This window comes from Oligosphaera ethanolica, from assembly GCF_030814695.1.
Lineage (GTDB): Bacteria > Verrucomicrobiota > Lentisphaeria > Oligosphaerales > Oligosphaeraceae > Oligosphaera > Oligosphaera ethanolica.
Genome location: NZ_JAUSVL010000001.1, coordinates 2,998,017 through 3,228,702 on the forward strand (window position 1 = coordinate 2,998,017; position 230,686 = coordinate 3,228,702).

153 protein-coding genes, 1 tRNA gene, 2 pseudogenes and 1 riboswitch (2 of these 157 only partly in view) are annotated in these 230,686 nt (G+C 59.8%); of the genes and pseudogenes, 75 read left to right on the forward strand and 81 right to left on the reverse strand.

Features of this window, described 5'->3' with window-relative positions; translation table 11 throughout:
• The 4 genes in view from J3R75_RS10360 to J3R75_RS10375 are tightly spaced (at most 19 nt apart) and all read right to left on the reverse strand, a layout consistent with a single transcriptional unit that may run on beyond the window.
• Positions 1-694, reverse strand: the 5' portion of a protein-coding gene (locus J3R75_RS10360) for an SNF2-related protein (protein ID WP_307261451.1). 1,013 nt of this gene lie to the left of the window's left edge; the window shows 694 of its 1,707 coding nt (coding positions 1-694); the start codon lies at positions 692-694; its stop codon lies beyond the left edge, outside the window.
• A 19-nt stretch (positions 695-713) separates the two neighbouring features.
• Positions 714-2,702: an AlbA family DNA-binding domain-containing protein gene (locus J3R75_RS10365; protein WP_307261452.1), complete on the reverse strand. Its 1,989-nt coding sequence runs from the start codon at positions 2,700-2,702 to the stop codon at positions 714-716.
• A 12-nt stretch (positions 2,703-2,714) separates the two neighbouring features.
• On the reverse strand, positions 2,715-6,029 hold the full coding sequence (locus J3R75_RS10370) for an Eco57I restriction-modification methylase domain-containing protein (RefSeq protein WP_307261453.1): 3,315 nt from the start codon (positions 6,027-6,029) through the stop codon (positions 2,715-2,717).
• Positions 6,022-9,360: a helicase-related protein gene (locus J3R75_RS10375; protein ID WP_307261454.1), complete on the reverse strand. Its 3,339-nt coding sequence runs from the start codon at positions 9,358-9,360 to the stop codon at positions 6,022-6,024. Before J3R75_RS10375 ends, J3R75_RS10370 begins: the two co-directional genes overlap by 8 nt.
• A 485-nt stretch (positions 9,361-9,845) precedes the next feature.
• On the opposite strand from J3R75_RS10375, the pseudogene J3R75_RS19860 reads away from it, so the two are divergent.
• The 4 genes and pseudogenes from J3R75_RS19860 to J3R75_RS10390 all read left to right on the forward strand — a co-directional run.
• A pseudogene (locus J3R75_RS19860) lies at positions 9,846-10,031 on the forward strand (DUF6788 family protein); the annotation flags it as partial.
• 109 nt (positions 10,032-10,140) lie between these two features.
• Positions 10,141-10,392, forward strand: a complete 252-nt coding sequence (locus J3R75_RS10380) for a hypothetical protein (protein WP_307259863.1) — start codon at positions 10,141-10,143, stop codon at positions 10,390-10,392.
• A gap of 134 nt (positions 10,393-10,526) precedes the next feature.
• Positions 10,527-11,045 carry a hypothetical protein gene (locus J3R75_RS10385; protein ID WP_307261455.1) on the forward strand — a complete coding sequence of 173 codons (519 nt, stop codon included), beginning with the start codon at positions 10,527-10,529 and terminating at the stop codon, positions 11,043-11,045.
• Between the two features lie 54 nt (positions 11,046-11,099).
• Complete coding sequence (locus J3R75_RS10390) at positions 11,100-11,540, forward strand: hypothetical protein (RefSeq protein WP_307261456.1); 441 nt, start codon at positions 11,100-11,102, stop codon at positions 11,538-11,540.
• A gap of 223 nt (positions 11,541-11,763) precedes the next feature.
• Here the strand turns inward: J3R75_RS10390 and J3R75_RS10395 are convergent, their stop codons facing one another.
• The 3 genes from J3R75_RS10395 to J3R75_RS10405 form a co-directional block, all read right to left on the reverse strand.
• A complete protein-coding gene (locus J3R75_RS10395; protein ID WP_307260932.1) occupies positions 11,764-13,110 on the reverse strand; it encodes an IS4 family transposase in 1,347 nt (448 codons plus the stop codon).
• A gap of 416 nt (positions 13,111-13,526) precedes the next feature.
• Entirely contained in the window at positions 13,527-14,516 is a 990-nt protein-coding gene (locus tag J3R75_RS10400) for a GNAT family N-acetyltransferase (protein ID WP_307261457.1), read from the reverse strand.
• A 22-nt stretch (positions 14,517-14,538) separates the two neighbouring features.
• A complete protein-coding gene (locus J3R75_RS10405) occupies positions 14,539-15,324 on the reverse strand; it encodes a PIG-L deacetylase family protein (protein ID WP_307261458.1) in 786 nt (261 codons plus the stop codon).
• A gap of 454 nt (positions 15,325-15,778) precedes the next feature.
• Between J3R75_RS10405 and J3R75_RS10410 the strand changes: the two genes are divergently transcribed.
• Both J3R75_RS10410 and J3R75_RS10415 read left to right on the forward strand, forming a co-directional pair.
• Positions 15,779-16,084: a hypothetical protein gene (locus J3R75_RS10410; protein WP_307261459.1), complete on the forward strand. Its 306-nt coding sequence runs from the start codon at positions 15,779-15,781 to the stop codon at positions 16,082-16,084.
• Positions 16,085-17,034: 950 nt separating this feature from the next.
• The gene (locus tag J3R75_RS10415; protein WP_307261460.1) at positions 17,035-18,345 is read left to right on the forward strand and encodes an ankyrin repeat domain-containing protein; all 1,311 of its coding nucleotides are present in this window, start codon (positions 17,035-17,037) and stop codon (positions 18,343-18,345) included.
• A gap of 213 nt (positions 18,346-18,558) precedes the next feature.
• Here J3R75_RS10415 and J3R75_RS10420 read toward each other — a convergent pair whose 3' ends face one another.
• Together J3R75_RS10420 and J3R75_RS10425 are read right to left on the reverse strand one after the other, a co-directional pair.
• The gene (locus J3R75_RS10420) at positions 18,559-19,092 is read right to left on the reverse strand and encodes a lipocalin family protein (RefSeq protein ID WP_307261461.1); all 534 of its coding nucleotides are present in this window, start codon (positions 19,090-19,092) and stop codon (positions 18,559-18,561) included.
• A gap of 93 nt (positions 19,093-19,185) precedes the next feature.
• Positions 19,186-21,414, reverse strand: a complete 2,229-nt coding sequence (locus J3R75_RS10425) for a heavy metal translocating P-type ATPase (protein ID WP_307261462.1) — start codon at positions 21,412-21,414, stop codon at positions 19,186-19,188.
• A 335-nt stretch (positions 21,415-21,749) separates the two neighbouring features.
• Between J3R75_RS10425 and J3R75_RS10430 the strand changes: the two genes are divergently transcribed.
• The 4 genes from J3R75_RS10430 (at position 21,750) to J3R75_RS10445 (ending at position 27,205) form a co-directional block, all read left to right on the forward strand.
• Positions 21,750-22,679, forward strand: a complete 930-nt coding sequence (locus J3R75_RS10430) for a bile acid:sodium symporter (protein ID WP_307261463.1) — start codon at positions 21,750-21,752, stop codon at positions 22,677-22,679.
• A gap of 197 nt (positions 22,680-22,876) precedes the next feature.
• Positions 22,877-24,082 (forward strand): hypothetical protein, encoded by a 1,206-nt coding sequence (locus tag J3R75_RS10435; RefSeq protein ID WP_307261464.1) that lies wholly within the window; start codon positions 22,877-22,879, stop codon positions 24,080-24,082.
• A 94-nt stretch (positions 24,083-24,176) separates the two neighbouring features.
• Entirely contained in the window at positions 24,177-24,983 is an 807-nt protein-coding gene (locus J3R75_RS10440; protein WP_307261465.1) for a hypothetical protein, read from the forward strand.
• 134 nt (positions 24,984-25,117) lie between these two features.
• Positions 25,118-27,205, forward strand: coding sequence for a DUF6785 family protein (locus J3R75_RS10445; RefSeq protein ID WP_307261466.1), 2,088 nt, complete (start codon positions 25,118-25,120; stop codon positions 27,203-27,205).
• A 656-nt stretch (positions 27,206-27,861) separates the two neighbouring features.
• Here J3R75_RS10445 and leuB read toward each other — a convergent pair.
• The 14 genes from leuB to J3R75_RS10515 form a co-directional block, all read right to left on the reverse strand.
• Positions 27,862-28,929, reverse strand: coding sequence for a 3-isopropylmalate dehydrogenase (leuB, locus tag J3R75_RS10450; protein ID WP_307261467.1), 1,068 nt, complete (start codon positions 28,927-28,929; stop codon positions 27,862-27,864).
• Complete coding sequence (locus J3R75_RS10455; protein WP_307261468.1) at positions 28,926-29,405, reverse strand: 3-isopropylmalate dehydratase small subunit; 480 nt, start codon at positions 29,403-29,405, stop codon at positions 28,926-28,928. Before J3R75_RS10455 ends, leuB begins: the two co-directional genes overlap by 4 nt.
• Before the next feature lie 29 nt (positions 29,406-29,434).
• On the reverse strand, positions 29,435-30,694 hold the full coding sequence (gene leuC / locus J3R75_RS10460) for a 3-isopropylmalate dehydratase large subunit (protein WP_307261469.1): 1,260 nt from the start codon (positions 30,692-30,694) through the stop codon (positions 29,435-29,437).
• A gap of 94 nt (positions 30,695-30,788) precedes the next feature.
• Complete coding sequence (gene cimA / locus J3R75_RS10465; protein ID WP_307261470.1) at positions 30,789-32,345, reverse strand: citramalate synthase; 1,557 nt, start codon at positions 32,343-32,345, stop codon at positions 30,789-30,791.
• A gap of 7 nt (positions 32,346-32,352) precedes the next feature.
• Positions 32,353-33,852, reverse strand: a complete 1,500-nt coding sequence (locus J3R75_RS10470; protein WP_307261471.1) for a 2-isopropylmalate synthase — start codon at positions 33,850-33,852, stop codon at positions 32,353-32,355.
• Between the two features lie 143 nt (positions 33,853-33,995).
• On the reverse strand, positions 33,996-35,663 hold the full coding sequence (gene ilvD / locus J3R75_RS10475) for a dihydroxy-acid dehydratase (RefSeq protein ID WP_307261472.1): 1,668 nt from the start codon (positions 35,661-35,663) through the stop codon (positions 33,996-33,998).
• A 132-nt stretch (positions 35,664-35,795) separates the two neighbouring features.
• Positions 35,796-36,800 (reverse strand): ketol-acid reductoisomerase, encoded by a 1,005-nt coding sequence (gene ilvC / locus J3R75_RS10480; RefSeq protein ID WP_307261473.1) that lies wholly within the window; start codon positions 36,798-36,800, stop codon positions 35,796-35,798.
• A gap of 46 nt (positions 36,801-36,846) precedes the next feature.
• Complete coding sequence (gene ilvN, locus J3R75_RS10485; RefSeq protein ID WP_307261474.1) at positions 36,847-37,371, reverse strand: acetolactate synthase small subunit; 525 nt, start codon at positions 37,369-37,371, stop codon at positions 36,847-36,849.
• Positions 37,372-37,386: 15 nt separating this feature from the next.
• The gene (gene ilvB, locus J3R75_RS10490) at positions 37,387-39,054 is read right to left on the reverse strand and encodes a biosynthetic-type acetolactate synthase large subunit (protein WP_307261475.1); all 1,668 of its coding nucleotides are present in this window, start codon (positions 39,052-39,054) and stop codon (positions 37,387-37,389) included.
• 633 nt (positions 39,055-39,687) lie between these two features.
• Positions 39,688-41,625 carry a hypothetical protein gene (locus J3R75_RS10495; RefSeq protein WP_307261476.1) on the reverse strand — a complete coding sequence of 646 codons (1,938 nt, stop codon included), beginning with the start codon at positions 41,623-41,625 and terminating at the stop codon, positions 39,688-39,690.
• An 87-nt stretch (positions 41,626-41,712) separates the two neighbouring features.
• Positions 41,713-44,577, reverse strand: a complete 2,865-nt coding sequence (locus J3R75_RS10500) for a hypothetical protein (RefSeq protein ID WP_307261477.1) — start codon at positions 44,575-44,577, stop codon at positions 41,713-41,715.
• Between the two features lie 574 nt (positions 44,578-45,151).
• A complete protein-coding gene (locus J3R75_RS10505; protein WP_307261478.1) occupies positions 45,152-47,545 on the reverse strand; it encodes a sulfatase-like hydrolase/transferase in 2,394 nt (797 codons plus the stop codon).
• A gap of 190 nt (positions 47,546-47,735) precedes the next feature.
• Positions 47,736-49,106, reverse strand: coding sequence for a class I SAM-dependent methyltransferase (locus tag J3R75_RS10510; RefSeq protein WP_307261479.1), 1,371 nt, complete (start codon positions 49,104-49,106; stop codon positions 47,736-47,738).
• The gene (locus tag J3R75_RS10515) at positions 49,099-49,257 is read right to left on the reverse strand and encodes a hypothetical protein (RefSeq protein ID WP_307261480.1); all 159 of its coding nucleotides are present in this window, start codon (positions 49,255-49,257) and stop codon (positions 49,099-49,101) included. The genes J3R75_RS10510 and J3R75_RS10515 overlap by 8 nt, the downstream gene beginning before the upstream one ends.
• A 303-nt stretch (positions 49,258-49,560) precedes the next feature.
• On the opposite strand from J3R75_RS10515, the gene bioB reads away from it, so the two are divergent.
• From bioB to J3R75_RS10565, 10 genes are all read left to right on the forward strand, one after another.
• Positions 49,561-50,544, forward strand: a complete 984-nt coding sequence (gene bioB, locus J3R75_RS10520) for a biotin synthase BioB (RefSeq protein WP_307261481.1) — start codon at positions 49,561-49,563, stop codon at positions 50,542-50,544.
• A 4-nt stretch (positions 50,545-50,548) separates the two neighbouring features.
• Positions 50,549-51,715, forward strand: coding sequence for an aminotransferase class I/II-fold pyridoxal phosphate-dependent enzyme (locus J3R75_RS10525; protein ID WP_307261482.1), 1,167 nt, complete (start codon positions 50,549-50,551; stop codon positions 51,713-51,715).
• Positions 51,712-52,395, forward strand: coding sequence for a pimeloyl-ACP methyl esterase BioG family protein (locus tag J3R75_RS10530; RefSeq protein WP_307261483.1), 684 nt, complete (start codon positions 51,712-51,714; stop codon positions 52,393-52,395). Before J3R75_RS10525 ends, J3R75_RS10530 begins: the two co-directional genes overlap by 4 nt.
• Before the next feature lies 1 nt (position 52,396).
• The gene (gene bioC, locus J3R75_RS10535) at positions 52,397-53,209 is read left to right on the forward strand and encodes a malonyl-ACP O-methyltransferase BioC (RefSeq protein ID WP_307265523.1); all 813 of its coding nucleotides are present in this window, start codon (positions 52,397-52,399) and stop codon (positions 53,207-53,209) included.
• 308 nt (positions 53,210-53,517) lie between these two features.
• Positions 53,518-54,222, forward strand: coding sequence for a dethiobiotin synthase (gene bioD / locus J3R75_RS10540; RefSeq protein ID WP_307261484.1), 705 nt, complete (start codon positions 53,518-53,520; stop codon positions 54,220-54,222).
• Positions 54,209-55,489: an adenosylmethionine--8-amino-7-oxononanoate transaminase gene (gene bioA / locus J3R75_RS10545; protein WP_307261485.1), complete on the forward strand. Its 1,281-nt coding sequence runs from the start codon at positions 54,209-54,211 to the stop codon at positions 55,487-55,489. The genes bioD and bioA overlap by 14 nt, the downstream gene beginning before the upstream one ends.
• Positions 55,490-55,513: 24 nt before the next feature.
• Entirely contained in the window at positions 55,514-56,260 is a 747-nt protein-coding gene (locus J3R75_RS10550; RefSeq protein ID WP_307261486.1) for a vitamin B12 dependent-methionine synthase activation domain-containing protein, read from the forward strand.
• 111 nt (positions 56,261-56,371) lie between these two features.
• Positions 56,372-57,157: an SDR family NAD(P)-dependent oxidoreductase gene (locus J3R75_RS10555; protein ID WP_307261487.1), complete on the forward strand. Its 786-nt coding sequence runs from the start codon at positions 56,372-56,374 to the stop codon at positions 57,155-57,157.
• A gap of 257 nt (positions 57,158-57,414) precedes the next feature.
• Entirely contained in the window at positions 57,415-57,639 is a 225-nt protein-coding gene (locus J3R75_RS10560) for a helix-turn-helix transcriptional regulator (RefSeq protein WP_307261488.1), read from the forward strand.
• Between the two features lies 1 nt (position 57,640).
• On the forward strand, positions 57,641-58,879 hold the full coding sequence (locus J3R75_RS10565; protein WP_307261489.1) for a type II toxin-antitoxin system HipA family toxin: 1,239 nt from the start codon (positions 57,641-57,643) through the stop codon (positions 58,877-58,879).
• Positions 58,880-59,074: 195 nt separating this feature from the next.
• Here J3R75_RS10565 and hcp read toward each other — a convergent pair whose 3' ends face one another.
• The 5 genes from hcp to J3R75_RS10590 form a co-directional block, all read right to left on the reverse strand.
• A complete protein-coding gene (hcp, locus tag J3R75_RS10570; protein ID WP_370882394.1) occupies positions 59,075-60,607 on the reverse strand; it encodes a hydroxylamine reductase in 1,533 nt (510 codons plus the stop codon).
• Positions 60,608-60,639: 32 nt separating this feature from the next.
• Positions 60,640-61,485, reverse strand: coding sequence for an ATP-binding protein (locus tag J3R75_RS10575; RefSeq protein WP_307261491.1), 846 nt, complete (start codon positions 61,483-61,485; stop codon positions 60,640-60,642).
• A 14-nt stretch (positions 61,486-61,499) separates the two neighbouring features.
• Positions 61,500-62,081 (reverse strand): TetR/AcrR family transcriptional regulator, encoded by a 582-nt coding sequence (locus J3R75_RS10580; RefSeq protein WP_307261492.1) that lies wholly within the window; start codon positions 62,079-62,081, stop codon positions 61,500-61,502.
• A gap of 109 nt (positions 62,082-62,190) precedes the next feature.
• On the reverse strand, positions 62,191-62,388 hold the full coding sequence (locus tag J3R75_RS10585; protein ID WP_307261493.1) for a hypothetical protein: 198 nt from the start codon (positions 62,386-62,388) through the stop codon (positions 62,191-62,193).
• An 862-nt stretch (positions 62,389-63,250) separates the two neighbouring features.
• Entirely contained in the window at positions 63,251-64,057 is an 807-nt protein-coding gene (locus tag J3R75_RS10590; protein ID WP_307261494.1) for a sialate O-acetylesterase, read from the reverse strand.
• Positions 64,058-64,549: 492 nt separating this feature from the next.
• Between J3R75_RS10590 and J3R75_RS10595 the strand changes: the two genes are divergently transcribed.
• From J3R75_RS10595 to recD, 4 genes are all read left to right on the forward strand, one after another.
• On the forward strand, positions 64,550-65,959 hold the full coding sequence (locus tag J3R75_RS10595; RefSeq protein ID WP_307261495.1) for a sulfatase family protein: 1,410 nt from the start codon (positions 64,550-64,552) through the stop codon (positions 65,957-65,959).
• A gap of 22 nt (positions 65,960-65,981) precedes the next feature.
• Entirely contained in the window at positions 65,982-69,440 is a 3,459-nt protein-coding gene (recC, locus tag J3R75_RS10600) for an exodeoxyribonuclease V subunit gamma (protein WP_307261496.1), read from the forward strand.
• Between the two features lie 93 nt (positions 69,441-69,533).
• Positions 69,534-73,472 (forward strand): UvrD-helicase domain-containing protein, encoded by a 3,939-nt coding sequence (locus J3R75_RS10605; RefSeq protein ID WP_307261497.1) that lies wholly within the window; start codon positions 69,534-69,536, stop codon positions 73,470-73,472.
• A 3-nt stretch (positions 73,473-73,475) separates the two neighbouring features.
• The gene (gene recD / locus J3R75_RS10610) at positions 73,476-75,410 is read left to right on the forward strand and encodes an exodeoxyribonuclease V subunit alpha (protein ID WP_307261498.1); all 1,935 of its coding nucleotides are present in this window, start codon (positions 73,476-73,478) and stop codon (positions 75,408-75,410) included.
• Between the two features lie 27 nt (positions 75,411-75,437).
• Here the strand turns inward: recD and J3R75_RS10615 are convergent, their stop codons facing one another.
• The gene (locus J3R75_RS10615) at positions 75,438-75,602 is read right to left on the reverse strand and encodes a hypothetical protein (protein ID WP_307261499.1); all 165 of its coding nucleotides are present in this window, start codon (positions 75,600-75,602) and stop codon (positions 75,438-75,440) included.
• Positions 75,603-75,853: 251 nt separating this feature from the next.
• Between J3R75_RS10615 and J3R75_RS10620 the strand changes: the two genes are divergently transcribed.
• Together J3R75_RS10620 and J3R75_RS10625 are read left to right on the forward strand one after the other, a co-directional pair.
• The gene (locus J3R75_RS10620) at positions 75,854-75,979 is read left to right on the forward strand and encodes a hypothetical protein (RefSeq protein WP_307260384.1); all 126 of its coding nucleotides are present in this window, start codon (positions 75,854-75,856) and stop codon (positions 75,977-75,979) included.
• A 550-nt stretch (positions 75,980-76,529) separates the two neighbouring features.
• The gene (locus J3R75_RS10625) at positions 76,530-78,452 is read left to right on the forward strand and encodes a beta-L-arabinofuranosidase domain-containing protein (protein WP_307261500.1); all 1,923 of its coding nucleotides are present in this window, start codon (positions 76,530-76,532) and stop codon (positions 78,450-78,452) included.
• 353 nt (positions 78,453-78,805) lie between these two features.
• Here the strand turns inward: J3R75_RS10625 and J3R75_RS10630 are convergent, their stop codons facing one another.
• A complete protein-coding gene (locus J3R75_RS10630; protein ID WP_307261501.1) occupies positions 78,806-79,636 on the reverse strand; it encodes an AraC family transcriptional regulator in 831 nt (276 codons plus the stop codon).
• Positions 79,637-79,810: 174 nt separating this feature from the next.
• Between J3R75_RS10630 and J3R75_RS10635 the strand changes: the two genes are divergently transcribed.
• The 3 genes from J3R75_RS10635 to J3R75_RS10645 all read left to right on the forward strand — a co-directional run bounded on the left by J3R75_RS10635 (position 79,811) and on the right by J3R75_RS10645 (position 85,046).
• Positions 79,811-80,887, forward strand: a complete 1,077-nt coding sequence (locus tag J3R75_RS10635; RefSeq protein WP_307261502.1) for a hypothetical protein — start codon at positions 79,811-79,813, stop codon at positions 80,885-80,887.
• A 24-nt stretch (positions 80,888-80,911) separates the two neighbouring features.
• Complete coding sequence (locus J3R75_RS10640; RefSeq protein ID WP_307261503.1) at positions 80,912-81,919, forward strand: hypothetical protein; 1,008 nt, start codon at positions 80,912-80,914, stop codon at positions 81,917-81,919.
• A gap of 127 nt (positions 81,920-82,046) precedes the next feature.
• Positions 82,047-85,046: a DOMON domain-containing protein gene (locus J3R75_RS10645; RefSeq protein WP_307261504.1), complete on the forward strand. Its 3,000-nt coding sequence runs from the start codon at positions 82,047-82,049 to the stop codon at positions 85,044-85,046.
• A 58-nt stretch (positions 85,047-85,104) separates the two neighbouring features.
• Here the strand turns inward: J3R75_RS10645 and J3R75_RS10650 are convergent, their stop codons facing one another.
• The gene (locus J3R75_RS10650) at positions 85,105-86,235 is read right to left on the reverse strand and encodes a Gfo/Idh/MocA family protein (protein ID WP_307261505.1); all 1,131 of its coding nucleotides are present in this window, start codon (positions 86,233-86,235) and stop codon (positions 85,105-85,107) included.
• 245 nt (positions 86,236-86,480) lie between these two features.
• On the opposite strand from J3R75_RS10650, the gene J3R75_RS10655 reads away from it, so the two are divergent.
• The 3 genes from J3R75_RS10655 to J3R75_RS10665 all read left to right on the forward strand — a co-directional run bounded on the left by J3R75_RS10655 (position 86,481) and on the right by J3R75_RS10665 (position 88,941).
• Entirely contained in the window at positions 86,481-87,089 is a 609-nt protein-coding gene (locus tag J3R75_RS10655; RefSeq protein WP_307261506.1) for a MarC family protein, read from the forward strand.
• A 197-nt stretch (positions 87,090-87,286) separates the two neighbouring features.
• The gene (locus J3R75_RS10660; protein WP_307261507.1) at positions 87,287-88,003 is read left to right on the forward strand and encodes a DUF1559 family PulG-like putative transporter; all 717 of its coding nucleotides are present in this window, start codon (positions 87,287-87,289) and stop codon (positions 88,001-88,003) included.
• Positions 88,004-88,233: 230 nt separating this feature from the next.
• On the forward strand, positions 88,234-88,941 hold the full coding sequence (locus J3R75_RS10665) for a DUF1559 family PulG-like putative transporter (protein WP_307261508.1): 708 nt from the start codon (positions 88,234-88,236) through the stop codon (positions 88,939-88,941).
• 400 nt (positions 88,942-89,341) lie between these two features.
• On the opposite strand, the gene J3R75_RS10670 is transcribed toward J3R75_RS10665, so the two are convergent.
• The 8 genes from J3R75_RS10670 to pflB form a co-directional block, all read right to left on the reverse strand.
• Positions 89,342-92,719, reverse strand: a complete 3,378-nt coding sequence (locus J3R75_RS10670) for an NPCBM/NEW2 domain-containing protein (protein WP_307261509.1) — start codon at positions 92,717-92,719, stop codon at positions 89,342-89,344.
• A 282-nt stretch (positions 92,720-93,001) separates the two neighbouring features.
• Positions 93,002-93,910, reverse strand: a complete 909-nt coding sequence (locus J3R75_RS10675) for a HEAT repeat domain-containing protein (protein ID WP_307261510.1) — start codon at positions 93,908-93,910, stop codon at positions 93,002-93,004.
• Between the two features lie 29 nt (positions 93,911-93,939).
• Positions 93,940-95,934, reverse strand: a complete 1,995-nt coding sequence (locus J3R75_RS10680; RefSeq protein WP_307261511.1) for an AlbA family DNA-binding domain-containing protein — start codon at positions 95,932-95,934, stop codon at positions 93,940-93,942.
• Positions 95,935-96,278: 344 nt separating this feature from the next.
• Positions 96,279-96,488 (reverse strand): hypothetical protein, encoded by a 210-nt coding sequence (locus J3R75_RS10685; RefSeq protein ID WP_307261512.1) that lies wholly within the window; start codon positions 96,486-96,488, stop codon positions 96,279-96,281.
• Between the two features lie 501 nt (positions 96,489-96,989).
• Positions 96,990-97,643 carry a pentapeptide repeat-containing protein gene (locus tag J3R75_RS10690; protein ID WP_307261513.1) on the reverse strand — a complete coding sequence of 218 codons (654 nt, stop codon included), beginning with the start codon at positions 97,641-97,643 and terminating at the stop codon, positions 96,990-96,992.
• A 5-nt stretch (positions 97,644-97,648) separates the two neighbouring features.
• Complete coding sequence (gene pflA, locus J3R75_RS10695) at positions 97,649-98,368, reverse strand: pyruvate formate-lyase-activating protein (RefSeq protein ID WP_307261514.1); 720 nt, start codon at positions 98,366-98,368, stop codon at positions 97,649-97,651.
• Positions 98,369-98,409: 41 nt separating this feature from the next.
• Positions 98,410-99,669 (reverse strand): glutamate-5-semialdehyde dehydrogenase, encoded by a 1,260-nt coding sequence (locus tag J3R75_RS10700; RefSeq protein WP_307261515.1) that lies wholly within the window; start codon positions 99,667-99,669, stop codon positions 98,410-98,412.
• Positions 99,670-99,699: 30 nt separating this feature from the next.
• The gene (gene pflB / locus J3R75_RS10705; protein ID WP_307261516.1) at positions 99,700-101,922 is read right to left on the reverse strand and encodes a formate C-acetyltransferase; all 2,223 of its coding nucleotides are present in this window, start codon (positions 101,920-101,922) and stop codon (positions 99,700-99,702) included.
• 89 nt (positions 101,923-102,011) lie between these two features.
• Positions 102,012-102,094, reverse strand: a riboswitch (ZMP/ZTP riboswitch).
• A gap of 135 nt (positions 102,095-102,229) precedes the next feature.
• Between pflB and J3R75_RS10710 the strand changes: the two genes are divergently transcribed.
• Positions 102,230-102,306: transfer RNA gene (locus J3R75_RS10710), tRNA-Val, on the forward strand.
• A 51-nt stretch (positions 102,307-102,357) separates the two neighbouring features.
• Here J3R75_RS10710 and J3R75_RS10715 read toward each other — a convergent pair.
• The gene (locus J3R75_RS10715) at positions 102,358-103,443 is read right to left on the reverse strand and encodes a serine/threonine protein kinase (protein ID WP_307261517.1); all 1,086 of its coding nucleotides are present in this window, start codon (positions 103,441-103,443) and stop codon (positions 102,358-102,360) included.
• A 39-nt stretch (positions 103,444-103,482) separates the two neighbouring features.
• On the opposite strand from J3R75_RS10715, the gene J3R75_RS10720 reads away from it, so the two are divergent.
• The 6 genes from J3R75_RS10720 to J3R75_RS10745 all read left to right on the forward strand — a co-directional run bounded on the left by J3R75_RS10720 (position 103,483) and on the right by J3R75_RS10745 (position 117,048).
• Positions 103,483-103,803: a hypothetical protein gene (locus J3R75_RS10720; RefSeq protein WP_307261518.1), complete on the forward strand. Its 321-nt coding sequence runs from the start codon at positions 103,483-103,485 to the stop codon at positions 103,801-103,803.
• A gap of 379 nt (positions 103,804-104,182) precedes the next feature.
• Positions 104,183-105,568, forward strand: a complete 1,386-nt coding sequence (locus J3R75_RS10725) for a hypothetical protein (protein ID WP_307261519.1) — start codon at positions 104,183-104,185, stop codon at positions 105,566-105,568.
• A gap of 62 nt (positions 105,569-105,630) precedes the next feature.
• Positions 105,631-110,142: an Ig-like domain-containing protein gene (locus J3R75_RS10730; protein WP_307261520.1), complete on the forward strand. Its 4,512-nt coding sequence runs from the start codon at positions 105,631-105,633 to the stop codon at positions 110,140-110,142.
• Between the two features lie 99 nt (positions 110,143-110,241).
• Positions 110,242-111,153, forward strand: coding sequence for a hypothetical protein (locus J3R75_RS10735; RefSeq protein WP_307261521.1), 912 nt, complete (start codon positions 110,242-110,244; stop codon positions 111,151-111,153).
• A gap of 857 nt (positions 111,154-112,010) precedes the next feature.
• Positions 112,011-115,667 (forward strand): Ig-like domain-containing protein, encoded by a 3,657-nt coding sequence (locus J3R75_RS10740; protein ID WP_307261522.1) that lies wholly within the window; start codon positions 112,011-112,013, stop codon positions 115,665-115,667.
• A 697-nt stretch (positions 115,668-116,364) separates the two neighbouring features.
• On the forward strand, positions 116,365-117,048 hold the full coding sequence (locus J3R75_RS10745) for a DUF1559 family PulG-like putative transporter (protein WP_307261523.1): 684 nt from the start codon (positions 116,365-116,367) through the stop codon (positions 117,046-117,048).
• Between the two features lie 1,518 nt (positions 117,049-118,566).
• On the opposite strand, the gene J3R75_RS10750 is transcribed toward J3R75_RS10745, so the two are convergent.
• From J3R75_RS10750 to J3R75_RS10795, 10 genes are all read right to left on the reverse strand, one after another.
• Positions 118,567-121,503, reverse strand: a complete 2,937-nt coding sequence (locus tag J3R75_RS10750) for a hypothetical protein (RefSeq protein WP_307261524.1) — start codon at positions 121,501-121,503, stop codon at positions 118,567-118,569.
• Positions 121,504-121,739: 236 nt separating this feature from the next.
• The gene (locus tag J3R75_RS10755; RefSeq protein WP_307261525.1) at positions 121,740-122,453 is read right to left on the reverse strand and encodes a prepilin-type N-terminal cleavage/methylation domain-containing protein; all 714 of its coding nucleotides are present in this window, start codon (positions 122,451-122,453) and stop codon (positions 121,740-121,742) included.
• Between the two features lie 182 nt (positions 122,454-122,635).
• The gene (locus tag J3R75_RS10760) at positions 122,636-125,038 is read right to left on the reverse strand and encodes a DUF4962 domain-containing protein (protein WP_307261526.1); all 2,403 of its coding nucleotides are present in this window, start codon (positions 125,036-125,038) and stop codon (positions 122,636-122,638) included.
• 83 nt (positions 125,039-125,121) lie between these two features.
• Positions 125,122-125,820 carry a D-lyxose/D-mannose family sugar isomerase gene (locus J3R75_RS10765; protein ID WP_307261527.1) on the reverse strand — a complete coding sequence of 233 codons (699 nt, stop codon included), beginning with the start codon at positions 125,818-125,820 and terminating at the stop codon, positions 125,122-125,124.
• 48 nt (positions 125,821-125,868) lie between these two features.
• Positions 125,869-127,317: an FAD-dependent oxidoreductase gene (locus J3R75_RS10770; protein WP_307261528.1), complete on the reverse strand. Its 1,449-nt coding sequence runs from the start codon at positions 127,315-127,317 to the stop codon at positions 125,869-125,871.
• Positions 127,318-127,731: 414 nt separating this feature from the next.
• Positions 127,732-129,720 carry a carbohydrate binding domain-containing protein gene (locus tag J3R75_RS10775; RefSeq protein WP_307261529.1) on the reverse strand — a complete coding sequence of 663 codons (1,989 nt, stop codon included), beginning with the start codon at positions 129,718-129,720 and terminating at the stop codon, positions 127,732-127,734.
• Positions 129,721-129,767: 47 nt separating this feature from the next.
• Complete coding sequence (locus J3R75_RS10780; protein ID WP_307261530.1) at positions 129,768-131,135, reverse strand: MBL fold metallo-hydrolase; 1,368 nt, start codon at positions 131,133-131,135, stop codon at positions 129,768-129,770.
• Positions 131,136-131,321: 186 nt separating this feature from the next.
• Positions 131,322-131,696: an iron-sulfur cluster assembly scaffold protein gene (locus J3R75_RS10785; protein ID WP_307261531.1), complete on the reverse strand. Its 375-nt coding sequence runs from the start codon at positions 131,694-131,696 to the stop codon at positions 131,322-131,324.
• A 60-nt stretch (positions 131,697-131,756) separates the two neighbouring features.
• Positions 131,757-133,622, reverse strand: a complete 1,866-nt coding sequence (locus tag J3R75_RS10790; RefSeq protein ID WP_307261532.1) for a polysaccharide deacetylase family protein — start codon at positions 133,620-133,622, stop codon at positions 131,757-131,759.
• A gap of 260 nt (positions 133,623-133,882) precedes the next feature.
• Positions 133,883-136,744, reverse strand: coding sequence for a hypothetical protein (locus J3R75_RS10795; RefSeq protein WP_307261533.1), 2,862 nt, complete (start codon positions 136,742-136,744; stop codon positions 133,883-133,885).
• Between the two features lie 1,378 nt (positions 136,745-138,122).
• Between J3R75_RS10795 and J3R75_RS10800 the strand changes: the two genes are divergently transcribed.
• Entirely contained in the window at positions 138,123-139,421 is a 1,299-nt protein-coding gene (locus J3R75_RS10800; protein WP_307265526.1) for an FAD-dependent oxidoreductase, read from the forward strand.
• 15 nt (positions 139,422-139,436) lie between these two features.
• Here the strand turns inward: J3R75_RS10800 and J3R75_RS10805 are convergent, their stop codons facing one another.
• From J3R75_RS10805 to J3R75_RS10825, 5 genes are all read right to left on the reverse strand, one after another.
• Positions 139,437-140,123, reverse strand: coding sequence for a TVP38/TMEM64 family protein (locus J3R75_RS10805; protein WP_307261534.1), 687 nt, complete (start codon positions 140,121-140,123; stop codon positions 139,437-139,439).
• 9 nt (positions 140,124-140,132) lie between these two features.
• Positions 140,133-140,513: a pyridoxamine 5'-phosphate oxidase family protein gene (locus J3R75_RS10810; RefSeq protein ID WP_307261535.1), complete on the reverse strand. Its 381-nt coding sequence runs from the start codon at positions 140,511-140,513 to the stop codon at positions 140,133-140,135.
• 48 nt (positions 140,514-140,561) lie between these two features.
• Positions 140,562-140,924 (reverse strand): CoA-binding protein, encoded by a 363-nt coding sequence (locus J3R75_RS10815; protein ID WP_307261536.1) that lies wholly within the window; start codon positions 140,922-140,924, stop codon positions 140,562-140,564.
• Between the two features lie 107 nt (positions 140,925-141,031).
• Positions 141,032-142,009 carry an aminoglycoside phosphotransferase family protein gene (locus J3R75_RS10820; RefSeq protein ID WP_307261537.1) on the reverse strand — a complete coding sequence of 326 codons (978 nt, stop codon included), beginning with the start codon at positions 142,007-142,009 and terminating at the stop codon, positions 141,032-141,034.
• 76 nt (positions 142,010-142,085) lie between these two features.
• Positions 142,086-143,357 carry a hypothetical protein gene (locus J3R75_RS10825; RefSeq protein WP_307261538.1) on the reverse strand — a complete coding sequence of 424 codons (1,272 nt, stop codon included), beginning with the start codon at positions 143,355-143,357 and terminating at the stop codon, positions 142,086-142,088.
• Positions 143,358-143,990: 633 nt separating this feature from the next.
• On the opposite strand from J3R75_RS10825, the gene J3R75_RS10830 reads away from it, so the two are divergent.
• A complete protein-coding gene (locus J3R75_RS10830) occupies positions 143,991-144,350 on the forward strand; it encodes a hypothetical protein (RefSeq protein ID WP_307261539.1) in 360 nt (119 codons plus the stop codon).
• Complete coding sequence (locus tag J3R75_RS10835) at positions 144,320-145,441, forward strand: sialidase family protein (RefSeq protein ID WP_307261540.1); 1,122 nt, start codon at positions 144,320-144,322, stop codon at positions 145,439-145,441. The genes J3R75_RS10830 and J3R75_RS10835 overlap by 31 nt, the downstream gene beginning before the upstream one ends.
• Positions 145,442-145,498: 57 nt before the next feature.
• Here the strand turns inward: J3R75_RS10835 and J3R75_RS10840 are convergent, their stop codons facing one another.
• Positions 145,499-146,884, reverse strand: coding sequence for an SGNH/GDSL hydrolase family protein (locus tag J3R75_RS10840; protein WP_307261541.1), 1,386 nt, complete (start codon positions 146,882-146,884; stop codon positions 145,499-145,501).
• 373 nt (positions 146,885-147,257) lie between these two features.
• Here J3R75_RS10840 and J3R75_RS10845 point away from each other — a divergent pair, with 373 nt between their 5' ends.
• Both J3R75_RS10845 and J3R75_RS10850 read left to right on the forward strand, forming a co-directional pair.
• Positions 147,258-148,133 carry an MBL fold metallo-hydrolase gene (locus J3R75_RS10845; protein ID WP_307261542.1) on the forward strand — a complete coding sequence of 292 codons (876 nt, stop codon included), beginning with the start codon at positions 147,258-147,260 and terminating at the stop codon, positions 148,131-148,133.
• Positions 148,134-148,616: 483 nt separating this feature from the next.
• Positions 148,617-152,261: a LamG-like jellyroll fold domain-containing protein gene (locus J3R75_RS10850; RefSeq protein WP_307261543.1), complete on the forward strand. Its 3,645-nt coding sequence runs from the start codon at positions 148,617-148,619 to the stop codon at positions 152,259-152,261.
• Between the two features lie 112 nt (positions 152,262-152,373).
• Here the strand turns inward: J3R75_RS10850 and J3R75_RS10855 are convergent, their stop codons facing one another.
• Positions 152,374-153,033 carry a DUF1559 family PulG-like putative transporter gene (locus J3R75_RS10855; RefSeq protein WP_307261544.1) on the reverse strand — a complete coding sequence of 220 codons (660 nt, stop codon included), beginning with the start codon at positions 153,031-153,033 and terminating at the stop codon, positions 152,374-152,376.
• Positions 153,034-153,628: 595 nt separating this feature from the next.
• The gene (locus J3R75_RS10860; protein ID WP_307261545.1) at positions 153,629-154,705 is read right to left on the reverse strand and encodes a uroporphyrinogen decarboxylase family protein; all 1,077 of its coding nucleotides are present in this window, start codon (positions 154,703-154,705) and stop codon (positions 153,629-153,631) included.
• A 140-nt stretch (positions 154,706-154,845) separates the two neighbouring features.
• Between J3R75_RS10860 and J3R75_RS10865 the strand changes: the two genes are divergently transcribed.
• The gene (locus tag J3R75_RS10865; RefSeq protein ID WP_307261546.1) at positions 154,846-155,496 is read left to right on the forward strand and encodes a DUF2959 domain-containing protein; all 651 of its coding nucleotides are present in this window, start codon (positions 154,846-154,848) and stop codon (positions 155,494-155,496) included.
• A gap of 379 nt (positions 155,497-155,875) precedes the next feature.
• On the opposite strand, the gene J3R75_RS10870 is transcribed toward J3R75_RS10865, so the two are convergent.
• The 3 genes from J3R75_RS10870 to J3R75_RS10880 form a co-directional block, all read right to left on the reverse strand.
• A complete protein-coding gene (locus J3R75_RS10870) occupies positions 155,876-156,400 on the reverse strand; it encodes an exonuclease domain-containing protein (protein ID WP_307261547.1) in 525 nt (174 codons plus the stop codon).
• A 150-nt stretch (positions 156,401-156,550) separates the two neighbouring features.
• Complete coding sequence (locus J3R75_RS10875; protein WP_307261548.1) at positions 156,551-159,517, reverse strand: right-handed parallel beta-helix repeat-containing protein; 2,967 nt, start codon at positions 159,515-159,517, stop codon at positions 156,551-156,553.
• 64 nt (positions 159,518-159,581) lie between these two features.
• On the reverse strand, positions 159,582-160,079 hold the full coding sequence (locus J3R75_RS10880) for a hypothetical protein (RefSeq protein ID WP_307261549.1): 498 nt from the start codon (positions 160,077-160,079) through the stop codon (positions 159,582-159,584).
• 423 nt (positions 160,080-160,502) lie between these two features.
• On the opposite strand from J3R75_RS10880, the gene J3R75_RS10885 reads away from it, so the two are divergent.
• The 9 genes from J3R75_RS10885 (at position 160,503) to J3R75_RS10925 (ending at position 171,714) form a co-directional block, all read left to right on the forward strand.
• Complete coding sequence (locus J3R75_RS10885) at positions 160,503-161,579, forward strand: substrate-binding domain-containing protein (protein WP_307261550.1); 1,077 nt, start codon at positions 160,503-160,505, stop codon at positions 161,577-161,579.
• Positions 161,580-161,600: 21 nt separating this feature from the next.
• The gene (locus J3R75_RS10890; protein ID WP_307261551.1) at positions 161,601-162,641 is read left to right on the forward strand and encodes a hypothetical protein; all 1,041 of its coding nucleotides are present in this window, start codon (positions 161,601-161,603) and stop codon (positions 162,639-162,641) included.
• Positions 162,641-163,399 (forward strand): sugar isomerase domain-containing protein, encoded by a 759-nt coding sequence (locus J3R75_RS10895; protein ID WP_307261552.1) that lies wholly within the window; start codon positions 162,641-162,643, stop codon positions 163,397-163,399. The genes J3R75_RS10890 and J3R75_RS10895 overlap by 1 nt, the downstream gene beginning before the upstream one ends.
• 30 nt (positions 163,400-163,429) lie before the next feature.
• On the forward strand, positions 163,430-166,423 hold the full coding sequence (locus J3R75_RS10900; protein WP_307261553.1) for a LamG-like jellyroll fold domain-containing protein: 2,994 nt from the start codon (positions 163,430-163,432) through the stop codon (positions 166,421-166,423).
• Positions 166,424-167,077, forward strand: a complete 654-nt coding sequence (locus J3R75_RS10905) for a Gfo/Idh/MocA family oxidoreductase (RefSeq protein ID WP_307261554.1) — start codon at positions 166,424-166,426, stop codon at positions 167,075-167,077.
• Positions 167,074-168,183 (forward strand): Gfo/Idh/MocA family protein, encoded by a 1,110-nt coding sequence (locus J3R75_RS10910; protein WP_307261555.1) that lies wholly within the window; start codon positions 167,074-167,076, stop codon positions 168,181-168,183. Before J3R75_RS10905 ends, J3R75_RS10910 begins: the two co-directional genes overlap by 4 nt.
• A 131-nt stretch (positions 168,184-168,314) precedes the next feature.
• Positions 168,315-169,022, forward strand: a complete 708-nt coding sequence (locus J3R75_RS10915) for a DUF1559 family PulG-like putative transporter (protein ID WP_307261556.1) — start codon at positions 168,315-168,317, stop codon at positions 169,020-169,022.
• Positions 169,023-169,599: 577 nt separating this feature from the next.
• A complete protein-coding gene (locus J3R75_RS10920) occupies positions 169,600-170,802 on the forward strand; it encodes an enolase C-terminal domain-like protein (protein WP_307261557.1) in 1,203 nt (400 codons plus the stop codon).
• 114 nt (positions 170,803-170,916) lie between these two features.
• Entirely contained in the window at positions 170,917-171,714 is a 798-nt protein-coding gene (locus J3R75_RS10925; protein ID WP_307261558.1) for an SDR family NAD(P)-dependent oxidoreductase, read from the forward strand.
• Between the two features lie 45 nt (positions 171,715-171,759).
• On the opposite strand, the gene J3R75_RS10930 is transcribed toward J3R75_RS10925, so the two are convergent.
• On the reverse strand, positions 171,760-173,496 hold the full coding sequence (locus tag J3R75_RS10930; protein WP_307261559.1) for an arylsulfatase: 1,737 nt from the start codon (positions 173,494-173,496) through the stop codon (positions 171,760-171,762).
• 55 nt (positions 173,497-173,551) lie between these two features.
• The gene (locus tag J3R75_RS10935; protein WP_307261560.1) at positions 173,552-174,967 is read right to left on the reverse strand and encodes a glycosyl hydrolase family 28 protein; all 1,416 of its coding nucleotides are present in this window, start codon (positions 174,965-174,967) and stop codon (positions 173,552-173,554) included.
• A gap of 575 nt (positions 174,968-175,542) precedes the next feature.
• Between J3R75_RS10935 and J3R75_RS10940 the strand changes: the two genes are divergently transcribed.
• The 5 genes from J3R75_RS10940 to J3R75_RS10960 all read left to right on the forward strand — a co-directional run bounded on the left by J3R75_RS10940 (position 175,543) and on the right by J3R75_RS10960 (position 183,896).
• Positions 175,543-177,258 carry a Na/Pi cotransporter family protein gene (locus J3R75_RS10940; protein ID WP_307261561.1) on the forward strand — a complete coding sequence of 572 codons (1,716 nt, stop codon included), beginning with the start codon at positions 175,543-175,545 and terminating at the stop codon, positions 177,256-177,258.
• A gap of 937 nt (positions 177,259-178,195) precedes the next feature.
• Positions 178,196-179,968, forward strand: a complete 1,773-nt coding sequence (locus tag J3R75_RS10945) for an alkaline phosphatase (RefSeq protein ID WP_307261562.1) — start codon at positions 178,196-178,198, stop codon at positions 179,966-179,968.
• Positions 179,969-180,047: 79 nt separating this feature from the next.
• Positions 180,048-181,346, forward strand: a complete 1,299-nt coding sequence (locus tag J3R75_RS10950; RefSeq protein ID WP_307261563.1) for a glycosyltransferase family 4 protein — start codon at positions 180,048-180,050, stop codon at positions 181,344-181,346.
• A 4-nt stretch (positions 181,347-181,350) separates the two neighbouring features.
• Positions 181,351-182,193 carry a DUF2334 domain-containing protein gene (locus J3R75_RS10955; protein ID WP_307261564.1) on the forward strand — a complete coding sequence of 281 codons (843 nt, stop codon included), beginning with the start codon at positions 181,351-181,353 and terminating at the stop codon, positions 182,191-182,193.
• 197 nt (positions 182,194-182,390) lie between these two features.
• Entirely contained in the window at positions 182,391-183,896 is a 1,506-nt protein-coding gene (locus J3R75_RS10960) for an N-acyl-D-amino-acid deacylase family protein (protein WP_307261565.1), read from the forward strand.
• A gap of 34 nt (positions 183,897-183,930) precedes the next feature.
• Here J3R75_RS10960 and J3R75_RS10965 read toward each other — a convergent pair whose 3' ends face one another.
• Entirely contained in the window at positions 183,931-184,713 is a 783-nt protein-coding gene (locus J3R75_RS10965; RefSeq protein ID WP_307261566.1) for a DUF1559 family PulG-like putative transporter, read from the reverse strand.
• A 361-nt stretch (positions 184,714-185,074) separates the two neighbouring features.
• Positions 185,075-185,785 (reverse strand): DUF1559 family PulG-like putative transporter, encoded by a 711-nt coding sequence (locus J3R75_RS10970; protein WP_307261567.1) that lies wholly within the window; start codon positions 185,783-185,785, stop codon positions 185,075-185,077.
• A 679-nt stretch (positions 185,786-186,464) separates the two neighbouring features.
• On the opposite strand from J3R75_RS10970, the gene J3R75_RS10975 reads away from it, so the two are divergent.
• The gene (locus J3R75_RS10975) at positions 186,465-187,718 is read left to right on the forward strand and encodes a Gfo/Idh/MocA family protein (protein WP_307261568.1); all 1,254 of its coding nucleotides are present in this window, start codon (positions 186,465-186,467) and stop codon (positions 187,716-187,718) included.
• A 36-nt stretch (positions 187,719-187,754) separates the two neighbouring features.
• Here J3R75_RS10975 and J3R75_RS10980 read toward each other — a convergent pair whose 3' ends face one another.
• Positions 187,755-188,606: a metallophosphoesterase family protein gene (locus tag J3R75_RS10980; protein ID WP_307261569.1), complete on the reverse strand. Its 852-nt coding sequence runs from the start codon at positions 188,604-188,606 to the stop codon at positions 187,755-187,757.
• Between the two features lie 27 nt (positions 188,607-188,633).
• On the reverse strand, positions 188,634-191,249 hold the full coding sequence (locus J3R75_RS10985; protein ID WP_307261570.1) for a beta-galactosidase: 2,616 nt from the start codon (positions 191,247-191,249) through the stop codon (positions 188,634-188,636).
• 264 nt (positions 191,250-191,513) lie between these two features.
• Here J3R75_RS10985 and J3R75_RS10990 point away from each other — a divergent pair, with 264 nt between their 5' ends.
• The gene (locus tag J3R75_RS10990) at positions 191,514-192,608 is read left to right on the forward strand and encodes a hypothetical protein (protein WP_307261571.1); all 1,095 of its coding nucleotides are present in this window, start codon (positions 191,514-191,516) and stop codon (positions 192,606-192,608) included.
• 98 nt (positions 192,609-192,706) lie between these two features.
• Here the strand turns inward: J3R75_RS10990 and J3R75_RS10995 are convergent, their stop codons facing one another.
• On the reverse strand, positions 192,707-193,663 hold the full coding sequence (locus tag J3R75_RS10995; protein WP_307261572.1) for an NINE protein: 957 nt from the start codon (positions 193,661-193,663) through the stop codon (positions 192,707-192,709).
• Between the two features lie 673 nt (positions 193,664-194,336).
• On the opposite strand from J3R75_RS10995, the gene J3R75_RS11000 reads away from it, so the two are divergent.
• From J3R75_RS11000 to J3R75_RS11010, 3 genes are all read left to right on the forward strand, one after another.
• Positions 194,337-194,486: a hypothetical protein gene (locus tag J3R75_RS11000; RefSeq protein WP_307260211.1), complete on the forward strand. Its 150-nt coding sequence runs from the start codon at positions 194,337-194,339 to the stop codon at positions 194,484-194,486.
• Between the two features lie 2 nt (positions 194,487-194,488).
• The gene (ltrA, locus tag J3R75_RS11005) at positions 194,489-195,766 is read left to right on the forward strand and encodes a group II intron reverse transcriptase/maturase (protein ID WP_307261573.1); all 1,278 of its coding nucleotides are present in this window, start codon (positions 194,489-194,491) and stop codon (positions 195,764-195,766) included.
• Between the two features lie 605 nt (positions 195,767-196,371).
• Positions 196,372-199,737, forward strand: a complete 3,366-nt coding sequence (locus tag J3R75_RS11010; protein ID WP_307261574.1) for an FAD-dependent oxidoreductase — start codon at positions 196,372-196,374, stop codon at positions 199,735-199,737.
• Positions 199,738-200,266: 529 nt separating this feature from the next.
• Here J3R75_RS11010 and J3R75_RS11015 read toward each other — a convergent pair.
• Positions 200,267-201,046, reverse strand: coding sequence for a type I 3-dehydroquinate dehydratase (locus J3R75_RS11015; protein ID WP_307261575.1), 780 nt, complete (start codon positions 201,044-201,046; stop codon positions 200,267-200,269).
• Positions 201,047-201,243: 197 nt separating this feature from the next.
• Here J3R75_RS11015 and J3R75_RS11020 point away from each other — a divergent pair, with 197 nt between their 5' ends.
• The 6 genes from J3R75_RS11020 to J3R75_RS11045 all read left to right on the forward strand — a co-directional run bounded on the left by J3R75_RS11020 (position 201,244) and on the right by J3R75_RS11045 (position 211,135).
• Positions 201,244-203,358: an alpha-L-fucosidase gene (locus J3R75_RS11020; protein ID WP_307261576.1), complete on the forward strand. Its 2,115-nt coding sequence runs from the start codon at positions 201,244-201,246 to the stop codon at positions 203,356-203,358.
• 581 nt (positions 203,359-203,939) lie between these two features.
• Positions 203,940-205,148, forward strand: coding sequence for a mannose-6-phosphate isomerase, class I (gene manA, locus J3R75_RS11025; RefSeq protein ID WP_307261577.1), 1,209 nt, complete (start codon positions 203,940-203,942; stop codon positions 205,146-205,148).
• A gap of 540 nt (positions 205,149-205,688) precedes the next feature.
• On the forward strand, positions 205,689-207,167 hold the full coding sequence (locus J3R75_RS11030; protein ID WP_307261578.1) for a S1 RNA-binding domain-containing protein: 1,479 nt from the start codon (positions 205,689-205,691) through the stop codon (positions 207,165-207,167).
• A 227-nt stretch (positions 207,168-207,394) separates the two neighbouring features.
• Complete coding sequence (locus tag J3R75_RS11035; protein ID WP_307261579.1) at positions 207,395-208,156, forward strand: nucleotide exchange factor GrpE; 762 nt, start codon at positions 207,395-207,397, stop codon at positions 208,154-208,156.
• A 56-nt stretch (positions 208,157-208,212) separates the two neighbouring features.
• Positions 208,213-209,358, forward strand: coding sequence for a molecular chaperone DnaJ (gene dnaJ, locus J3R75_RS11040; protein ID WP_307261580.1), 1,146 nt, complete (start codon positions 208,213-208,215; stop codon positions 209,356-209,358).
• A gap of 43 nt (positions 209,359-209,401) precedes the next feature.
• Positions 209,402-211,135 (forward strand): HEAT repeat domain-containing protein, encoded by a 1,734-nt coding sequence (locus J3R75_RS11045; protein WP_307261581.1) that lies wholly within the window; start codon positions 209,402-209,404, stop codon positions 211,133-211,135.
• A gap of 328 nt (positions 211,136-211,463) precedes the next feature.
• Here J3R75_RS11045 and J3R75_RS11050 read toward each other — a convergent pair whose 3' ends face one another.
• The 7 genes from J3R75_RS11050 to J3R75_RS11080 form a co-directional block, all read right to left on the reverse strand.
• Complete coding sequence (locus J3R75_RS11050) at positions 211,464-213,377, reverse strand: glycosyltransferase family 39 protein (protein ID WP_307261582.1); 1,914 nt, start codon at positions 213,375-213,377, stop codon at positions 211,464-211,466.
• A gap of 39 nt (positions 213,378-213,416) precedes the next feature.
• Positions 213,417-213,857 (reverse strand): dUTP diphosphatase, encoded by a 441-nt coding sequence (gene dut, locus J3R75_RS11055; protein WP_307261583.1) that lies wholly within the window; start codon positions 213,855-213,857, stop codon positions 213,417-213,419.
• A 113-nt stretch (positions 213,858-213,970) separates the two neighbouring features.
• Positions 213,971-214,846 carry a tRNA pseudouridine(38-40) synthase TruA gene (truA, locus tag J3R75_RS11060; protein ID WP_307261584.1) on the reverse strand — a complete coding sequence of 292 codons (876 nt, stop codon included), beginning with the start codon at positions 214,844-214,846 and terminating at the stop codon, positions 213,971-213,973.
• A 23-nt stretch (positions 214,847-214,869) separates the two neighbouring features.
• On the reverse strand, positions 214,870-215,796 hold the full coding sequence (locus tag J3R75_RS11065) for a nucleoside hydrolase (RefSeq protein WP_307261585.1): 927 nt from the start codon (positions 215,794-215,796) through the stop codon (positions 214,870-214,872).
• Between the two features lie 595 nt (positions 215,797-216,391).
• Complete coding sequence (locus J3R75_RS11070; protein ID WP_307261586.1) at positions 216,392-217,051, reverse strand: DUF1559 family PulG-like putative transporter; 660 nt, start codon at positions 217,049-217,051, stop codon at positions 216,392-216,394.
• Positions 217,052-217,327: 276 nt separating this feature from the next.
• A complete protein-coding gene (locus J3R75_RS11075) occupies positions 217,328-217,912 on the reverse strand; it encodes a hypothetical protein (protein ID WP_307261587.1) in 585 nt (194 codons plus the stop codon).
• Positions 217,913-218,618: 706 nt separating this feature from the next.
• Positions 218,619-219,131, reverse strand: a complete 513-nt coding sequence (locus J3R75_RS11080; protein WP_307261588.1) for a nitroreductase family protein — start codon at positions 219,129-219,131, stop codon at positions 218,619-218,621.
• A 231-nt stretch (positions 219,132-219,362) separates the two neighbouring features.
• On the opposite strand from J3R75_RS11080, the gene J3R75_RS11085 reads away from it, so the two are divergent.
• The gene (locus tag J3R75_RS11085) at positions 219,363-219,602 is read left to right on the forward strand and encodes a hypothetical protein (RefSeq protein WP_307261589.1); all 240 of its coding nucleotides are present in this window, start codon (positions 219,363-219,365) and stop codon (positions 219,600-219,602) included.
• Between the two features lie 1,504 nt (positions 219,603-221,106).
• Here the strand turns inward: J3R75_RS11085 and J3R75_RS19865 are convergent.
• The 5 genes and pseudogenes from J3R75_RS19865 to J3R75_RS11110 all read right to left on the reverse strand — a co-directional run.
• Positions 221,107-221,211, reverse strand: a pseudogene (locus J3R75_RS19865) (glycosyl hydrolase family 28-related protein); the annotation flags it as partial.
• Positions 221,212-221,395: 184 nt separating this feature from the next.
• Positions 221,396-222,454 carry an ABC transporter ATP-binding protein gene (locus J3R75_RS11095; RefSeq protein ID WP_307261591.1) on the reverse strand — a complete coding sequence of 353 codons (1,059 nt, stop codon included), beginning with the start codon at positions 222,452-222,454 and terminating at the stop codon, positions 221,396-221,398.
• Positions 222,455-222,548: 94 nt separating this feature from the next.
• Complete coding sequence (locus J3R75_RS11100; RefSeq protein WP_307261592.1) at positions 222,549-223,838, reverse strand: diphosphate--fructose-6-phosphate 1-phosphotransferase; 1,290 nt, start codon at positions 223,836-223,838, stop codon at positions 222,549-222,551.
• A gap of 59 nt (positions 223,839-223,897) precedes the next feature.
• The gene (locus tag J3R75_RS11105) at positions 223,898-224,755 is read right to left on the reverse strand and encodes an SDR family oxidoreductase (RefSeq protein WP_307261593.1); all 858 of its coding nucleotides are present in this window, start codon (positions 224,753-224,755) and stop codon (positions 223,898-223,900) included.
• 145 nt (positions 224,756-224,900) lie between these two features.
• The gene (locus J3R75_RS11110) at positions 224,901-226,673 is read right to left on the reverse strand and encodes an alanine--tRNA ligase (RefSeq protein ID WP_370882395.1); all 1,773 of its coding nucleotides are present in this window, start codon (positions 226,671-226,673) and stop codon (positions 224,901-224,903) included.
• Positions 226,674-227,545: 872 nt separating this feature from the next.
• Here J3R75_RS11110 and dapA point away from each other — a divergent pair.
• The 4 genes from dapA to ppdK all read left to right on the forward strand — a co-directional run.
• Positions 227,546-228,415 carry a 4-hydroxy-tetrahydrodipicolinate synthase gene (gene dapA, locus J3R75_RS11115; protein ID WP_307261595.1) on the forward strand — a complete coding sequence of 290 codons (870 nt, stop codon included), beginning with the start codon at positions 227,546-227,548 and terminating at the stop codon, positions 228,413-228,415.
• 42 nt (positions 228,416-228,457) lie between these two features.
• The gene (locus J3R75_RS11120) at positions 228,458-229,192 is read left to right on the forward strand and encodes a hypothetical protein (protein WP_307261596.1); all 735 of its coding nucleotides are present in this window, start codon (positions 228,458-228,460) and stop codon (positions 229,190-229,192) included.
• 27 nt (positions 229,193-229,219) lie between these two features.
• Positions 229,220-230,146, forward strand: coding sequence for a DMT family transporter (locus J3R75_RS11125; protein ID WP_307261597.1), 927 nt, complete (start codon positions 229,220-229,222; stop codon positions 230,144-230,146).
• A 351-nt stretch (positions 230,147-230,497) separates the two neighbouring features.
• Positions 230,498-230,686, forward strand: partial view of a pyruvate, phosphate dikinase gene (gene ppdK, locus J3R75_RS11130; RefSeq protein ID WP_307261598.1) — the 5' end (the start) only. The gene runs 2,628 nt beyond the window's last position; the window shows 189 of its 2,817 coding nt (coding positions 1-189); the start codon lies at positions 230,498-230,500; its stop codon lies beyond the right edge, outside the window.

The following is a 230,686-nucleotide window of genomic DNA, read 5'->3' on the forward strand; positions in this document are numbered from 1 at the left end:
ATGCTTCGAATGGGGTAACCGGGGACAGCATGGATTCCTTCTCAAACAGATCGAGAATTTTCTGTTTGGTTGGAGGATCCTCGGTCAAGGTGACGGAATTGCTCCACAACTCGTCAAAAATCATGTTGACCTCTTCGCAGCCGCAGTCATTGATTCTAACATCAATGTCGGTTTCAGTGGAAAGCCCCGGCATGGTAAAATTACTGCTTCCGGTGATCCAGGCGCAATGCGCCATCAATTCCTTATTGCCGGCAAGGTCGAAGATGAAAAGCTTTTCCCGATTTTCCGCCCTGGTCTTGCGGATGACGATCCGGTCGGCGCGAAGCATTTCCAGAAAGTAACCGATCCTGCTATGAAAACTTTCCTTGTCGAATTCCGGCGCGTTCGCCGCCTTGCGCAAACCGGACAGATATCTTTCACGGATTTCATTGTCGGAGTAACTGTATGACTGACCGAAGTCGTCGGCTTCATCAAGAATGCATTCCACCACCCGGTTAAATACGGTTTCTACTTCCATGCCGACCAGGATGCGTAGCTTTATTTGCGGACTTGCCGTCAACGCGTCATACAACGCCCGGATACCGGAAAAATAAAAGAAGCCGACCAATATCTTCAGCTCGGAACTCTTATTGCAAAGTTCCATAAACTGCTGTTTCAGTTGTTTCCCGTGTTTGTGGGTCAGTATCATATCCATGCGATATTACCTTACGTATTCAATCCCGCGCATCCGAATCCGTTTCGGTTCTGCGGTGCAATTTCTTTAGAAACGACATCGCATTCCGACAGTCATTACTTTGGACCGGATAGCCGGGATGTCCATTCTTGCTCCGGATGAAAATGCGACTTATATAAGATCCGGATTCCGCCGGTACGCATTCCAGGTTAACCACTTTCGCCAGCTCGAGTTTTACAAATTCATTACCCTGGGTCTGCATCGACAGCGGATTATGCACGGCATAATTGGCAATGGCAACGGCTTTCGCCATCGCAGTTCCATCCGGTTTCACGCTGTGAATAACCAGAAGATCACTTTCGGAACAGCGCAGAATCTTAATCAGTTTGGCCTTGGCGTTCCAGCCGTTGCTGTATTTTTTACCCGATTTCGCCAACTTCTCTTTATAAACTTCGCCGGGATTGACGATATTGATACGTCCGTTGTCATAGCAAAGCAGAAGACGGGCCTTTTTATTCTTGTCATTCGCGGTAAGCCGGATGTTGGCAAGGACGTCTCCGCCGTTGACCGGGTCTTTCTGGCGGGATATTTCGCCGGTTCGATAGAACGTAAAACAGCACCAGGGCGCGGCCTCGGAACGCGTTGACGCGTCCGGCTCAGGCAAGACTTTGACTTCTTCTTTATCTTTTTCCGTGATTTTCTCCGTCTTCTCCACCTTCAACGTCATATTATCCGGATCCAGATCGATTTTCGGCAGATCGCGCTTCATCCGGTCGATAATGAAAAAGGTTATTTCATCGCCTTTCAGTTGCTGGCACATATTACCGGAACGCTTGTATATGGCGGTTTTCTCCAGATAAATTGGTTTGCTGGACGGCGGCACGATCACCAGACATACCACTTTACCGTCGCCGGTCTTCTGGAACTGGATATCCAGCAGGCTATTGGCAAAGCCGCCCAGCTTCCTGGCAACGGTGTTCCGGATCTTCAATTCCACCCCGTCCAGGTTCGTTTTATAGGAATACTCATCTTCCTGGCTGCTGTTCAGCAACGGCAAATCGTTGTTGATGCCGCAAATCGTGCCGTTGTCGCGATAGCCGATGTAGATACAGCCGCCGCCGGCGTTCATGAAGGCCGCGATCTGCTGCATGAGCTCGTTACCCAACTGCTTGTCGATGTCCTGCTCGGACTTCGCCGTAAACACCAGGGAACTCTTGAGTTCGAGCTGCCCGTTTTCCCGTCCGGGGGATTCCTGGCTGATTTCTCGTAGCGCCGCGAGTTCGCCGGCATTGAATTCGCTGCCGGGAGGCATCAGGATCAGCCACCCTTTGGGGGAAACCTCTTTGACCAGAAGTTCGATCTCATCGCCGGGGCCAAGGTCGGAAGCGTGACTCAAGTAGAAGCGATGCATGTATCCGTGGATTTTGTCTTTTACGGCAAAGAAGCTGCGGTTGGCCAGACGGTCAAGTTCCTCGGCGACAATTTCGAAGAAATAGCGTTGCCCGGATATAAAGGATTTTTGCAGTTCCCGGGCGGTAAGGCTGATGAATTCCAACCAGTGCCCCTTTACCGCGCTGACCGTAAGTTCCAGTTCGTCGCCGATTCCATGTTCCCGGTCGGAAAAATAACGATGCTCCAGTCCATGCACGTCGCGGAGCAGGTGATATTCAATCGGCTGTCCTTTAACATCGCGTCCTTCCGGCAGAGCGGATACAGTGAATAAATAAGGTTTCCCAATTTCATAAAGGTCACTCAATATTGCGTTAAGATCCTGTTTCAGAATCGGGAAGGCGGTCTCCTGCCCATCGGAATCCTTGATAAAGCCGCAGACGAAACAGGAAAACTGCTCCGGAATATCGTCGGGATCCCAGTTTTTCTGGTAATCCAAAGCTTCCACCCGGAAATAAAACGGTTCACTGCCTGGTAGCGTTGTTTTCCCCTCATGTTTTAGCGCAAAGAAAAGTTTCCCATTAACCTGTTCCACCCGGTCAAAGTCCAGTTTGTAACTATTCCCTTTTTCAAAAGTCATTTCGCACCCCTCCTAATCTCGCGCATCGTCGTCAATAACAGTTTTAGCATCTGCCGTCCATAAATTATTGTTTGGTTCCATGACATTGGGCGGAGTTGAGTCATGTTCAACGCATTCATGAGGAGACGAAGTCACTATTTTATGAGATTCTTCAACCAGACTGATCTCGTCTGAAGTCAAATTATAAAGTTGATAAATTAGCTGATCAACTTCAACCTCCAGTTCATGCGTGTCAAAATTAGGAGCAACTTTTTTCTTCGTCAATACAGTTTTTACTATTGAAATGATATGATTTTCAGTTGTTTTGCTTGGAATCGGAATAGGAAATTGTGTTATTACCTTTGCTGTTACATTCGTATTGGTACTGGTTTGTTTTAAATAAAAATTCAGTAATTTAGAATTCATTACGGCAAGAATATATTGCATGGAAAGGATGTTGTCTGGTAATATATAATTTGTGGAGTTAGCCAGATAAACTCTGGGAGGAACAATTGTAGCAATTAAACGGATTCTTGAATCTACACCCGTAATTCTTTGCATTGCAATTCTTTCTTGCGATATAACTGTCTGTCTAGCTGTCGAAAGTTCCGATAGTACGCGTTTTGACAGATAAAATACACCACCCTGCGAAGGTGAATCAGTGATATAATATTTTTGAACCTGCGCGCCAGTGACAACTCGAAAGTTATTTTGGGAATCTGCCGTAAATTCATTTTTGTATTTTTTCATATCGATTTCTCCTGCGGAGCAACCGATACAATGTTTATTTCTAATATTCCTCATTTTTTTTACTAGATCGAATTTTTCTTTTGAAGATATTGGAAAAATCAATTCTTCCGGAAATATTTGCTTTATCTCCTGCTTTGAAATAAATAAATCCGATTTAAATGAGAAAAATCTGTCCTTCCATGTATGAATAGCAAAAGATCTTGAAAAATCCGATTTGTTATTACGGCGAAATAATCCAATGCAGACACTCATCTTTGCACTTTCAAAAACTCTTTTTTGGACATTATCGCGTTCGGGAAACGAATCAATCCGAATAATATCACAAGAAGAAATAATATATTTTCGGTTCCCCAGCGCACTACCTTCTGCAAGAAGTGAGTTTTGTGTAATCATGCAAATAACAGAACCAATTTTAGCAATATCAATGGCTAGAGGATAGAAAAACTGGAACAGGTTAACTCTGCCTTCTTTGGCATGTTCAAAATATTTTGAATTCTTATACGATTCCTGCATTTCCGAAGAGAGATCCCTCAACTCATTGTATGGCGGATTTCCGATGACAATATCGAATCCACCAGAGGCAAATACATCGGCGAAATAAAGATGCCAAAGGAAAAACGATTTATTGTTTAGGTTCATGTTATCAACGGCAAGATTTATTGCCGGAACATTTCCGCATTTTGTTTTGATATATTCCTTTACCGCGGCATCAATTCGCGTACGCAAAGTATTTTTATCGACATCCGCACGGGGAGAGAAAAAAGCATGTATTGCATCTTTTATATTTTCAATTGCCGCAGCTTCGTCATCCCAAGTGAGGCACATCTGGTCGTCAACGACCGGAGGATTCGCGTTGCTACATTTTGGCTTTTTTGCCGGAGCGAGATCAAGCGCAAGTTCGACTCCATTATAAGATTCCAGCAAACTATTTCCTTGCATGATTTTATAATCAAGGTTGGGAAGCGGAATAGGCTGAATTTCATCGACAACAATAGAGAGCCAGAAACGAAGACGAGCAATATCCACCGCGCCGGCTTCGATATCGACTCCATAGATGTTGTTCTGAATGATTTCACTTTTCAAACGAACAATTTCGGCGGGCGTATCGTCGATACCTTCAAGTTGTTTTCGGCAATTCAATACATTATGCAACATTCCCATCGGAAATGCACCTGATCCAATAGCCGGATCGCAGATCTTCACGGTTCTCAGTTTGGCAATAAGGGTTTCTTTATCCGAATCGGCAATATCCGAATCATCAAAGTCGGTCACCAGTTTACGAACTGCCAGAGTATCTCCGAGATAGGCTATCAAAGATTCTCGGCACATATACTGAACGATTTCCTTAGGAGTATAGAACGCACCCTTATCTTTGTTGTCTTCCAACAAGTTTTCAAAAATGCGTCCCAGCATTTCCGGGTCAACGCCGATTTCCGCATCGTTCGGGTCGTTCTCGTCAATGGTAAAATTGAATCTCTCAAAAGTATCAAAAAGCTTTTCAAAAAATCCTTTAGGAAATTGAACTTGTGTTTGATCTAATACATCATTTTCAAAAAGACCGCCATTCAGATACGGGATGCGGACTCTTTGTCCATTTTGGATGGAAAGCAACTCGTCTGCAATATCGTTGGAGGCAGTTCTGTCTGTATTCAAGGATTGGAAGAATAACCGCTCCAGAACGGTATCGAGAAAATCATTTTGAATCGTTTCCGGTTTCGATTTAAAAAGCTTCCTGAGATATTCCTTGTCGCCGATGCCCCATTCCCGGCCTTCTGGCACGCCAAGCCAGCCTTTCTTCTGGAGAAACTGCAAAAATACCAAGCGGCCCATCATTTTCTTCACATAGTCGCGAAAAGCTTTTTCTGCATCACCAATTTGTTCGAATTGAGCCATTACTTCCGTTCGCGGAGAATGAACAGTGGTTTCAACCCATTTCTTCCCTTGTTGAACCATGCGCTTCCCAGTAGCATACTCAACGAAATCTTGGTAGATGTTTTTGTATTCGGTAAAAAACTCATCACTGAGTTTTTCCACCGAAAAGACTTCTTTCAGCTCGTTGAAACTGCTCCAGGTACGATACAAATCCATCCGTTTTTTGAACGTATTATTGGATTGCTCTTGATCCACAAAGAAGGTCTGGCGGCGGAACACTTTCGGCGTTTCCGCATTGCGGTCAAGATTTTCGACCAGGCTGAAACGGAAACTGCCGTCGGTATCGGTAAAGACAAAGAGCGCTTTGTCGATGTTTGCCGGAGCGTCATCACCCAGCCATTCAGTAAAGATGCTGTATTGGGTGTTATGCGCGGCACTCAAAACTCTTCTGGCAAAATCAAACTGCAAGCGACGGCAACTGCGTTCGGAAAGAACAGAGCCATTCTTCAAATGGATCAAGAAAACGAATATTTCCAGATTTTTGAAGAATCCGATGATGTCGACGGACGCAAAGCGCGCTTGAAAAACGGGTGGAAACAAGGCTTCATTGTGCGCGGTAATCCGAGAGGTACGGGATAGGGCAAAGTCACCAGACTTGGTTCGGCAAAAAGCTCCCAGAGTATCTTTGCTCATTCCGGCAATCATATTTTGAATAACATCAGCCATTTTTCTGCTCCTTTTTAATTCCGACGACCATCAGATGCACCGCGTTGTCGGAGGTCATATTATCATTTTTACTATGCGTGGAGACAACCAGATCGTTGATCTGATTAATGTTGTTATTACAGGCGAGGAATCTTTCCGCGAATTGTAAATCGGCGCGAATCATCTTTCCGGTGGTTTTAGGAACTTGTGTTTTAACCGCTTTGAATTTTTCCAACGCTTCCTGCTGTTTTTTGCTGAGTTTTGCGTTCTTGTCCATATGCGCGAGGCCGTGGTTATACGCCTGGTATTCCCGCCAGAAAATATCAGCCTCCTCGAATTTGAACGTCAAAGACTCTTGCTGCGGCCGACAGCGAATCCCATCAAAGGCGGCAAGGCAGGAAACCGGCAGCGCCGGGCATTCGGAATTTTCCACCGCGTCAATCTTCTTCACGAACATTGCCGCCGAGTTGGCGGAAAAGATATAAAGGCTATTTTGCGTTCCAAGCATTTTCGTAAAACGAAGTCCCAGGGAATCGAGGTAGGCGCAGAATTCATCTTGCTTCCGCTTATCCGGGGAATACGCCGCCAATCCCTGGCGGAACATGCCGTCGATCCTTGTTTCATCACTGGTCATCTGTTTTTCGAGCGCATCCAGATCGTTTATCGAACCGAGGAATTTTTCCGGAGACTCGTCAGTATTCAAAATACAGGCGTCTTCCCCGAGGATGGCATGAATCATTTGCATCTTGGTGCCGGCAATGGAACGGAGATTACTGATTTCTTCGCCAATCAGGGTCGGGAAGAAGTTTACCGAATAAATCCGGTCGAAAACTTTGCAGTCAATCCGGTTGATCCGCCCGATCCGCTGGATAATGCGCACCGGGTTATAGGAAATATCGTAATTGACCACCACGCCGGCCTGATTTAAATTGATCCCTTCGGAAAGGACATCGGTACAGACCAGAATCATTTTAGCGGGGGATTTCGCTTTTTTCCCGGATGCCATGAAATAACTTTCTATTTCTTGGCGCTCATTCTCCTGCAAGCTGCCGTCGGCATAAAGAACTTTTCCGGAGAAGTGACCTTCGAGAAAATCCCGGACATAGGCGGCGGTGTCGGCGAAATAGGAAAAGACAATCAGTTTGCGCGGATTGCCTTGCTGCTGCGAGTCTTCTCCGATTTTTCCGTCCAGAATATCTCTTACGACTTCGCCGAGTTTTTGCAGTTTGGCGTCATGCGCTGGATCGTTCAATCCCGCATCGTCAAACTCCTTGGCAATTTTCGCCAGGACATCAAGATCGGCTTCCATTGCCGACAAAAAATTTCTCGCTACCGTATCATCCATGGCGATGATTTGCCGATCCGGCAGAGATTGTTTTAAGGCCCGGAACTGTTCATCGCGGGCATAAATCAGTTTCAACTTTTTATCCTTGCGAATCTGTTCCAGCACTAAGTCAAAAGACTGGCCGCTAACCTCCGTTTGCGAAAGGTCGGCCTCTCCGGCATCTTCGTCCACATCATCAAGTCCGCGAACAAAAACACCGTAATCCTTGAAAACGCGGATGTGATTTTGCAGCGAACCGGAGAGATTGTCCAACGTTTTCCGGAAAGCGCGAGGAGAGCTTTCCCAGCGGGAAACCATAAAGCGGCAGATCATGGAATAAAGGTTCTGTTGCTGCTGGGCATTTCGGTCATCATGGGTTGCAACATAGGTTTGTGGATGATACATCGCGCCTTTGAACTCCGGGGCATTCCCCGCAAAATATCGGGTCAGGATCGCATCATAAAACGATGCCTGCAAACGCGTCAATTGAAAAAGCTGTTCCAAGGGGGGCTTCTGTTCCGGAATCTTGTCGCCGACTTCCTGTTTATACACTTCATTTTGCAGCAGGTCGAGGCGGTTCCGGCGAATCGTCAAAGGATAAATCAATGCCTTAATGGCTTGCGCCAAGGACTGTAACCGGGCGGAAACGTCTTTCAGTTTTTCCGGATTATTTCTAACGCTTTTCCGCTCGTCAAGCAGTCCTTTGTATTCTTTGGCCAGCGTGTCGAGTTTGCCGATGAAATCATGCTTGGATTCCCCGGCGATACAATCGTTGCCGAAAAGTTGTATCAGGGAAATAAGATCTTGCGGACGATTGTTAAAAGGGGTTGCGGATAAACAGATCACCCGTTTACCATGAAGCAGCGGACGCAATTTCTGGTACAGGGTAGTCTTTTCATTTCGCAAGTTGTGCGCTTCGTCAATAATAACGGTCCAGGCGTTCTTCACATCCGGGAGTTCGGACAAATCAGTGGCATAAACCGAATGGGCGCTCCACCCTGCCGGGCGCAAATTGAATTTATCCAGATAACTGTTCCAGCCTTTCGAACCGTCAATCAGGTTCGGAGGCGCAAGCACAACGCCCGGCCCGTCACTGAGGCGTGCCAGCAGTGAGGCAACTACGGTTTTTCCCAGCCCGACCACGTCGGCAATGATAACGCCTCCGTTGGTGTCCAGAATTTTCTTGGCGCGGGAAACCGCATCGATCTGATACTGGAGTTCAAGATATTTGATATCTCTAAGCATTCCCCGTATCCGATTATCCAAATGTTCGTCGGACCGGTTGAGTTTCAAAAATTCCCGCATGACCTTCATGTATGCATCGAACGGCGATATTGGCGAAAATGGAGTTTTCTCTTTGAGAATTTCCACAATCGGTGAATCGGGGGGAGGATTTTCCGAAGTTTTTCCATGCTCGGTGAAATGAGAAATGGGCTGGGCAACCGTCCACAGTTCATCGAATAGACCACAGATTTCATCTGCGTTTTCAGTCATTACCTGAATATTGAATTCCTGCCGTCCCAGCAGTCCGGAATAGGAAAAATTACTGCTGCCGCCGGTATAAGAACAAGTATTGTCGTTGTGATGGAAAATATATAACTTCGAATGGTTCGGCAATACCGTTTTCCTAATTTCCAGACGCCCATCTTCAATCATCTCGGAATAATTGCGCAGGAGTTTTTCTTGCGATTCGGTTATCTGTTCCTGGCTCCAATGCTTCAAAACTTCTTCGAGTTTTTTCCTATAAGTCTCGCCGTACGGCAATGAGGAAAGATTCCGGTGCTCCTGTTCATAAATCATGTATGCCAGCGATTTGACATCCAATCCGGCATCCATACCAACCAGAATGCGAAGTTTGATTTCCTTGTTTTGCTCCAGAGCTTCTTGAATGTTCTGAATGCCATCGAAAAAGAAATAGCCGGTCAGAATGTCTACCTGTCGGCACTGGGGAATTTCGTTGCCCAGCAATGTCCCCATTTCATTCTGAGGATTGTCTTTATGCTTCCAGTGTAACAACTTGCTTGTCATTTTGACCGATCCTTCTCGGTAGAGGCAGATGAGGTTTGAAGTGGACCCCAAGTCAAGGACAAAAACGAACGAATTATCAGTGGGCTCATGGATTCACGCAGGCATTTGGCTGCGAAGCCGCAGGCCACATCTCCGCAGGAGAGCGGCTGAGCAGCCCTAAATTGAAGTCCGCCCCGCAGGGGGCGGAAGTGTGCCACTCGTCCGGCGTCTGGTAGCCGAGGGCCTCATGCAGGCGGCGTTGGTTGTAAAAGTCTATGTAGAGGTCATCCGAAAAGCCCTCGTGCGCGCGCATAATGCGCGCACGCGCGAGACAAATCAAAAAAAAGTGCCACATTATGCGGGTGCAATTCCCAAAAGTGGGTCATTGCGCGATGGGGTAAACACTACCCCCCCCCATTTTTTTTGCAAGTACTCGACTTGCTTTTTTTTGTTGTCGTTGTATGGTATGCTAAACCGCATATATTCAAGGAGTTACGACGATGGCGATGGAAAAACAACGCGATTTGGCAAAGGAACTGGTGAAGCTGTGTGGTCTGGTGCGCGGATCTATTGTCCATACGACGCGCAAGTGCGGGCGCGCACAATGCGAATGCGTGAAAGGCAAGCAGCATCCGTTCTGCTACCTGTCGCGGTCTTCAGCTGGTTCGAAAAACAAGATCCAGTATGTGAAGCCGTCCGAGGAAAAAGCGTTTGCGCGTGCCGTGGCCATGTATGAGCGCGCATGGTCAATCATCGAGGAACTGACTGAACTCAACATCAAGGAGATCAAGGAAAATGGGAATGACGGACGAAGAACTGAACGCCCTGGTGGAAAAAAAGCTTCTCGAACGCAAAGCCGAGATCGTCCAGGCGCTGAAAACATTCAACCGGAGCCCGTCGGCGAAGACCTTCAAGGAAGCGGAAAACACACCGGATCGCCTGTTGGGACAGGCGATGGACGACATCGTGGCGGAGGTGCTGCAAAAGACGGTGGGAGACGTCCGAATAGAAAGGCCCGCTAAAAAAAACTCCGGTACCACGGGCAAAGGCTGACCAGCATTCAGCTCAAGCATGGGAAGTATACCTCGATTACCGGGGCCTACTATCTGCCCGTAAAAGAGAAGCGTCGCGGGCGCAAGCGCGGCACGGGTAGACGCGGCGTGGCGGGCACAGGCAGGTTTCCCGCTTTGCTTTTGTTAGGCGTCCTTGCCGGCGCTTCGCCTGCTTTGTGCGAGGATGTCACGCTGGAAGGGCTGCGAGACTCCTACGAAGAGGCGTCCAATGCGTTGCGCTTACGGGGCCGGGACATTTCGGCCAAGCGCGTCGGCACGATCAGCCGGGCTGTCGGTCATGCTTCCCTGAAAGCGAGGGAACGACGGCTCGCTTGTCTTCGTGTGAGCAACGAGGCCGATGGAAAAAGACTCGCGGTCGCCATGGACGGGGGGCGCGTCCTCATACGAACGAACAAGCGCGGGCGCAAGACCGCCAAGGGCTATCATACCTATGTCGCCGACTGGCGTGAACCGAAGCTGTTCATCATCTACGAACTGGACGCCGAGGGCCGGAAAATGCGCAAGGGACTTGAACGCTGCGACGGCACCATCGGCGGCCCGGAGGACATCACTCGGCTGCTGGTGGCGGAGCTCAGGGCGATGGGCGCGCAGGACGCAAAGTCAATCACGTTCCTGGGCGACGGCGCAAAATGAATATGGAACAGGATCGACCAGATTATCGAAGAAGTCGGCATCGACAGAGCGCGCGTGTCAACCTGCCTTGACTACTACCACGCGGTCGAGCATCTTGCACGCGTCGCGGAGGCTAAGACGTTTGCAAGCCTGATCGAGAAGCGCGCGTGGCTCGACAACATGAAAAAACTGCTCAAGAAGGCTCCTCCCGCAGTGTTCCTGGCTGAACTGGCGAAATCACGGCGGCGTGGCAACGCGGTCATCAGGCGGGAATATGCGTATTTCAAGACCAACATGTCGGCAATCGACTATGCCAGGCTCAGCAGAGAGAAACAGCCGATAGGCTCTGGAGCGATTGAAAGCGCCGTGCGCAGAATCGTGAACCTGAGAATCAAAGGTGCGGGCACGTTCTGGAAGCTGGAGAACGCAGAGGCGGCACTCCACCTGAGGTGTCAGCTTAAAACCAACAACTGGAGCATGTTCTACGCCGATTTACTCAATGGCCTGGCTGCATAGGCGCTACCCACTTTTGGGAATTGCACCCCATTATGCTGAACGCGATCAGATTCCGCAAAGAAAGGTCGCACAAACATAATGGGGCACGCCATGGAATGTATTTTTCTCTTTCACAGCCGTCCCATAGTCACTGAAATTACCTGTTTTTTGGGCACATGCGAGCACGAGGCCGCCTGATTTTTCATGACACCTTCTTTGTGTGTGGAAAAGTTTAGCCAGGAGACTATACCATCCCTTCAAAATACAGCTGATACGCTTTTTCCGGACTTCCCCGGATAATATGGCGCCGCTCCCGCTTCGTGTCGCAGCACTCGATGATACTGGGCAAACTGAAGTAATTCCAGAGCACGGCACGCAACAAGGTAAAGAGCCGACTGAACTGGCGCTTCCACTTGTTGTACCAAGCGACGAACCGTAGCAGGAGATAGGCAAGCAGCGCTGTCCAGACTTGCCAGCGGACGGCATTTTCGTTATATCCAAGGAAATCGGCCAACTGCAGCGTCTGTTTGATTTCCTTGAAAAACACCTCCACACCCCAACGGCATTGATAGAGCTGGCACACGGAAAACGGCGACCACTCGAAGTTGTTGGTAATAAACGTCATCACCACCATCTTCCCCTTCACCTCGACCTCTGCCGTGACCAGCCGCAGGTCATCGGGGTAATTGTCCTTGGTCTGCACCCCTATCAGCCTGATGCGCTCATCTGACAACACCTTGCATTTCTTGCGGACATAGCGGCGCTTGCCGGGCGCTTGCTGTCCCATAACTTCAGCCGTATCTGTCTCGGGTTCTGAGGAGGCGGACGCATGTTTGACGGGATCAGACGCCTCCGGTTTCCCAGTCGCATGCTGTCCCATAACTTCATAGAGCATGTTTTCCTTGGCCCGCGTCACCCAGGAGACGCCGCGCGTGTCAAGGACCTTAAGATGCTTAAAATCAACATAGGCCTTGTCGAATACCACGACCTCTCCGGCCTTCATGTCGGCGCACAGTTCCCAGGCGCTTTTCGGGTCAGAATCCTTTGCACTTTTGACGAGGACGAAGTTCGGCAGGAACGAGCGCATGTTCAGCGCCGTGTGCATCTTGGCGGCCGCTTTCTGGCGTCGGTGCTGGGCCCAGCCCATATTAAATGCCGTCAGTTTGATGGTGGTTGAATCAACGGCGCGAATGGTTCTTGTCCGGAAGCGGTAGGGCAAACCGGGATAATTGCGGCTGGAGGTCAGGAACTCGGGGTAACGGGTTGACAGTGACTCATATACCTTCCAGAACAGTTCTTCGGCCATATCCGCATTGCGGGTCTTGTTGGCGTGAGAGAGACCGTTCCTGCTCGGAGGCGTGCAGTTGCGTATCTGAGCAAGGGGGCCGGCATGGTTGTGGAGGCTGTCACAGATGTCGTTCAGACTTAATGAATGCGCCAGATGCGCGTAAAGCATAGCCATTACATGGCTGGTGGCGCTGAAGGCCCGTGTCTGGATTTTGTACTTTTTGGCGAGGTTGTCGATAATCCGGTCAGGTATCCAGCTTGCAATCTGCGCGAGGACTGACACAGTACTTTTTAGTGGATTCATGGTACCTCCTATGGTTGCTTACTAGGCTACCATTAAGATGCCGTGAATCCTTTTTTTTACGAAGCCACCATCAAGTTGTGGGACGGCTGTGTAAAATTGTGATGCTTTTCTCTCATAAGTCCTTTTCTCTTCCCTGATTCGTAAAGATTTAGTTTCGAAAAGTTGCTACCCCCGAAAAAATTCGACATTTTTTCGAGCCGCTCGGTTTGTTGTTCGTGTTTCATCATTCTTTCCGAACCTCCTTTACTGAACTTTTCCTGTTTTTTCTAACTTCATCTATCGAACCGCCGCCTGATTTGGGGCGGTTCGCCGTTGTTTTGTCCGCCGGGAAGAACCGCGGAGAAAATCTTTTGATTTTCTCCGGACTGCCAAAAACTCAAACTTCGGTCCGCGCCGAGCCGTTTGAAAAAACTCCTTCATTGGTAGATGACCAATTCGTCAGGCGCCGCACAGAGGGCAAAGAAACCAGCCGAACGCACCGCGGCGGCGCGTTCCGAGTCGGCGGCGCTGACATAGAGCATCGGCCGTGTGCCGAACCGCGCGGCGAACTCGTCCGCCGTCCGGCGCAGCAGGTCCGACGCCCCCTCCAAGGCATCGCAATGCACGGTAAAGTCCATGAAGCATTGACTGCCGTCGGTCAAAGCAAATGCATACCCCGCGACATCGCCGCGCGGTGTTTCCACAACATTGACAACACCGTTTCCAGACAGCACTTCCTGAAATGCGATCCTATATTCACTGATTTTTGCCGCCGGGCCGATCCGGTGTGCGCGCGGATTGTGAAGCATCGCGGGAATGTATTTCAGAAATTTGTCACACTCGAACTGGTCGGCCAGCCTACCGGGACGAACGGACAGCCCGCTCAAATCCGCAAACGCGGCCTCCGCTTCGGCGAAGAAGTCATTTTTGCAGAGACACAGCGGACCGACTTCCCCGCCATAAATCAGTTTAAAGCCGTATTTGAGATAACTTTGCACAGCAAATTTATCGCCGCTGGCACAGCAGAGCATCCGGGCCGGGGAATCTTGAAAATCGCGGGCACACGGTTTCAACAGCTCATTCATGAGTCCGCGGCGCCGGAATTCCTGTTCCGTGTAGACGTTGCCGAAGTTACCGCGTCCCGAACGAATTCCGTAGGCAAACCACACCCGGGCGACGAACACGCCGTCCACCTCGGCCAGATAGAGGTGGTCAATCACTTCCGGTGCGTTGTGTCCGGCCAGCGCCTCGCGGTAATAAAGCCGCCAGTAGGCCTGATCGTTGACATATTTGCGATAGCTGTCGAAGCCCAGCGACGCTGTCAGATACCGGGCAAGCCGCATTTCATCCTCCGTGTCCGGCGCGATCCAGCGCCAGATCCGTACCCGAGACTTATCCGGAGCGTCATATGTTTTTAACAATTCCATTTGTTACAGATCCATAGTTGTCTCAATTTTGGAAATATGTGTTGCCGTACGGCCACGGAGAGGCTCCGGCCCAGCGGAATTGATTTGCCAGCAGATGCCGCAGAAGCAGATCGCTGGCGTCGAGTCCAGTTCCTTCGGGAAATTTAACGACCTTAAACCCTTCCGCGTATCGCAATCCGGCGCAACCGCCGCGGAAGCGGACGCAGTCGGCCTTGGATTGAGCCAACTCGGCGCCCTTCTCTCCTGCGATGCAAACGGTCAAGGCTTCTTCCAGTTTCCCGAAAACGGAAGAAATGTCGATGTAAAGATCCGGATGGAAATACAGCATGCTCTGACTCGGTCCGGCCTCATAAGCGTAAATTTCGCGGATACTGTGCAGTTTATTGTCCCAGAAGGAATTAAGAATGGCGTCGTAGGTGGTTTGCGCCACTCGCCGGTGTTCGGGGTGACTGTCCCGCGGCCACATCAGAAAGACCAGATCCGGCTGAAATGCCTCAAGCTGTTCCATGATGAGAGACCGGTCGTGGCGGTCCCCCTCGTACAGGCTGCTTTCCCGGCCGCCGATGATGAGGTGACGGCATCCGAGAAGCTCCGCCGAGTGGTCGATGTCGGCATCGAAGACCTCCAATTCCTCCGGCGTCCGAACATGGTTGTGACAGGCCACATGCAACATCATACATTCGCAGTCCGCCTCGACCAGCAGCCGCAAAGCGCCGCCGCATCCGAAATGACATTCATCGGAATGCGCTCCAATCGCCATCACTTTGATTTTTTTTTGCATCATTTCAATTCGCCCCGTTTTTTTCATGCGTCAAAACTCTTTTGGTGCGTTCGATACCGTTTTTCTGAAACGTGTACGTCTTCATTTTCAGTAAAGATTTAGTTTCGAAAAGTTGCTACCCCCGAAAAAAATCATCGAAAAAACTCCATTTTAAAGATTAATTTCCTTGACTTCGCTATTATTATACATTTTTTTGATATTAAAAAAAGAGCTGTACTTGCTTAAAATATTTAAAATGCAATCAAATATATGAAAAACAAACTACCAGAACAAGCCTACGACGAGTATTGTCCCGGCAACGATTTGAATCTGAACAGAGAACACTATTTTTGGGACAGGCCGTCGCGTCTGGGAATTCCGGTGTATGCGGAAGGAGGAATAACGGCGCGTCGCCGCGGAAGCGTTCTGTTCATGCACCATCGGTATTAGTACCTCGCCGTGGAAATGTATAGTGGACCCCGAAAATTGGACAAGGCCATAAGTGAAGAGACATCAAGCGCTGTCCAGCCCGGGAGTCATTGTGGCGTCCGGCGACGATCGCTATGCCGTCGCCTGCGGAATTGCCGACGGCTGCGGGCTGACAAAGGCGCTTGGCGAGCCAAGCGCGAAGGAGACGCCGCACCAACGCATCCTATACGCTATGTCCGGCATGGTCCTGGCCGGCGAGTTCGAGCTGATCAGCGACTTACGGCAGCACGCGATGGAGCCGGGCTACTTCTCTCCCATAAGCGACTCGCATTATGTCGTGGCGACCCGGCGGTGGTGCTCAGGCAGTTTACTGACGTGACCCTGCACCTGGGTAACAGGTTCCGGAAGGCGCATACGCAGGCCACAAGACTGCTCCTGAATAAACAGACGATTGCCTTTGATACGATCCACGGTATGTTTTCCCAGTGGGGCGTAGATTACGACTTGGTGGATCGGCCAAAATCAGACCTCGTGTGCCGCGCTGTGGCCCGTACGTCTGCTGGCGCATCATGCCGCGTGGCAAGCTCATCGGTTGGGACTTCAAGCCGCCGCTAGCGGGCTACGTGGCGCCAAGGCGTGCGGGATTGATCGAGTTGGCGGAGAGGGTAACGGGCTGGGCCACCGCTAATGGTTGTCAGATGATAAGCGCAATTTCAATTCGAGTCCAAGACCTAACCAAGACACGGTTGATGAATGGATGAATCGAGGAACACATGAAAATAGTGATAGTAGGTGAGAGGAACGGCAAGGCTGTAGTGCGGTGGCCGCAGTTTCTTGTTCTAGCGCTGGTCTTGTCATTGGTTATTGGCATCGGGATTGGAGCAGTCTTTTACCTGCTCGCTGGTCAGTGGTCGCATATATCCACGCTCGTTGGCATTGTGATCGGCGCAGGCATTGCTGGCCTCGGGCTAATCCAAGGTCTGAGGACAGCCCCCGGAAAGCAGCCCCCACTATAAGCTATTTGTTGCCAATTTTCGGTCCCGTATTATTCCAGGTGGAACAAGTATATTGGACCCCAATAATTGGACAGGGCTGTACATGAAGAAGACAGTTAGCCACTGTCCAATTTTTTGGGCCTACGGTATGTACCCGAAATGGGAAAATGGGTTCATGTGGCGATTAACATGGTATAGTGGTTTCCCAAAGAATTGGGGAGGGCTATACGCGTAGAAGGCCTTGACCGATGTCCACACCAAGTATAGTGGTCAGGATTTGTGTTATATTCCAACATATTGCACAGCCATTTTTTGAATTTAGGAAAGATCGTCAATGTCCACTAATTCCCAATGGATCACAGCTCAAGAATATACAGAGTGCCTGATAGAAATAGGTGAGAAGTTTCTGCATTATTTCCACAAGCGCAGAAATTCTCTTCCATTGCATATTCAGATAGCCTGTGGAATGCTGTCTCTCTCAGACTTGAAGGAAATGCTGTTAGCCAAGCCGCACCTGGCCAACGTCCGTGATGATTTCGGAAGGACGCCCATGATGGTTTATTGGCATTCAATTCTCTACAGTTTGCTTCTCGAACATGGTGCGAATACCAATCAGTGTGACAATGACGGCAATACAGTGCTGATGTATCATCGTAAAAATACGGAAATGGTAGAATTATTACTGTCTTACGGTGCAGATATCAATGCAAAAAACAACGAAGGAATCTCCCTGATTGCAATGGCTCAGCGGGAAGGATTGCCAATCCAGCCGCTTTTAGATGCAGGAGCCATTTGGCAACCTGTTACAAGAGACAAGAAGAACGAAATATTCCTGAACTGCCTGCCAAATGAAAGCATAGAAGTCTTATCAAGGATAGTTTCCGATAATGTTATTTCTGAGGAAACATACCATCATGCACGAGTCTGGAGCGGTTGTCATTGCCAGAAGAAGTTTGAATGGCTTAGACAGCTTGAGAATAGTTTTACATATCCTAAAGAGAAGGATTTTACTGAAGAAGAGGCCAAGATCTTTGAAAAAGAATTTCGGTTGCGAAAATGCGATGTTGAGTCTGAAGGATTCAAGACTCTTCTGAACAACATGAAAGAATGCCTTTGGGATCTTTCCGCTCTGAACAAATATCTTGTTCGTGATCCAGCTGTTTTATCGGGTGTAAGCAATGTTGAAATCCTTGAAATACTACTTAAGGCAGGCGCAGATCCCAATCTAGGCATGGAATGGGAAAAAAACACTGATGCAGGTTCAATTTTGTATTCAGCGGTTGAATTACGTAACGCCAAAGCAGTGCGACTTTTACTTGCAGCTGGGGCAAATCCAACCTCAGGAACTTCCTATATGGAGTGTGATGACACCAATGTAGCCTGTGCTATCCGGAACAATGATCTGGACATCTTAAAAATGCTGATTGAAGCAAAGGCAGATTTAGATTTTGCCATCAGATGCAATAGGACTCCCATTATCACTGCTATCAAGGAAAATAATCTTCCTGCTTTAAAAATGCTTATCGAAGCAGGAGCCAATCCAAATCTTGCTGATCTATACGGGCGTATTCCAGCAGAGTCGCTCGACAAAGTGAATAATTCACCTGAACTAATAGATTACTTCATGACTGTCACAGCATCGTAAGTGCTCATGCAGCACATTTCACGCTTTTCTCAATCATGGGCTGTAACATAAATCCTGTGAGTCATAGTGGACCCCAAAAATTGGACCGGGCAATACGTGTAGAAGACATTCATCACTGTCCAATTTTGGGGTCCACTATAGTCCACGCACATTTGTATTCGCCAAATTCTAAGTGCGGTGTTGCGCGGGTCGGGAGCATTGGCCGGCTGGGGGTCATTTTTGCCTTGGGTATTCGAGTTTGGTGGTGTCGTATCCCCATGCTTTGATTTGTGCGAGATGGCGGTCGAGGTCTTCTTGGGGGATGGTGGGGGTGCGGGCGAGGATCCAGAGGAAATCTTTGCCGGAGCTGCCGACGATGACTTGGGTGTAGTCTTGGTCGAGGGCGAGGATGCGGTAGTCGCCATAGAAGGGGCGGAAGAAGGACACCCGGAGCTCACCGACGCTGGGATCGCCTTTGAATTTGGCGACAGCGGTGGCGCTTTTTTCTTTGCCGTTTTTGGTGCCGCTGTTGACGACGCGGATGCGGCCGTCGGGTCGGCGGCTGTACTCGGCGCGGACGTAGTCCATGTCTCGCTCGAACCAGTGCGGCATGCGGGCGATTTCGTACCATTGGCCGAGGTAGCGTTCGAGGACGAAGCCGGTGACGGCGGGTATGGGCGGTTCCGTCGTCGTTGGCGCCTTGGTTGCGCATGACGTGAGCAGGACCAGCGAGAGCAGGGCGGGGAACTGTGCGCGGTGGGTGGTCATGGTGCCTCCGGGGGACGTGATGGTGGTGGTGGGCCTTGGTGGGCGAATGCATGGGTGTTTCTATGGGGGGATTGCGTTTCTGCTATGGTCGGATCAGTTCTGTGCGGGTGAGAAGCGTTTTAGGCGCAGGGCGTTGGTGACGACGGCGACGGAGCTGAAGGCCATGGCCATGGCGCCGAAGATGGGGTTGAGCGCCGGGCCGCCAAACGCGTAAAATACACCCGCAGCCAGTGGTATGCCCACGACGTTGTAGCCCAGCGCCCAAAAGAGATTTTCGCGGATGATGCGCAGGGTGGCTCGGCTGAGGGCGATGGCTGCGGCGACGTGATGGAGGTTGTTGCGCATGAGGACGATGTCCGCCGAGGCCATGGCGACGTCGGTGCCGCTGCCGATGGCGATGCCGACGTCGGCTTGGGCGAGTGCGGGCGCGTCGTTGATACCGTCGCCGACCATGGCGACCAGGCGGCCGGGCGCTTCGGCCTGGATGGCGCGGATGATGCTGGCTTTGTCGCCGGGGAGGAGTTCGGGTTCGACGCGGTCGATAGCGAGGCCTCTGGCGATGATATCGGCGCTTTCGCGGCGGTCGCCGGTGAGCATGATGGTCTTGAGGCCCATGCTGTGCAGCTGGGCAATGGCGGCTTGTGCTTCGGGCTTGATGCGGTCGGCGATGCCGATGACGGCCAGACAGCGACGGTCCATAGCCAGGTAGATGAGTGACATGGCCGGGAAATCGCGGTTGAGCCAGTCGTCGAGGGTGATTTGCTGTTCGCGCATGAGGCGTTCTGTGCCCAGTATGAGCTCATGGCCGTCGTGTTGGCAGCGCAGGCCCAGGCCGGGCAGGGCCTGGAAATCGCTGACGTGGGCAGTGGCGACCTTGCGGCGTTGGGCTTCGCGGCAGATTGCCTTGGCCAGCGGGTGTTCGGACTGCGCTTCGGCGGCGGCGGCAATGGCGAGGATGTCGTCGCTGGTGAACGTGCTGTCGGGTGCGAGCATGACGTGGGCGACTTCGGGCTGACCGAGGGTGAGGGTGCCCGTTTTATCAAAAATGACCGTACGGACTTTGCCGGCGGCTTCCAGGGCCTTGCCGTTGCGGATGAGAATACCGAGGGTGGCGCCGCGGCCGATACCAACAATGAGGGCGATGGGTGTCGCCAGGCCGAGGGCGCAGGGGCAGGCGATGACCAGCACCGCTAGGGCGAAGCGCAGGGCCTGGTCGCTGCCGACGCCGGCGATACTCCAGGCGACAAAGCTGGCGGCGGCGATGGCCAGGACAATCCATACGAAATAGCCGGCCACGGCGTCGGCCAGGCGGGCGATGGGCGGCCGGGTGCCCTGGGCGTCGGCGACCAGGCGGATGATGTGCGCGAGCGTGGTGTTGTCGCCCACCTGCGTGGCCTTGAAGACGAGAGCGCCGTGCTGGTTGATGGTGGCGCCAGTGACGCGGTCGCCTGGGAATTTTTCCACTGGCAGACTTTCGCCGCTGAGCATGGATTCGTCGATGGTGCTGCTGCCGTCGACGATGACGCCGTCGGCGGGGATTTTTTCGCCGGGGAGGACGCGGATATGGTCATCAATGGCGAGGTCGGCGATGGGCAACTGCTGTTCCTGGCCGTCGCGGATGACCCGGGCGGTTTCCGGGCGCAGATTCATGAGTTCGCGGATGGCGCCGGAGGCGCGTTGGCGGGAGCGGCCTTCGAGGAAGCGCCCGAGGAGGACGAAGGCGATGATCATACCGGCGGTTTCGAAATAGAGGTGGTGGCCGTCGTCGTGGCCGTGCAGTGGCAGGAGACTGTAGATGATGGCGGCGGCGGTGCCGATGGCGATCAGCGTGTCCATATTTGGCGCGCCGCGCAGTAAGGCCGGCAGGCCATTGCGATAGAACTCGCGGCCGGCGATCAGCACGGGCAGGAGCAGCAGGATCTGCAGCAGTCGCGACTGGCCGTGCGTCAGCGACCAAAAGGGCAGCCCGAACATGGCGTGCATGGCGACGTAGGACAGCAGGGCCGCAAAGAGCGCCGCGACCACAAAACGGCGAAAGCCACCGGCGTCCTCGGCCGCTGTGGCGTCCAAGCCGGCCGCGCTGGCTGCGGCCTCATGCTGTGAATCGTGATAGACGGCGCTGAAGCCGCATTTTTGCACTGCTGCGCAAATGTCGTCGGGGCCGAGCACGCCGTCCTCCGCCTGCAGGCTGAGGGTCTTGGCCGCGAAATTCACGTAGACATCGCTGGCACCGGGCAGCTTTTTTACGGCCCGTTCGATGCTGGCGGCGCAGCCGGCGCAGTGCATGCCGCCGATGGTAAAACTGAGTTTGTGGGTGGGCATAGGGTATCTCCCAGATTGTGCAGAGTGTGTGGATGTGGCGCCCTCCGGGCGCTGATTCAAGGGGGGAGCATGGTGCGGCCCTGCGGGCCGAATCTGGGCTGGGGGCGGACACATAGGTCCGCCCCTACGCGGTCTGATCGGTTTGGTCGTCTTTCTGTTATCGCGGACGGATCGGACGGATCGGACCGATCCGACTATTTGATCAGTCTGATCGGTCTGATCTTTTGTTTATTAGACCCGTCAAATTAGTGGAGTTCGCGCGTTGGCGCCAGTTCAGGGGGTATATTTGGCACTTTGGCGTATTTTTGTAGCGGTGAACGGAAACGGAATAGCCGATGATGAAGAAACTATTTTTGCCAGTGGGGATGCTGATCGTCATCGCGCTGTCGTTTTTGTATCCGGCGCCGGGCGTGATGATGAAGGGCATGGGTCTGAACAACTTGCTCATCGTGGCGATCTTCCTGGTCTGCGGTTGGCAGACGGACGTGGACAATCTGCGCTACGACCACCGCATGGGCCTGATTTTCGTGGCGGGGGCGGTCTTGACGCTTGGTGTGGCGCCGTGGCTGGCGGTGGGTTTGACGCGGGTGTTGCGCATTTCTGAGCTGCCGGCGATCGGGCTGATTGTGATGAGTGCGGTGCCACCGACTTTGTCCAGCGGCATCGTCATGACGGCCAATGCTGGCGGCAATGTCTTGTTGTCGCTGTCGCTGACCATCGGTTACAACCTGTTGGGGGTAGTGACGCTGCCGTTGATGCTGACCTGGTGTTTGTCTGGCGACACGGCGGTATCGACGCAGCCGGCGACGATGTTTTTCAATCTGCTGGCCTTGGTGGTGCAGCCATTTTTTGCGGGTTTCATTTTTCAACGGGTTTTTCGGCTGCGGCCGCCCTCGTGGTTGGGATACGTGCCGTCGTTGTGCGTGCTGTTGCTGCTGCTGAATTTTTTCTCGGGGTCGCAGGGGGTGTTGCGGTCGTATCCTTTGGGCATGCTGGCTTTGTCGGGTTTGGGCAGTCTCGTGTTGCATGCCGTGCTGATGGCGCTGATGTGGTTCGGGGGCAGGGCCATGCGTTTTCCGTTGGCGGACTGCAAGGCGATGATCTTTACCGGCGCGTCCAAGACGGTGACTATTACCCTCGCGACGCTCGCAATTCTCGGCGTCGGCGAGGGACTGGCAGTCGTGCCGTGCCTGGTGTTCTATTTCGTGCAGATGATCGTCGATTCCATGCTCGCCGCCCGCATGGGCGCGATAGGCAAAAGCTAGTTTTGCGGGAGGGGAAGGGGCATTGCCCCTTCCCCTCCCGCGCCCTCCCTATCCCATCTCGGGCGTCGTGTCTTGCCGCTAGCGCGGCAATTCACGCCGCCGGGTGACGGTATGGCTTTTCGAGGGAGAGGCCTGCGTTGGGCAAGCGCGATGAGGTGATGACAAGTCTGAAGAAGAATAACCAAGAGGAGTGGGTGATGACGACAGCACAGAGTACATTCATGGAGAATCCCAACAGCTATCACGGAACGGACTCGGAGCGCATTGAGCAGGCGTTGGCGGCGGCGGCGCGGCGCGGCGTGCCGGTGTGCATGACGGCACGGCGGCCGGACGATTGCGCCGAGCGACCGTATTGGCTGATTGACCGCGCTATACTCCTGCCAGGGAAAAGCACGTTGATCATCGACAACTGCGCCATCAAGCTCAGCGACAGCGCGCGGGATAACTTCATCCGCAGCGCGAATTGCGGCATGGGCGTGCGCGACATTGCGCCGCTGGCGGACATCCACATCATCGGCATTGGCAACGCCGAGCTGATTGGTGCCGACCGGCCGCGCGCCACAGGTGATGGGGCCAAGACCCTCGGTGAGCGCAGCTACGGCACCGACGCCGGCAAGGCGGAGGAATGTCAGAAGGGCGACTGGCGCAACATCGGCGTGCTGTTTGCGCGGGTGAGCAATTTCTCCATCAGCGGCCTGACTCTGCGGGATTATCACTGCTGGGGGATCTCCCTGGAGTATTGCGGGCATGGCCGGCTGACCTCGCTGAATTTCGCGGCCGTGGGCTGGAAGATGATTGACGGCGTGAAGGAGCCCTTCTTGAACCAGGACGGCATAGACCTTCGCCGCGGCTGTTATGACATCGTGATTGACGGCGTCAGCGGTTATTGTGGTGACGACCTGGTCGCGCTCACGGGCATTCCCAGTCAGCGGCGGGACGCTGGCGAGCCTGGTTCGACCATGATCAGCGGCATGGGCATCGCGGGTATGAGCGATGACATCCGCCATGTCGTCATCCGTAATGTGGTGGGCTATTGCGCTGGCGGGCATCAGATTGTGCGTTTCCTCAACACCAACGGTGTGAAACTTCACCACGTCACCCTGGATGGCCTTACCGACACGTCGCCCGACGGCCTGCGCTGCCATGCGACCGTGCGCATCGGCGACAGCAATCCCACCTGGGGCGGGGTGACGCCGTTGGGCGACACCTACGGCATCATCGTCCGCAATGTCCACGCCAGCGGCAAACACGCCGTGATGATCGCCGGGTCGCTCTGCGACGCCATTATCAGCGGCGTGGTCAATTACAATCCCGACGTCGAGCCAGTCAGCTTCAGCTCCGGCCGCGAATACATCCGTAATGTGCAGATCAGCGACACGATCACCGTGGGACAAATGGACTGAAGGCGTTTTTTGCCTCACGCGAAGGCGCGAAGGCGCGAAGAAGACGTTTTTATCCACAGATTCCGCAGATTGTCGCAGATTATGGCGTCGTGTCTTGCCGCTGCGCGGCAAGTCGCGCCGCCGGGATGGGGAAATTTTTGCCTCACGCGAAGGCGCGAAGGCGCGAAGAAGACGTTTTTATCCACAGATTCCGCAGATTGACGCCGATTATGGCGTCGTGCCTTGCCGCTGCGCGGCAAGTCGCGCCGCCGGGATGGGGAATTTTTTGCCTCACGCGAAGGCGCGAAGGCGCGAAGAAGACGTTTTTATCCACAGATTCCGCAGATTGTCGCAGATTATGGCGTCGTGTCTTGCCGCTGCGCGGCAAGTCGCGCCGCCGGGATGGGGAAATTTTTGCCTCACGCGAAGGCGCGAAGGCGCGAAGAAGACGTTTTTATCCACAGATTCCGCAGATTGTCGCAGATTATGGCGTCGTGTCTTGCCGCTGCGCGGCAAGTCGCGCCGCCGGGAGGAAGGCGCGAAGGCGCGAAGAAGACGTTTTTATCCGCAGATTCCGCAGATTGTCGCAGATTATGGCGTCGTGTCTTGCCGCTGCGCGGCAAGTCGCGCCGCCGGGATGGGGAAATTTTTGCCTCACGCGAAGGCGCGAAGGCGCGAAGAAGACGTTTTTATCCACAGATTCCGCAGATTGTCGCAGATTATGGCGTCGTGTCTTGCCGCTGCGCGGCAAGTCGCGACGCCGGGATGGGGAAATTTTTGCCTCACGCGAAGGCGCGAAGGCGCGAAGAAGACGTTTTTATCCGCAGATTCCGCAGATTGTCGCAGATTATGGCGTCGTGTCTTGCCGCTGCGCGGCAAGACGCGCCGCCGGGAGGAAGGCGCGAAGAAGACCAGCTCGTAGCTGCGCTGCGGGTTTGGACGGTATATTAGCGCGGTTTACGGGGCGGCTGGCGGTGGCGCCAGGAGTGTGGTGGTATCAGGGGCGAGCGATCACCATTGAGGTTGGCAGGCAAACGCATTGGATAGGTATCATTTATGACCATTCGGGCGGTAGCGCTGAGTTTTATGTGTGCCGCGGTATTATGCGGCGTGGTTTATTTCAACGATGCGGTGTTGTTTCAGAACATGTGCATCGGCAATCACATGCCTATGGTCGTGTTTGGCGGTCTGCTGCTCATTGTGCTGTCTCTCAATCCGCTGCTGCATGTCATTAGCCGGCGCCTGCCGGGGCTGGCTTGGCTGCGGCCATTTCGGGCGGGCGAGCTGTTTTTGTTCATGGCGCTGATGTTGCCGGTCTGTGCGGTGCCGTATTCGAGTCTTTTTCGGATGCTGCCGCGCGGCGTCATGCTGCCGCATCATTTTGCGAAGATAGATCAGAGTTGGAAGCTCATATCGGCGGACAAAAAGACCTTCACGCCCGCCACGGAGCTGCTGCCGCGGCGAATGCTCGCCGACGCCGAGTACAACGACGGCAATGCCCTGCTGGAATTTCTGCAGGGGACGCCGGTGCCGCCGGGCCGTGAGCATATCTCGTGGGACATGATCCCCTGGGGCGCGTGGGTGGACACGCTGAGTTTCTGGCTGCCGCAGTTCATGCTGATCTGGCTGGTTTTAGGCTCGCTGGCATTGGTCTGTCACAAGCAGTGGGCGGAGAATGAGCACCTGCCTTATCCGATTGTGCAGTTCACGCGGGCGATGTTGCCGGAGAGCGGTCGGATGCTCGGAGCGGTGTTTCGCAACAAGCTCTTCTGGGTGGCATTTCTCATTGTCTTTGCCATCCACATCAACAACTACCTCTACGTGTACAACAGCGCCTACCTGATTGAGTTTCAGCGGAACATCGACATGCGGCCGCTGGGGACGCTTTTTCCGGCGTTTATGCGTGGTGGCGGGGCGTCATTGTGTACCATCAGGGTTTTCTTCACCGCGATTGCCATCGCCTACCTCGTGCAGACCGACGTGTCGTTGGCCATTGGCTTCGGGCCGTATATTTTTGCGGTCGTCGGCGGCATTCTCGCGGGCTACGGCTATTCCGTGCGCGAGGGCACGCTACTGACGCCGAATATCATGAACGGCTGGGTCATGGGCGGTTTTGTGGGTTTCTTCTGCATGATGATCTTTACCGGCCGCTATTACTACCTCAACGCGGTCAAGCAGGCGCTGGGTTTGCGGAAGACCAGCGAGACCACGCCCGGCAGCGCCAGGGCGATGCGCCTGGCGGCCGTGGCCTTTGCGGCTTTCGTGCTCAATCTGGTGCTGGTCGGGCTGGACTGGCCGCTGGCGCTGCTCTACACGGCGCTGATCGTGATTCTGCTGCTGGTGCTGGGGCGGATCATCGCCGAGACGGGCGCTTTTCACCTATGTCCGGGACTCTATGCCTGCACGGTCTTTGTTGGCTTCATGGGCGAGCAGTCGCTGGGGCCGGTGGCGATGATCACGCTGAGCTTTATTACCTGCATTATGATGCACGATGTGCGCGAGCACTTCATGCCTTTCATGGTCAACGCGTTGGAGATCAGCCGACAGGGCGCGCTGCCACGCAATCGCATGCTGTTGTTGACGGTGCTGATCATAGTCCTAGGCATGTGCATAGCGGCGCCGATCACGCTGTATTGGTCTTACGATCGCGGCATCAACTGGCTTGATGGCACGTCGACTGTGTTGGTGCCGCGGCAGGCCTTCATGAGCACCATACCGGCGCGGAACAGCCTGATGGCGCAGGGGACGCTGGAGCAGGCGATGTCGGCGCGCGGTCTGGAGCGCTTTGGGTTGGTCAAGCCGAAGCGGCCTTACGTGCTGGCTTTTGCCGCGACCTTTGTGGGGGTGATGCTCTTCAGCGTGGCGCGACTGCGCTTCGTGTGGTGGCCGTTGCATCCCGTGATGTTCTGTCTGTGGCCACATTATCCGGGTCTGATGATGGCGTCCTCGTTCATCCTGGGTGGCTGCCTGAAGATCATCGTCACCAAGTACGGCGGCAGTCGCAGCTACCTGCTGCTCAAGCCACTGATGTTCGGGCTCATTGCCGGTGATATGCTGGCCGGGCTCACGGTGATCCTCTCCGGCGCTGTGTACTATTTCCTCACCGGCATGCTCCCGAAGACCTACTGGGTGCTCCCCGGGTGAGGCGGGTTCCATTGCCTCTTTGGCCCCAGTCAGCTGCGCCGACTGGGGCCAAAGGGGCCGAGGAACACGAGCATAAAGAGCGCGTAACCCAGGGCGGCGCACGCCTTCGGCGCGCTTGCCCTGGGCTGGTATGTTTCGCGCTTTCAGCGCTTCGGCCGCTTCGCGGCGATGAAATGCAGGGCCGATCAGTCCGATCGACGGTCTTTTATCGCGGACGGGGCGCTTGCAGTGCTGGCAGTTACCGCTGACTGGTGGCGGCGCTCGGGCGTTTTGTGGGGGTGGCGCCCTTCGGGCGCAATTCTATGTCGTTGTCGTACCCCGGGTTGCGTCGCCCTTCGGGCTCCTCACCCGGGGTTATGCATAGTGCGGCCCTCCGGGCCGAACTTGGCGGGCTTTTATCGCGGACAGATCAGACGGATCGGGCCGAGCGACTGTCTTTTTCGCGGACAGATCGGACGGATCGGGCCGATCGACTGTCTTTTATCGCGGACTGATCGGACCGATCGGACCGATCGACTGTCTTTTTCGCGGACGGATCGGACCGATCGGACAGAGCGACTGTCTTTTTCGCGGACGGATCGGACGGATCGGACCGATCGGACCGATCCGACGACTTGATCAGTCCGATCAGTCCGATCAGCGGAGCTCTGCGGAGCTCAGAGTTGTTCGAGGATTTTGTCGGTCATGGCCTTGGTGCCGAGTGGCGTGGTGCCATTATCGAGGATATCGCCGGTGCGGAAGCCGGCCTGGAGCGTCTTGTCGACGGCCTGTTCGATGCGTTCGGCTTCGGCGTCCATGGTGAAGGCGTAGCGTAGCATCATGGCGACGGAGACGATGGTGGCGATGGGGTTGGCGATGCCCTTGCCGGCGATATCGGGTGCGGAGCCGTGGATGGGCTCGTACATGCCGCAGCGGGTGTTGCTGAGCGACGCCGAGGGCAGCAGGCCGATGGAGCCGGTGAGCTGCGACGCTTCGTCAGAGAGGATGTCGCCGAACATATTGGCGGTGACCATCACGTCGAATTGCGCGGGATTTTTGACCAGCTGCATAGCGGCGTTGTCCACCAGCATATCGCTCAGGGCGATATCCGGGTAGCTCTTGGCGATTTCGTGGACGCGTTCGCGCCAGAGGCGTGACGACTCCAGCACGTTGGCCTTGTCCACGCTGCAGAGTTTTTTGCCGCGTTTTGCGGCCAGCTCGAAGGCGACCTTGGCGATGCGGTCGATTTCGGTCTGGTTGTAAGTCTCGGTATCGAAAGCGATGGTGTTGCCATCGGCGTCCTGTTTACGGCCGCGTTCGCCGTAGTAGCAGCCGCCGGTGAGTTCGCGGACGATCACCATGTCGAAGCCCTTTTCGGCGGTTTCCTGGCGCAGTGGGCAGGCGCCCTTGAGCACGGGGTAGAGCCGTGCGGGGCGGATATTGGCAAAGAGCCCGAGTTCCTTGCGGATGCCGAGGAGGGCGCGTTCGGGGCGCAGGTGTCCGGGCAGGGTGTCCCATTTGGGTCCGCCGACGGCGCCGAGGAGCACGCTGTCGCTGTTTTTGCAGGTGGCGATCGCCTCGTCGGTCAGTGGCACGCCGTGTATGTCGATGGACTTGCCGCCGGCGATGACGGGCTTGTAGGTGAAGCGGCCGGGGGCGACCTTGTCGAGGATGCGGATAGCCGAGCTGACGATTTCGGGGCCGATGCCATCGCCTTCAATGACTGCGAGAGTGTAGTTGCTCATGCGAGTTCCTCCATGGCCTGAAACAGTCCGCCCTTGCTGATGATCTTTTGCAGGAAGGTTGGGAAGGGCGGGAAGCTGCCCTCGGTATTTTTGCTGAGATTGCGGATCCAGCCCTTGTCGAAATCGATTTCGAGCTGGTCGCCCTCGTCGATATCGCCGTCGAATTCGACGATGGCCAGGCCGGTGTTGATGGCATTGCGGTAGAAGATGCGGGCGAAGCTCTTGGCGACGACGCAGGCGATGCCGGATTCCTTGATGGCGATGGGCGCGTGTTCGCGGGACGAGCCGCAGCCGAAGTTATTGCCGCCGACCATGATGTCGCCGGGTTTGACGCGGCCGACGAAAGTCGCGTCGATGTCTTCCATGCAATGCGCGGCCAGTTCTTTGTGGTCGGAGGTGTTCAGGTAGCGCGCGGGGATGATGACGTCGGTGTCGACGTTGTCGCCGTAGCGAATGACGGTGCCGGTTATTTTCATAGTGAGTGTACCTCTTTGTAGTGCTTGACTCAGAGCGTGGCGGGGTCGGTAATGACGCCGGTCAGGGCAGACGCGGCGGCGACTTCGGGGCTGGCCAGGTAGACTTCGCTTTCGGGGTGGCCCATACGGCCGACGAAGTTGCGGTTGGTGGTGGCCAACGCGCGTTCGCCTTTGGCGAGAATGCCCATGTGCCCGCCCAAGCAGGGCCCGCAGGTCGGCGTGGACACGGCGGCGCCGGCCTCGACGAAGATTTCGAGCAGGCCTTCTTTCATGGCCTGCAGGTAGATTTTCTGGGTGGCCGGGAAGATAATCGTGCGGACGCGCGGATGGATCTTGTGGCCCTTGAGGATTTTTGCGGCGATCTGCAGATCGGAGAGGCGGCCGTTGGTGCAGGAGCCGATGACGACCTGGTCGATTTTCACTTCCGGCATATCGGCGAAGGTGCGGGTATTGGAGGGCAGGTGGGGGAAGGCCACGGTGGACCCGATGCTGCCCAGGTCGATGTCCATCACCTCGTCGTATTCGGCGTCGTCGTCGGCCGCGAAGACCACGGGTTTTTTCTGCGAGTGGTCGGCGATGTACTGCAGCGTCTTGTCGTCCACGGGGAAGATGCCGTTTTTGGCGCCGGCTTCGATGGCCATATTGCAGATACAGAGGCGGTCGTCCATGCTCAACGCCGCCACGCCGGGGCCGGCGAATTCCATGGATTTGTAGAGGGCGCCGTCGACGCCGATTTTGCCGATGATGTGGAGGATGACGTCTTTGCCGCTGACCCACTGGCGCAGCTTACCGCGCAGGTTGAATTTCATGGCGCGGGGCACTTTGAACCATGCCTTGCCGTAGGCCATACCGACGGCCATGTCGGTGGAGCCGACGCCGGTGGAGAAGGCGCCGAGGGCGCCGTAGGTGCAGGTATGGCTGTCGGCGCCGATGACCAGGTCGCCGGCGACCACCAGGCCGCGTTCCGGCAGTAGCGCGTGTTCGATGCCCACGGTGCCGACGTCAAAGTAGTTGACGATGCCTTTTTCGGCGGCGAAATCGCGGACTTTCTTGGTCTGCTCGGCGGCCTTGATGTCCTTGTTGGGGGTAAAATGGTCCATGACCAGCGCGATCTTCTGGCAATCGAAGACGCAGCCGGCGCCGGCCTTGCGGTATTCGTTGATGGCGACGGGCGCGGTGATGTCGTTGGCGAGCACCAGGTCGAGCTTGGCCATGACCAGCTCGCCGGGGCTGACGGATTCCCTGCCAGCGTGTGCTGCCAGGATTTTTTGACTCATCGTCATTTTCATGCGTGTTCTCTCCGTGTGCAAGTATCTATTTAGGTTTTGGTAGCCAATGGCTGGGGTGATTGCCGCCGGGCCGGAGTGGCGCCGGCGGCGGGGATTATTTGAGAATGTACTCTATGGAGTCAACGAGCGCGAGCCAGCTAGCCTCGATGATGTCGGTCGAGACGCCGACGGTGGTCCAGGTTTCCTCGCCGTTGGTACTTTCCATGAGGACGCGGACCTTGGCGGCGGTGGCCTTTTCGGCGGTGAGGACGCGGACTTTATAGTCGATCAAGTGCACCCGGCTGACTTCGGGGTAGAAGACGGTCAGGGCCTTGCGCAGGGCCAAGTCGAGGGCGTTGACAGGGCCGTTGCCCATGGCGGCGGCGGTTTCGGTCTTGTCGCCGACCTCGATTTTGAGCATGGCATAGGCGCTCATCTCGCCGTCGGGGCTGGGATATTCGCCGCTGGTCTTGTACATATTGAGCTTGAAATGCGGGCTGAAGCGGCCGAGGACATTGAGCACCATGAGTTCGAAGCTGGCATCGGCCGATTCGAACTGATAGCCTTCGTGCTCCAGTTCCTTGAGGCGCTGGACGATGGCAGCCGTTTCGGGCGAGTCCTTGCTCAGCTCGGGCGCGACGCGGCCAAGCTTGGCCAGCACGGTGGTGCGGCCGGAGACCTCGCTCATCAAGAAGCGGCGCTTGTTGCCGACGGACTCGGGCTCGACATGCTCGAAGGACCGCGCGCATTTGCTGACGCCGTCGATGTGCATGCCGCCCTTGTGAGCGAAGGCGCTGAGGCCGACGTAGGGCTTGTTCAGCGGCACCGGCATATTGCAGATTTCCGAGATGGCGTAGACCGCCTCGGAGAGCTTGCTCAGGCTGCTGTTGATGCACTCGTAGCCCTGCTTCAGCTGCAGATTGGGCACGATGACGCTCAGATCGGCGTTGCCACAGCGCTCGCCGATGCCGATGAACGTGCCCTGGACCTGGCTGGCGCCGACGTCCACGGCCAGCATGGAGTTGGCGACCGCGCAGCCCATGTCGTTATGGCAGTGGATGCCGATCTGCCGGCCGGGGAAGAGCCCGACGATCTCGCGGGTGATGCGCAGGATTTCGTCGGGCGTGCAGCCGCCGTTGGTGTCGCAGAGGCAGAGCGAGTCGGCCCCGGCGGCATCGGCGGTTTTGAGGACATTGACGGCGCAGTCGCGATTGGCCTTGAAGCCGTCGAAGAAATGCTCGGCGTCAAAGATCAGCTCTTTGTCCTTCTTTTTGAAGAAGTTGACCGTGTCGTAGACCAGTTCGAGGTTATTTTCTTCGGTGGTGCGGAGGATTTCGCGGATATGCAGATCCCATGACTTGCCGAAGATGACCACGACGTCCGTGCGCGCTTTGAGTAGCGACAGGACATTGTCGTCTTCTTCGACGGCGAGGTTTTTGCGGCGGGTGCTGCCGAAGGCGCAGAGCTTGGCGTTATTCAGTTTGATTTCCGCGGCGCGGTTGAAGAACTCGATGTCCTTCGGGTTGGAGCCGGGGTTGCCGGCTTCGATGTAGCTGACGCCGAAATCATCCAGAGCCTGGATGATGTGCAGTTTGTCGGAAACCGAAAACGATATGCCTTCGCTCTGGGCGCCGTCGCGCAGGGTGCTGTCGAGTATGTTTATTTTTTTCATGCGTGCCTCATAGCAGACGATTCAGGCCATTGACATAGGCCATGATGCTGGCTTCGATGATGTCGGTCGAGAGCCCGCGGCCGATGACATTTTTGTCCCCGCATTTGATTTTGACGATCACTTCGCCGAGGGCGTCGTTGCCTTCGGTGACAGAGAAGATCGAGTAATCTTCGAGGATATGCGCTGGTGCTGGAATCATCTTATCAATAGCATTGTAGGCGGCGTCGATGGGTCCATCGCCTATTGCTACCTCCTCGAGCAGCTTTTCTTCGTGGTTGAGTCTGACGACGGCGCTGGACGTGACGTAGTTGCCGCAGCTGACGGTAAAGCGGTCGAGTTTGAAGGCCGCCGGGGCGTCGACGACGGTGCGGTTGGCCAGTGCCTCGAGATCGTGGTCGTTAATCGTTTTCTTTTTGTCGGCCAGTTGTTTGAAGCGATCGAACAGCTCGTCGACTTCTTCCTTGCTGAGCGCGTAGCCCAGTTCGGTCAGGCGTTTTTCGACGGCATGGCGGCCGCTGTGTTTGCCGAAGACCATTTCGTTGTTGAGCAGGCCGATGGACTGCGGCGTCATGATCTCGTAGGTCTCGCGGTTTGCCAGGACGCCATGCTGGTGGATGCCGGCTTCGTGAGCGAAGGCGTTGGCACCGACGATCGCCTTGTTGATCGGCGGCGGCAGGCCCAGCAGGTTATAGACCAGGCGGCTGGAACGGTATATCTGCGTGGTGTCGATATTCGTTTCGCAGCCGTAGTACGTCTTGCGGGTATGGATGCCCATGACGATTTCTTCCATGGCGGCATTACCAGCGCGTTCGCCCAGGCCGTTGATGGTGCATTCGATCTGGCCGGCGCCGGCGCTGATGGCGGCCAGCGAGTTGGCTACGCCCAGCCCCAGGTCGTTATGGCAGTGGACCGAAACGGTCACATTTTCGATGCCACGGACGTTGTTCTGCAGGTACTTGAGCATCTCCACCATTTCCATGGGGGTGGTGTAGCCGACCGTGTCGGGGACGTTCACCGTCGTCGCGCCGGCGGCAATGGCGGCTTCCAGCGCGCGCGCCAGGAATTCCTTTTCGCTGCGCATGGCGTCTTCGGCAGAGAATTCGACGTCGGGCAGGTATTTCTTGGCGTAGCGGACCATATCGCCGATAGTGGCCAGGACCTTCTCGGGGGCCATCTTCAGCTTGTACTGCATATGGATGGGCGACGTGGCCAGGAACGTGTGAATGCGCGCGTTTTTGGCGTTGCGCAGCGACTCGTAAGCCGCGTCGATGTCCTTGGGCACCGCGCGCGCCAAGCTGCAGATCGTACTGCCCTTGACGACCTCGCAGATTTTCTGGATGGACTCGAAATCGCCTTTGGAGGCGATGGCGAAGCCCGCTTCGATGACGTCCACGCGCAACCGTTCCAGAGCCAGGGCGATCTCAATTTTTTCGTTGAGATGCATGCTGCAACTGGGGGCTTGTTCGCCATCCCTCAGGGTTGTATCGAATATCTTGATCGTTCTCATGTTGCCTTGCTCCGTATTTGGTTGGCTGACTGTCATCAGCGTCCTGTTTTGCTTGCCAGCCGCTGGTCGGCCGGTTTTGCGGTGGCGCCCGCGCTGGTCGTGGCGCGCCACCGCCCAAAGACTTGCCTTAAATGTTGTTGTTGTTAGTCCTTGAAGGCCGCGCCGCGGTCGGCGGAGGTGACGGACTGAGCGTAGCGTTTAAGGTAGCCGCTAAGGCCCTCTTGCTTGCGAAGGGTCATGCTTTGGCGACGTTTTGCCCACTCGTCGTCAGAAAGCAGCGCATTGAGGGTGCCGTTGGTGATATCGATGGCGATGCGGTCGCCTTCCTGCAGGTAGGCGATGGGGCCGCCGGCCTGCGCTTCGGGCGAGATGTGGCCGATGGCGGCGCCGCGAGTCGCGCCGGAGAAACGGCCGTCGGTGAGCAGCGCCACGGCGCTGTCCAGGCCCATGCCGGCGATGGCCGAGGTCGGCCCGAGCATTTCGCGCATGCCGGGGCCGCCGCAGGGCCCTTCGTAGCGGATGACGACGACGTCGCCCGCCTTGATCTTCTGCTGATAGATGGCCTCGATGGCGGCTTCTTCGCTGTCAAAGACGCGCGCGGTGCCTTCGTACTGCAGCATAGCCGGGGCGACGGCGCTTTTCTTGACGATGGCGCCATTGGGCGCCAGGTTGCCGAAGAGCACGGCCAGGCCACCGACGGCCGAGTAGGGCTTGTCCACCGCCGCGATGACGCCGCGGCCTTTGCGCTCGGCGCTAGCGAGGTTTTCGCCGACGCTTTGGCCGGTGACGGTGATCAGCGACGTGTCAAGCAGGCCGAGTTTGGTCAGTTCTTTCATGACGGCGTAGACGCCGCCGTCGGCAAAGAGGTCCTGCATGTGGTGTTTGCCGGCCGGCGCCAGACGGCAGAGATTGGGCGTCTTGGCGCTGACTTCGTTGACCATCTGCAGTGAAAATGGTATTTTGGCTTCGTGGGCGATGGCGGCCATGTGCAGGATCGTGTTGGTTGAGCAGCCCAGGGCCATGTCCACGGCCAGCGCATTGCGCAGGGCGGCGGGCGTGAGGATGTCCAGCACCTTGATGTCGCGCTGTACCAGCTCGATGATTTTGGCGCCGGCTTCCTTGGCCAGGCGCGTACGGGCGGCGTAGACGGCCGGGATGGTGCCATTGCCGCCCAGGCCGAGGCCGACGGCCTCCGTCAGGCAGTTCATGGAATTGGCGGTGAACATGCCGGAGCATGACCCGCAGCTCGGGCAGGCGCTTTCCTCCAGCTGCATCAGCTCGGCTTCGCTCATCTTGCCGGCTTTGTAGGCGCCGATGCCCTCGAAGACGCTGTTGAGGTCCAGGCAACGGCCGGCTTCTTCGCCTTCGATTGACAGCATGGCGCCGCCGCTGACGAAGATCGCGGGCAGGTTGAGACGGGCGGCGGCCATGAGCATCCCCGGGACGATCTTGTCGCAGTTGGGTATGAACACCAGGCCGTCAAAACGGTGGGCGCGCACCATGCATTCCACGCTGTCGGCGATGAGTTCGCGGGTGCACAGCGAGTACTTCATGCCGCTGTGGCCCATGGCAATGCCGTCGCAGACGCCGATGGTGTTGAATTCCATGGGGGTGCCGCCGGCGCTAAGCACGCCGTACTTCACCGCGCGGGCGATGTCATTCAAATGGGCATGGCCGGGGACGATCTCGTTGAAGGAGTTGACGACGCCGATCAGCGGCCGCTCAATTTCCTTCTGGGTCAGGCCGGTGGCTTTCATCAGCGATCGATGCGGCGCGCGTTCGATGCCTTTTTTAACGTTGTCTGAATTCATGATGATACCTCAACACGTCCTTGTTGTTGCCAGGTCAGATTGCTGCGCGGGATGCTCGCCCGGCGCTGGATAAGCGCCGGGCAATGGCGCCGGCAGCGGCGCGGAGGCCGCCACCGGCGTCTGAGCGCCTAATTATTCCTTGTATTCTTTTTTCTTCCAGGTCATCTTCGAGCGCAGCTCGTCGCCAGTCTTTTCGATGAGGTGTTCTTTTTCGATGCGGCGCATGGCGTTGAAATGGGGGCGGTTCGCCTGGTTTTCGAGGATCCAGTTGCGGGCGAAGGTGCCGTCCTGGATTTCGCTGAGGACCTTACGCATTTCGGCCTTGGTGTTGTCGTTGATGATGCGTTTGCCCACCGAGTAGTCGCCGTATTCGGCGGTGTCGCTGATGGAGTAGCGCATGAAGGAAATGCCGCCCTGGACGACGAGGTCGATGATGAGCTTCATTTCGTGGAGGCATTCGAAGTAGGCGCTTTCGGGCTGATAGCCGGCTTCGACGAGGGTCTCGAAGCCCGCTTTCATCAGGGCGGTGACGCCGCCGCAGAGGACGGCCTGTTCGCCGAAGAGGTCAGTTTCGGTCTCTTCCTTGAAGGTGGTCTGAAGGACGCCGGCGCGGGCGCCACCGATGGCGGCGGCGTAGGCGAGGGCGGTTGCCATGGCCTTGCCGCTGGCGTCCTGCTGGACGGCGACGAGACAGGGCACGCCCTTGCCTTCTTCAAATTCGCTACGGACGGTGTGGCCGGGGCCCTTGGGAGCGACCATGATAACATCGATGTCCGCCGGGGGCTTGATCTGTCCGAAGTGGATATTGAAGCCGTGTGCGAAAGCGAGGGTCTTGCCGGCCGTGAGGTTCGGCGCGATGTCGCTGCGGTAGAGCGCGGCCTGTTTTTCGTCGTTGACCAGGATCATGATGATGTCGGCGGCCTTGACGGCTTCGCCGGTGTTGGCGACCTTCAAGCCGCGGGCCTTGGCTTTTTCCTTGGAGGGCGAGCCCTCGTAGAGACCGACGGTGACATCGACGCCGCTGTCACGCAGGTTCAGTGAGTGGGCGTGGCCTTGGCTGCCGTAGCCGATGACCGCCACTTTTTTGCCCTTCAGAAACGCCTGGTTGCAGTCTTGCTCGTAGAAAATCTTCGCCATGACACATACTCCTTTTTTGCTGTTCTTCTGCTACTGTTTCTCTCGTTCAGTTATGCTGAGCGGACTCGGCATCCATCTTCAAGGTCTTGCGGCCACGGGATATGGCCGTCAGGCCCGTGCGGCACAATTCGGCGATACCGAAGGGCCGCAGGTACTCGACAAAGGCATCGCACTTTGAACGCTCGCCCGTGATCTCCAGAGTCACCGAGTCGTTGTTCAAATCCACGACTTTTGCCCGGAAGACCGCCACGGCCTCCATCAGGCCCGCGCGGGATTTCTGCGCGATATTCAATTTGATCAGCACCAGCTCGCGCATCACCGTTGACGTCGTTGGCATCAGCTCGACGATTTTGACGTCGTGGAGCTTTTCGAGCTGGCGGACGATTTGGGTCTTGACGTAGTCGTCGCCGCGGGCGGTGATGGTGATGCGCGAGATGTGCGGATCGCTGGTAACGCCGACGGAGAGACTGTCGATGTTGAAGGCCCGTCGGGCAAAGAGTCCGGACACTCTGGTGAGCACGCCGGCTTCGTTGTTCACCAGCATGGACAGGATGAATTCATCGGGGTTCATGGCTTGCTCCTTTGCTCATGCCTTGACGATAATATCTTTGATGGTTCCGCCCGGCGGGATCATGGGCAGCACCTTTTCGTCCTGGTCGATCACCGCTTCGATGAGGACCGGGCCTACGGCGGCGAAGGCGTCTTTGACGGCCTTGTCCAGCTGGTCGAGCTTGGTGACGCGGATGCCCTTGGCACCGAAGGCTTCGGCCAGTTTGACGTAGTCGGTGCGGCGTTCCAGGCTGGTGTTCGAGTAGCGCTTGTCAAAGAACAGGGTCTGCCACTGTCGCACCATGCCCAGCGTGTTGTTGTTCAGCAGCACAATCACCAGCGGCAGCTGGTTTGAGACCGCTGTGGCCATTTCGTTCATGTTCATGTGGAAGCTGCCGTCGCTGGTGAACAGCACGGTTTTCTTCTTGCCGCAGCCGATGCAGGCGCCCATGGTCGCGCCCATGCCGAAGCCCATGGTGCCCAGGCCACCCGAGGTGATGAAGCTGCGCGGTTTGGCGAAGTGGTAGTACTGCGCGGTCCACATCTGATGCTGGCCCACGTCGGTGCATACCACCGTGTCTTTTGGCGCGTGGCGATTCACAGCGTGAATGACCGTTTCGGGGTTCACGGTGTCACTGGGCATCTCCAGGCGGTTGTCCGGGCAGTTCTTGATGCTCTCGACTTCCTTATGCCAGTCCTTGCGGTTGCCGGCCGGCAGCTCGGACACCAGCTTCTTCAGCACGGCCTTGACGTCGCCGATGAGCGACACGAAGACCGGGATGTTCTTGCCGATTTCGGATGGGTCGATGTCGATGTGAATGACTTTCTTGCCTTTGATGAATTCGATTTTATTGCCGGTGGCGCGGTCGGAGAAGCGCGTGCCGATGGCGATGAGCAGGTCGGCTTTGGCCATGACCTGGCTGGCGGCGAATTTGCCGTGCATGCCGGTCATGCCCAGGAAGCGCGGGTTGTCATGGCTCACGGCGGACAGTCCCATCATGCTGCTGCCGATGGGCGAGTCGATCTTCTCGGCCAGCTCGATCAGTTCCTTGCTGGCGTTGGAGCAGACCGTGCCGCCGCCGGTGTAGATGTAGGGCCGCTGGCATTCGCTGATCAGCTTCATGGCCTCGGCAAAGGCCTCTTTGCCGTTGGTGCAGGTGCGAGTGACCGGTGTGACCTTTTTGGGCTCGTAGTCGCAGTCGGCCTGTTGGATGTCTTTGGGGATATCCACCAGCACGGGGCCGGGGCGGCCGCTGCGGGCAATGGTGAAGGCCTCGCGCAGCACGTCGGCCAGGCGGGACGCGTCTTTCACGATGTAATTGTGTTTGGTGATCGGCATGGTCACGCCCGTGATGTCCACTTCCTGGAAGCTGTCTTTGCCGATGGCCGCGCAGGCCACGTTGCCGGTGATGGCTACCACCGGGGACGAGTCCAAATAGGCGTTGGCAATGCCGGTGACCAGGTTGGTCGCGCCTGGTCCCGAGGTCGCAATGACGACACCGACTTTGCCAGTAACCCGTGCATATGCGTCAGCTGCATGAGAAGCGCCCTGCTCATGACAGGTGGTGTAGTGATGGATTCGGTCACTGTGCTTGTACAGTTCGTCGTAGATGTTCAGAACTGTACCGCCAGGATAACCGAAGACGGAGTCCACACCCTCTTCAATGAGGATGCGGATGACCATTTCTGCGCCTTTGATTTTCATGGGGCCTCCTGGGACGGTTTCGTTTTCTTCGTTTCTGGTTACAAAAAAACCCCCGGCGGGTTCCGCCGAGGGTTTTCTTAATTTCTTCTGCTTATCGCATTGAACTAAGTCGGTTCCGGCAAAACCCCAAGAGCGCTAACGCCCAGAAGGACGATAACGCTAAGAATAATGACGATAATGAGGTTTGCTAAGCTGATAAACACGATAAGACCTGTAAGGTTGACAAGGGACTGTAAATTGTTCTAGTCCGTGGAAACAGCGTTACACTACAGCGCAGTAAATGCCTTGTCAACGCGTTTGACTGAAAAAACCTTTGTATTGTGTATTTTTTTGCTTTACAAAACCGAACAGTCGTCTGCGTGGGACAATCTTGGCGCCCGGCCTATAGCAGAAGGCGGTTATATCCGCAGATTACGCAGATTACCGCAGATTTTTTTTGGGGGGGGGCGGCCTGTCTTGCCGCTGCGCGGCAATTCAGGCCGCCGAGAGGAAGGCGCGAAAGTTCTGTGGCCCACGGCTTGCCGTGGGCATTTTGTGCCTCACGCGAAGGCGCGAAGGCGCGAAGATGAATACTTTTTCATCCGCGAATTCTGTAGCAGCACGGCATGCCGTGCTGCTACGCATGCCGTGCTGCTACGCGAATCTGAGCAGGTACGGGGTGGTTGCGCGGAGGGTCGTGGCGATACGGACGCGGTTGTTGTCGTCCTGTTGCCACTGCAGGTCCTGCCATTGACCGTCGGGGGTGAGGGTCTGGATGCCTGTGGGCGTGGTCATCAGGTCGAGAGGCAGATCGTCGAGTTCATCGCGGCCGAGGTTAATGATGGAGAAATACAGCTGACCGTCGGCGGCAAAGGCCTTGGTGAAGAGCTCGTAGGTCCCTGGGTAGCTGACGGGCTGCGGGCCGATGCTGGCGAGGAGCTCCAGCAGGAGTTTTTTGCGCGATTGGGAGAAGAAGGCGAAGTCGCCGAACGTCACGCCGGTGCGGGCGGAGCCGGCGAGGGCGACGATGGTGCCGCCGAGTTCGTTGCGGAAGCGCGTGGTGCCAGGGGCGATGGGCGTACAGTCGTCGCTGGCGCTGCTGACGCTGTTGACCAGCGTGGTGATGACTTCGACGCGGTCATTGAGGGGACGGAGCTGCCTCAGGGTGTCGCCGGGCAGGGCGCGGAGGCGGTCCTGCCCGAGGAGTTCCCAAGTGGCCTTGATGTCTGGGAAGGGGCCGGCGGTCACGCCGGTGTAGCGGGCGAAGCCGCGGCGGTCGAGGGCCTCGGCGGCTTCGCCGTCGATGAGCATGCCGGCACGGAGGAAGGCCTGCAGCTCGTCGTCGCTGAATTGCGGCACTTGTGGGCCGGCGAGGAGGACGGGCAGGCCGGCGGGGTCACGGGTGAAATTGCAGGGAATGCCCATGCGTCCGAAGGGATGGACAAAGCACTGGTAGCTGCCCAGGCTCTGGCCGGCGTAGATGCATTCCTGCTGTTGCACCGCCGTGCCGGGCAGGGGGATGGCCGTGCCGACGAAGCGGAGCTGTTTGCGCAGCCGTTCCAGCTCGTGATAGAAGCCCTGGTACTGAGCGAGGATTTTGCGGTATGCGTCGCCGCTTTCGGGCTCCCAACTGCGCAGGCCGGTGATCCAGAATTTCGAGCCGTTGCAGCCTTCGAGGATGGACCCCGCCATGTGGCAGTTGAGCATGGTGGCCGGCGTGCTGTACTGATTGTGGGGGCAGGTGTCGGGCTCGGAGAGAATTTCCTCCACGCCTTGGAGGACGGCGATGCTGCAGGCGGTGTGGAACATCCGTTGTGGGAACTGCCGCGTGGAATCCTGGTTGTAGTAGCCGTTGTTGATGCGAACGATGGCGGGGTGGTTTGGGCCTGCCAGGGCGCGTGCCTGGCGTTCAGCGTATTTGATGTCGCTGCCGCAGGCGCAAAAACTGCCGGGGACGCTGGGATCGACGCTGTCGATGGCTTCGCGGATGATCGCGGCCAGTTCGGTGATGGTGTCGGCGCAGAAGGACTCGTAACGCAAGGACAGGTCCTTGTCCTGCTTGATGGCGGCGATGAGGCCCTCCTTGTCGTAGGCCAGGCCATTTTCGGCGTTGAAGCGGGCGATATGGGCGGGGCAGAAACAGCCATCGCGGCCGGTGAAGAGGCGGAAGTCGTCATCGACCATGATGAATGCGGGCTGGAGGCGCATGGCGTCTTGGACGCTTTTGCGGATGTAGTCGCGGAAGTGCTGGTCCAAGGGGCAGATGATGCGGGTGAGGGTTTCCTTGTTGGCGGCGTTGGCCATTTTCTGCATGCTGTCGGGCGGGCTGTCTTGTACCCAGCCATGGCCCATGGTGGACTGCAGCAAGATGCCGGCGGGGATGGCTGGGTTGATGGCGCGGAGTGTGTCGCACATGGCGCGGAATTTTGGTGCGAAGATGGCGATCTTGTCCACCGGCGGGCTGCCTTCGGGATTGATTTTGAACATGAAGGCCGCTTCGCTGATGATGCCCTGGCGGAACATGCGGTCGAGGTCTTGACAGACCTCGTCTTTTTGCTCGGGAAACAAGGGCGTAATGTTCATGAAACGCATGAGGGAGCTCCTGGGATGGGATGGAACGGATGAACGATGGCGACGCGTCGTGGCCGGGGGGCGAAGCCCTCGTGGTGGCGTGGCCGCTTAGTTATTATCAAGGGCGATGATTTTCAGCACGTGTTCGCGCATGGCGTCATGGCCGCCCTTGCCGAAGAGATTGAAGATGTAGAACGGCGTTTCGGGCTGATAGTTTTCACCGGGCGCCAGGGTTGCGGTGACCTTGCGGAAGGAATCAGGATGGAGGGCGCCATCGTTCTTGGAGATCCAGAAGCGGCTGCCGACGTCCTGGCGGTAATGGCCGGCGGCGGCGGCGGCGTAGCGCTGGCCCTGGTCTTCCAGCCAGCCGCTGAAGCGCTCGCGGTTCCAGAGATTGGGGACGGTCTGGGTGGGCAGTGCCAGCGCATTGAAAGCCGGGAAAAGGCGGAAGTGCATACCGCGGAGGTCCAGCGGCCGGGCGTTGTCGGTATTGCCGGCGGCGATGATTTCGGAGAGGAACCAGTCGCAGTCCGGCAGTAGGATGATGCGGTAGTCCATGGTGAAAGGCCGGCTGTCTTCGGCGAGTTCTTTGGCCGGGCCTTCCTTGCGGGTTTTGACGGTGATGAGCATCATGTCGGCATTGGTGCTGATGGTGACGTCCTCGATGGCGGTGGTGTCAGCCCAGACCTGCCGGGAAGCGTCGTGCAGGTAGTGCAGCATGGTGCCGAAGCGGCCCATGGGCTGGCCGTCGAGAGCGACGTCCAGGAAGGGCTGGTTGGCCAAGCGGCTGATGCTGAGGCGGCCGTTGCTGACGCTGAAGCTCTTGTCCGCGGACAGCTGCTGGCGGAACTGCGGGTGCGGCGCGCCCCCGGCCATAGCCGGCAGGCCTTGGGCGTAACGGCGATAGACGGTGCCGCGGCTGACGTCCGGCAGGGGCTTGGGTTGCGGTACTGGCGCCAGGCGTAGTGCGCGGGCATCGCGATGGAGGGCCGTGAAAGTCGCCACGAGCTCCTCGTAGGGCTCATTGTTGGCGCGGACCAGCCCGTAGTTGGTATTTTCTGGATGGGTGGCGCGGACGCCTTCTGCCGGTTCGTCGACCCACATGAAGTAGACATAGCCGAGCATGAAGGGCATGGCCAGGAGCGTGCGGGCGTAGAGGTCGCTGGCCATGCTGCGTTCGGTCTGGGTGCGGAAACGCTGGCCAGCACCGTGGGTGCAGGGCAGGCCGCTGTCCAGCGCGGGGAAGGACCATTCGGTGATGATGACCGGCTTTTGGGTCCAGTCGTACACCGCCTGGAAGGCGTCGCTGAGTAGTTCTGGCTGATGGAAGCCGGCGTAGGCGGCTTCCTCGTCAAGATCGACCTTGCCGTACATATTCCAGGTCAGGCAGTCGTTGTATTTGCCGGCGGCGCGCCAGACGACCTCGTGGGAGCTGCGGATGCCGGCGGTGCGGCAGCCCATGAGCATGTGGTTCTTGTCCACTTTGCGGAAAGCATCACGGGCGCAGCGGAAGTAGCGTTCGGCGATGATGGCGAGGAAGTCGGTCTTGAGCTGCGTCTGCTCGGGGGTGTTTTCCGGTAGGGCGTCCAGCTTGAGAATGTCATTAAAATCTTTGACGTTCTGCTGCCATTGCTTGTTGAAGACGACGATGTCGTCGAAGGATTTTTGGCGGAGGAAGTCACGCAGGGCCATTTTGGCGCTGTGGCGGGCGTTTTTGCGCATGACGGCATCAAAGAGGCCGCTGTGGGGCTTACCGCGGCCCCACCATGCCAGTTCGTTGTCGAGGTAGTAGCCAATGAGCCACGGGTTGTTGAGATTTTGTCGGCAAGCCAGTTCGGCGCGGTAATCGCACCATTGCTGGAAGCGGGGGTGGAAGACGTTGGGGAACGCCGAGCAGGGGCGGCCTTCGTAGGGGGTGATATCGAACTCGTCGCCAAGCGCAGCCATGTTGCCGCCGATGGAGATGTAGGCCGTGTGGGGCATGCCGCGCATGAAGAGCTCGCGCGAGCCGCCGCCGACGGTGTTGAAGCCCCAGGCCTTGAGGCGGTCGAGCGTCTGGTCGCTCCATTCCTGGCGGCTGGCGAAGGCCTTTTTGTTGTGTTCCGCGTAAGGGAAGCAGCCGCGGCTTTCGCATTCCGGGCCCTCGTAGGTCACTGTGCCGCAGCCGAGGATGACGAAGCCGCGTCCCAGTGGGTCGATCAGCCACCAGCGGCCATCGCTATTTTGCCAGGGGTAGAAGAAACCCGTCGCGGGCTGCGTGATGTCCGCAATGAAACTGTCGCTGGCGTAGGGCGGAAAAGCCTGAGTGGCTTCGGCGACAACGGGTTCGGGTAGGGCCTTGCCCCACTGCGCCTTGATGTCGCGGTACTGGCCGCTGATGCTCAGGCCGCGGAGGGCCGGCCGCGCTGCAATGGGTTTTTCGCCATTGCGGTAGCGGACTTTGCGGAGGAAGCACTGCTGACCGTCGAGGGTGTGGACGCTGGCGCTGACGATGTCGCCGGCCAGTTCGAGGCGCAGGCGGTAGGGCGTGTCGTACTGCCAGTCGTAGTCGCGGCCGCTTGCTTCCAGTTCGTGGACGTTGTTGGCGTAGGTCCAGTGGCCTTGGTAGTTTTGGTGCATCTCAATGTGGTGCTTGCGGGCCGGCTGCGGCGATTCCGAGAGGGCGACATGCCAGAAATGGTTCGGCGAGGCGTAGAGCGCAATGCCGATGACGCCCCAGTCCTTGCCCGTGGCGAGATTGCCCTTTGGCGTGACCACGGCTTCGATCACACAGTGATCGGATATGGGCGCCTCAGTATAGGGCAGCAAGCCGCAGTTGTGGGGGTTGCTGATGCTGTCCCGAGCAAATTCCCAGTTCAGGAGGGGATTTGCCCGGGATTCCCAGCGCTCGGGAGTAAGAACCAGCGGCTGTAACTGCGCAAAAGTCAGCAACGGCAGCACGAATGACAGAAGACACAGGCATTTTCTTTTCATGGTGGGTGCCTCTTGTGGTGATGGTGATCAATGACGGCTCGGAACCCGCAGCGTTCAATGTAATCGCCAAAAACAATCAGCGCAGCATGGGCACGTGGGAAAAATTCACAGCCGGAGCCGCGGGGGGATATTCTGTCTTTTGTCGCGGACTGATCGGACTGATCGGACGGATCGGACTGATCACGTCGTCGGATCGGTCGATCGGTCGGATCGGTCGGATCTTCTGTCTTTTGTCGCGGACGGATTGGACTGATCGGACTGATCAAGTCGTCGGATCGGCCGATCGGTCGGATCAGTCCAATGCTCTTAACTAAACGATTTCCCTGGCGCCAGTTGTTTCAACCAAAACAGCCTTTTGTCATCGCGGCATTTCATCGCCGCGAAGCGGCAGAAGCGCTGAAAGCGCGAAATATGATAGCCCAGGGCAAGCACGCTGAAAGCGTGCGCCGCCCTGGGTAAAGCGCCAACTAAGGCCGAGGAACTCATTGACTGCTGCAGTATTGCGCGCTGCGACCCGTCGTCGAAGGTCTTTTAGGGCGCCCCTACAGAAAAAGCGTCGACTGCCGGCGGCGGGTTATTCGGTAGCGTTTACGCTGAGGGCGATGGACTTGAGTTGCACGGGCACTTCTTTGCGGACGGAGCGGTTTTTGAAGCGCGGCTTGACTTTGAAGGATAGTTTGAGCATGCCGTTGGTGAAGGGGCCAGGTGGCACAGTGAAGGCAACGTCATGGGCGGTGCCGTTTTTATTGCTGACGCTTTGCTTGTGGATGACGTCGTTGCCGGCTTTGACGGTGAGTACCATCTGGCCGGTGGCGGGAATTGCCGTTTGCAGGCGCAGGGTCATACCGGCGGTGTTGTCGGGGAGGTGAATACCCAGCCAGGAATCGCCATGGAGTCGGAGGCCTTGGCCGTCGAGTCGGCAGTCATTGGAATAGTCGACTTGCGGGACTGGCTGCATGAGGCCGAATTCAGCGGTGACGCCGGGCATGAGATCGATGCGGTCAAGCGTGGGGTGACGGCGATGGAGGGTGAAGGCGCCGTTTTTGAGCCAGATGTAGCGCGGCAGGCAGAGCGTCTCAACGGCGTCGGTGGCAGGGATGGCGTAGTCGCCAGCTTCGTCGCTCTGCGGGCCGATGACCTCGGCGGGGGTCTTCACCCGCTGGAAAAGCTGGTAGATGCCATTGGGCGCCTCGGGCGGGAAAACGATGTGATAATACTCGCTGCGGGCGCTCGGGTCCACCAGCAGTTCTGGGCTCGACCAGCGGGCATCGGTGTCGGCGAAGTTCTGGAAGATGAAGTGCACGATGGCCTGGTTGTAGGCCATGTGCTCTTTTTTGGCCAGGAAGAACTGGCCGTCGCGAATGACGAAGTTGTTTTGCAGGGCGGCATAGGGCTTTGTCGGTGCCGGATCGCGCTGTGAAGTCCATTCCTTGACGGGCCAGATCACGGGCGGCGGCAGTTCGCGCGTGCCGCTGCTGGGCACGGGCTCGCGGCTAAACAGCGACTCGTCGGCTGGTGCCAGGCCGAGCTCGGCGCGAACGGTATGATTGATGTCAGTGATGGTGCAGGGAACGGCGTTGTAGCTCAGCGTCGGGCCCTTGGCGCCGGGGCGTTTGATGAGGGTGGCGACTTCCGGCGTGTAGCGCTCGGAATGATCGCCGGTGATGATCAGCAACGACTGGTCGTAGAGCCCGAACTCCTGGAGTTTTTCCAAGAGAAATTCCAGGATAAGCATGGAGCCGCGCAGCTGTCGGATGCGAGATGTTTCCAGGTTTGGTTCAAGATATTCGTCAGTGGCGATGGGGACGTGGGGGCCTTGCAGGTGGATGTACTTGAACACTTTCGGGTCTTCGCCCACGCGCGCTTCGGCTTGTATGCGGCGGTAGATGGCGCTGTCATGGGAATCGAAGACTCGGCCCATGGTGTATTCGCCCGGAGTGACAAAACGGTCGGTGACGCTGAAGTAGGCATTGCCCAGCAGCGGTTGCAGAAAATAAGGGGTGGTAGTGGCCATCCACACGTCCAGGAGGGTCCGGCGGGACTGACTGTGGGAGCTGAGCCGAACGGCGTTGTCCAGCAAGGCCGGGTCATAGGAGATAGTCTGCAGCACGTAGGGATAGCCCTCACAACGATAGCCGGCCTTTTTTAGTGCCACAAAGAGCGACGTGTCGGCAGAAAAAGCCTGTTTCAGGTAGCGTGAGTGCTTGTCGTCGAGGTCGCGGCCATTTTCCGGCGGGTATTCCATGCCGGTGAGCATGGCCGGCACTGCAAATTGCGTGCTGGGAATGGGGCTGGTCATGCGGTCAAAACAGACAAAGTCCTTGAAGAGCTCACTGAGCTCCTCATATTCATTCACGGTTTCCTTGAACAGCTGCTCGCCGAGGCAGTCGACGACCACGACGATGACGTTGTCCTGGCTGCCAAAGGCGAATTTCTGCCCTTCGCCGACGGTGTATTCAAAATGCTGTGATGCCGACTGCGGCCTCATCAGTGCGGGGCTGATCAGCGGTACCAACTGCGTGCAGATCGCCGCGCCGGCGATGCGCCAGGCGTTCAGAGAGACCCACTGGCGGAAGCGCCAGGCCACAACCAGTGGCAGCACCATGACCAGCGCTTCCAGAACAACCGCGTTGAGCATATTTGGATCAAAGGACGAGATCAGGGTGTCATTGCGGCCGAGCAAGTAGGTATGCAAGGGCATACGCAGCCACAGGGAAAAACTCGCGCCGATGATCAGCGCGTTGGTCAGGACAAACGCCGAGGAGCGGCGAATGAGCCGCTGGCAGCTGTAAAGCAACAGGCATATCACCAAGGCAATCAGCGCCAGGGAGGCAAACAAGGGCCCGGCGCGGAACGTGAACTCGGCCGTGTTGCGGCCGTAAAGCACCGCCGCCGGCAGGACCAGCGTCATGGCCAGCAGCAGGCTGGCAGAGAGGGCCGAGAGATCACGGGAGGAAAGATGACGCATGGCGCTCCTGGGGTGGTTTATTCGTCGGTGGATTGGCTGTCGTTTATCGCGGACGGATCGGACGGATCGGCTGTCTTTTTTGTCGCGGACGGATCGGACGGATCGGCTGTCTTTTTTGTCGCGGACGGATCGGACTGATCCGTCCGATTGATCGGTCCGATCGGTCCGATCAGTCCGATCCGTCCGATGATTATTTCTTCAAGAAGATGATGCTTCGTTTTGACTCCACGATATTTTCGACGTGGCATTGGCTGAAGGACTGTGCGAAGGCCTGGCAGACCTGTTCGAGCGTCCAGTCGGGGCAGATATCTGGCCGCGAGCGGAGGAGTCGTTGGACCTGTCCGTCGTCTTTGGGGACGAATTCGACGATGGCGCTGTCGGCGCACTGTGCGAAGAGCCTGACGATGTGGGCGAGGGACCAGTTGCTGCCGATGCGCAGGTGGTGGATGAGTGCGAGGCCCATGGCCAGGTCGCCGCGACAGCGCTCCAGGAAGGGCTGGCGCTCGGTGTTGAAGAGGCCCAGGCCGGGCGTGGGATTGTCCAGGTTCTGCACCAGTGGGTAGATGCGGCTGTCGGCTTGGCCACGGATGGAGCGGTAGAGACCGGCGACGGCGCCGTGATCCATGTCGGCGGCAACCACTAGGGCTGCGTGTTCGGCGGCCACGCGGGAGAACTCGCCGTTGTTGGCGCCCAGGTCGATGACGCGGGCTGTGGCGGCGAGTTCGCCGCAGGCCTTGGCGACCAGCCGGTGCTTGTCCGCAAAGGCCTGGTCGTTGTAGTTGGTGTCGTGATAGTAGTCATGCCAGGCGCTTTGCGGCAATGGCGAGCGCATGGCGCTGACGCCGGCGCGGAGGTTTGCCAGCATGGCGCGGAGGCTGTTAATGGACATGGTCGCGCTTTTGCCGCCGCTTTTGCGCGTACTGTCGGCGAAACGCCGTTGCATTTTGGCGTGGAGATGGATGTGTATGAGCAAGCTTGGCCGCAGCCAGCTGGACCAGGGCAGGAGTTGTGAAGCGAGGTCCAGGGGCAGGCCGTCGAGAAAGCAGCGCGAGATCATGCCGAGGAGGGCGTCGTTGCGGCTGATGACGGCCAGCGGCGCGAGGAAGTGCTCGCAGAACTGCCGATAGGCGGGCCATGGCCGGCCAGCGACATAGCGGGTGAACGAGCCGTGGTCGAGGAAGACCGGCCGGCCGCCGCGCCAAGCGACATTGAAGGCGCTGGCATCCTTGAGCATCATGCCCTTGGCCAGCGCGGCGAGCATGACGTCAATGGTGAGCGTGGCTGCGTCCTGCAGCTGTTCGAAGCACCACTCGTAGGGGTAGCTGATCCAGGGCAGCGGCGACAGCTTGAGGCGCATGGCGCCGTCGGGCATGGCGCCGTCGGTGCTGAAGGGCACGAGTTGACCGCCGGCGCTGAGTTCGTCGGCCAGACCGGACTGTCGCAGCAGCTCCATGTCATCCCGGCCGACCGCGGTGACGCTGCGGTAGGGCAAGCCGTTGAGCCAGAAGACATGGCCGCCGGGATCGCGAAATGAGCCGGGGTCTTGTCGGAACTCAGTCATCTTTGTGATCCTGCGGCTTGCGGAAGAGGCCCAGCACCCAGTTTTTGATGCGACTGTAGAAAAAGGCAAGGGCGAAAAGCCCAGCCAGTGCGCCCTGCAGGATCATGCTGCCAACGCCGGGGTCGATATAAGCCAGAATAAATCCACACATGGCAGTCCTCCGTATGTTCGTAGTTGGCGTCGTTATCCCCTCAGACCATGTTCGTTACGTGGCAAAACACATCCTGCGGCCATCACTTGGGGGCGCTGCGCTGCTCACTGCATATAACTGGCAATGTGCCGGCATTATTTCAGCCATTGGGCGAATAATTTTGGCTACACTCTTGTCAAAGTGGCAGACGCTCCCGGTCGCAGCGTTTTGTCCCGTTGTCGGGGCCGGGGTGGTTCCGGCGAGTTATATTATACGCACGTTGAGTCACTCAACGCAACCCCCAGACACATGAAAGCGAGGCCCATGAAGCTGCACCCCCTGATTGTTGACGCCTACAAAGTCCTGGCGGGGGAAGAGATGACACGGGAGGAAACACTGGCGCTGGCGGTGGAGATCGCCGGCGAGGACATCATGGACCTGCTGGCGCTGGCCAACAAGGTCCGCAAGAAATATGCCGGTCCCATTGAGGCCTGTTCCATCCTCAATGTCAAGTCCGGCCGCTGCAGCCAGAACTGTCGCTTTTGCGCGCAGAGCGGGCATTACGACACCGGCGTGGACACCTACGAGTTGCTGTCACCGGAACAGGTTGTGGCCGCTGCCCGGAAGGTCTATGACGCCGGCATCCGGCGCTTCGGCTATGTCACCAGCGGCTGCGGTTACACGGTGGCCGATGACGAATTTCGGCAGATACTGGCCACGCTCGATCGCCTGCATGACGAATTTCCGGATATGCAAATCTGCGTGTCCATTGGCATACTCAGCGAGGAGACCGCGCGGTTGCTGGCGGAGCACCACGTGTACCGTTACAACATGAACCTGCAGACCAGCCCAGCGCGTTACCGCGAGCTGATTGCCGATACGCACGCCATTGACGACAAGATAGCGACCATCCGCGCCCTGCAGAAGGCCGGGGTGACCAACTGCACCGGCGGCATTTTCGGCTTGGGCGAGAGCTGGGCCGACCGCGTGGACATGGCTTTCGCCATCAAGGACCTCGACGTGGAGGGCATTCCTTTGAATGTCCTTTTGCCCATCAAGGGCACGCCGCTGGCGGATCGGCCGATCCTGGCGCCCGTGGAGGTCGCCAAGGCTTTCGCGCTGTTCCGCCTGGTCAATCCGACCAAGACGATCAAATTTGCCGCCGGCCGCGAAACGACCATGAAGGACTTCCAGGGCCTGCTGATGCTCGCTGGTGCCAATGGCATGATCACCGGCGGCTACCTGACGACTCGCGGTCGCAGCGTCGACGACGACGCGGCCTTCATCCGGCACCTCAACGAGTTTTGACAGCATGCAGCCCTTTCTTGATGACATCCGCGCCGATCTCGCCGCGCTCAAAAGCGGCGGCAACTATCGCGCCTTGCGGGAAATCGCTCCTGAAGGCGACGGCCGTAGCCGCTACGATGGTCGCGTGCTCTGCAATCTTTCCAGCAACGACTACCTTGGTCTGGCTGGCGATGCCGAGCTGCGCGAGGATTTCTACCGGCAGTACAATGGCGACTGGCGGACGCCGGAGCTGGCGCTGTCCAGCGCCTCCAGTCGGCTGCTCACCGGCAACACGCCGGCATATGCGCGGCTGGAAACGGCGCTGAGCGAGCTCTACGGCGGCCGCGCCGCGCTGGTCTTCAACAGCGGCTACCACGCCAATATCGGCATTCTGCCAGCGCTGGCGAAGGCCGGCGACTTGGTCATTTCGGACAAACTCAATCACGCCAGCATCATTGACGGTCTCCGTATCTGCGGCGCGGAATTTCTCCGTTATCCGCATGTGGACCTCGATCGCTTGGAAGCCACGCTGGCGTCCCGGCGCCATGAGTACAAGCGGGTATTTGTGGTGACCGAGTCCATCTTCAGCATGGACGGCGACACCGTGGACCTGCGGCGGCTGGTGGCGCTCAAGGAACGCTACGACTGCGCGCTGGTGGTGGACGAAGCGCACGCCGTCGGTGTGCGGGGCCCCAAGGGCGCGGGCCTCTGCGCGGAGCAGGGCGTCGCCGAGCGTGTGGACGTGCTGATCGGCACCTTCGGCAAGGCGCTGGGATCCACCGGCGCTTACGCCATCATGGCGCCTGAGCTACGCGAGTACCTCATCAATCACATGCGCTCGTTGATTTTCACCACCGGTTTGCCGCCTGTGGTGCTAAATTGGAGCTGTTTCGCCCTCCAGCGCAGCGCGGCGATGGACCGCGAACGCGCCGAGCTCACGCGCCTCGGCGCAATGCTGCGCGGCTGGCTGTGCGAGGCCGGTCGGGACGTGCCCGGCGACACGCAGATCGTGCCCTACGTCATCGGCGAAGCCGCCGCCGCACTTGCCGCCGCGCAGCGTTTTCTGGAGCGCGGCTTCATTGTGTTCGCCATTCGACCGCCGACCGTGCCCAAGGGGACATCGCGGCTGCGTTTTTCGCTGAGCGCGGCTTTGCGGGCTGACGACCTCGCGCCAATCCGGGAACTGCTATGAAAACCACCTTTCTGCATCAGCATGGCCGCGAGCGGCTCCTGATTTTTTTCAATGGCTGGGGCATGGACAACGCGCTGTTCCAGCACTGGCGCGCTGACGCTTGCGACGTGCTCTGCGCTTGGGATTACCGAGAGCTCACGCCTCTGCCGGCTGTGGCCGGCTACCGCGATATTCGCCTGGTTGCCTGGTCGCTCGGCGTCTGGGCTGCCGCAGTCACGCCCATGCCGCGCTTGCAGCACGCCACGGCGGTCAATGGCACTCTCCAGCCCATCGACCAGCACAGCGGCATCCGCGCCGACGTCTTCCAGGGCACCATCGACAACTGGCTTGATGATCAAGCCCGCGAGCGCTTCCGCCAACGCGTCGCCGGCACGGCAGCAGCAAGTGCGACACCGCCGGCGACCGTCGCGGCGACCGCGGCTTCACCTTTTCCCCCGGGCCGCCTGCCATTGGATCAGCGTGACGAGCTGCTGGCCCTGCAGCAGAATATCACCAGCCTGCCCGTACCGGCGACTATCTACGACTGCGCGCTGATTGGCGGGCGCGACCGTATCTTCCCGCCATCGGCGCAGCGGCGATTCTGGTTGACGACCGCTGTGCGCATCCTCGAATGGCCCGACGCGCCACACTATCCCTTTGCGGCAATTCAGTCCTGGGAGGAGCTCTGGCATCTTGAATGAGGTGGACAAAATTCGGGTACAGGCGCACTTCAGTCGCAGTCTGAGCACCTACCGCCAGGCCGCGCAGGTGCAATCGGCCATGGCTGACGCGCTCATGGCCGCGCTTGCCGAAGTCACGCCCCGCCGGGACTTTCCCCGTATCCTCGAACTGGGCTGCGGCGACGGCCTGCTCAGCACCCGCATCGAAGAACAACTGCGCTATCAGCAGCTGACTTTGGTGGACATCGTGCCGGCCTGCGCAGCCTACCATAGTCAGCGCCGTAACGCGTCGTTTTTGGCTGGCGACATGGAAGATATGGCGCTGCCCGCTGCCGACCTGGTCATGGCCGGCGCCGCGTTGCAGTGGGCCCGCGATCTGCCCGCGCTGCTGCGCCGCATCGGCAGCGCTCTTGCGCCCGACGGCATGCTCGCTTTCAGCTCCTTCGGGCCAGAAAATCTCCGCGAGATCAAAGCCCTGACGGGGCGGTCGCTGGCTTATCTGAGCATGAGCGAACTGATCACCATGCTGGAAATGGCCAACTTCGCGGTACTATGCGCGCGGGAGCAGCATAGCGTCATGACGTTTTCCACACCGCTGGCCGTGCTGCGGCACCTTCGCGAAACCGGCGTCAATGGCGTCAGGGCAGAACGGCCGTGGACGCGGCAGGCCCTGCGGAATTTCACGGAGCGTTATCAGGAACAGTTCAGCCTGGCCGACGGCCAGTTGCCGTTGACCTACCACCCGCTGTGGATCGTGGCGCAAAAACGCCGCGCGGACGGCGGTGGCTGTGCAGCGGCAGTAGTTGCGCGAGGACCGATGTGGCCGTGTCCCTAAAAGGAGATCATCCAAAAAGGATTGCCAAGCAATAATTGCCTGTCATAAGTATGTTTTCAATCTTTCTTTTCCCCAAAATAACCATGACTGCTGCGAAATCAGCAAAGAAAGCCCAGTTCATAACATCAGATGCTGACGCACAGCGTCTTGCGGCAAACGCGAAGCGATTGCCGCAAAGCGCTGTGCCGAAAAGGGATAGGTGGGGGAGCGCGAGGGGGAGGAAAGGGCCAATGGCCCTTTCCTCCCCCTCGCAAAACACAGCAAAACTTTTCGGCCAGCGTCGCCCCAGGCGGTAAGGAGTCATGCGGATGAGCGTCTTTTTTATTAGCGGCATTGACACTGATATCGGCAAGACCGTCGCCGTCGGCGCCATGGCGCGCTATTTGCTGTCGCAAGGGCGGCGGGTGATCACCGTCAAGATGATCCAGACGGGCAACGAGGGTTTTTCCGAAGACCTGCAGAAGCACCGCGCCATGATGGGCGTGGGGCTTTTGCCTGAGGATCGCGAGGGCCTGACCGCGCCACAGATACTGCCTTTCCCGGCGTCGCCGCACCTCGCTGCGAAACTGGCGGGTCGGCCAGTGGACCTCGCCGCCATCAGCAGCGCGGTCGCGACTCTCGCCCAGCGCTACGAGGTGGTGCTCGTTGAGGGCGCCGGCGGCCTGGCAGTGCCCCTGACGGAGGACGTCCTGACGGTGGATTTTGCCGCCGGCCAGCATTGGCCGATGATCCTGGTGAGCTCGGGACGCCTGGGCAGTCTCAACCACAGTATCCAGGCGATGGAGATGGCCGCCGCGCGCAAACTCAACATCGTCGGCACGGTCTACAACTGGTGTCCGCAAGGCGATCCGACCATCTGCGCGGACTCGCGCCGCATGATCGGCGTCTTCCTCGGCCGCTACGGACACCGGCAGGTCGTCGTCGATCTGCCAGAAATTCGTGGCGGCGGCGATGGTGTGGCGTCGGTGGTCGATTTTTCACCCATATTTGGAGCATGTGATGATGGCGACTGACATTGAACGGCTGCTGGCTTTCGACCGGCAGCACTTGTGGCATCCTTACGCGTCAATGACGCAGCCGCCGCCGGCGAATCTGGTTGCGTCGGCGTTGGGCACGCGCATACGGTTGCAGGACGGCACGGAGCTGATTGACGCGGTTTCGAGCTGGTGGTGCATGGTGCACGGCCACAATCCGCCGGCGGTCATCGCAGCCATCCAGGAGCAGGCCGCGCAGTTCGCGCAGGTGATGTTTGCGGGTTTCACCCACCGGCCAGCCATCGAGCTGGCCGAGGCACTGCTGGCGGTCTGCCCGCCGTCGCTCAACCGCGTGTTCTATGCCGACACCGGCTCCATCGCGGTGGAATGCGCGCTCAAGATGGCCGCGCAGTACCAGGTCGCCAAGGGCCGGCCCAAGCGCTGCCGCATGGCGACCATCCGCGGCGGCTACCACGGCGATACCACCGGCGCCATGGCCGTCAGCGAACCAGCAGGTATGCACGAGATTTTCCACGGCATCATGGTTCAGCATCTCTTCGCACCACAACCCCACTGCGAATTCGACCAGCCATGGCGAGACGACGACTTCGCGCCCATGGCCGAGCTGCTCCGTAAGCACCGCGATGAACTCGCCGCCGTGATCGTCGAGCCGATCTTCCAGGGCGGCAACGCCATGCGCTTCTATCACCCCGAGTACCTGCGCCAACTCCGCGAGCTATGCTCGGAATTGGACATACTGCTCATCCTCGACGAAATCGCCACCGGCTTCGGCCGCACTGGGAAATTTTTTGCTCAGGAGCACGCGGGGATTGTACCGGACATCATGTGCGTCAGCAAGGCCCTGACTGGCGGCACCATCGCGTTAAGCGCGGTGTTGTGCAGCGGCGAGGTCGCCGACGGCATTTCTTCGGGCACGCCTGGTCAGTTCATGCACGGCCCGACCTACATGGCCAGTCCGTTGGCCTGCGCGGCGGGCTGCGCGGCGCTGCGGCTGTTCAAGAGCTACGACTGGGCGGCGAACGTGCGCGCCATGGACGTGCAGTTGCGGCGTGAGCTGGCGCCCTGCCGTGAACTGGCCAACGTCAAAGCCGTGCGGGTGCTGGGCGCGACGGGCGTGCTGGAGCTGGCCAAGCTGCCGAGTTACGAGCGCGTACAGGAGGTGGTGATGGCCACCGGCGTGTGGATTCGCCCCTTCGATCACTGGCTCTACACCATGCCGCCATTCATCACGACGCCGGCCGAAATCAGTCGCATCACCGCCGCCATGCGCATGGCGGCAGAATAAGGCCCCTCTGGGAAGGAGTTCGCTATGAACCAAGCAGGCACGATTAGCCCCGCCGGCGGTGTGGACGCCGCGCATGTCCTCGACCGCATTCCCTTCACGATCGATGTCGCCAGCATCGCCCGTCGCGTGCATTTGCCCGGCACGCCCGAGGATAATCCTGAGGACTGGCGCGATCTGGCAGCGCTGGTGGCGCGTTTTCAGGCCATCGGCCGACCAAAGGCCCTGTTGCGCCTGGCGGCAGTGACCAGCCACGACGCCAACGGCGTCGGCATCGACGGCCAGCATTATTTTGCCAGCAGCACGCTGGCCCAGCGCTTGGTTGATCAGCACCGCGTGTGGCTGTTCTGTGCGACGTGCGGGCAGGAGGTCGCGCCGCTGGCCGAGGGACTCGATGTCTTTCAGCAGCTGTGGTTCGAGGAACTCAAGATGGCCCTGCTGACAGCGGCTAGCCAAGCCGTGCAGGACACGATCAAGCGCGCCTATGCCGTCAAGCGCCTGGCCAGCATGGCGCCGGGCTCCGGCGATGCCCAGCTTTGGCCCATCCAGGAGCTCCAGACGCTCTTTGCGGCACTCGCCGGCCAGGCACAGACGGCGCTCGGCGTGGAACTGACGGACTCCATGCTGATGCTGCCGAACAAAACCGTCGCCGGTGTGTATTTTGCCTCCGATGCGGCCTTCGCGACCTGCGAACTCTGTCACCGCGACGGCTGCCCCAACCGCCGCCAGCCTTTCAACCAGGATCTGTGGGCGAAGACCTTCCCCGGCCAGTGATCAATGTGCTCCGAGGGTGCTACAGTATGCACTTTTACGGAGCAGGGACGGCACCGTTTTTTATGGCGCTGACGACCTCGTCAACATGAAATCACATCAAGGAGTGTAGCGATGAAACTTGCGAATCAGGTGGCCATTGTCACGGGCGGCGGCGGCGCCATCGGCCGGGCAATTGGTCGGCAACTGGCGGAAGAGGGCGCCACGGTCGTGCTCTTCGATCTCTTCAAGGACGGCGCCGAGCAGGCCGCCGCTGAAATCAACGCGCTCGGCAAGGGCCGCGCCGTGCCCTGCGTGGCCAATGTCAGCGTCTATGCGGACACGTGCGCGGCGGTGGACAAGGTCGTGCAGGACTTCGGCCGCATTGATATCTTGGTCAACTGCGCCGGCGGCAGCGCCCGCGACAAGATGAGGGTGTACCACGAACAAACCATGGAGGTCGTCAACTGGATGCTCGGCGCCAATCTCTTCGGGCCCCTGCACTGCATCCACGCGGTGTCGAAGCACATGGTCAAGGCCAAGAGTGGCCGCATCATCAACATCACCTCGATCGTCGCTCTCAATGGCAAGCCGGCCTGCACGGAATACGCCGCCGCCAAAGGCGCTATCATCGCGGCGAGCAAGTGCCTGGCGATGGAACTCGGACCCCACAACATCACCGTAAACTGCGTGGCGCCGGGCCTCGTTGAACGCAGGGAACTCACCCCGCAGCTGGAAGCAAACCTGGCTTACCGTCATTCCTGCGTCAACCGCGCTTGCCGGCAGGACGACATCGCCAACATGGTGCGATTCCTCGCATTGCCCGAAAGCGACTACATCACCGGCCAGAATATCGCCGTCGACGGCGGCAGAAGCCTCGGCCTCAAAGGCGACGATGTCCGCAAAATACCCGATCTGTGATCGGACCACGATGTCAGGTGAACCACGAATGCACACGAAGTGACACGAATAAGAAAAAACAGATCAATGGGCCCCGTGGCGGACAGCTGTCCGCCCCGGGGCCCAGATTTTCTCCGTCTTCATTGGTGCTCTTTGGTGTTCATTGGTGGTTTTGTTATGCGGTGCCCCGATCGGGTTGAAAATGTGTCAAGTGGCATTAGTTTTGTTTTGTGCGCCCCGCTCGGGGCGAATTTTGCCAATTTCGAACAGGATCAATCATGACTAGTGAACCATGTGACATGGCGCAGGTAGCGGCTATGGTCAAGGCCGAGCGCAAGGCTCAAGGGGTAACGCAAGTGCAGCTAGCCCAGCTGGCTAACGTCGGCGTGCGTTTTGTGCGTGACATTGAAGACGCGAAGGCGTCCGTGCATTTCGACAAGCTGCTGCGCGTGCTCCATACTCTCGGCGTGACCCTGGCGCTCTCAGGCAGACCCGGAGACTGACATGAACTGCTTGCATGTATATTTGCACGGGCATAAAACGGGTGCCCTGCTGTCACAGGGTGGTGCTTTGTCGTTTCAGTACGATCCGGACTACCTGCGTTTAGCGACTGCAGCGCCACTTTCTTTTTCCCTGCCGCTGCGAGTCCAGCCTTATACGGGACCAACGACAGAAGCTTTTTTCAAGAATCTCCTGCCTCCTGACAATGTTCGCAAGCGCTTGGGTAAAATCCTGCATTTATCCCGGCATAACATCTTTGGTTTTCTTCAGGCCATTGGTGGCGATTGTGCTGGCGCGGTGGCCTTTTATCCACTGGATCAGCCTGGCGGTGGGCAGTCAGCGCCTGCTTATCGGCCACTCTCTGAAGAGGAGTCGGTGCGGATTTTGGGTGAACTGCCGCTGCGTCCGCTCAACCTGGGTGTTGATGCGGGCTTTCGTATTTCTGGCGCAGGGGCGCAGGACAAGTTGATTGCCTGTGTGTCGGCTGGGCGGATATCCCTGCCCTTATATGGGACCCCATCGACGCATATCCTCAAACCGGCGGTTGCGGCCTATCCCGACAGTGTTTACAATGAATATTTCTGCATGTCCTTGGCCAGGCGGGCCAAGTTGCCGGTTGCGGCCTCTGCGATACTGACGCTTGCCGGCGGTCATTACTACTGCACTGATCGTTATGACCGTTGCCATGAGCAAGGGCGCTCCTACCGCCTGCATCAAGAGGATTTTTGCCAAATTTGTGGCGTCGATCCAGAAAACAAATATGAAAGCGAAGGCGGGCCGGGCATTAAGCAGTGCCTGCAGATGATCCGCGACATGCGGCTGGGGGCGGCGGCACAATTGACTTTTTTCCGTAGCGTCATTTTCAACTACTTGATTGGCAATGGCGACGCACACGCCAAAAATTTTTCCGTGTTGTACCGCGGTGCAGGCATGTCCTTGGCTCCACTCTATGATCTGCTGAGTACGCGTGTTTATCCGGCCTTGTCGGCGGAGAGTGCTATGAAGATTGGCGGCGAGGCGGTCTTCAATAAAATTAGTCGCGAGCATTTTGCACGCATGGCAGATGAGTGCGATGTCCGCCCGCAGGTCGTACTGGATTTACTTGACGCGTTGGTAGCGATCTTGCCCCAGCTGGCACAAGCGCTGGCGGTTGAACTAAGTCGCGACTATCCATCTACCATCTACGCGAAAATCATCGCAGTGATTGCGGAGCAGGTCAGTCGCGTTGCGCTTGCGAGATGATGCGCCTGTGTCGCCATCGTCCCGATCGGGTTGTTTTTTTTGAACCACGAATGCACACGAAGTGACACGAAGAAGAAAATAAAGCAGAAAAAACGTGGGCCCCGGTGCGGACAGTTGTCCGCACCGGGGCCCAGATTTTATACTGTATTTATCTCGTGTCAATTGGTGTTCATTGGTGGTTCTGTGTTTGCCGGGTCAGTTTCCGGCCATCATGGCGGCGACGTCTGCGGCGACATCGCCGGTGGCCTTGATGTCGAAGTTTTCGACGAGGACTTTGGCGACGCCGGGGGAGACGAATGCGGGCAGTGTTGGTCCGAGGCGGATGCCCTTGAAGCCGAGAGCCAGCAGCGCGAGGAGTACAGCGACGGCCTTCTGTTCATACCAGGCCAGATCGAAGGACAGCGGCAGCTTGTTGACGTCATCGAGGCCGAAGACTTCCTTGAGCTTGAGGGCGATAACGACTAGCGAGTAAGAGTCGTTGCATTGGCCGGCGTCGAGGACGCGCGGGATGCCGCCGATATCGCCGAGCTGGAGTTTGTTGTAACGGTACTTGGCGCAGCCGGCGGTGAGGATGACGGTATCTTTCGGCAGGGCTTCGGCGACGTCGGTGAAGTACTGGCGGGTCTTGTGGCGGCCATCGCAGCCAGCCATGACTACGAAGCGCTTGATGGCGCCGGATTTAACGGCGGCAACGACTTTGTCCGCCAGGGCCAGCACCTGATTGTGGGCGAAACCGCCGACGATGGCGCCGTTTTCAATGGCAGTGGGTGCCGGGCAGGTCTTGGCCAGAGCGATGATCGCGGAGAAGTCCTTCGCCTGACCGGGCTTGCGGTCGGCGATGTGCTTGACGCCGGGATAGCCGGCCAGGCCGGTGGTGAAGATGCGGTTCTTGTAGCTGTCCTGAACCGGCGTGATGCAGTTGGTGGTCATGAGAATCGGGCCATTGAAGGACGCGAACTCAGTGTTCTGCTTGTACCACGCATTGCCGTAGTTGCCATAGAGATGGGCGTACTTTTTGAACTCGGGGTAGTAGTGCGCGGGCAGCATCTCGCCGTGGGTGTAGATGTCGATGCCGGCGTCTTTGCTTTGTTCCAGCAGCTCCTTGAAATCCAGCAGATCGTGACCGGAAACCAGGATGCCCGGGCGGGTGCCGACGCCGATCTTGACCGAGGTGATTTCGGGATTGCCATAGGCGCCGGTGTTTGCCTTGTCCAGCAACGCCATGGTGGTGACGGCGATGTTGCCGCATTCGAGATTCAGCCCGACCAGTTCATTGGCGTCTTCGCTCTTGGCGGCGCCGGCAAGTGCCTTGAACATGAATTTGTAGATGGCGATGTCTTCCTGACCGAGAATGGCCGCGTGGTCGGCATAGGCGGCGACGCCCTTGAGGCCGTAGGTCAAAAGTTCGCGCAGGGAACGCACGTCTTCGTTGGCGGTGGCGAGCACGCCAAGCGGCGCATCGGCAGTCTTGCCGCCGATGAGGGCGTCGGTCTTGGCGATCTGGGCGTTGATGCGGTCGTTGTCGAAGTTCGCGTTGGTGATGGTCATGAACAGCGATTCGGCGACGAAGCGGCCGAGCTCCATGGTCGCCTCGTGGGTGAGTGCCAGCACCTTCAGGCGCTGCACCAGCTTGTCCTGGAGATTGGCGGTGTCGGCTTTTTTGCCGCACATACCCTGGATGTCGCAACCCGTATTCCGGCAGGCTTCCTGGCATTGAAAACAGAACATACTCATAGTGATAATCCTTTCCTAAGTTGAATTCAACCCTTTACTTCGCCGTCGGTGCTGACGACTTGTACCTTTATGTCATGCCGAACTCCGGCAACTTCACAGGCTTTCTCGACAATCATCGTCGTGCCGCCGCAACATGGCACTTCCATGCGCAGGACCGTCACGCTCTTGATCGTATGGCGGCGGAAGATCTCCGCCAGTTTTTCGATGTACGCATCCGTGCTCTGATCGAGCTTCGGGCAGAAGATGACCAAGATTTTGCCGTCAAGGGCCTTGCGATGAAAATCGCCATAAGCGTATGCTACGCAGTCCGCCGCAATCAGCAAATCGGCGTCATCGAAATACGTTGCATTTGGATTGAGCAAATGCAACTGCACCGGCCATTGCCGCAGCGTTGACGGCTGCTCGCCGGCAGAAGTCTGCGCGGCGCTGGGCGCTTTGGCGGCGGCGGGCTTGCGATCGAGGAATTTGGCCAGACTGCTTGGGCAGCCACAGGCCATCTTGCCGTCGCCGCACTCGCCGGGCACGGCAATGCCTTGATCCTGCAAGTACGCGACGGCGATGTCGTAGAGCTTGTTTTCGCCGTGTGATTTCAGGTGCGCCAAGTGCGCCTTGATGGTGTTCTCGCCCTGTTTGACGATGTTTACCATCACCCTGCGCTCATCGTAGGGCTCGGCTTCGCGCTCAATGACGCTGATCGCGCCCAGTGGGCACTCGCCGATACAGGCGCCCAGGCCGTCACAGAACAGATCGCTGATCAGGCGCGCTTTGCCGTCGATGAGCTGCAGAGCGCCCTCGGGGCAGTTCGGTATGCAGGCTCCGCAGCCATTGCACTTCTTGTCGTCGATGTGGATGATTTTTCGTGTTGCCTTCATCGTCAGGTCCTTTCCTATCTCAGTGTCTTGCTCAATGCGTCAATCAGTTCACGCCCCTTGCTGGCCAAATCAAAGCCGTATCCCGACATGCCCCACTGCTTGATCAACAGTCGCACTGGCCCCATGATTAGCCGCAACATAATGTCCGGCGAAATGTCCGCGCGCACTTCACCGGCCTCGCGCGCATCCAAGAGCATCGCCCGCAGCCGGCCCATGTGCTTGTGCATCATCCCCAGCATCTGCGCCGACAACTCCGCGTCATTCATGAAGATCTCTTCCGCAAACATCACCTGCGCTAACGAAGGCTTGGCAGCAACCAGCCGAAAACGGCTCTCGACAAAGGCCATCACGCCTGCCAAACCGTCCTTCTCCCGATCAGCCGCCGTAATCTCGTTATCGGCCGCTTCATCAAAACTGGCAATCATCGCCTGCACGATCTCAAACTTGTTCGCAAAATGACGGTAGATCGCTGGCTCCGTCACGCCTAAGCGCGCCGACAAATTCTTGATCGTCAAATTCTGGATGCCGCCAACCGCAATCAACTCAATCGCGTGGTCGATGATCTCACCCTGACGTTTGCTCCGACAGTCCGGCATTGCTCAATTATTCCTTTGTCTTGCCTCATACGGTGGCGTTGTCGCCGTGTTAGTTGTTATTCACTAACACATAAAATGCCACAAAAAACGGGGTTGTCAAACGATTTGCTTAAAAAAGATGGACGAGGTGTATTTGGTCGGTAACCACCCCGGTGGGGAAAACACCGGGGACAATTTGCAGGAAACCCACGGCCATTCGCCGCCCCGCCATGACATATGGGTAGCTAACCAGGCAGCGGGTTTCATAGGAGCAATGCTCTTCACATAGCATGCGGCAATCGCCGGCGATGAGTTGATTAGTAACCATGCACAAGATCATTCGCCGAGGTTTTGAGCACCGAAGGTGCGCCCTAAGATAGCCCAGGGCAAGCGCCCGCAGGGCGCGTCGCCCTGGGTAAGGTGCCCCAACCCAAAAGAGCCCTGAAAGGGCGGCCTAAAAGACCTGCGACGAAGGGTCACAGCGCAAAATTGCCGCAGCAATCAATGAGTTCCATTGCCTCTTTGGCTCCAGTCAGCTTCGCCGACTGAAGCCAAAGAGGCTGAGGAACACGGACCAATATGGCGCGCTACCCAGGGCGGCGCGCGCCTTCGGCGCCGCTTGCCCTGGGCTATCTTAGGCCGCGCTTTCAGCGCTTCTGCCGCTTCGCGGCGGAAATGCACGACGAGAAAAGGCTGCTTGGTTGAAACAACAAGTGCCAAGGATACCGTTAAATGAGGAGCATCGGTTTCATAGGAGTGATTGAGAATAGCCGGCTGCCAGTGCTGCCTCTTGACTGGCGGGACACTGGGCGTTTTTTGGGACACCATGGACGCTATGGACACCGCCGGTCAGTCCACGGCGTCCAAGCAGTCCACAACCGGTCCCCGGTGTCCAAGGCGTCCTTCTCCATGGTCCAGAAAGTCCTCACGGTCCAATCCATGGGACCATGCCTCATGAGTCCGTGAGTCCTCGCCCCAGTGCGCGCAGTCGTCAAGTGGTCCCCATGGTCCCAGTCGTCCTCTGAGGCAGGCCATTATCAATCGCTGACCGGTTACGGATGGACAGGATGGACAGGATGGACAGGATGGACGAGATGAATTAGGCGTCCATGGCGTCCATAGCGTCCATAGTGTCCATGGCGTCCATAGTGTCAGAATAGTCCGCAGATGATGGTGCGGAGGGCGCGGCGTCAGGGCGCGAGCTGTTTGGTAGCCTCCAGGAATGCGTCGTAGTAGCGGTCGCCGAAGGTTTTTAGGCTTTCGCTGTTGAAGTGGACTTTGTCGGCATTACTGGTGAGGTCTTTGGAGCTGACGAATGCGGCTGGTGGTAGTTCTTTGGCGACGGCTTGCTGGGCGGCATCGACATTTGTGCGTCCCTCATGCCATGGGCTCCACTGGCTGAGCTGGCCGATGATGAAGGGCACGTTTTGGGCGTCGAGGTCTTGGCGCAGGTCTTTCACGAGGGTGGTGAGCAACGCGTGGTATTGCAGGCTGCGTTCTTTGCCGCAGTCGGCCTCGCCCTGGTGGAAGAGGATGGCTTTGAGGACGCCGTCCTGCATGGCGCGTTTACTGCGGGTGACGGCGTCGTCGTAGGGGTGGCTCTTCGTTTGTTGCCAGAAGGCGCCACGACGCCATTGGGTGATGCTGGAGCCGCCACAGGCGGCTGGGATGAGGCCGATGGTCGCATCGGGGTGATCGGCGGCCATGCGCGCTGCGAAGCTGCGGGCGAGGCCGACGCCGGCCATCTTCTTGTCGTAATGCACGGGATCGACGGCCGGTACCCACTGGCCGTCTTGGTTGAGCATCAGTACACGCTCGTGCGGCGCGTTGTCCGCGGGGTCAATGATGCCACGCCCGGCCATGTTCGACTGGCCAATGAGCAGCACTAAATAGAAATTGTCCTTGGCGGGTAAGGCAACACCGGCGTCTTGCGCCGTGACAGCGGAGCCCGCGAAGAGCAGTGCGGCAAAAACAAGGGCGGATAGCAGGTTTTTCATGGGTGGCGAAGCCTTTGGGGTGATTCGTGATGGATGAAGGGGCGGCGGCTGCGGGCGCAGCGGTAGCTCAGGCGAGCATACACGCAGCGCGGCGTGGTCGTGAAAGCCTGCAATATACCACGGCTTTTTTGTCGCGACGACGCGTCGCGTGGGTGATTTGCGACCTAAGGGTACCGCCTCACGCATTGATACCGGCTGGAGCGTGGGTGACGCTGGGACCGGTTGGCGCTGCACACTAGGGCGAGGACTCACGACTCATATGGCATGGTCCCATGGATTGGACCGTGGGGACTTTCGGGACCGTGGGGAATGACGCAAGGGAGGCCTGGGAGCGCCGCCGTCCGGGCGGCATTGATCCTGGGAGCGCCGCCGTCCGGGCGGCATTGATCCTGGGAGCGCCGCCGCCCCGGCGGCATTCATCTTCGCAAGAGTGCGAGGAAACGCCTATATTGGCCAGTGTCAAAGCCAATCATCAGCCAAAGGAGAATGCACATGGTGCCACGACCGAACATCCTGTTGTTTTTTACCGACGACCAGCGTTTTGACACCATTCGCGCTCTGGGCAATGAGCAGGTCATCACGCCGCATTTGGATGCGCTGGTGGCGCGCGGCACGACTTTCACGCATAATTTCATCCCGGGCGGCACCTGTGGGGCGGTGTGCATGCCCAGCCGGGCGATGCTTCATAGTGGCCGGACGCTGTTTCACCTCGACCGCGAAGGTCAGGGCATTCCCGATGCGCACATCACTCTCGGCGAATGCTTGCGCCAGGCCGGCTACGAGACCTATGCCACTGGCAAATGGCACAATGGCACGGCGGCCTTCGCCCGCAGCTTCGGTGCCGGCGACGAGATATTCTTTGGTGGCATGGACGACCATTGGAATGTCCCGGCCTACCACTATGACCCCAGTGGCCGCTATGATCACGCCTGTCCATACACACCGGACCCTTTTCAGAGCAACGCGCTCAAATATCGCCGTTGTGATCACGTCAGCCCCGGCAAGCACTCGACGGACCTCTTTGCCGACAGCGCGCTGCGCTTCCTGACTGACCACGATACATCGCGGCCGTTCTTCCTCTACGTATCGCTGATGGCGCCGCATGATCCGCGCACCATGCCGAAGCAGTACCGCGAGCTCTACAACCCCGACGATATCGCCCTGCCGGCAAATTTCCTCCCTGAGCACCCGATAGACACGGGCGCTTTGCGTATACGCGATGAGACGCTGGCGGCATTTCCGCGTGATCCGGCGGAGATTCGCCGGCATATCGCCGAGTATTACGCGATGATCAGCCATCTTGACGACGCTTTCGGGCGGGTCATGGCGGCATTGCGAGCGCGTGGCGACCTGGACAACACCATCGTGGTTTTTGCCGGTGACAACGGCTTGGCGCTAGGCCAGCACGGTCTGATGGGCAAGCAGAGCGTCTACGAGCACAGTGTCCGCGTGCCGCTGATTTTTGCCGGGCCTGGGATTGCCGCCGGCGAGCGGCGCGACGGCTTCAGCTACCTCTTGGATGTCTATCCGACGCTGGTCGAACTGGCGGGCGTGTCGGTGCCGGCGTCGGTGGAGGGGCGCAGCCTCCTGCCCATGCTGCGGGACCCGCAGGCGTCCCTGCGAGACAGCCTCTACCTCGCCTATGCTGACAGCATTCGCGGCCTGCGCACTTGCACCCATAAAATTATCGAGTATGCTTGCGGCGAAACGCAGCTCTTTGATCTGCAGGCCGATCCGCTGGAGCGAGAGAACCTGGCGGCGCAGCCCGAACACGCGGCGCTGCTTGCTGAGCTCAGGGCACAGCTGCGCGGCCAGGCCGATGCGTGGGATGACGTCGCGCATCCCGCGGGTAGGGCGTTCTGGACACGCCGGCAGAATGACCTGGGGCCGAAAACGTACTGAGTAATAAGGGGGGACGTCTTACATGGCTTTTTATCTCTATCAGCATTATAGCCTAACCGCGCTTGCGGATAAATTTCAGCGCCTGCGGCGCGAGGGGCCGTACTTTGGTCCGCCCGGTGCTCAGCGTTTTCGGTCTACAGATATTTTTGTGTCTGAGAAGGTGGTAGTGCCGACCTACGGCATGCGTATTTGGCTGACCCAGTATCTGGCACAGCAGTCAGCCGTGGTCGCCAATATCGACTTTCCCTACCCGCGCAATTTTATTGCCGAGGTCCTCAACCGGCAATTCGCCGGGCAGCCAGATTACCGGCCGGAGCTGTTTACGGTCGAGGTCATGGCCTGGCGCATCATGAAGATAATGGCCGCGGCAGGCGCTGCGGACCGCGCGGAAATGCTGTCGGCGCTGACGGCCTATCTGCAGCAGGGTGATGAACGGCCGGCGCTGCGGCAATACGAGTTGGCGCTGCGCATCGCCGGCCTATTCGATCAGTATATGATCTATCGGGCGGATGACCTCGTTGCTTGGCGGACGGCGTTGCCGGTTGCGGACCCCGAGCGCTGGCAGGCGGCGCTGTGGCAGCAACTCCTGGTGACTAGCGACGGCGCGCCACTCATGAGTCCCGCCGATGCCTTTGTGGACTACCTCAAGCTACCTGCTGGGCAGGTGCGAGGCGAGCCCGATTCCGAGCCCGTGCCGGTAGCGGTCTTCGGAGCTAGCACCATGCCGCCGGTGTACTTGGATGTCTTGCGGCAGCTGGCAAACGTCACTGACGTTCATTTCTTCTATCACAACCCCTGTGTTGAATATATTGGTGATCATCCCATGCGGGGGGAAAAGGTCGTGCCCACCGAATTGGACGACCAGGAATATACCAACAAGCTCATTGAGAACTACGGCCTGTTGGGGCGCGAATTTAGCAAAATCATCCAAGACCTCAAGGGTATCTACGAAGAGGGCGAGGAAACAGCCGTCGCGAGCGGCCAGCGTGAGTCCCGTGATACTCTCCTCACTCATATTCAGGATAGTGTGGTTCAGGTGTGCCAGTCAGACGGGCCGGTGGCGGTCGCGCCGACAGATGACTCGCTACTCTTTTTCGACTGCCACAACGCCCTGCGGCAGGTCGAGGTCTTGCACGATCGCCTGTTGGCACTTTTTGCCCGCAATAGCGAGGCAAAACGAGGTGAAAGACTCTATCCCGATGACATTCTGGTGATGGCGCCGGATATCAGTGCCATGGCGCCGGCCATTGCGGCCGTGTTTGATCAGAGCATCTTGAAGGACCACTACGTCATCAGCGACCGGTCGTTGCAGCAGAACAACGCCATTGCCGCGGCCTTTGCGAGCATTATTGACCTCGTTGACGGCCGTTTTGAGCATAGCCGGCTGATGGCCTTGCTGGACGTATCCGCTCTGCGGCGGCGATTCCATTTTGATGACGACGAGACGGATCGTTTACGGGATTGGCTCTACCAGGGCTACGTCTGTTGGGGCATTGATCGCGAGCAGCGCCAGCGGAATAGCGGTATTCCGTTTGACGCTTTTTCTTGGCGGCACGCCATCAATCGCCTGATGCTGGGCCTGGCGCTGGAGGACGTCGATGACGGCGCGGCTGATGGTGTTGCTGGTGTTGCTGGCGCTGCCGCAGCCGTGGCGGTTGCTGGCGGTCCACGCTGGTTGCAGAGCTCACTCACCACCTGGCCGGAGCGCCTGCCGCCATTATGCCTGGCAGATGATACGCAAGGGCGCGCCCTCCTGGGCAATCTCAGTAACTTCCTGGAAAAGCTTGTGGCGAGTGCTGAGACTCTGCGCGAGCCGCGGCCCATTGACGCATGGTTTGAGGCCCTCACGACGCTCCTCAGCGACTTCTTTGCGCCGGACAATGACAGTGCTGCGGATTACGCCGTGGTCATGCAGACGCTGAAAGACGTCGCTCACGCCGCCAAGCAGGCCGGCTATGGCGAGCTCGTGCCCTACGAGCTGATCAAACGGCTATTGCAGGAGGCCATGGCGACGCCGCAGAAGAGCTATCCCTTCATGTCGGGCAAGATCACCTTCTGTTCCTTGCAGCCCATGCGCAGCGTGCCACGGCGGGTCATTGTCATGCTGGGTATGAACGACGGTGCGTTCCCGCGCGTGGACAGCAGAGTCGGCTTCAATATCATGGTGCGAAAACCCCGGCGTTGTGATCGATCGCGGCAATGGGAAGACCGCTATCTCTTTTTGGAGTCCATCATGGCGGCGGAAGAGCGCCTGTGGATTTTCTACAACGGGCGTAATGAACACCGCAAACGCGAGCAGCTGCCGGCGTTGCCGGTCAGTGAACTGCGCGATGTGGTGGGGCGTTCCTTCTGCCTGCCGCAAGAAGGTGCTGCGCCAGCGGGCACGAGTGTCCTCTCGGCGATGACCATCATGGCGCCTTTGCATCCCTACGATCCTAGCTGCTTTGGCGCGCCAGCTGCAGGCCAGCCGCAAACGCTGTTTTCCTTCAATCACCGCTATTATGCCATCGCCAAAGAAATAGCCGCCGGGACCAACTATGTCGCCAAAGCGGACTTCCTGGACGGCATTGGCGACGAGGGCTTGCCGCCACCGGTCGGCAAGTCCCAGGCAGGCATCGATGTCGTCGATCTGGTCAAATTTTTCAGTAATGCCAGCGAGGCTTTCATGGTGAAGACCCTCGGCTTTCCGAGTCGGGAATGGGGCGAGCGTCGTCACGGCGATTTGGAGCCACTGGCGATTGATTCCAGAGAGAAGACGGCCTTACGCAAGCGCCTGGCGCAGTACCAGAAAAACCGCCAGGTGACTGCTGCGGAGTGCGCCAAGCTCCTCCGGCGTTTCCAAGCTGACAACAGCCTGCCGCCGGGCGCGCCCGGCAAGCGCCTCTTTGATGAATGCCTGGCCCAAAGTCGCTTTGCCGACGATGCCACGCAACAAGCCTGGGCCGAGCAAGAGGAATTCACGCTTTCTTGCGATATTCCGCTTGGAGGCGCCGTGCAGACGCTCACTGGCACGGTCCGTTTTCGCCCGGGGATGCTAGCGCAGTGTGTGGAGTGCCTGTTCAGAGCCGATGATACGACTTCTGATCATCGCAAGATCGCGGCCTACATCCGCCACCTGTTTATCCTCGTGGCCGGTGGGGAGAAGGCCCCGAGCCTGAAAACGGCGGTCTATCCTAACGTGGACAGCCAAAAGCCCTTTATCATCCCTTTCGGCTTGACGCCTGACATTGCCCAGGACAAGCTCGCTACGCTTGTCGGTTATTACCTTGCGGGCCTGCGCGTGCCGGCGGCATTTCTGGCAAAAGATCAGCTCAAAAACGCCAAGAGCACGAAAACGCTTAAGTCAAAATGGGAGGACAATACCATCGATCCCTTTTTTGGGCGTTTGTATTCGCCGGATATGAAGAAGGACGATGGCGTCCTTGAGAAGTTTGCGGCCGCCGCCAACGAGTGTTTTGGGGATATAGCCAACATCAAGTAGCGTTGTCCCTGGTTTTGGTTTGTTTTGGCTTGTTTTTCGGATCACCAGCGCCGTTGGCGCATTTTGTCATAGCATGGGGATTGGGGAAAGAACATGAATGAACTCAACGCCTTTAGCTGTCCTCTGGACGGCATGAATCTCATTGAGGCCGGTGCGGGCACGGGCAAGACCTACACCATCCAGACATTGGTGGCCCGCATCCTCCTGGAGCAGGCCGTGCCCATTGAGAAGATACTGGTGGTGACCTTTACGCGTGCCGCCACTGCCGAGCTGCGCGACCGGGTGCACAAGGTCCTCCTCAGTCTGCAAATGGCTGTCAATGGCGAACTCGCTTCGTCGGATCGCGAATATGGGCGCTGCCAGACAATTCTGGATGGTCTGCGCCAGTTGCCGGCCACAGCGCCCTTTTGGGCTAACGCGGCGCCTGATGACGGCACTTTGGCCAAGCGCGCCAGCGGCTTGTTGGCGAATGCCCTGCGGGATTTTGATCAGGCGGCGATATCGACGATCCACGGCTTCTGTCAGCGCATGCTTACCGAGAATGCCTTTGAAAGCGGCATCCGCTATGGCATGGAGTTGCGTAGCGACATCAGCGATGTCAGCAACGCCCTGATCCAGCAGTTCATTCGCAAGGAATTCTATCAGAGTGGCGAGGACGTCATGGCTGTCTGGGATGCCCTCGGTATTACTTGGCAGGAGGCGACGCGCGATGAGGACGACGGGGGAAAAACTTACGGCGATAGCAGCAAAAGCTTCTTTGCCCGCGATATCCAGAATGCGCTGAAACGCCATGGCGTCGACTACTACTGGGGCGAGGAGTTGCCTACGCAAAGCCGGCCGGAGTGCCTGCAGGCAATTCAGCAGACCATGGCGGAGCTGTGCGGGCAGCATGTGGCGTCCTTCGCGCAATTCGCGAAAGTCCTCGAATCTTGCTTGGCGAAGAATAGTTTGACGAAGGAATTGGATGCTATCGCTGCGGTTTTGCGGGGGGGCAGCGGCATTTGCATGCTATCGGCTTTGCATAAAATCCCTCTATACATCGCCAACAAATGCAATAAAACAAAGCGCGGGGAGTTGGCTTCAGCCGTCATCCAATATTCGGATTTGCTCGCCGTCTTTGCCCGTTTGGCCAAGCAGTTGGAGGCCTACCGCAGTTGTTGTTATCGTGATGCCATTGCATTCGTGCAAGAGGCTTTGGCCAAGCAGAAAGAGTGCGATGGCTTTATGACCTACGACGACTTGCTCAACGAGCTGAACGCTCGCCTGCAGGATCCCCAGCGTGGGCCGGCCTTGCGGCAGCTGATCCGCACTCTCTTCACCTACGCGCTGGTGGATGAGTTCCAGGATACCGACCCGGTGCAGTACGAGATATTCCGGTCCGTCTTTGCCAGTGAGGAAGTGCCGCCGGCCAGCGCATGCGGTTTTTTCATGATTGGCGATCCCAAGCAGGCCATTTACAGCTTTCGTGGCGGCGATATCTTCACCTACTTGCAGGCGAAGAATGAAGTCGCGGCGGATCGCCGTTACACGCTCAGCACCAACTACCGGTCGAGCAAGCCATTTATTGACGCCCTCAACGCCTTTTACGAATTCAACACGCCGTGGCCCTTTGCGCATCCCGAGTTGGGTATCGAGCCCATTGAGTCGCCCGAGGACAACTGCGCCGCGCTGCTATTTGACGGCCTGCCATGCCAAAACCCGCTGCAGTTCAATCCGTGGGCGACAAATAAACAGATGGTTTTCGCCAACTGCGTCCAGCAGATTCAGACCATGCTCAAGGACCCGCGCTGGACACTGTTTGACGGCAAGAGTGAACAGCCTCGGCGTCTTGCACCCAGCGATTTTGCCGTGCTTTGCCGTGCCAACGACAACGCGGAGGCTGTTGAGCGACTACTCCGCAGCGAGAAGATCGAGTCGGTGCGGATAGGCACCAGCAACGTCATGCAGTCGGAAGCCGCCAAGTACCTCGAGGCCCTCTTGGATGCTTTGGCCGATCCGGCTGACAGCCGGCTGGTCATTAAGCTGCTGGCGTCGCCTTTCTATGACCTCAGCGCCAAAAGACTCTATGAGCTCAGCAACAGCCAGGACCCTGCTGACTCCCTGATGACCTATCAAAAACACTTTGCGGAACTGGCCGGCAAATGGCATGAACGCTCTTTTTTCCAGATGATGCAGGACTTTTTTGGCAAGGACGAGCAGTCCGTGCTGATGACGCTCTATAAGCATGAAGACGGCGAGCGGTTGTTGGCCGATGTCCTCCATATCGTGGAAATACTCGGTGCCGCTGAGGCCGCAGAGCGCCTGGACCCAGTGGCACTGCGGGCGTACTTCACCCAGCAACAACAATTGGCCAAGGACAAAAAGGGCGATGACAGCGACGACAATGAAATGCTTATTCGCATGGCCACGGAGCGCAACGCTGTTATTCTCTCCACCATCCACGTCAGCAAGGGCCTGCAATACCCCATCGTTTTCCTGCCGGATTTATATACGGTGCCCAAGTTTCCCAATCTGACCTCCCATCAGCCGGCTGGGGACAAACTCCGCGCAGTTTACGACGTCACCAACATTGGCACCTACCAAAAAGACGCAGATCATGAGGCCATGCAGGAAAAACTCCGCGTGTTCTACGTCGCTATCACCAGAGCGCAGTACTTCTGCGCGGTGCAGATGCAGGAAAAAGCCAGCGCTAATGCCCAGAACGTCATGAAATACCTCTTCCGCAATCGCCAAGCCAAAGATGAATTGGCGCTGGTCGCGGCCGGCGACACGGCCGACCTGGCGACGCTGACGGAAGCACTTATCGAAAATGGCTGGGCGCTTCCAGGCCCGCCATGGCCGGAGCAGCTTTACGTGGTTCCGAAACCCGAGCTGGAACTGGATGAGGACGCGGGCGAAGACCCTGCCGACGACGAGGACAGCACTTTCGCTGACGAGCAAGCCGAATCGGCTGACCAGCCACATGCCGCCGCCGCGCAGCCTGGCAACGCGAGCGATGGGGCCCAATCTGCATCGGCGTTGCATAGGCTCCCGACTCCCGATCAGAAGAATATCAACCCATTTTGGTACACCATCAGCGCTACCAGGTTGGAACAACAGCTGATGAGCAAGGCGCCAGCAAAAGCGGGCGACACGGCTGATGCCACAGACGCGACGCCTAACAAGCCAGACACCATGCTGGGCAGTCAACAAGCAGAAAGCGCGGACGAGCACCGCGATGTCGATGGCAACGACAATCTACCCACGAAAAAACTGACTAAGGCCGAGTTTCAGGCGCTGCCGCGCATCTTCCAGCTTAGCCGTGGCAAGAAAACGGGCCTCTGTTGGCACAGTCTCTTTGAGGACCTCGCCTTTGATGCAGACAAGGACGGCATTAACGTGTTGGTGGAGGAAAAACTTCGTGCGTATTCCTTGCTGGAAGAAGAGGGCGATGTCGACGTCGTTGCCGGCATGGTCCGGCAGGTGCTGGGCACGCCTTTGCAGCTTCCCGGTGAGACGACGTTTTTCCAGCTCAACAAGATTGGACGCGAGGACCGGCTTTCGGAACTCCAATTTGATTACTGTCTGGGGGATCGTCATCAGCAGTTGACGCTGAACAAGGCGCAACTGGCGCGCTACAACCTGCCGGACAAGGAAGACTTCAGCGCCGGCCTGGCCCGGGCGCTGACGGGCAGCATCGACCTCGTGTTGCGCCATGGCGGCCGCTATTTCATCGTGGACTGGAAGTCCAATGTCATTGACTACGACATCGCCAATTTCAGCGGTGATGGCCTGCGCGCCGAAATGCGCAAACACGCTTACGGCATGCAGTACCTGGTCTATACCGTGGCGCTCGCCGAGTACCTCGACGACCGCCTGGGGCAGTTCACCCAGGAAGACTACGAGAAGCTTTTTGGCGGCGTTTTCTATATCTTCCTGCGCGGCGTGGATGCCGCCGTGCCTGGCCAAGGCGTCTTTGCCGACCGGCCGGACTACGCGGACATCAGCGCCTTGCGAGCCGTCCTCGGCCGTAACGTCAATAAGGGGGAGTAAGGGATGACGATGATCAACCACAGCTTTTTGGAGCAACTCGAACTGGCCACGCCCTTCTCGACTATCGAGACGGAATTCGGCCGTTTCCTGTGCCGCCTGAGCCGGATGCCGGCAAAGGCCGACAATGACGTGCCGGACGCTGGTGGGCCCTCGGCGTCGGAGGCTGCCGTGGACTATGCCGCAGGTAGCGCCACGGATACGGACACGGACGCCCTTTGGCAATTTCTGGCTCATTTGCTGCTGCGCTATGTCCGGGACGGCCATAGTTGCGTGGATGTGGAGCATTGGCGACAGGCTTTGCTGGCACAACTCCAAAACGAGGATGAAAAGGCCGCGCTGACCGGCGATGCGCGCGATAATTTCCTCGCGACGTTGTCGGCGTTGTCGGCTTCCGCCGTCCATGACGCCATCCGCACTTTGGCCAAAGCGCACCCGCTGATCATTGGCAGCAAGGCCGACGAGGGCACGCCGCTGGTCTTTCAGGGTGATCGCCTCTATCTGAACAAGTACCGTCAGTACGAGTTGGATATTGCCGCGTGGGTGCATCGTGCAATGGCAGTGCCAGGCGTCGCGCCTGTCCCGCTGGCGGAAATCCGCCGCTGCACGGAGTATTTCAGCACGAGCGAGGATAACCCCGATTTCCAGCAGCTGGCGGTGCAGCAGGCACTGAGCCGCCGTTTTGCCATTATCACGGGTGGGCCGGGCACGGGCAAGACCACCGTGCTGAGCGCGATCCTCGCACTGATCTGCCGGGAGCAGCCTGATTGGCGGATTGCTTTGGCCGCGCCGACGGGCAAGGCCAAGGTGCGTATGCAGGAGGCTATCACCGCCGGGGTCGAGAAACTCAGCGCTGACGTATCAGACGAAGTCAAGGAGAAGCTCCTGAGCCTGCCGGCCAGCACGGTACATACGCTGATCGGTCTGCGGCCAGACATGGCCAAGCCCATTTACCATGCGGGAAAGCGTTTGCCCTACGACCTGGTGGTGGTTGACGAGGCGTCTATGGTGTCCTTGCCGAATATGGCGCAGCTGATAAGGGCGCTTAGGCCGGACGCGCGGTTGTTGTTGCTCGGGGATAAGGACCAGCTCTCCAGCGTCGAAACCGGCAGCGTCCTGGCCGATCTCTGCCAATGCCAGACGTTAAAGGGCGCCATCGCGGTCCTGCACAAGAACTACCGCGCCAAGGATAATTGCGTGCTGACCGAGTGCGCAAAACGCGTGGTCGAGACAAAAGACCCCGCCGCTATTGCGCAATTGGCCGAGGACTTTTACACCACGCACGCCGATCCAAGTCAACCCGGCGCGGAATTCAATGCCATTGACTTGCCTGGGGAGAAAAAATTGACTGCGGCCCTGCGGGCGCAGCTCAAAGACTGGGACTTGCTCGCTTGGAAAGACGCCCAAACCGTTGATGCGTGCTTTGCGTACGTTCAGTCGTTCAAGATCTTGGCCAGCAATCGCGAAGGGCCTTTTGGCGTGGTGAATCTCAACAAGATCATGCCCGAGATTATTGGCATCAAGCCCTTTGCCAACGGCACACCACTGATGATTCTGGAAAATGACAAACTGACTGGACTGAATAATGGCGATATCGGCGTTGTCTGGGAAAACCAGGTGCATTTCCCCAGTCCCGAATTGGGCGGCAAAGACTCGAAGAAGCAATATCGGGTTTTTGCTCTCGGCGGTCTGCCGTCCTACGAGTTGGTCTATGCCATGACCATTCATAAATCGCAGGGGTCGGGCTATAACAGGGTACTCATGGTCCTGCCGGAAAAAGACAATCCCGTGCTGACCCGCGAATTGGTGTACACCGGCATCACCCGCACCGAGCTCAAATTCCGCCTGTGGGCACCCAAAGAGGTGCTCAAAACCGCCCTGCTGCGGCCAACCCGGCGCATCTCCGGGCTAGTCGCGGCACTGGACAACGGCGAGGCATAATTGGGGCTACCGAGGCCGGGCAACCGGTCAGTGTACACCCAGGCGCTTCGCTGGGACAATGTGCCGGAAACCCACGGCCAACCGCCGTCCAGCCATTACATAAGGGTGGCTAACTAGGCAGCGGGTTTCATAGGAGCAATGCTCTTCACATAGCATGCGGCAATCGCCGGCGATGAGTTGATTGGTAACCATGCACATGATCATTCGCCGAGGTTTTGAGCACCGAAGGTGCGCCCTAAGATAGCCCAGGGCAAGCGCCCGCAGGGCGCGTCGCCCTGGGTAAGGTGCCCCAACCCAAAAGAGCCCTGAAAGGGCGGCCTAAAAGACTTGCGACGAAGGGTTACAGCGCAAAATTGCCGCAGCAATCAATGAGTTCCATTGCCTCTTTGGCTCCAGTCAGCTTCGCCGACTGGGGCCAAAGAGGCTGAGGAACACGGACCAATATGGCGCGCTACCCAGGGCGGCGCGCGCCTTCGGCGCCGCTTGCCCTGGGCTGGTATGTTTCGCGCTTTCAGCGCTTCTGCCGCTTCGCGGCGGAAATGCACGACGAGAAAAGGCTGCTTGGTTGAAACAACAAGTGCCAAGGATACCGTTAAATGAAGAGCATCGGTTTCATAGGAGTGATGGATATTGAATGCCAGGCATGCCGCCGCCGTCAACCCTAGGTAAGCAAGTGAGGCGTGACGTGTCAAGCCAATGTGGCGCCCTTCAGGCGCAATCCGAACTTATTGTCACACCCCGGGTTGCGTCGCCCTTCGGGCTCCTCACCCGGGGTTACGCATGGTACGGCCCTCCGGGCCGAACTTGGCCGATCTGACGACGTGCTTTGTCCGCTCCGGGCCGAATGCCACCATCATTCAAAGGCTATTTTTTTGCGCCGTAGGCGCTTAACCATGCTTACCCCCCAGGCTTTTGCTTGGGGGCGCAGCCTACCAACAGACGGTGCCTTGTAGAGGCACCACAGTTTTGGTTGTCAATCACTGGCCGATTACCGGGGCCTGGCCGTTTTTTCCCGCGTGGGGAGTGTCAGCGGGGGCGCAGGGGTTATCTTATGGGCGCTGTATTCGTCCGCAGTGACTACCCCTTACTCCTTCTTCATCACCACAACGGAGCATCACCATGGCAGAGTACGCCGTGTCGAATCTTCTGACGCCGCTGTCCCTCAAACAGACGCTCATTGCCGGGCCCATTGGCGAGCTCATGGAGAACTTTTTTGAGCAGCGCATACGGTCGCGTCATGGTCGCGAAGTGGTCTATCAGGAAGCCGAGGACGCCTTCAAGAACCAGCTGGACGACGAGTCGGGCGTGGTCGGCATCTGGCAGGGGGAATTCTGGGGCAAATGGATGATCAGCGCGGCCCGGGTCTGCGAGTACGAAGACGACGCGGCGTTGCGGGAGTTCATCCGGCAGGCGGCGCATCGGCTGATGGCCTACCAGCGCGCTGACGGCTATATCGGCACCTACAAGAACTCGCTGCTGGTGATTGCGCCTTCGCGTGAAGAGGGCAAGAAGGTCATGGGCTGGGGGTGCAACTGGAACTGGAATATCTGGTGCCGCAAGTACACCCTGTGGGGACTGCTGGAGGCCCATCGGCTGCTCAATGACGCGAGCATTCTGCAAGCGGCCATCCGCCTGGCGGATCACCTCATCGTTGAGCTGCGCGACAACGGCATCTGGATCGGCGACACGGGCACTTTCCTGGGCATGCCTAGCTGTTCCATTCTCAAGCCCATGCTGCAGTTGTATCGGGTCACCGACGATCGGCGCTACCTGGATTTCGCCAGCGCCATCATCGCCAGTTGGAACGACCCCAGCGGCAAAGCGCCCAATCTCATTGCCAACGGCCTCAGCGGCAAGCCCGTCCACGAATGGTATCCGCGGCCGCCGGAGTGGGCGAAGGTCTATGAGATGCTGTCGTGCCTGGATGGCATCCTGGAATACCATCGCGTAACCGGTGACCAAAGTTGCCTGGAGGCCGTCGAGAAGGCCCACGCGGCGATGTGGGAGCACGAGCAGAACCAGATGTTCAGTGTGGGCTATAACGACATCTTCAACCACGCCGCCAGACAGATCAACGCCATCTCCGAGCCCTGCGACGCTATTCATTTTATGCGCGTGACCTACGAGCTCTTTGCGCTCACCGGCAAACGCCACTACATGGACGTTTTTGAGCTGACCTACCTCAACGCCTTTCTGGCCGGAGTCTATCGCGATGGCATGTGGGGCTCCCGCGGCGTGCGCAGTAGTGCCAGGCACATGACTGTGGCGGAGCAGGCAAAGCTCCAGCACAATCATTGCTGCGTCAACAATATGCCCCGCGGCTTCATGAATGCCGCGCAGGCCGCCGTGATGAAAAGCGCCGACGCCATCGTGGTTAATCTCTATACCGACGCCCAGGCATCGGTCGATATCGCTGGCGGGACTGTCTCGGTCGTTATCGGCGGCAGCTATCTGCTGGACGGCCGGGCGCAGATAGACTTTAGCAGCACGGCGCCAACGCCGGTCAAGCTGCGCCTACGGGTGCCGGCGTGGAGCCACGCTAGCGCCATGCAGAGCGACGGGCAGGCTATCGATATCAGCGGCAAGGACTACGCCGAGGCGACACTACCCGCCGCCGGCAAGCTGCAGCTGCAGCTGCATTTTCACGCCAAACCGCAGATTCGCCATTTCGCGCACCCGGTCGCCGCGCTCGACAAGAGCGACTGGTATGCCGTGCGCTGGGTCAACGCCGGCGTCAGTATCGGCGAGGTGCCCTTCGAGAAAATGATCAGCGAACCCAGGTGCACTCTGCAGTACGGGCCGCTGCTCCTGGCACGAAGCAAATTCATCGGTAATAGCGAAAAGGAAATGTTTGACGCCGAGAGCATCGCCAAGGGCGACTTCCGCTGCACGCTCACCCCTGCGCAGGACGGACACGTGCGTTGCGCCTTCGATGCCGAATTCGTCGGCGCTGGACGGCGTTTCCGCACCCGCGTCTGCGACTACGCGTCAGCCGGAAACCAAGTCGTCGCCGACACCGCCTTCTTCAGCATCTTCTTCTGACCACCTTACGCGAAAATACTTTTTGCCTTACGCGTAGGCGCGAAGGCGCGAAGAAGGCAGGAAGAGGCGGCATGTCTTGCCGCTGCGCGGCAAGTCACGCCGCCGGGCAGAAGGCGCGAAAGTTCTGTGGCCCACGGCTTGCCGTGGGCTTTTTTTTCCTCACGCGAAGGCGCGAAGGCGCGAAAATACTTTTTGCCTCACGCGAAGGCGCGAAGGCGCGAAGAAGGCAGGAAGAGGCGGCATGACTTGCCGCTGCGCGGCAAGTCACGCCGCCGGGCAGAAGGCGCGAACGTTCTGTAGTTCTGTAGCCCACGGCTTGCCGTGGGCATTTTGTGCATCGCGCGGCGGCGCCATCACTCCATGCCCTGCCGGTAGCTCTGCGGGGCGACGCCGCAGTATTTTTTGAACAGGCGGCTGAAATAGGCCGGGTCGCCGAAGCCGAGTTGGTCGGCGATTTCCGCGATGCTGCTGCGGTCGAATTCCAGGAGCAGCTTTGCGCGTTCGAGTTTACTGGCGATGCGGAAGACCGTTGGCGCCATGCCGGCGTAGGCGTGGAAGAGCTGGCGGAATTTGCTGACGCTGACGTGGCACATCGCCGCGAGTTCGCCGATGGACTTTTCCTGGATCAGCTCTTCCTCCAGGTACTGTATGGCCGGGGCGATATCGGCGAAGGGGCCGCTTGCCAAGACCTGGTGTTTTTCGTGACTGCAGAGGACGGCGAAGAGCTGGTATAGGCAGGCCTTGGCGCGGAGTAGATCAGGCAGAGGCTGATGCCAGATTTCTGCCAGCGCCAGGAAGAGCTGGCGGGAGTCCTTGCTTGGCGGGAAGCGCCGGAGCTCTGCGGACAGACCGAAGGGCGTGCCGTCGTCGAGGCGGAGGGTGAAATTGCAGACGATGGTCGTCGCTGGCTCTTTGTTGCTGGCGATGCCGGCCGGGGTGAATTCCGTGCGGTATTCCGAGGCTAATGGCAGGTACACGACGTCACCCGGATCGCAGCAGAAGGCGCGGCCATCCGGTAGCCAGTACTGGCCGTGGCAGTTGTGGTAAAAAAGCAGGCCGGCAAGGCGTCGTGGCGAGCCCATGCCGCTGTGTGCGCGGTGCGACGTCCACAGCTGGCGAACGACGCGCAGATCCGTAAGCGTAAAGGACTCCCGGCTGAGTTTTTCCGCAGGAATGATCTGCATGGGCGCTCCAGTCACCTTGTGTGCGTTTATGTCGAAAAGTCCAAGAAGAATAACGAATAGGTCATGTCACAGGTAGATATTGGCCAATATATTCGTTGCTGTTTATCCAATTGTCAAGGGCATCGGTAGATGTCCTCTTCGGTGTGTGGCGATAGGTGCAAGCGAGGAGTGGCCATGTTAAGCAGCGACGACATCAAGAGAATTGCGATGAAAGCCGGCGCGGACGTCGTGGGCATTGCGCCCATTGAGCGCTTTGCGGGATTTCCAGCGGACAATGACCCGCATTATGTCATGCCGGAGGCCCGGTCGATGATTGTGATGGGGCATCGGATCATGCGTGGGTCGCTGCGTGGGACGGAGGAGGGCACTTTCCTCAGTCACTATCCGGCCATGGGCGAGGGCTATCTCAACATGGACATTATTCCGCTGACGGCGCGACAGGTTTCGCGGGCTATTGAGGACGAGGGCTACGAGGCGATGCCGATCGGCAATTCCTGCCGTTGGGCGGCGACATCCACCAAGGGCCTGACTCTGGCCGAGAAGGCCGTCTGGCGCGCCAACGACTCCGTGCCGGCACGCCCGGGGCAGCCTGCGCCCGATGTTTATATCGACACCGTCCTGGCCGCCTACCTGGCCGGCTTGGGCGACATTGGTTACAGTGGCACGCTGCTCAATCCCATCTACGGTCCGCGCCTGCGCTTTGGCTGCGTGCTCACGGAGATGGCGCTGGCGGCCGATCCGGTGATGGTGCCCGGTACGCTCTGCAATCGCTGTATGGCTTGTGGGCGGGAATGTCCTGGCAAGGCCATGTCAGCGACCAAGACGGTCAAGCTGAACCTTGGTGGCTACGAGGTCGAGTGGGCCGAGCGCGACGAAGAGGCGTGCAGCTTGGCGTCGGTCGGCGCGGAAAAGACTCGCGATGGCGAAGCGGGCTGCTATCTCGACAGCATTCCCGCCTACAAAGGCCAATACAAGCCATCGGCCATATCGCCGTTCCGGCGGAAGCTCGGGCCGATTTTCACGGACGGCGAGTCCATCTGTGCCGGCAAGGGCTGTATTCGCGCCTGCATGATCTCACTGGAAGAACGCGGCGTCTTGGCGAATAAGTTCGACGCGCCATTCCGGCGGCGTGAGCAGTGGTCGGTGGACTGGGACGGCTACAACTCCGGTCGCCTGGCGAACGGCGAACTGCCGCCCAACGCGGTGAAGCCGCGCGAGAAGGACCGCACCACCATTGACATCAATGAATAAGGCGCGAAAGGACGTGACGGTCTTATGATAGATGCAAAAACGATCAAACAGATTGCGCTGGAAGCCGGTGCGGATGAAGTCGGCATCGCGCCGATGGCCTTGTGGGAAGGCGCGCCGCAGCAGATGGACCCGCGCTATGCCATGCCCCGCGCCAAGTCCATGATTGTCATGACGCACCGCATTATGCGCGGGTCGCTGCGCGGCGTCGAAGAGGGCACCTACTACAGCAGCTACTCTGCCATGGGCTATGGCTATATCAATCAAAAAGTCTTTCCGTGGACGGCTCGCGAGGTCGCTCGCGCCCTGGAAGACGAGGGCTACGAAAGCATGCCGCTGGCATACCATTTCTATGGCGGCGCTATCAATACCAACGACGGCAAGACCTGGAAAAGCGGCGATGGCTTTTCCGTTCCGGTGCGCGCAGGCCTGCCCCGCGCTGACGTGTACATGAGCATACGCATTGCGGCCTTCCTGGCCGGCCTCGGCGAAATCGGCTACAGCAAAGTCTTCCTCAGCAAAAAGTTCGGCCCGCGGGTGCGTATTGGCTGTGTGCTGACGGACATGGAGCTCGAGCCCGATCCGATCATGCCGCCCGGCACGTTGTGCAATCGCTGCCTGGCCTGCGTCAGGCAATGCCCCGGGCAGGCCATTTCCGCTACCAAGACGATGAAAATAAACGTGGCCGGCTATGACATCGAATGGGGCGAGCTGAATGAAGCAGGCTGCAACCGGGCCTTCGTCGGTGCCCAGGCCCTTAGTGGTGACGACGATCCAGCCGATGGCGACTACCTCAAGGCGCCAAAGGGCTTCAAGCCGTCATTCATCTCGCCATTCAAACACAAACCGGACAACATCCACGTTACCGGCCAAGCTATCTGCGGTGGTCGCGGCTGCATGCGCGCATGCATGATATCGCTCGAAAACCGCGGCGTTCTCGACAACACGTTCAAGGAAAAATTCCGCCGGCGCCCGGCCTGGACGGTCGACTGGGCGAAAGTCGGCGAGCCCGGCGCTGCGGCGCCGGAGGCGTAGGCGGACGCGTTGGGTGATGCACAAAAAAACCAATAGGGCTCTTCGCTGGTGGCGAAGGGCCCTTGTTTTGGCTACATTGTGTGTTTTCGCCTTGTTGCGTCGCCATTCCCCAGCCCAGGAGTATTCCATGATATCAGCGCTGCGTTGTGTGTGTTTTTTGTCGTTGGCCGCTGCCGCCCTGCAATCCGCGCAGGTGTTTGATTTGAGTTCGGAGGTCATGCAGACATCGATTTATGCTGGTCGGCCGTCGGTGGACGAGGGCGTGCATGAGCAGTCTGGTCGTCCAGCGCGGATGATTCGCTGGGATGGTGATAATCAGGGTTGGACGGAGATGGCCTTCACCATGCGTGGGCAGCGCATGGAGCACATACCGTTATTTCGCAAGCTGCGGGTGTCGGTTGCGGTGTGGTTGCCCGAGGACGGCAATGCCAACAGTATCGGCCTGCGTTTGCGGGATGGTGACGACGAGATTTACCAGCATCGCCTGGAGATCGCGAGTGGTGTGGCCGGTTGGCAGACCCTGCAGTGCGAGATTGACGCGGCCAAGCCCAGCACATCGCGCTGGGGCGGTATGAATGGGGGCAACAAGGTGCAGGATCAGCCGCTGAATTTCTATGGGCTGTCCATTGGCTTTCGGGACAAGACCCGCGGTGGGCAGATCGGTCTAGGGGCGGTGACGGTCGAGTTGCTGGATGCCGATATTACCTTCACGCTGGACACGGGCGACCCGCTGTTCTGGGTCATGGACGGCAAGCAGCCGCAGCTTTTTGCCGTCAATCCGACGGTGTTGCCCCGGCAGGAGAAATGCCACGTGCTGGTCACCGGGCCCTTTGGCGAAGAAGTCCTGCGCCAGGAACTCGCGTTGGACCTGCCGGCCGACGCGACGGTGAAGGCGCTGGACTTGCCCATGCCGGAGCGCTATGGCGTGTACCACATTCGCTGGGGAACGGCGCCATTGGCGGCGTCGAACCGGCCACAGGCAGCGTACATCCACATGGCCAAGGCCGCTGGGCCGACCTTTACGCCCAACAAGACTTTCGTGTTCGGTATTTGCGACCACCTCGAGCGTTATTCGCCTGCGACCAAGGAACTCATTGTGCTGGCCGCGGCGCGCTGCGGCATCAAAGTCATGCGTGGCTCGGCATGCTGGTCGCATGTCCAGCGCACGCCTGACAGCTGGGATTTCACCGAGCCGGATTCGCAGCTGGAACTGCTTGACCGCCATGGCATCGCTTTTGAGCCGATTTATAGCGGTAATACCCGCTGGGCTACCGCCAAAGACTGGCAGCCCGTCGTGGAAGGCCGCCCCGGCCGCGGCCAACGGCCGGATTATGACGCGTGGCGCAACTACATCGCTCGTTTTGCCGAACGCTATCGCGACCGCATTCCCTACGTCGTGGTCTGGAACGAGCCCGACCTGGCCAGCTTCGCCAATTTCCCACCGGAGGACTATGTCAAGCTGCTGAAACTGGCCTACGAAGCCACCAAGGAAAACGCGCCGAACATCCAGGTGAAAATTGCTGGTTTTGCGGGGTTGGACGCGCCTTATCCAACGCGCAGCGCCGCGCCGAAGTACTTGGAGACCGTGCTGGCGCAGGCGCAGGGCTACTACGACATTTTCTGCATTCACATGCACGGGGCGGCTTACAATTACTTCCGGCGCATGCCGGTGATGGCCGAAATGCGCGCGCGGTATGGCGATGACAAACCGTGGTTCTCCAATGAAACCGGCATTACGTCCATCGGCCGCACCAGCGAGGTCAATCAGGCAGAGACGCTGGTACAGAAGCTGCTGGTAGCGTGGGCCCACGGTGCCGCTGGCTACAGCTGGTACAACCTGTATTCCAAGGGGCGCGACCCCAATGACGGCGAGCACAACTATGGCATTATCACGGCGGACTTCCACCCGAAATCCGCATACGCTACCTACACCATGCTGACGAACTACTTTGCTGACGGCGAGTTTGTGTCCAAGTCCGGCGGCAACGACTACAGTCTGATGTTGTTCAAAGACCGGGATGGCAATTGGCTGCTGCCGTATTGGTCTTGGGGCCGCGCGCCGTACTCGCTGTTCATTGCTGGCATCAGCGGCAAGGCCGTGATGGTCGATATCTTCGGCAATGAAACGCCGGCGGCGCTCGACCAGGGAACGATCGTGCTCACGGCTGACGCGCGTCCGGCCTTCCTCAAAATCAGCGGGCAGGCGGCGGCGCCGTTGCCCGTCGGCGACATCATTCAGCAGGACGAGGACTTTGTGATCTTCCCCGGGCAGACGCAGTCTTTCTCCTTTGCTTTGGAGAACAAAACGACGGCGACGATTGACTACCGCTACCGCTTTGTGCCGCAGGCCGGTCTGACGGTGATGCCCGACCAGGGGCAAGCAACGCTCAAGGCGGGCGGGCGCGTTGTCATGCCGGTGACCTTCGCCGCCGCTGCAGATTTCAGCGGTCGCGAGACCGTGGTGGAAATCTCCGCTGGCGATCAGTGGCGTCTGTCTTTGCCGCGCCGGCTTAACCACGGCGTGGTGCTGCCTGCTGGCGAATTCCCTGTCGAGCCGCAGTTCGTGATGGAAGACAAGGCTCAGGTGCAGCAACTGGTGCCCTTCGAACCTAGCTGGCAGCAGCTCTTCTGGCGCGGGCCCGAGGATCTCAGCGCGAAGGCGTGGCTGCGCAGCAGCGACAGCGCCTTCGTCGTCAAAATCATCGTGCAGGACGATATGCATTGCCAGCCATTCAGTGGCACCAATATGTTCCAGGGCGACAATGTGCAGCTTGGGCTGCAGGTCCCAACGCAGGACACGTTTTGGGAAATCGGCCTGAGCCACCGCGATGATGGCGCCAGCGAGGTCTTCATCTGGTCGGCGCCCAAGGGCTTTGACGCGGCGGCTGCCGCCAAGCAGATCCACCTGGAGACTAGCCGCGATGACGCTGCCAAGACCACCACGTACATCGCGGAGCTGCCCTTTGCGGTCCTGGGTGCTGAAACCGCCGCCGGTCAGCGGCGCTGCCGTTTCAACTATCTGGTCAATGACTGTGACGACGGCAAGACTCGCGAAGGCTACATGCAGCAATTCCCTGGCATCGGCGGCGAGAAGTCAGCAAAGCAGTTCATGCACCTGACCTACTGAGGAAACGAGAGGCACAGCGAATCGTGTCGTAACTCGGCGTTTATGCTGGGCGCGGTGACTACTTATCCCAGGGGTAGGTGATTTCGACGGGTTTGCCGCCGAGGCGCGCCGACTCGCCGGCGAAGATACCGGGGAGGGTCATGCGCAGGCCGGCGCGGAGATCGATGGGGGCCTGTTTGGCGCCGTTACGCAGGGCATTGATGAAGGTGAAGGCGAGATATTCGTCAGCGCCGCCATGTCCGAGACTGCCTTGGAGGTCTTTGGGCAGCATGGCATCGAGGCTATCGGGTTTGGTGCCGACGGCGATGGCCTGCAGCTGGTCGTTCCAAGGCTCGTCCGTCGATTTGAATAGCACTTGTTCGGGTATGGGGCCGCGTTTGTTGAGGCGTTCGAAGTAGCCTTTGGTGCCGTAGACCTTGTAGGAATGCCCTTGTGGGCCGTGAGTGATGAACGAGCAGGTCTGCCGCACGACGACGTTACTGGGCGTTTGGTACAGTGCGATCTGGGCGTCGTGTGCGTAGGGTTCGCCGCTGATGTGGCTGCCGGTGTCAACGCACACCACGCTGCGCAAATCCTCGTCCAAAATGGACAGCAGCGGCCCCAGCGAATGCGTGCAGTAGCTGATCGGGCCGGGCTTGTCTGCTGACGGCAGGCGCCAGGGCGTTTCCTTCCAGAGATAACGGCAGTCGTGGATATACTCGGCTTCCAGCTGGTAGGGCTTGCCCAGCAGGCCCTGCCGCCAGAGCTCCTGGAGTTTGAGAACAAAGCCGTAGCCACAGGTGGTTGCGCCGGTCATCAGCAGGGCCTGCGAGCGCTTTTGCGCGTCCCAGAGCATGTCCGCTTCCGCGCTGGATGCTACCGAGGGAATATCGGAATAGACGTGGATATTGCGCGCCAACGCCTTGGCGCAGAATTCCGCGTGGCAGCGCGCCGGCGTCTCCACCAGCACGATGTCCGGCTGGGCCTTGTCGAGCATGGCGTCAAAGTCGTCGTAGAAGACTGCGTCCGGGAAGAGCTTGGCCATGGCGGGGTTGTCGCCGCCGGCGCCGTGGCTGTCCTCGTAGAAGAGCTCCGGCCGCAGGTCGCAGGCGGCGACGCCGACCACGCCCGGCAGGCAACGGCAGAACTGCTTGAACATGAAGCGGCCGCGATGACCAAGGCCGACGACGCTCAGTTTATACTCACGCATGCTGCAAATGCCTCCTGCTGGGGACGGTTCGTCGACTTGATCGGACGGATCGGACGGATCAGACGGATCAGACGGATCGGACGGATCGGACGACTTGATCGGTCCGATGATCTGACCGATCAGGGAGCTCAGCCACATCTTCTGCTAATGTGGCGTAGTCTTGGCGCAATGCAATCGGCGTTTATATTGACGGTGCCGTGTCGCATCATGTTGGCAAAGAGAGCCGAGAAGCAAGGAACCAGCCCATGCAAATGGATGTCCTCATTGAAAACGCGTTGTATCTGTTGGCCTTGCTCAATCCAGTCAGCAAGGTGATGTTTTTGGCGACCTACGAGCCGTCGTTGAATCGCCAGCAGATAGTCGAGTTGTCGTGGAAGTCGTCGGTTGCGGCGTTGATCATTCTCACCGTGCTGGCGGCGGCGGGGCAGATGATCCTCACGGACATCTTTCGCATCGAGCTGTATTCGCTGCGCATCACCGGCGGGCTCATACTCTTTTTCATCGGTTGGCATGCCGTACGCGAAGGGCGTTTCATGAACCGCCGGCATCAGAGCATCAAGCAGGATTTCACCGAGTTGTCGCTGGTGCCGCTGGCTGCGCCGCTGATTGCGGGGCCGGGGACCATTGCGGCGGCCATATCGTCCACGGCGGAATTTGGGCTGGGCCTGACGGCGCTGGCGCTGTTGCTGGCCGTCGCCATCAATTTTGTCTTCATGCTGTTTTCGCTGACTATCAACCACGTGTTTGAGCGCACGCATTTGTTGGGGCCGCTGATTCGCCTGACGGGACTGATCATCGCCTCCGTGGCCGTGCAGATGGTTATTACCGGTCTGCGTGATAGTAATTTGTGGTAACCCGGCGCGGATACTATCGCCTGCCAACTGCCAGAAGTGTCAGTATCCTGCTTTCACGATGTGAACCATGATTATTATTTCACTTGCGCTCTTGAGTTTTTCCGAAATAATGTTACAATCTTACCTGTACATAGCTTCAATTTTTTGATGGTAACAAATTACTAGCAACAGCAACACTACAAAGAACGGGGTGTGGCATGAACAAGAAGTTTTCCCGAGTAATAATGTTTACCCTCATTGAGCTCCTGGTGGTCATTGCCATCATCGCGATTTTGGCGGCGATGCTGTTGCCGGCTTTGAGTAAGGCCCGTGCCAAGGCTCGGGCGATCTCCTGCACCAGCAATCAGAAACAGATCGGCCTTAGTGTTGGCATGTACGCTGATGACAATGAGGACTTTTTCCCCTTCACGGGCTGGTTCAGCTCTGGCACGCCGCCGAAAAATCTGTCCATTCCGCCGCAGCAGTTGATCTATGGCTATGCGGGTGATAAGAAGATGTTCCAGTGCCCCGGTGACCCGGCTTTGGACAAGAGCAAGACCTACACCAGTCCCTATGCGATCAACGCCAGCATCTCGGTTCGTGCGAGCTACTGGTGGGAATTCGCCAACCGGCCGGATTTCCAGGATCGGAATTACAGCTACATGTTCAATGAGCGCACGCTGACGGCTGCCATGCGGCGTCTGCAGGTCGTTCAGCCCTCCAATCTCGGCTACAGCTGCGATGGCTGCATTGTTCCCAACGGCAATACCTGGGCGGTGATCAACGTCTATGACGCCAGCAGGACCGGCTGGAATATCCGCTTGGACTTCCTGCATGGCGACTACGTGAATTTCCTCTATGGCGACGGCCACTGCGGACAGGTCAAGCCCCAGGCGTGGTCTTACGTCGGCTCGGCTGCCACCGACGTGAAGTAAACGCGCCGTAAGGACTCTCGTCTGCATGCCCCCGCTGGCAGCCCCTGATGTGGTTGCCAGCGGGGGCATGATGTTTTACTGATAAGCGTTTTTGGGTGCTGTCCGCAGCGGTTTTGTGTTATATATGCGCTTGAGCGTTTGCGATTTAGCTAAGAAGTATTACCCTTTGTTAATTGTCATAAATGTGATATTTGTCTATGCAATTGAACACAACTAAGCTGGAGGTAGCAATGCCCCGACGTGCGTACCGAGTACTGGCTTTCACCCTTATTGAACTCCTGGTGGTGATTGCGATTATTGCGATTTTAGCGGCGATGTTGTTGCCGGCTTTGAGCAAGGCCCGCGCCAAGGCCCGGGCGATCTCCTGTACCAGCAATCAGAAGCAGATTGGCCTGGGCGCAGCGATGTACGCTGACGATAATACGGACTTTTTCCCCTTTACGGGCTGGTACAGTACTAACACCCCGCCCAAGAGTTTGTCCATTCCGCCGCAGCAGCTGATTTTAGGCTATACTGGTGACAAGAAGATGTTCCAGTGCCCCGGCGACCCGGCTTTGGACAAGAACAAGGCCTACACCAGCCCCTTCAACAACACCGTTCTGCCGGTGCGGACGAGTTACTGGTGGGAGTTTGCCAATCGGCCGGATTTCCCCGATAAAAATTACAGCTACGCCTTTAACGAGCGGACCCTGACAGCTGGCATGCGGCGCCTGGAAGTGAGCAAGCCTAGTAATCTCGGCTACAGTTCGGACGGCTGCATCACTCCCAGTGGTTACCGCTGGGAGCATATGAATGTCTATGATTCCAGCCGTACAGGCTGGAACATCCGCTTGGATTTCCTGCACGGCGATCAAGTCAACTTTGTTTTTGGCGATGGTCACTGTGGGCAGGTGCGCCCTCAGGCAACACGCTATGTTGGTTTTCTAGCCACGGACTGAGTGCACAACGGCTTGGTGTCCCAGCAGACACAAGAATAATCGCAAAACCGCCGGTGACGGATATGGAACGTCACCGGCGGTTTTTGTTTGCTGCTGCTGGGTGGCGCACTTCTTGGCGGTAGCATGGAGACCTAGCCGTCCGGGGAGTCACATGTGGCCCTAGGGTGGCGCAGTCCAGAGGGGAGTGGATGCCTGGCCGTCCGGGGAGTCACATATGGCCCTAGGGTGGCGCAGTCCAGAGGGGAGTGGATGCCTGGGCGGCAGTTGAACCCTCGCGTACAGCGATACAGGTGCATGGCGGGTATTGTTTCAGCCTGCTCGCACGCACCCAACGAGTTGTCGCGTATACCGATACCAGCGCCTTGACGGCAGGCAAGCAGTCGTGCGTGCGCTGCTGTCATCACGGCTTTTTGGGTGCTTCGCGGAATTCCTTTTCGGCGACATTGACCCAGCAGCAGCCGCAGCGGCAGTCCTTGCCGCGGTTGCAGGTGCCGAAGTTGTCCTGCCAAGGCAGGGGTTTGAGGGAATGATCCACAAGTGTTTGTAGCGTGGCGTATTCTGGATCGTCTTTGCTGGCGAAGGCGCTCTGTTGCCACTGGCCCCAGCCGCCGGCGGCGAGTGCCAGTGGCGCCATCAGGGCGCGGCTTTCGGCGGTATTGGCGGGATTGACCAGGCAGTGGAAGGGTTGTTTGGCGATATCGTCGCCGAAGCGCCGGGCGAGGGCGTCACGCAGGGCCTTTTCGCCGTCGGGGTCGGGCTGGCGTTGTTCAGGGCGATTGAAGGAATAGTCGCCGTAGTATTGGGCGTTGAGATCGAGCCAAGCGACGACACGGCTGAATTCGTCCGGGCTGAGTTCAACGCCGCCGTGTTTTTGGCGCAACAGAGTGGCGAGTTTGCCTGCGCGGGCGAAATAGTCGTCGGGGACGCTGCTGACGGTTTCCTTGTTCCGGTAGGCGATTTTAACCAGGCCGTCTTTGCCGACCAGGGCGTTATGGGAGCGGCTGTAGCCGTGGTCGGGTATGCCGCTGAGGTCGATATTGCCAGCCTTGCGTTGCAGGCCGTGGCAGCTAATGCAGTGGCGGTCGAGTACGGGCTGAACGCTGCGCGCGTAGCTGAAGCCGCCTTCGTACTGCGGTCCCGGCGGTGGTTGGATGGGGCGCAAGGCCACCTTGCTCTTGCCGGCGGCTTGTGGTGGTGCGCTCAGGCGGTGTTCATGGCAACCCACGCAGGAGAGATTTTCACCTGGGTGGAGGTAGATGAAGGAGCGCATGGTGAGGACGGCCAGGCCATTTTCGTCCAACGCCTGGAGCTGCAATGGCACGCCAGCGGGCGCCTGGAAGGCCGCGGCGCCGTCGTCGTCGATGGCGACCGTGCCGAGGATGCCCTTAATGATCTCGTTGTTGGCGCGGCTCAAAGCCGGTTTGGCGCGGGTGGGTTGGAGATAGATCCGGTTCACGCGCAGACTGTGAATGGGGGGCAGGGGCACTGTGCTGACGCGGACGTCCTTCACGAACATCGTACCCTGGTTGCTGGCGGGTTTATCGGGAAGAATGGACGCGAGTACGGGTGGCTTTGGCCGTGGGCGCACGGGGATGGGCGAGTAGGATGACATGCCTGGGTCGTGGTAGATCCGTTCACGGCCGCCCAGGCGATCGATCAGGTAGATACCATAGGCGCCATCGCGTTGAACGCTGCCTTCAAAGGCCAGTGGATCTTTCATGTACGCAGCTAGGAAGAGATCGTCGGTGATGGGGAAAGGACTGATGAAGGCCCCTGTGGGGCGACCTTCGGTTTCGGGGAAGGGCACGTCTGGGGTTATGCGGGTGAAAGGCGTGTCGCCATCCTGGCCCTTGCGGACGTCCACGGTGATGACCGACCCGGCCGTGTAGGAATGATGCGCCATGGCGGTGCAGACAACCAGCGGCGAGCCGGGAATCGCCAGGGTTTCGGAGGTCATGCAGGGATTGCGCGTGTAGGAGCCGTAGTAATGCGCCGTGCCAGTGCCGTCTGGCCGCATCGTCCATAGGCCCTGGTAGATCGTGTCGTGGCGGTTGATGTAGTCCCAGCGGGTGTAGACCAGTCGGCCATCGTTGAGCACGCTGGGCTCCCACTCGTTCGCTTCACCGAAGGACAGTTGGCGGATGCCGCTGCCGTCGAGCTTGCCGCGATAGACCATGTAGGCCGGCGTGTAGCGCGAGCCGTGGCAACGGCCGAAATTCTGCGAGCGGGTGGAGATGAAGACCATGTCGCCATCAGGCAGGTAGCAGGGGTCGAAGTCTTCGATGAGGACGGTGCGTCGGCCATCGGCGCCGGCCATGTCGTCTTGGCGGGTGCCGGTGACTTGCCGGACTTGATGTGTGTCGAGGTCGTATTCGTAGATGAGGAAGCGGTGCCGTTCGCGGTTGGGATTACTGCTGTCGCAGTAGGAAAAGAGCACGCGTTTGCCGTCGTAGCTAATGTCCGGATGGGTGGCGACTCCCGGCGGCAGCTTGTCCTTCAGCAGGTACTGCGGGGACGGTGCGGTCTTCCAGTTGCGCAGCAACACCAGCCCCGGCCCCGGCCGCCGATGGCGGCCGAGGTACTGATCGCACATGTGGCTGTAGCCCGGCGGGGGACTCTGGGTGATGAGGATATCGGCAAAATCCAGCGCGGGGTGCATCATGATCAGCTGTCGGCGCAGGGCGCGACAGCCGTCGACGAGCTCCGCGATGGTCAGCGCGTCGCTATCGGCTTGTGCGCGCATCGCGGTGTAGCGCTGCTGCAGCGCCGCGATGTCGTCGCGGAGCGCAGTGACGTCGCGGAGTTTTTCGAGCATGGCGACGCTTCGATCGGCGAGAGCGAAGACCTCATCGCCCTGGGCGACGGTCTTACTCGTCTTCAGGCAGCGTTGGAAGAGGTCGAGGCGGGCGGCGGGGCTGTTGTCGGCGCCGGAATTTTTGAGTTTGGTGAAGGTCGCGCGCAAGGACTGGTCGTGGGGCTTGAGGCCGTCCAAGAGCGCGATGATCGCCTGTTCTTCGAAGGCCGGATTGTCCTCTGCGAGCAGCCATTCGCGGTTGGGCTTGCCGCTGGCCTTGCCGAAGGCCTTGCATTCGTCAGCGAAATCCCGTTCGATGAGTGCCCACAATGAGCTGGCGAGGCTGGCGCGATCCAGTCCTGGCAGCACCCGGAAACGGCTGCTGCCCATGCGGCGGCCGGAGAGCGCGATGCCTACGCACGCCTGGAGTTTGACGAAGTCACGGCCGTGTTCCTTCTCAAGCGCCTGGAGATCAAAGAAGAGGCGGCTTTCGGCGTGGGCGAAAAAGCCGGTCTTAAAGGCCTTCTCGCCGATCTGCAGGGGCTTGCCATCGCCGTCTTCATTGAGGCGTACCCGTTGCCAGCCGACCTTGGCTTGCGTGGGCGTGCATTGAGTGAGGGGCAGGGCGCCACCAGCGCTGTCGATGAGCACGGGGTCGCACCAAGCGGCGTGGTCGCAGTTGATGTTGTCGCCGCCGTCGTCGGCGATCAGCCAGAACTGCGTGTAGGCGCTGATATCGACGTCGATTGCCAGAGCCGGGTCTTTGCCCAGAACGACTGGGCTGGTGAAGGACGCCGCCGTCGCCGGCGCGGCCATTTCGTGCAGGCGCTGGCGAGTCGCGAGCATCGTCGCCGCCCAGCTGTCCCGCAGCTGGTAGCATGCGGCGGCTTCCAGCTCGTTGGCGTGGCTGACGGCAAGGCCGCAGATCAGGCCGGCGCTGGCAAGGATTACACGCAGGGGCAAGGCAGGGCAAAAACGAGTCATGGCAAGTGTCCCTATGCAAGCAGGAGAGCTGTGGTTTCCTTGACACTAGGTGTGCGGTTGTTCGTCTTTGGCGATGTGCGGAATCGGCACTTAGAAATGACGCTCAGGCGAGCGGATAATTAAGCAAGATAGGAAGCATTCCACCTATTGCAAGCAGAAACACGCCCTGCCGGCCAGGAAATGAAGTAGACACCAAACTCGAGGGATGAAAACGCCAGCGCCGCTCGGCTGACTTCGCTACGCTCGGCAACGCCGGCGGTGGCAACGGTGGCGGGGGTGTGGTCATGGTAGAAGGTCGTCGATGGTGTAACCGAAGAGCTGCAGTTTGGTGCGGAGCTGTGCGTCCAGGCGTGGCAAGTCGGCCGGGTAGACGGAAATGAGTCGTTTACCTTCTTGCTGGTAAAGGGTCTGCTTTTTGTACATGCTCATTTTGTACTGTGGCGTGCTCAGCCCCCAGTATTCAATGTACACATCGACTTCGGGCAGATAGAAATCCGGGCGGATTTGGAATTCGCCGATGATGCGAAATTTGGCGTCGTAGCGGTAGGTGATGCCGCGGGTAGTCAGCCAGTCGGCGATGCGGCGCTCGCCTTGGGATTGCACTACGGTGCCATCCTGGGTGGCGATGGTCTTGTTCAGCTCTACCTTCACCTCGAAATTGCGCCGTTGCAGGAAGACCTCGTCGAAACAGCGGTCGCAATATGGGCGTTGGAAGGCCTGTTGGGAGCGGGCAAATTCGTCGGCCGTGAGCACGCTGTGGCAGCGTTGACAGTAGTGGATGCTGCTTGCGGCCGCGATGCGCAGCGCCTCGTCGATAAATGTGGCGGCGGCTGCTGCGTCCCGGCGAATGTAGTCTTTTTCGGCCGGGTTGGTGGCCATGTCGCGCAAATCTGCCAGGTAGCAGCTGGCCGCAGTGCCGTAGGCCTTCAGGGCTTTGATGGCGTATTGGCGCGTTTGCGTATGTGGATCGCAACGCGCGATTGGGCCCAACGCGGTGACGGCCGCGTGCTTATCCACGCCCAGCCAGGCCAGTTTACCCAAGGCTGATGCCGCTAGCCGGCGCACGTTGGCAGATGATGAGCGCAGCATGGCCAGTAGTTCGCCGAAGGCCGCGGTTTCGCCGTCGCGGCCGATTGCGACGGCCCGATCGGACAGGCGTTTTTCAAGCTGCCTGTCCATCGGGTTTTTCATGGCGCCAGCCTTCTCATGGCTTCTATCACTTATGCGACGGTGGCGTTTTCTGTGGGTTCTTGCTGTTTGTCGAGGAAGGCGATGCAGTCCTGGACGCGGATCAGGGCGGTATTCTGGCCGGGGGCGCCGTCGCGTTTTTTGCTGATAATGTCGTAGATGAACGAGCTGAGGCGCTCGGAGACGACCTGGTAGCTAGTGACCGTCGCCTGGCTTGGATCGAGTATCTTGTTACCTTGGGCGGTGAGGCTATCGTGGGTGGTGATTTCCTTGACCTGGATGGCCTTGGCGTAAGAGATGCCGTCTTGCCCTTTGCTACGTATGACGAGGTAGTCCTCGGGGCTGCAGACGAAGACCTGCAGGAGCGTGTCATCGCTGTTCCAGCCGCCTTTGAAAGGCTGGTTCTTTTTGCCGGGCAGCTTTTTGCCGATGTTGCTGACGGCATTGACGTTGCCGCTGGCGTAGCACTGCAACAGCTGGTACTTGCTCTTGCGGTGTTCCTGAGTGAGCTGCAGGGCGGCAACGGGCACCGGGTCGCTGACGATTTTGCCGAACTGTCGGTCGCCATCGGGAAGGAAGCTCAGGGTGCCCCAGTTTCTGGTATCGCTCTTTGGCGGCTGAACGAGGGCAACGCTGCCCGTGAGTTCGGTAAGGCGGGGCGCATCAGGCAACGTCGCGGTGGCCGGTGCCGGCGCTTTGGCGGGCTGGGGGTGCAGCTGTTGCTGGTTGCGCATTTTCTGCAGGATGAAAGATGTGATGTCGCCGTTTATCAGCAGTCGGGTGCTGTTGCCGGCGCGGACGAAAAGACGGGTGCCGCCGTGAAAGATTGGCGTGCTGGCGGCTTTGACGACGACTTCGCAGAAGACCCGCTGGTTGGAGGAGTCAGCCGGATCATCGACTTTGTAAAAACGGACGGTCACCAGGGAATTGGCGAAGTCGCCGAGGACGGTGCTGATGGCGTTGCGGAGCTTCAGTTCATAGCCGTCGGTGCTGGTCTTGTACTGGCCATTGTATTGGTCGTTCCAGTCTTCATTCAGTTTCGGCAGGTCGCCTTCAATGCCGCAGACGTCGCCACTGTCAGTGACACCGATGAAGAGCGAGCCGCCTTGGGAGTTCATAAAACTGGCGATGGTCCGCATGATGGTTCCGCGAAGCTGCTTGTCAAAAATGGATTGGTGCCTGCTGGCGGCTGGGGGATTTTTGTCGCGGGGTGGGAAGACGATGGTGCTTTTGAATTCACGCCGTTCGTCTTCGCGGCCGAAGTCGGTACTTTCGGCCTGGCGGATTTTCTGGATGTCAGACAGGCGCGTGCCGGGGTACTGCAGGCAGAGCCAGCCTTCCGGGGTGATCTCGCCGATTTCCAGGCGGATGCTGTCCGTGTTGGGTGCCGCGTCGTCATTTTCCAGGTAGAAGCGGTGCCAGAAACCGCGTGTTTTGTCAACTAGCTGGAGGTACTGGCGATTATTTTCATCGGGCTTCACCTTGCGGATGGTGAAATCATACTTTTGCCCGACTTTGAAATTGGCGCCGACGATGGCGGCGTGGCGGTTCTCGACGAGGGTCAGATAACTCTTTCTGATATCTTGGACGACGAGGGACAATTTGTCACCAAGCCTAAGTTCCGTGGCTGATTCGTGGTTGTAGTGTTCGATGCCGTTGGCGATGTCCTTCAGGGTGTATTTGCCCGTGCTGTCCTTGCCGATGACGGCGAATTCGTAGGTGAAGCCAGGCACGTAGATCAGCGGCAGCAACCAGGCGCGGTCCTGGACTAGTTTCGGGAATTGCTCGTCCTGGTCGAGGCGATTGGGTATGAGGTCTTTGACCAGGCAGCGGATCTTTTTGGGGAATCGTTCTGGCGGCATGGCGATTTGGCAGGGATAGGCCTTGACGCGAAAGGAGAAGTGGGGGAAGCCGGGCAGGGTGTTCTCGCCGTTGTATTTCAGATAGATGAAGACATTGCCATTGTCTTCTTCTTCTAGGCCGGCAGAGTCAAAATCGTAAAACTGATTAATTGCGAAGGTGCCCATAGTCTTCCTTTCATCTCCCTTGCTCGTGACAATGCAGCGCCATGCGTGGCGAGCTGCGCCGGTACTGTAGCCACGTCAGCACAAAGCGCAAGGATGATGGGAACTGGGCGTGGACAATTGGTAATCGGTCAGTGAGTTCCATTGCGCCTTTGGCCCCAGTCAGCTTCGCCGACTGGGGCCAAAGGCGCCGAGGAACACGAACACAAATGGCGCGTTACCCAGGGCGACGCGCGCCTTCGGCGCAGCTTGCCCTGGGCTGGTATGTTTCGCGCTTTCAGCGCTGCTGCCGCTTCGCGGCCGGAGCTTCAGGCGCCTTTGCCTCCGCCTGGGGCTCCACGGCTGAATTATTTATCACTCCTATGAAACCCGCTGCCGCGAAGGTCGGCGGAAATCAAGGTCCAATGGCTGGGCGGCGACTGGCCGTGTGTTTCCGGCACATTATCCCCGGTGTTTTCCCCAACGAGGTGGTTACTCCCATGAAACCCGCTGCCGTGAAGGTCAGCGGTAATCAAGGTCGAATGGCTGGGCGGCGACTGGCCGTGGGTTTCCGGCACATTGTCCCCGGTGTTTTCCCCAACGAGGTGTATACTGACCGAGTACCTTTTCGCGTCGTCGGGCAGTCATTGATACGCCGTTATTGCCAGCGCCGCTCACCTACGCACAAGAGGGACATGACTCAGGTGCAATATCGCTCGCCGCCGCGATAAAGCGGGCATCTGAGCGACGCGATCGGTTCACCAGAACTCACAACGATGAATACCCAAATCACACGAACAAGACAGCTCAAATCATACTGATCCACAATTTACTGTTATTCGGCGTTTTTTTTGCTTGTCAATGGGCGATTTTTTGACTATTTTTCCTGCGGTTCTTGAAATCAGCCCCCCCACCGTAGGGGGCCCCCATCCTATGGTCGCGCGCGCGAAGCGGGCTGTGCTTAAGCCGTGGTCCACACGGTATCAATGACTCCTATGAAACCCGCTGCCGCGAAGGTCAGCGGTAATCATGGTCGCGCGCGCGAAGCGGGCTGTGCTTAAGCCGTGGTCCACACGGTATCAATGACTCCTATGAAACCCGCTGCCGCGAAGGTCAGCGGTAATCATGGTCGAATGGCTGGGCGGCGGTTGGCCGTGGGTTTCCGGCAAATTGTCCCCGGTGAATTCCCAGCCGGGGTGGTTACTCCTATGAAACCCGCTGCCGCGAAGGTCAGCGGTAATCAAGGTCGAATGGTTGGGCGGCGGTTGGCCGTGGGTTTCCGGCAAATTGTCCCCGGTGAATTCCCTGCCGGGGTGGTTACTCCTATGAAACCCGCTGCCGCGAAGGTCAGCGGTAATCAAGGTCGAATGGCTGGGCGGCGGTTGGCCGTGGGTTTTCGGCAAATTGTCCCCGGTGAATTCCCAGCCGGGGTGGTTACTCCTATGAAACCCGCTGCCGCGAAGGTCAGCGGTAATCAAGGTCGAATGGTTGGGCGGCGGTTGGCCGTGGGTTTCCGGCAAATTGTCCCCGGTGAATTCCCTGCCGGGGTGGTTACTCCTATGAAACCCGCTGCCGCGAAGGTCAGCGGTAATCAAGGTCGAATGGCTGGGCGGCGGTTGGCCGTGGGTTTTCGGCAAATTGTCCCCGGTGAATTCCCTGCCGGGGTGGTTACTGACCGATTGCCCAGCGGCGTACTGGGGGCTAGACGCGCAGGAGGCCCAGCGAGACTGCATGTGTTTCAGCAGCCACGCAGCGCGGCGAGCACTTTCTGCAGGTCAGCGAGTAGATCGGGTGTGGGCGGCTGGAGGTGATTGGCGGCGTAGTCCAGGCCGAGTTTGTCCCATTTGCTGCGTCCCATCTCGTGGTATGGCAGCAGTTCCATGCGCTCGATGTTGAGGCCGGCGACCAACGCGGCTAGGTCGCGCATGGCCTCCGGGCTGTCATTAAGGCCTTTGGCGACGACTTGGCGGACCCACACGGGGCGCTGACTCGCGCGGAAATCCGCAATGAGCTGCAATAGTGTCGAAAAGGCGTCGCGGCCGGTGACGGCCTGCCACAACTCGGCGTTGGCGGCTTTGATGTCAAGGATGACGATGTCCGCCAGGTCGGTGGCCTGCCGGCAGACGTCGTTCCAGACGCCGCCACCGGTGTCGATGGCGCTGTGCACGCCGAGGCGTTGGCATTCGCGCAGGATTTCCAGGCAGAACGCCGCCTGCAGCAGTGGTTCGCCGCCGGAGAGGGTGACGCCGCCACGGCGGCCGAAGTAGGGCATGAAGCGCCGGATGCGCTGGCTGATGTCTGCGACGCTGGTCGGCTGCCCGGCGGCGGTTTCCCAAGTGTCGGGGTTATGGCAGTAGCAGCAGCGTAGCGGGCAGCCCTGCAGGAAGATGACCAGGCGCAGCCCGGGGCCGTCCAGGGCGCCGAGGGTCTCGTAGGAATGGACGTGGCCGCTTGTCATCAAGGATGCCTTTCGGAGGACTGGTTGGCGGGCTTTTTGCTTTAATATCGCAGTTGGCCGTTGCCGCGGACCTGCCATTTGTAGGTGGTAAGTTCGCGAGGGCCGACGGGGCCTCGCGCGTGCAAGCGGCCGGTGCTGATGCCGACGACGGCGCCCATGCCGTAGTCGCCACCGCCGGAGAGCCGCGTGGAGGCGTTGACCAGCACAGACGCCGAGTCCACCCGCTCCAGGAAGAGCTTGGCTGCCTGCAAATCTCTGGTGACGATGCCGTCCGTATGACCCGACCCGTGGCGGTTGATGTGGGCGATGGCAGCGTCCAGGCCGTCGACGACCCGGATGGCGAGGATGGCATCGAGGTACTCCGTATCCCAATCGGCGGGCACTGCCGGCTTGAGTTCGGGCAGAATGCGCCGGCAACGAGCGCAGCCGCGCAGTTCGACGCCTTTGTCCTGTAGGGCCCGGGCGATTGCGGGCAGTAGGGTTTTGGCGCCGGCGCGGTCGATCAGCAGTGTTTCGAGGGCATTACAGACTTCGACGCGCTGGCATTTCGAGTTGACGGTCAGGGCTACGGCCATGGCCGGGTCGGCGTCGGCGGCGAGATAAAGATGACAGATGCCGTCGTAATGCTTGATGACTGGTATGCGGCTTTGGCTACTGACTGCACGAATGAGCTCTTTGCCACCGCGCGGGATGATGACGTCGACGTAGCGATCCAGGCGCAGAAGCTCACGCACGGCCTGGCGATCGGGACAGGACGGCATCTGCACGGCATTGGCCGGCAGGCCCTGTGCGGCGATGGCGTCCTGCATCAGTGACACCAGCAGCGCGTTGCTCCGCCAGGCTTCGGAACCGCCGCGAAGGATGACCGCGTTGCCGCTTTTCAAGGCCACTGCCGCCGCGTCCGTGGTCACATTGGGCCGCGCTTCGTAGATGATGCCGATGACCCCCAGGGGCACGGACACTCGGCTGACTTCCAAACCCGACGGCTCGGTATGCCCTTCCAGGACAATGCCCAGTGGGTCCGGCAAGCGCGCCGCCTCACGTAGGCGATCGACCATGTAGGCGAAGATTTTCTCCGTGATTTGCAGGCGCTTGAGGAATGCCTGGTCGGCGTGCGCCGCAGCGGCCGCGCGGAGGTCGTCCTCATTCGCCGCCATGACGGCGTCATGCGCCGCCGCCAGATTCGCGGCCATGCCCTCGATCGCCGCCTGGCGGACGGTCGCCGCCGCGGCGCCGAGCTCGCGTGACGCGGCGCGCGCATTGCGGCCAATCTCCATCATCTGCTGTTTGATGCTTGCCATACGCTGCGCTCCGTGGTGCTGTGGCTAACGTTACAGCTGCTTGTGGTAGGTGCGGCTGATGACCTCTTCTTGCTGTTTGCGGCTCAGCGCGGAAAAATTGACGGCGTAGCCGGAAACGCGGATGGTCAGGTTGGGGTATTTCTCCGGGTTGTCCATGGCGTCGATGAGCTTCTCGCGATTGAGCACATTGACATTGAGATGGTGTGCTTTTTGCGAGAAATAGCCGTTGAGGAGGGCGACCAAGTTGTCCTGCTGATCTTTGAGCTCACGCCCGAGGGTCTCCGGCACGATGCTGAAGGTATTGGAGATGCCGTCACGGCAAGAGTCGTAACAGAGCTTGGCGGTGGAGTTCAGCGAGGCTAGCGCGCCGCATTTGTCCCGCCGGTGCATGGGATTGGCGCCGGGCGCGAAAGGCTCGCCTTTTTTGCGGCCGTCGGGCGTGCTGCCGGTTTTTTTGCCATACACCACATTGGAGGTGATGGTGAGGATGGATAGCGTGTGCTCGGCGCCGCGGTAGGTCGGCGTCTTGCGCAGTTCGCCGATCAGCTCGTCGCAGAGCTCGCGAGCGATGCTGTCGGCGCGGTCGTCGTCATTGCCGTAGGCGGGGAAATCGCCCTCGGTCTTGAAGTCCGTGACCAAGCCGCGTTCGTCCTTGATGGGCGTCACTCGCGCGTACTTGATGGCGCTGAAGGAATCCGTCGTGACCGACAAGCCCGCGGCGCCGAAAGACATGAAGCGCTCGACCTGTGTGTCGTGCAGCGCCATCTGGATTTTCTCGTAAGCGTACTTGTCGTGCATGAAATGGATGACATTCATGGTGTTGACGTAGAGGCGCGACAGCCACTCGAGGTAGCGTTGGTAGCGCCGGCGGACGTCGTCGAAGTCCAGCACGCCGTCGCCGATGACCTCGCCGACCGGGCCGATCTGCTCGCCGCTGACTTCGTCGCGCCCGCCATTCAAGGCCATCAGCATGACTTTCGCCAGGTTGCAGCGCGCGCCGAAGAACTGCATCTGCTTGCCGACTTTGGCGGCGGAAACGCAGCAGGCGATGGCGTAGTCGTCGCCAAAACGCTCGCGCATGAGATCGTCATTTTCGTACTGCAGCGAGTCGGTCTCAATGGACAGCTTGGCGCAGAAGTCCTTGAAGGGCGCCGGGAGTTTCTCGGCCCACAGCACGGTCAAATTCGGTTCGGGAGCGGCGCCGAGGGTGCGCAGGGTGTTGAGAAAACGGTACGAGCTCTTGGTCACCAACGTGCGGCCATCAATGCCCATGCCGCCGATGGCTTCCGTGATCCACATGGGGTCGCCAGCAAACAGCTCGTTGTAGTCCGGTGTGCGCAGCTGCCGCGCCATGCGCAGCTTCAGCACAAAGTCGTCGATGATTTCCTGCGCGCCGCTTTCATCCAGCTCGCCGGCGGCGATATCGCGCTCGAAGTAGATATCAAGGAAGCTGCTGACGCGCCCGAGCGACATCGCGGCGCCATTCTGCTCCTTGATCGCCGCCAGGTAGGCGAAGTACAGCCACTGCGTGGCTTCGCGGGCGGTGCGGGCCGGGTCGGCGATGTCGTAGCCGTAGGCGGCGGCCATCTCCTTGAGCTTGCCTAGGAAATTGATGTGCCGGTACACTTCCTCGCTGAGGCGGATGGTCTCTTCGTCCATATTGCCCTGGCCGAGGGCGAGTTTGTCGGCCTCTTTTTGTTTGATGAGCGCATCGACGCCGTAGAGCGGCACGCGGCGGTAGTCGCCGATGATGCGGCCGCGGCCGTAGGCGTCGGGCAGGCCGGTGATGACGCCACTGCGGCGAACCGCGCGCATTTCGGGCGTGTAGACGCGGAAGACGCCGTCGTTGTGGGTCGTGCGATACTGGAAATGTTCCAGGACCTTCGGTGACAGCTCAAAGCCGTAGCCTTCGCAGGCCTGCTCGGCCATGCGGATGCCGCCGAAGGGATTGACGCCGCGCTTCAAGGGCCGGTTGGTCTGCAAGCCGACAATCAGCTCCTGATCTTTGTCCAAATATCCCGGCGAATAATTGAGTAGCGACGACACGGTCGTGGTGTCGATGTCAATGACGCCACCGAGCTCCTGCTCCAGCCGCTTGAGCCGTTCGTACTTGGCGTTTAGCGCAGTCGTGCGCGCTGTCGGCCCGGCCAGAAACGCGTCGTCGCCGTCGTAGGGGCGGACGTTGCTTTGGATGAAATCACGGACGTCGATAGTCTGCTGCCAGTTGCCGGGGGTGAACTCTGCCTTGCTCATGATCAGGGCCTCCTTTGCTGCCGCCGCTGGCTTGCGCCACCGGCTTTGCCTTGCCGCCCCGGCATAAAAAAACGCCTGGGCGAAATGTCACTTTCAGCCCAGGCGGTCGGCATTGCTCGGATTGTCTTTCCCTTGTGGTTCGTCCACATTTCCGCCAGTCAAGACAACACCATAAGATAATGCCGGGACCCGGCAGAGCAAATGCCCCAGGTCGCGGCGGTGGCGGAAAGAGACCAAATCACCGCGCGGCGGTTGCGGCGCTGGCACCGAGGGTTTACATTACGCCCTCGCGATTTTTCCGCGTTGCGGGCGATTAGCTCAGTTGGTTAGAGCGTCACGTTTACACCGTGAGTGTCGGGGGTTCGAGTCCCTCATCGCCCACCATTTTCCCCCACCTGACGGGGGGCTTTGCCCGCGCCATCTCTCTCGCCTTGTTCAGCGCGGGCCGGTCACGCCGGCCAAGCTGGGTATCATGGATGCCGTATCCGTTTTGGCGTTCTTGTCTGGCATTGGGGGCAGCACGGCGTAAATCTGCTTCATAGCCTCGAAGACCTCCGTGAAAGTCTGTGGGCGTTCTTCGGGATTCTGGCGGATCATTTTCTCCATGAGCAGGGCCAGGTCCGGGAAAATTCCCTCCAGCTTGGCGGCGCTGCTCACGCGGAGTTTTGACACGTGGCGTTTGGCTAGCGACTGCAGTTCGTCGGCGTCGTAGTAAGTCCGGCCGGTAAGGGCATGAAACATCACCATGCCCAAGCTGTAGAGTTCGCTGTACGCATCTTCGCTGTTGCCGAGGAGGCGTTCTGGCGGCAGGTAATAGGGCGAACCCGAGATAAATTCATCCGTCGGGTTGAAAGCTTGCTCCCGGGAGATGCAGAGCCCGAAGTCAAGCAACACGGCGTAGCCATTGGGATTGAGGATGATATTTTCGGGCTTGAGGTCGCGGAACAGAAAACCCCGCGCGTAGATGTGCTGCTCTGCCGCCAAGATATGCAGAGCCATGGGCACGACCTCCTGTACCGGTAGCTGGTTCAGGCGCTCAATCCTCTTGTCAAGACGCTCGCCGCTGATGTAGTCCATTACGGTGAAGTACTCGTCGTCGGCAAAACCGCTGTCTAGGCAGCTGGCAATGAACTCGTTTTCCCGGAAATTGGCACTGACAGCTGCCTCGTTCAGCAACGCATGGATGTTCGGCGGGTTGCTGCGTTCTTGCCGCGACAGCACTTTCACCGCCAGCAAATGCTCAGGAAAATTCAGCGACACGGCCTTGTACACGCTGCCCATGCCGCCACCGCCAGCGGGTTCGTACAGGAAGTAGTCGGCGATCTTCTTGGGGGCAAAAAAGGGCGTGTCGCAATGCGGGCAGTTCTGGAGCTGCAAGGGCCGCATCTCACTGATGGATAGCTTCTTCTTGCAGGAGGAACAGGGCAGCTGCCCTTTGTCCCAGCAGCGGTTGAGATATTTGGCCGACGGCATGCCGCTCTGGTCGGTCTTACTCTTGCTGAATAATGCGCCTATGCCCATGTCGAGATTCCTCCCAAACTAGTTGCGGGAAACAGATATGTGTCAAACATATACGACAACAAGGCAACCGCAAGCCCAACACGGTTGTTTGCGGCGGCAATACGTAATCGGTCAGTACCCCCCCCCGGTGGGGAAAACACCGGGGACAATTTGCAGGAAACCCACGGCCAACCGCCGCCCAGCCATCCGACCTTGATTTCCTCCGACCTTTGCGGCAGCGTGTTTCATAGGAGTAACCACCCCGGTGGGGATAACACCGGGGATATTGTGCAGGAAACCCACGGCCAACCACCGCCCAACCATCCGACCTTGATTTCCGCCGACCTTTGCGGCAGCGGAGTTATAGCGGGCCCAGAGTAGCAGCGGCTTCCTGCCGCTGTGCGCACGGCTCGTGCGGCGGGGGAGACGGGCCGGGTACGGTCGGCGTGGGTGGCTGGTGCGGGAAATGAGCCGTCTTGTCGGAGTGGGCGAGACGCCCACTCCACTGCCGCGAGACGTGATCGGTAAGTAACCATGATCATTGTAAATATTGTCGGTTGTCGTTTCTATTATCGAAGGATGCGCCCTGCTCAAAAAGAAAAAAAACAAAAAAAACGATGGTGGGGCACGAAAGAACGGGAAAGAAGTTTGCTTTTTGTTTTTTGGCTATGACATTTCTAGTTGTTCACAGCTGTAATTTTCACCAGTGAGTACTGCTCATTTTATGAGTCCCAAGTCAATCAGAGAGGAGCGTCGTCCTATGAAACACCAAAAAACCAGCGGCATGTTACGGGGGGCGTGGTTGGTTCTGCTGTTGATCTTTGTTTCCGGAGGCCTACACGCCTGGCAGGTGGATGTCTTTGTGAATGGCTCCACCGAGGGGGCGACAATGTCCTTTGGCGAGGGCGAGGCGGACATGAAGCCCATGCCGCCATTTAGCGGTATGTACGGCGTGGTGGATGTCTATCTGGCGAATCCTGACAAAGTATATCCGGCGGGTATCTCTGCGGCTATACAGGATTTCTACAATCGCCTGAGCGTGGACATCAAGGCCAGTGCTACTCGTGTTGACAACCGCTGGGTGCTGGTTGCCGGCAGCAATGCCCGCCTCACCTGGACCGCCGTGGAAGGCGCCATTCCCGCAGACTTCAACATTGCCTGGACCGAGAAGGGCGAAAACAAAGTCGAGGCAGTTGTAGCTGGCGCCACCTTCAGCGTCAAAGCCGGCATCACCTACACCTTGGGCGTAGGCGTGGGTACTGCAGATATTCAGACCGACCCCAACAACCCGAACCAGATGGTTGGCAAAGACGAACAAGGCAACTTGGAACCCGCCATCATCACCTTGACCATGCCGTCGGTTGCCGCCGTGACGTCCTACACCATTAGCATTAACCTCAATGCCGGCACGACCCTCCTGGCTTTCCCCGTCTACGAGGCCGGCGTGCTCACCAAGTACAAAGCCAACAACGGCACCGAAATCCTTCCCGCCGGCATCGCCGCTGCTGCCGCCTGGATCATTGAAGTTGTTGCCCCCGGTTATGATGTGGCCCTCGCCTGGGATGTCACTGACCCCAATGTGCTCATCGCCACCCTGACCAAAAACAACACCCGGGCCGACGGCGATTGGCTGCTCTCCGCACAACCCACCAAAACCGGCATCGCACCACTGTCCGCCAATACGACGCTGACAAAAGTTGACGGCACCGATCCTACCGCCGAAGAACTCCTCGGCAACCTCATCGCCATCATCCAGCAACTCGGAACCCTCGATTTCGATAGCAACGGGGTTGTTGATTTGGACGACGCTACGTACCTTTACAACTACGCTGCCGGCGGCATGGATCCCTATGCAACTGCAGAAGACCTCATGGCCTTTACTACTGCTGAGGCGACGGTGGCGGCAGCTCAAACTGCTTTGGATTTCTTCCGGAACAACCTTTCTGAACTCTATTTTGATGGTACGGACGAACAGGTCGGTGTTTTACTTGATAATGCGACCTACTTCTACAATTTTGCTAGTGGTAATTTTGATGAGTATGCCACAGGAGCAGACCTAAAAGCGTTCTCAACAGCGGCTGCAACGGATGCATTGGCTGAAGAAGCCCTAGCTACCATGCGCGAGTTTCTTGAAAACGCCAGATAATCCACAACCATCATTATATATAGGGTAAAAGAAACTCGCATTCCTCGAAAGGAAAAGTCATTATGAGCAGTATTATTATCACAAAAACGATCAAGCCGCTGCTGGTGTGTTTTTGTTCTTTGTTCCTGCTGGGCACTCTTTCAGCTCAGGTAGCCACCCAGGTGTTTGATATCCGTTTCACCTATCCGCGGGCTTGTGTTCTTGGTACAGCCAATGCCAAGGGCATGCTGGAAATTAATGTCAACACCGGCGCAGATATCAATATGCAGAATATCACCCTGCTTATTACTCTTCCGGCTGGTGTGAGCATACCAGATACGGCTGCAGACGTGACACTAAATCCCAGTGTTATCGAGGCGACATCATTGACTAAATCGACAAAAACAATTACCGCCGATGGTAAGTTGCGTATTTACATTCCTGGGCAACCGACTGCCCCGGCGGTATTGAAAAGTAGTGCCGATCAGCTTTTGGCCACGGTTTTATTTACCATGGATGCGACCTTGGCGGGTACAACGGTCAACATGGCGTTCACTGTTCAGGCTTTGGTTGGTAACGACGGCACTTACACCATTACCAAAGATAATTACTTAGACGAAGCGCCTGCCGCTGTTTCCATACCCGTCTTTACCCAGCGCGTAGCTGACAATGGCGATATCTTCATTCGCAAGGGCGCTGAGACCAGCAAGGTGTATACCCTGACTTCTACGGGTGGTGATGCTAGCAAGCCGGTGACCTACGCGATTACGACTCAGCCGACCAAAGGCACAGTGGAAATTGTTGGCGATCAGGCCACCTACACTGTTACGGATACCGAGACTGAATTCTACGATGACGCCGCTGATACTTTTCAGTTCACGGCTACCGATGAAACCACGGGCACCAGCGCGCCGGCGACAGTGACCGTAAGCTACCGCGCCAACCCGCCGGCGGTGATTACCGCTCTTGACGGCCAGCCGGCGCTTGGCAGCACGTTGACTGTTCCCGAAGTGGATGGCAATGGCGATGCCAGCTCTTTCACCCTGGGTATCAACGCCACTGATGATCCTAGCGTCACCCCCGATCGCATCAAGGAGATCGTTTGGTCCGTAGCCTATGGCGACGAGTCCAACGCTTGGACTATTGTTGGACAGGATGCTCCGTATGATCCCATGCATCCCTCGCAGGACAGCACTATCACCCTCACTCTCCCGGGTTATGACACCATCACTGGTTCGCCCCGTCCGGCAGACAAAGACTTTACCGTGACGGTTACGGTGACCGACGCTCTTGACGCGACCTCCACGGCAACGTGGACGGTCAAGGTCACTGACGTCGATCGCCCGCAAGGCGCACCGCAGTCCATTGACAGCTTTACCCCCACAGCGCCGGTCACTGGCGATGACATCACCGTCAACTACACCGGCGCCGCTGCCGCGGACCCCGATGGCGATGCCATCACGTACCGAGTCAACTGGAATTCCGGCGCAAAATTCTTTGCAGGGGAAACCCTGACCAGTGACAACACACTGAAGGGCGAGACCTGGACGGCGTCGGTGGTGTCAGTGACGGCCCCCTACGGTGCCGATGTTGCTTCTGCCCCCGTAACCGACACTGTCACCATTGGCAACACCGCACCCGTGGTTACTGATGGCAGCATGTTCATCCGCAAGGGCGCCGAGACCGAGAAGACTTTTACCTTGACGGCCACCGACGCCGACCCAGCCGATGCCTTTACTTACGCTATTGTCACGGCGCCTACCAAGGGCACCGTGGTACTAGCCGACAACGTGGTGACCTACACCGTCACCGATCCCACCCAGGAATTCTATGGTGCGAATGCGGACACATTTACTTTCACGGCCAATGACGGCACAGACGACAGTACCGAGGCCACCGTAACGGTCACCTATCGCGAGAATCCCCCGGCGGACATCGTCGCGATGGACGGCCAGCCGGCTCTTGCCAGCGTGGTTGAAGTAGACGAAGTCGACACTGACGGCAATCCGAGTGTCTTCACCTTGGGCATTAACGCTACGGACAGCGACATTGTTGTGCCTTTTGGCGTTAGAAAAATCGCTTGGGCGGTAACGGGCGCTGACTGGACCATTAGCGCACCGAGCACCGACTATACCGACGTGCCCACTCAGGACAACACGGTGAGTATTACCCTGCCGGGCTATGAGACTATCGCCGGTGCAGGCCGCCCCGAGAATCAGGATTTCACCGTCACTGTTACGGTGTGGGATGCCATGGATGTCGAGTCAAGCGCCACGTGGACCATCCGCGTCAACGATGTCGATCGCCCCGCCAGCGCCCCGACCACACTTGAGATCCTCGTGGACGGCGCGGCCATCGCCGAAGGCGGCGAAGCCATGGTCGCCCAAGCCATTACACTCAACGCCGACGGCGCCGTTGATCCCGATGGCGACGTTGTCACGGGCTATGACTTCGCTTGGGCCAATGACAAGACTGACGCTACGGACATCGCGGCTCGCGCCAAAGGCGAGACCTGGACCGTCACTGCGAAGGCCAAGACCACGGTGTACGGCGCTGAAGTCATCTCCACCGAAAACAGCACGACGAGCGTCGTCATTGTCAATACCCCGCCGGTGTTGGCTTTGGTTGCGCCGCTGCCATGGACTGGTGCCACTGCGCTGCTCGAAGACTGCGCCACTACTACGCTGCCGCTTTTAGACTTTGTGGCGCCCGCAGATGACGACGTTGCCGACCTCGAAGCCGGCCGCAGCTACACCGTTGCTTTTACCCAAACGGACGATGGCTCGCTGACCTACGATCCGACGCAGAAGACTGTGGCCTTCACCCCGGCCTTGGACTTCTATGGTGATGTCACCTTCACTGTTACCGCCAATGACGGCACGGCCGACTCGGCGCCGGTTAACGTGACCTTCACCGTCCTCCCGGTCAACGACGCACCAGTCGTCGCGGTAACCGACTTTTACGCCATTCCGGATGACTGCACTGGCCTGCCGGCAGACCTTATCTTCAACGTCTTGATGGGCGGTGGCGCCGACCCGGAAGATGCCCAGAGTCTTATCGCAGCCAGCGTGGTCAGTTTTACTGATGCCGATGGCATCCTCGCTGCTCAGCCGACCATCGCGTTTGCTGGCCATACGGTCACGGTGACCTATACACTCCTTGAAACTGCCAAGGACAAGATGGGCTCTGAGGCGGTCATTACCTTCACTGTGCAGGATGACGGTGGGGTTGCCAACGGCGGTGTCGATACCAGCGCCGTCACCGAACTGAAAATTGTCTTGGGCGCCACGCCGTGGTACCCGCTCTACGAGTTGACTGACGCCAAGCTCGCCGAGAATCCCGCTTTCGCCACCTACACCAGCTATGTGGTCAGGATCAAGGACGGTAACACCGTTCTAGCCCAAAACACTCTCAAGGACGGCGACCGGGTCTTCACACCCGCGAAGTACTTCACTTCCGACGTGGCTTGCGCTGGACTGTTGCCCTCGGCGACTGCCGGGGAGAACAAGCAGTACACTGTGGAAATTCATCCCCGCGACAAGAATGGCGTGAAAGAGGACATCGTTCTTCAAGACACGGTACTGGTGCCCTTCTACGCCGCGCCGACGGCGGCGGAATTCACCAATGTCGATGCTGCTGGCGTGATCACGCCAGCTGGCAACACCGTGACCTTTGATATTAATGCGCCATTGGCATCAACCTACACGCTGAAAGTGTCCTCGGTTCTCCTCGGGGCTGCTTCCAAGAAGCTGGTGTTCGAACGTAATAACGTGAAATTCCAGCCAAGGGCTGACGGCATGATCATTCCGGTGGCAACTGCGAAAGGCGAATTCTTGACGCCTGGCGAGTATATCGCCGATTTGAGCAGTGCCAACCCCGCCGGCGCCAGCGCCGCGGTACTTGCCTCTGCTACCTTTACGATTGCTGCTGCTGGTCAGACTACGGGGCCTGACTGGGGTGATTTGTTTGTTCCGCCGAACTATAGGCCTGCTCTGTCGGAGATCATTCCGGCTAATGGAACTCAGGTTAATCCACAATTTAGGTGGCCGGATATTGGCGCCGACAGGTACAAGCTTTTTGTTACCGATGCAACAGGTAAAGCCGTTGTAAATGGCGTGGTTGTCAAAGGAACCAGTTACAATGGCTCGTCTTTGGCCGCTGGTGCCACCTATTCTTGGTGGGTAGTTGCAGTTGCTGCGATAGATGCTGATGGGAAGGAAAAGGAAGTTCGCAGCACCTCCGTTAGCTTTGCCATTATGTCCCAGGCAGGTGTTCCAGTAGTAGACAGTGTCACCGCAAACGGAACAAAACTGACCCTGAACATTCTTGAAGACTATCTCCCTGATACTGAGAAAAAGTTTTATTTTGACCTGGAGTATATCTCTATTCGCTTAGGCAAGTTCCTCTATGTCAAGAAGGCGCTCGGAAACAACACCAGTATTCCTGTGAAGAGTGGCAAGACCAGTTATACCACTGTTGATATTAAAGACAAGGGTATTCCGGTTTTAACCGCGAAGGGTGACTATGTTTTGATTGCTGTGCTCGATGAGAATGGGAATATTTTGGCTGATTATGTTCTCTACGAAGTGAAGTAGCAGTGCTCGCACGGTGAAGTGTTACGATGTATCCGAGTCTTCATCTTCAAACTTAGCTGACAGCAATCTAAAACATAGAATGTGGGAAAGGATAGGGCCATGAAATACGTATTAAAGGCACTTGTTACGGTAACCTGTGTTGGCATGATTGGTTTCTCTGTTGCCAATGGAGCCGAACAGGCTCAGGTTGGAACCAAGTCAGGCTGGAGGATTTCGTTGGGGGGCAGCTATCGTGATTTTGACAGCCCGGTTTTTAGCAAGGTGTCCTTGCCTTCCGGGCCGTCATTTGCCATCACCGGTGGCCAAAGCGGCATGAGCTATAGCCAGATGGTTGCGGATTTCGATGCGCAGAAGTCGCCGACAGCGAAAACTGGTTTTCTTTTTCAACGGTACCAGGCCAGTCGTGCGTTGGTTAGCTACGATAGTGCAAGTAGCTACACTGGGGCCGAAAGTCTGTCACCGGTTATTGGGGCAGCAACAGACATTTGGCAGGATGGAGGGCTAAGTTTGAGCCTGGCGGGTAATTTCCAGTTTTTTAGCGCGAATTCGGCAGCCTATGAAAGAACGACAAACCAGTCGTGTCAGTTGAACGCATTCTATGACTATGCTAAAAAAACGGACATTATCGAGACTATTGATGACATAGAACACAAATGGACAGGTGCAGCGGTTGTCAGCAAGAAGAAGTTCGCCATGGACCTGTATGTTTTTGACCTTGGTTTGAGCTTGAATTATGTCGCTGCAGAAAACCTGCAGGTGTTTGTGGCAGGCGGCCCGACGTTCTCGATTGCTGACATGGAGAGTTCTAACGGCCTTGGCAAGAACGAAGACGAGGTCGAGTTTGAGTACGGCGTTTATATGTCCTGTGGTGGCACCTACTGGTTTAACGAGACCTACGGGCTGTCTGCAGAAGTCCGTTACGACAACTGCTTCGGCACGGTCGGCACGCCCTTTGTCAAGCAGGACTTGGACTCTGCCAGCGGCATGCTGAAATTCGTGATGAAGTTCTAAGTCGACCCGCGCTGATTTGCAGGTTGAATATCACCGCCGTTCAAGCACTGCGTGCTTGAACGGCTTTTTTTAGGTAATGTGCGAAATCTTGTGATAAAAAGAGATACTTGACATGCGCCGTAGGCGCTTAACCATCCTTAACCCCAGGCTTTAGCCTGGGGAAAAATGCTCTCCTGCCAATCGTGCCCCGTAGGGGCACAACGGGATGCCTGACAAACACAATCTGAACACGATTACAGACCATTTTCAACCAAGACTTCGGTGCTGTAGTGCCTCTACGAGGCACTAATTTCTATAGGATACCTTAACCCCAGGCTGAAGCCTGGGGTTAAGCATGGTCGTGCCCTTACGGGGCAAATTCGCTCATAGCATATTGATGATTAGGTTATTGAAAAATCCATTGCGCATAAAAAAAGACGTGGTTACATTGGTACAAGGAATCACCGATTGGCGATACCACGTTTCATCACAAGATTTCGCACATTAACTTTTTTAAGGGACAGACAGGAGTGATGCGTAGAGCGATGTTTTACAGACTGACGAAGCTGGCATTGGCGTTTATGATCTTTGCCGCTGGGGTGTCGCCCTTACCTGGAGCGGCTGTGTATCTGGCCGGACGGGATGGCGCAGGCGCCATGCTGGCCAATGGCAGCGGCTTTGGCCAGGGGGTGTATTTTCGGCCATTGGTTTTCGATGATAGTCGCGTGGCTTTTATTGCTGTCATGCAGGAATACGCTAGCAGCGAGACCCTTTTCCGCGGGGCCTACAGTATTTGGCCGCTGGCGGCCAGTCCGAAGGCAAGCGTACTTTTTTCCGGTCGAAACGAATTTGCCTTTGGGCTTGGCAGGGAATGGCCGTTGACCAATTGGGCGTTGGCAGCGGACCGCGATGGCCAGATATTTAATGCGCTGCGGCAGGAGCAGACTAGTGATCTAGCTGGGTCAAATTATCCTTTTTTGCGCCAACTGTCGGAGGACGCCATTGCTGGCGTGGAGCTTACTGGCATCCAGCTGTCTGAGTTCTCGCGGCTGTGCTGCAGCGCCAATGGCACTCGTCTTTTCGTGTACGAGCGGGGCAAGCTGGCAATTCGCAGCTATGCGGTGACAGCGTCGTCTTTGACGGCGCAGGCTGATCTCGTCCTCCCGGCTGGCGCAGAGGGCCTTCCCGCCTACGATGGCCGGGGCATTGCGACGAACTACAACGGCCGCACGGTGTATTTTGCCGGCACGGGGCGAGGCGAGGGCATTGGCATCTTCAGTTATGATTTGAGCAACAGTCGTCTGAGCGAAGTCGCTCTGAGCGTATGCCCTGCGGAAGTGGACGCCGAGGTGGCGGTTTCCGCGAGCAACGGTGTGGTTGCTTTCCGCTCGACGATTGCCTCGCTGGCGGATGTACCATCAGCCGGCACAGGCTCTCGCGTCTACGTCGCCAGCCCGGCTGATGGCGGCGGGTATAGCTATCAGCTGTGCAGCCGGGATCTCCATGATGCTAATGCGCCGCAGTTGAGTTATGACGGCCGCTATGTTGTCTTTTGCGCCAAGGCCACGAAGGATGGCGTCCAGCAGGTCTGGCGTTTTGACCGGGAGACGGGTGAACAGCGCCCGGTGAGTAAGTTCGCGACGGCCTGGGCGAACCAGGACTCCCTGGTGCCGGCGATTTCGCCTAATGGCCGCTACATAGCCTTTGTCAGTTCGGCGACGAATCTTGGCATTGCCGGTGTGACCCAGCCGCAGGTATGGCTGGCCGATGTGGGGCCGACGCTCACAGTCGACAATCATGTTCAGACGCCAAGCGAAAAGGTCCTGTCGCTGATAGTTGACGCGCCGTCAGCGTCGACCAAGCTAGTTATGCGGGTAGCGCCTGGGACGTCTGTACCGGCTGGGACTTTTCGCGACAGCAACGGTAATGTCATCAGCTTAGGCACACAATATTCACTTACTAGTGCTCCCTTGCCCTGGAGCTACAGCGCCACTGATGCGGATGTTGGCAAGACCTACCGCATGGAGGTACAACTTGTTGACGGTCAATACAGCAGCGAGATCTTGGCTTTTTCTATCACGGTCAACGACAGCGTCATTGATGTACTGTCGTTGACTGGCGGCGGGGCATTCTGGCCGGGCGCGGCGGATTACTATGGCCTGACGATGTCGGCGGATGGCACTCGCGTTGCCTTTGTCAGCGACGCGGATTTGCTTGCGGAGTCCATCTCCGCCATCAGCAGTCGTGTGTACCTGCGGGATGTGTCTCGCGCCAAGACCTACTCGGTGTCAGTGGCGACGGGCAAGAATAGCTATAGCGCCTGTCTTTCGGGCGATGGTCGGCACGTGTTTTTTGTCACGAGCGAAGGTCTGCTTTATGACTACCAAGTCAACGCTGGCACCCGCGAAGTCATTACCGAAGGCGTTGACAGCTATGCGCCGATAGCCGTGAGCTATGCCGGCGATGTCCTACTGTACAAAAAAGGCGGTGGATTGACCTTACGTCGTGGGGGTACGGAAACTAGTTTGCCGTTGCCGGCCGGTACCGTTGACGTCATCAATCCGTCGTTGAGCCGTGATGGCCAAACAGCTATCTTTCTGGCCAGGACTGCTGATACTCAGTCGTACTCGCTGTACGCATATTTCGGCTCAACGCCTGGCAATTCCGTTTTGCTGCTTGGTGGCGTTCGCTATGCGTCATTGTCCATGAGTGGCGCCACAGCGTTGGTGCAGCAGGACGATGGCCAGGGCGGCGTGATCTGCAAGCGCATTGCCGTTGGTGGCGCCGATCGCCAGGATCGAGTACTGTCCGTTGTCATGGCGAGTAGCTGCAGTCCGGTACTTAGCGGCAATGGTCGGATCGCTGCGTACGTGCGTCTTGGCGGCAATGGCAAAAACCAAGCGTACAGCTACGATTTTAGCGCCCAGCGTGAGCGTGTTGCCAGCGTGATGAATGGCGTGCTGGGCAATGCCGACTGCGATATGGATGTCTCGCTGGTCCTGTCAACGCGTGGCGACAACGTGGTCTTTGTCAGCGCTGCCAGCAACCTAGACGTTCGCGACACGAACGGCGGCAAGGATCTCTTCCGGGCGGAGGTGCCGATGCCGACTCAGCAGGCGCCCGTATTGACCACGCTGGGTGGCCAGGTCGTACCGACGGAGCGGACCTTTATCTTGCCGACGGATGAGGATGTGCCACTGTTCCTGCCCATGGTTTACAGCGATGCCGATGGCGATGATGCGTTGCCAGAAGTGCTGACTGCGCCACTCTACGGCAACATCGAATTCATCGGGCCCGATGCCCAGCGGGCTTGGTATGCCATTCGCTATACTCCGGCGGAGAACTACTTTGGCGAGGAGACCTTCGTCTTTCGCCTCTGGGACGGTGCCGACTGGTCTGAGAGCTATACGGTGAATGTGACTGTCAACAGCGTGAACGACTCACCGTACTGGCTGGCCGATGTGCCTGCGGCGCTGACCAGCTATACTGTCAGCGAAGGCCAGACCGTGCAATCCCAACAACTCAAGGCCTATGCCGATGACGTGGACTTGCGCAATCCAGAGCCTCACGTGGACGCGATCAGCTTCAGCCTTGCGGCTGGTGCCCCGAAATGGGTGAAAATCGACAGCGCGACGGGGCAACTCACTTTCACGCCGGGTTACGACCTGGTGCAACGCGATCAAAGCGTGGCCGAACGCACCATTGTGTTTGGCTGTCTGGTCAAGGATAAGGCCGGTGCGAATGCGCGACTGGATATCAGCGTGGTGGTGGAAAATGTCAATCGCCCGCCGGTGATCAGCAGTTATCCCGCCGTTGTCATTGCCGGCATCGAAGTGCCGCACACGGCTTTTGTGGTAAGTGATCCCGATGTGGAAGACACGCTGGAGTTCTTGGTGCTGGAATTTACTGCTAAGGATGGACAGTGGATGCAGTCTGACACGGGGTGGACCTTTATCGCCCCTGCGGCGGCGGTAAACAGTGTAATCAGCACGGTTCAGGCCAAAGACGGCGGTGGCATGACGTCCGATATAAAGACCATTTCTGTTTGGCTCCCGACTATGGAGCAGAGTCTTTTGACTCTGTGGCCGCGCGACGGCGCTCCAGGCTGCGCCTTGCAGGCAGGCTGGCAGCTTTTGGCCATGCCCTACGCCTTGGACGCGGCTGGCCTGGAGCAGCTCTTGGGGGCATTGGGCCCTGGCGCCGACATCTGGCGCTGGGACAACAGCAGGGGGCTCTACGCCCTCGCCACGAGCCTACGTGCCGGCGATGGCTTCTGGTGCTATCTGCCGGCCGTGCCGGGCAATTTGTCGCGGACAGTCAGCGGTCGCCGGGAGTGGGAGCAACGTGAATATATTCACGGCTGGCAGCTTGTCGGCCTGCGCAGTGACGAGACGTCGTTAGGGCTGTCCGCAGGTAATGCGACGAGCTTTCTCTGGCGATTGACGGCCGAAAAACATGTCGCGCCGTTGCCAACCAACGGGCCGTTCGCGCCTGGCCGGGGCTACTGGCTATTCCAAAAAACGGCAACTGACTGAACGTGGGTTCCCCTGACGGGGTGATGCATGGTGCCGCCCTGGGAGCGCCGCCGTCCCGGCGGCAGTCGATAGCAGTCGATAGCAGTCGATGGCAGTCGATGGCAGTCGATAGCAGTCGATAGCAGTCGATGGCAGTCGATAGCAGTCGATAGCAGTCGATGGCAGTCGATGGCAGTCGATGGCAGTCGATAGCAGTCGATAGCAGTCGATAGCAGTCGAGGACATCCTGGGAGCGCCGCCGTCCCGGCGGCAAGGTCCGCCCTGGGAGCGCCGCCGTCCCGGCGGCAAGGTCCGCCCTGGGAGCGCCGCCGTCCCGGCGGCAAGTGGGAGATGAAAATAACCGGCAGGGTAGCAACGGGTAGCAATAGGGGACAGATTGCGCTCGGGGGTGACTCAAGTGTGTTTTTATGATTTATTTATATCATAAAAATGAAATATATATTTCATTTCTGCGTAACCGCGAAGCATCGGCTAGTTATCACGCAGAATTGACCGCACGACGGTTTTTTTATAGTATGATGGTCTTGCTATTGCAGAAAAAAGTTGTTATCATATCATCAGCCATGACGTTATTGGCACCAATGACATGTGCTTGAAATGTTCCCCGCATTTTTTTTGATAATTTTCGCGCATATCAACAATCACAATCCCAGGCCGTCCTGTAAAACGGGTCGCGAAGTGAAAGGAGCAGATGACGATGAGGACGATAGCATTTACCCTGATTGAGTTGCTGGTGGTGATAGCAATTATCGCGATTTTGGCGGCGATGCTGTTGCCGGCCTTGAGCAAGGCGCGGGAGAAGGCGCGGACGATCTCCTGCACATCGAATATCAAGCAGATGGCCTTGGCGAGCAACATGTACGCGGACGACAATGTCGATATGTTGCCGACGGCTGCCGTCAATTTGCAATGGTGGCATGACGCATTGATTAGCTACACTGGCGATGAGAAAGTCTACACTTGCCCTTCCAATGCTAGTGGTAAGATATTGCCGTCATGGAGTGGCATTACCACGACTAGGTCGAATCATTATGGCTGGAATTATTACTGCTGGGATTACTCGGGTAGTTATACCACTCGTGGCGGACTGGGATTTGCCCCGGCCAAGAACGATGCTCGTGGCGGTCCGGTGACGCGTGAGGAGATACCGCATCCGTCGAGCATGATCATGCTGGGTGATGGTCGCGGATCGGCCTCGGGTCTGCAAGGATTGTTCGGTCCCCCCATACAAAGTGCTGTGCCGTCTATTCATGTTCCTAACCTGCACAACGGCGGTTGCAACGTGGGCCACGTCGATGGCCATGCGGCCTTCTACAAAAAAGAAGTGCTGCAGGCCCGCGGCAATATGTGGTGGTGGACCAAGACCGGCAAGAACGACTAAGGACGTGCCTGGCGCGCGATGGGGAGACGGGGGCGAGTGCGCTGAGCTTGCTTGGCGAGATCGGGCGAGACGCCCACTCCACGGCTGGGAGTGCGGGGCGCGCGACGCATTGGGAGACGGGCGCAGGGTGCAACGCGCCAAACTCAGTAGCGCCACGGCATGCCGTGGCGCTCGACGGTGCGGGCGAGACGCCCGCACCACGGCCGCGATATGTACGCGCTACGGTCGGCGTGGATGACGAGTGCGGTTTAATGAGCCGTCTTGTCGGAGTGGGCGAGACGCCCACTCCACGGCTGGGAGTGCGGGGCGCGCGACGCATTGGGAGACGGGCGCAGGGTGCAACGCGCCAAACTCAGTAGCGCCACGGCATGCCGTGGCGCTCGACGGTGCGGGCGAGACGCCCGCACCACGGCCGCGATATGTACGCGCTACGGTCGGCGTGGATGACGAGTGCGGTTTAATGAGCCGTCTTGTCGGAGTGGGCGAGACGCCCACTCCACGGCTGGGAGTGCGGGGCGCGCGACGCATTGGGAGACGGGCGCAGGGTGCAACGCGCCAAACTCAGTAGCGCCACGGCATGCCGTGGCGCTCGACGGTGCGGGCGAGACGCCCGCACCACGGCCGCGATATGTACGCGCTACGGTCGGCGTGGATGACGAGTGCGGTTTAATGAGCCGTCTTGTCGGAGTGGGCGAGACGCCCACTCCACGGCTGGGAGTGCGGGGCGCGCAACGCATTGGGAGACGGGCGCAGGGTGCAACGCGCCAAACTCAGTAGCGCCACGGCATGCCGTGGCGCTCGACGGTGCGGGCGAGACGCCCGCACCACGGCCGCGATATGTACGCGCTACGGTCGGCGTGGATGACGAGTGCGGTTTAATGAGCCGTCTTGTCGGAGTGGGCGAGACGCCCACTCCACGGCTGGGAGTGCGGGGCGCGCGACGCATTGGGAGACGGGCGCAGGGTGCAACGCGCCAAACTCAGTAGCGCCACGGCATGCCGTGGCGCTCGACGGTGCGGGCGAGACGCCCGCACCACGGCCGCGATATGTACGCGCTACGGTCGGCGTGGATGACGAGTGCGGTTTAATGAGCCGTCTTGTCGGAGTGGGCGAGACGCCCACTCCACGGCTGGGAGTGCGGGGCGCGCAACGCATTGGGAGACGGGCGCAGGGTGCAACGCGCCAAACTCAGTAGCGCCACGGCATGCCGTGGCGCTCGACGGTGCGGGCGAGACGCCCGCACCACGGCCGCGATATGTACGCGCTACGGTCGGCGTGGATGACGAGTGCGGTTTAATGAGCCGTCTTGTCGGAGTGGGCGAGACGCCCACTCCACGGCTGGGAGTGCGGGGCGCGCGACGCATTGGGAGACGGGCGCAGGGTGCAACGCGCCAAACTCAGTAGCGCCACGGCATGCCGTGGCGCTCGACGGTGCGGGCGAGACGCCCGCACCACGGCCGCGAGCTGCTGTGGTCGCCTGCGCACATTAGGGCTTCTCTGCCTGTGTCACTCAGCCGCCTATTTGTTTTTGAGCAGGCAGACGTTTTTGATCCAGAAGCTGATTTTCATGCCGATGGGGTTGGCGCCGATGCGGAGGACCTTGGTGTCGGCCAGCCTATTGTCCTTGTTGTTGAGTGGGATGCTGCGGTTTTCCCATTGGGTCAGCGGCGGTGAGTAGGAGAAATTGACGCTTTGGCCGCGTTCGTGGACATCTTCCTGCACCAGCATGACCAGGTTGTGCTTGAAGTCATTTTCGACCTTGTCTTGGACGGATTTGACATCGAAGCTGAGCATTTCGGCGCCGGCGAAGCTTTCGGCTGGGAGCTTGAGGACGTATTCGGGGTAGAACCAGCGATCGGTTTCGGGGTTGGTCCATTCGAGATCGAAGCGCAGGGCCTTTTCCTGTTCGTCCCAGGTGACGGAGAAGAGATCGGCGGAGGTATTTTTGCGCCAGTTTTCGGGCTTGTCGGTTTGCAGGGGGACGGCCACGCTGTTTTCGATGAAGAGCCGGCGCATGACCACGGGGATGTGCAGGCGGCTGGATTTTTTGCCGTTGGCGATGGCCTGGACGACCATTGGCGCTTCGTAGCCTCGCTCTGGCAGTTCCGGCGTGAAGACCGTTTCAATGGACTGCTTGCCGAAGGCGGGGAGGGCGATGGACGCCGGCAGGTCGCTTAGGGTGCCGCCGCTGATTTGCAGGGTGGCGGTTTTGGGCTGAGCGTCGAGATTCCAGATTTCCATGGTGAGGCGGCCCTGGAGTTTGTCGAGGTTGGCGGAGGCTTTCTGGTTGCTGATGTCGAAGTCTTCGTCGTTGAGGGTCGCGCGGATGATGACGGTGAGGTCTTCGTCGGCAGCGGGGGTATAGGGGTCGATTTTACCGGCGGGGACCTTTGCTTTGTCGGCAGTGAAGCCGCTGACGCCGGCGAGGTACTGCGGGTAGCGGGTGGCGTTAAGCTGCGCCTGGCCATTGGCGACGGCCAGGGTGGTGGCGGTGCCGACGGTGTTGGTGATGGTGTACTGGCCATTGGCGAGTGGCAAGGTGAAGTCGTGGGCGTAGAGCTTGTCGGGGCGGGCGATGGCATTGAACGGCGCGGTATCGAGGTCGGAGATACTCCAGAAGACCAGGGTTTGCTTGCCGTCGGGCTGATTGAAGACGAAGACGCGGAGGGCGTCGTCTACGCCGAGTTCGCCCTGGAGGGTGGCGAGATTGAGTTGTGCAGTGATGGCGGCCATGGCGGCGTAGCTGGGTTTCACCGAGCCATCGCGGCGCATCATACCCCAGTCTTTGACGCCCTTGCGCTCATTGTAGGGCGGGAAGACGAAGTAGTAGTCGCGTGATACGCCTTCCATCATCATGAGAATCTGCGATTTGGGGAAGAACTCGGTCATGATCAGCTCCTGGTCGGGGCTGTGGGCCTTCATGCCTTTGCGGGCACCGTCGGCCTCGGAGTGGCCTTCGGAGTTAGTGCCGTGCTCGGTGAACCAAATGGCGCGCTGTTCCAAGCCCTGTTCGGCGCGGAACTCCCGCAGATCCTGCATGAGTTTGGGGTAGTTGGACAGTGGATTGTAGGTGTGGTAGTTAATGATATCGCAGAATTTGCCCATGTCGTTGGCGTAAAGATTGTAGTGATAGGCGCCTTTGGATGGCGTACACATGGCGCCGTGGGCGACGATGCGCTTCGGGTCGGCGGCACGGAAGCCGAGGTATGCGGCCTTCATGGCGGCGGCGTAGTCCCAGGCGGGTTCGGGGGCGAAGCTGATATCCTGTTCGTTCCAGAATTCCCAGTTGCCCATGCGGTCGCCGAAGGCCGTGGCGGTGTCTTTGGCGAAAGTGTAGGTGGCCAAAAGATCGCTGGGCAGTTTCGTGATGGGCTTGGCCCATATTGGCGTGTCGTGGTACATGCCGCTGATGATGATATGGCGTTTTTGCAGGTAGTCGGCGTTGGTCATGTAGTAGGAGTAGTTGTACTCGCCGGGATTGGGGCTGACTTCCCGCCAGCCCAGCCTTTCGCGGACGTGGTAAATGCCCGCGCGGTAGACCAGCTCGCTGATCAGCAGGTAGCTGTCGCCGTCATAATAGGGGCAGTCGAAGCTGCCGGGGCGGGCGACCCAGCTCTGTGCGGTGTCGATGGCGAAATAGGCGTCGTGATTGACGACGCGCGTTGCGGGGTCAATGACCACAGCGAAGGTGAAGGGCGGGAACTGCGTTTCGCCGGGGTGGCTGGTTTCGAGGTGGTAATAGCCGGGCGGCAGGGGCGTCAGGACCAGCTTGTCGCCGGCGTGTTCAGGCCAGATGCCTTGGCCGAGTTCAGCGCCCAGCCAGTCTTTGAGGACGTAGTGGCATTGGGGCAGATCGACATTCGCGGAGAAGGTCGGCGCTTCTTTTTCGATGAAGACAGTGCCGGGGGCGTCAGTGGCGATGCGTGGTTTGATTTGGTCCATGCGGGGCGTCCCTTCCAGTGAGAGATTGCGTATTGAATAGGTCAGGGTGTCTTGTTTGGGATTCATGCCGATGCGGAGGACGCGGATGCCCTCCTTGGGCGTGCCATCGAGGTCGGGGAGCAGCACGGTGATTTTTTGCCATTCGCCGGGCTCCGGCAGGTTGTAGCCATACCAGCCATTGGCATAGCCGTCAAGCATTACCAGTCTGGAAGCGAACTCTTGCGGAGCGTCCTGTTGCTCAATCTTGAGTTCGAAACTGATTGCGGTCACGCCATTGAGAGTCTGGCCCTGCTGCAGGGGAAAGCCCGGGTAGGCCCAGCGGTCGCCGCCGGAGAATTGCACGGCGAAACGCACGGCATCGCCGTCTTGACTGATGCTCATGGACCCCGATGTGTTCTTGCGCCAGTTTGACGCGTCGCCGAGCTCCGCTGGCGTCGGGAAACGCGGTTGGGCGAAAAGCGGCAGCGACAGACAAAAAGCCAGAAACAGCGCGGAACGACTGAGGGTTGCCATGAGCGTTTTCTCCATTTAGGACGATATGGACGGTCTCCGGGTGGACTTGCTTGCTGGTTGTGATGCGGGGCGGCGTTGTGCAGGCGCGCTACACCACGTCAGCAAACGCATGGGGCGCGGCATTCCTTGGCCGCGCCGGGGCGTCTGGGCCAGAAAATAATGCAGCCGTCCTTGCCGCCAGTATTGGGCTGGCGGGAGGCCGGCCAGGATGAATCGCGTTGCGCGCGGCTGTGCGCTCAATTCAGGGGGTACATAGGTGTCGCGGTTGAGGTGGGATCGAAGACGCCGTTGTCGGTGACATTTTCCATGCTGGTGTAGGCTGGGAGGCGCGCGGCGCGGCCATCCAGGAAGCCGGCGACGATAGACGAACCGCCGTCGTGAGACGGGAAAAACTTGTGGACATTGCCGACGTATTCCGCGCCCCAGGTCCACAGGTTAGGTTGCGTCCAGTAGGTGCAGGTCGTTTCGGAGAGGATTAGCGTGGTGCTGGGATGAACGGCCTTTTTGACGTAGGCGGCGCAGCCGTAGCTGCTGTCGGTCCCGCCTTTTTGGCTTCCGACGAGACCGTAGGCGCCACGGGTGGGTTCGGCTGCGCCTGGACAGCGGAAAGTGCCGCCGACGCCGTAGGAACTGTTTGCGGGCGGATCGGTCGTGTAATTGAGATCGCGCAGCAGGCGTCCCCAAGACACGTTGTAGCCACCCGAGCCGGTGAAGGGATTGGGGCCGGCCAGCGGGTATCCGATATACTGCGGTTTTTTGATCAGGCCCTCATAGTCGTCCATGTACATGCGCAGAATGAGGAGGATTTGCTTCTGATTGCTGACGCAGGATATGGTCCGCGCCTTGTTGCGGGCTTTGGCCAGTGCGGGCAAGAGCATTGCAGCTAAAATGGCGATAATCGCAATGACGACCAGCAGTTCGATCAGAGTAAATGAACGACGTGTACGCATGACAGTTTCCTCCTCAAGGGATGCCTGATACCACATCATTTCAAAATCGAAAAGACAAACCTATTGTACCCATTTTAGCGAGAAAGTGCAAGGTCCTGGCAGTACGAAAGTTTTGGACCTGGTGATTGGTTAGCCATTGATACTAGCTGCTTCCAGGAGATGCCTGGGGCTCTTGTGCGTGCCTATTTATTCTCTGAGGTGAAGCTGCCGATGAGGCGCTCGGTGTTGTCCAGGAGGAGAGCCTGTACGTTGTCGGTGGCTGGGTTGAAGGTGACCTTGAGGGTGTTCGGGGCGGTGTTGCCGTGGTCGGTGGCAGCCTTGACGGGGATGGACAGGGCGAAGCCGTTGGGCGTTTTTTCCAGGGTGGCGTTGCCGGGCAGATCGTTGTCAGCGCGGTATGGTCTGATGACGGTGACAAATTCGGTTTGGCGTTGTGGCTGGCTGGTCTGGGCGGTGAGGTGGTATTCCACGACCTTGATGCGGGGCCTTGGCGGCGGGTCGAATTTATCGCTCTGGGTTATGGCCAAGTCGGTAGGCCAAAGCATGGCGACCTGGCAGGCCGCGCCGTTGTTTTGCACGCGGATGTCCTGCTGGGAACGGATGTCCATGGGCTTGATGGTGTGCAGGAAGAAATCGAAGGTCGCAGGCTCGACGGCGTCGAGGGTATCGAAGATAACGACCGCGTCGGGTTTGCAGAAGAGAATGCGGCGTTTGAAGCTGTTGAGGCGGCCGTCGTAGGCCTTGGCGGCTTCGCCGGCGACGTAGTCAAAGAGGGGCGTGCAGGCGAAGTCGGTGATTTCGCCCTGGCCATTGGCGGAGTGTTTGGTCTGGCCTTGGCCATTGACGGCAATGGCATTGACGGATTTGGTCTCCCACATCCAGTTCTTGTGGTGGTCGGTGCCGTAGCTGTCCCGGCGGCCGGTGCGGATCAGCAGCCGTTCGCCGTAGGCATTGAAAGTGAAGGCGTTGTTGGACTCATAGCCGTGGCTCTGGGTGCCAAAGGGGCTGGATTTGAAAACGACCTGGACATTGTCCTGGCCACCGAAGAGGTTGCTGTTGAGCATGGCCTGGCCAGTGCCGCGGAAGCAGCGCGATGACGGCAGGTCGAACGGGGGCTTCGCCGTTACGGCGGGCATGGCGCCGCGCACGAAACCGACGTAGTTGTTCTGCGGCTTGGCGCCGCCGACGGCGTCGACGTACCACTGCCAATAGGGGTTTTGCGCCTGGGTGGCGAAGATGCTGACGAGCGTGGCGTTTTTGTCTGGCGTCTGATTTTCGACCAGGTCGCCGAAGCCGCCGTCCTTGGTTCCCGGCGGCTGGAGGTACATGGGGTAGTAGCCCACGCTGGCGAAGTAGGGTTTGGCGAAAGCGTTGACGCCCATGGCGCTCTTCATGATGTCAGCCCACCAGGTGAAGCGATCGAGATAGCTGCGCCAGTAGGACACGCCCTCGTGCCAGCCGCCGTCCGCATCCGACCAGACCGGGTACACGCAGGCATAGACATTCATGGCGAACCACAGCCATTCTTCGGCCTCGGGGATTTCGCCGAGAAAGACCAGGCCGACTTCGCCGAGGAAGTGCCAGGCACGGTTGGAATGGCTCGCGTAGGGCGACCAGAGATGCCGGGGGAAGAGATGGCGGTACATTTCTTCGCCGCGGCTGCGCATAAGGTCGCGGCATTGCGCGCGTTCGTCTTCGCTGAGGAGGTCATAGACATAGCTGTAGGTGCGGGCGAAGCGGGAGTTGTAGGGCATGCCGGCTTCGTCGTTGTAGCGGTAGCCGGTGGCGCCTTTGGGGTCCCACTGGGCGCAGTCCATGAGGATGCGCTTGGCGAGTTGGCCGTATTCGTCCTTGCCGCCAATGAGGCGGGTGAAAGCGAGGGTGGCGGCGCCGTCGAGGGCTTTCATGGTATAGACGCGGTTGCCCCACCAGATTTCCCGCCATTCGTCGCTGTTGCGCACCATGCCCTCCGGGTATTTCGGCGGCTCGGCGGTTGGCGGCGGCTTGGCCAGCATGGCATCGCATTGTTTGCAGAGATTGTCAAAGATGGGCTTGAGGTCGGTCTGCGCGCGCTGTCGCAGGTCGGCGAGCTGCTCGGGGCGGATGAAGATGCGCGGATGCGCGGTGGGCACGCGGCTCACGAGCTCCGCGCGCGTGGGCAGGGGCTGGGTTGCGGAGTCGGCATCGACGCTGAATGAGCGCGTGCTGCTCCAAGGCGACTGCTGGCCGTCGTTTGTCCGGTAGGCGAAACGCCAGTGCCAGGTGCCGGTGGGAAAGCCTTGCGGCGGGCAGTGCACGTTGTAGCGGAGGTCTTCCACGCGGTAATGACTGCTGCTGAAATCCGGCGCGGTGGCCACTTCGAGGATGTAGCTGACGTCCTTCCCTTGCGGCCGCCACGAGAACGCTGGCGGGTTGACTTCGCTGCGCTGCCCGTCGGTCGGCCGGAAGCCCCATTCATTGGCCTGCGCCGGCGCTTCGTTCACGGGCGGGGCGGCCGCGCCGGCCGTCAGCGCGGTGCCGATGATCAGCGCGGTGCCGAAGGTGCGACGGATGAAGCGCTGGACGGGACTGTTGGTGCTGGTCATGGCGTGTCGTCTTTCAGTGTTGGGTACGCTTGGAAAACAAATGCTCTTGCCCCCGGGGCAACTTCAGCGTTGCGCATGGTGAATTACGCGCCAGGTTTGGGGTATTCGTGGCAGAGGAAGACGTCTTTGGGGGCGTCTTCGGCGATGTTGGGGAAGCGTGGGGCGCCATTGAGGAAGAAGTTGTCGTTGAAGTCGTCGCAGACACTGGAGACCTCGCCGGAGGCCGTATAGTGCACGCCGTCGATGAGGATGCCTTTTTCGCCCCAGAAGGAGTGGATGGTGCCGGGTTCCAGGTGGATGCTCTCGCCGGGTTTGAGCACGACTTTGGTCTGGGACGGGATGGTGCGGCGGATGCCATCAATGGCGATGGATAGCGGACGGGTGTCCTTCTGGCCTTCGGGGGTGGCGCTGGCCAGATCAATGACAATGTCGCCGCTGCCGCGGTTGATAATGTCCTCGCGCTTGCTGCGATGGAAGTGCGCCGGGGCGCGCTGGCCTTCGGGGTCAAGAATGAATTTTTCCGCGTATGCCTTGGGGTAGGTGGCGTTTTTTTTGCCGTTGCGGAGGGTGAAGAGACAGCGTCCATACATGGCGAAGTCGTCCATGCCGAAGTCTGTCACATCCCAGCCGAGATTGCAGTCGCGGATTTCGTCGTATTCGGGTCCGGCGGCCAGCCAATCAGCCGGCGTCATGTAGGCAAAGGGCGGCAGCCGCAGGCCCAGCTCGGCAAAGACTCTTTTGGCGATACCCACGGTGTAGTTGATCTGACTGCGCTTCAGCATGGTCGTAGTCCTATGCTTGTGGTGGTGTAAAAATGTTGGCGGGAGTGTTCAGCAGCGGGCGCCATTGGCTTTGAGCTGGTTACGGAGGGTTTGGCAGGCGAGTTGCCGCAGGGGGACATTCTGCTGTACCGCCAATGCTGCCGCCGTGCCGGCGGCTTCGCCGCTGACCATGCATTGCACGGTCGGGCGGATGCAGCCGAAGGCCTCGTGAGTCGCGGAGATGCAGCGGCCGGCCACGAGCAGATTGTCGAGCTTTTTGACAATCAGCGATCGGAAAGGGATTTGGAAGTACCAGCGGGGTGGATAGCTGGTTTCAGGGTCATTAAGCCATGTCGGCCGCGGCTGGGTGTCAATCGGGTGTGCGCCGAAGCCGATGCAGTCCGTGAATTCCTTCTGCTTGTAGATGTCCATCAAGCCCAGCAGGTAATCCCCTTGGATGTGGCGGGTTTCGCGTACACCCATTTCGGGTACCTGGAGCAGGAAGGCGTTTTGGAAGCCGGGAACTTCGCGGATGCCATCCAGCCATCGGGAGAGCAGCTTGGCGATCATGCATTCGGCGCGGCTCAAGTCATCGGCGTTGCAGCCATCCATATTGTCAATACTGGGGCAGCACAGGGTTGCCACGCCCTTGCTGGGAAGATTGTACACTTGGAAGCGGCGGGGATAGTGGTCTTGCCGAAACACGTCAAAGACGGTCATTTCACCGCGCTGATAGCGCGCCAGGGCCTCCTCATAACTAAAACGGGCGAAGGGCTGCTTGGCATAACATTCCCGGTGTTCGCCCAAGTAGGCAAAGAGCTTGTCGAAGTCCACATTGCCCACTTTGAACATGACGCCCATGGGATGCATCTTGCCAATTTTTTCCGGCGTGGCGCACACATCGTCTTTGGTCACGCCGACGGTGTAATCCGCGCCGGCGCGGACGGCGACGTCGCCATCGCCGGTCGCGTCGATGAACTGCTTGGCGGGGACGACTTCCCGGCCGGACTTGGACTCCAAGATGACGCCTTCGATGGCGTTGCCATTTTTGACCACATCCACGATCATGGAGTGAAAGCGCAAGGTGACGCCGGCTTCTTCCATCATGTCCACCAGGACGCGCTTGAAGTCCTCGCTGCTGGTGAAGAGATAGGCGCCGACCGTGCTGTTATTGCCCAGGGCGTGACCGCATTTGAGCAGCCGCTCGGCAATTTCCATCGGAATACCCTTGGCGACGTGGAGCTCATCTGGCGCCGTTGCCAGGCATTGCAGATCAGCCGCGTGCTCTTCCGGCTTGCCGGAAAATTTTGTAAACATGGTAATTCCGGCATTGCCGGCCGTGAGCATTCCGCCCAGAAAGCCTTTGGCTTCGATGAGCATGGTGTTGGCACCGCCGCGGGCCGCTGCCAGTGCGGCGACGACACCCGCCGTGCCACCGCCAGCCACAACGACATCCCTGGGTTCAAGAACCCGGGCGCGAGTTTCACACACATAATCATCACCGCAGATCAACGACATGGGTGCTCCTGTATTCGGTAATCGGTCAGCCATTGATACTATATGCCAGTAATTCCTCTTTCAGCGCGGTGGGACGCGACGTGCCTGGCCAATGTGGCGCCCTCCGGGCGCAAATCCAGGTTGTTGTCATACCCCGGGTTGCGGCGCCCTCCGGGCGCCTCACCCGGGGTTATGCATGGTGCGGCCCTTCGGGCCGAATTTGGTTGATCGGTCTGATCGGACGGATCATCTATTGGGTTATCGCGGACGGATCGGACGGATCGGACGGATCGGACGGATCGGACGGATCATCTATTGGGTTATCGCGGACGGATCAGCAGTCATTTATCGCGGACGGATCTGCCGGATCGGACGAATCCGGTGACTTGATCGGTCCGATCAGTCTGATCGGTCCGATTTTGTGAGAGCGAGGCGTTAGCGGGCTTTGACGCAGAGCCATGCGTGTTGGAGGGGTTCCAGGGTGATACTGATCGTGTTGTTGGCGACGGTGCCCTGTTGGTTTGGTGGTGTGCGCGGGTGGATGATTTGCTGGAGTGGCGCGGGCGCCTGGAAGGTGCCGGTGGCGCTTTTATCGTGGCTGCTGTTGACGACCAGGAGCCAGGTGTCGCCGTCTTTGCCGTAGAGACGGTAGCCCAGTTCGGGCGCGGTGTCGGCTGAAGGGGCGATGGGCAGGGGGGTGTCGGTGGCGAGGAGGACATCTTCGACGTTTTTGAGCTCAGCGGCGACCTGTTTGACCTCATCCCAGCGTTTGTCGAAGGGATCGACGAGATCGGGGCGCAGGGCGCGGCCGCCGTCGGCGATGGTCTTGCCCATTCTGCCGAGGTCGAACCACGAGTAGAAGACCATGCCATTGGCGCCGCCGGCGACGCACATCCAGGCCATGGCGCGCATTTCGGCCAGGGTTGGGGCTCGGCAGGCGGCGATATCTTCTTCGGAGTGGCCGTAGCCCTTCCAGTAGGCTGCCCAGTTGAAGATCTGTGGCACCATCCAGACGGCGTGGGCGCCGAAGACGCCTTTGGCGGAGCGTTGCGTCCAGTCCAAGGCGCGGGCTGGGGTGGCGGTTGGGATTGGGTAGGGGTCGGTGCCGATGACATCGAAGCTGGGGATGTATTCGCGGATTTCGTCGACCTGGTAGAGTACGACCCAGGTGGGGCGGCCGGGGTCGAGGTTTTCGACAAGATCGCGGTGGGCGGTGAGTTCGGGGAGGCGAGACAGGGGCATTTCGTCGTTGATGTACCAGGCCATGATGGCCGGGTGGTCTTTGAATTCGTTGATGTCGGTGGTCACCTTGGCCGCGCCTTCTTCGGCAGTTTTGGTGCTACCTTTGTTGGCGTAGTAGTCTTTGACGCTGAAGATCACCTTGACCTTGGCGTCGTGGAGTTTATCCAGGGTATCGCGTTTGAGGCGTGCGTAGGGCATGATGCAGTTGAAGGCGCTGTTTTGGAGGTAGGCGATGTCTTTATCGCTGCAGCCGCTGAAGTAGAGGCCGATGGGGAAGAAGGGTTGGCCGTCGAGGATCAGTCGTTGGTGGCGGTCGATGTAGGCTTTGCGTTCCGGCATGGTGGCGACTCGGCGGATGGTTAGCGAGCGGCTGACCAGCTCCTTGGTGTTGGGCGTGGTGGTGGTGAATTGCACCTTGTAGTCGCCGGGTGCGAGCTCGGCGGTGGGAATGGTGAAGATCAGAGTGTCGGTTTCGACTCGTGTGGGCTGGTAGCGACGTTGGCTGCCATCGGGAGCAATGACTAGCAGTGGCTGATCTTTGAGGGTTTCACTATGCACGGCTGCGGACACATTGACGCCGACGAAGACCGTGACGGGCGTGCCGTCGCTCATGTGCCGGTAGTGGTCCGTGGTCATTTGGCTGAGTGGCGACGGTTCCCAGGCTTCCAGGAAGACATCGTCGAACCACGCCTGGCCGGTGCTGCCTTTGCGGGCGTAGCAGGTGATATCGAAAGTGGCGGCTTTTTCGGGGACTTTCTTGATGAATCCCTCGACGATTTTCCACTCGCTGTTGGTGTCTTTCATGCCGCTGGGGTAGCTACCGCCGAGGAATTTGCCATTGGCGTCGTTCCACTGCACGCAGATAGTCGGCCCGCCGCCCTTCATGCCGCTGCTTTTGACCCAGCAGCCGAAGCGGTATTCTTTGCTTTTGTCCAGGGTGATTTTTTGTGAGCAGAGGACGTACGGCGTGGTCTCGCTGTGATTGAAGTGCAGGCTGGCTTCGCCGCTGTGGGCGGTGCTGCGGTCGATGCTGTAGAATGGCGCTTGGGCTGACCAGTGGCTGATGCCGCCGTCTTCGGACTGGTCCTCAAAACCCGGGTTGTGGAGCAGTTGCGCGGTTGCGTCGGCGGCGAGCAGGATTGATGCGGCCAGTGACAGTGCCAGGGCAATCTTTTTCATCATTGGTCTCCAGGGTGGGTAACTCGGGACGGGGGCAACGGCGTCGCCAATCAGCCGTTGGCGTTATTCCATGCGGTCATGCCGCCGATGAGGGTAAAGACATCGTCATACCCCATGGCCTTGAGGATACTACCGGCGATATTGGCGCGGTAGCCGGAGGCGCAGACGATGGTGATGTGGGCATTTTTCTCCAGATTGACTTTTTTCTGGATGATTTGGCCGATGGGGATGTGCATGGCGCAATCGATATGGCCGGCGTTCCATTCGGCATCGGTGCGCACATCGATGACGACGTGGTCGGGGTATTTTTGCAGGACGCGTTTGAGGCTAGCCGGTGAGATTTGTGGCAGGTGGTTGAGTGGTTTAGCTTTTGCGGCCCAGCTGCTGATGCCGTCGCCGATGTAGCCGATTAGGCGGTCATAGCCGGCGCGGCGGTAGATGTACGCGGCGTCTTGGGCGCGGGCGGGGGTGTCAGCGACAACGATGATATCGGTGTCGGCGGGAATGACCATGCCGAGCCAGTTGACGGATGCGGGGGTGAGGCCGATGTTGACGGCGCCCTCGATGAAGGCCGCGCCGAAGGCGCTGGGGACACGGGTGTCGACGATGCGGGCGCCGCGTTTGAGGGCTTCTTCCACCTGTTGGATGGGTATGGCCGCGAAGGGGGCGGCTTTGGCCAATGGTGCGGGGCCCTGGCGGTTTTTGCTGACCATCACGGCGAAGTTGTCTGGCCGCGCCTGGAATTCCTTGGTCATGGCCTCGTGGAATTGCGCGAAGGGCATTTTCAGCAACGGGTTATTGCGGCGTTCGAAACCGAGCGTGGACATGGGTTTGGCGCTCATGCCTTTGCCACAGAGGGAGCCCTCGCCGTGTGCCGGGTAGACCTCGGTCCAATCCGGGAAGCGCTCGAGTTTTTTGTTGAGACTGTGGTAGAGGTTTTTGACTTGTTCTTCGAGCAGGTCGGCGCCGGCCAAGTCGGGTCGGCCGATATCGCCGACGAAGAGCAGGTCGCCAGTGAGGAGTGCGAAGACATCCTCGGAGCGGCCGTGGTCGGTGACGGCGAGGGTGACGGAGTTAGGCGTATGGCCGAAGGTTTCGATGATTTCGACTTCGCCGGCGCCAAAACGGAAGTGATCGCCCTCGTGGAGGTCCTTGTGCGGGTAGGCGGCTTCCACACCGGGATGCACATAGATGTCGGCGCCGGTGCGGGCGGCCAGTTCGCCACTGCCGGTGATGTGGTCGGCATGCAGATGGGTATCGAAGATGTGGGTGATGCGCAGGCCATTTTCCTGTGCGGTCTGGAGGTAGCGATCGACATGGCGTTCGGGGTCGACGACGCAGGCAATGCCAGCGGCGGGGCAGCCGATCATGTAGGACAGACAGCCCAGACCGTCGACCTTGAATTGTTGAAACAGCATACTCGTTCCTCCTTTGCTGATGTTGAGCGCCAATGGGTGGAGACATGGTTCCAACGGAATCGGGGAAGCTTCACGCGGGGGCGGCGTCCCTGCGGGTGGCGGCTACAATAGCCTGATGTCAAGAATAATTCTCATATTGGGCTGGATAAGTATATGGGTGGGGATGCGGATAGAGGTCCTTTTGCATCATGGCATGAGGAGGTAATCGGCGACAGCGCGGTAGAAGGTAGTGACGGCGAGGATGGCGCAGTGTCGTCCTGCGGCGGGGTCGCATTCGCCGCTGCGGATGATATCGCCGGCGCTGATGGCGAGAGCGTCGGTGATGGCTAGGCCCTTGGCTCGGCGGGCGACGGCTTGGGCGCTGGCGCGGGTATTGTCGCAGCCCTCGGTGTAGTAGCGGATATCGACGATGCGGTCGTTCTGGATGTAGAGATAGAATTCCATTTCATCGCCGCAGCCGCCCTTGATGACAGCGGCGGCAGTGGGGTCATTCATGCGGCCGAAAAGGGGGTCGTCTTCGGGTGGGCGTGGACTGTTTTCGGAGGGTGTGTTGTTGGTCATGGTGTGCTCCTGAGAGTCAGAAGACTGGTGTAAAAGGGCCGGGCTGTTCCTTGTGGTGTTTTACTGACCGCTGATGGTCGGGTGGATGGTGACGGCTGTTTGCTCGCTGTTGCCGTCATTGAGGTAGATGAAGACCGTGCCGTTGCCGAGTTCATTCTGGCAGACGAGGCGATTGAGGCCATCGCGGGGCGTGATGGCGACGATGCCGTGCTTGTCTTTGATCAAGGCCTGGCCATTGAGGAAGAGCTCCTTTGCGTTAGAGCGCAGACGGATGGGCCCGGCGGCTTTCGGCGTAAATTCGACGATGGCGGCGAAAGGCTTTTTGAGCTCGCGGAGTTTGCGGTCTTTGACGGCGGTGTTGATGAGGCCCGGCGTGGCTTCATTGGCTGGGTGGGTCGGCAAGACGTCGGCGCCGGCGATGACGGGCGCGTTGCCGGGGGTGGAGAGCGCGGCCAGATCGCAGTCGTCGGGGACAGGGAAGAGCACGCGGGCGCAGTCGGCGACGCGCGCCGGGGCGTCTGCGGGAGGCGGGGTGAAGAGATCGGCGTAGAGGCGGCCGCGGCGGCCGTTGGCGCTGAAGTCGATTCTGGCGGCGTAGTAGGCCCGGTCGAATTGGAAACGGAGCGCGCGGTTGGGTTCGGCCTGTTCGGCGGTGAAGACGGCTGATTCGCCGGGGGCGAGGGACGCTTTGTCGCTGCGGATGGTCAGTTTTGGCCATTGCGGTGGGAAGATGAAGGTCGCCTGGAGGTCCTGGAGGGTTTCGGTGCCGGTGTTGGTGACGGTGAAGGACCACTGTTGCGGTGCGGGCTGGGTGAGGGTGGCGCTGAGGAAGGGGAATTTGGCGGAGCGGCCGTCGGCGTTGACGGCGTCGTAGAGATCGGGCAGGCCCACGCTGGCAGCGTGGGGCAGCTCAATGAGGTCGTCATGGAGAGCGGCTTGGTCAACGGCGCTGGGCTTGGCACCGGTGACTTCCAGCCACAGTGGGACATTGGCGCCGAGTTCTTCCGGCCGGAAGCGGGTGATGGTGAAGACTGCGCGATTGCCATCGACGCGTTTGCTGATGCGGGCGTTGAGGGCTTCGTAGCGGTAGGCGCCGTAGTCGTTGTGGTTGGCGTACCACCAATCAGGATTGTGGGCGTTGTCGCGGTAGAGGGTTTCGAGGTCTTTGATGCCCTGCGCGGTATGCCAGGAGTGGATGCCGACGGCGACTGACGGGTGTGCCAACATCGCGTCGCGGTTCTGGAGGACCTTCGCGAAGGACTTGTTGAAGTTGTCGAAGTTGATCTCGCGATCGCCGGGTCGCAGGGGGTAGGATTCGGCTAAGGCCTTTGCCGGATATGCGAGGTTTCGTCCGAAGTGGGGGTAGAAGACTTCGGGGGTGCCGATGACGCCGACGGCCTGGAGGATGCGGCCAATGTCGTGCTGGGTGTAGGATTCAGGGGAGGTATAGACGCAGAAGGGCAGTGCCTGAGTGACGACCGAGGCGTTGACGCGGCTTTCCAGGACGATGCGGTTGCGCATGAATTCGTAGAATTGCCGGTTGGGGCTGAGGGTGCTCAGGTTGGGGTGGTTGACGGTGTGGAGGCCGATGGCCGAGCCGGCGGCGAGGATGTCCTGGGCGAGCTTCACGTGGTCGTCATTGGCGGCGTTGTAGAAGAAGGTGCCTTTGATGCCGTGCCGTGCCTGGACGGCGTTGGTGCGGGCGTGGCCGGGTGTCGAGTCGTCCCAGCGCGCCGAGAAATGCAGGGTGTAGCGGCGCGGCAGCGGCCGTGGCTGCAACTGCGCGGCGGCGGCGGCGGCCGCGTCGGGGAAGGTGACCACGATCTGCTGCGCGTATTCGCGGAAGCCCAGGGGGTTGGCAAACACGACGCTTGCGCCCATAAGGGCGCCAATGAACAGCGGGCGGAAACGGGACGATGACGGCATGGCGCGGACTCCTGCGTGGTTATTTTTGTCGCGGACGCATCGGACGAATTGTGGTTGGTGAATGTGGCGCCCTCCGGGCGCTTTTCTATGTTGTTGTCTTACCCCGGGTTGCGGCGCCCTTCGGGCGCCTCACCCGGGGTTATGCATGGTGCGGCCCTTCGGGCCGAATTTGGGCTGGGGAATCGGTCTGATCGGTCTGATCGGTCTGATCGGTCTGATCGGTCTGATCGGTCTGATCGGTCTGATCGAAAGCAGAATTGTTATTCGCAGATGATTTCGTAGATCATTTGGGCGCCGTCGGGGCTCTTGATAGCCAGTGGCATATTCAGGCCGTCCGGGGAGATGGTGAGTGTTACTTCGGCGAGGCGTTTGCCGCCGAGGTCGAGACGGTAGGCGCGGGCTTTGGCGGGATTGTCGAGTTTGATGGTTAGATAAGCGCGGCCATTGCGGACCAAGTGAGGCGTGCTGCCCCACTTAAGCACGGTTTGGCGGGCGCGTTCATTGAAGACCATGTCGGTGTTTTGCAGATCGGTGAGGTGGGTGACCAGCAGGCGTTTGCTGTTGCTGATGGGGTCGTTGGTCAGACTGGACACCCACACCGTGGCGTCGGTGTCCTGGATGTCGATGATGGCGGCATCGGTGACGATGCGTTGGCCGGCTGGGGCGAAACCGCCGGCGGTGCGTGGCGTATTGAGGACCATCATGTCTCTGGTGGCGTCGACGACGAACTGGTTGTTGGTGGACTGGAAGGTCTTGGTGCTGACGTCGGTGATATTGTCCTTGGGCAGCCAGCCTTTTTGTTTGAAGAGCGCGTTGAGTTTTTCGCCGGCGTCATTGGCGTATGGCTCATCGCTGATGTGGTTGGCGGCGCGTGGGGAGGTCTCGGAGAAGCCGAAGCTGACATCGGCGGGCACGGGCTGGTCTTTGCCGCCGAGGTGGGTACCGACTTTGGCGATGATGTTGTAGCCGCTCCACGGCGGCACCAACTGGCCGGTGTGGGCGTCGTCTTCGTAGATGTAGTTGGTGTCCATGCTGAGGGCGACGGTGCGCGGCGCTTCGCTCATGTCGCCGCGCAGGAAGAGACAGATGATGGCGCGTTCGGCGGCGAGGTTGAGGGGATCGGCGACGATATCAAAGTAGCCGGACGGGCGGTTTGGCTCGAACATATTCGGGCTGTGGCTGTAGGCGAAGCGCCAGAGCCCGGCCCAGTTCTGCAGGGACGCCAGGCAGCCCGTGAGGATGCCGCCCACGCCGCGGTAGCGGCCCGGTCCGGAGTAGTTCCACTCCGTGATGGTCATGGGCTTGTCCAGCAGGCGAGCGAAGGACGAGTGGGAGCCGCCGAGGCGACCTTCGACGATGACGCTGGTGTTCGAGCAGGTCGATGGCAGGCGCCATGGCGTGATCAGGAAGCGCGGGTGGTCCACGTAGAAATGGTCGTCGACATAGTCGAAGTTGGCGCGTGCGCGTTCAGACCAAGCATTTTTGCCGGAGTGGTTCATGTCGGTGAAGAGCGCCTTCGCCCCGAGTTCATCGCGGAGGAAGGTGGTCATGCGCATGTACATGCGCTCATGGAGTTCGTAGATGAACTGGTTGTAAACGACCTTGAGCTTGCCGCTGGCGCGATGTGGCAGGGTGGTCATGGGTTCGGGCACGTCGATGTCGAGTGCGGCTTTGCGGTCAGCCGCGCTGGGGTATTTGCGGAAGAGCCATTCATTCCAGGCGTCGAGGTACTGCTGGACCAGCCGGTCTTGGAAGGTGCCGCTGAGGCCGCCGTCGATATTGCCTTCGTTGACCATGGCGAGCAGGGGCATGGCTGGGTCGTCGATGTAGCGCAGGCCGGTGTGGGGATTGACGTGACCGAGGAAATTCCGCGCGAACTTCTTCCAGCTGGTGAAAGCGTTATCATTGACGGCGAGGAGGCGTTTGAACTCGTTCATTTCAATGAGGCCATCTTCGCCGGGGTAGATTTCGGCGGCGCGGACATTGCGGGAGACATAGACATCGGTGGTAGCGTAGATGCCGCGTTTCTTGAGGGCGGCGAAGAGGACGTCGAAGGCGGCGAGGCGTTCCTGGTCCAGGACAGTGGAGTCTGTGGGGTTGCCTTTGCCGATGAGGGGATTTTCGTGATGGTGGTAGCGGACGGTGTTGAAGCCGATGCGGGCCAGGCGGTCGGCGACGATGTCGCACTGTTCCGGCGTGAGAATGTGGGCCATCATGCAGAAATTGACGCCGTAGAAGCGCTGGGGGACGCCGGGGCGGTTTGCGAATTCGAAGTTTTGGCCGACGGCTTTGAGCCAGCCGTGTTTGCCGGCGGGCGCGTCGAGATTGACGACGTTGGAGAAATCGAGTGCGGAGTCTTTTTCGATATCGAGGATGGTGTTAAGTTCGATCCAGTCGTCATTGGCGGCCATGGTGACGGGGAAGTCGCGATTGAGGGTGTAGGGCTCTGGGAGGGTGATTTTGAACTTGAGGGTGTAGTTCTGGCCGCCTTTCCAGGTGTAGGTATCTTCACCGGAGATCTGTCCTTCGGCGGGGTTGACGGCGCAGCGCACCTCAATGTGGTTGTGGTTCCAGCGGCGGTTGTCCTGTATGAGAAGGGTCCGTTGCGGGTCGAGGCTGACCTTGATCGGGCCGACCGTCGTGTCGATGACCAGATCGCCGGCGAGGGCGCGGGCGACGTGGACGGAATCGCCGAAGATTTCTGGAATGACGCCCTGTAGGTCGCCGAGCTGGTATGGTCTGCCGGCGACAAAGGGCACGTTGATGTCGAAGGCGCTGTGGATGGCGTTGGCCTGCATGTCCTGGCGGGGCGTGAAGACGTAGTGCAGTTCCAGGCTGCGTGCATCGGGTTGCGAGTAGGTCATAGCCAGGTCGATGACCGGCTCGTCTTTAGCGCCGGAGAAGGCTTTGATGGTGCTGGCGCTCAGGTCGGGGTTGGGGTCGAATTCGGTGGCGAAGGACCGGTGTGCCCAGCTAGGCGTGAAATGACCGGCAGCGATTTTGCCGACGTCCCGGCCGTCGGCCTGTATCAGGCAGTTGCCACTAGGGTCGATAAGGACCGTCCATTCCGCGCTGGAGACGGCCATGGCGGCGCAACAGGCAAGGGCGACGAGTAGTTTCATGAGGTTCCTCGGGGGGGAGACAGTGAGTATAAGAATTTGGACATAAATACACTGAAAACAAGATAAGTACTGATAAAGTAGAAGAAACGCAAGGCCGGCCGTGCTTATTTGGCCTAGCGGGGTAATCGGCCAGCCATTGATAACCAAAACTGTGGTGCCTCTACGAGGCACTGTCTGTTGGCAGGCTGCGTCCCCAGGCTAAAGCCTGGGGTTAAGCATGGTTAAGCGCCTACGGCGCAAAAACATGGAAAATGAATGATGGTGGTTTTCGGCCCGAACCGGACAAAGCATGTCGCCAGAATGGAAATTGAATGATGGTGGTTTTCGGCCCGAACCGGACAAAGCATGTCGCCAGAATGGAAATTGAATGATGGTGGTTTTCGGCCCGAACCTGACAAAGCATGTCGCCAGATCGGCCAAGTTCGGCCCGGAGGGCCGAACCATGCATAGCCCCGGGTGAGGTGCCCGGAGGGCGCCGCAACCCGGGGTATGATAGCACGTTAGAATTGCGCCCGGAGGGCGCCACATTGGCGAGGCACGCCGCGTCCCACGCGCCAACGAGAGGCATGCCGCCGACCTCAACCCCAGATAAGCTAGTGAGTTCCATTGCCTCTTTGGCCCCAGTCAGCTTCGCCGACTGGGGCCAAAGAGGCCGAGGAACACGAGCAAAAATGGCGCTGTACCCAGGGCGGCGCTCCGCCTTTGGCGTCGCTTGCCCTGGGCTGGTATGTTTTGCGCTTTCAGCGCTTCTGCCGCTTCGCGGCTAGGGATGCCGGGCGCGCGAGTGGACGCTTGCTGGCCTCTGGCGACGGCGCGGGCTGAAAGCCCGCACCACGGCTGGGAGAGGGACTGGTTACGGTCGGCGGGGATGACCGGTACGGGTAAATAAACCGTCTCGCCGGCGCGGGCGAGACGCCCGCACCACGGCTGGGAGGTGGGCGCGCCTAGGGCCGTCTGTTGCTCTACCGCTCAATTGTCAATGGGTGACCGATTACGCTTGCCAAGCGCCTAGAGTTCGGCAAGTCTCGACATTGCGCTGTGGCGCAATAAGGTACGACGGCAATCGACGGCAAGCAGTCCCCACGGTCCCCAGCGTCGCCTGGGACCGGCTGTTATCATTGGCTGTCGATTACGCCGCTGTTGCGAATCAACGGCTGGCGTTCTTGGCAGTGTCCATTGTGGTATATACTATTGGCCGGAGTCTTGCCGGGAGTGCGCCGTAGCGAGAACTGGCAGGATGCCTTGCGCGAGGCCCTGGATGGCTACAAGAAGGACGTGTTCTGAAGGTTAGAACGGCGCCGGCAGGGGCGTCGCGGCGATCAGATGCAAATTGTACATAAGGAGCAAGCAGATGTTGTATCAACGTGAGATACCGGAGATGGCTGGTTATGACGTGGTGGTGGTTGGCGCAGGGCCGGCGGGGATTGGCGCGGCGGTCAGCGCGGCGCGGCTGGGCCGGAAGACGCTGCTGGTCGAAAAGTATGGCTATCCCGGCGGCGTGGGCACCTGGGCCTGCTGCACGCTTTTCTTTCTCTTCGGCGCAGAGGGCCGGCAGCTCGTCGGCGGTCTTGCGGAAGAAGTGATACGGCGCATGGATGCGCGCGGCGCGGCGTCATTTATGATCAACGACGGCTGCCAGATGCCGGAATATCGGCCGATTGGCGACCGGCCACTGCTGGGAAAGGTCACCACCAAGACCGAGGACCTGCGGGTGACGTATCACGACATCATCAGCGAGAGCGGGGTGGAAAAGTTGTTCTACAGCCATTTCCACGGTGTGGTTCGTGATGGCCGGCGCCTCACAGGCGTGGTGCTGGACTGCCTGGAAGGGCCGGTGATGATACCGGCCAAGGTGGTGATCGACGCGACGGGCGACGCCCACGTGGTGCATCGCGCCGGCGGCCACACCGAGCAGGCGCCGGTGGACCAGACCATGCACAAGTCGATTTTCTTCATTGCCGGCGGCGTCGCGGCGCATGACCCGGCCGTGAACTGCCGGCGTTACGAGGCGCTGTTTGCGGCGAACAAGACGCCCGATATGGTCTGGCAGCACTTGGGCTTCTCGTACCAGCTTGATCCGGGCTTGGTCCAACTGTGCTTTGGCTACGCCAATGGCGATGGCTGCAATTCCGCCGATATGACCCGCATGGACCACGAGCTGCGCAAGCGCAATTTCGAGATCATCGATTTCATGCGCCGGGAAATGTCCGGCTACCAGAACAGCTTCATTTCCCAGGCGGCGCAGCAGGTCAGCGTGCGCTCCGGCCGGCATATCCGCGGCGTGGCCAAAATTACCGTGGAGCAGCTGCGGGATGGCGGCATGCCCGAGCAGCCGCTGATTTACATCACGCGGCGCTTCGGCAGCCACAGCGGTGAACAGAAAAAGGGATTTGCGCCCGAACAGCGCGGGGCCTGGGCGGGTTTCAGCGCCATTCCCTACGGCGCGCTGGTACCCGACGAATTCGACAATGTCCTCGCCTGCGGACGCTGCATCAGCGTGGACGATGCCGCCATGGACACGATACGCATGATGACGACGTGCATGGCCATGGGACAGGCCGCCGGCACCGCCGCGAGCATCGCCGTGGACGACCGGTTGCCCGTCATGACCAAGGTTCCCTTCGCGAAACTCCGCCAGAGCCTCGTCGCCCAAAGCTGCATCTGCTGCGAGGAGTAGACGGTATCGGGCTGATCAGCTGTCTTTTTTGCTGATGCGGTAGCAGGCGAGGAAGATCGCCCAGAGAACGAGTGGCAGGAGCACGGCGATGAGGAAGCTGCTTGCTGGCGCTTCGCGGCCGTGCGATGCTCCCCACCACGCGTAGAGTGCACTGACAGGCACAGTGCCGGCCAGGAGCGCGGCGAGGAAATGGCCGAAGCGCATGCGGGCGAGGCCCGCGAGGACGGCCATGACTTCCGGCAGGATTGGCAGCGCGCGGCTGCCGATAACGGCCAGGGCGCCCCAGCGTTCAAAGAGTGCGCGGAAGGCCTGGAGTTCGGCGGGTTTGGCTAGGCGTTGGGCCAATGCGTCGCCGCCGCTGCGCACCAGCGCGTAGCCGACGATGCCGGCGAGGGCGCTGCCAGTGGCGGCGAAGAGCCATCCTAGCCAGAAGCCATAGACCATGCCCAGGGCGGTCATGATGCCCGTGGCCGGGATGGGCAGGAGCAGGTCAACAAGCAGTAGCGCCATGCCCAGCAGCCAGCCGTATGAGCGTGCGGCGCCGAGGCGCTCGCCAAAGGCGTCGGCGCTGAAGAGCTCTGCGAGCGTAGCGCCACAGAGTTCAAATGCGGCCAGCGATAACAGCGCCAAGGCCAGCGCGACCAGAAAAATCTTTTTGGGCAGGGCGTTGGCGCGGCGTGAGGCATCGGGTTGTGGTGACATGGCCGGCCGTCAGCAGAGCTGTGCGGCGCCGGAGAAAGCGCTGGTGACTTTCAAGGCGACGGCGGCATTGCCGGGGTGTTTCTTGGGGTTCCATGACTTCATGAAGTCGTAAACTGGGCCTTCGCGGTGGTATTCGAGGGTGCCCTTGATCTGGTAGGTCTTGCCGCCTTTGGCGGTGAAGAGAATGCAGCCCTGGTGGTTGGCGCCGAGGATGTTCTCGCGAGTCTTGTTGAAATAGTTGTCGGCGACGACGAGCGTGCTGTCGTCGTATTTACCGACGCAGGTGGCATAGATGGCGTTGGGTATGCCATCGGCGCTGACGGTGACGAAAACGACTGGGCCTTCGCGGTTTTCCCATGCTTGGCTGAGATCGGCGGACATGGCGCTCATGCTGTGTGCTCCCGGTTGATGGTGGTTAATAATGCCGTAGTGGCGTGATTAGAATTGGCCGGTGCGCAGCAGCACGAGTGTGCAGGCGCATAGTGTTTCGATGCCGTGTTTTTGCAGGGCGTCGGCCAGGGCGGAATTTTCGGCGCCGGGGTTGAAGATGACGCGGCGGGGCTTGGTCTTGACGATGTCGTCAAGCAGCCCGTCGCTGTGCTTGGCTGAGAGATAGACCGTGATAGTATCGACGGGATCGCCAATGGCCGTGAGGGTTGGTAGCACCTTGCAGCCGTGGATGGCGTCAATGGCAGCGGGATTGATGGGGAAGACGCAGTGGCCTTTTTCTTTGAGCAGGGCTACGGCCTGGTTGCTGTAGCGGTCTTCCTTCGGGCTGGCGCCGAGTACTGCGACATTCATGGGGGGGGACTCCTTCGGGGCGTGTTGATGATAACGGTTTTGGCGCTGAACGGTGTCATGCGAAAATAATGGCCATGGGGAAAAATGCCAGCGGGCGCGGCTGGCGGTTATTCGGCGTTTTGCCAGCGTTTGCGGAGGAGATCGCGGTTATCGAGGATCAGCCAGATCAGGTCGAGTTCCTGGCAGACGGTTGCGAGTGGTTCGTGGACGACCCATTCGCGGAGCCAGGCGAAGCGCAGGGTGGCGACGAATTCGGGCAGCATTTCCCAGCTTGCTGATGACCACACGCGGTGGCTGCAGAGGACGCCCAGCATGGTCATGACCAGCGGTCCGGTGAGATGCGCGGGATCGTCCATGCCCACGCAGCCAATCATGTTGGCTGCGTCGTAGCATTCGGCTTTGGTGCCCATGAATTCCCAGTCGATGACGCTGTTGATGGCGTTTTCGCCCCAGATGATGTTGAGGGGATGGTAGTCGCCGTGGCAGAAGGTCAGGGGTATTTTGTGGTAATCTTGCCAAAAACCTTCGAGTTCCTGGCAGATGGGGGCGAGGTCTTTGGCCAGTTCGGGGCGATTGCGCTGGTAGGACTTGACGAGATTTGCTGCGTAGCGTGGAAGGTCGAAGGGGGTTGTGAAGGGTAAGCTGGCTTCTTTATTTGCCTGGTGTAGCACTGCCAGGAACCCGCCGAGGCATTCGCCGCGCCAGGCGTCGCTAGCGTAGGCCGGGCGCGGGAGGGGAATGCCTTGAACGTAGTCGCGTAATTGCCAGGCCGCGCCATCTTGGCCGTAGGCGAAGCAGTCGTCACTGGTCGTGGATAGCCACGGGTGGACCGGCTGGTCGAGATCGTCCAGTTTTTGCAGAAGTTTTGCCTGTTCGCGGCGGGCGGCGAGCTTGGCGGGAAAAACCCGCTCGAGCAGGTAGAGGTCGCCGTCCGTGTCTTCGACGGCCAAGCGCGCCTGGGAGCGGTCGGGACTGCCGGCGAGGACAATGTCCGGCCGGGGGCGGGCGAGCTCCAGGTCCCATTGCCTAAGTAGCTGTGCGTATTCAATGTCGTTGCAGGCTGTTGCCGCGTGCGTGGTGCTCATGGGTCTTTCCGGTTCTGGGCAGCATTGAAAAAGACAGACTGGGCAGGGGATGGTGGATGCAACCTGCTGCCGCCGTTTATTTTGCCCATGGTTTGATGTCAAGATACATGGTGAATGCATCCAGCGCGGCTTCGCCTTGTTCCCATGCCTCGCGGCGGGCGTAGATGAACTCAATTTCGGACTGTCCCGGCGACTTGGCGGTGATGGTGATGGTGGCTTCGCCGGGCTTGTCGCTGCGGGTTTTTCCCCAGAAATTGCGCGCGGGCTTGTGGCTGATGACGACATCGCAGTAATGCGGGTCATAGCGGGCGGTCCAAGTATAGCCGGCAACGACGTCGGCGCTGAGCTCGAAGCTGTGTTCGTCGCCCAGTTCGAGCTGCAAGCTGGTTGCGTCAGAAGAAGTCGTTGTCGTCGTCGTTGTTTCCGTCGCATCGCTGCTGGCCACGACGGTCACGGTTTCTTGCTGATAGTAGTCGCTGCGCCACTGAGGCCAAAAGGGATCGTAGTAGCGGTAACTGTACGAGTACCAAAGGGGATAGCTGTAATACGGCCAGCCCCAGTAATACGCCGACCGCCAGTAGTATGGCGAGTCCCAATAATAGACGCTACTCCACGTGTACGGGAAGCGGCTTGGTCGGTGATAGACGTCGTGCCGGTCGTGGCGGTCGTGCCGGTCGTGGCGGTCGTCGCGCTTCGGCCGCCAATCGTGATTAGGCCGGTCATCGCGACCTGGACGGCCGTGATCCCAAGAATCACGTGAAACACCTGGGCGATAGGGCCCGGGACGATGATTGTCCCCGCCGGGGCGATCGGGGCGCCCGGCGTCGCCGGGGCGGTCGGGACGTGGTCGGTCGGCATCGCCGGGTCTGTCGGGGCGCGGTCGGCCGGCATCGCCGGGGCGCTCGGGGCGCGGTCGGTCGGGGCGGACTTGGTTTCCAGCATCACCTGGCCGATTGGGGCGAGGCCGGGTGGCATCGCCGGGTCTGTTGGGGCGTTGTGGTCGGCCGGCATCGCCGGGGCTGTCGGGGCGCGGTCGGTCGGGACGGACTTGGTTCCCAGCATCACCTGGCCGATTGGGGCGAGGCCGGGTGGCATCGCCAGGGCGTTCGGGGCGTTGTGGGCGTTCGACATCGCCAGGGCGCTCGGGGCGGACATGATTTCCGGCATCAGGAGGCGGTTGCGGGCGCGGTCGGCCTGAGCGTTCCGGCTGCCTGGTATTATCTGGTCGCTGTGGGGTTGGCTGGTCGGCGGTATTGGGTTGTTTTGGGCGTTGGCGTTCCCAGTCATTCCAGTGATCGGGGAAGACGTTTGGCTTTGGGCGTTCTGGGCGCGGGGTGATATCGGGCACAACCGTGTTGTCTGTGCGCGTAGGTTCCTGGCGCACGGGGGGAATGGGCTCTGGTGGGCGTGGGCGTTCGCGACGATTGGCTGAGGGTAGCTGGGTGGTACGCTCGGGAATTTGTGGCAGGGCCCTGTTGACGTCTCGTCTGTCATTGACTGGCGGGCGCTCTAGACGTGTCGGCAGGTCCGGTTGATTTTGCGTGCGCGCGGGCCACTCTCGGCGGCTGGGGGCGCTTTGTGGCGGGCGTGCGGGAAAGCGCTGAAGGTCAGTGCGATTGCGATCAATACGGCTGGGAGAAATGTCTCGGGAGCGTCTGGGTTCGGGGGCAGACGGCATGGCGGGAGACGCCGGCGGGGCGGTGGGGAGTGTTGGACGCTCTCGGCCCAGGTTGTCTCTGCGGTTGCCAAACGCTTCAATTCTACCTGTGGGTACTTCTGCGGCATCTTGGCGCAAGCTCCGCGACGATGATGAGCGCGAACCGCGCCGGCCGCGCTGCGCCCAGCTGGTGCTGCTTGCCAGAAGAGAGCACGTCAGAAGAATGAGCAATGTGGTGGTGGGTTTGTGCATGGGCGCGCGCTCCTAAATGGTTGTTCTGTACTATACCATGATCAGACCGGCGCTGCACGCTGAAGTTCGTTTGTGGACAGCGTGGACAGCGTGGACAGCGTGGACATGGACAGTGTGGACAGCGTGGACAGCGTGGACAGCGTGGACAGCGTGGACAGCGTGGACAGTGTGGACGGCGTGGACAGTGTGGACGGCGTGGACGGCGTGGACGGCGTGGACGGCGTGGACGGCGTGGACAGTGTGGACGGCGTGGACGGCGTGGACGGCGTGGACGGGGTTGAGCTCATTCTAGGCGGAGACGGGATTTGTGTTGGTGCAGACTTTGCATTGCTTTTTTGCGGGTATAGTTATTGGGCAGCTACGAAACAAGTGCTATGCGAACAGGAAAAGGTGGTGTGTTTATGCCGATCAAGAGCATTGAGCCGCAGGTGATTCAGGAAGGCTACGACCGTCGCAGTTGCTGGGTGCAGACGCGCGGGGCGGTGTTGCCTGGCGGGCGGGCGGTGATTATTACGCAACGCTTGTTGCTTAGCGGCTCGGATGTCTTTTTCGGCATTCATTCACTGCATAGCAGGGACGATGGTCGCAGTTGGACTGCGCCGCTGGAACATGCCGAGCTGGGACGGCGACCACTGGGCGATGGCGAGATTTGCCCCTGCGACGGCACGCCCCAGTGGCATGAGGCATCGGGACGCCTGTTGTTGACGGGGCACATCGCGGTCTATCGCGGTAACGCCTTGGCGCGGCCCTATCATCACCATACCTATTACAGCGTGGGCGATGTTGATAAGCGCACGTGGACTCCCTGGCAGACACTGGCTTTACCGGCGAACGCGCCGCTACGCAGTTGTGGCGCGGGCTGCACGCAGCGGGTCGATCTGCCCAATGGCGAGGTGCTGTTGCCGGTATATGGCAATGACCATCCGGAAAATGGCTGTTCGCAGGCCGTGGTCTTGCGTTGCGCTTTTGACGGTCGCAACTTGCGTTACCTCGCCAGTGGCACGCCACTGACTTTGCCGGTGCCACGGGGATTTGGCGAGCCGTCGCTGATTGAGTTCGGCGGGAGATTTTTTCTGACCTTGCGCAACGATGTCCGCGGCTATGTCACGGCTGGCGACGATGGAATGGCCTTTGCGCCGCCGAAGCCGTGGTGTTGGGACGACGGCGAGGAGATCGGCAACTACAACACTCAGCAACACTGGCTGAAGGGCGGCGGCAATTTGTACCTGGTCTACACCCGTCGTGGAGCGAATAACGACCACGTTTTTCGGCACCGCGCGCCGTTGTTCATTGCGCAGGTCGATACCGATCGGCTGTGCCTGCTTCGCGCCAGCGAACAGATAGTGGTGCCCGAGAAGGGCGCGCGACTGGGCAATTTCGGCGTGACGTATGTCAGTGACCGCGAGTCGTGGGTGGTGGTCTCGGAGTGGATGCAGACCAACCCGCCTAATCCCAGCGACTGCACGGTCTGCGAACGCTACGGCGCCAATAACCGCCTGTGGCTTAGCCGGGTCAAGTTCTGAACGCGGTGGTCATGGCACAGCGCCCTTCCTGCATGACGCCCGTCACCCTGGCGCCAACTATTTTGCATCGCCTGGGGCGGTTCGCCGGAGAGTGATGGTGTGGGTAACGGGCTGGTTCAGCTGGTAGATTTGGGCCATGGCCTCGTTGTACTGCTTGATGAGGTCCGGGCGATCGGCGGCTGACTGCTGGTAGCGCTTGATGACGGAGCAGCGGTAGTCGTTCCAGATGGACGGTTTCGGGTGCAACTCGTCGTATTTCTGTTGCAGAATAGCGAGGATTTCGTCCTGGCTGAGCGCGTTTTGATCGGGGAAGAACTGCTGTTTGAGCAGCGAGTAGGTGCGGATGATCGGGCTGATCCTTTCGCGGAGGGCGACTAGGTCGCGGATTTTGATGGCCTGCTGATACTGCGGCGTCGACTCGACGACCGCGAGATTGACGCCGGCCTCCAGGTCAGCGGCGCTGGTGACGACCTGCGGCTGGCCGTCGATGGCCAGTTCGTAGCTGCCGGCGGGGAGATTGGCGACGGTGATGACTTCCTGGTTGAGCTCTGCGATGAAGGGCACCATCGTCAATGCGTCCTTGGCGGCGGGATTGACGGGGAAGGGCAGCGCGCCGGCCAGGTAGCGGAAACTGACGCCGGAATCGTCGATGACGAGATCGCTGACCTGGCAGTTGTCGATGTCGCGCAGCTCGCGGGTTTTGGCGTCAATGGCGACGCGGGCGACGGTCGGAGTCATGCCCTGGGCTTTGAGGAAGAGATACGCCATCAGTAGGTGCCCCGCCGCCCCGGGGTGAATACGATCTTTGCCGACAATGGTCTGCGCGGGATTGCTGCTCTGCCAACGCTGGTTGATGGCCAGCATGGGCGCGTTGAAGTGCACGACGTCGCAGCCGTGAGTCGCGGCCGCAGCGACGATGCCTTCGCTGCACTTTACCAGCGCATCGTTGATGCCCATCTGTGCGGGCGGATCGAATTGTGCGGTCTGGTCGTAGATGGCCGGCGTGATGAGAATCACCCTGACGCCCTCCTGGCGGGCTTTGGCGGCGAGCTCATTTAGGTAGCGCGTGTTGGTGTCGATGGCCTGCTGGCGCTGGGCGAGATTGGCGGCTGATGGCTCGGAGTTGGTGTAGAGGCCGCGATTGACGTCATTGACGCCAGTCATCACGGTGATGACACTGGGGCGGTGCGGCGCGATGTCCCAGTCGTAGCGGAGGAAGCTGCCGCGAGCGGTGTCGCCGGCAATGCCGCAGTTCCACGCCTGCAGGCGACGCGTGGGCATGCGCGTCGCGTAAAAAAGCACGATGGCGCCGTGGTAGCCGCCCTGGGCGGTGAGGCTGTCGCCGATGAAACAGACGCGGTCATCCGCCGCAAAGGGCGCGATGTCGCTGGCCAAGGTCGTGCCGCTGACAGCCAACGACAGCAGGTAGGTGGAGATTTTCATGGTGTGGGGCTCTGTTCTGGGGTGGGAGGGGGGAGGATTACGCCTGTAGGCGGGCATTGCGTCCTCGTGGACCGGCGGCGTTTTGCCGCTCATGGTTGGTCGCGTTAGCGAATATAGGCAGTTCCGAACTGATCGCAAGCGCCGGGGAGAGCCGCCGTCCCGGCGGGCGATAGTTTTATCTATCCACAGATTACGCAGATTGACGCAGATTTTTTTACGATTGGCTGCTTGGAAGTCCAGGGCCTTTTCCGTCCCGGCGGCATTGAGCGGTTGTGGTGGTTTGGCAAGGTTCTTGGCGGGGGCTACTGTAAGGGCTCGTTCTCGGGGGGGGGGAAGTGTCGGGGACAGCCGGTAAGCAGGGCAAAGACAGGAGATGACCTTGGACGTTGCGACGAATTACTGCGTACACAATGTTGGCGCCATGCCGGGCAGTGACGCATTTTTGTTGGTCACGGCCGAGATGAGCGCCTTGATTGACTCGGGTTTTTCCTTTTGCGCCGAGACGATGGTGGACAACATTGCGGAGGTGCTGGGTGAGCGGCCGTTGGATTACGTGCTGCTGACGCACTCGCATTACGACCACGCGTCGGGCAGCATCTACTGCAAGAGCCGCTGGCCGGATGTGTGTATTGTCGCCAGCGACTACACGGCGAAGATTTTTGCCAAAGAGAGTGCGCGGGCGGTCATGCGCGAATTGAATGCCGGCGCGGCGCGTCTGAGCGGTTGCAGCGAGTGGGTGGACCGCCTGGATGAGCTCAGGGTTGATCGTTGCGTCGGCGAGGGCGACGAACTGTCGCTGGGCGACATGACCTTGCGAGTACTGGCGGCGCCGGGACACACTCGCTGTTGCATCATGTTCTACGATCCGGCCAGCGCGCTGTTGATATCCTGCGAGACCCTCGGGGTGCTTGCCGGGCCGGGGCTGGTCATGCCCTGCTGTCTGGTGGGCTATCAGCAGAGCTTGGATGCACTGGACCGCGCCATGGCCATGCCCATCCGCCGCCTGCTCTTGCCGCATCACGGTGTGATTGAGGGCGATGACTGTCAGGATTTTCTGCGTGCATCGCGCTACTGGCTGGTCGAAACGCATCGCCGCGTCCGCGAAGCGCATGCGGCCGGCCAAAGTGACGCCGAATTGCGGCAGCTGCTGCGTGATCTTTTTTATACGGACATTGCCCAGCTGGTCCAGCCCGAGCAGGCATTCGATCTCAATGCCAGCTACACCATACCGCTGCTATTGAAGGAATGAAGATATCTTGTCAACAATCACAAGCCAATGCGCTTTATGTAATCGTCGTTTCCAAAAACGCTGAAAGTGTGCGACATAGCAAACAAGGAAAGTGAGTTCCATTGCCTCTTCGCCTCCCAGTCAGCTTCGCCGACAGGGGGCGAAGAGGCCGACGAACGCGGACATATAAGGCGTTTTACCCAGGGCTGCGCGCGCCTTCAGCGCGGCTTGCCCTGGGCTGGTATGTTTCGCGCCTTCAGCGCATCTGCCGCTTCGCGGCGCTTTCTTCCGTCGCGGACGGATCGGACGGATCGTCGACTTGATCGGTCTGATCGGTCTGATGTCTTTGATGCAATCGCAGTGTTTTCAACCTGCTGCAGTTGAAGCCAGCTGGTATCTTGTTGCACGAGCCAAAAGTCCTTTGGAAAGAAACAATAAGAATTGCCTAAAAACCATGTCGGTGGGCGCTCGTTGTGGCGCTGTCGGCAGCACAAAAGGAGCACCATGAAGAGACTGATGTGTCGATGCCTTGCCATTGTGAGTTGCCTGTTTGCAGCCGCCGTAAATGCCGAGTCGCTGTTGCCTGAATTCAGCGCGTTGAGTTTGGCGCCGGGTGATGCCGGGCGGACGCAGGTTCGTCATGGCGAACGCAGTATCTATTTTGTGGGCACCGAGCCGGCGGCGGCGATGAGTGGCGTGACGCTGGCCTTGCGCGATGACGCGATTGTGCTTGACAACCGCGAGGCGCCAGCGGAGTTGCGCAAGATCGTAATGCGCCTGAATACCATCAAGCAGCGGCAGTTCCCTGGGGCGTGCTACGTCTTGCGGGTGCAGATCGAGGGGCCGAAGGGCGGTCATGCCGCGCTATTTTTTGAAGGGCGGACGCTTGACGGGGTGCATTATCACAACAACACCGGCCATACCTTGAACGGCGAGCGGCAGGAGATTCTGCATTATCGGACACTGCCGAAGGAACTCGACGATTTGCATCTGCGCTTGGATTTGAGCGGCCCGGGCGAGTACAAGATCTTTGCGGCGGAGTTCGCGGAGGTGCCGGTGCGGCAGAAAGATCCGGCGGTTGCAGCTGCACGCGTGCCGGAGCTCCTTTTTCACGCGGATTTTGATGGCACGGCCACGGCGCGGCGCGGTGGGCAGCCGGAGCCCATGGCCGCTCGCGGCATTGACTACGGGCCCGGCGTCAAGGGCCAGGCACTGAAGAGCAGCGGTGAGGCCGGGACGCTCTTGCAGTATGCGATGGCTGGCAATGCCGTGCCCGAATGCGGCACGGTGTCCCTGTGGTACCGGCCGTCATGGACGAGTACGGAGGACGCCAGTGGCTTCCACCAGCTGTTCACGATGGAGCGCCCGGAAGGCAGCCGTTATGGCTCGGGGGCGGTTTTTCTGTGGTGTCACAACGACGTCTTGCGCGCCGACACCAGCGATTTGCGGGACAGCTATCAGCGCACGCGCAGCGTCTTGCCTGGTCAATGGCAGCACGTCGCCATGAGCTGGGACGAAGACGGCTCACAGGTTTATTATAACGGTCGGCCCGCCAATGACATGCCGGGTGGCGACAGCTACTCGCCCCTCAATGTCGGCCCGGGCAAGCATCTGATTTTTCGGGATTCGGTTCTCAAGAGTTTTTTTGTGGGCGGGCTCAATGGCGAGCAGCAATGCGAAGGCCTGATTGACGACCTGCGGATCTATTCGGCGCCGCTGTCACGCGAGGACGTCTTGGCGGTTGCTCGCGAAATACGCTATTTCGAGGTCGCGGCGACGCGGAGCTACATCGTCAACCGTGGCGACGGCGCGAATGCGATTGCTTTCAGCATCACGCCGCAGCAGCCGGTGGCGATGCGCTTTCGCTGGCAAGTCGTGGCTGAGGACGGCCGGGTGGTGGCGGCGAGCGGCGATGCCTTGGCGGGCAGCGCGGCCGATGTCGGTCGGCCCCTGGCGCAGACGGCCGCCGTGCCGGCGTTGGCGCCAGGTCGCTATGATATTCGGGTCACGGAGGACCTGTACAAGGGCAGCACCCTTGACAGCCTGTCGGTTCCCGTGTGGGTTTTCCACGGGACTAATGCCGAAGTGTCGGCGACTGACGAGCTGCGTCTGGAGCATCTGGCGACGATTCGGCCCAATCCGTCCATGAGTGCGGAAGAGCTGTTGTACGTCGGCGTGCCGAGCATGGGCGAGCTGGCAGGGCGTCCGTACATGGAGATTGACGGTGCTGATGGCAGTCGTTTCGTGCTGCGGTTGCGGCTGCCGGACGCGCAGGGCATGTATCTCTTGGAGTGGGATTATCCCGATGATAAATTGCGCACGGTGGACATTTTAGCGCAGAGTACGCGCATACAGGGCAGCGAGTACGAGTTGCAGACTGGCTATTGCACGGGTGATGAATACCCCCCCAGCGGGCGGATGTTGACGCAGAAGTCCGTGTATTACGCGCGGTCGACGGATGCCGCGCTGGTGTTCATGACCGCGCGTAATGGCGCGCCGGCGGCCGTGGCGGAGATTCGCGTGAGCAAGATTGTCGGTGGCCTGCCGGCGCTTGGCGCTGCCGCCTTGGCGTCGCCGGCGGATAATGGCCGTGCCGTCGGCATTTATTACGAAGACCCGGCGGTGTTGTACGACTTTGGCCGCTACGCCAGCGTCATGCCGGGCTTGGAGCAGATGCTTGATCGTCTGAGCGCCTACATGCAGTACAGCGGGCAGACGCTGCTGACCTATCCGCTGGTGTGGTATCAGGGGATGATTGGGGACAAATACAATCCACGTAACCACCCCGAGGACTTTTTTCAGGCGGTCCTGACCATCTTTGACCGCGACGGCCTGGGCTTCATGCCGTCCTTCAACCATCACAATATTTATTTCCCGGATTTGGCGATTAGCGCGGAGCGTTTTGAGGACGGGTCATTGCATGACACGCCGGTGTCCATTTTGAACACGGGCAAGCCTAATCCCGGCGGCTGGCATGGTACGCCGCCGAATTTCAACGTCATGCATCCGGCGGTACAGGAGCACATCCTGGCGAATGTCCAGCAATTCATTGATGAGGGCGCGGCGCATCCGTCCTTCAAGGGCATCACGCTGCATCTGACCAACCATTGTCTAGCATCATTTGGCGAATTGAGCGCGGGCTATAACGACTACGTTATTGACGCCTTCAGCCGCGCGACGGGCATCGCGGTGCCGGTGTCGCGGCAGGAGCCCCTGCGCGGCAAGTTGTACTACGAGTGGCTTATGGCCCATGCGCGAGAGGAATGGATTGACTGGCGCTGCCAGGCTTTGGCCGAGTTCTACGGGCGCATCGCCGAGCGATTGCGGCTGGCGCGGCCGGATTTGCGGCTGGTCCTCTGCAATCTCGGCCCCATGGGCGAAGTGAAAGCAGAGAATTTCCGCGACGAGGACTTTGTCGCGCAGCGCTATCGCGGCGCGGGTCTGGATCCGAAGTACCTCTCGGCGATAGCGAATGTGACGCTGGTGCAGACCATCATCCCGGCCGATTATCGCTGGCGGCGCGGCCATGGCTCAGAAGACCCGAATTTGCAGCACCTGCGGGACTTCGATCTTCTGCCGGGCACCTACAGTCTCTTGAATACGGCGCCGGCGCCGTGGCTGCACATGCACGACCGCTACTGGGAGTCCGCGATCGGGCGTCGTGGCGGTCGGCGCTGGAATGGCCCTGGCGAGGGCGAGTTGGGGGCGTGGTTCAGTGAGCAGTCTTGGCGGGTGAGCACGCTTAACCCCGCCGGTGTCCACGCCATGCGGCATTACATCGCGCCGTTACGCCATAATGACCTGCTGGGCATCACTAAGGGCGGTTTTCTCATCGGCACATACGGTATGGATGAGCTGCTACGGCCTTTCGCCCAGGCCTTCCGGGCGCTGCCCGCGCAGCGCTTTGCTGATGTCGCCAGTGGTAATGCCGCCATCACGTTGCGGCGACTCGAACACGCCGGCGCGACCTGGTTCTACGTCGTCAATACCACGGCGACACCGGCCGAGGCGGCACTGCGGCTGTCGGCGCCGGCGCGGGATGTGGTCAGTGGCGTGACCGTGCCCGCCGGTGAACTCCGTCTGCCCATGACGGCCTACGAATTTCGCGCCTTCCGCGCGGATGGCGCGGTGGTCATTGAGGGGAAGTGAGCGCCGCCGAGGCGCTGATGAGCGCCTCGGTCACACATGAAAGCGCCCGGTTGCCGGCTTGTTAGCTGGCGCCCGGGCGCTGTTTTTGGTGGGTGTTGCGTGTCAGCGCGCGTTATTTATTTTCGTTCCAGAGATCGTTTTTGGAGCTGACCTTGTATGAGGTCACGTGGCCATCGAAGTGCTGGGCGTTGAACATGTCGTTATGGCGGTGGCCGACGCGGTAGGTGCCGGTGCCGGATGCTTCGGAGAGCGTGCGGTCAATGGCGCCGTTGTGCTCGATTTGCCAAGCGGTGGTATCGGCGGTTTCGATGGTCACCGATGGGGATTTGATGCGGGTGAGCGCGTAGATGCCCGGGCTGGCGATGTTGTAGACGTTGCCGCAGAGCCAGCTGGCGCGACCGTAGGAACGCAGGAAGGACGAAACGGTGACGCCGGTGGGGCGGTTCCCGCTCTGCTGTGAGCCGCTGCTGTCCGAGCCGCAGCGGTACATTTTGTAGTCGCCGACGTAGGGGGCGATGAGGTCTTCCCACCACCAGAGTTGGCCGGAGCGGTCGGCGGTGCCCCAGACGTAGCGCGGGCAGATGTAGTCGTTGTAGTCGTTGGAATACATGTTGAAGCCCAAGCCAATCTGCTTGAGGTTGCTGGTGCAGGAGATGGCTCGGGCTTTTTCCCGCGCCTTGGCCAGCGCCGGCAGGAGCATGGCGGCAAGAATAGCGATGATGGCAATCACGACGAGCAGTTCGATCAGCGTAAACGACAACAGTTTCTTCACAATTCGTCCTCCCATGTTGACTTCAGATTAGGCTCTTGACACTCAAAATGCCGCATGTTCCGTTAAGTATAGCAAAAGACCGGCGGTTAAGCAACAGCATGCGGTGAAAAGACTGAGAGGGGGGGCGGTCAGCCATTGATACTGTATGCCAATAATTCCTCTTTCTGGCGCGGTGGGACGCGACGTACCTGGCCAATGTGGCGCCCTCCGGGCGCAATCAGTTGTGTTTTCGGTACCCCGGGTTGCGGCGCCCTCCGGGCGCCTCACCCGGGGTTATGCATGGTGCGGCCCTCCGGGCCGAACTTGGCCGATCTAGTGTTTTATTGCCGCAAAGCGGCAGAAGCGCTGAAAGCGCGAAACATACCAGCCCAGGGCAAGCACGCTGGAAGCGTGCGCCGCCCTGGGGGGAACGGCGACTCTGTTCGTGTTCCTCGGCCCCTTTGGCCCCAGTCGGCGAAGCTGACTGGGGCCAAAGGGGCAATGAAACTCACTTGTTTACCTGGGGTTGACGTCGGCGGCAGGTCGGGCATCCAATATCAATGACTGACCGATTGCGGGGGCAAGCTTGCCTTGCGACTGGGTGGTGTCAGGCGCCTCAGGGTTGGAACTCGCGGGCGGCCTGCACGTACGCTTCGATGTTCTCCCATGGCACTTCGGGTTCGATCATGTGCGTCGGCGAGCAGAAGAGCCCGCCTTTGTTGCCGGCGCTGGCGAGGTTGCGGAGGGTGGTGCGGCGGACGTCGTCGGCACTGCCGAAGGGCATGGTGCTTTGGGTCCCGAGAGTGCCCCAGAAGGAGAGACGCGAGCCGTACTGCGCGTGGATTTTGGCGAAGTCCATGCATTCGGGCTGGACGGGGTCGAGGACATCGACGCCGATCTCGATCAGCTCGGGGATGAACGGTTCAATGAAGCCGCAGGAATGGTAGGTGACCATGATGTCGGGCTTGGCAGCTTTGGCGGCGCTGATGACGGCGGCGTGGCGCGGTTTGAGCCACTGGCGGTAGTTGTCCATGGACATCATGGTGGTTTTTTGCATGCCGATATCGTCGCCGAGGCAGAGCAGATCGACGCCGGCCTGGGCGAAGGCCTGTGCGCGCTGGCAGGCAATATCGGTGAGGCGGTCGAGGTGCCAGATTGCGCAGGGGCTGTCGGCGAGGAGATCGACCATGAGGTCTTCCATGCCGCGCATATACCAGGCGATTTCCCAAACGGTACAGGCCATGCCGGCGGCGGCGGCGAGGCCGCGCGCATGGAGGGCGGCGACTTCGGCGCGGGCCTTGTCCTGCTGACTGAGATCGACGGCGGGGTAGGGATATGCCGCGAATTGCGCCAGTAAGGTGAAGGCGGCCATGGGGTGATGCATGCGGGTGATATGCCGCGAGCCTTCTGCGGGTTCTTCGCCGACGCCCCAGAGATTGAAGCGCGTGCGGGGATCGAAGAGCTGCCCCGGGAAGTACTGCTGCCAGTCGTGGTTGCTGGGCTTGAGGAAAGACGAGCTGAGGTAGCGGAAGGGAAAGCCGAAGACATCGGCGGGATTGGCGTCGGCGCCGTAGCGCTGTCGGAAGGTATTGAGCTGGTCGGGGCAGAGATTGAAGCAGACGGGCGCGTGGTGGATGCCCTGGCGACGCCAGAGGGCGAGGAGATTTTCACGCGGAGTGGGAGATGACGACATGGCGGGCCTCCGAATGGCTGACGGCAGTAAAGGGCGGGCGGCGGGGATGTTGACGCCGGGCGTTGGCGCGTTATTGTTGAGAACGCATGACCAAGGCGTGATCAGGTGTTGGTGAAATCACAAACCATGAAGACGGGAGAATGACGATGAAAATATCGCTGATTATCTTGAGTGCAATGATGGCGGGGCTCTGCGGCTGCAGCACGATGTATTACGGCGCCATGGAAAAATTTGGCGTGCACAAGCGGGACATTCTGATGGACCGGGTGAAGGACGCACGGGACAGCCAGGATGAGGCCAAGACGCAGTTCCTCAGTGCCATGGACCAATTCAAGAGCGTGGTGAATTTCACCGGCGGCGATTTGGAGAAGGAGTACAATCGCCTGAATGACGCGTTGCAGAGCAGCGAAGCACGGGCGACGGCGGTTCGTGACCGCATCAAGGCGGTTGAGGATGTCTCGCAGGCGCTATTCAAAGAGTGGCGTGCTGAGATCAAGCAGTATTCCAGTGACGCGTTGCGCAATGCGAGTCAACGCAAGCACGACCAGACGGTAGACAAATACGACGACCTGCTGCGGGCCATGAAGAACGCCGAGTCGAAGTTGGAGCCGGTGCTGGTGTCGATGCGCGACCAGGTACTGTTCCTTAAGCACAATCTTAATGCCCGGGCTATTGCCGGCCTGAGTAGCGAACTGGCCAGCGTGCAAGGCAATGTGGACAGCCTCATCCGCGATATGGACACCGCTATTCAACAGGCCGATCAGTTCATCGCCACGCTCAAAGACGAATAAACCGCGGTGGCAATGCACGTGTGTCGTCAGGAAAGCATAGTTGGTTTTTGCGAGGGGGAGGGAAATACCCTTCGCTTCGCTCGGGCCGCCGCTACGCGGCTATCAGACTATCCCTGCACCTCCCGTGCAGGTCTGCGGCTCATTGACCCTTCCCTCCCCCTCGCGCTCCCCTACCTATCCCTTTTCGGCTCAGCGTGTGGCGGCTGTCGCTTAGCGACAGCCGCCACACGCTGAGCGTCAACAGGCAAGGGAATGAGCCGGGTATTCCGCTGCTATTTTTGCGGTGGTTATGCCTATCGTATGGTCAAATGAAAGCTGGACGAAAGCAGTCTCGCCAGGCGAAAATCGCCTGACGCTTTGCGGATGCGCACGTGCGTCGTCAGGTGAAGAATTTGGGGCTGTGCGGAGGGATGCCGGTGTTGGCGACGATGGTCGCGCAGGCCGTGGCGTCGGCCAGGGCGTCGTGATGGCGGAAGAAGAAGCCGAAGGTCGCGGCGACATTGTTGAGTGTATGGGACGGCATCCACGGGTAGAGTTTCCTGCTGATAGCCAGGCTGCAGACGTAGGGGAAGCCCGGGTTGCTGAGGCCGTAGAGCGTCAGTGCCGCCCGCAGGTGGCCGAGGTCGAAGGGCGCATTGTGGATGACGACGATGTCGCCACTGGCGATAAACGCGGCCATGTCCGGCCAGATGTCGCAGAATTCAGGCGCGTGGCGCAGCTGCTGGTAGGAAATGCCGTGGATTTGGGTGAAGCGCGGTAGCATCCAGTCGAGCGAGCGATGGGGGCGCACTAGCCACTGGCGGCTGTCCTGGAGGACGCCGTCGTCAAGCAAGGCCAAGCCGGCGGCGCAAATGCTGCCGTTGCGCATATTGGCGGTTTCAAAGTCGAGGCCGATCAGACGCATGATGGTTACGGGGGGGGATAGTTGGGTATGGGACGTATGGGACGTATGGGACGTATGGGACGTATGGGCAGGGGACTTATGGGCCGTATGGGGTGAATGGGACGAATAGTTGGCGCGGGTGCGGCGTGGGCGCGGGTGTTGTGGGTGTTATCAGGGTGCGAGGTCAAGGATGCCGGCCTTGTCGGTTTCCCAGGTGAGGGCGCCGGTGCCTTGCCACATGGCCCAGCTGTCGTCGGCGATTTTCCGGGCGGAGATATTGCAGGCGATGCGGGGATTGGGCGCCAGGGCGTCGCTGAAGAGCGCGAGCGGCACGCTGAATTCGGCGTTCCAGCGGCTGGGGCTGGCGACAGCCGTGGCGACAGTGCAGAGGCGTTGCGCGGCCTGGATGAGATCGGCGGGGGCTCTGGCTTCGCCGGAGCTTTCAAAACGGCCATTGGGGTAGGCGCGGAGAACGATGGTGGGTTGCGGCTCGGCCTCGTCTTCGCGCAGGAATCGCAGGGCGATTTCGACCGCGTCGCTGCCGGCCCAGCGCTTGTCGGTGACCAGCGGTTTTTGCGGATCGGTGTCATTGGCGACGGCGATGTAAAGCGCCTTGCCGTCGTGGCGGAGCCAGGCAGTGCTGGTGAATTTTACGGGCTCGTGGTAAAGACTCTTGTCCAAGGGCATGATGGCGCAGGTGCCGTCGGTGGGCCATTCGGCGCTGGTGATGGCGCCGTCGATGGCTGGCGCGGATGTGGTTTTGGGGACAGTTAGCACGGGCGGCGGGCCGCTGCGCAGAGACTTTTTGGCGGCTGGGGGCGGCGTGTTGGCAAGGATGAGGCGCATGGGCGTGGGTGGCGCGGGCATGACGCGGGGGCGGTGCAGCGCTGGCCAGGATGCGCGCGTGTCGTCGTTGACCAGGCCGATTTGGGCGAAGGGAATGGGCTTGAAGCCGATGGACTGGGCAGGCGAGTCGTCGCGCAGCGCGAAATCGCCGGTGGCGGCGTTGACGCAGCGGGGGTCTTGGTCGACGAGGTTATTTTCGACCGTAATGACTTCCTTGACGTGCGGGTCTTTGGAGTCAATGACGAGCCACCAGCGATCCGAAATGGGCTGGCCATGGGTCATGCGGGTGATGTGCTCGCCGTTGCCGCGCCAGAAGATATTGCCGGTAATGACATTGCCCTTGGGGTAGAAGGGCTCGTCGTCAAGCAGCGTGAGCAGCTGCGGATAGCGGGTGGAGTAGGGCGGTTCCTGGAAGCGGATGCCGCGCAGGGTGCCTTTTTCGCGGGCCTCCTTGATGCGGCCGTCGACGTGGGGCTTCTGCCAGCCCAGAGCGCGGGCGTCGATGTAGATGGAGCTGGGGCAGTCAATGAAGAGATTGTTGGCGAAGAGATTGTCGCGGCCACCGCCAAGGAAGATGGGGAAAGTGACCTGATGGAAGACATTGCCGACGACCTCGGCGGCGGCGAAGGAGTCGTCCAGGTAGATGCCTTTGCAGGGCAGCCCTTTGCGGCCGTTGATATGATGGAGGTAGTTGTTGCGGATGACATGTCCGCGAATGGCCCAGCAGCGGCCGGCGTAGATGGCGCCGCAGTCGTTGGATTCATAGCAGACGCTGTGGATTTCATTGAACTCAATGACGTGGTCGTTGCCGCCGAAGATAATGGCGGCGTGCGGGGCGTCGTGGATGAGATTGTGAGCGACGCGCATGCCGACGCCGCTGAGGGCTACGGCCGGCCGGTACATGCGGTCCCAACGACCGTAATGGTGGATGTGGTTGTTGATGGCCGCATGGTTGCAGGGCGTCAGGGTTTTGCGGTCGCCGCCGACTAGGTAGACGCCGCCGCCGCCGAGGTTGTAGAGATCGCAGCCGGCGACGCTGTTGTCGCGGCCGTCCTCAATGACCACGGCGTGGCAGCCGACATTGCGGATGGTGCAGCCGACGACGTGGCAGTCCACGCAGTCGCGCATCGTGATGGCGCTGGCGCGGGCTGCCTCAAGGATGATGCCGCGGATGCTCAGGTGCTTGACGCCGGTGAGCTCAATGAGGCGCGGCGCGGCGGATAGCTCCAGGCGGGTCGCGCCATCGGCATCTGCAGGCGGCCAGAACAGCAGCGTGTTGCTGGCGCGGTCGACATACCACTCGCCGGGCTGATCAAGCTCGGCGAGGATGTTGAAGCCATAGAACCACTTATTTTTGGCGTAGCCGTAGGTGTGGTAGGGCTTGGCAACGCTGATGATGCGTTGCGCCAAGTCGTGTTTGTCGATGCGATGGCGTTGTTCTGCCCAGTCGCGCGCCCAGCTGCCGCAGACGTAGGCGTCGGGTTCGCCGGCCCAGCGCTGCGGGTAGTCGCCGTCGTAACGGAAGATGCCCTCGACGTGACTGATAAAGCCGCGGACATTGCGGGTGTTCTCGCCCAGCGGTTCGGCGACGGTGACGTGGTCGGCGTTGGGGCCGCGGGCAATTTCCATGGGGCGGTCATTCCAGAAGAGCTCCATGCGCTCGGGCAGCGGGTCGTCCTGGCGTGGTGGGATGCTGCCCATGGTGTACTCGCCCTGCATGTCGGCGCGGGCGATGCGCAACTGCACGGCGTGCTCGGGATTGACGGCGTAGTCACCAATGCCGCTGATGCCTACGGCGGCCAGGTCGAGCTGCCGGACGTGGTCGCGCGCTGCGGGGGGCAGGCGCTGGCGGAGCGCGTCGTCGCTCACTGGCGCCAGGCCGGCGACGAGCCTGCCGCCACTGAGGTGCACGGCAGCCCCGGGTAGCGCGCGGTAGCAGATGGGCGCGGCAGCCGTGCCGGAGTCGTCTTCGCCGAGGACGAACGGCGTTTGGCGCTCATGGCGGCCGGCGAGGAGGATGACGCAGACGCCGCCAGGGGGCAGGCCGCCGGCGGCTTTGATGGCGCGGATTTCGTCGCGGGCGCGTTCGAGTGTGGCGAAGGGGCCGTCGGCGCCGGCGGCGGTGGCCTGGGCGGCGTGGCCGTTGTGCTGGTCGTTGCCGGTTGGCGACACGTAGAGCAGCAGGCCATAGCTGGCCTCTATCTGCGCGAGCTGTTTGTTGCCCTGGCAGCCGCAACAGGCAGCCAGGATGGCGCAGGCGAGGCCGGTCAGGCGGTAGGTGCGAGTGGTCATGGGGCGAGCCTTGGGCTGGTGGGGGCGGGCGGGGAGGGGTGTGTTCAGTCGCTATGCGGCTCGATTATTTGTCGAGTTTGTGTCGGCGGAAGATCATCGCTTCGCGGAAAATCGTCGGGTCGTCGGCGTTGGCGGTGATGCTGTTTGCGAGTGCGGTGCTGGAGCGCGTCGCATTGGAGATTTGTTCGGGGTTGAGGGATTGCACCGTGAGGGTGTCGTTAACGAGTGTCCAGCGTGCGTACTGGAAAGGCGGCGTGTCGGCGGCGATGGGCTCGGTGGACCCCAGCCAAGTGATCTGTACCATGGGCAGGGCGTCATTGCGCCAATGGCAGGCCCGTGCGTAGAGGCTGTCTTTTTGCCCGGCAGGGAAGACGATTAGGTACTGATGTTTGTCCCAAGGCAGCACTTGCAGGAGTTCCTTATGACCCGCGGCGTCCTGGCGTTGCCAAAGGCCGATCAGATTCTGCTGCAGAGGCTGGTCGGGCGTGGTGACCAGCGCGACGTGGTAGTCGCAGCCAAGCAGAAGCAGAACCAGCGCGAGGACAAGCGGGAGCGTTTTCATGGCGGACCTCCGGGATATAGGGTGGGATACGGATGGTGGGCGGTAACTGGCAACAGGCAAAATATCATCGGCGACGGCGCAGTCAAGTACCGCCTTTTTTATCCGCAGATGACGCAGATTTCTGTTTCACGCGAAGGTTTTTTTCTCACGCGAAAGCGCTTACGCGTGGGAACGAGGACTTTTTTTTCTCACGCGAAGGCGCGAAGGCGCGAAGAAGACAAATACAAAGAAGATTGGCGGCATGTCTTGCCGCTGTGCGGCAATTCATGCCGCCGAATGAAAGGCGCGATGTCTGTAGCCGTGCGGCCTTTGTGCGGCTTTTGCGGTCTGCGCGGATGATTTTTGTTATACTTATGTTGCGTTATTGTTATACTTACGGCAATACTATTAGACAGTTGATCAGAGAAAGCCGAGGTGTGCGACATGTCAGCGAAAAAGAGTATAGAGATCATGACGACGTTGGCGGACGAGATACGTCGTGGCGAGCACGGCGACGTGGGCAACATCTTTATGACTGTGCGTGGCATCTGTGATCAGTTTGGGGTGTCGCTGGTGACGGCGCAGCGGGTGGTGAGCAAGCTGAAAGGGCAGGGGCTGTTGGTGCGCAGTGGCAAGCGTCTGAGTGTGGCCTATCGCCATTCTGACCACGCAGTGGCCAGGCGGCTTGGGGTCTTGCTGACCAACATGGAGAATCCGTTTTTTGCGCGTCTGTTGAATGCGTTGGAGCATGCCGCTCGCCGGCGCGATGTGGAGATCATATCAGCCGGGAGTTGTTACGACATTGAACACGAGAAGCGGCAATTGGGTATGCTGACGGCCAGTGGCGCGACGGGCTTTCTGATTTGCCCGGCCAGCGATGTTGATTCCGCGGCGGCATTGGCGGCGCTGGCTCGGCCCTACGTGTTGATAGGGCGTCGGGTGGCCGGCATTGATGCCGACGTGGTGGCGGTGAATGACTTTGAGGCGGGTCGCCTGGCCGCGGCGCATTTGGTACACCAGCAGTGCCGGCATTATTTCTATTTGGGGACTCAGTACCTGCATAACGACGTGCGGGCGTGCGGCTATGCGTATGGACTGCGCGAACGGAACATCGCCTTGCCGGCGGAGAATTGCCTGGCAGTTGATTTGGCTGAAGCCGAAGACAAGCTGTGCAGCTGGCTGCTTAGGCACTATCGCGGCAAGCGCACGGGTGTTTTTTGTTATCATGATTTGTTGGCCCTGCGTTTGTTGCGCGCGGCCCGGATATGCCAGTTGCGGGTGCCGGCGGATTTGGCGATAGTGGGGATGGACAACTTGCCGGTGGCGGCGGAGACTTATCCGTCCTTGACGAGCGTATCCTATCCGTTGTCGCAGATAGCGGAGCGGGCTCTGGACGTGTTGTTGCGGCGCCTTGATGGCCAGGTCATGCCGGTGGCGGTCAATCAGTTTGATCCGACCTTGGTGGTGCGTGAGAGTTCCTGTTGCCTGACCGCCCTGCCGGGTCAGGCAGTAAATGAATAATGAACAAGGGAGTGATGAACGATGGCGATAACCCACACGGCAATCAGCTATTACGGATTGAACTATGTGGAGCACGCGGCGGCGGATTTTCGCGAAATGCTTGATCATGGCTGCACGACGGTCGTTCTGGCGGTGACCGAGTTCGATTTTGATTTTTGGCGCCCGAACATCCCCAAAATTGTTGATTGCGCCCACGAGCTGGGCTTGCGCGTACTCATCGACCCATGGGGGATCGGCAAGTATTTTGGCGGCGAGCAGGTCAGCAAGTATTTGCAGAACAATATCGAGAACCGGCAGGTCTCGGCGCTCACCGGCGAGAAGCTGCCACATGCCTGCTTCAATACCAACAGCTTCCGGGACTACTTCCGGAATTTTTGTCTGACGTTGGCGCGTGAGACGGCCGCGGACGGCTTTTTCTGGGACGAGCCCCACTACGCCCTGCCGAAGTCCTACGCGTCCATCACGGGCGGGGCCGGCGATGACTGGAGCTGTCGTTGTCCCGTCTGCATGAAACGTTTCAGCGACTACTACGGCTATGACATGCCGCGGGTGATGACCGACGACGTCATTCAGTTCCGCTGGCGTGAGGCGTTGTGGATATTGGAAGACTGCTCACGGCACCTGAAGGAGCTCAATGCCGGGCTGGAGATTACCTGTTGTGTGCATGCGACACACAACAGCTATTACGTCACGGAGCATCGCGGCTACGACAATTGGGACATGGTCGCTTCCTCCCCGTACTTCGATGTGTTTTCCACCACGATCATCGCCTGGGACTTGCCGGAGGCCTTTTTCGAGCAGATCACGCGGCGGACGGTAGAGATGGCGAAGAAGTACGGCAAGCAGTCTGAGCGCTGGCTGATGGGCTACTACAAACAACCGCAGGATTTGGCGCGGATTGACCAGATGGTCGATCTCTATGAGCGTCTTGGGATAGATCGCCTGGCGGCCTGGACTTACCGCGGCGGCTACGGGACCGTCCTGGCAGCGCCTGACGCCCTGGGACTGTGGGACAGGATAGGCGACAACTACCGGCGCGTGTTGCGCAAAAAAGGAGATTGATGATGGCACTGAATGACTTTGGCTATCTTGATGCGATCAAAGCGAATCTCGACCGTGTAAAGCGAGAACAGGGCGCGGCTATCACGACGGCGGCGTCTTTGCTGGCCGACGCGATTGCGGCCGACCGCCTGATCCATGTGTACGGCGGTGGCGGGCACACCACGCTGGTGATGGGCGAGATGTTTTTCCGTGCCGGTGGCCTGGCGAACATCAATCCGATCATGGAGACGGGCCTGTCGGTTTTCAACCAGGCGCTGAAGTATTTGGAACTGGAACGCACGGAAAATTATGGCGCGGCGATCATGCGCTATTACGACCTGCAGGCTGGCGATCTGCTGATCATCTTCCACAACATCGGCATCAACGCCGCGACCATCGACGCCGCGCTGGAGGCCCGGCGGGCTGGCGCGAAGATCGTGGCGGTGTCGAGCTCGTATTGGCAGGACGAGATGCCGCGGGATCACTTCATTCGGCACAGTTCGGGTCAGAACCTCTTTGAGTTGGCTGATGTGTGCATTGACGACTACAACCCCGTCGGTGACGCGGCGGTGCGGGTGCCCGGCTGCGATACGCCGATTGCGCCCTTGTCGAATGTGGTGGATTTTGCGATTGCGCACTGGTTGGAGATTGAATGCGTGCGGCTCTGCGTGGAGCGCGGGGTGACGCCGCCTCTGTGGAGCAGCGCGAATGTGCCTGGCGGTGACGAGCGCAATGCGGCGGCGCTGAAGAAATACCGGCCGCTGGTCAAGAGTCTGTGACGGTCGGCTGAATGAAGGTGGAGAAAGAACATGACATTGCACCATAGTGCGTTGAGTGTATTGAGCTTGTGTTTGTCGGTCATGGCTTTGCCGATGGCGGGGATGGAGCTGCCGGCGCCGGTGGCGGCCTTTGCCGGGGTGGACATTGCCGGCGTCCGTGCTGGTCGTTATCATCCGCAGCATCAGGTCATGTGGGTGACCAACGACGGCATCGGCATCGGTGAAGTGGCTGGAGAGGGCATTCGGCTGAATCCGGCGGCATTTACCGTGGCCGCGTGGGTCATGCCCAGCCTGCAGAGCGGCAACCACTATCGCGGCATTGTCTTCAAGGGCGATCGGAGCGAGCGCGACGAGGTCGATTTCAAGCTTGATCTCTACGGCTTGATTCCCGAGTTTGGCTATCGGGTCAATGGCGAGTGGCATGGCATCCTCCGCAACGGCTATGCCTTTGCCGTCCCCGGGCAGGGCCAGAAGGCGTTTGCGGATTGCCCGCAGCTGCTGCCCAATCGCTGGAATTTTCTGGCGGTGAGTTTTGATAAGGGCGCCATGCGCATGTACTTGAATGGCGAGCTGGCCTTTGACGCCTTGGGGCCGGGGCAGGAGTTGCAGCTGAGCGCGGCGCCGATGCTCCTGGGCGGTGGCGAGACGGGCGGCGGCCGGAGGAGTTTTCCTCTGAATGGCCTGTTGGATCGGGTCACGCTGTGGGACAGCGCGTTGAGCGCGGCGCAGGTGGAGGCGTTCCGCTTGCAGACGGCGGCGCACTATCCGCAGGCGACGGTGTCAGTGGCCTGGCGGGAGGAGTTTCCCGAGTACGATCCGTATTTCAAGCGAAAGCTGGCATTGGTGGAGCGCTATGAAGCGGCCTTGCCGGCACGCGCGGCGGGCATGGCTTCGCCGGAGATGACCATTGCCGAGCACGGCGGCATCCCGAGCATCTTTCGCGATGGCGTCGCGGAGTCGGCGATGTGCATGATGCCGGCGCCGAGCGCCAATGAGCAGGGCGTCTTTCTCGCGTCCCGGGATTTTGCCGCGGCGGGGGTGAATTATTACAGCGAGATCTTCTGGACCTGGCTGAAGCTTGGGGACAGCTGTTCGCACTGGTGGACAGGCTATGGCCAGTATGAATTTGAACGCGTAGCGGCGCGGCTGGAAAAGATCGTCGAGGCCAATCCCAAGGCCGCCATTCTCGTTCGGGTCAAGCTGAATGTGCCGGAGTGGTGGCTGGCGGAAAATCCAGACGAGCGGGTGGTGGACGAATTTGGCAAGCAGGGGGAGCAGCCGTCGATGAGTTCGGAGAAATGGCTGCGGGACGTGTCGGTGATGCTCGCCGATTTTGTCCGCTACCTCGAGCATTCGCCCTTGTCGCCGCACATTGTGGGCTATGTCCCGGCGGGTGGGTCGACATCGGAGTGGTTCTGGTGGAATTTCAAAGATGGTCTAGTGGATTATTCGGCCATCAATCGCGAGGCCTTCCGGCGGTTTCTGCGCCGTGAGTATGCCGACGACGCGGCCTTGGCGCAGGCCTGGGGCGATGCCGAGCTGAGTTTGGCAACGGCGGACATTCCCACGCCCGAGCAACGGCGGGGGGCTGAGGACGGCTTTTTCCGCGATCCGCTGCGGGCTCGCCAGGTGTATGACTACCGCCGTTTTATGACCAAGGCGACGACGGCGGCGATCCGGCAGGTGTCGAAGGTGGTGCGCGAGAACACCGTCACCCGCAAATTGGTGGGGACATTCTATGGCTACTCCATGACGATGAGCCCCGGGCCGGCCCTGGCCAATCTCGGCTTTCAGGGCTTCCAGGAGTTGCTTGAGGACGACAACTTGGACTTTTTCTGCGCGCCGACCAGCTATGGTTTTCGGCGGGATGGGCAGTCCGGCGATTACGCCGTCGGCTATTTGGCTTCGATCCGGCTTCATAACAAGGTCTATTATGACGAAGCCGACATGCGCACCTACCTCAGCCGGGGCAATGAGGCGTATCGCGCCGACAGTCTGCAGGAGAGTCTGAACACGCATTGGCGTAGCTTCGGCAACGCCTTGGCGCATGGCGTCAACATCTGGTGGTTTTTGATTGCCGGCAACGGGACCTTTCACACCGACGCGCTGATGGAGCAGATCGCGTCCATGAGTCGCCTCAATCGAGAGTATCACGACGTTTCGCGGCGTTCGGTGGCGCAGGTGGCGGTGCTCTGCGATGAAGAGAGCATGCACTTTTATTCAGGCAAGTACGGCAACTGTGCGTCGGTGGCGCGGGTGAAGACCGAACTGGCCAATATCGGCGCGCCGAGTGACGTGTACCTGCTCGGCGACATCGGCAATGAGCGGATGCCTGACTACAAGCTGTACATCTTTCTCAATGCGTTTTACATCACGCCGGAGCGTCGCGAGGCCATCCAGCGGAAGCTGTCGCGCAATCACGCGGCGGCGTTGTGGATTTACGCGCCGGGCTATCTGTCGCCGACGGGGGCATCGGTTGCGACGATGGCGCAGCTGACCGGCATGACCCTGCGGCGGGTTGCGGAGCAGCCGGCCTCGCAGCTGGTGATCACGCAGAACGATCATCCCTTGGCGCGCTATTTGGGAAAAATGCGTCGCGGCGAGCAGCCATTTGTGCAGGTTGTGAAGCGGGTGCTGAGTATGGAGGCCTTTGCGCCGGCGTTTTTTGTCGATGACCCGGAAGCTGACGTGATTGGCGAGCTGAACGGGCAGGGCGCGCTCGCCGTCAAGCAATGCGCCTGGGGAACCAGCATTTTCTCGTTGAACTCCTTGACCCCGGACCTCGCCCGGGGCGCCTGTGAGATGCTGGGGATCCCGGTCTACATGGACAGCGGCGATGTCTTCCAGGCCAACGAGAGCTTTATGATGGTGCACGCCGTCAGCGACGGCGAAAAACGCCTACGGCTACCTGAAGCGCGCACCGTCCGCAATCTGAATAACGACGAGCGCTTCCCGGCTACCACTGAGGTGCGCCTGCAGATGAAGCGCGGCGACACGGTCATTTTTCAGCTGGAGAAGAACTGAATGAGTGCGGTTAAGACAGAAATACTTTCACCGCGAGAAGCGGCGAAGCGCAGTGACGACGGGGCTTTTTGCCCGGCGTTTTACTGGCGGTCTTTCCCCGTGGTGGAGAAGATTCGCGATCTGGCCGGCGGCGGCTGCTGCGGCGACTTGCGTTCGCTGCGCTTTACGGCCAGTCGACCGCGGAAACATGCCGTGGACGAGGCGAGCTTCGTCTACGACCGTTTTTCGGCGATGCTGGACGGCGCGGGATTTCTTGCGGGCGCGCCCTGTCGCAAGCTGTATGTGGAGAAGTGCGCGGGCGCGAATAACCTGTTCGCGCTGGCGGAATTCGAGAACGGCGTGGTGGCGGAGTTTGAGGCCAATGAGTGCCTGCCGGATACCCTGCCGGACATTGCTTTCGTCAAGGCCAATTTCAGCGACGGGCATATCACCAATCAGCCGTTGGTGGGCTATTTCAACGAAGAGGGCCTGCTCTATGCCGACGACTCGAGTTGCGGTCAGTACATCGCGGATAATGCGTTGACGTCCCTGGCGGCAGGTCCTTTTGCGTGGATGGAGTCGCGTTTTGCGCTTGCGGTCGAGCGCGGCGAGATAGCGCTGGGCAAGCTGGGCTGCGACCGGTGGCTGTCCATGATTGCGGAGGTGCTGTCATGAAGCAGTATAAGATCATGATTGCAGGCGCGGCCAATCCCCACATCCCCCAGTACTTGCGGGGCTGCGCGCCGGCGGGGTCGAATCGGCAGCTGGTGGCGGTGTCGGACCCCGACCCGCAGCGGCTTGCGGCTGCGCGGGACTTGGTCGGTGCGGGCGCCGATGCGGTGGCCTGGTACGGCGATTATCACGCTATGTTCGATGCCCATGCGGATGCGGACATGGTGATTATTGGTAGCGACAATCGCGATCATTTCGCGATGTTTTGCGAAGCGGTGCGGCGTAAGCTGCACATCTTCACGATGAAGGTCATTTCCATGGATGAAGACGAGTGCCGGGAAATGCTGGCCATGCAGGCGGGCTATGACCGGGTGATTGCCACCGAGCTGGAACTGCATTTTCATCCGCAGTTCATACAGGCTCGCGACATGGTGCGTGCTGGCGCGATCGGCGAGCTGCAGTCGGTGTACTTGTCGAATATCTCGCAGAGTCCCTGTAATTACTATCCCAACTGGGGGACCCCGGAACTGTCCTACGGGAAGCGGGTGGCATTGCGTCCAGGCGCGACGGTCTTTCGTGGCGGCGCCATCACCGATCACCCGCATCCCTACGATCTGATCCGCTGGATCACCGGACGGGAATTTCGCAGCGTGAAAGCGATGTCGGCGACCAATCAGCGGTCGGCGCTGGAGGTGGAAGACCACGCGGCGATTACCGGCGAGCTCAGTGGCGGCGTGAAGTACTTTGTCAATCCGTCTTATTCCAATCTAGAAGAGCAGGTGTCTGCGCGGCGGCTGCTGTGGCCGAAATCGCTGGAGTGCAATCTGAAAGTCACCGGCAGCAAAGGCTATCTCTCCGCGGACTTTTTTGATCGGCACTGCTATGTAGTGGGAAAGAATTGCGTCTCGCCGGACCGGCTGATCGTCGAATTGGCGCCGCGATATTGGGGCGGCGCTGACGACTCACGGCTGGGCAATTTCATTGCGGCAATTGAGGGGCGCCGGGCGGCGCCGGAATGCAGTCTGGCAGACAGCTACGCCGCAGTGCGGGTGATGAACGCCGCCTACGAGTCGCTCTGGCATGACCGCGAGATCATTTTGGATGTGTGAGTATGGAGACGGTCGTGAAAAAATCAACAGCAAACGAGGATGATCTGGCGATGCACAAAGCAAACGTGATTGCGCTGATACCCGAATTGTCGAGTGACTGTCATAACCTACGAAACATTGGAGGGGGAAGGGTGAAACAACGGACTTTTACACTGATTGAGCTTCTGGTCGTGATCGCGATCATCGCGATTCTCGCGGCGATGTTGTTGCCGGCGCTGGCGAAGGCGCGGGAGAAGGCCCGGAGTATCTCCTGCACCAATAACCTCAAGCAGATTGCGCTCAATATGGCAATGTACGCATCGGATAATGACGACTATATCATTCAAAGTCAGCCGACGACGGGCACGTATTATTCCACCTGGCATAAGCTTTTCGGCTTTTCGCCGACGGACCCGACGCTGTATTGCCCCAGCAATGCCCCGGTGACACCCGGCGCGGCCTATTTTTACACCTACGGGCAACTCAATCTGAAGGTCGATAGCCATTATAAGAACAACATCAACAATAAGAAGGACAAGCTGGGGGACTTTGCCACTTGGGTGGATGGCGTCGCATTGCAGGTGTACAGCACGAAAAACATGAAGCTGCCATCGGAAACGCTGATGTTTGCGGATACCACCCGCTACAACGACGACCAGAAGGGCATCGGCTGCTGGATGTTCCGTTGTGACAATTTTAATGGCAATGCCGCCATCACGCTTATTCACGGCGGTCGGGCCAATGGCGCCTACGTGGATGGGCATGTCAAGAGCCACAACCAGGGCGATCTGCGCACGGGCGCCTGCATGGTCAGGGCATTCTGCAATCAGGCGTCGGAAGCGCTGCCGCTCATGCTCTGATGACGAACCCAGGGCTGCTGGGCTCACGCGAAGGCCTTTTGGCTCACGCGAAGGCGCGAAGACGCGAAGAAGACAAATACCAGGAAGATTGGCGGCATGTCTTGCCGCTATGCGGCAATTCACGCCGCCGATAGAAAGGCGCGAATTCGTAGGGGCGGACCTATGTGTCCGCCCTTTTTTATCCGCAGTTTGACGCAGATGCCGCAGAATTCTTTTTCTCGCGCGAAGGCGCTTACGCGTGGGAACGAGGACTTTTTTTTTCTCACGCGAAGGCGCGAAGGCGCGAAGAAGACAAATACCAGGAAGAATGGCGGCATGTCTTGCCGCTACGCGGCAATTCACGCCGCCGATAGAAAGGCGCGAAGGCTTTTATATCCGCAGATGCCGCAGATTCACGCCGCTGGTAGCAAGGCGCGGGGGCGTGATCTCTGTGTCCGTCCGGCAGTGCTGTGTGGTTGGTCTATTTTTGTGGAGGCTGTTTGCGTGTTTGGTGGTGGTCATTCATGGTAAGGCCCTGGTTGACGGGCGTGGCAAATGGGGTAGTTGTCGAGAGCGAATGCAAGGAAAGGGGCTGAGTATGGCCGGGGTGACTATACGTGATATTCGGGCGATCTGCACTGCGCCGGCGGGCATCAATCTGATCGTGGTGAAGGTCGAGACCAGCGAGCCGGGGCTGTACGGCTTGGGCTGCGCGACCTTTGCGTATCGGCATCGGCTGGTGGCGGCGATGGTGGATGACTATCTCAAGCCGCTGCTGCTGGGGCGCGCGGTGGCCGACATCAGCGACATTTGGGAGACGGTCAATCACAATGCCTACTGGCGCAATGGTCCGATCAACAACAATGCGTTGTCTGGCCTGGACATGGCGTTGTGGGACATCAAGGGCAAGCTGGCGGGCATGCCGCTGTATGATCTCCTGGGCGGTCGTTGTCGGCCGGCGGCACGGGTCTATCGTCATGCGAATGGGGCGACGCTGGCGGAAGTCGCGGCGAAAGTCCGGCAATATATGGCGGAGGGCGTGACGCATGTGCGGGTGCAGTGGGGTGGCTATGGCGGCCAGGCCAGCGGCATGCAGCAGCCGGACGGAGTGCTGCCCGGCGCGTATTATTGCCCGGATCAGTATATGCGGCGGACCATTGAGCTGCTGGCAGCCATGCGCGAAGAACTGGGCGAGGAGGTCGAGCTGCTGCATGATGTCCATGAACGCTTGGCGCCCATTCAGGCGCTGGGGTTGGCCAAAGCGCTGGAGTCCTACCGGCTGTTCTTCCTTGAAGACCTGTTGCCGCCGGAGCAAGTGCCGTGGTTCCGGACAATTCGGCAGCAATGCGCCACGCCGTTGGCGATGGGCGAGCTCTTCAACAATCCCATGGAGTGGGACACGCTTATCCGAGAGCGCTTGATTGATTTCATTCGGGTGCACATCAGCCAGATTGGCGGCATCACGCCGGCACGCAAGCTGGCGACATTCTGCGAGGCCAGCGGGGTGCGCACGGCCTGGCATGGGCCGGGCGACGTATCGCCCGTCGGGCACGCGGCCAATGTGCATTTGGACTTGGCCTCGCCAAACTTCGGCATTCAGGAGTGGTCCGGTCTCAACGACGCGTTGCGCGAGGTCTTTCCCGGCTCGCCAGAACTGTGCGACGGCTTTGTCACGGTCAGTGAACGGCCTGGGCTCGGCGTGGATATCGACGAGAAGGCCGCCGCGCGTTTTCCCTGCAAGGACGGCGTCACGACTTGGACGCAAACGCGCTGGCCTGACGGTACTGCCTTCACACCCTGAGCGTGCTAGACGATTCCAGTCCATTGAGTCCATCTAGTCCATTGAGTCCATCTAGTCCATTGAGTCCATCTAGTCCATTGAGTCCATTGAGGAGCATCCCTGATTGAGGGAATTATGAGCAAAAAAGCGTATGTGACGGGCGCGAGCCACGGCATTGGCCGGGGCATTGCGTTGGTGTTGGCCGAGCAGGGTTACGACATCGCTTTCACCTACAACCGGCGCGAGGACGATGCGCGGCGCGTGCAGGATGAGCTGACAGCGTTGGGCGTGCGGGCCTTTGCCTTCCGGGCTGAGCTGCAGCACGCTGGCGTGGCCGAGACCGTCGCTGCCGAGGCCATTGCGGCGCTGGGTGGCATCGACCTCTTCGTGGGCAATGCCGGAAAGATGCAAGCCGGGCCGCTGCAGGGAATCAGCGGCTCCGATGTTGATTTTGCCTACCAGCTGTTTTATCGCAGCAACATCATGGCGACGAAGGTGGCGGTGCCGGCCATGCTTGCGAGCGGCCGTGGCGGTTCGGTGATATACATCACCTCGACGCGGGCGTTTCGGGCCCACGCGGATGATTGTCTTTACGGCAGCATGAAAGCCGCGCTGAATCGCGCGGTGGAAACACTGGCGTTGGAGTTCGCGCCGCGGGGCATCCGCGTGAACGCGGTGGCACCCGGGAATACATGGATTTTTGACGACTCGACGCCGGCGGAACTGCAGGCCCAGCAGCATCGCGATTGGGTGCCGGCAGGGCGCCCTGGCACCGCTCGCGAGGTGGGGCAGCTGGTGGCCTACCTCGCGTCCGAGAACGCCGCGTACATCACCGGCGAGGTCGTCAAGATCGACGGCGGGCTGATCCTCCCGGGAGTGCCGGAGACTTTCCCCGGCATGACGCCAAAAATGCACGGCGGCGGGACAAACTAAGTCCGGGCCCCAACGGCTCTACTGCTCCGCATGGGCCGGCGCGTTTTATTCGTCGGCTTGGCGAATATGCGCGTAGTAGGCGCCGAGTACGGTGCCGTTGTTGCAACGGAAGCGCCCGCCCAGCATGATGAAACCGGCGGGCAATTCCGTGGTGAAGGTTGCGCAGCGGTCGTTTTTGCCGATGGTCGTGTTGGCGACGACTTGGCCATTGATGACGAGCTCCGCAGTGCAGATAGCTAGTGGCCGGCCGCCCTCGTAGTAAGTCCAGAAATTGCGCGGGGTGCGTTCACGGCTGAAGCCCGAGTCATTGCCGGCGATACCGTCGCCAAGTGCATAGGGTGTTTCCTGTGGCCAGCGACTGAAGGCGATGAGGTAACGGGCTTTGTTTTCGACCATGACTTCCCACTCGCCGTACTTGAGTTCGCCATTGCGGATCATGCCCTGATTCCAGACGCAGTTGCTTTCATCGCCGCGCCAGTCATGGGCGGTGAGGCAGGTTTCGTTGCAGTGGACATGGAGGGGGATGGGCTCGTCCATCTGCTGTGACACCAAGCACCACCATGACTCGTAGCCGGCACGGAGTTTTTGGACCAACTCGGGATGGTCTTGGGCGATGTCGTGTTGCTGGGCGCGGTCCGCCGCGGTGTTGTAGAGTTCGCAGCCGTTAACGAGGCGCCAGGGGCCGAGCATGGCGGCGCTTTTGCGCCACTTGATGGGGCTGACTACGCGTTGCGAGTCGGTGACCACAATGCGTTCTGGCAGGGCGGTGGAGTCGCCGTTGAGCAGGGCCTTGATGCTCAGGCCGTGGAAGGCCTGCGGGTTGTAGGGGATGCTGCAGAGATCAAGTAGCGTGGGCATGACGTCCACATTGGCGGTGAGGTCGCTGATCTCGTGGCTACCAGCGATACCGCCGGCGGGCCAGCGCAGGAAGAATGGCGTGCGATGGCCGCCGTCGTATTCCGAGCCCTTCATGCCGCGTAGGCCGGCGTTGAAGCCCTCGACGAGCTCGCCGTCCTTGAAGGACATGGCCGCTGACGAGCCGTTGTCGGTCATGAAAATCAGTATAGTGTTGTCTTCTAGGCCGCGTTCGGCCAGGAAACGGCGGAGGCGTCCGAAGTTCTCGTCGATATTGGTGATCATGCCGTAGAAGCGGGCGCGGTCTTCCTGCACTTTGCCGCGATAGAGATCGGCGTAGCGGTCATCGACGTTGTATGGCGAATGCGGCGCATTGGTGGCTAGATAGCAGAAGAAGGGCTGGTTCTGGCATTGCTCCATGAAGGCCATGGCTTCGGCAAAGAACACATCCGTGCAGTAGCCTTGGAAGGGCTGGGGACTGCCATTGACAAAATAGTGGTCGTCGAAGTAGTCGTTGCCCCAGTAGTCGGGTGTTTGACTGATGCCGCCGCCGCCATGGATGACGCTGTGCTGGAAGCCGCGATCCTGTGGCCGATAGGGGTAGCTGTCGCCGAGATGCCATTTGCCAAAGATGGCGGTGGCGTAGCCGTGATCGGCGAGGGCGTTGGCGAGGGTGACTTCATTGGCGCGCAGGAGACTGCGGCCGCCGATAGTGTGCCAGACGCCGGTGCTGTTGGCGTAGTGTCCCGTGAGCAGCCCGGCGCGAGTGGGCGCGCAGGTCGGGCCGACATGGTAGTCGGTCATGCGCGCGGCCTCGGCGGCAAAGGCGTCGATGGCGGGCGTCTGCAGCCAAGGATTGCCGGTGCAGCCGAGGTCGCCATAGCCCTGGTCGTCGGTCAGAACGAGGATGATGTTTGGTCGACTCATCGCTGGGCCCTCAGGTGGTGGCGCCGCCGGAGGGGCAGCGTCGTGCTTGCGCGGCTTATTTTAAGACGATGCCGTCGGTGAAGTCCTTGATGATAACGGGTGGTGAGTCGCGGAGGATTTTTTGGCCGAAGTAGCTGACGTTATCGAAGCTGATATTGCTGACGCGGTGGTCAGCGTCAAAGCCCTGGAAGAAGAGCTCGCCGCGGAAGGCGCCGGGCGTGCCGGTGACGGAGATGTTCTTGAAGCTGCAGTCGTTGATGGAGCCGTAGGTTTCGTATGTTTTGCCGTTGCAGCTGGTGAGCATGAGCTTGGCCATGACCATGACCATGTCGTCGCCATTGCAGTGGATGCGGATATCCTCGAAGTGGACCCTTTCCAGGGCCAGGCGGCCGGAGGGCTGCAGCCAGAAGATCGCGTGGGCCCAGAATTCGTCGGGGCCGCTGTATCGTTGGCTGTAGTGAACGATGTCGATATTGCGGGCGGTGATGTCACGCATGGCCTTGGTGGCGCATTCGAAGCCGAGGCGGAAGGGATTGGCGACGTCGCACCAGAAGACGCAGTCTTCGACAAGGATGTTTTCGCATTCCTGGCGCTCGGCATAGCCAATGCCCTTGACGGCGATGAGGTCGTCCTGCGCCCGCAGGAAGCAGTTGCGGACAACGGCGTTGCGGGTGTTGCACAGATCAATGGCGTCGTCGTTGATCATGTTCGCGGCGCAAATTTTGACATTGTCGATGAGCACGCCGTCGCTGCCGCTGGTGACGAGCGTCCAGCTCCAGGGATTGCGGATGATGATGTCGCGGATGGTGATGTTCTTGCCGCCGTAGATATCGACGGGGAAGCGGTTGGGGCCCTTGAAACGCCCGTAGGCCTCGCCGGCGAGGATGCCGCGGCCGCGGATGGTGATGTTGTCGCCCTCGGTGCGGATGCCGCCGCTGACGACGGCGCCGCCAGCGATGTAGAGGGTCTGGTTATCTTTGAGGGTGATTTTGCCGGCCTGGTGAAAGCCCGGTCCGAAGAAGACGACATTGGGGTCATTGGGGTTGGGGATGTCTTTTTCGAGCGGGTTAACAAAGAGCATGAGGGGCATAACGCGGCCGTCGCGTTTGATGACCAAGTGGCCGGGGCGGTCCACCATGAAGGCCCACTCGTTGTCGTTGCGCTGCTCGGGGACGATGCCGCGGCTGAGGGGGTGGATCTCAGTTTTGGCCAGCGTTGACGGCGAGTTGACGACGACTTCGGCTTTGCCATCGAGATCGAAGCTGGCGAAGTAGTATTCGTCGCCCCAGCCTTTGCATTTTGTGCTGTAAACGGCCACTGGCAGGCCATTGACGGTGACGCGGTACTGGCTGGTCGCGGCTTCCTCCGGCGGCGCCGGGTAGGAGGCGACCACGTTGTGACTGACGCTCTGGCAGCCGGCGGCTGCCAGCAGCAGGGGCAGGGTAATGGACATGACGGCAGAACGATTCATGGCGAAAACTCCGTAGTGGGGGGGTGAGGGAATTTGCTTAAGAGTGTGGTCACGGGTGCTCAAAATGACACGCAATGCGGCAAAATCAAGGCACGCCAGTGCCTGGCAATTACGAGGTGATCGCGAAGAGGGTTACGATAAAGCAGGCAAGATGGGGATTCCATTGCCTCCTTGGCCCCAGTCGGCTTCGCCGACTGGGGCCAAGGAGGCCGAGGAACACGACAATATGGGCGCGCTACCCAGGGCGGCGCGTCGCCTTCGGCGCCGCTTGCCCTGGGCTGGTATGCTTCGCGCTTTCAGCGCTCAAATCCAGGACGGCGGCGGTCCCAGGGAAGAATGCCCTCGGGACGGCGGCGGTCCCAGGGAAGAATGCCGCCAGGACGGCGGCGGTCCCAGGATGAATGCCGCCAGGGGCGCCGCTTATCGTCGTGTCCTGCGTGGCCTAACGCAAAACTAACAATGCGGTAACGGTAATCGCAAGGAATGTAAACGATAGTATAACAAAGACGCGAGCAAGAGAAAGAGGCGCATTGGGCGCCTGGACGAGAGAAGACAAGTAAAGCAAAGGATTGGCGATGCCACAGCACGACACGACGAGTTATTACACGCTGATTGTCACCATATTGGCCGGGTTGTCATTGTTTCTCTATGGCATGAAGATGATGAGCGAGGGTCTGCAGTTGGCCGCCGGCGACCGCATGAAGTCCATTCTCAAATTTTTTGGCAGCAACCGGGTGATTGGGATGTTTTCGGGTGCGTTGGTGACGGCGGTGGTGCAGTCGTCGAGTGTGAGTACGGTGATGGTGATTGGTTTTGTGAACGCGGGTTTGTTGAGTCTGATGCAGTCGATGGGGATTATTTTTGGGGCGAACATCGGCACGACGATCACGGCGCAGATGGTGTCATTCAAGATTGACGGGGTGATATTTCCGGCGATCATTTTGGGCACGGTGATGATTTTTGTGTCGTACCGTGGCTTGCGAGCCTGGGGCGACACGATCTTTGGTTTTGGCGTGTTGTTTTTCGGCATGACGATGATGAGCACGACCTTGAAGAGCCTGAGTGTGAATCCGGATTTTCTGAATTTTTTCAGCACCTTTGATTGTGCGCCGGTGGCGGGTCATTTGCCGGTGTGGCGGGTGGTAGGCGCCTTGGTTGTGGGTTTGTTGGTGACGATGGCGATCCAGAGCAGCTCGGCGACGACGGGTCTGGTGGTGGCTTTGGGTGGCAGCGGCCTGATCAATTTGTACACGGCGGTGTTGCTGATCCTCGGTTCGAACATTGGTACGACGATCACGGCGCAGCTGGCGAGTTTTGCGGCCAATCGGGTGGCGAAGCAGGCGGCTATGGCGCACACGCTGTTCAACGTCATCGGCGTGTCGGTGGTGATGGCGTCATTCTGGCTGGTTACGGACGGCCGGGGGACGCCGTGGTTTTTCAAGGTCATTGACCTGCTTACCGAGGGCAGTTCGGTGGAGCATTTGCCGCGGCAAATTGCCAATGCGCACACGCTGTTTAACGTGATTGCGGCGGTGTTGCTGACGCCGTTCATCCCACAGCTGGCGCGTCTTTGCGAGAAGATCATACCGGTTGGCAGCGGCAAAGTGGAGTTTGTGTTTTTGGAGCCGCATTTGCTGGAGGCGCCGGTGCTGGCCCTGCGCCAAAGCATGGTTGCGTTGCAGATGATGCTGCGCGAGTCGTGGGATATGGTGGTGGACGTCGTCAACAACCAGTTTATACCGGGACGCTATGACGAAGCGGTCAAGGCAGATTTGCTGGTGCGCGAGGAGAAGACCGACCGTTCGCAGCTGGAAATCACCAACTACCTCACCCGGCTGATGCAGGACGACCTGGCGCCGCGCTATGCGGCGATGATACCCAAGCTGATGCACTGCACCAATGACGCGGAGCGCATTGGCGACCACACCCTGAATATCCACGAGTTGGCGCGGCGCATCCACAACTGCGACCGCAATTTCAGTGACACCGCCGTCAGCGAATACAGGCAGATGATGGCCGCGCTGACGCTGATGGCCGAAAAGACCATCGCGCTCGTGGGCAAATTTGAGCCCGATCTCCTGCGGGAGATTATCGAACTCAACGACAAGATTGCGCTGATGGCGCACGAATACGAGGAAAATCACATCTCGCGCTTGCGACAGCAGCTGTGTTCGCCGGATGTGGGGGTGATTTTCATCGAGGCGCTGGCAGTGCTGGTGAAAGTGTCGGACCGCCTGGTGAATATCGCCGAGCGCGCGGACGCCATTGGCCGGGAAGGCCTGGTTGCCTGACGGGGAGGGGGCGTGGGCCGGGCGTGGGCCTGACGTGGGCCTGACGTGGGCCTGACGTGGGCCTGACGTGGGCCTGGTGCCTGCTCTCTCTGCGCGCGGTGAGACGGGACGTGCCTAACCAATGTGGCGCCCTCCAGGAGCAATTCCAAGTTGTTGTCACACCCCTGGTTGCGGCGCCCTCCGGGCGCCTCACCAGGGGTTATGCATGGTACGGCCCTCCGGGCCGAACTTGGCCGATCAGTCTGATGGTTTGCGACTGGGCGGTCAAAAAGGCCGGAGGGACAACAAATTTCAATCACTCCTATGAAACACGCTGCCGCAAAGGTCAGCCATTGATATTGGATGCACGGCATGCCCCCTCCGACGCGGTGAGACGGGACGTGCCTAACCAATGTGGCGCCCTCCAGTCGCAATTCCAAGTTGTTGTCACACCCCTGGTTGCGGCGCCCTCCGGGCGCCTCACCAGGGGTTATGCATGGTACGGCCCTCCGGGCCGAACTTGGCCGATCAGTCTGATGGTTTGCGACTGGGCGGTCAAAAAGGCCGGAGGGACAACAAATATCAATCACTCCTATGAAACACGCTGCCGCAAAGGTCGGCGGAAATCAAGGTCGAATGGCTGGGCGGCGGCGGGCCGTGGGTTTCCTGCAAATTGTCCCAGCGAAGCGCCGGGGTGTACACTCCTATGAAACACGCTGCCGCACAAGTCGGCGGAAATCAAGGTCGGATGGCTGGGCGGCGGCGGGCCGTGGGTTTCCTGCAAATTGTCCCAGCGAAGCGCCGGGGTGTACACTGACCGGTTACTACTGGCTGACAAAAAAGCCTCTTTCTTTGCTGTGCGCCGGGTGCTTTGCGGGCTAAAGTACCCCGTGCCGATTTCGTCTGTGGTGGCGAGACTGAGGCGTGGGTGAAGATGCAAGCTTGAGAGGACCGTGTGATGCGCTTTTCAAAGAAGATGCTCGGGGCAGCCTTGCTGCTGGTCGTGGGAACATTGTTTTTGCAGGCAGGGCCGATTCGGCCGCTGGACCTTGGTTCCGTAGTGAATCGGGCGTTTATGGATCAGGTCGCCGACGATCAGTTGGGCGGCTGGACCGACCAGGGCGGCAATGATCTGCGGGTATTGCCTGCTGGGAAAGAGAACTACGGCCGCGTGCCGTTTGAGGTCCTTTCGGATCAGCAAGGCGCGGCGAAGGCCTGCGTCGTCCTGGGTAGCAAGAAAAAGCCCTTTCTGGAAAATGAGGCGCGGCTGGAGCTGGCCAGGCCGGAAAAAGAGCCGGCGCTGTACCTGTTTCACGCCTGTGCTTTCAACGACACCAAAAACGACATAGCCGGGCGTTTGACGGCTGAATTCAGCGATGGCAATGCCCAGGAATGGCGCGTGCGCATCGGCCGCGATGTTCAGCCGTGGACCAGCGCCAGCAACGCCAGCAATGCCCAGCGCTGCTGGACGGAATACAACAACAACACGCAGGTGTCGCTGTTCGTGTCCAAATTTCCCTTAGGCGGCAAGGAGCTCAAGGCGCTGCGTTTCAAGGGCGAAGAGGCCGTGTGGATGATTGCCGCCGCCAGCATTGGCGACGACTTGCGGGTGATGCCGCTGCGGCAAGACTTCCAGATGAAGAGCGACTTCACGGCGCCCGAGGCGTTTGATGCGCAGGCCTTGGCGGCTCTGCCGACGGCTGGCACGCCGAAGAACATCGTTCTGATCATCGGCGACGGCATGGGGCTGGGGAGCCTGACGCTGGCGTCGTTGCACGCCCATGGCGCGCCGTACAAGCTGGCGATGGAGTCATTGCCAGTGTCGGGCTTGTGTACGACGCATTCAGGCAATGCCGACGTCACGGACTCGGCGGCCAGTGGCACGGCGCTTTCCAGCGGCTACAAGACCTACAACGGCGCCATTGGCATGACCATGAACAAGGAGGCGCTGCGGACCATCGCCGAAGAGGCGCGCGACGCTGGTTGGGCGGTCGGGGTGATGACGACGGACAGCCTGACGGGCGCGACGCCGTCGGCCTTTGTGGCTCACGTGCCCAGCCGGTCCATGTCCGTGGAGATCGCCGACTGGTATGTGCGCAGTGATTTTGACCTCATGATTGGCTCCGGCAACAGCAAGCCATTTTTGCCGGAGGATGCCGGTGGCATGCGGAAGGACGCGCGCAATCTTTTGCAGGAATTGGCGACGGCGGGCTACCAGGAGGTCAAGGACCCGGCGGCGCTGGCGGCGGTCAAGGGCGCGCCTGTGTTCGGCTTTGTTGGTTGGCCGACGGAGAAGAACCTCGGCGAGATGACAGCGGCGGCGCTGCCGTATCTGGCGTCGCGTAGCGACAAGGGCTTTTTCATCATGATCGAGTGCTCCTGGCCGGACGGCGGTGGGCACGGCAACAATCCCGACACCAGCGTCAAGGGCGTGCTCAGTACGGACTACGCCACGCGGGCGGCGGTGGAGTACGCGTTGGCGCATAAGGACACGCTGGTGCTTGTCACCGCTGACCACGAAACCGGCCTGATTCACGCCGCGGCCAACCGCGTGAATCCGCGGCGGCCGCATGTGCTGTATCAGACCACGGGCCACAGCCAGTCGCCGGTGCCGGTGTTCGCGTTTGGGCCGGGCGCGGAGCATTTCCACGGCATGATGGACAACACGGACATCCCGAAGGTCTTTGCGCGCTTCTGGCAGTTGCCGTTGCGCCAGGCCGTCGCTGAATAAAGTGGCGCCGACGGTGGCGTGGCGGGCTGCGGTGGCACGGCTGAGCGGCACAAAATGAACAACAGAGGTCTTGCAGAGCATGTCGTCAGCAGAGACAGCGTCTCCCGCCAGTAATGACTCGGCCGACCAGCGCCGGGCGGCGGCGCCGCGGCCGGTGGTCGTGCACATTCCGCGCCGCTTTACCAAGACGGAGTGGGGCGGCACCGAAACGGTTATTTATCATCTGGTGGCCGAGCTGAACAAGATCGGCTACGACAGCGTCATCTACACATCGGACCTGCTGGCAACACCTGGCGCTGACAAGGTCAATGGCGTGCGCGTGAGGCGTTTTCGGGGCCTGTATCCGCGCTGGGGACTGTCACGGGCGGCGAAAACGCAGCTGGACTATCGCGGCGGGAACTACTTCTCGCTGTCGCTGTTTTTTGCGCTTCTGTTTACGCGGCACTTGCAGGCGATCCACTTGCACACGGGCGGTTTCATGGGGGCAATGGGGCGGCTGGTGGCGAAGGTCCGGCGGGTGCCCTATGTCATCAGCATCCACGGCGGCAGCCTGGCCTTGCCGGCTGAGCAGATGCAGAAACTGCTGGCACCGCTCAAGGGTAGTTTTAACTGGGGGAAGGTCCTCGAAGTGCTTTTTCCCATCAAGAATGTCTATCGCGATGCAACGGCCATACTGTGTCTTTCCGAGCAGGAACGGCTGCTGAATGCGGAGAAGTATCCGCGCAGCCGGGTATTGAGTTTTCCCAATGGCGTGGACAGCGAGCGCTTCGCCGCTGCTGACGGCGCGGCCTTCCGAGCCAAGTACGGCATTGCCGTCGACGCGCCCGTGTTGCTTTGCGTTGGCAGTTTTTATGCACAGAAGAATCAGCAGAGGCTGGTGGAGGCATTTCGCCTGCTGCATGACAGTGGGCACAGCCGTGCGCAGCTGGTGCTGATTGGCGTGTGTTATGACCGGGCTTATTTTGACGGATTACGGGCTCAGGTGCGCGAGTACGGTTTGTCTGACTCGGTACTGTTTTTGCAGGACCTGCCTTACCAGTCGCTTGATTTGCTCAATGCATATGCGGCCGCTGATATATTTGTCTTCCCTAGCCTCTACGAGACCTTCGGTATCGTTGTGCTGGAAGCGTGGTCGGCGCAGACGCCGGTCGTCTGCGGAAGAATCGGCGGCATCGTCGATTATGGCCGTGACGACGACAATCTTTGTTTTGCAGACGTAACTTCTGCGGTGGACATTGCCGCGAAGACCGCCGCGTTGTTGGCCGATCCGGCTTACGCGGCAAGGATTGCCGCAGGGGGGCGCAAGACCGTTGCGGACTACTCTTGGCAGGCGATTACGCGGCGGCTGGCCGCACTCTATGACGCGGGGAGGCGGTGACGGCATGGCGCGTAGAAAAATGCTGCTGATACGGGATGACGACGTCAATTTTTTTACCGCGCCAGCGCGGCTGGAAGAGTTATATTCCTTTCTCTTTCAGGCGGGCATACCGGTTAATTTTGCCGTGATCCCGGCGATTAACGCCGCGGCGACCACGGAATCACCGGATTTTGGCCCCGGCAGTTACGAGCCATTTTTGCCTCCGGCAGTAGCCGGGAACGACTGTGAGTACTCCCTTGTCGACAACCAGGAACTCTGCTCGTTTTTTCAAGCGCATCGCGGCACGAGCGAGCTGTTGATGCATGGCTGCGATCACAAGGCGGTGGCCGGTCGTTATGAGTTCGACAGTGGCGACGAAGCAGCAGTGAAGGCGAAAATTGCTCGAGGTCGCGCAATCATGGCGGCGGCATTTGCGTGCAGTCCGCAGACCTTTGTTGCTCCGCAGGATCAGTATTCGCCGGTGGCGCTGCGCTGTTTGCGGGAGGACTTTGCGCTTTTTTCGCTGGGCTGGATTGACCGGCACAAACTGCCGTGGCGCACATTGCCGGCGTACTTGTGGAAGAAGGCGCGGAAGCGGAATTATTTGTGGTCGGGTCGACTGTTGTTGACCGAGCATCCCGGCTGCATTTTTTCGCGTTTTCGCGATACCGCTGTGGAGTGCGAGCGCCTGCGGCGGTACATCGCCAGCCACGACTTCAGCATTATTGTTGTGCATCACTGGGAATTCTATCAGGCCGATGGCACCCTGGACAGCGCGCGCTACGGGCTGTTTACGGACCTCATGGTGGAGTTGTCACGGCAGCACGACTTCGTGACCTTCAGCGCGCTGCGCGCGTCTTTCGCGTGAGCGGCGGCTATGTGAGCAGTGGTCGCCGGGGGCGGGAGCCGAGCAAAGCGTTGGCGGTAGGTCGCGTAATGGGCGCAGGAGGTTGTATTCTGGCTGGCTGCGGGTATAGCAAGACGATGCCGTTTTTCGTGCTAATTTCTGCGGTGAAAGTGTTGCGTGGTGGTTGGCACAGCCGCCATCGAAAGGGGCTTGACGAAATGAAAGTGATTTGTGGGGCGACGATTTGCGACGGTTCGGGCGGGCCATTGCGACAGGGCGAGGTGGTACTGGACGGCGACGTGATCGCGGAGATCGTCGCGCCGGGGTATTGCGCGACGGCAGACGCGGAGGTCATCGACGGCGCCGGCATGCTGCTGGCGCCGGGCTTCATTGACGCGCATGCGCACTCGGAAACGAAGATGCTGCAACATCCGGAAAACCGCACCAAGCTGCTGCAGGGCGTGACCACGGAGGTCAATGGCAACTGCGGGTCGTCGCCCAGCTGCGTGCCCCATGACGACGGGGACTTTCGCTGGCAGTCGCTGGCGGGCTACGCGGCGCTGCTGGACTCCTTGCGGCCGGGGCTGAACAGCATGACGCTCTGCGGGCACAACAGCGTGCGCGCGGCAGTCATGGGCAATGACCAACGTGCACCAACGGCGGCCGAAATGGCCAAGATGAAGGCGCTGCTGGCGGCGGCCCTCGCCGATGGCGCGGCGGGTTTCTCCACGGGCCTGATTTACTTTCCGGGGAAATTTTCTTCTGTGGTGGAGTTGATTGAGCTGGCGTCTTTGCTCAAGGGCACTAGCAAAGTCTATGCGACGCACATGCGCAGCGAGGGCGATGATCTTGAGGCGGCATTGGCTGAGGCTCTGGCGATAGCGTCGTCTGCGGCGTGTCGTCTTCAGCTCAGCCATTTGAAGACGAATTCTGAGCGCAACTGGCACAAATTGCCGGCGGTGTTGGCGCGGATTGAGGCCGCGCGCGCGGCTGGCATGGAGGTCTTTGCCGACCGCTATCCCTACGTCTATTCCTGCACGAATTTGCGCCAGGCGCTGCCGGCGCCCTACGATCTCATGCCGGGCATCCAGCAGTACCTGCGGGATTCGGCCGAGCACCAAGCTGAAGTCGTGGCGGCGCTATCGCGTAGTCAGCGCGATGTCGCTGCGACCATCTTGATGGAGTCGGCGCTGCGGGGGCGCACGCTTGGTGATGTCGCGACCGAACGGGGCATCAGCGTGGGCCAGCTGTGCATGGAGCTGATCATGGCGGCGCCGGGGCAGCACGCGGCCTTTCTTGGTATGTCGGAAACGAATATGCGAGAAATTCTGCGGCAGCCGTGGGTGTGCGCCGGTTCGGACAACGTGTCGTTGCAGCTTGATGATGCCAACGACTTTGGCCATCCGCGTGCGGTGGGGACCTTCCCGGTCTTCTTCCACATGGTCGCTGAGGCGTTGGGGCCGGCGGAGGCCGTGCGCAAGATGACGTCCTTGCCGGCGGCGGTGTTCAACATTCCCCGGCGCGGGTTGATCAAACCCGGCTATGTCGCCGACCTGGTGCTATTTTCTCCCGAGCACTACGCATCGCATGCCGATTACGCCGGCAATAACCAGGCGCCCGAGGGCGTGCAGATGGTCATGGTCGCGGGCAAAACTGCCTGGGACGCACGCCGGCCGGACGATGTCGGCCGGCACGGCCACTTCATACCGATTCCGGCGCGGTGACTATGTGCGGGTGGGGCGCCAGCGCGCCAGCGCATTACTCGTTTATGTCGGAGTCGTTCCACTTGAACCAGCGGACGGCGTTGGGCGAGTTATAGTCGCTGCCAAAAGCGGCGCGGATTTTGCTTTCGACGTGCCCGTCCAGCCACGCCACGTTGGCATTGCCGTTGTGGTGGGTGCCGACGCCGTACCAGTAGTTGGTGTTGCTGGTGCTGACGCCCGCGCCGGTGAATGGCGCGTAGGAGCGGCGTTCCTGGTAGCTTGCGTCCTGGCCGTAGGTCAGATTGCCGTCCATGGCGATGGCCTGTTCGCTGGGGCTGTGTTGCAGACTCGCAAAATGCCGCGGTTCGCAGGAGTTGTTGGCGGTCGCCGCTGGCGAGCTCAGTTGGGTCCGGCTGGAGTACCAGTTCGACACGTAGTTGTTGGGGCATTGGCCGCGCCGGTTCGACCAGCCGTAGGTATTCACCTGCGACGGGCAGTTGTAGGTCTTGTCCATCGCCTTTTCAATGGCGTCGCGATTGCCGGTGGACAGCGCAATGCCTTTTTCCAGGGCGGCGAGGACGTGGAACCAGCGCAGGCCGTCCGTGCTGACTGCCACGGACCCCGGCGTTCGGAACATGAAATTCGGCGGCAGGTGCTCGCCGTAGTCGTCCGAGTACATGAGCATCTTCATGCCGAGCTGCTTGAGGTTGCTGGAGCAGGAGATGCTGCGGGCTTTTTCCCGCGCCTTGGCCAACGCCGGCAGTAGCATCGCCGCCAAAATCGCAATAATCGCGATGACCACCAGCAATTCGATCAAGGTGAAAAAACGCTTTTTCATGACGCAGGGCCTCCCGTGTTACGCTTGCAGAACGCAATCCACACAAAAACAGCTACTTCAATTCTACAGTGAGGGGGCGGTCAGCACAAGATGGCGCGATAGGGTTTGTTCGGTTGCCGGCTGAATCAATGTGAAAATTTTACATGGCGTGACCGATGGCTCTTGTGCAGGGGGCTTCTTTCTTGTCATCGCGGACGGATCGGACGGATCGGACGGATCTTTTGTCTTTTGTCGCGGACGGATCGGTCGGATCGTCGACTAGGCTGGTTCCTTTGGCGCCGCAAGTAAGCGCCCGCCGGGATGCGGGTAGGGCATCGGGCGGGCGCAGGAGGAGGGGTGTGGGGAGCTTGCCGGGCTCAGGTTAATCGTCGGCGCCGGTATAGGTGGGCACCCAGAATTTGCTGTTGGTTGCGGGGGCGACGGGATAAGCGGGGGTGCCGCGCCAGGTGTTGTTGCCGACGTGGCCGTCACAGAAGGCGACGTTGGTGACGCCGTTGTGGCGGAAGCTGACTTTTTGCTGGTCGTAGTCGGCTGCCGACGTGGCCTTGTCGTGCAAATCAATGCAGTAAGGCTGGGTCGAATTCGATTCACCTTTGCGTTTCCCGGAACTGCCGGGGTAGGCATCCATGAAGAGTGCGGTTTGGGCGGGGGCGACGAAGGCGGCGTCGGCAACTTTGGCTGTTTTGTAGTTCATGCCGTAGTGATGGGCGTAGAAGTCCCATTTGCCATTCCACTTGGTGTTGGAGCAGCTGCCGCAGTTGTAGCTTTTGATATCGCCGACGTGGGGGTAAATCAGCACAAACCAGTACATGTTGGTGCCGGTTTTGACTTGCCCAGCCGGGTCGGTAAAACTCCGGTTGCCATCGTAGTGGGTCAGCCCGCCGGGATTTTCATCGATGTACATGCGGGCGGCCAAGCCGAGCTGTTTGAGGTTGCTGACGCAGCTGATGGCGCGGGCCTTCTCACGCGCCTTGGCCAAGGCCGGCAGCAGCATGGCCGCCAAAATGGCGATGATCGCGATGACGACTAACAACTCAATCAGGGTGAAAAGACGCTTGTTTTGCTTCTGCATGGGTCAATCCTCAGCAAAGACGTTCGTTATAGTGGCAAGATAAAGCTTGTTTGGTGAAAGAATCCGGTGGCTTTGGCTGGACTGTCGGCGTGATTCGTCTGATGGGCTAGGTCAGCAATCCAAGCAGACAGCGTAGAACTTACCCTTCCCAGAAATGAACCGTGCAAGATAATTGCTTGTAGTACAAGGTGCAAGTAAAGTTTCTCCATTTTGTCACCGTAATGGTAATCGGTCAGTGTACACCCCGGCGCTTCGCTGGGACAATTTGCAGGAAACCCACGGCCCGCCGCCGCCCAGCCATCCGACCTTGATTTCCGCCGACCTTTACGACAGCGTGTTTCATAGGAGCCATTGATAATGGCGGCCAGACATGCCGCCGATGTCAATCCCAGGTAAGCAAGTGAGTTCCATTGCCTCTTTGGCCCCAGTCAGCTTCGCCGACTGGGGCCAAAGAGGCCGAGGAACACGAACATGGTCGCCGTTGTCCCCAGGGCGGCGCACGCTTTCAGCGTGCTTGCCCTGGGCTGGTATGTTTCGCGCTTTCAGCGCTTCTGCCGCTTCGCGGCCAGGGAAACGGGCGCGTTTGACTCAGCCAGAAGCTCTATGGCTCAATTCTCAATGGGTGACCGATTACCCGTAATGGGCGCGATGGTGGTAAAGAGTGAAGGAGTAGGTGGTCATGGCTGACAAGATCAAGCTGGGAGTGTACGGCGCGGGTCGGGGCGAACATCTGGTTGCCAGCGCGGAGGTCAATGGTTTTGAGCTGACGGCGATTTGCGACCGCAGCGAGCCGTTGTTGCGGCGGGCGAAGAAGAAGTACGGCGACCGGCATATTGCGTTTTACCGCGATTACGATGAATTTCTTGCGCACGATTTTGATGCCGTGATTGTGGCCAATTACGCCACGGAGCACGCCGACGCGGTGATCAAGGCGTTGGCGTCGGGCCGGCATGTGATGAGCGAGTGCATGGCGATGTTCACGATGGCTGAGGGCGTGCGGCTGGTCGAGGCCGTGGAGCGCTACGGCAAGGTGTATTTTTTCGCGGAGAATTATCCCTTTATGCGGCAGAATCTCGAGATGGCGCGCTTGTACCAGAGTGGCGACATGGGGCGTTTTTTGTATGGCGAGGGCGAGTACATCCATCCGGCGACGGTGGACCAACGGGTGTCGTTGATGTCGGGTCCGGAGCACTGGCGCAGTTGGTTGCCGGTGACCTACTACTGTACGCATTCCATGGGGCCGGTGATGCTGATTACGGGTACGATGCCGGTGCAGGTCAACGGCCTGATCGTTCCCCACGACTACGACGATGTCCACCAGAATGGCCTGGGCTCAATCAAGATGGACGACTGCATGAGCATTCTCATGTGCACGATGGACAACGGCGCCTTGGCTAAGATCATGCCCTGTGCCAAATTGAAGGACCACGGCAACCGCTGCCGCATCTGCTGCAACAAGGGTAGCATGGAATGGGGGCAGGGCCACGATGGCATCCTCCGGGTCCACCGCGAGCCTTTCGACTGCCCGGAAGGGACGGCTCCCAATGCGTGTTACCATCCCGGCTGGCCCGAGGGCTTCGAGGACGCCGGCAGCCAGGGCCACGGCGGTGGCGATTACTTCACGACATACTATTTTGCGCAGGCGATTCGGGAGGGCAGCAAGCCGAAGATCGACGTCTATATGGCGACGGCGATGACCGCCATCGGCATCCAGGGCTACAAGTCGGCATTGCAGGGCGGCGTGCCCATGGAAGTGCCCGATTTCCGCAAACCGGAGGTCCGTGACCGCTACCGCCACGACGAGTGGAATCCCGATCCGGCGCGCCATCGTGAGGGCTACCCGCCATCAAGTGTGCTGGGCAAGATCGATGTCAGCGATGAAAGCCTGGCGATCTTCGCAGCCAAACGCAAAGCCTACGAAGAACGCCTGTAAACGCTGCGGCGGGCGGCGGCACGGCGGGGTTCTTATTCAGACGACGTCGATGAGTCGGGCGTCACCGGCGTAGCCGGCGCCGGTGACGATTTGTGGCGTGCTGCCGAAGAGGACGTCCTCGTAGTTGAAGTGCAGGTGACCGGTCAGCAGGGCTTTGACCAGCGGCTGCGCCTTCAGGTAGCGGACGAATTCGCGGGTGGGTTCGTCGGCGCGTTGTTGTTTGATGCGGTGTTCGCTGTAGTCGCTCATGAGTTCCGGGGGGCAGTCGCAGACGTAAGCGCATTCTTTTTTGCGGCTGACCATCATTTCTTGGTAGAGGTCGGGCGTGTAGATGGGGTTGTGGAGCATGAGGATGATCGGGTAGCCCCTGGCGACTTCGGTTTTGAAGAGCGCCAGCTGCTCTTCGCTGAAGAGGTAGTAGCCGTTGTCGATGGCGACCAGGTTCAGGCCGCCGATGAGCCGCGATGCGAAAGTGAGGTCGTTTTTGAACGCGGCCTGCACGCGGTCGTAACTCTGGCGTTTGTAGGCTTCGTCCTCAAAGGCCTCGCCGACGTAGAGACTGAATTCGTGATTGCCTACGGCCATGAAGTAATCGACCTGGGCCAGTTTTTCCTTGCCGACCTCGATATTGCGGTAGGAGACGAAGTCGAGGAGGTCGCCGGTGTGCAGGAACAGATCGCAGTGTTCCTTGGCGTAGGCGATCATCTCGTCCAAGAATACCGTGCAGCGGTTGGAATCGCCCTCGAAGGCGCGATGGCGTTTGGCGGCCAGGTCGCGCTTGCGATCGTTGTCGCGGTCATCGACGTAGGTGAGGTGATTGTCGGTGCTATGGAGGAATGACAGCGGCTTGGGGAGGCCGATGTCGAGGCGGGTGCGGGTGATCTTCATGCTGTGCTAAAACCTGGATTTGTTGGGTTAGGGTTGAAGACGGACAATGCGGGTCTCGCCAAAACGCAGCTCGAGCCGCAGAGTTGCTTGCGCGGTGGAGGTTAACGCCTGGCCATTGAGCGCGTCGAAAACCATGGCTGCCTGCGGCAGACGCAGGGTGACCGGGCCCTCGTGGGTCGCGTGGACGAGGACGTTCACGCCATCGCTGTAGAGGACGCATTCGTCGTCCGTGTAGAGATGCACGCCGGCCCGCCGTGCGGCGAGGCGCAAGAGTTCGCGGGGAAGCTGCGGCGTCGCGCAGAAGAGCGAGTTGCCGCGGAGGACGACTGCGGCCGAGCCATCGGGCCAGCTGGCCAGGACGTCGTCTGCCGGCGCGGTCTGGACGGCAAATAGCAGCGGCGTATCTTTGCGCACGGCCCATTCGGCGGGCAAGCCGAGTTCGCGGCCGCGGTCGGTCGCGAGGACGGTCTCGGGGCTGGCATCGCCTTCCAGGCGCGTCAGTGCGAAGCCGGTCAGATCCTGCGACGCGGTGAGAGCGATGCCCCGCGCGGGATCAATCACCGCCGGCGCGTGGCACCACAGCGCGAATTTGCCGGCGAGGGCCTGCCTCAGCTGCTGGCGCTGTTCGGCGCTCATCACCCAGGGATTCTGCAGGACGACGAGGCGGCTATCGACGCGGCCGGCGAGGACGTCGTCCAGAAAGTACTGGCCGTATGGCGCGCCCATGCGGGCGAAGGCGTGGCGGCTTTGCGCGAGCAGCGGCTGGGTGACCGCGTGGCCCTTGTTGGTGTAGATGGCGGAATACTCGTCGAACACGGAGGCGACGGGCGGTGCGTAGGGACGCGGCTGAGACAACTTGGCCTCTTCCATGGGCGCGAGCGCCTGCATGTCGGCCCAGAGGGCGGGATCGGCGTACCAGGCGTTGCGCATGAGGTCCATCCACCAGCAGGCGAGGTTGCGGATGATTTCCTGGCCGGTGTTGCGCAGGAGAATCTGCCGCGACTCCCACTGGTTGCCGGCGTGGTATCTGAGGCCGCCGAGGCTGCCGCCGGCGGCTAGATGGGTGCGGGTGTCATCTTCGTAGAGCCAGAGCTTGCCGGCGCGCATGACCGACTCGGCGGCGATCATGGCGTGGCCCCCGCCGCCGAGTTCGCGGTCGAAGTAGGAGACCGGCGAGCAGAGAATGTCGATATCCGGCGATGCGAGCAGCTTGCGGGCGGCCAGGTGACCACAGGCGCTCATGCGGCCCATGCTGGCGAATTCGTAGCCGTAGCCGAAGAAGAAGACGGAGAGACGCTGGCCTTGGCTGGCGGTGCGGACGGTGCGGGCCAGCTCCAGGACGGCGTCGGCCATGTCGTCCTGGAGGAAGAGATTGTGGTCGATGACGGGCTGGGCCGCGCCGGGGATCAGGAGCATGCCGTAGCTTGCCGCGTCGCGTCGTTCCTGCGGGGTGGGCGTTTTGGCGCTGGCGAGGGTGACTTGATGGTCGCGCCATGCCTGCTGCAGCGCCGCGTCATTGGCGTATTTGCGGGCGACCCAATCGCGGAAAGCCGCTTCCTCCACGGGCGAGTAGCCGTGGAAGTCCTGTTGCCAGCTGTCCTGATAGAACCACTCGCCGGTGTTCTGGCCGCAGGGGTGATAGCCGGCCATGTTATCGGGGTAGTGTTCCTCCAGATAGGCGATGACCTGATTCAGCTGTGCGCAGGCATCGCGGCGCCAGGCGCGTGATGACACGCTGAAGGTGCGGGGGTGCTCACGGCCGTTTTCGCGCCATTGCATGACGTCATCGGGGTGTTCCTGGTACCACCAGGTGGGCGGCGCCATGCCGAAGCGGGGGACAATTTTTGCCTTGGCGTTGACCTGCAGAATCTGGCGCATGGCCATGTCCACGCCGCTCCAGTCGGGCGCCTCGCCCGGTTTGGGCCAGGGCATGGGGCAGGGCGGCGAGACGAAATCGACGCCGACGGCCGCGGCCATGGCCACCTGCTGCTGGAAACGGCCGTCGCCCATCATGGTGATGAAGGACGGCGACGCCGGCCGATAGACGCCCAGCGTCAAGGTGGTGGCCGTGTCCGCTTTCAGCCAAAAGCGGATTTTGTAGCGATGGCCTTCCTGCAAATTCATCGTGGTGGCCCTGGTGTAGACGTGGAAGTCCGGCCAGACGGCGCCGGCGGGCGGGTTCTTGATGGCGATTTTCAGGGCGGCGGTGCCGTCAGCGCCGCCGTTGGGATCGACGCTGACGGCGCCGACGGTGTTGCGTTCGTCTGGCGGGAAAAAGGTCCAGCCGTCCGGGATGGGGCCAGTGGCCTTATCGAAGTCGTCAAGGGGCATGAGCGCCGATCCGTCGGTGATGTCCAGCACTTCGAAGCGGTCCAGCCAGATGGTGGTCGGTTTGCGATCGAAACGGAAGTGGAAAGTTAGGGTTTTGTTGCCGCTTTCGAGGGGCATGCGCTCCACGTCGATGACTTGCTCGCCCTGCCTGATGGCAATGCTTGAGGTGGTGGGACCGCCCCAGAACCAGCGCGGACGCACCGCCGTGCCGCCGACCTGGATTTGCGGTACGCCATCACGAACGGCGACGCGGATGTCGGCGCCAAAGGCGCTGAAGCAACACAAGGCCAGCACGGTGTTGGTGAAACGCATGAATGTCTCCCTAGTTACTGCTCGTGAATGACGCGGTGAAATGGCTCCCCGGCGACACCAGGCGTAAAACCATACTGGCATCGGCCACGATTTCAACGGCGCCGCGCCTGCGGAATGGCGTTTGGCACTGGCGGCAAAGGGCCCGTGGCGGGTTATAGTTTTGTCACTTTTTCGCGTCGTGGTCATTTGCTGAACGAGCCGCTTGCGTGGAGCGTTTGGCGTTTGAGAGCTATTTCATTGCCGAAAGGAAGGCGTCGTCAATCCATGTGCCCGACCAACCACTCCTCGTTGTGCCGACTGCTGCCCCTGCTGTTGGCTGCCGATTGTTGTTTTGCGGCGGCCGCCACGACCTGCTACGGCGCCAAAGTGGCGAAAGCCACACATGCCGATACGGCGGCGCCGACGCTCGTGCTGACTGACGGTTGGCGCCTGCGCGAGGGCGAGGCCTTCACCGGCGTGAATATCCGCGAGTACTTCTTCACCGTCGAGGCCGACGGCGCCGCGCTGCCGCCGCCACGCGTGCAGCTCAGCTGGCCCGGCGTGGCGATTGGCGAGGTGTACGGCGGTAAGGACGTGGCCAGGACGGCCGATGGTGCGTCGTTCCTGGTGACGGCCAGCCGCACACCCACGGGCTTCACGACGTCGTTGCCGCGCCAGGGCGCCGTGCAGATGGGGATTTTCCATAATCTCGAAGGCATGCAGGCCGGCGCTTATCGCGACAAGCCCTACCCGGCGACGCAAATTCAGGCGCAGCTGAATTATCTCTTCGCCGCGCGGGACATGATGCGCGAAATGGGCTTCGCCGATGCGCCGGCCGCTGTCGACGGCGTTATCAACCTCTACGGCTTCGAAACCAATTTTCCCAATGGTCATGTGGATGCGCCGCCGCATTTTCACATCATGCTGATGTGGAATGCCTGGCAAGACAACCACGTGTGCCATTTTATCCTTGACGACGCCGGCAAGATCGTCCGCAACGACCACTGGGTTAATGAAAACGGCAAACGGAACGCCGCCCAAAGCGGCCCCAAGCCGCTTGGCGCCAGCACCGACATGCCCGACCGCAGCGGCGCCGTGCGCTTTGTTCTGCGTATGCTGGCGGATGGCACCGGGCTGGAAATGACGGTGCCCGGTAAGGACAAGCAGGCGATGATCCGCAGCGACGACCCCGCCCGCGCCGTCATCTGCTACACGCGCCCAAACGCCGCCAGCGACTGGCAGGCCGTGGCGACGGTCACGGTCCGCGACGATGCCGCCACTGGTCTCCTCGCCGTCACCCGTGACGTCAATGGCCAGACCACCCGCGAGGAATGGCGCTACGCCCCCCACACCGGCCGCATCCTGACCAACGCGCCATAGGGTACTTGCCGCAAAGACGCCACGGCTGCTGCCGTAACGTCTTTGCCTGCGAGCTCACGATGACGGAAGACGAAGCGTGGCTCTCCATTTGCTGGGGCTTACCATTCCGGGCTGTTGTCCCACTGCTGGAGCTGATCTGCGAGGGCGGCCAGGACGGTGTCTTCAAGATCGGTGAAGTGCGGCAGCAGGGCCTGGTAGCTGTCGGCCTGGACGAATTTGGCTTCCACGTGGCCGTCGGCGTAGCAGATGTTGAGGTTATTTTTGTGATTGCCGAGCCGTTCGATGATGATTGGCGCGGTTGATGGTCTGGTCATTTTGTCGGGTGAGAATGGGTAGATGACCATGCGGTATGCGGGGCGGGTGTCTTCTGGTGGCAATGACGGGCAGTGGGAGACCTTGTCGTTGCCGACGTAGGGAACGAGCAGGTCCATGCTTGGCGGGGGCATGCCGTTATTCGCATCGCAGTAGAGGAGATACGCCAGGCCTAATTGTTTGAGATTGCCGACGCAGCTGACTTGTCGGGCTTTTTCGCGCGCCTGGGCTAACGCGGGGAGGAGCATCCCTGCGGGAATGGCCATGGTCACGCCCATAAAGAGAAAGACGACCAGCAGGATGGCGCCAATGCCGAGGCAGCCGAACTTGCTGTCAAAAGGCCGGCCTTCGCTGTCGGCATTGACGGTGCAGATTTCGACCAGTGTCCAGATGAAAACCCCCAGGGGAACGACGAGGGTCCAGAACAGCAGGATGGTAAGTATCAGCTTGATCAGTCCGCGTTTGCTGTGGCCACTGTAGAAATTGTGGACGCCGAGGGCGCCGAAGAGAATGCCGAGGATGCAGTAGGCCAGGCGGCTCTTCGGCGAGGGCTGCGCGCCCATACCGCCGCCGCCGGGGAGGGAGCCGGGGCCGAGAGTGCCGGGAGTTGGCGCGGCCAGCGGCGCGTTCGCCGGCGCGTCGACCAGTGGGCCCTGGCATTTCATGCATGTGTAGCTTGCCGGAGACAGGTGGTCTTCGATCTCGTAGTACTGTTTGCAGGCCTGACAGTAGATCTTCTTCATGGCGTGATGTCCCCTATTCGTTGGTTGTGACTGGCGCGGGGGGAAAAAGGATGCGGCACTGAAGAACGCGTGAAATATGGCGCCGGGGAGCAAATAGGACAAGGAGCGCCGTGAAAAAACACCAAGCAGGGCGCAAAGGCACAGGAAAGGGAAGACATATCGTTCCATTGCCTCTTTTGCCCCAGTCAGCTTCGCCGACTGGGGCAAAAGGGGCCGAGGAACACGGATCATACTGGCGCTCTACCCAGGGCGGCGCACGCTTTCAGCGTGCTTGCCGTGTGCCCGGCATGGGCGAGAACGATCCCCCACTCCCATAGAATCTGCGGATTAGAGGAGGCTTGGGGACTCATTGAGTGACAACAAGAGTAGCGAAAGGCAAGCAGGCGCCCGCGAGGGCGTTAGGTGAAAGAAGCCCTGGCAACGGCACGACCGCAGGAATACGAACGGACAGTGAGGCATGGCGTGGGCGATGAGCGTGCTGGTAAACGCGAAATCCAACAGTCACCGAAAGACACGCAGTGTAGAGTCCGGCGGCACGGGCCAATTACGTTCTCGCACCTTACCCGGGGATATCTCCAGCGTGAGAGCGCTGGAGAAGTCAGCAGAGGCCATAGTAGCGTAGAAGCTGTTGAAAGGCAGTGGAGCGAAGGGCCGAAGAACAGGAAACGCAACGATGGACAAACTCGCCAAGGAAGCGAATAAGGAAGATGCAACCACTGAAACGGCTGGGACGACTGGCTGGGACGGCGGGCCGGTGGCGGCGAAGCAATGGATGTGTGGAACCAAGACGGGTATCAACCGTAGTTTTCGAGGCGGAGAATGAACATGTCAGACGTGCGTAACGAACCAATCCAAGCAACAGCACCAGGCCCGAGCCTGGAGGAGGTGTTGAACAACGAGAACGTATGGGCGGCGTGGAAGGCGGTCAAAGCCAACGACGGCGCGCCCGGAGTCGATGGGATGGACGTGCAGAAGACTGCCGAACACCTGCGGAAGCATGGTCAGGAGATATGGGAGAAGGTCCGACAAGGGACGTACATCCCGGGAGCCATCCTGGCTGTGGAAATACCAAAGGCAAACGGCGGCACGCGCAAACTAGGCATTCCCAATGTACAGGACCGGCTGATCCAACAGGCACTTCACCAAGTGCTGAGCTTACGGTGGGAACCTCTTTTCAGCAACAGCAGCTACGGCTTTCGGCCCAATCGGAGCGCGCACGACGCGATCCGCCGGGCGCGCGAGATCGTCATGTCAGGACGGATTTGGGTGGTGGACATCGACTTGAAGAGCTTCTTCGACGAAGTCAACCACGACATCCTGATGCGCGAGCTGCGTAAAGAGGTTACCGACAAACGAATACTGAAGCTGATCGGCCGATACCTGACCGCCCCGATGGTGGAGAAAGACGGTACCCGAACCAAGCGAACGAAAGGCACGCCGCAAGGCGGTCCTCTGTCGCCTCTGCTGGCGAACATTTATCTGACCCCGCTGGACCAGGAACTGGAGAAGCGGCAGCTGCCGTTTACCCGGTACGCGGACGACGTGGCCATCTATGCCGGAAGCCGCCGGGCGGCCGAACGCATTCTGTCAGATATCATCGAATGGATCGAGACGAAGCTGAAGATCCCTGTCAATCGGGACAAAAGCAAAAGCGGGAAAAGTGATGACACGGCTTATCTGGGTATCACCGTGCACTCTGACGGTGAAATGGAAGTGGAAACCAAACGGATCGAGCGCATGAAAACCAAGGTCCGTATGCTGTGGGACGCCAGGCAGAGTCTGACGAGCGAGCAACTACGGGACCAATGGCGGAAATTCGCCACGGGCTGGTGGAACTACTTCCAGATAGCAACCGAAAGACGCAATGTCGGCGACACGGCAAGCTGGATAAGGAGGCATATAAGAAAATGCTTCTGGATACGCTGGCACTCCACCGCCGGTAGAACGAAGGCGCTGGTTGTACTCGGAATAACAGGAAGACTACTGGAATCGGCCAAATCATCACGAGGCGCCTGGCGTATGGCGAAAACACCGGTCATGCACACAGCGCTGAGCAACAAAACCATGGACAGATACGGTCTCATTGTGCCTTGGAGCGTTTAACCGGTCATAAAAGAACCGGTGCTGTTCAACCGCCGGATGCGGAAAACCGCATGTCCGGTGGTGTGGAAGGGCGCGGGGCGAAATCCCCGTTGCCCCATCCGATCAATCGAATGACGCGCGTGACCGTTCTTGGGTCGGGTGAGGCGCTGACCTCAGCGAGGGTGCGGGCGAGACGCCCGCACCACAATCGAATGACGCGCGTGACCGTTCTTGGGTCGGGTGAGGCGCTGACCTCAGCGAGGGCGCGGGCGAGACGCCCGCACCACAATCGAATGACGCGCGTGACCGTTCTTGGGTCGGGTGAGGCCGCACCCGAGTTTTACCAAACTTCAGGCCGCCGGGACGGCGGCGCTCCCAGGGCGGTCACATTATAGTGTCATTGTCCATCCAGTCCATCCAGTCCATCCAGTCCATCCAGTCCATCATAGACGGAAATAATCACTTTGAGGCATTCAATCAAGACAGCGGGGCAGTCGGGGCCTATATTGACGTTTGTTTGTGGCGAAGATGCGTCCTGTGTGGCACCATTGTGTCATTGCGGTCCTCGCCGTCAGCGTCAGCGACGACTTTTATTGTAGTAATTCCAACAGCAAGGAGAAGACGACATGCGTCCCCTAGTGATTGCGAGTATGCTATTGTTTCCGGTGTTGGGCCACTGTGCGCAGCGGTCGGTGTTGGAGAGATCGCGGGCGATACCGATGGCGGCCGAGGTCGACCTCGTGGTGGTTGGCAGCAGCGTCGGGGGTATTGCGGCGGCGACAGCGGCGGCCGAGGCCGGACTGAAGGTCTTTGTGGTAGCGCCGCGGATGTATTTGGGCGAGGACCTCTGCGCGCCGTATCGGCTGTGGCTGGCGCCGGGCGAAGAGCCGGACACGCCTATGGCGCGGGCGATCTTTTCGGATCCCACCGCCGAGCGTGGCGAGATGTTTACGTATGAGGCGTCTTTGCCGTCCCAGGACAAGCACAAGGACAGCACGCCGCCGCGGCTGCTCAATGACGGCCAGTGGGATTCGGCGGTCAATCAGAGTGTGGAATACGGCGGCGATGTCAGTGTCGTCTGTGATTTGGGCAGCGTGCAGTCCTTGCGGGAAGTGCGGGCGAGGGTTTATCAGGCGCCGCGCAATTACGCCGTGCGGACGGTGGTCGTGGCAACCAGCACGGACGGCACGGCCTGGCAGCCGGCGGGGGAAATCCAGAATGACGGCTACAACACGGCCAGCTACTTTGACGCTGCTCTGACCCTGGCGTTGCCGGTGACAGTGCGCGCGCGCTACGTTCGTTTTGAGTTGCGCAAATGCGAGCAATCGAAACGCCTGCTCGTGGGCGAGTTGCAGGTTTTTGTGGAGAAGGCGCCGGATCCGCAGGCTGCGGAGCGGGTTTTCAATACCACGCCGATGTTGGTGAAGAGTTCGTTGGAAGAGTCACTGATTGCGGCCGGGGCGCAGTTCGTGTATGGGTCGCCGGCGACGGAAGTCCTGCGGGACGACTCGGGGCGACTGGCCGGCGTGGTGATAGCCAATCGCGCTGGGCGGCAGGCCATCAAGGCCAAGGCCGTGTTGGATGCGACGGGCCTGGCGTGGTTTGCCCGGCAGGTCGGCGCGAAAGTCGCCGGGCGGTCCTCGGGCGAGCAGCTTTTCCGGCGGGTGGTGTTTGGCGGCGAGCCCTGCAGCGGCGCGGGCATTGAGTCCTGCCGGCGGGTGCCGTTGCGGGTGCCTGTGGGCGGCGAAGGCCCGGCGGCCTACGGCGATGGCGGTTTCGGCAACACCGTGCAGAAGATCAATGGTCCGATGATGGACGCCCATCCCGAAGCCTACGAGTACACTCTGCGCCTGCCTTTGGCGGACAGCTCTTTCGCCGCCTGGGCGGCGGCTGAACAGCTGGCGCGCGATCTGACCTTTGATGCCAAGCAGGTGGAAGAATCTGAACTGCTGCTGCCTTTGCAGACTGAGCAGATTGATGCCGCCGGCATCGCGGGCTACTACCTGGCGCCGACGGTGGACGGGTCGTCCATACTGGCGACGATCCGTGCGGGCAGCGTGCTGGGTGCGGATATCGCCAAGGCGCTGGCGCCGCAGACGGCGCCAACGGGCGTGCGGGTGGCTGGGTTGCCGGCGACGCAGGCGACGGAGCGCGCCGGTGAGCTGCGCGAGACCCTCGGTGGCTTCCGGCCAATGGCTGAGCCGGGCGAGACCGTGCCTTCGCCGGAGTCGGCTTTGCCGGTGCTGGGCGAGTACGACGTGGTCGTGGTCGGTGGTGGCACCAGCGGCGCGCCGGCAGCCATCAGTGCAGCGCGTGCTGGGGCCCGGACCCTCGTGGTGGAGTACCTCCATGCGCTGGGCGGCACGGGCACCGTCGGCCTCATCGGGATTTATTGCGCGGGCTACCGCGAGGGCTTCACCGCCGAAGTGGACCGCGGCATCAAGGCGATTGGCTCGCCGACCTACGTGGTGGGCAAGCAGGAGTACTGGCGGCGGGAAATCCGGCAGGCCGGCGGCGACATCTGGTTCGGCGTTCTCGGTTGCGGCGCCTATCGCGTGGGCGACAAAGTCGCCGGCGTGATCGTGGCCACGCCGGAAGGCCGTGGCGTCGTGCTGGCGAAAGTCGTGATCGACGGCAGCGGCAATGCCGACGTGGCCACTGCCGCCGGCGCGGAAGTGGCCTACAACAGCGCCGACGACGAAGCTATGCAGGGTTCGGGGCTGTGTTACCGGGCGCCTGGCGCCAGCTATATCAACACCGACTGGACCTACGTGGACGAAGTGGACATGGTCGATGTCACGACCGTGATGATTGCCGCCAAACGCAAATTCCGCAGCGCCTACGATCTCTGCCAGCTGATCGACACGCGCGAGCGCCGGCGCATTGTCGGCGACCTGACGCTGGATCCGCTGGACATCATCAACCAGCGGCGTTTTCCGGACACGATCCAGATCAGCCAAGGGGGCAAGCTGGATAAGCACGGCGCGCCCGTGCATCCGTACTATTTTGTGAACAACCACCGCGGTGGCCTGTCCTACACGCCTTATCGCTGCATCCTGCCTCGGGGACTTGATGGCCTGCTGGTGGTCGGCCTGGGTCTGAGCGCGCATCGCGACGCGATTCCGTCGGTGCGCATGCAGCCCTGTCTGCAGAATCTGGGTTATGCCGCCGGTCGGGCAGCGGCCATGGCCGCCAAGGGCGATCTGCCGACGCGCGGCATTGATCTGAAGGCCTTGCAGGCGCACCTGGTGGAGATCAAATGCCTGACGCCGGATGTGCCGGAGCACGTTGATTCCTATCCGCTGCCCAGCGCCGAGCTGGAAGCTGCCGCCCGTCAGCTGGCCGAGAAGGACTACGCGAAGCTCGGGCTGCTGATGGCCGACGTGGAGCGGTCGCTGCCGCTATTGCGCGCGGCATACGCTAGCGCGGCGACGCCGGAGGGAAAACTGCGCGTGGCGCATATCCTCGGCATGCTTGGCGACGGCACGGGCATTGAGACGCTCATTGCGGTCATTGGCGGCACGGAGGACTACGGCGAGGAGAATATCTCGTATTACTTCCCCAATATCACTTGGCTGGATAGCTATATCCTCGCGGCCGGTTTCAGTCGCGATCGGCGGGCGCTGCCCGTACTGCACGCGCGGGCCGAGAAGCTCTTCAGCCAGGCGAGTGGCGAGTGGAAGCACGTGCGCTCCATGCTGATGGCCTTGGAAGCGCAGGGCAGCAAGGAGTCGCTGCCGCTGGTGGCGGCGTACGCGAAGAAGTCGGGGCGTATCCGGCCGGCGATCCGGGACGTGATCACCGATGTACGCCAACGCAATCGCAGCGGCAGCTTGGAACTGGTGGTGTCGCGCGTGCTCTATAATCTCGGCGACAGCGACGGCTTCGCCGAAGCCGTGCTGCACGACTTCAGCCAGGATGTCCGCGGGCATTATCGCCGCCATGCGCTGGCCGTACTGGCGCAGGGGCCCGGGAAGGCACTTCGGCCGTAACACGGTGAGGGCGAGAGGGCAAGGGAAGGCGGGGAAGAGAAGGGTAAGTTTGCGGGAGGGGAAGGGCCATTGGCCCTTACCCTCCCGCGCCCTCCCTATCCCATTTCTGGCCAATAGGTTGCGGCGAGTCGCTGGCGCGAATAAGACTCGGAAGGGGGAGATAGGACAGGAAGGAAAGCTGGGGTTCCATTGCCTCTTTGGCCCCAGTCAGCTTCGCCGACTGGGGCCAAAGAGGCCGAGGAACACGGTCATAATGGGCGCGCTACCCAGGGCGGCGCGCGCCTTCGGCGCCGCTTGCCCTGGGCTGGTATGTTTCGCGCTTTCAGCGCTGCTGCCGCTTCGCGGCGTTGAAATGCCTGAACCAGCGGTCTTTGGTCGCGGGGGGGCTTCTGTCATTTATCGCGGACGGATCTTCTGTCATTTATCGCGGACGGATCGGACGGATCGGACGGATCGGACTGATCCGTCTATTTGATCAGTCCGATCCGTCCGATCCGTCCGATGATCCGTCGGACGATCCGTCGGATGATCAGTAGTCTTGGTGCCAGGAGAGTTCGTCGAGGACGGCTCGGGCGTTGCGGATAATGGGCTGTGGGCCGGTGGCGTGGGCGGTGTATTCGCGGAAACCGAAGGTGAGGGCGGCGCCGAGTACGGGTGCCATATAGCGCTGGATGCGGGCGAATTTGCCATTGCAGAGGTGCACGAAAGGCACCTTGAGGGACTTCTTCAGCAGGACGGTGGTGCGGAAGGCCTCGATGAGCTCGTCGTCGGTGTTGGCGCTGACCACGATTTTGGCGATATCGACGCCGCGGTTTTGGATTTCGAACATATGATCGAGGACGGCGTCGCCGGGCACGTATTCGTTGTAGATATGGGACGACATAAGCACTTCGGCGCCGAGGGCGTGCATGCGGTCGACGAGTTTCTTCTGTTTGTCGATGGCTTTTTGATCGCGGGTGAGTTCGTGTGGGGCTGGTGCGAAGAGATCGCCCATGATATCGCAGGCGGCGGCGCCGGCGTCGATGCAGCGGATCATGAGCTCGGCGCGGTCATCGTCGCTGACTTTATCGGCGCCGAGGTTACGTGAGCGGTAGCAGAGAGGCATCATGGGTCGGCCGCAGCAGTGGAAGAGCCGGGTGAGGGTTTCCTTGGTGAGGCAGTCGGGGGCCCAGGCGGCAATATCGACCATGAACGCCTCGGCGCCCTCGTGTTCGCCATTGAGGATGTTGGCGATGGTCAGTTCCGGCGTGGGTTCGATGACGATGGCGGCCAAGTAGGGCGCGTTGAGTTTGAGGAATGACGGGCGCATGCGGTGGTCCTTTCGGGGGAGGGGGAGGGTGGCGGCGGCGCGAGGCCATGAAAGCCCCGCGCATTGTTGATATTCTTTGTTTCTTTACGGCGAAGCGCTGTTATTGTACTGCATGACTGTTCGGCTGTAAATGGCCTGTGTGCCTTTTTCACCTTTTCGCCTGTTTCCGATGAACGCCACAGCATGGAGAAAAAGAGATGACGGACCCCACTTGGTATCGCCGGAGTTATCGCCGCAATTTGGTCGACATGCACATTGAGGATTGGGACCCGGCCTTTCTGTCCCAGTTTGACCCCGACAAGTACTTTGCGCTGTTGCAGACTGCGCAGGTGCAATCGGCAATGATCTACCTGCAGTCGCATGTGGGGCTTTGCAACTGGGACACAGCCAGCGGCCACACGCACGCGACGTTCACGGACTGCACACGGAAGATGCAGCGGCTCTTTGATCTCTGCCATGGCGCGGGTATGGACGTGATTGCCTACTACAGCCTGATTTACAACAACGCCGCCTACGTTGAACACCCGGACTGGCGCCTGCGCGACATCAATGGCCACAGCACGCGTTTTGACCGCGGGCAGGGCCAGTATTTCGGCGGCAGCCGTTATGGCCTGTGCTGCCCGAACAACCCTGGATACCGCGACTTTGTGCTGGCGCAGTTGGATGAAATCTTCGACCGCTTTGTGTTCGAGGGCATTTTCCTGGATATGACGTTCTGGACGCGCGTGTGCTATTGCGACGCCTGCAAGGCGCGTTGGCGCAAAGAGCACGACGGCGAACTGCCGACGGTGTGCGATTGGTCCGATCCGGAATGGCGCGCATTGCAGTTCAAGCGCGAAGAGTGGATGGGCGATTTCTGCCGGATGGTGACGGCGAAGATCAAGTCGCGCAATCCGAATTGCGCGGTGGAGCATCAGTATTCGACGATGATGCACAATTGGCGGCAGGGCGTCAATCACAATATCGCCGAGAACTCCGACTATTGCGGTGGCGATTTTTATGGCGGCATTTCGCAGCATTCCATTGCCTGCAAGATGTACTACAACATGACACTCAACCAGCCATTCGAGTATATGACGTCGCGTTGCTACCCGGGGTTGAGCGAGCACACGACCACCAAGACCTACGACATGCTCGCGCAAAGCGTGATGGCGACCCTCATGCACCACGGCGCGGCGCTGCTCATTGATGCTATCGACCCGAAGGGCACGCTCGATCCCAGCATCTACGAGTGCTACGGAAAAATCTACGGCGAGGCGCGCAAGTACGAGAAGTACATGGAAGGCGAGATGGTGCAGGACGTCGGCGTGCTGTTCAACCTCGAGGCCAAATACAATCCGGGCGGGAAGATCGACGATCCCGCCATGCCGCATCCGGACGCCGCCGTCGGCGCCAGCCGCTACCTGCTGCGTGCGCATGTGCCCTACGGCGTCTATGGCAACTGGCGGCCGGAGAAAATGACAGCGGCAAAAGTGCTGGTGCTGGGCGATGCCTACGATCTGCCGGCCGACGTGGTCAAGACGGTCACGGACTACGTCGCTGGGGGCGGCCGGGTGTACATGAGCGGCCGCGTCAATCCCGAACTGGTGGAGACCCTGCTTGGCGTGCGTCCCGACGGCGTGCTCGGCGGCGGCATGACTTACATGGTGCCGACGGCGGCCGGCCAGCCGCTTTTCGCCGATCACAACCACGACTACCCGCTGGCCTACAAGGCGCCGATGGTGCGCTTGCCCAATGCTGGCAACGGCAAGGTGCTGGCGACGATCGCGTTGCCTTATCAGGCGCCGGCACTGGCGGGCGAGCCCAAGCCCGATGCCAGCGACGGCTTTGACTATGCCGCGCCGAACGCGCGCTTCGTGTCCATCCACGCCAATCCGCCTGGGGTTTATGTGGACAATCCGTCGCTGGTCTATGCCGAGTACGGCAAGGGCCGCGTGGTCTATTCGGCGGCGGCCTTCGAGGCCCACGACCGCCCCGCGAATGGCGCGGTGCTGGTCAAGATACTGAACATGCTCACGGATGATCTCGGTGGCTGGAGCTTCAGCGCCGACGCGCCCGCGCAGGTGGAGATCGTGCAGTTTACCGTGGCCGACAAGAAGCGGCATTACGTCAATCTCATCAATTCGGTGGATGCCTTCGAGCTGCCGACCCTGGGCGACATCAAGGTCCGCGTGCGCGTCGCCGGCAAGGTCAAGCAGGTGCTGGCTTTGCCGGAGGAAAAACCGGTGACTTTTGTCGAAAAGGACGGCTGCGTGGAAATCGCCGTCGACCGCCTCAAGATCTGCCGGTCCTTCGCGATCGACTGGGAGTAGACGAGCGGACGGATGCTGTTAGCTGCGGATTGTTTTTATCCGCAGATGTCGCAGATTAGCGCAGATTTTTTAGTGTGGCGCCCTCCGGGCGCTGTTCTTAGTTGTTGCCACACCCCGGGTTGCGGCGCCCTCCGGGCGCCTCACCCGGGGTTATGCATGGTGCGGCCCTCCGGGCCGAACTTGGCATGATCGGTCGGGTCTGCGGTCTTTTATCGCGGACGGATCGGACGGGTCTGCGGTCTTTTATCGCGGACGGATCCGACGGATCTTCGGTCTTTTATCGCGGACGGATCGGACGGATCCGACGGATCTTCGGTCTTTTATCGCGGACGGATCGGACGGATCTTCGGTCTTTTATCGCGGACGGATCGGACGGATCCGACGGATCGGACCGATCAGGTCGATTGATCAGTCCGATCCGTCTGATCGGTCCGATGATCAGTCGGATGATCAGTCGGATCTGCGTTTTGGGGCGTGTGTGATGGGAAAGGGGCGTTATATTAAACTCTTTTCACTTATGCGCGTCCTGCCAGGGTCTGGCAGGGGCGTTTAGAGACGAAGCTCCTACGAGAAGCGCAGCTATGGACGGATTTGGACGCTTTTACCGCCTGCACGGTCATGTACGGCATTATCCCTGGGGCTGTCGCGCCCGTGATGATCGGCAGCCTTTCATTGCCGATTTGCTGGGTGAGAGCGCCGCGCCGGGTCAGCCGTGGGCAGAATTGTGGTTGGGTGCCCATCCCTCGTTGAGTGCGGAGATCGTGACGGCGGCCGGTGAGGCGAAGCTGTCGGCTTTCATTGACGCACATCGTGAGGAAGTGCTGGGCGAAACGACCTTGGCAGCGGGATTTCAGACTCTGCCTTTTTTGCTGAAAGTGCTCAGTTGCGAGCGGCCGCTGTCCATTCAGAGTCATCCGGACAAACAGAATGCGGTGCGACTGCACGCGATGCGGCCGGAAAAGTATCCCGACGACAATCACAAGCCCGAGATCATGATAGCGTTGACGGAGTTTCGGGCGCTGGCCGGTTTTCGCGAGTTGGAAGCGGTGTTGCCGCAGTTGTCGCGCTTGGAGTCTTTGGCGCCGTGGTCGGCGGTATGGCAGGAGGCGTCGGAGTTGACGCTGCAGGTTCTCTGCGAGACCTTGCTGATGTTCCCTGGCAGTCTGATGCGGCCGATGCTGCGGGCGTTGCGGCGCGAACTCAGTCTGCTGAGTGACGCAACGTCGGAAGACCGCCTGTGCCTGGATTTGCTTGACGGCAGTCCTGCTGATCGCGGCGTGCTCTTTGCCTACATCCTCAACCGGGTCAAATTGCGTCCCGGCGAGGCGATGTACATTCCGTCTGACGAGCCCCACGCGTATCTGCGGGGCACAGGCGTTGAATGCATGGCCAATTCCGACAATGTGATTCGGGTAGGGCTCACGCCCAAGCCCATTGACGTTCCGGCGCTGGTCAGCACAGTCAAATTTGTGGCGCGGTCGGTGCAGCCGGATGGCGGTGAGGAGAAAACGCTGGGGCATCGGGTGTATCGGACGCCGGCGCGGGAATTCCAGGTCGAGATGCTCCGCGACGCGGCGTTGGACCTTTCGCAGCGGCCGGCCGTGCCGGGGGTCTTGCTGGTCCTGTCCGGCGCGGTGGAACTGAGTGCGCCAGGCGTGGCGGCCTGCGTTGCCGAGCGTGGCAGCAGCTGGTTGCGGCCGGCGGCGCTGACTGCGGGCAGCCTGCGACCGTTGACGGCCGGTACCTGTGTGGCCTGGGCGGAGGGCGTGGTGAATGCATCCGCAGATTAACGCAGATTTTGATAATGCATCCACAGATTACACAGATTAACGCAGATTATTTTTTGGATTGGTTGTTTGGTGCAGTCAGGATTTTTATCCGCAGATTGTGGAAAATAATGACAGATTTTTTTTAGTGCATCCACAGATGCCGCAGATTACCGCAGATTTTTTTAATGCATCCGCAGATTACACAGATTAACGCAGATTATTTTTGGATTGGTTGTTTGGTGCAGTCAGGATTTATATCCGCAGATTGTGGAAAATAATGACAGCTTTTGATAATGCATCCACAGATGCCGCAGATTAACGCAGATTTTTTAATGCATCCGCAGATTAACGCAGATTTTTTTAATGCATCCACGGATTACACAGATTAACGCAGATTTTTTTGAACGTTGAATGATTTTGTTTTGAGAACTGGTTTGCGCTTGGGGGGATGGCAGGTGAATGCATCCGCAGATTAACGCAGGTTTTTTTTGAACGGTTTTTTCGAGTACCATTTGGTATGCAAGTGGATTTAACCGAGGACAAACAAGGCACAGCACAGTTATGACGCAAGACAGCAACAACGACTTTGGCAAGCTCTTCGAAGCCGGTCTGAACAAATTGACCACGACTATTCGCACGGGGCAGCGCGTTCGCGGTGTCGTCAGCATGATTGGCAAAAGCACTGTTTTTGTTGATCTCGGGACGCGTACGGACGGCTTTCTCGACCGCAAGGACATGCTGGACAAGAACGGCGAGCTGACGGTCAAGGTCGGTGACAGCATTGACGCGTTCTGCATGGGCTGGACGGACGAGGGTGTCAAGCTGGCGCTGCGCATGAGTGGCGATGCGGTTGATTCGTCCATTGAAGACGCCTACAACGCCGGCATGCCGGTGGAAGGCAAAGTCACGGCTGAGCGCAAAGGCGGTTTTACCGTCCAGGTCGCCAATAGCGAGGCGTTCTGCCCCTTCTCGCAAATGGACGCCCGCGGCGTCAAGAAAGAGCCGGCGGAGTATATCGGCGCGCGTTTTTCCTTCGCCATCACGGAATATGGCGAAGAGGGCCGGAATATCGTCTTGTCTCGACGGCGCTTGTTGGAGAAGGACGCGGCGAAGAAGCGCGATGAGCTCAAGGAGCACTTGGCGATTGGCGACGTCGTGGACGGCGTGGTGACCAAGATCATGCCCTTTGGGGCTTTTGTTGACATCGGCGGCGTCGAGGGCATGGTCCATGTCAGCGAAATGGGCTGGAATCGCGGTTTGAAGCCGGAAGAAGTCGTTTCCGAAGGCCAGGCTGTGCAGGTGAAAGTATTGGATATCGACTGGGGCGACCCCGCCAGCGACAAGCGCGAGCGGCTGGCGTTCAGCATCAAGCAGATTGAGCAGCACCCATGGGAGCGCCTGGCAGAGAATGAAGCCTACGCCGTGGGCAGCAAACGCCAGGGCAAAGTCACCCGCCTGGCGGATTTTGGCGCATTTATTGAGCTCGAACCGGGCATTGAGGGCCTGGCGCACATCTCCCAGCTGGGGGCCGAGGGGCACGTCAACCATCCGTCGGAAGTGGTCAAAGAGGGCGACATGGTTGAGGTGACCCTGCTGGACGTGGATATTGAGCGCCGGCGCATTGGCTTGTGCATTGGCGAGCCGAATGTCAAGGGCGAGAAAGCCGCCGAGTTGACGCATGAGGAAGCTGCGGCGGTTGAGATGGTCAACGCCGGCGAACGGCTCGATGGCGAAGTCGAGAGCGTGAAGCCCTTCGGGATTTTCATCAAGTTGCCGAACGGCCAGACCGGCCTGTTGCACATCAGCCAGACGGGTTTGGCTGGTGGCGGCAACATGCAGGTCCGTGCCTTGTACAAGGCCTATCCGCTGCATAGCAAGGTGCAGGTGATCATCCGCGAAGTCACGGGCAACCGTATTTCGCTGACTCTGCCGGAAACCATGGAGCAGGAACAGGCGCGGGCGACGGTGACGGACCTCAAGGACGGCCAGGGGGCGACTTTCGGCAGCCTCGGCGACGTCTTCGGGGGCCTAAAACTCTGAGGCCAGCGCGCTGTCACTCGCCAGGGCCGGGCAAGATGCCCGTTTCGTCCTGTCGAATTGGAACAACGATGGACAGGACTGGTCAAAGCGGCTAATCGCCGACGCGTGATAAATATTTGTCAACAACGGGCCGCATGGTGGCGTGGCATAGAGCCACCATCAGGTGGCTTGTTGGTTTTTGTAAAAATCAGGTCAACCTGATTGCAGAGAGAAATGCGAGGCAGGATATGAGTGCAGAAGACATCAATCAACAACCCGTGGATGCTGATAACAATGCAGCCGCTGCGGCCGCAAACGACCAGGCCGCAGCCAACACCGGTGGCACTGAGGCAGAAAAGGACAATACCGTGTTCGACTCGATTTTCACCAAAAAGAAAAATGCCGCCGATGGCGCCACGACCGCCGATGGCACGGCGGTGGCTGACGCCAATGCCCAGGCCGCCAATGTCGTCGCCGAGGGCGATGCGGCGGAGAAGGCGCCGGCGCAGCCTGATTTCCAGGCGCAAATCGCCGAAATGACGGACAAGCTGTTGCGCAGCCGGGCCGAATTTGACAACTACCGCAAGCGTATTGCCCGCGAGTTTGGCGAAGTGCGTGATCAGGCCAAGCAGCGGACGATTGGCGAGTTCCTCAATGTCTATGACATTTTCATTCTGGCAGTCAGTCACATGGAAACGGCCAGCGACATCGAGTCCATCAAGCAGGGCATGCAGCTGATCCTGGCCGAGTTTGAGCGGACCTTCGAGTCTCTTGGGGTGAAGGAAGTTGCCGCCGTGGGCAAGCCCTTTGACGCGCGTTTTCACGAGGCCGTGGCACAGGAGTCCAGTGACAGCGTGCCGGAGGGCTCGGTGATCCGCCAGTGGAAATCGGGCTTTACGGTAGGCGAGAACCTCCTGCGGCCGGCGACGGTCGTGGTCAGCTCGGGCAAGGCCGCCGAAAGCGCGGCTGAGGCCACCGCGACTGGTGAAGATAGCAACGACGGCAAGTGACGGCGCCGTGCTCGTGGCAGGGATGACATTCGCAGCGAAGAGATAGGTGCTGGACAATGGCAGAAGACTTTTATACGATCTTGGACGTCCCGCGGGACGCCAGTCAGGACGATATCAAAAAAGCATATCGCAAACTGGCCATGAAATACCATCCTGACCGCAATCAGGGCAACAAGGAGGCCGAGGATAAATTCAAGCAGATATCGTCGGCTTACGAAGTACTCAGCGACGAGCAGAAACGCCGGCGTTACGACCAGCTGGGGCACAGCATGTACACGCAGGCCGGCCGCGGTGGCGGTGGTGGCGCGGGTGGCATGAGCCCCGAGGATATTTTTGCGCAGGCCTTTGGCGGCGGCGGCGGCGATTTTTTCAGCAGTTTTTTTGGCGGTGGCGGCGGCCGGTCGCAGCATAACGGTCCGAGCAAGGGCGACGACCTGATTTATGAGCTGCAGATTGATTTTGAAGAGGCGATGTTCGGGGCGGACAAGGAGATCAGTTTTCCGCGTTCGGACACCTGTTCGCGCTGTAACGGCAGTGGCTGTGAGAAAGGCAGTTCGCGGAAGACCTGTCCGCAGTGCAATGGCCGTGGCCAGGTGACGATGTCGCAGGGTTTTTTCAGCATTCGCCAGACTTGTTCCCAGTGCCAGGGCACTGGCAGCATCATTGAGAAGCCCTGTTCGGAATGTCATGGTCAGGGCGTGGTGCAGAAAACGCGGCGGTTGCCGGTGCATATTCCCGCCGGTGTGGATACCGGTTCGCGCCTGCGCATGAGTGGCGAGGGCGAGGCTGGCGAGCAGGGCGGGCCGGCCGGTGATCTCTACGTGCGGATCTTTGTCCGCAAGCACGAAGTCTTTAACCGTGATGGCGAAGACCTGCATTGTGATGTACCCATACAATTTCATGTTGCCGCGCTGGGCGGCAAGGTCGAAGTGCCGACTATCAATGGCAAGACTGAGCTGACCATCCCGGCCGGCATTCAGTCTGGCACTGAATTGCGCATGCGCGGCAAGGGCGTGCCGTCACTCATCCGTGGGCGTGGTCGCGGCGATCAGTACGTGCGCGTCATTGTCGAAGTGCCGACCAATCTCAATGCCGCCGAACGGCAGAAATTGCAGGAATTCGCGGAGCTCTGCGACAAGGATCAACACGTGCACCCGCGCTGGAATGCCTTTATGAAAAAGGCCCGGCGTTTTTTCGAATGATGCTGGCATTGCTGACGCCGGCAAGAAATGAACAGGACGCTTGATGGCTGACATGACACAGAAGCGGCATGGAACGCGGGGCGTCTTGGCTGGCCTGGCGCTACTGCTGATGCTGGTTGGCGTTGTGGCCCTCCGCGCGCAGGAGCTGCCTGCGGCGCCAGGCGCGCCGGCTGTGGCGGTGCCGGTTGTGGCGGTGCCTTCGGCGTCTCAGAACGAGAGCGAGGCCGAGACCATTGCGCGTTGTCTGCAGGATTTGCGTAGCAGTGACGTGGAGGCCCGGCGACGGGCGGCGATGATCATCGGCAAGTACCGGGTGCCGGCGGCGCAGGAAGCCGTGATTGCTTGCCTGCGCGATTCCGACGCGGTAGTCCGGCGCAGTGCGCTGGTGTCGCTCACTGAAGAAGACCGGATGATATCGCCGGTGGCGCGGCATGAGGTCTTTCGCCTGCTTAGCGATCCCGATGTGCATATTCGCCGCATAGCCTCGTCCATGTTGGGTGAGATCAGCGTGGGCTTGGGGCGGGTGGTAGTGATGCCCGGGCGGCCGGGCCCGCTACGTCCTGGCGTGCCGGTGCCGCCGGGGGGGGCTGGCAATGCCGCTGTGGATGCCGAAAATCGCGAGGCGTTGTTGGCAGCCCAGGCGTTGAACGAGGCGCTTGGTGACGACGACGCGTCGGTGCGGCGCAATGTGCTATCGGCGGCGCGATTTTACCCCGGCGTGCTCGACCGCGCGCGATTGGAGCGATTTTTCAGCGACCCATCGGTTGAGATTCGGGTGTTGGCCCTGCAGGCCTACGCGTCGTTGGCCGGGCCGGAGGACGAGCGCGTTGACGCACTGTTGCCCCTGCTGGATGACGCCGATCCACGGGTGCGCGAGGAATTGGCGCGGACGGGCGCGCGCCTCGGCGCTGCCGGCACGGCCATTCTGAGGACGCTGTCGCGCGACGCAGTGCTGGGGGTGCGCATTGAGGCCGTGCGGCTGTATGCCGCCCAGCAGGATCCCGAGGCGCTGCCGTTGTTGACTGATCTGATCCGCGACGAGACCGTGCCAGTGGACGAGCGCGCGCAGCTGCTGCAGGTGCTGAATGTCTATCCGGATGCGGCCGGGCCGGTGTATGACGAACTGGCCGATAATGGCCCGGCGGCCTTGCGTGCCACGGCCATTCGCATGCTGGGTACTGGGCGGATTGCCGGCGCCAAAGAGCGCGGCGTCGCATTTTTTATTGACTGCCTGGATGACGACTCTGATGCCGTGGTGCAGGCCGCCGGCGCGGTGTTGCAGCAACGTCAGGGCGAATTGAGCACGGCGGCCTTGCGGCAGCTGCTGCAGAAACGCAATCCCGAGGCGCGCAAGCTCGCCTTGCGCTGCACAGCGCAGCTGACACCGGAAGAGGCCGGCGAGCTGCTTCTTGACGCCTGCCTGGACGAAAGTGTGCCGGTGCGGCAGCAGGCCCTGCAGTTGCTCGTCGCCCGGCAGATACCCGACTGGCGGGACATCCTCATGGTCAGTTTGGAGGACAGCAATGCGGCCATTCAGCAGACGGCCGCCGAGGGCCTGATGCGGGCCGTCCGCGAACCGGCGGTGCGCGCGGCACTCACGAGTTACCTGGAGCGTTGCACGGAGCCCTACCTCAAACAGCGTCTTGAGCAGCTGCTGGCGGCGCGTTTGCCGCCGTTGCCGGGGGCAATCGGGGGCGAGCGGGTCCAACCGCCCGTGCGGATACAGCCCTTGCCGGTCCGGCCGCCGGTGCGCCGACGGGTGGTGCCGCGCCGCTGAGCGCATGACAGCGGGCTGGATGTGGAGTCCCATTGCCCTTTTGCTGCCAGTCAGCTGCGCCGACTGGCGGCAAAAGGGCCGAGGGACAGGGACATAATTGGCGTTTTTCCCAGGGCGGCGCACGCCTTCGGCGTTGCTTGCCCTGGGCTATCTTATTTCGCGCCTTCAGCGCTTCTGCCGCTTCGCGGCGTAATCAATCGCTATGGACGCTATGGACGCGGTTCTGTGCAGCCGAAACGAGCATAGTCGGGAAACTGCACGCTCAGTAGCCCGGGAGTCGTCTCATCTGTATCGGCCGTCAGGGGCATACCTTTTCCTGCTGCCCGTGTTACTGGTGAAAGACCTGTAGTTCGCAGGCGGCTTCGGCGGGGATGAACAGTGCCGTGCCATCGCTTTGCCGGAAGCGGCTGCGGCCGTAGTCGCGCAGACTGTCGATGCCGATGGCGAGGGAGTCAGGGGCGGCGGTGATAGCGAGGGTGAAATGCGCCATGCCGTCGGCGCCGACGGCCAGCGCTGGCAGTTCGACTTCCAGCCAGGTAAGGAAGCGGTCTTTGCGTAGTGCGTTTGGGCCGACCAGGTGCTGTTTTCCGGCATGGCTGAGTGTGGCCGACCACGGTGCGTTTGGCGTGCTGACGACGGGCAAGCGCCAGACGATACGCGCCGTGGGTGGTAGCGTGTGCAGTGAAGCTGGCACGACCAGGCTCTTCTCCAGGCGCAGGCCGCCCTCGGGTATGCCCAGGCTAGTGAGGCCGCCGACGCTGAGGGGGCCGTGGTCGTAGAGCAGCGTCGTGTCCGGAAATTCCACCAGTAGACCGTTGGGGCGGAAGCGCCGCATGAAAGCCGGCTCGATGGTCGTTTGCCAGAAGCCGAAGGCGCCGCAGGACAGGAAGAGGGCAACGACGGCTTTGAGGGCGAAGGACAGTACTTGCTGCCGGTGGCTGTCGCCGCTGAGGCGCTGGAGTCGTCGTCGCCAATCCATGACGGCGCCGACGGCGCCGCCGGCGATCACGCAGAACAGCGGCAGGCCGCCGATGCGGAAGCGCGCCAGGATGTAGAACAGCACGGTGCTGAGGCAGTACACGGCGACGAGATAGAAGAGAAAATACCGCGTGGCTGAGCGGCGCTGCCAGAGCAGCATCAGTCCCAGCAGGGTCAGTGCCGAGATGACGGCGAAGGGCAGCAGCAGGGGCAGGCGCAGCAGGAGACTCTGTCGGCCCTCGTGATCGATGGAGACGTTGTTGGCGATTTCCCGGCGGTCCCAAAAGAGGAGCAGCGCGCGCCATTTGAGCTCGCAGACCATGTGGGGTTCGGCTATGCCCCAGTGGATGATGCGCGAAGGCACGCTGACGCGCTGGGTTGGAGCGGGATTTTCGGCGTCGCCGACCCAGCGGTGATAGGTCAGGGGGTACTCCAGCCCACCGGGGGGCGCTTCAGGCGTATTGCCCAGCGCCAGGACTTTGCCGCCGGCGGTGGAGGCGCCACACCAGCGGCCCGCGTAGTGGTAGTTGCGCAAAGCGTAGGGCAATTGCGGTAGATAGAACAGGGCGAGGCCCAATAGGCATAGGACGGCGGCGCGCCGTGGTGACTGGCGATTGCGCCAAATCAGCAGCAGGGCAATGCCGGGCAGCATGAGCAGGGCGTTGCCGCGCGTCAGCGTGGCCAGGGCGCAGACCAGTGCCAGCGCCAGCCAGTCGCGCGTGCGATTGTGTCGCCAGGCGCGCAGAGCCAGCCACAACAGCAGTATCATCAAGAAGCTGAGGAGGACTTCCAGCAGCAGAATCGGGGTGTAGAAAATATGGAAGCGGCTTAGCGCCAGGAGCGCAGCGGCGGCGATGCCGGCGCGACGGCCGAAGAGCTGGGCCGCGCAGAGGCCACAGAGGAAGACGGCGGCGGCGCCCAGCAGTGCCTGGATGATGGCGACGGCCAACGCTGAGCCGGGGGCGACGAGGTAAATCAGCGGCAGAAAGACGCTGTAGTAGAGGGGCTGGTAGTCAAAATGGTCTGGCCACAGGCCCTGGCGGATGTCCATGGCCAGGCGGCGATAGGTCGCCATGTCGGTGCTTGCCAGCGGCGATTGCAGCGTGGGGTGGGAGATGAGCTCAAAGGAAACGACTAGCCGCAGCAGCAGGGCCATGCCGGTGATGAGCAGCAGGATGAGCAGAAAACGCCGCCGCAAAAGGGACGGCGCTGGTGGTGACGCAGGCGCTGCTGCTGTCGCTGATGGCAATGGTGTTTGGGGCATGATGGCGGTGTGTGGCGGCGCTGACGGCGGCGCAACGCGTTATTTGCGGCCGGTGCTGCCAAAGCCGCCGTCGCCACGGGCAGTGTCGTTCAGCTGCGCTGTTTCCTGCAGTTCGACGGCGGGGAGAGCTTGGATGACCATTTGGGCGATGCGTTCGCCGCGGGCGATGGTTTGGGGCTCCGGGCCGCAATTGATGAGAATGACGCCTACTTCGCCGCGGTAGCCGGCGTCGATGGTGCCGGGGCTGTTGAGGACGGTCAGGCGGTGTTTGAGTGCCAGGCCACTGCGGGGACGGATCTGCGCTTCGTAGCCGACGGGTAACTCCAGGAAGAGCCCGGTGTGCATGAGGACGACTCCGCCAGGCGGGATGGTCGCGTCAATGCGGGTGCGCAGATCGTACGCCGCGTCATCGGGATGGGCTTTGGCGGGGACGAGGTCGCGCGCGTCATCGGCCATGTGAAAACGGATGATTTGTGACATGGTCGTCCTTCCTCTCAGCTTGCTGCGGATATTGTTTGTATTTTTGGGAGTGGCGTGAAGATGCAGGGTGTTTTCGACACCGATAACGGAAAGAAATCTATATGCTGCGCGGACTAAATCAACGTGAAGGGCGGGATGAGCGGCTCGTAGTGCCGCCATTCGTCGTCGTTCCAGAAGACCTTAGCCAGGAATAGCCCCTGTGGCGGCGCGCTGTCGGCGGCCTGGCTGCGGTCGCGAGCGGCCAGGACTCTCGTGGCGTCGGCGGCGGGGGCGTGGCCGGCGCCGATGTGGACGAGATAGCCGGCGAGGCCGCGGACCATCTTGTACATGAAGCTCTCACCGACGGCATTGATGAAGATGAGCCCGTGCTGTTCGCTGACGTCCAGGCGATAGAGTTTGCGGACGCTCGACTCCAGCTCGTAGCCGGGGTTGGCGGCGAAGGACGAGAAGTCGTGTTCGCCAGTAAGGAGCGCGGCGGCCTCGCGCATGGCCGGCACGGCCAAGGGTCGGGGTGTGCGCCAGACGAAGCGCGCAAAGAGCGGGTTGACGCGGCGGCCGGGGGCGATGCAGTAGGTGTAGGCCTTGCCGGCGTTGTCATAGCGGGGGTTGAAAGCGCCGGGGCAGATACGGGCGCGGAGGACCATGATGTCGTCAGGCAGCCAGCGGTTAAGGACGTAGACGAGCTTGTCGGGCGTCATGTCCGGCGGGGTGGGCGCGGTGAAGGACACCTGCTGGTCAAGGGCGTGGACGCCAGCGTCAGTGCGGCTGCCGCCGTACACTTTGAGCTCGGGGCTGCGAAAGAGCAGGCGGACGCGCGTACGTAACTCGCCCTGGACGGTCTTCTGTTTCGTCTGGACCTGCCAGCCGGCGTAAGCGCTGCCATCGTAGGCGATGGTCAGATGCCAGGTTTGCTCTGGAGGCGTCGGCGCCGTGGCGTCTGGGGCGGGTTCGGCGTCGTCGTTGTGGTGATCAGTGCAGGTGTTTGCCATGTAGAATGTGGTCGGCGGTTGGTTCAGCAGCAGCCGATTTTCTGGTAGAGATCGCGGAAGATGGCGTCGCGGTTGAGGTGCAGGGCGACGCGCATGAGGTGGCGGGTGTAGTCTTGGGTGTAGGTAAACTGACTGCTGAGCGTGGGGCTGTGTACCAGCGCGCTGTCCAGCCATTGTGGATTGATCAGCCATGCCACGGCGGAGATATCCCAGATCACCTTTGACCAGGCAAAGGGGTCTTTGGTGTAGCCGCGAACGATGTCGCAGAGGTATTGGCCGAGGTCATTTTTGCCGCCGAGGAAGGCGTCAAGCTCGGGGATCGTCACGCGCAGGTGCTCGGCGACATTGGTGCAGGGAATCTGCACCAGTGGCACGCCGGAATCAAAGAGAATGCGTGAGGCAAACAGGTCCTGCTGCAGGTTGAATTCGCGGGCCGTACGCCAGTCGTGCGGTTGGCCGCCCAGCCAGACGACGACGATGTGCCGTACGAGCTCGGGTTCCAGTAGCAGCGCGGAGGCGACATTGGTCGGCGCGCCGATGGTCATCACGTACAAGGGCTCGTTTTCGCAGGCCATGGCCTTTTTGATCAGATCGCGCGCGGCCGGGCTGTCGACCGGCTCGTTTGAGTCAATCAGCCAGCTGCGGGAGCCTTCGAAGACGAAGTTGTCGCGGGGGGCAATGCCCATCTTGGCTATGACCTGCTGGATTTCCGCGTAGCTTTTGACCATGCCGTCTTCCGGGCCTGCCGAGCGGTTGTTGTGGAAGGGCGCAGCATAGACCGCCTGGAGATTCAGTGACTGCGGCGACAGTAGCGCGTAGGCCAGCGCAAACTGGTCATCGACTTCGTTGTAGGTGTCGGTGTCCAGCACGCACTGGACGGGGCCACGGGGCGGCGCCAAGCGGGCGACGCGCAACGCTTCGGGTAACACCGGGAATTGTGAATGGGCCATGCTCTCTGCTCCTCGATTTCTGACGATGCGGCTGGCGCGGAAGCCGCGCAGTACAAAACCAATAATGTAGCATGGCCAGGCGACCAGGAAAGCCCCAGACGGCCGAAAAAGACGGGGTGGGGCACGGCCGAGAGATTTGTGGGGCACGCAGTCTTGCGCTCTAGCAGTAGCCGTCAATAGTCGTCGATAGCAGTCGATAGCAGTCGATAGCAGTCGAGAGCAGTCGAGAGCAGTCGATAGCAGTCGAGAGCAGTCGATAGCAGTCGATAGCAGTCGAGAGCAGTCGAGAGCAGTCGATAGCAGTCGATAGCAGTCGAGAGCCGTCGAGAGCAGTCGAGAGTAGTCGAGAGCAGTCGAGAGCAGTCGAGAGCAGTCGAGAGCAGTCGAGAGCAGTCGAGAGCAGTCGAGAGCAGTCGAGAGCAGTCGAGAGCAGTCGAGAGCAGTCGAGAGCAGTCGAGAGCAGTCGAGAGTAGTCGATAGCAGTCGAGAGCAGTCGAGAACCCAAAAAAGCTCGGGGCTCGGAACAGCGTTCCGAGCCCCTGGGCTTGGTATGCGGTGCGGCAATCGCTTTGCCGCGGCTGTGTAGGCGGTGGTCTCAGTGTTTACCGGAGGCCATCCACCAGCATTCATCCTTTTTGCAGACGATGCTTGTAGGCAGGAACCACTCGACATGGCCGTCCACGAAGGCGTAATTGGCGCCGTCGTTGTGGACTTTGACTGATGCGTCGGTCATGGTTGCCCCTGCGTCGGTGGATGCGCCTAAGAAGTCGTGGGAGTGGGCAACTGCTTCCAGGTAGAGAACGGCCTTTGAGGGTTTCTTGATGGTATTGAGTTTGACGCCGATGGTGCGCTGGGGGGGGGCGTCAGCTGTGTGGTTGCCGTTGGATGCGTAACAGCCCTTGATGGCGCATTCGCCGACTTCTTCCTTGCCGGCCAGGGGATCAATGGAGTATTCGTATTGAGCCGACGGGCAGTCGTAGACCTTAGTATCGCCGACGTATTTGAAGATTGTGGCGCGCCAGCTGATGCCAGTGGCGTCGGTGCCGAAGGTATGGCAGGACGGCGTGCGTTGTTTCCAGTCGTCTGTGTACATCATGCTGCCGGTGCTGATTTGCTTCATATTGCCGGTACAGGACACTGCCTGGGCCTTTTCGCGGGCTTTGCTCAGGGCTGGCAGGAGCATGGCGGCGAGGATGGCGATGATGGCGATGACGACCAGGAGTTCAATGAGGGTAAATTGACGGGTACGACGCATGATCAGATTCTCCCTTGTTGAGTATCTCTTCCAGATAACAATAAAAGACGGTCAAGTACCGGTTTTCGAGAAGATACCACTGCAACGCTCAAACTGCAACGAATAGGCAAAATAATCTGGCGACTCAAGTGTAGTATGAAAATACGCTGATGGTGTCTTTGGCTACTGGAACGGCGTGGGACCTGTTTCTGCAATTGCCGGTATCAATACGCAACGCGGACGACACTCGCCTTCCGCGTCGCTTGCATGGTTGTCGGCTGAACTACAAGCCAAGTATTAGCTCGGCTGACTTTTTCGTCGTTGGCGTCTGCTGCCGGCGGTGGCGATGATGCCGGTGCCGATGATGCAGCTAGCCAGAGTGCCGGGCAGTGGTGCGCCGGAGGTCCAGCCGGGGTCGGTGATGATAATTTCGGCACCGTAGGTGAAAAAGGCATTTTGGTTATGGTTGCCGCCGCCGGTGACGACCCAGCCGCCGAGGGTGAAGGTGCCGTCGCCGTTATCGCGGTTGATGCTTGGCGTGCCCTGATCGGCAAAATAATCTGACGAAGTGAATTCGTAGCCGCTGTGACTGCTGACCCAAATGCCCACGCGTGCTCCGGCGTCAAATTCGCCAAAAGACCACGAATTCTTGCCGGTCTTAGTCGCCTGCTGGATAGCGCTGGTGCTGCCGTCGTCGGCAATGGTGTAGAAGCCGACATTTTCCAAGCCGTCGCCAGTGACTTTCAAGAAGGTGATATCAAAGGACGACGGCGCATTGAGCTCAAAGTAGCCGCCCTCATTGACTTCGGTGTACTGGTATGCCGCGCGAACGGGCAGAGCCAGCAGAACGAAGAGCAGCAGAATGTGCATGAGCGAGGTCATCAGGTGGCGGTCCTTGGGTTTTATTCATGACTCGTAACGATTACTAGGACAATGTCTAAGTATAATGTGTTCCACATAAGAATACAAGAGCGCAAGTCTCGTGCTGGCAACGGGGAAGGGAATCGATCAGGCATTGATATCAGCTATTCCTGCAGCCTTTGGTTTTCAGCGCCGAAGGCGCGGCCTAAGACAGCCCAGGGCAAGCGCCCGCAGGGCGCGTCGCCCTGGGTAAGAGTCCTATCCGAAAGGAGCCCTGTAGGGGCGACCTAAAAAACACCGTGTCGGGCGCTTAGGTACAGGAAAGGGAAGACACATCGTTCCATTGCCTCTTTGGCCCCAGTCAGCTTCGCCGACTGGGGCCAAAGAGGCCGAGGAACACGAACAATACTTGCGCTCTACCCAGGGCGACGCTCCGCCTTCGGCGTCGCTTGCCCTGGGCTATCATAGATCGCGCTTTCAGCGCTTCTGCCGCTGCGCGGCAATAAAATGCCGCGACGACGGAAGGCTGTTTTTAGGAGCAAAAAGCGCCATGGAAATCGTTAAGTGAAGGGCTCCGGCCCCAGGCGTCCCCTGGGACCGGCTGTTTCAATGGCTGACTGATTACTGGGGAAGGGCAGCTGAGCAGGGCCGCTTGATGAGGGCGCGCTCAACTGCGCCGGATTGGTGACGTTTTCTGCCAGCAAAGCACGTCATTCAGGCGTAGTTTTCAGAGCCAGGTGACGGTTTCGGCGAGGTCTTTGCGGGACGTGTGCATGGCTGCTGGTGCGGCGTCGGCGGCGGGATAGCCGAGGGGCAGGATGGCAACGGGGACGATATTGGCGGGGAGGTCGAGGGCCTTGGCGGCCTTGGTGGGATCGAAGCTGCCGACCCAGGTGGTGCCGAGGCCGAGTTCGGCGGCTTGGAGCATCAAGTGGGTGGTGATGATGCTGGCGTCGACGAGGCCGCTGCACTGGCCGTCGCAGGCGCGTTTCCAGGTCTTGGTGCGGTCGTAGCAGACGACCAGAAGCACGGGCGCGTTGAAGTGATAGGGCGTGCTCTGGCGGAGTTTGGCGAGGGCGTCGGCGGACTGCACGACGAAGATTTTCTGCGGCTGGTTGTTGCAGGCGGTGGGGGCGACCTGGGCGGCGTGGATAATGCGATTGAGGGTGTCTTTGGTGACGGCGCGGTCGCTGAATTTGCGCAGTGAGTAGCGGGTTTCGGCCAGTTTGTTGAAGTCCATGGTGTCCTCCGGGGGGTTGGGTGGTGAATGTTATGAACAGGGGATGCAGCACAATACACGTGATTCAGTTGCCATCAAGTCGGAAAGACTTTCCGCGAGGCCAAGCATGTAATCGGTCAGTGTACACCCCGGCGCTTCGCTGGGACAATTTGCAGGAAACCCACGGCCCGCCGCCGCCCAGCCATTCGACCTTGATTTCCGCCGACCTTTGCGGCAGCGTGTTTCATAGGAGTGACCACCCCGGCGCTTCGCTGGGACAATTTGCAGGAAACCCACGGCCCGCCGCCGTCCAGCCATCCGACCTTGATTTCCGCCGACCTTTGCGGCAGCGTGTTTCATAGGAGTGACCACCCCGGTGGGGAAAACACCGGGGACAATTTGCAGGAAACCCACGGCCCGCCGCCGCCCAACCATTACACATGGGTGGCTAACCAGGCAGCGGATTTCATAGGAGCAATGCTCTTCACATAGCATGCGGCAATCGCCGGCGATGAGTTGATTGGTAACCATGCACAAGATCATTCGCCGAGGTTTTGAGCACCGAAGGTGCGCCCTAAGATAGCCCAGGGCAAGCGCCCGCAGGGCGCGTCGCCCTGGGTAAGGTGCCCCACCCCAAAAGAGCCCTGAAGGGGCGGCCTAAAAGACCTGCGACGAAGGGTCACAGCGCAAAATTGCCGCAGCAATCAGTGAGTTCCATTGCCCCTTTGGCCCCAGTCAGCTTCGCCGACTGGGGCCAAAGAGGCCGAGGAACACGGACATATATGGCGTTGTACCCAGGGCGGCGCTCCGCCTTCGGCGTCGCTTGCCCTGGGCTGGTATGTTTCGCGCTTTCAGCGCTTCTGCCGCTTCGCGGCGGAAATGCACGACGAGAAAAGGCTGCTTGGTTGAAACAACAAGTGCCATGGATACCGTTAAATGCAGAGCATCGGTTTCATAGGAGTGACCACCCCGGTGGGGAAAACACCGGGGTGGTCACTGACCGATTACCCAAGCATATCACGCGGCGTCCATCGGCTTAATTACTGAAGGGCGTGGTTTTGAAATGCGCGCCGCCTTCGACGGCGAATTCTTTTTTGCCCCAGGGGACATGCCAGGTGACGGAGCCGTGGAGGCGGTTGTCGGGATCGAAGACGCCGTGGGTCATTTGCGACACGACTGGTTCGATGCCGTGGCCGCCTTCGATATCGACAGTGTCGATCTGTACGAAGCAGGGGCCGGGTTTGTGTCCGAAGAGCGTGCCGCGGGTGGTGGTGATGACCTTTTGGTTATGCTGGGCGACGATGTGGTGGATCATGGAGAGGTGCGAGCAGTCGTGAAAGACCACGGCTTCCTCGCAGTTGTGGACGTAGAGGTAGTCGGCCACGACGTGTTCGCCGAGGACGTAGCCGTAGCGGAAGCCCTGGACGGCGGCGTTGCGGATGACCACGTTGTCGTTCTGGTCACCGGGGCCCATCAGGCCGACGGTGTGGTTTGGGTTGGGCTGGAGGGCTTTGCCCAGTTCGGTGTCGCCGACGTTGTCATCCAGGCAGAACTGCGAGTCCTGGATATTCATGCGGGCGGCATTTTGCAGATTGACGGCGCTCTGCCGGGGGTACATGAGCTCCTTGTCGAGCTTGACGCGGAATTCGAGATTGGCGATGGAGACTTGATTGACGCTGAATTTGCCGGCGCAGGACGTGCCCTCGATGGTGCTAAGGATAGACCATGGGCGGGCGTTGGGGTCGTGTTCTTCTGGCGGCAGCCAGTCGGAGAAGATCATGGTGTTGTTTTGGGTCATGGTGCCGAACACCGTTGGCTTAAAAACGGTCGAGGTATTTTTGGGGCGAACCTGGTAGGAATAGAGGAGTTTGCAGGGATGCTCGCCTTTGAGCTGGATGTTGAAAGGGCCGGCGGGGATGTACAGTTGGCCACGGCAGGGCTTGCCGTCAATGGTATCGTGCGCAGCGGCGGCGACGCGGTAGCCATTCTCGGTGTAGGGGAAGAAGACGGTGCCGCCACGGCGCTTGCAGGCGGCATTGATGGCCGCTTGGATGGCGGCGGTGTCGTCGGTGACGCCGTCGCCCTTGGCGCCGAAGTCCATGACGTTCAGGCCGTGGCAGCAGCTATGAGCCGGGCGTTTGTGCTGTTGGGCGGTGAAAAGCGCTGCACCGGCAATGCCAATGGCGGCGATGGCGAGAAGTGACGAGTAGTCCATGATCGGTATGCTTCCTTTTCGGCTGGCTTGGCGCTGAATTGTGCGCCACTGCCGCAGCTGTGCGGGGCGTTTACGTCTTTTCCTGCTGAACGGGGGTGGCATCGTAGCCGGGGCCGTTGGCTTTGCCGTCAGTGCTGGTGTTGGCGGTGTTTTTGTTGTCGGTGATCAGATGGCAGCGGACACTGTGGTCGCCGATGCTGCTCTCGGCCGGCATGGTTGTGCGGCAGATGGGCATGGCCTGCGGGCAGCGCGGGTGGAATGGGCAGCCGGGCGGCGGTGCGGCCGGCGAGGGCATTTCGCCGGTGAGGACGGTGCGTTGGCGTCGGTCTTTGCCGGGCGTGGGCACGGCGGAGATCAGCGCCTGGGTGTAGGGGTGCAGGGGCGCGTCGAGGATGTCGGCGCAGGAGCCGCATTCGATGATGTGGCCGAGGTACATGACGGCGACGCGCTGGGCGATCAAGCGCACGACGCTGAGGTCGTGGGAGATGAAGAGGTAGCTGAGCTGGTGTTTAGCGCGCAGGTCCAGCAGCAGATTGATGACCTGCGCCTGCACGGACACATCGAGCGCGCTGACGGGTTCGTCGCAGACGATGAAATCCGGCTGCAGGGACAGCGCCCGGGCGATGCTCAGGCGCTGGCGCTGGCCGCCGGAAAATTCGTGTGGGTAGCGGAAGATGCCATCGCGGTCGAGGCCGACTTCGTGCATGAGTTCGGCGGCGGCTTCTTCGCGGCTGCGGCCGGCGAGGAGCCCGTGGTATGCCAGACCTTCGGTGATGAGGTCCATGGCGGTCATGCGGGGATTGAGGGACGAATATGGGTCCTGGAAGATCATTTGGCAGCGGCGACGGAGCAAACGGTGTTCTTTTTCGGCCATGCCGTTGAGTTCCTGGCCGGCGAAGCGGATGCTGCCGCTGCGGGCGTGTTCCAGCCCGAGGATAGCGCGTCCCAGGGTGGTTTTACCGCAGCCGGATTCACCGACGAGGCCGAGGGTCTCGCCTTTGGCCATGGCCAGTGACACGCCATCGACGGCGCGGACGTGGCCGGCGACGCGGTTGAGCACGCCCTTGCGGATGGGGAACCACACGCGGAGGTCTTTGATGGCGAGGAGGGGTTCTGGCATAGTCGGCATGAGGTGCAGGGGGCTTTGGCGAAAAAGACGCCCCGTCATGGTCGGATAATGTTGTCGGCCATGGCGGGGCGGAGATGCAGATTCCGGCTGGCCGTTATTTGCGGTCGGCCTGGGGGACGTAGGCCGGCAGCTTCTTGTCAGCGAAGACCGGTTTGAGGATGGCGAAGCGTTGGCGGCCGTTGATGACGGGTACGGACGGCCAGTCCTCGCCGATGAGCGGCATGGCGTAGCGTACGAAGTCGTCGCTGACGTCACTGCCGTCCTTGCTGATCCATGCCTGTGGGAAGGTGCGTTCGGAGTTGGCGACGTCGGCCAGGGGCACCTTGTCGTAGCGCACATTGTAGATCATGCCTGGCTCGCGCAGGATGGTCGACATGTAGCCGCCGGTGCCGGCGACGGCGAGGAGGACGGCCTTTTGGCCGACACGGTAGGCCTCGTCGAGATCGACGGTGGAGGCGTAGATGGCGGTGTCGCGCTGGTCGGTACCGTAGGTCTGGCCGCGGGCGCTGCCTTTGGCGGGCAGGCCGTGTTGGTTCAGGTAGTTCACCAGGGCCTGCTGAGCCGTCATGGCGCTGGCGCCGAACTGTGCGTGGCCGAAGCTGTCCGTGACGACGCCGAGGTCACCGACGTCGCAGCCCTCGCTGATGACGACGACGGCGCGGCCGCGGGCTTTCACCATGGCGTTGACGCGTTCTGCCATATCGGCGACGCTGAGTTTGGCTTCGGCGAGGAAGATGAGCAGGGGCATTTCGCGCTTGGGGTCGGCCAGGCGGGCGGCGGCGGGGATGTAGCCGATTTTGCGCCCCATGGCTTGGAGGACCAGCACGGGGTCGGCGGGGTAGGAGCCGCGGTTTTCCTCTTCGGCATTCTGGGTAATCATCGTCCAGTAGCGGGCGACGGAGCCGTAGCCGGGCGTGTGGTCGATGATTTTGAATTCGCTGTCGCCGACATCGTTGTCGATGGTCTTGGGCACGCCGATGCCGAGGACATCGAGGCCGCGTTCCTGGGCGAGGCTGGCGACCTTGTGGGCGGTGTCCATGGAGTCATTGCCGCCGTTGTAGAGGAAATAGCCGATGTTGTGGGCCTTGAGGATTGCGACGATGCGGTCGAAGTCCTCGGTCTGGTTCTTTTTGACCTTGTAGCGGCAGGTGCCGATGGCGCCGGCGGCGGGGGTATTGCGGAGGAGGGCGATTTCCTGCTCGTCTTGGGCGCTGAGGTTCAGCAGCTCTTCTTTGAGGACGCCTTCGATGCCGTGCCAGCCGGCGAAGACGGTGCCGATCTGGTCCGGGAAGCACTTGGCGGCTTCGACGACGCCCCGGAGGGAGCTGTTAATGACAGGCGAGGGCCCGCCTGACTGGGCGATAAGGAGGTTTTTCTTGGCCATAGCGTATGTATCCGTGCTGCTGTGGTTGATGGTCGGTGATGGCGACGGGCCGGCTCGGCTTAGACGCCGGAGTAGGCGCTGAAGCCGCCGTCGATGGGAATGACTGTGCCGGTGACAAAGCCGGCGGCCTTGTCGCTCGTGAGCCAAAGGAGGGCGCCGAGGAGGTCGGCGGGCTCGCCGAATTTCGCCATCGGCGTGTGGGTGAGGATTTTATGGGAGCGGGGGGTGAGGCCGCCGTCCGGCGTGGTGAGCAGGGCGCGGTTCTGGTCGGTGAGGAAGAATCCCGGGGCGATGGCGTTGACGCGGATGCCCATGGGGGCCATGTGCACGGCCAGCCACTGGGTGAAATTGCTCACGGCGGCCTTGGCGGCGCTGTAGGCCGGAATCTTGGTCAGGGGCTTGAAGGCGTTCATCGACGAGATGTTGATGATGACGCCATTCTTGTTCTTGGCCATGCTGTGGCTGAAGACCTGCGTGGGGAGCAGCGTGCCGAGGAAATTGAGGTTGAAGACGAATTCGATGCCCTTGGGGTCGAGATCGAAGAAAGTTTTGATGTCGGGATTGCTGTTGGTGAGATCGGCTTCGCTCATCTGCTCGTTGGAGGTGGTGCCTTTGGGGTTGTTGCCGCCGGCGCCGTTGATAAGGATATCGCAGGGCCCGAAGGCGCTGCGGACGGCGGCTTCGGCCGCTTCGATGCTCGGGCGGTCGAGGACGTTGCAGGCCACGCCCATGGCGGTGCCGCCGGCGGCCTTGATGGCGTCGGCGACCTTGTCAGCCGCTTCTTTGCGGAGGTCGAGGATGGCGACTTTGGCGCCGCACTCAGCGAGGGCCTCGGCCATGATGCTGCAGAGGATGCCGCCACCGCCGGTGACGACGGCGACTTTGCTACTGAGGTCGATCTTGAAAGGTACTGCCATGATGGTGCTCCTTGTTGGGGGACTGCTGGTGAACTATGATGAGGGGAAGGGAATCCTGGGAGCGCCGCCGTCCCGGCGGCATTTATCCTGTCTGTTCGTGAACTAGTGATGGGAGTACGGGAATCCTGGGAGCGCCGTCGCCGGCTTATTCCAGGACGGCCTTGATGCGACGGACGCCGCGGCTGGAGCTTTCTTCCTTGAGGATTTTGAAATGGCCCATGGCGCCTGTGCGGGGCGCGTGGGGGCCGCCGCAGATTTCCATGGAGAAATCGCCGACGGTGTAGAGTTTGACGACTTCGCCGTATTTGGCTTCGAAGAGGCCGATGGCGCCGCGTTCCTTGGCGACTTCCAGGGACACTTCCTCGCAGGTCACCGTCAAGTCGCGCTTGATTTGCTCATTGACGATGTCCTCCACCTGCTTGATTTGTTCGGGGGTCATCTTGTCTTCGTAGGTGAAGTCGAAGCGGAGGCGTTCGGCGGTGATATTGGAGCCGGCCTGGGCGACGCTGTTGTTGAGGGTCAGGCGCAGGGCCTTGTGCAGCAGGTGGGTGGCGGTGTGGAGGGCGGCGGTTTTGTCTGACGAGTCAGCCAGGCCGCCTTTGAATTTCTGCATGGCGCCGGCGCGGGACTGCTCCTGGTGTTTGGCGTAGGCTTCCTCGAAGCCCTTTTCGTCGACGGTGAAGCCCATTTCCTTGGCCATGTCGCGAGTCAGTTCCAGGGGGAAGCCGTAGGTCTCGTAGAGATTGAAGGCCTTGCGGCCGCTGATGACCTTGTTTTCGAGCTGCGGGGGGAATTTTTCAATGAGCTTGTTGAATTCGCGGGTGCCGTTTTCGAGGGTTTTGGCGAACTGTTCTTCCTCGCGGTTGAGTTCATCGCGGATGGCGTCGGCGTGTTGGGCGAGTTCGGGGTAGGCGTCGCTGTATTCGCTGATGACGACGTCGGCGATCTTGCTGCAGAACATGTCGTTGATGCCCAGCTGGCGGGCTTCGCGGACGGCGCGGCGGATGAGCCGGCGCAGCACATAGCCCTGGTCGACATTGCCGGGCTTGACGCCGTCGGCGATCAGGAAGGTCGAGGCGCGGAGATGCTCGGCGACGACGCGGGCGCGGCGGTTGTTGTAGTTGGCCTCGGGGTTATTGGCTAGATCGGCGATTTTGGCGAAGATGCCGCTGAACAGCTCGGTTTCGTAGGCGCTGCGGACGCCCTGCATGAAGGCCGTGACGCGTTCGACGCCCATGCCGGTATCGACGTTGGGTTTTTCCAGCGGGACGTACTTGCCGTCGATGGTCTTGTTGTACTGCATGAAGACATCGTTCCAGATTTCGACCCACTTGCCGCAGCCGCAGGCGGGGCCGCAGGCGGGGCCGCAGTCAGGGCGATCAAGGGGCACGAACATCTCGGTGTCGGGACCGCAGGGCCCGGTCTGGCCGGCGGGGCCCCACCAGTTGTCGTCTTTGCCGAGGTAGCTGATGTTCTGTTCGGGAATGCCCAGCTTGATCCAGATGCCGGCGGCCTCGTTGTCGCGGGGGGCATTTTCATCGCCGGCAAAGCAGGTCACTTTGATGTTTTCGGGGGCAAAACCCAGTTCCTTGGTGAGGAACTCGAAGCTCATGGCGATGGCTTCTTCCTTGAAATAGTCGCCGAGGGACCAGTTGCCCAGCATTTCAAAGAAAGTCAGGTGGAAGGGATCGCCGACTTCGTCGATATCGCCGGTGCGCAGGCATTTTTGGACGTCCACCAGGCGCTTGCCGGCGGGGTGTTTCTCGCCGAGGAGATAGGGCACCAGCGGATGCATGCCGGCGGTGGTGAACAGGCAGGTCGGGTCATTCTCCGGAACCAGCGGTGCGCTCTTGATCTCGGCATGGCCATGCCGTTTGAAAAATTCAATGTATTTCCGACGTAACTCCGCAGCTTTCATCTTCTTGATCATTGCAATGGGCCTCGCGTGACTGTACCTGACGGGGAAAAACTAAAAAGCAATAATCTACACCATCCTCGACAATTCGTCTTGGCCGGAATGCCGGAATACGGGATGGGAGAAAGAATCGGTAATCGGTCAGCCATTGATATTGGATGCCAGGCATGCCGCCGACGTCAACCCCGGGTAAGCAAGTGAGTTCCATTGCCTCTTTGGCCCCAGTCAGCTGCGCCGACTGGGGCCAAAGAGGCCGAGGAACACGGCCTTAGTAGACGCTTTACCCAGGGCGGCGCACGCTTTTAGCGTGCTTGCCCTGGGCTGGTATGCTTCGCGCTTTCAGCGCTTCTGCCGCTTCGCGGCGATGAAATGCCGCGATGACAAGAGGCTGTTTTGGTTGAAACAGCTGGCGCCAGGGAAATCGTTTAGTTAAGAGCATCGGACGGATCGGTCTGATCTTCTGTCTTTTGTCGCGGACGGATCGGACGGATCGGACGGATCGGACGGATCCGATTGCTGATCAGTCTGATCGGTCTGATCGGTCTGATCGGTCTGATCGGTCGACGAAAAAAAGACCACAAAAAGCGAAAAAAGGGTTTATTTGTCGGAACTCCGGTGTTTTGGGGCGGTCATAAAGGATGTTGAGACGATGATGAGATAAAAAAACTTAGCCCCGGCGGACATACTCCTTCCCCCCCTCCCTCTCTCCCCCACAGTCCGCCGGGGCTTTTTTTGTTTGGGAGGGACCGCCCTTGCTTTTCGACATGGTCTTGATGGGCTATAGTTTCCCTCACCGTATTGTGCGCAACGCAAGGCTGATGCAAAAGCGAGACGGAAGACCATTTTTGCGGAGACAAGTCAAGGAGAATGCAGATATGGAATTATCAGGATGTTATACTGCCATCGTAACACCCTTTCGTGATGGTCGGGTAGATTACAAGGCCCTCGGCGAGCTGGTGTGCCGGCAGCTGGCGGCGGGAGTGACCGGCTTGGTGCCGGTGGGCACCACGGGCGAGTCCCCGACTTTGAGCGTCAAAGAGCACAACGAAGTCATTGAGTTCGTGACTCGGGAAGCGGCAGGCCGTTGTCAGATCATTGCCGGCACCGGCGGCAATTCCACGTCGGAGGCGATTGAGTTAAGCAAGTTTGCGGCCTCGATCGGCGTCACGGCGACCTTGCAGGTCACGCCCTACTACAACAAGCCGACACCCGAGGGGCTGTATCGGCATTTTAGCGCGGTTGCGGAGGCGTCGGGCATTCCGGCGGTGCTGTACAATGTCCCGGGGCGTTCCGGCCGCGAGATACCGGTTGAGACCATTGCGCGCTTGGCGTCTCATCCCCTCATGGCCGCTGTGAAAGAGGCTGGCGGCAGCGTTGATCGTGTCAGCCAGATTTGCAATGTCTGTGACATTACCGTGCTCAGTGGCGATGACAGCCTGACATTGCCGATGATGGCGGTCGGCGCCAGCGGGGTCATCAGCGTGGCATCGAATATCTTTCCGGCCGACATCGTCGAATTGACCAAGCTGGCCTTGGCTGGCGACTTTGCCGGCGCGCTGGCGGTCCATCGTCGTTTGTACTCGCTGTTTACGGACCTGTTTATTGAAAGTAATCCGATTCCGGTCAAGGCCGCGATGGCCGACATGGGACTGATTGCCGAAGAGTACCGCCTGCCGCTCTGCGAGATGGCGCCGGCGAACCGCCAGCGGCTGCGGGCCACGATCGCCAAGCTCGGCGGGCACTAATTGACTGCTTCACAACAACCGTAAGCGCGAGGAGATGACGGCATGACGGCATTTCTAGAGGCACTGGCCTGGGTGACCCGGTTTGATTTCGGCCGCAGTGGCTTTACCCTGCGGGCGACGCCGCCGCGGGCTGAGCAGATTGTGCTGGCACGCAGCGCGATGGCGCTGGTGATTGCCGCCGGTGCCGGGCTGATCAGCTGGTTCGTCGGCGATCGGCTGGTGTCTGCATTCTGCGGCGCGGCGGCGGCTTGGGTGCTGCGGATTTATCTGCCTGGCGACCGCGAGAGCAATGGTTCGCTGCTGGCTCTTGGGCGAGTGCGCGATGCCCGTGGCCGTGAGGTGGCGGTCCATGAGAACTACGCCGACGCGCTGCGCAGCGTGGTGATATTCTTCCAGCCGTTGTGTTATTTTCTGCTGATTTACCGCGGTTTCTGGCTGTGGCTGTTGCCGGCGTTGTGCTTGGCGACGGTGATTGCCTTGGAGATTCAGTGGGGAGAGAACCTGAAACGCGAGGGCTCCGCGCTACCGTCGCATTGGGTGGCGGCGGCGGCAATTGTGGTGTTGGTCTGCGGATTTGGCAGTCGGCTGTTGCCTGGTCAGCCGGGGATGTTCGTGCTGGGCTTGTTTGGCCTGGTGTTAGCCTGGCTGCTGCCACAGGCGATTGCCAGTTACTGGCCCAAAGGCTCGTTCCGTAGCGAGCGCGAGGCATTGTCAGCCTACTATTATCTCGGTGAAGTGAGCATGTTGTTGCTCGGGTTGCTGGGCGTCGCCCTCTAAATGCGCGTTGTTGAAAGAAGGTGGGGCGTGTCCGAGAACGGGGTTGGACGTGGCGCTAATGCCGCGGTGGTGGGCGCGTGGCTGCTGTGGTCCTGCGATCCGGTGATTGTGCGCTATCTGGGGGCGGATTTTCCACGCTTGGTCATGCTGGCCATCGGTTGTCTCTGCGGGGGGCTGATCTTCGTCGTGCCGGCTTGGCGCGGCGCGGCGGTACTGCGGCGGCGGCCGAAGCTGCTCTTGCTGTTTATCTGTTACGTGCTATTCAGCACGGCTCTGGCAGATTTCTGCTACGTCAACGCGATCAAATATTTGCACCCGGGATTGGTGGGGCTGGCCTTGCGTTCGCAGCTGGCTTTTGCCATTTTTGCCGCGTGGGTATTTTTGGGCGAGTCGATCAGCCGTTGGACGGCCTTGGGCATGCTGTTGGTGCTTGGCGCCTACGGCCAAGGCGTCTATTTTTCCTGGGCAGATGCGGCTGCGGCGGGCGACAATCGCCTTTGGGGCTGGGTCTTCGCGTTTTGCTCGGCCATTCTGTGGACCTTCGGGACCATCGGCGGCAAGATCCTCCTGCGGGAGCTCAAGCCGCGTTCACTGAGCGGCTTGCGGCTGCTGTCATCCGGGATGATCATGCTGATCCTGTCACTGTGCATCAACGGGGTGGACGCCTACGCGGCGATTCAGCCGGCGGAGTGGCTGTTGCTGATCGGCAAGGGCGTATGCGTGTCCGGTCTGGCGTTCGGATTGTATCTCTACGGCCTGAAGTGGGTTAATGTGGCTGTGGCGTCGGCCTGGGAACAGCTGGCGCCCTTGTTTACGATCATCATCTCGGTGCTGTGGCTGGGTGAGACCATCAATGGCCGGCAGGCCTTCACCGTTGCCGTCGTCATCCTCGGTGCGATCATGATTATTCTCGCCCGGGCCTGGGATGAACGGAAATTCCGTCTACGCAACTAGACAGCCCGTTGATGCGGGCTATATTCAGTCACTCGCGTTTTTTCCACGTTCGATCTACAGCATAGTTTATACTTAGTGGAGGTCCCTATGGGTCAGCAACATCGTAAAAGCCTGAAACGCATTCGCCGCAAACGCTATGAAGAGCGGGTAAAAGAACGCAACAAGCAGGCCATGAAAAAGAAAAAATAACTGCGACGGAGACAACGGCAGTGTTTACAGACGCCCTCCAGGATACCCATGGGATCTTGGAGGTCGTTTAGTTTTTTCAGGAATACTATTCGCCTGGGTGAGTCATGCCGACAGCCAGGCGTCCACGAACAGTAGGGAACCGAGAGAAGCAGTGAGGGCAACATGGCAAAGAAAAGCGAAAAAGACGTGGTCGGAAAAGCAACAGAAGTGACTGTGAAGGCCACTGAGAAGGCCGACAAGGGCAAGGCGGCTGGCGAGAAGTACGTTTTCCTCTTTGGCGGCGAGGGCACTGAAGGCGATGCCAGCATGAAGAATTCGCTTGGCGGCAAGGGTGCGAATCTCGCCGAGATG

Coding starts and splice junctions, on each gene's coding strand:
- J3R75_RS10365 (WP_307261452.1), bottom strand. CDS start 2,702: ATGACTTTTGAAAAAGGGAATAGTTACAAACTGGACTTTGACCGGGTG.
- J3R75_RS10370 (WP_307261453.1), bottom strand. CDS start 6,029: ATGGCTGATGTTATTCAAAATATGATTGCCGGAATGAGCAAAGATACT.
- J3R75_RS10375 (WP_307261454.1), bottom strand. CDS start 9,360: ATGACAAGCAAGTTGTTACACTGGAAGCATAAAGACAATCCTCAGAAT.
- J3R75_RS10380 (WP_307259863.1), top strand. CDS start 10,141: ATGACGGACGAAGAACTGAACGCCCTGGTGGAAAAAAAGCTTCTCGAA.
- J3R75_RS10395 (WP_307260932.1), bottom strand. CDS start 13,110: ATGAATCCACTAAAAAGTACTGTGTCAGTCCTCGCGCAGATTGCAAGC.
- J3R75_RS10400 (WP_307261457.1), bottom strand. CDS start 14,516: ATGGAATTGTTAAAAACATATGACGCTCCGGATAAGTCTCGGGTACGG.
- J3R75_RS10405 (WP_307261458.1), bottom strand. CDS start 15,324: ATGAAAAAAACGGGGCGAATTGAAATGATGCAAAAAAAAATCAAAGTG.
- J3R75_RS10415 (WP_307261460.1), top strand. CDS start 17,035: ATGTCCACTAATTCCCAATGGATCACAGCTCAAGAATATACAGAGTGC.
- J3R75_RS10420 (WP_307261461.1), bottom strand. CDS start 19,092: ATGACCACCCACCGCGCACAGTTCCCCGCCCTGCTCTCGCTGGTCCTG.
- J3R75_RS10425 (WP_307261462.1), bottom strand. CDS start 21,414: ATGCCCACCCACAAACTCAGTTTTACCATCGGCGGCATGCACTGCGCC.
- J3R75_RS10430 (WP_307261463.1), top strand. CDS start 21,750: ATGATGAAGAAACTATTTTTGCCAGTGGGGATGCTGATCGTCATCGCG.
- J3R75_RS10435 (WP_307261464.1), top strand. CDS start 22,877: ATGACGACAGCACAGAGTACATTCATGGAGAATCCCAACAGCTATCAC.
- J3R75_RS10445 (WP_307261466.1), top strand. CDS start 25,118: ATGACCATTCGGGCGGTAGCGCTGAGTTTTATGTGTGCCGCGGTATTA.
- leuB (WP_307261467.1), bottom strand. CDS start 28,929: ATGAGCAACTACACTCTCGCAGTCATTGAAGGCGATGGCATCGGCCCC.
- J3R75_RS10455 (WP_307261468.1), bottom strand. CDS start 29,405: ATGAAAATAACCGGCACCGTCATTCGCTACGGCGACAACGTCGACACC.
- leuC (WP_307261469.1), bottom strand. CDS start 30,694: ATGAAAATGACGATGAGTCAAAAAATCCTGGCAGCACACGCTGGCAGG.
- cimA (WP_307261470.1), bottom strand. CDS start 32,345: ATGAAAAAAATAAACATACTCGACAGCACCCTGCGCGACGGCGCCCAG.
- J3R75_RS10470 (WP_307261471.1), bottom strand. CDS start 33,852: ATGAGAACGATCAAGATATTCGATACAACCCTGAGGGATGGCGAACAA.
- ilvD (WP_307261472.1), bottom strand. CDS start 35,663: ATGAATTCAGACAACGTTAAAAAAGGCATCGAACGCGCGCCGCATCGA.
- ilvC (WP_307261473.1), bottom strand. CDS start 36,800: ATGGCGAAGATTTTCTACGAGCAAGACTGCAACCAGGCGTTTCTGAAG.
- ilvN (WP_307261474.1), bottom strand. CDS start 37,371: ATGAACCCCGATGAATTCATCCTGTCCATGCTGGTGAACAACGAAGCC.
- ilvB (WP_307261475.1), bottom strand. CDS start 39,054: ATGAAAATCAAAGGCGCAGAAATGGTCATCCGCATCCTCATTGAAGAG.
- J3R75_RS10495 (WP_307261476.1), bottom strand. CDS start 41,625: ATGCGTTTCATGAACATTACGCCCTTGTTTCCCGAGCAAAAAGACGAG.
- J3R75_RS10500 (WP_307261477.1), bottom strand. CDS start 44,577: ATGAAAAGAAAATGCCTGTGTCTTCTGTCATTCGTGCTGCCGTTGCTG.
- J3R75_RS10505 (WP_307261478.1), bottom strand. CDS start 47,545: ATGCGTCATCTTTCCTCCCGTGATCTCTCGGCCCTCTCTGCCAGCCTG.
- J3R75_RS10510 (WP_307261479.1), bottom strand. CDS start 49,106: ATGACTGAGTTCCGACAAGACCCCGGCTCATTTCGCGATCCCGGCGGC.
- J3R75_RS10515 (WP_307261480.1), bottom strand. CDS start 49,257: ATGTGTGGATTTATTCTGGCTTATATCGACCCCGGCGTTGGCAGCATG.
- bioB (WP_307261481.1), top strand. CDS start 49,561: ATGAAGCTGCACCCCCTGATTGTTGACGCCTACAAAGTCCTGGCGGGG.
- J3R75_RS10525 (WP_307261482.1), top strand. CDS start 50,549: ATGCAGCCCTTTCTTGATGACATCCGCGCCGATCTCGCCGCGCTCAAA.
- J3R75_RS10530 (WP_307261483.1), top strand. CDS start 51,712: ATGAAAACCACCTTTCTGCATCAGCATGGCCGCGAGCGGCTCCTGATT.
- bioD (WP_307261484.1), top strand. CDS start 53,518: ATGAGCGTCTTTTTTATTAGCGGCATTGACACTGATATCGGCAAGACC.
- bioA (WP_307261485.1), top strand. CDS start 54,209: ATGATGGCGACTGACATTGAACGGCTGCTGGCTTTCGACCGGCAGCAC.
- J3R75_RS10550 (WP_307261486.1), top strand. CDS start 55,514: ATGAACCAAGCAGGCACGATTAGCCCCGCCGGCGGTGTGGACGCCGCG.
- J3R75_RS10555 (WP_307261487.1), top strand. CDS start 56,372: ATGAAACTTGCGAATCAGGTGGCCATTGTCACGGGCGGCGGCGGCGCC.
- J3R75_RS10560 (WP_307261488.1), top strand. CDS start 57,415: ATGACTAGTGAACCATGTGACATGGCGCAGGTAGCGGCTATGGTCAAG.
- J3R75_RS10565 (WP_307261489.1), top strand. CDS start 57,641: ATGAACTGCTTGCATGTATATTTGCACGGGCATAAAACGGGTGCCCTG.
- hcp (WP_370882394.1), bottom strand. CDS start 60,607: ATGTTCTGTTTTCAATGCCAGGAAGCCTGCCGGAATACGGGTTGCGAC.
- J3R75_RS10575 (WP_307261491.1), bottom strand. CDS start 61,485: ATGAAGGCAACACGAAAAATCATCCACATCGACGACAAGAAGTGCAAT.
- J3R75_RS10580 (WP_307261492.1), bottom strand. CDS start 62,081: ATGCCGGACTGTCGGAGCAAACGTCAGGGTGAGATCATCGACCACGCG.
- J3R75_RS10585 (WP_307261493.1), bottom strand. CDS start 62,388: ATGGTTACTAATCAACTCATCGCCGGCGATTGCCGCATGCTATGTGAA.
- J3R75_RS10590 (WP_307261494.1), bottom strand. CDS start 64,057: ATGAAAAACCTGCTATCCGCCCTTGTTTTTGCCGCACTGCTCTTCGCG.
- J3R75_RS10595 (WP_307261495.1), top strand. CDS start 64,550: ATGGTGCCACGACCGAACATCCTGTTGTTTTTTACCGACGACCAGCGT.
- recC (WP_307261496.1), top strand. CDS start 65,982: ATGGCTTTTTATCTCTATCAGCATTATAGCCTAACCGCGCTTGCGGAT.
- J3R75_RS10605 (WP_307261497.1), top strand. CDS start 69,534: ATGAATGAACTCAACGCCTTTAGCTGTCCTCTGGACGGCATGAATCTC.
- recD (WP_307261498.1), top strand. CDS start 73,476: ATGACGATGATCAACCACAGCTTTTTGGAGCAACTCGAACTGGCCACG.
- J3R75_RS10615 (WP_307261499.1), bottom strand. CDS start 75,602: ATGGTTACCAATCAACTCATCGCCGGCGATTGCCGCATGCTATGTGAA.
- J3R75_RS10620 (WP_307260384.1), top strand. CDS start 75,854: ATGGCGCGCTACCCAGGGCGGCGCGCGCCTTCGGCGCCGCTTGCCCTG.
- J3R75_RS10625 (WP_307261500.1), top strand. CDS start 76,530: ATGGCAGAGTACGCCGTGTCGAATCTTCTGACGCCGCTGTCCCTCAAA.
- J3R75_RS10630 (WP_307261501.1), bottom strand. CDS start 79,636: ATGCAGATCATTCCTGCGGAAAAACTCAGCCGGGAGTCCTTTACGCTT.
- J3R75_RS10635 (WP_307261502.1), top strand. CDS start 79,811: ATGTTAAGCAGCGACGACATCAAGAGAATTGCGATGAAAGCCGGCGCG.
- J3R75_RS10640 (WP_307261503.1), top strand. CDS start 80,912: ATGATAGATGCAAAAACGATCAAACAGATTGCGCTGGAAGCCGGTGCG.
- J3R75_RS10645 (WP_307261504.1), top strand. CDS start 82,047: ATGATATCAGCGCTGCGTTGTGTGTGTTTTTTGTCGTTGGCCGCTGCC.
- J3R75_RS10650 (WP_307261505.1), bottom strand. CDS start 86,235: ATGCGTGAGTATAAACTGAGCGTCGTCGGCCTTGGTCATCGCGGCCGC.
- J3R75_RS10655 (WP_307261506.1), top strand. CDS start 86,481: ATGCAAATGGATGTCCTCATTGAAAACGCGTTGTATCTGTTGGCCTTG.
- J3R75_RS10660 (WP_307261507.1), top strand. CDS start 87,287: ATGAACAAGAAGTTTTCCCGAGTAATAATGTTTACCCTCATTGAGCTC.
- J3R75_RS10665 (WP_307261508.1), top strand. CDS start 88,234: ATGCCCCGACGTGCGTACCGAGTACTGGCTTTCACCCTTATTGAACTC.
- J3R75_RS10670 (WP_307261509.1), bottom strand. CDS start 92,719: ATGACTCGTTTTTGCCCTGCCTTGCCCCTGCGTGTAATCCTTGCCAGC.
- J3R75_RS10675 (WP_307261510.1), bottom strand. CDS start 93,910: ATGAAAAACCCGATGGACAGGCAGCTTGAAAAACGCCTGTCCGATCGG.
- J3R75_RS10680 (WP_307261511.1), bottom strand. CDS start 95,934: ATGGGCACCTTCGCAATTAATCAGTTTTACGATTTTGACTCTGCCGGC.
- J3R75_RS10690 (WP_307261513.1), bottom strand. CDS start 97,643: ATGCAGTCTCGCTGGGCCTCCTGCGCGTCTAGCCCCCAGTACGCCGCT.
- pflA (WP_307261514.1), bottom strand. CDS start 98,368: ATGACAAGCGGCCACGTCCATTCCTACGAGACCCTCGGCGCCCTGGAC.
- J3R75_RS10700 (WP_307261515.1), bottom strand. CDS start 99,669: ATGGCAAGCATCAAACAGCAGATGATGGAGATTGGCCGCAATGCGCGC.
- pflB (WP_307261516.1), bottom strand. CDS start 101,922: ATGAGCAAGGCAGAGTTCACCCCCGGCAACTGGCAGCAGACTATCGAC.
- J3R75_RS10715 (WP_307261517.1), bottom strand. CDS start 103,443: ATGGGCATAGGCGCATTATTCAGCAAGAGTAAGACCGACCAGAGCGGC.
- J3R75_RS10725 (WP_307261519.1), top strand. CDS start 104,183: ATGAAACACCAAAAAACCAGCGGCATGTTACGGGGGGCGTGGTTGGTT.
- J3R75_RS10730 (WP_307261520.1), top strand. CDS start 105,631: ATGAGCAGTATTATTATCACAAAAACGATCAAGCCGCTGCTGGTGTGT.
- J3R75_RS10735 (WP_307261521.1), top strand. CDS start 110,242: ATGAAATACGTATTAAAGGCACTTGTTACGGTAACCTGTGTTGGCATG.
- J3R75_RS10745 (WP_307261523.1), top strand. CDS start 116,365: ATGAGGACGATAGCATTTACCCTGATTGAGTTGCTGGTGGTGATAGCA.
- J3R75_RS10750 (WP_307261524.1), bottom strand. CDS start 121,503: ATGGCAACCCTCAGTCGTTCCGCGCTGTTTCTGGCTTTTTGTCTGTCG.
- J3R75_RS10755 (WP_307261525.1), bottom strand. CDS start 122,453: ATGCGTACACGTCGTTCATTTACTCTGATCGAACTGCTGGTCGTCATT.
- J3R75_RS10760 (WP_307261526.1), bottom strand. CDS start 125,038: ATGACCAGCACCAACAGTCCCGTCCAGCGCTTCATCCGTCGCACCTTC.
- J3R75_RS10765 (WP_307261527.1), bottom strand. CDS start 125,820: ATGCTGAAGCGCAGTCAGATCAACTACACCGTGGGTATCGCCAAAAGA.
- J3R75_RS10770 (WP_307261528.1), bottom strand. CDS start 127,317: ATGTCGTTGATCTGCGGTGATGATTATGTGTGTGAAACTCGCGCCCGG.
- J3R75_RS10775 (WP_307261529.1), bottom strand. CDS start 129,720: ATGATGAAAAAGATTGCCCTGGCACTGTCACTGGCCGCATCAATCCTG.
- J3R75_RS10780 (WP_307261530.1), bottom strand. CDS start 131,135: ATGCTGTTTCAACAATTCAAGGTCGACGGTCTGGGCTGTCTGTCCTAC.
- J3R75_RS10785 (WP_307261531.1), bottom strand. CDS start 131,696: ATGACCAACAACACACCCTCCGAAAACAGTCCACGCCCACCCGAAGAC.
- J3R75_RS10790 (WP_307261532.1), bottom strand. CDS start 133,622: ATGCCGTCATCGTCCCGTTTCCGCCCGCTGTTCATTGGCGCCCTTATG.
- J3R75_RS10795 (WP_307261533.1), bottom strand. CDS start 136,744: ATGAAACTACTCGTCGCCCTTGCCTGTTGCGCCGCCATGGCCGTCTCC.
- J3R75_RS10800 (WP_307265526.1), top strand. CDS start 138,123: ATGGCTGGTTATGACGTGGTGGTGGTTGGCGCAGGGCCGGCGGGGATT.
- J3R75_RS10805 (WP_307261534.1), bottom strand. CDS start 140,123: ATGTCACCACAACCCGATGCCTCACGCCGCGCCAACGCCCTGCCCAAA.
- J3R75_RS10810 (WP_307261535.1), bottom strand. CDS start 140,513: ATGAGCGCCATGTCCGCCGATCTCAGCCAAGCATGGGAAAACCGCGAA.
- J3R75_RS10815 (WP_307261536.1), bottom strand. CDS start 140,924: ATGAATGTCGCAGTACTCGGCGCCAGCCCGAAGGAAGACCGCTACAGC.
- J3R75_RS10820 (WP_307261537.1), bottom strand. CDS start 142,009: ATGAGCACCACGCACGCGGCAACAGCCTGCAACGACATTGAATACGCA.
- J3R75_RS10835 (WP_307261540.1), top strand. CDS start 144,320: ATGCCGATCAAGAGCATTGAGCCGCAGGTGATTCAGGAAGGCTACGAC.
- J3R75_RS10840 (WP_307261541.1), bottom strand. CDS start 146,884: ATGAAAATCTCCACCTACCTGCTGTCGTTGGCTGTCAGCGGCACGACC.
- J3R75_RS10845 (WP_307261542.1), top strand. CDS start 147,258: ATGACCTTGGACGTTGCGACGAATTACTGCGTACACAATGTTGGCGCC.
- J3R75_RS10850 (WP_307261543.1), top strand. CDS start 148,617: ATGAAGAGACTGATGTGTCGATGCCTTGCCATTGTGAGTTGCCTGTTT.
- J3R75_RS10860 (WP_307261545.1), bottom strand. CDS start 154,705: ATGTCGTCATCTCCCACTCCGCGTGAAAATCTCCTCGCCCTCTGGCGT.
- J3R75_RS10865 (WP_307261546.1), top strand. CDS start 154,846: ATGACGATGAAAATATCGCTGATTATCTTGAGTGCAATGATGGCGGGG.
- J3R75_RS10870 (WP_307261547.1), bottom strand. CDS start 156,400: ATGCGTCTGATCGGCCTCGACTTTGAAACCGCCAATATGCGCAACGGC.
- J3R75_RS10875 (WP_307261548.1), bottom strand. CDS start 159,517: ATGACCACTCGCACCTACCGCCTGACCGGCCTCGCCTGCGCCATCCTG.
- J3R75_RS10880 (WP_307261549.1), bottom strand. CDS start 160,079: ATGAAAACGCTCCCGCTTGTCCTCGCGCTGGTTCTGCTTCTGCTTGGC.
- J3R75_RS10885 (WP_307261550.1), top strand. CDS start 160,503: ATGTCAGCGAAAAAGAGTATAGAGATCATGACGACGTTGGCGGACGAG.
- J3R75_RS10890 (WP_307261551.1), top strand. CDS start 161,601: ATGGCGATAACCCACACGGCAATCAGCTATTACGGATTGAACTATGTG.
- J3R75_RS10895 (WP_307261552.1), top strand. CDS start 162,641: ATGATGGCACTGAATGACTTTGGCTATCTTGATGCGATCAAAGCGAAT.
- J3R75_RS10900 (WP_307261553.1), top strand. CDS start 163,430: ATGACATTGCACCATAGTGCGTTGAGTGTATTGAGCTTGTGTTTGTCG.
- J3R75_RS10905 (WP_307261554.1), top strand. CDS start 166,424: ATGAGTGCGGTTAAGACAGAAATACTTTCACCGCGAGAAGCGGCGAAG.
- J3R75_RS10910 (WP_307261555.1), top strand. CDS start 167,074: ATGAAGCAGTATAAGATCATGATTGCAGGCGCGGCCAATCCCCACATC.
- J3R75_RS10920 (WP_307261557.1), top strand. CDS start 169,600: ATGGCCGGGGTGACTATACGTGATATTCGGGCGATCTGCACTGCGCCG.
- J3R75_RS10925 (WP_307261558.1), top strand. CDS start 170,917: ATGAGCAAAAAAGCGTATGTGACGGGCGCGAGCCACGGCATTGGCCGG.
- J3R75_RS10930 (WP_307261559.1), bottom strand. CDS start 173,496: ATGAGTCGACCAAACATCATCCTCGTTCTGACCGACGACCAGGGCTAT.
- J3R75_RS10935 (WP_307261560.1), bottom strand. CDS start 174,967: ATGAATCGTTCTGCCGTCATGTCCATTACCCTGCCCCTGCTGCTGGCA.
- J3R75_RS10940 (WP_307261561.1), top strand. CDS start 175,543: ATGCCACAGCACGACACGACGAGTTATTACACGCTGATTGTCACCATA.
- J3R75_RS10945 (WP_307261562.1), top strand. CDS start 178,196: ATGCGCTTTTCAAAGAAGATGCTCGGGGCAGCCTTGCTGCTGGTCGTG.
- J3R75_RS10950 (WP_307261563.1), top strand. CDS start 180,048: ATGTCGTCAGCAGAGACAGCGTCTCCCGCCAGTAATGACTCGGCCGAC.
- J3R75_RS10955 (WP_307261564.1), top strand. CDS start 181,351: ATGGCGCGTAGAAAAATGCTGCTGATACGGGATGACGACGTCAATTTT.
- J3R75_RS10960 (WP_307261565.1), top strand. CDS start 182,391: ATGAAAGTGATTTGTGGGGCGACGATTTGCGACGGTTCGGGCGGGCCA.
- J3R75_RS10965 (WP_307261566.1), bottom strand. CDS start 184,713: ATGAAAAAGCGTTTTTTCACCTTGATCGAATTGCTGGTGGTCATCGCG.
- J3R75_RS10970 (WP_307261567.1), bottom strand. CDS start 185,785: ATGCAGAAGCAAAACAAGCGTCTTTTCACCCTGATTGAGTTGTTAGTC.
- J3R75_RS10975 (WP_307261568.1), top strand. CDS start 186,465: ATGGCTGACAAGATCAAGCTGGGAGTGTACGGCGCGGGTCGGGGCGAA.
- J3R75_RS10980 (WP_307261569.1), bottom strand. CDS start 188,606: ATGAAGATCACCCGCACCCGCCTCGACATCGGCCTCCCCAAGCCGCTG.
- J3R75_RS10985 (WP_307261570.1), bottom strand. CDS start 191,249: ATGCGTTTCACCAACACCGTGCTGGCCTTGTGTTGCTTCAGCGCCTTT.
- J3R75_RS10990 (WP_307261571.1), top strand. CDS start 191,514: ATGTGCCCGACCAACCACTCCTCGTTGTGCCGACTGCTGCCCCTGCTG.
- J3R75_RS10995 (WP_307261572.1), bottom strand. CDS start 193,663: ATGAAGAAGATCTACTGTCAGGCCTGCAAACAGTACTACGAGATCGAA.
- J3R75_RS11000 (WP_307260211.1), top strand. CDS start 194,337: ATGGACAAACTCGCCAAGGAAGCGAATAAGGAAGATGCAACCACTGAA.
- ltrA (WP_307261573.1), top strand. CDS start 194,489: ATGTCAGACGTGCGTAACGAACCAATCCAAGCAACAGCACCAGGCCCG.
- J3R75_RS11010 (WP_307261574.1), top strand. CDS start 196,372: ATGCGTCCCCTAGTGATTGCGAGTATGCTATTGTTTCCGGTGTTGGGC.
- J3R75_RS11015 (WP_307261575.1), bottom strand. CDS start 201,046: ATGCGCCCGTCATTCCTCAAACTCAACGCGCCCTACTTGGCCGCCATC.
- J3R75_RS11020 (WP_307261576.1), top strand. CDS start 201,244: ATGACGGACCCCACTTGGTATCGCCGGAGTTATCGCCGCAATTTGGTC.
- manA (WP_307261577.1), top strand. CDS start 203,940: ATGGACGGATTTGGACGCTTTTACCGCCTGCACGGTCATGTACGGCAT.
- J3R75_RS11030 (WP_307261578.1), top strand. CDS start 205,689: ATGACGCAAGACAGCAACAACGACTTTGGCAAGCTCTTCGAAGCCGGT.
- J3R75_RS11035 (WP_307261579.1), top strand. CDS start 207,395: ATGAGTGCAGAAGACATCAATCAACAACCCGTGGATGCTGATAACAAT.
- dnaJ (WP_307261580.1), top strand. CDS start 208,213: ATGGCAGAAGACTTTTATACGATCTTGGACGTCCCGCGGGACGCCAGT.
- J3R75_RS11045 (WP_307261581.1), top strand. CDS start 209,402: ATGGCTGACATGACACAGAAGCGGCATGGAACGCGGGGCGTCTTGGCT.
- J3R75_RS11050 (WP_307261582.1), bottom strand. CDS start 213,377: ATGCCCCAAACACCATTGCCATCAGCGACAGCAGCAGCGCCTGCGTCA.
- dut (WP_307261583.1), bottom strand. CDS start 213,857: ATGTCACAAATCATCCGTTTTCACATGGCCGATGACGCGCGCGACCTC.
- truA (WP_307261584.1), bottom strand. CDS start 214,846: ATGGCAAACACCTGCACTGATCACCACAACGACGACGCCGAACCCGCC.
- J3R75_RS11065 (WP_307261585.1), bottom strand. CDS start 215,796: ATGGCCCATTCACAATTCCCGGTGTTACCCGAAGCGTTGCGCGTCGCC.
- J3R75_RS11070 (WP_307261586.1), bottom strand. CDS start 217,051: ATGCGTCGTACCCGTCAATTTACCCTCATTGAACTCCTGGTCGTCATC.
- J3R75_RS11075 (WP_307261587.1), bottom strand. CDS start 217,912: ATGACCTCGCTCATGCACATTCTGCTGCTCTTCGTTCTGCTGGCTCTG.
- J3R75_RS11080 (WP_307261588.1), bottom strand. CDS start 219,131: ATGGACTTCAACAAACTGGCCGAAACCCGCTACTCACTGCGCAAATTC.
- J3R75_RS11095 (WP_307261591.1), bottom strand. CDS start 222,454: ATGCCGACTATGCCAGAACCCCTCCTCGCCATCAAAGACCTCCGCGTG.
- J3R75_RS11100 (WP_307261592.1), bottom strand. CDS start 223,838: ATGGCCAAGAAAAACCTCCTTATCGCCCAGTCAGGCGGGCCCTCGCCT.
- J3R75_RS11105 (WP_307261593.1), bottom strand. CDS start 224,755: ATGGCAGTACCTTTCAAGATCGACCTCAGTAGCAAAGTCGCCGTCGTC.
- J3R75_RS11110 (WP_370882395.1), bottom strand. CDS start 226,673: ATGAAAGCTGCGGAGTTACGTCGGAAATACATTGAATTTTTCAAACGG.
- dapA (WP_307261595.1), top strand. CDS start 227,546: ATGGAATTATCAGGATGTTATACTGCCATCGTAACACCCTTTCGTGAT.
- J3R75_RS11120 (WP_307261596.1), top strand. CDS start 228,458: ATGACGGCATTTCTAGAGGCACTGGCCTGGGTGACCCGGTTTGATTTC.